Origin of the sequence: Mycobacterium sp. ITM-2016-00316, assembly GCF_002968335.2 — a bacterium.
In the GTDB taxonomy this organism is placed as follows: domain Bacteria; phylum Actinomycetota; class Actinomycetes; order Mycobacteriales; family Mycobacteriaceae; genus Mycobacterium.
Genome location: NZ_CP134398.1, coordinates 3,247,331 through 3,478,016, shown reverse-complemented (window position 1 = coordinate 3,478,016; position 230,686 = coordinate 3,247,331). Strand labels below are relative to the sequence as shown.

Genomic DNA, 230,686 nt, shown 5'->3' with positions numbered 1-230,686 from the left:
ACACCGAACACGTCGGTGCGGTGGATCTGGCGCGGGTGGCCGATGCCGCGGCCGCCGACCTCGCCCGGCACCCCGCTGTGCAGTCGGCGAAAGCGGCGACCCGCACGGCGGGCGGGCGCCCGACGGTGCGCATCACCACCGATGTGCCGCCGAGCACGACGGCCGCGCAGGTCCGCCGGCTCGCGCGGCACTGCGCCCAGGATGTGCGGCGTGCCGCCGACACCGATATCGAGTTCCAGCTGCTGGTGCGCCCGGCACCCGCTGCCACGTCGCGGCCGAAACCGGCCTGATGACCGTCGCCCCGTGCAGGCAGCGACGAGGGGACTGCACGGGGCGATCACCGGGGTCGCAACATCTTTCGACGCCGGGACTTCCGACCCGCGGTGCCGCACGCTGTTGCTCAGGCGCCTCGGGCGAAGCGCCACAGGTACCGCGGGAGCCCGCGGGCAGGCACGCCGCTGGGCCAATCGTCCGTGCGGAAGAAGGCATCCGTTCCGCCGTCGACGAAAATGACGCTGCCGCAGAGAAAATCGGCGGAATCCGACAGCATGAAGGTGATCCACTCCGCCAGCTGGTCGGCCGCTCCGAACCCGCCGACGGGAATCGGGAACCTGCGTACCGCCCTGCCCTCCAAGGGCTCGGCGAGCTGGGCTTCCAGCAGTGGCGTCAGAATCGCGCCCGGCGCCAGCGCATTCAGCCGAATTCCCGCGCCCGCCCACAGCGGCGTGACCGCATGCCGGCGCACCCACCGGCTGACCGCGATCTTGGAGGCCGCGTACATCAGGGCCGAACCGTGCCTGCCGAGCAGGCGGATACTGCGGACCGCCTTGTCCGGGTCGTGCGCGAGCAGGGCGTTGATGGTGCGACGAGGCACCATCGGCACCGTGGTGGTGGAGTTGCTGGCGAGCACGACCACCTTCGCGCGGTCCGCCGCGGCCAGGGCCGGCCGCCACGCCAGGAGTGGTTCGACGACGCCGAGGAAGTTCACCTGTGCGATCAACCGGTTGCGGTCGGGGCCGGACCCGGGACCCAGACCGGCCGCCAGCACGGCCCCGTCGAGCACGCCACCAGCGGCCGCGAGCACCTCGGCTGCCGCGCTGCGTCGCCCCGCGGGGTCGGAGAGGTCGGCGATGACGTCGGCATTCTTGAGGTCGACGCCGATCACCCGGTGCCCGCGCGCGGTGAGCTGACGGGCCGCGTGTGATCCCATGCCGGAGGCCGATCCGGTGATCGCGTAAGTACCGATACCGCTCAATGTAAGTGACACCGGTCGCGTCATCCATCTGGGTTGACCCGGCTCACTTCGGGGACCGCGTGCGGTCCGCAAACACCCCGACCGGGACCGTCACGTTCCTCACTGATGCCCCGCAGGCGCGCCATTTCGGACTAGCATCAACACCCGAACAGCGCCGACGAGACAGTGCAGGACGCGCCGCGTGTGGTGAATCGGCCCCACGGCCGTCGAGCAACGCGTTAATGTCTCGGGTGGCTTAGCAATCGACACTGGGAGGGCATGAATGAGCGCCTATCGGACCGTGGTGGTCGGCACGGACGGATCTGATTCGTCGTTGCGTGCGGTGGACCGGGCCGGGGAGATTGCCGGGGGATCGGGTGCACGAGTGATCGTCGCGACCGCCTACTTCCCGCAGAGCGAGGATCATCACGCTGCCGACGTCCTCAAGGACGAGGGCTACAAGGCCACCGGCAATGCACCGATCTACGCGATCCTGCGGGAGGCCACCGATCGGGCCAAGGCCGCCGGCGCCACCGAAGTGGTGGAAAAGGCCATCGTGGGTGCTCCCGTCGACGCGCTGGTCGAGCTCGCCGAAGCCGAGAAGGCCGACCTGCTGGTGGTCGGCAACGTCGGTCTGAGCACCATCGCGGGCCGCCTGCTCGGGTCGGTGCCCGCGAATGTGGCCCGTCGATCGAAGATCGACGTGCTCATCGTGCACACGTCCTGACCCCCGTCAGACTCACAGGCCGAGGCCCGGCGTCACCTTCATCCGGTGGCGCCGGGCCTCGGCTTTTGTGCGCGCGTCGATCTTTACAAATAGCGGCGCAAGTGTCACGGTATCGGGGTGGATTTCTCTCGGGTGCAGCTGTCGGCCGAGGACGAGGCGTTTCAGCATGAGCTGCGCGGTTTTCTCGCGGGGGTCGTCACCGAAGAGGTGATCCGCCGAGATCGTGAGACCGGCGAGAATTTCGACGAGACAGTGCATTTGGCCCTCGGCGCGGCCGGATACCTGGCCGCCGACTACCGGTCTGAGGCCGACGGCGGATTCAGTGCGGTGCGCCGGCGCATCTGGGAACTGGAGATCGGCCGCGCGCACACGCCCTGGTTCCATTGGGGCACAACGGCCATGGTGGCGAAATCGGTGCAGGCCTTCGGTACTGCGGGGCTCGCCGAACGGATACTGCCCGGTGTGCTCTCCGGTGAACTGCGGCTCTGTCTGGGTTATACCGAGCCCGAAGGCGGCTCGGATGTGGCCACCTGTAAGACGCGTGCCGTCAGAGATGGATCCACCTGGGTCATCAACGGTTCCAAGATGTTCACCTCGAATGCCCAGAACGCCCAGTACGTCTTCCTGATCACCAATACCGACCCGGCCGCCCCCAAACATCAGAGCCTCACCATGTTCCTGGTGCCGATGGATGCGCCAGGTGTGCAGATCCAACCCATCCGCACGGTCGACGGCGATCGCACCAACATCACCTTCTACACCGATGTCCGTGTGGATGACGAGTACCGCATCGGGGATGTGAACGGGGGATGGGCGGTGCTGCGTGAGGCGCTCAATGCCGAACACGGCACCATCGAGCGTGAAGCCGGCGGTCTGCAGAAGATCGCGACCATGACCGAGCACATCCTGATGACCGCTGATGCCGTCGACGGCGTTGCCCGCACAGTCACGCCCGATTACCGGTTGGGCCGGGCGGTGGCGCGCCTGGAGGCGGCCATGAGTGCCTCCGATATGTACGGCCGGGTCGCCATCGCGCAGACCATGCGGGACATCGCGCCCGATCTGATGGACCTGCTCGGTTCCGCCGGTGCGTTGCCGGTCGATACCCCGGGCGCCGCCGACACCGGCGGAGCAGAGCACATCTTCCGGCTGGCAGGGCCGACGGGTATCTACGGCGGAACGCTCGAAGTGTTCCGCAACATGATCGCTGCGCACGCACTCGGCCTGCCGCGGCCGATCTACGCTCCGCCGAAGGGTGTTCGATGAAATTCGCCTTCACCTATCCGATGCACAGCCATCCTTACAACCCGGAGTTCGTCACCGGGGCCGGGGTGGCGGCGGTGGCCGCGGCAGCGGAGGCGGCGGGTTTCGACGGGTTCGGGTTCACCGATCATCCTGCGCCGACCCAGAAATGGCTGGACGCCGGCGGACACGATGCGCTGGACCCCTTCGTGGCCATGGGTTTCGCTGCGGCCCACACCGCCACGCTGCGGCTGATCCCCAACGTGGTGGTACTGCCGTACCGGAATCCGTTCGTCGTCGCCAAGGCCGGCGCGACACTGGACCTGCTGTCCGGCGGGCGGTTCACCCTTGCCGTAGGCGTCGGCTACCTCAAACGTGAATTCGCTGCGCTCGGTGTGAATTTCGACGAGCGTGGTGCATTGGTCGAAGAGGCGCTGCACGTCATCCGCGCGGTCTGGGCCGGTGACGACATCAGCTTCGATGGCCGGCATTTCACCGCCGCCGGGATCACCGCGCACCCCCGGCCCACCGAACCGCCGCCGATCTGGATCGGCGGCAACACCGCCGCCGCACGCCGCCGCGTCGCCGAGCATGGTGACGGCTGGTGCCCGTTCCCGGCGGCCGGTGTGCTCGCCCAGACCGCGCGGACCGACCCGATGGATTCGCTGGAGACCCTGAAGGCCGGGATCGACGACCTCCGACGGCGCCTCGATGAAGCCGGCCGGGACCCGACAACCGTCGACGTCACCTTCAGCAATGCCGTCGGTGGCGTGCCCGGGGTTGAGGACTTCGATGCCGCGGCCTATCTGGGCGGCGTGCAGCAGCTCGCCGATCTCGGCGTGACCTGGATTCAGGTCCAGGTGCCCGGCGAGAGCCTGGCGCGGGCGACGGACGTCATCGCGCAGTTCGGGGAGCAGGTCATCGCGAAGCTCTGAAGCTCACCAGCCCATCGACCCGGGTATGCCCTTGAACGGGCCGGTCACCCAGCTGGTGATCCAGCCGCCGTAGAAGCCGCCGGGTTGGGCAACGACGTCCTCGCCGTTGACCGTGGCGCGGTCCACCGCGGCGGCCATCACCGCGATGGCGCCGGTCAGGGCTTCGAACCCGGAGGTCGGTGACGGATACGTCCACGCCGCCCGTGGCGCCACGGTGTCTCCGGCGACCAGGTCGAAGTAGGCGGCCCGGCCTTTCCATTCACACCACGACGACCCGGTCGCCTCGCGCAGGGCACCGGGGGCGAAGGCCGCGCGGGGCAGGTAGTAGGTCGGAGGGTGGCTGGTTTCCAGTACCCGCCAGCCGTGATCCGTCGACGCGATCCGCTCGCCACCCAGATCGATGGTGATCGAGCCATGGAACTCCTCGAGCCGCGGCGGGCGCGGGTAATCCCAGACCGATTCCTGGCCGGGGCCGGGTTTGTCCGGTGTGGGCCTCACCATCCGCGTTGCTTCCAGTCGGCCAGGTGCGGCCGTTCGGCGCCCAGCGTGGTGTCATCACCGTGGCCGGGGTAGACCACGGTGGAATCCGGGTATACGTCGAACACCTTGCTCGACACGTCGTCGAGCAACCGGTCGAAGTCGCCGTCCTTCCAGGTTTTGCCGATCCCTCCCGGGAACAGGCAATCCCCGGTGAACAGATGGGTGACCTCGCCGTCAGCGCCCCTCAGGGCGAGCGCGACCGAGCCCTCGGTATGTCCTTGGAGGTGAATCACGTCGAAGGTGAGTTCGCCGACGGTGACGGTGTCGCCGTCGGCGAGGATGCGGTCCGGGGTGACCGGCAGCGGCTCGGCGTCCAGGGCGTGCGCCGCGGTCGGTGCGCCGGTGGCCTCCGCCACAGCGGCGAGCGCCTGCCAGTGGTCGGCGTGCTGATGACTGGTCACGATGAGCGCGATATCGGGGGCGTGTTCGGTGATCAGCTCGATGAGGGAATCGGCGTCGTTGGCGGCGTCGATGAGCAGGGTTTTCCCGGTCGCGGAACACGTGACGAGGTAGGCGTTGTTGTCCATCTGGCCGACCGATGCCTTGACGATGGTCGCCGCGGGCAGGGTGCGCCGCGCGGCGGCACCGGGGTCGACATGGCCGGTGTAGGTATCGACGAGGGCTGTCATTCGTCCCACGCTATCCGTCTCGACTCGGGCTTGTCGGTGGGTGCACCTAGCATTGGCCGTGGGCTCTTGTGCCCTGGGCAGGACTGAAAAGGGGAAGTGTGTCTGATCGTCTGATCGTCAAGGGTGCGCGCGAGCACAATCTGCGTGGCGTCGACCTTGATCTGCCGCGTGACGCGCTGATCGTGTTCACCGGTCTGTCCGGATCCGGGAAGTCATCGCTGGCCTTCGACACGATCTTCGCCGAGGGCCAGCGCCGCTACGTCGAATCGCTGTCGGCCTACGCGCGCCAGTTCCTGGGCCAGATGGACAAACCCGACGTCGACTTCATCGAGGGCCTGTCCCCGGCGGTCTCCATCGACCAGAAGTCCACCAACCGCAACCCGCGCTCCACCGTCGGCACCATCACCGAGGTCTACGACTACCTGCGCCTGCTGTACGCGCGGGCCGGCACTCCGCACTGCCCGGTCTGCGGGGAGCGCATCGCCCGGCAGACCCCGCAGCAGATCGTCGACCAGGTGCTGGCCATGGAGGAAGGTGCCAAGTTCCAGGTGCTGGCCCCGGTCGTGCGCACCCGCAAGGGTGAGTTCGTCGACCTCTTCGACAAGCTCAACTCACAGGGCTACAGCCGGGTGCGCGTCGACGGCGTGGTCTACCCGCTGACCGACCCGCCGAAGCTCAAAAAGCAGGAAAAACACGATATCGAGGTGGTCGTCGACCGCCTGTCTGTCAAGGCGAGCAGCAAGCAGCGCCTCACCGACTCGGTGGAGACGGCGCTGGGGCTGGCCGACGGCATCCTCGTGCTCGAATTCGTCGACCGGGAGGAGGGTCATCCGCACCGCGAACAGCGCTTCTCGGAGAAGCTGGCCTGCCCCAACGGGCACCCGCTCGCCGTCGACGATCTCGAACCGCGCTCGTTCTCCTTCAACTCGCCCTACGGTGCCTGCCCCGAATGCACCGGCCTCGGCATCAAGAAGGAGGTCGACCCCGACCTGGTGGTGCCCGACCCGGAGATGACGCTCGCCGAGGGCGCCGTCGCTCCCTGGTCGATGGGCCACACCGCCGAGTACTTCACCCGGATGATGTCGGGCCTCGGCGACGAGCTCGGCTTCGATGTGGACACCCCGTGGAAGAAGCTGCCCGCCAAGGCGCGCAAGGCCATTCTGGAGGGCTCCGACCATCAGGTGCACGTGCGCTACAAGAACCGCTACGGACGCACGCGCTCGTACTACGCCGACTTCGAGGGCGTGCTGGCGTTCCTGCAGCGCCGCATGGAGCAGACCGACTCCGAGCAGATGAAGGAGCGCTACGAGGGCTTCATGCGGGACATCCCGTGCCCGGAATGCGCGGGAACCCGGCTCAAGCCGGAGATCCTCGCGGTCACGCTGGCGGCCGGCACACACGGTGCCAAGTCGATCGCCGAGGTCGCCGAGCTGTCCATCGCCGACTGCGCCGAATTCCTCAACGCCCTCACCCTGGGCACACGTGAGCAGGCCATCGCCGGCCAGGTGCTCAAGGAGATCCAGTCCCGGCTGGGCTTCCTGCTCGATGTGGGGCTGGAGTACCTGTCCTTGTCGCGGGCGGCGGCGACGCTGTCCGGTGGTGAGGCACAACGGATCCGGCTGGCCACCCAGATCGGCTCCGGCCTGGTCGGCGTGCTCTACGTGCTCGACGAACCGTCGATCGGTCTGCACCAGCGCGACAACCGCAAGCTGATCGAGACGCTGGTGCGGCTGCGCAATCTGGGCAACACGCTCATCGTGGTCGAGCACGACCTGGACACCATCGCGCACGCCGACTGGGTGGTCGATATCGGCCCGTACGCCGGTGAACACGGCGGGCGCATCGTGCACAGCGGCACCTACAAGGATCTGCTGAAGAACCCGGAATCCCTCACCGGCGCTTATCTTTCCGGCAAGGAGAGCATCGAGGTGCCCGCGATCCGCCGCCCGGTGGACCGCAAGCGCCAACTCACCGTCGTCGGCGCGCGGGAACACAACCTGCGCGAGGTCGACGTCAGCTTCCCGCTCGGGGTGCTCACCGCGGTCACCGGGGTGTCCGGTTCGGGAAAGTCGACGCTGGTCAACGACATCCTGGCCACCGTGCTGGCCAACAAGCTGAACGGGGCGCGGCAGGTGCCGGGCCGGCATCTGCGCATCAACGGCATCGATCAGCTCGACAAGCTGGTGCGGGTGGACCAGTCGCCGATCGGGCGCACCCCGCGGTCCAACCCGGCCACCTATACCGGCGTGTTCGACAAGATCCGGACCCTGTTCGCGGCGACCACCGAGGCCAAGGTGCGTGGTTACCAGCCGGGCCGATTCTCGTTCAACGTCAAGGGCGGTCGCTGCGAGGCCTGCTCGGGTGACGGCACGCTGAAGATCGAGATGAACTTCCTGCCCGATGTGTACGTCCCGTGCGAGGTGTGCCACGGCGCCCGGTACAACCGGGAAACCCTCGAGGTGCACTACAAGGGTAAGACCATCTCCGAGGTGTTGGATATGCCGATCGAGGAGGCCGCCGAGTTCTTCGAGCCGATCACCTCGATCCACCGCTATCTCAAGACCCTGGTGGAGGTGGGGCTCGGATATGTCCGGCTGGGTCAGCCGGCGCCGACGCTGTCCGGTGGCGAAGCCCAGCGGGTCAAGCTGGCCGCCGAGTTGCAGAAGCGGTCCACCGGTCGCACGATCTACATTCTCGACGAACCGACCACCGGTCTGCATTTCGAGGACATCCGCAAGCTGCTCAAGGTGATCAACGGCCTTGTCGACAAGGGTAATACGGTGATCGTCATCGAACACAACCTCGACGTCATCAAGACCTCGGACTGGATCGTCGACATGGGTCCCGAAGGTGGTGCGGGCGGCGGTACCGTCGTGGCGGCGGGCACGCCCGAGGATGTGGCCGCGACACCGGAGAGCTACACCGGGCAGTTCCTCGTCGACATGCTCGTGGGGGCGGACGAGCCGGTCGAGGTCCCGGCGCCCAAGACCCGCCGGCGGCGCAAGGTCAGTGCCTGAGCGCTGATGCCAACAACCGGGCGGCGTCCAGGCCGACCGGTTGGGTCCCGTCGGACAACACGCTGAGGTAGACGTGGTCGGCGCCGGCGTCGAGGTGCCGTTGCGCCTGCGCGGCAACGTCTTCCGGATTGCCCCAGGCGAACAAGTGATCCACCAGGGCGTCGCTGAGCGTCTCGATATCGTGTTCGGTAAAGCCTTGGCGGCGTGCAGAATCTGCGTAGCTGCGCATGTCCATCAGGAACCGCAAGGGTGTGCGGGCCGTCTCGCGGGCCGCGTCCGGATCGGTGTCGAGGACGGCGTACTGGCCCACGATCAGTTGCGCGGCGGTGCCGAGCCGCTGTCGCGCCGCGGCCGTGTACTCCGGGGTGATCATTCCTGGCATGGCGCCGGCGAATCGGTCCCGGGCGATATCGAGTGTGCGTGGGCCGAATGCCGCCAGCAGCCTCCGATTTCGGGGTATCGGGTCCAGATGGTCCACGTAATCGCCCAATGCCGCCAACGGCTTCCGCTGGGATGAACCGAGTCCGATCAGCAATCGGCCCGGTGCCGCCGCCTCGGCGCGGCGGTACAGATCGATCACTTCGCCGGTGCCGTACACATCGGGCGGGATGATCGCCGGGGCGATCACGGCGTCCTGGGTCTGGGTGAGGAGGTCGGTCAGAACGTCGAGTCTGTCGATCTGCCCGCCGTTGACCCACAGCGTGCGAAAGCCGAGATCCTCGATCTCGCGAGCGTGCGGTGAAGCCATGTCGACGGTGAATCCATAGTGGCCGAGGTTCATGCCGCCACGGTAGAACCGGAACGTTGGTTGAGGTCAAGGCGAGGTGCGGAGCGCGTATGCGGCTGCGCAACTCACCTCTTCGACAACGGAGACGGGAACCGTGGTTTGATCACCGCTCCGCCCAGCCAGTCTGTCAGCTCATCGGCCTTGCGCTGCAGCGCCTTCTGCGTGCCACGGTTGACATCGGCGATGACCTGCAGCTCGACCCGGCCATCGCCGGACTGTCGCCATCCTCCCACCACACGGCCATCCGCCCACGCCGTCGGCCCCGCGTTTCCGCGGGTGTCGAACACCTCGCCGCGCAGACCCTCCAGGTACCAGTCCCGGTCGACCCAGCCCATGGTCGTGACATCGAGACCCGGCAGCAACGCACACCACGGTTCGGCATCCGGTTCGGGTTCCAGGTCATCGGGCAGGGCCACCGCCGGTGTCCCGTGCATCTCCACCTCCACGGCGCCGATATCGGCCAACGCGCGCCGGGTCCAGGTCAGGGTGTGGCCGAACCACCACTTGATATCGGCGACGGTGGCCGGGCCGAACGCCCGCAGCCAGGTGCCCACCAACTCCGCGCTCGCGGCGTCGGGCTCGGCGGAATCTGACGTGTCGAGCCAGCAGGCCGCCGACACCCACAGCGGACGCGACGATGTCCAGCCGCCCTGATTCGGGCCGCGGACGACCTCGCCGCGGACAGCGAGCACGGTGATGACCCGAGGCGACAGGGGAGTGGCTCCGCCCCAAGGCTTTCCGGGTGCCGGATCGTAGGTCCCCGCCAACTCCGGGAGCGCCACGCGCAACTGGGTCGCGCTGGTCGGGCCGTTGGCGTCCAGATAGGCCAGCACCGCCGCGCACGCCGTGCGCAACCACTCGGCGCCGTCGGCGGCCACCCCGGCCTTCTCGACGTCGGCAATGAGCTTGCGGCTTTCGCTGTCGGCCACCCGATCACTGGATGCCGCCTGCACCGTCGATATCGCCTCGGCGCGCACCACCCACAAGGTGCGGCGCATCGCGAGATGCTTGACCAGCGTCCGTTCCCGATAGAGCGTGGCGTCCAGGTCGGCACGGTCGAAATCCGGAATCCTGGCCCACAGCGACAGATACGGGGTAGCCGGATCGGTGGCATGCAGGCCCACCAGTGCCGATGTCACCGCCGACGCGTCGGAGCCGTGCTCGCCGAGAAAGTGCCGCCGGGCCAGCCGGGCGCGCCTTTCGGCAAGGGTGAACGAGCGCACTAGTCCCGGTTCATCGATTCGCGGATCTGCTTCAGCCGCTCGGCGGCTGCCTCCTGCCGCTTCTCGTACTGCTCGGCCACCGAACGGCCCTCGGGTGTGTCCTCGGCGAGCTCCGCCGATCCGATGGCGGTGCCGAATCGGGTCTCGATCTTCTCGCGCACCGAGTCGAAGGTGGGCACCCCGGCGGTGGTGTAGCCGGTATCTACCGGAATCGGGGTGAGCTCCACCGGAACCTGCCCGGCGGGCACGTCGTCGGCCGGAACGACCTCGGCGTCGATCGGCTCACCCGCAGAAGGCTGCTGGTCATCGGGCATGACGCCACCGTACCCGCTGCAGAAGTTGGGATCGGTAGCGATTCGTCACGAATGTACTTGCCCTACGACGGCGCCACAGGGGCGGCGGGCGAAGGAAAAGGACATACACATGACGAAGAATCGCGTTCTGGCCGCCGGGATCGGGATGCTCGCCACCGCGGCGGTACTGGTGGGTTGCTCGGACGACAAGGGCAGCGAACCCGCCGCGTCCAGCTCGGGCAACACCGGCAGCAGCACCGCTGCGGTCGCCAGCGGCGGCAGCACCCAGGTCAAGGTGGAGGGCCAGGACCTGGCCGGCCTCGACCTCAACTCGGTGACCTGCGTCAAGGCCGGGGGCAAGATCAACGTGGCCAGCGCCGCCATCGGCGGCCAACAGGGCCTCGGCGTCGTGATGACCGACGATGCGGCCCCCAAGGTCGAGTCGGTCGGACTGGTGGTCGACGGAAATGCCCTCGCGGTGGCCTCGATGGCCGGCGCGAGCTCCGGAAAGGCCGACGTCACGGTCGACGGCAGCACATACACCATCACCGGTGAGGCTGTCGGCGCGGACATGGCGAACCCGATGGCCGGGATGATCACCAAGAAGTTCGAGATCAAGGTCGACTGCAGCTGACCACAACCGGGCGGCGGGCGCGGAAACGCGTCCGCCGCTTCCGGCCGTCCTATGATGGCGCGGTGTCGATCACCGGTGACCTGGATCGAGCCCGGCGGCTCGCCTGGGCCGCCGACGAGCCGGGTGCCAAGGACCTGCTGCTGTCCCTGCTGCCGGCCATTGAGCAAGCCGACCGCGACGACCTCGCACTGGAGGTATTCGCCCAGCTCGGCGAGATCTACCTGGTACGGACCGCCTATGACGGTGTCGGCGAATGCATCCGGCGTATCCGAGACTGCATCGCCGCGTATGCCGCCCTGCCGGAGTGCAGCCCCGACACCCGGCACATGATGCAGCGCTACACGCGCCGTGCCGACTTCCTGCAGGCCGGTCTGCACGCCGCCCGCGGCGAGCACGACGAGGCCGCAACATCGGTGTCGGCGCTGGTGGCTGCCGACGGGCCGCCGGACCTGGCCGAAGAGCACCGGTATCTGGTCGGCTTCGCCCGGCTGCTCTGCGCGATCGCGTTCTCCGACGACGATTTGCACCACCTGGCGGTCCCGTTGTGGGAGCAGGTACTCGACGTGGTCGACGTTTCGGCGGCCGACGGCAGCTACGACGACCGGCTGCTGGTGCTGGCGGGGATCGGCTACGGCGGATTCTGTGTGCAGACCGGCAGGCTCGACGAAGCAGAACCCTGGCTGCGACGCGCTGGGGCGCGAGCAGAGTCGCACGGCTGGGCGCTGGACACTGCCCGAACGCAATTGGAACGTGCGATTGCCTGCTGGTCCGTCGGCGACCACAACGGCGTGGACCGCCTCATCGATCAGGCCTACCCGGTCATCGCCAGATATGCCCGGGCCCACGATGTGTCCCGCTGCTGGTTCTACCGCGGCTTCACCAAATTGGCCTCGGCGGCGCTGGAAGAGGCCGATCAATGCTGGGAACACGCCGAACGTCACTGGCGCGAACTCGGCAAACCGCTCCACCTGCATCGTATTCTGTTGCAGCGCAGCTGGATACCGATTTTCTTCGGCCGTTTCGACGAGGCGGTGGAGCTGATAGCCCAGGCCCGCACCCTGCTCGACGAATGGCCGCGCAGCAGCTGGCTGCAGTACGCCCGACTCGACGATCAGCTGGGCACGGTGTGGCGGGCCGACGCGCTGGGAGATCTGGGATTCGACGGCGCCGGTGACCCCGAGGACACCTGGGACGAGGTCGAGGCCAAACATGAAGCCTCCCTGGGCACCACCAACGCCGAGACCGGTAGCCCCGGATTCGTCCGTGCGATGGCCAAGCTTGAGCAGGCCGCAGAACTCAAGGTGCCTGCGGCGCTCGCCGTGGATTCGGTGCGCTACACGATCATCGACGCCAACGCCCGCGCGCAGTGGGCGACCAGGGTGTCCGCACCCATGCTGGCGGGTGCCTTCGCGGTGTCCTGGGAATGGGAGAACACCGCACTCACCGCCGAGCTGATCGAATACCACAGCGCCCGAGGTAGTTTCAGCACCGATATCGCCGACGACGCCGAAGCGCCGATCTGGGCCGGGGCCCAGGCCGTGCTCGTCGACGCGGAGTTCGAACTGCCCGACCTCGAGCTCGCCGCAGTCGCCGCCGGGTCCGTCAGTGGAGGGCCGTCGTTGACCAGACTGGGTCCGCTGCCGCCGCTGCAGATGGATCCCGGTGCCGATCCGATCCTCGGGCACTACCGCGCCCTGGCCAAGCAGCGCTACGGCCGCTCCATCACCACCGACGACCCGGCCTGGCCGACATGGTCGTGACCGACCGGACGACCCTGATCCTGCGCTTCGCCGACGTCGGTATCGCCACCTACGCCAGCCTGCGTGTCGTCGGGCAGCCCGAGCGCACCGTCACCTGGGTGGTCGAGGAAACCATTCTGCTTGCGGCGCTGGAGGAGATCGCCGCAGCCCTACCGGATCCCAGGGGCGCCGAGACGGCCGTCGACGCACTGCAGCGCGCATTGTCCGTCGGCGCATTCACCAACTCCGGCGCCGAGCTGACCCTGGCCTACCGCCTGGGCGTCCTGCTGATCTCGGCTGCCGGCTGGGATCTGGTTCAGGAGTGCGTGCACGACCCGCGCGCGGTGCTGTTCGTCGCGCCCAGCGCGCGCCTGGGCCGGGTGCCGTGGGGGTTGCTCGCGCTGCCTGCGGTACGACCCGAGGTGACCGCGATGCTGGCGGCCCGCCAGGAGGCCATCACCCCGGACGGCCCGATGCCGGCCACGATCCCGTGGCCGGCCGGAGAGATCGGTGTTCTCACCGAAGGCTTCCGGCTGCTGGAGTTCGTCGATGTGCTGATGGCGGTACCGGCCAACATCGCGCACTCCCGGCGCGTCAACACGGCTCGCCCGGAAGCGGATCCGTTGCTGATCCTCGACCCTCGGGTTCCCGGTCAGCGGCCGGATTCGGCGCTGGGGTCGGTGCTGGGCAGGCCGGCGCCGGACACCGTGCTGGCGCGGCACTACGCGGACCTGATGCACCGGCGAAAGGTGTTGCCGCGGGTCGACACCTCGACCGAGCTGTTCCGGCGCACCGATACCGACCGGCACTGGCTGGCAGAGGTGCTGGCCGAAAGGCCTGGACGCCTCGTCTATGTCGGGCACGCCAGCACCGGCGACGGCGCGGAACGGGCGGCGCTGCATCTGGCGTGCCGTGCCTCGACCCAGGGTTACAGCGACCCGGTCGGCGATCACCGCCCGCTGACCGCGGCCGACCTGATGTCGGCGCAGCTGCCCATTCCGACTCGTGTTGCGTTGTTGGCCTGTGCATCCGGTGGCGACTACCGATTCGACGAGGCCACCGGGATGGTCGCGGCGATGGTGCTCGGCGGAGCGGAACTGGTGACCGCGACGCTGTGGTCGCTGCCCACCAGCGCGGGGTATCGGCGTTTCGTATCCGGCGCGCCGGCCGATCCGATGGGTACGGTCATCGCCGCGGTCGACGCCGCCCACCAGGCGGACACCGATTTCGAGGCGGCGTGCGCAGTCAACCGTTGGCAACGCGCACAGCTGCGGAGCTGGCGGGACGGCGACGATTCCGCGGCGCCGGTGTACTGGGCGGCGCTGGTGAGTTTCGCGGTTCTCTAGCCGATCAGGCCGGCGGTACGGCGACCGCGACGGCGGATTCGTCCCCGCGCCGGTAGTAGGCGTCGATGACGCTGCCCGGGCGGACCCGATCCAGCGAGGTCGCCGGGATGAGCGTCGTCTCGTGGGCCGGGAACTGCCCGCCTTCGGGCCTGCGGACCATCAGGTCGAGCACCACCTCGCGGTAGTCCTCCCGTTCGGCGCCGGTGGTGCGCGCGGCCGTCACCACGCCGCTGGACCTGGTGCCGTGCCGGATGAGATCCAGCTGCGCATCGGTGACCAGGCCTTTGTCCACCAGCATCCGGTCGAAGGCAGCGCGGATGGCGACCATGTCGTCGGCCAGTGACAGCTGCTCGCGGGAGTCCGGGTCGAAGGCCACCAGCAGCACCGCACCGGGCCGGATCTCGGCGACCACCGGGTCATCCGGGGCGCCGCGCAGGCGGCCGGTGAACTTCTGGCCCGACACGCTCACCACCTCGACGGTGATCCGATCGGAGACGTCGCTGACGGTGCCGATACCGACGGCCGGTGTGCCCGCGGGTCTGGGAGCGGAGCGGCCGCGGGGGAGCACGGCGTCGACGGTGACCATCAGGATGGTGATGACGACGAAGGCCAGCAGGATCAACAGTGATTCGGGCATGCCGGAAAGGGTCGCCCCGGGCCGCGGCTACCGAACCCAACTTTGTGCCGTCGGTGGCGAGCGGCGCGACCGGGAAGCTGCCGGTGCCTATCCTGAGCGGGTGAGTACCGTTCCGGAGGTCGCCGCGCGGGAGGCGGGCGCGTCGCCGGCCCAGCCGCGCCGCGCGGTGATCGACCGCGCCTGGCGGGCGCTCGGCCCGGGTGTCCAGGTGCTCAGCAGCGATGACGGTGGACCGCTGAGCCGGACCGTCAAGCGCATCCTGGACCCGCTGGTGCTGCGATTGCGTTCCAACCCGCAGTATTCGACACCGGTGGTGTCCGGCGAGGTGGCCGCCGAGGTGTTCGAGCTGATCGTGGCGCACCGCGACCAGCTGTGCGCCACCGCGTCCTGGTTCGCGGTGCTCAAGCTGGCGCGCCGGAAGTTGCGGCTCACCACCGGCAACGCCCAGGAGCTCTACTTCCCGGTGTGCTTCGAGCTTGCCGTCACCAAAGGTGAACCGGTACATGGTGATTGGGATACCGCGGAAGCGATCCTGCAAGAGATCCACGGGGACCGGGACCGCACCGCCATCGAGGTGCTCAACCGCCACGTCGCCGACGCCAGGGTGCTCGGCGCGCTGGCGCGTCAGTTGCAGGCCAGTTGGTCCGATGTGCGGCCGACCGCGGCCATCACCGACCCGTTCCTGGCAGGCCTGAGCACCGTGCTGGGTGACGCCGCCGGCCACAACGAGTCGGTGGCCCGCCAGCGGGTGTGGACCGCGCTGGTGGCCGATGCGACGCCCTACAACCTGGGCGCCCGGGCCCGCAGCCCGGCGCCGGACCTGCCGTGGTCGTTGGTCGACATCGGGCTCAGCACGGTGCTGCCGCAACCGCCGCCGCCCGTACACGGCGGTGCCGATACCGATCGCCCGTTGAACCGCAGCGTCGTCGATCGGGTGCGCGCCACGCTGCGCCGCGCCTTGGACCGCGACGAGCTGCCCGATGTTCCGCTGCTGTGCGCCGAGGAGGTGGACCGGGCCTGTGCGCCATGGGGTCTGCTCGCCGAGGACATCCAGGCCGCGATGGTGGCCGGGGTGGAGATCGCCGTCGAACTCGCACCACTGGACGAGGCCGCGACACCGCGCTACCGGTTGGCGGCCCAGGTCCAGGCCCGGCTGCGTAAGGAGGCCTATGTGCTGCATGCGCGGCGCTACCTCGCCGGTGGCGAGGCGCTGCACCCACGCCAGCAGCAGGTGACCACGGAGCTCGCCGCGTTTGCCCGGCCCTACCTGAGCAGGCTGTGGGCCCGTCTGCACGGCCGTGACGTGTGGCAGGAGTCCTGCGCGGATGTCGACGATATGCGGGCCCTGCTGGAAGGGGTGGCCCGGTCGGTGAGTCTGGATCACCGGCAGCGGATCAAGGCGATGCTCGAACTGGAGGCGATTCGATGAGGTTCGTCGCCGGGGAAGGTCTATGGCAGACCGGTCCACCGGTACCGCCGCCGCCCGCCGTGGCGGTGCTCGAGGTGGCCGGTGCGGTGCTGGCGTGGACGGTCGACGATCCCGCGGCACCGGTGCAGATCACCTTCACCGATATCACCGCCGCCGACTGGGTGTGGCGGGTGACGGGCGCGGCCGGCCACGTCGCGCTGGTCGACGCGCTGCACGGGACCCCCGCCGACGCTGGGGGCACCGTCGACCTGCCGGATCTGACGCTCGATCCCGGTGCGCTGGCACCGCTGCGCCGACTGGCGATCGGGCACTGGTTGCGTCGCTGGTGGCCGGCCAGCGTGGGGGATGCGATCGTGGACCTGGATGCGGCAGTGCTGGATGCCGAGATCGCGGTGCTGACGGCCTCGGCGCAGGAGTTCTTCACCGAGGACACCCTCGACTCCGATATAGATTCGCTGTTGCAGCCGCACCGCGACATCCTCGTCGCCTACCGGCTCGACGGTGACCCCCGGGTGGCCGAACTCGCCGCGGCCTGCGCGGAACTGGCGGACTGGACGCCAGCGGTCGACGACGCGGTGCCGACTCAGCGCCACCGCGACGATTACGCGCTGGCCGCCGGCTGGGACGACTCCGCGACTGGTCCGGCGATTGCCGGTGGTGCCAGGACGATCGCCTGGACCACGGTGCCGCCTGCGGTATTCGACGCCGCCGAGGACAACGTGGACTGGTCGGTTCACACAGACAGCACCGGTGCTGTGGTGGCCTCCGTGCGCACCGCGGTAAGGGGTTCTGCGGCCGGTATCGAGGTACGGCTGCGGTGCGCCGATATCACCGCGGCCGGGGTGCTCACCGCTGACGGCACCGCGACTCTGACGCTGGAGATATCGGAATCTGCTGCCTGGAACCAGGATTGGACCGCGACAGAACTGGTCGTCGGTTCTCCCGGTGTGGGGGAGGGGCGGCAGCTGCGCGACCGGATGCGGGAACTGGCTCGGTCCCGGCTCTCCGGTGCCGACGACGCCTTCCTGGCCGAGGTGCTGGCCGCCGAGTCGGACTACTGACCCGGCCCCACCCGCGCCACCTGCTCGGTGACGGGTCCCGCTGGAGCACCCGGAAACGGGGTGGCCGGAACATCGGGGGTGTGGATTCGGCCGGCCAGCCACGGCAGTGCCTCGGCGAAAGCACTGGACGCGAAAGGCCAGTCGTGCCGGCCGGGCCGGGCGACCACTGCGCAGTCGATACCGTGTGATGCGCCCAACGCGCACAGCGACTGGGCCGCCGCAGCGGTCTGCGGTGGCGGTGAGGCACCCGCCCCGTTCACCGCGAACCAGCCCGACACCCCGCTGTACCGGCCGTGCCGGCTGATGACCGTGGCCGGATCGAATGCGGCGTAGGCGGCCGCATCACCGCCGAACAGACGCTCGATCGTCTGTGCCTTCGTGCCCGAGTTCGGACTCAGATCGCCCGCGATGTCCTCGAACGCCGAGAACCGGTCGGGGTGCATCACGGTCAGGTCGACCGCGCAGGTGCCGCCCATCGACCACCCGACGACACCCCAATTGGCCGGATCCGGGCTGACCCCGAACCTCGAGATCATGGTCGGGACAACATCGTTGGTGAGGTGGTCGGCGACCTTGCCGCGGGGGCCGTTCACGCATTCGGTGTCGTTGTTGAAGGTGCCGCCCACATCGGCGAACACCAACACCGGAGCGTTCCCGTCGTGCGTCGCGGCGAAGGCGTCGGCGGTCTGCACGGCGTTGCCCGCCCGCGCCCAGTCCTCGGGCGTGTTCATCTCGCCGCCGATCATCATCACGGTCGGTAGCCGGGGTGGTGGATCCGAGGCGAACCAGGCCGGCGGCAGATAGACCAACTCGCCGCGGTGCCGGAAACCCGAGCCGGCGTCGCCGGTGTCCACCGGTACCAGAGAACCGTTACGCGGCACCGCATGCCGGACCTGGAATGCGGCGACGGTCGCCATATCGGTCTGATCGGGCAGCGGCCCCGCGGTCAGCTGGCCCCAGGCCGTCTGCATGGTGGGGAAGTACCCGGTCCACAGATTGACGGCCAGCGCCGCGCACAGAGCGCACAGCGGGACGGCCGCGACGGCGGCGGTGCGCCGCCACCAGCGCGCTCCGGGCCCGCCGGAAAACAGTGCCGCGGCGGCGAACCCGGTCAACCCGATCCAGACCCACAGCGCGTGCGGTGCGGGTTCACCGGCCAGCCCCTGGCTGCTCACATACCAGTGCGCGGCCGCGGCCAGTGCGGCCCCGACGGCCGCGGCGGCGACCAGTCGGCGTCGCCACCGCAGCGCAGCCACCAGGACCAGCCCGGCGATCACCTGAACGGTCACCGGCACCCAACCGTGCATCAAGGAAGCGTGGTGCTGCAAGAGCCCGGACATCAGCGTCACGAGATCATCGTGACGCCGCTTCCTGCAAAGCAGCTGTGAGGAGAGTCAGCGCGGTTTGGCCAGTGGGAACGGCAGCGTCTCGCGGATGCTGCGCCCGGTGATCAGCATGACCACCCGGTCGACCCCGACGCCGAGACCGCCCGTCGGGGGCATGGCGTATTCGAGGGCCTGCAGGAAGTCCTCGTCGAGTTCCATCGCCTCCGGGTCACCGCCGGCGGCCAGCAGTGACTGCTCCTGCAGACGCTTGCGCTGCTCCACCGGGTCGGTGAGCTCGCTGTAGGCCGTCCCCAGTTCGACACCCCAGGCCACCAGGTCCCAGCGCTCGGCGACACCGTCGATGCTGCGGTGCGGACGGGTCAGCGGCGAGACCGAGGTGGGGAAGTCCTTGTAGAACGTCGGGCGTTCGGTCTGCCCTTCGACGAGCCGCTCGTAGAGTTCCAGGACCACCGCACCAGCGTCCCAGTGCATCAGGTAGGGCACCCCGGCGCCATCGCAGAGGCTGCGCAACCGGTCCAGGCCGGTCTCCGGGCCGATCTGTTCACCGAGTGCCTCGGACACCGCGCCGTGCACCGTCTTCACCGGCCAGTCCCCGGAGATGTCGACCGCCACCAGGCCGCCGTCGGGACCGGGGCGCATCACCACCTGGGCGCCGTTGGCAGCTTCGGCGGCGTTCTGGATGAGCTCGCGGCAGCCGTGCATCCAGACGTTGTAATCGGCGTGCGCCTGATAGGCCTCCAGCAGCGTGAACTCCGGGTTGTGGCTGAAATCCACGCCCTCGTTGCGGAATGCGCGGCCCAGTTCGAAGACCCGCTCGACGCCGCCCACGCAGAGCCGCTTCAGATACAGTTCCGGCGCGATGCGCAGGTACAGGTCCAGGTCGTAGGCATTGATATGGGTGGTGAAGGGGCGCGCATTGGCGCCGCCGTGGATCTGCTGCAGGATCGGTGTCTCGACCTCGAGGAATCCCTTACCCACCAGCGTTTCCCGGATGGCGTGCAGGATCCGGCTGCGCGCGGTGATCAGGTCTCGGGCCTCGGTGTTGATGGCGAGGTCGACGTAGCGGGTCCGGACGCGGGCCTCCGGGTCGGTGAGGCCCTTCCACTTGTCGGGCAGCGGCCGCAGGCATTTGCCGATCAGCCGCCACCGGGTGACCAGCAGTGACGGGGTGCCGTTTCGGCTGAGCCCCATGGTGCCGGTCACCTCGATCAGGTCACCGAGGTCGATCGAGCCGGTGAAGTCGGCGTTGGTGCCCTGGGTGAGGCGCGAATTGTCCAGCAGCAGTTGTACGTCACCGGACCAGTCGCGCAGCGCGGCGAACAGCACCCCGCCGTAGTCCCGCAACCGCAGGATGCGGCCGGCGACGGTGACGGTGACATCGGCGGCGGTGGTGGCCAGGGCCTGCTCGACGGTGTGGCTGGGCGCCTCGCCGACCGGGTAGGCGTCGACGCCGTTGTCCTGCAACATTTTCAGCTTCGCCATCCGGACCCGCACCTGCTCGGGCAGCCGGTTGCGGTCGTCATCGGGCAGATCATGTTGCAGGGCAAGGGTGTCCGGGGCGCTGCCGTCGCGGTGCAGCAGCCCGCTGTCCACCAGGTTCTTCGGCGCCGCGACGTGTTCACCGGTGTGCTCCTTGCGGCGGGAGAACGGCAGCACCAGGAATCCCTCGGCGATCACCGAGGCCACCCCGACGCGGGGCACCTCACGGGCGTCCTCGTAGCAGGCGAACCGCGGAACCCACTCCGGCTGGTACTTCATGTTGGAGCGGTACAGGGTCTCGAGCTGCCACCACCGGGAGAAGAACACCAGCAGTGCACGCCACAGCCGGGCGACCGGGCCGGCGCCCAGTTGCGCGCCCTGCTCGAACGCCGACCGGAACATCGCGAAGTTCAGCGAGATGCGGGTGATGCCGAGATCCTCGGCCTGCAGACAGATTTCGCTGACCATCAGCTCGATGGTGCCGTTGGGGGACTGCGGTGAGCGGCGCATGACGTCCAGCGACACTCCGTTGGTGCCCCACGGAACCAGGGAGAGCATCGCCACGACGTCGCCGTCGTTGTCATTTTCCCCAGTGCCGCCGGCCGCCACGGCCTCCACCAGCATGCAGTCACCGTCGGCGGGATCACCCAAGCGGCCCAGCGCCATCGAGAAACCACGCTCGGTCTCGGTGTCGCGCCAGGCATCGGCGCGGCCGACCACGATGGCCATTTCGTCGGAGGTCAGTTCGCGGTGCCTGCGGATGCGGACGGTCAGACCTGCGCGGCGAGCCCGGGTGACGGCCTGACGCACCGGCTTCATGTCCGGACCGGACAACTTGAAGCGGTCGGGGTGCAAGATGGCCTCGTCGCCGAGTTCGATGGCGTTGAGACCGGCGTCGCGAAACGCCTGTGCGGCGGGGGCACTGGCACCCATCACGCCGGGAGCCCAGCCGTAGGACTGGCACAGCGTGAGCCAGGCGTCGATGGCGGCCGGCCAGGAGCGCGGGTCGCCGACCGGGTCCCCGCTGGCCAGACAGACGCCCACCTCGACGCGGTAGGTGACGGCGGCGCGTCCATTGGGAGCGAACACCACCGACTTGTCGCGGCGGGTGGCGAAGTAGCCGAGCGAATCGTTCTTGCCGAACAGCTCCAGCAGCCCGCGGATGGCGGATTCGTCCTGACCGGTCAGCGCGTTGGTGGCCCGCTGGGAACGAAACAGCACGATGGCCGCGACCACCAGCGCCAGCGCGCCGAACAGGCCGAGCAGCGCGTTGATCAGGACCCCGGGATGTTGACCGTCGAAGACCGCGGAGTCGACGCCGGCGAACGCGACCACCCGGTTGGCGGCGTAGCCGAGCCGGTAGTCGCGCTGCAGCGTGCCGGGGAACAGCTCCAGCAGGCCCCATCCGACCCCGATGGCCAGCGCCATCCCGGCGAGCAGGGTGCCGACGGCCTTGAACAGGGCGCCACGGCGGACCTTGGCCCAGAACTCGTGACGGGCCAGCACCAGGAACCCGATGGACGCCAGGTGGAAGACCAGGCCGATGATCTCGCCGAACTCCTCGAGCACCGATTCGTCGCCGGCGATCAGGTCGGCGATGTTCACGGCCACCGCGGCCACCATGTAGAACACCAGAATCCACCAGGCGATGCTCTTGCGGGCGGCCAGCGCGGCGGCCAGCAGCGCGAGCACCGTCGCCCAGGCGAAGCTGGTGTCGGGGAAGTTGAAGATGTAGTCGTTGACGAACTCGCGGGGCACCCGGATCGCGGACCGGACGAACGGGGAGATGCTCGCCACCAACGACAGCGTGGCGATGACCCCGACGATCCAGCCCGCGGCGGTCGGAACCCACGAGAATCCAGACGGTCGCCGGGTCGTCGACGGATGGGGGACTGCGGTGGCCGTCATAGGGCGCGAGAATATGCCCTAAGCGGCCGAAATGGGTGCTTCTACGATGCCTGGGTGTCGGCCCGGATCACCAGACCGGACCGGTGAACTTCTCACCGGGGCCCTGGCCGGGTTCCTCGGGTGCCGCGCTGGCCTCCCGGAACGCCAGCTGCAGGCTCTTCAGTCCGTCGCGCAGCGGCCCGGCGTGCAGGCCCAGGTATTCGGCGGACGCGGTGACCAGCCCGGCGAGCGCGGTGATGAGACGGCGGGCCTCGTCGAGATCGCGGTGCGGACTGTCGTCGGGGTCCTCGGCCCCCAGGCCGATCTTCTCCGCCGCCGCACTCATCAGCATCACGGCCGAGCGGGTGATCACCTCGACGGCAGGAATCTCGGCGAGCTCCCTAACCTGCGGGTCTGCGCCGGAAGGAGTTTTCGGATCATCGGTCATGCCTGTTAGACTTGCACGATCGACCGTCCCGGCGAACGCCAGGGACAGTAAGTGGAGTCCCGCTCCCACCGCTGACCATACCGGTCCAGCGGTCCGATCACAGGCATCCGCGGATGTCCTGTTCTGCGCATGCGCAGACGGCGTAAGCCGTGATCGGTCGGCATCGGGCCCTGCTGTATGCAGGGCCTTTCTGCTCTCCGGAGCGGAATGCTGGTGGTGTGGTCTCTCCCTGCTGGCCCGGCGCTCCAAGCGGTCGTGGCACGAGCAGACAACGTAGGAGGCCCCATCAGCACTGAGACCCGCATCAACGAGCGCATCCGCGTACCAGAAGTCCGCCTGATCGGACCGAATGGTGAGCAGGTAGGCATTGTCCGCATCGAAGATGCTCTCCGCGTCGCCGTCGACGCCGATCTCGACCTTGTCGAAGTAGCCCCAGACGCCAAACCACCGGTGTGCAAGATCATGGACTACGGCAAGTTCAAGTACGAGACGGCACTCAAGGAGCGCGAGTCTCGCAAGAACCAGCAGCAGACCGTCGTCAAGGAACAGAAGCTTCGGCCGAAGATCGACGACCACGACTACCAGACGAAGAAGGGCCATGTGGTCCGCTTCCTGGAAGCCGGGTCGAAGGTCAAGGTCACCATCATGTTCCGCGGTCGCGAGCAGTCCCGGCCCGAACTGGGCTACCGACTGCTGCAGCGTCTCGGCGCCGACGTGGCTGACTACGGCTTCGTCGAGACCTCCGCCAAGCAGGACGGCCGCAACATGACGATGGTGCTGGCACCGCACCGTGGCGCGAAGACCCGCGCCAAGGCGGCGCACGATGCCGATGCCCCGACGCCGCGTTCCGGCGGCGAGGCGGCGGCACCGGCGGCACCTGCTGCACCGGCCGAACCGAGTCAGCCCACCGAGCCCACGCAGAACTGATCCACCACAAGAACTGAGGACACATGCCCAAGGCAAAGACCCACAGCGGCGCATCCAAGCGCTTCCGCGTCACCGGAAGCGGCAAGGTCGTCCGGCAGAAGGCCGGCAAGCGCCACCTTCTTCGAGCACAAGGCGAGCAAGCACACCCGTCGCCTGGACGGCCGCGTCACCGTTGCCGCCAACGACACCGCCCGCGTCAAGAAGATGCTGAACGGCTAAATCGGTCGAACGGCCGAAAAGCCGCTTCCTCCCTCCAGACTTTCCCCGCAAGAATAGGAACACCCTCATGGCACGCGTGAAGCGCGCAGTCAACGCTCAAAAGAAGCGGCGCACAGTACTCAAGGCTTCCAAGGGCTACCGCGGCCAGCGGTCACGCCTCTACCGCAAGGCCAAAGAGCAGCAGCTGCACTCCTTGACCTACGCCTACCGGGACCGCAAGGCCCGCAAGGGCGATTTCCGCAAGCTGTGGATCTCCCGGATCAATGCTGCGGCCCGCGCCAACGGCGTCACCTACAACCGCCTGATCCAGGGCCTCAAGCTGGCCGGCGTCGAGGTGGACCGTAAGAACCTGTCGGAGATCGCGATCAGCGATCCGGCCGCGTTCACCGCTCTGGTCGAGGTTGCCAAGGCGGCCCTGCCCGAGGATGTCAACGCGCCGTCGGGCGAAGCCGCCTGACACCCCTCACCGAGAAGTCCAATCGGGTAGCTGCAGCGATCAAGCTGCAGCGTCCCGGCGGACGTCGCCACGCCGCACGCTTCCTCGCCGAAGGTCCCAACCTGGTCGAGGCAGCGCTGCGGCGTGGTCTCGTCGAGGAGGTCTTCGCCACCGAGGACGCGCACGCCCGGTTCGCGGATCTGCTCGCCGGCGCCCCGGTGCACGAGGTGACCGAACGGGCGGCAAAGGCCTTGTCGGACACCGTGACTCCGGTCGGGTTGATCGCGGTGTGCGAGATCCCCGAGGTCGCCCTGTCCGAGGTGCTGGCGGCGCCGCGGCTGGTGGCCGTCGCGGTCGAGACCTCCGATCCCGGCAACGCGGGCACGCTGATCCGGCTCGCCGACGCCATGGGCGCCGATGCGCTGATCCTCACCGGTGACAGCGTCGACCCCTACAACGCGAAATGCCTGCGGGCCTCGGCGGGCAGCATCTTCGGGCTGCCTGTGGTCCAGGTCCCGGATACGCCCGAACTCATTGCCGCACTGCGGAGTGCGGGTCTGCAGGTGCTGGCCACCACCCTGGAGGGCGAGACTCCGCTGCCTTCGGTCGATCTGAGCCTGCCCACGGCCTGGCTGCTGGGTTCGGAGGCGCACGGCCTGGCACCCGCGGTCGCCGCGGCCGCCGACGCGCAGGTGACCATCCCCATGCGCGGCAGTGCCGAGAGCCTCAATGTGGCTGCGGCGGCCGCCATCTGCCTCTATGAGAGCGCGCAGGCGCTGTCAGCTCAGTAGCCCCCGCGCCACGTGCGTGATCTGCACCTCGTTGCTTCCGGCGTAGATCATCAGCGATTTGGCGTCACGGGCGAGCTGCTCGACCCGGTACTCGGTCATGTAGCCGTTGCCGCCGAAGAGTTGCACGGCCTCCATCGCCACATCGGTGGCCGCCTGCGAGCAGTACCATTTGATCGCCGAGGCCTCGGCCAGCGAGATCGGTGAGCCGGTCTGCGCGGATTCGATGACCCGGAACAGCATGTTGCGCACGTTCATCCGGGCCACCTCCATGGTGGCCAGCTTGAGCTGGATCAACTGGAACTGGCCGATTTCCTTGCCCCACAACACCCGGTTCTTGGCGTAGTCCACCGACAGCCGCAGGCATTCCTCGATGACGCCGAGAGACATCGCGGCCACGCCGATCCGTTCGGCGGAGAAGCTGGACCGGGCGCTGTCCCGGCCGTCGCCGGAGGCGTTGTTCTCGGTCTCGCCGAGCAGGCGGTCACGGCCCAGCCGGACGTTGTTGAAGAACAGCTCGCCGGTGCGTGAGCTGTGAATGCCCATCTTGTGGAACGGTTTCGACTGGACGAAGCCGTCCATGCCGCGGTCCAGGACGAAGGTCAGCACCTTGCGGTCGCGTCTGTCGACAGGTTCATTCCCCCGGTCGCTTCGCTCTTGCCCGCCGGCGCGTTCGTCGAGCTTGGCGTAGACGACCACGACGTCGGCGTCGGGTCCGTTGGTGATGAAGGTCTTCTGCCCGTTGAGCACATACTCGTCGCCGTCACGGGTCACATAGGACTTCATGCCGCCGAACGCATCCGAACCGGAATCCGGTTCGGTGATGGCCCAGGCGCCGATCTTCTCGTAGGTCACCAGGCCGGGCAGCCAGCGTTCCTGCTGGGCGAGGGTGCCGCGGCTCTGGATGGTCGGCACCGTCAGGCCCAGACTGACACCCATCCCGGTGACCAGGCCCATGGACACCCGGCACAGCTCGCTGATCAGCACGAAACCCATCCCGGCCTGGTCGGGTCCGCCCCCGAACATGCCGCCCGACGATTTACCCGCACCGGCATCACCGCCATCGCGCAGCCGGGACAGCCTGCGCTCCAACGCCTCTCGGGCCATCACATCGATACCGAACGCGCTGAACAGCTTGCGGACGATGGGGTAGGGCTCCATATCGCCGCTTTCCAGCGCGTCGATATGCGGCCGGATCTCCTTGTCGACGAACTCGCGCACCGCGTCGCGCACGGCGATGTCGACGTCAGACCATTCCAGCATCGTGTCAAGCGACCTTTCGTTTGGCTGCCGGCCGGGACAGACCCGCCAGCGAGAAGGTGGTGTGGACCAGCGAGCCCGCGCGGTCCAGCAGCGACTTCGGCCTGGACGGTTGCTGCTTCGGCTGGTAGTGCATCGCCATGCCCTTACGGTCCGCGGGCGGGGCCATGAACCCGGGCGCCTCCACCAACGGCGCGTCCTCGGGAATGCTCCCGGCGGCACGGCGATAGGCCGAGATCGCCCGCGGGTGCAGTCGGATCTCGTCGGGTACCACGGTGAACGCCAGCTCGACGGCCTTCCCGAACAGCCGTAGCAGAATCTCGTCGCCGGGTGTCCAGTGCATCCCGGCCTTCTCCCGCACCGGAGCGTCGAACACTCCGGCCGCGACCCAGCGCTGCGCGCCGACCATCGGCCTGAACAGCTGGTCCCACACACCCGTCGGCATCAGCACGAACCACGGCTTAGGGATGCGGATGGTGAAGATGTCCAGGGTGGCGCGGTTGATCTCCAACTCCTCGCGGCACTTGTGGTCCCAATAGACCAGGAAGTCCTCCCAGCTCTCCGGGACCGGGCGCATGCTCATGCCGTACATCCGGTACCACTGCACGTGCTCATCGAACAGCTGATGCTTCTCGGCCTCGGTCAGGCCGCCACAGAAATAGTCGGCGGTCTTGATGATCAGCATGAAAAAGGTGGCGTGCGCCCAGTAGAAGGTTGCGGGATTGAGCGCGTGGTAGCGGCGGCCCTGCCCGTCGACCCCCTTGATGTCGTGATGGAACCCCTTGATCTGGGCGCCGGTCTCGGCGGCACGGTCGCCGTCGTAGACCACCCCCATGATCGGGTACACGGACCTCGCCACCCGCTGCAGCGGCTCGCGCAGCAGGATCGAGTGGTCCTCGACGCCCGCACCGAGCTCGGGATACATGTTCTGGATCGAGCCGATCCAGACGCCCAACAGTCCGGTGCGGAGGTCGCCGAAGTACTTCCAGGTCAGTGAATCGGGACCGAGAGGGATTGCCGCGTGCTCGATCGACGGCGTGGAATCTTGCGGTGCAGCAGTCATGGCGTCCTCGTCGAGCCTTGAAAACTACGGATCTGCCGACCATATGCTTGACAACGCACGTTGTCTATACGCCCTCGCGGTGTGGCGGGCCGCCGTTATGCGTTGGCTACCGAGCCTCCACGCGCTCGCGATCTGCGGTGCGGGATCCCCCTCACGCGATCGCCCACAACCCCAGGCTGATCGCGAAGGCGCTGAGGCCGAGGGTCGTCTCCATGACCGTCCAGGTCTTGAGCGTCGTCTTGACATCCATGCCGAAGAACCGGCTGACCAACCAGAACCCCGAGTCGTTGACGTGGGACAGCACCGTTGCCCCGGCGGCGATCGCCATCACCAGTGCGGTGAGCTGGAGACTGCTGAGGTCGGCCGCGGCGACGGCGGCGCTGAGCAGGCCGGCCGTCGTCGTCAACGCGACGGTCGCCGAGCCCTGCGCGACGCGTAGCAGGGTGGAGATGAGGAACGCCTGCAGGATGAGCGAGATGCCGAGATTCGACAGAGAACTGCTCAGGGCGTCGCCGATACCGCTCAACCGGAGCACACCACCGAACATGCCGCCCGCGCCCGTGATGAGGATGATCGCGCAGATCGGACCGAGCGCGTTGTCCAAGATGTCGCTGACATCGGCCATCGAGCGGCCCCGCAGCCCCAGCACCAGGGTCGCCACGATCACGGTGATCAGCAGCGCGATCGAGGTGGTGCCGAGCAGCTTGAGGTATTCGGCCCAGGTGGCGCCCTCCTCGATGACACCGGCGGTCATCAAGGTGTTGACCACGGTGTTGAACGAGATCAACACGAAGGGCAGCAACAAGATCCCCAGCACGGTGGCGAAGCTGGGCACGGTGCGGGTGGCCGTGCCTGTGGTCCCAGCGGTCGACGGGGCGCCGTCTTCGGTGTCGGCGGCGATATCGCGTCCGCCGTTGATCTCGCCGAACAGCGAGGCGGGGATGTCGACGTGTACTCGCCGCCCGATCGCCTGGGACACCAGGTAGGCGCCCACGTACCAGGATGCGACGGCGACCGGCGCACCGACGATCAAGGTGAGTCCGATGTTGGCGCCGAGCAACTCCGCGGCCGCCACCGGCCCCGGATGCGGTGGAACCAACGCGTGCATGGCCGCGAACGCCCCGGCCGCCGGGAACGCGTAGAGCAGCATCGAGCCGCCGAAGCGACGTGCCACCGTCATGATGATCGGGAGGAAGACGACCAGTCCGGCGTCGAAGAAGATGGGGAAGCCGAAGAGCAGCGCGGCCACGCCGAGCGCCAACGGCGCCCGTTTCTCGCCGAACCGGCCGATCAGCGTGTCGGCGAGTACCTGTGCACCGCCGGTGATTTCCAGGAGCCGGCCGATCATGACGCCGAAACCGACCAGCAGGGCCACCGAGCCGAGCGTGTTGGAGAAACCGAAGGACAGGGCGCTGGGGACATCGGCCACCGGGATCCCGGCCGCCAGTGCCGTCAGCGCACTCACCAGCACCAGCGCGACGAAGGCATGCAGCTTGACCTTGATGATGAGGAACAGCAACAGCGCGACCGCCCCGGCCGCGATCAGCAGCAGCGTGGTGGTTCCGTATGCCGGATCAATTGCCTCCACGAGATCCTCCATTCCCTGCGATTTCCGGGCCCCTGGTCATCGGTCCTCCTCGGTCGAGCGTGCTGTGGTTGTGGTGACGTAACTTTCGATGATCGAGTCGATGCTCTGGTCGACGCCGATGGCGACACCGTGCTCATCGGATTCGAGCGGTTCGAGCGTCTCGAACTGGGACGCGAGCAGAGCGGCGGGCATGAAGTGCCCGGGCCGGCTGGCCTGCCGCCTGCCGATGGTCTCCAGTGATCCCTCCAGGTGCAGGAAGTCGATCACGGCGCAATGCCGGCGAAGCTGGTCGCGATAGCTGCGTTTCAACGCCGAGCAGCTCATCACGCCGCCATCGCCGTGCGATGCCAACCATTCACCGATCGAGTCCAGCCAGGGCCGGCGGTCATCGTCGTCGAGCGGGTGACCGGCCGACATCTTTGCGATGTTCGCGGGGGGATGGAAGTCATCGGCATCGGCAAACGGCACCCGCAGCCGCTGGGCCAGCGCCGCGCCGACGGTGGACTTGCCCGACCCCGAAACCCCCATCACCACGATCGGTGTTGCCATGCCCCTCCGCCTCTTCTGTGTGTGACGTCACACATCTTGTCTCAATCGTCATACGATTGCAAGAAATTCTTCGGGAATGGATCACTTTCGCCGGCAGCATGCGTCTGACATCATCTGTTTATGCGCGATCGTCCGAGGGCCGGCGCTCTCCACGGCAGCCTGCTGGCTGCACTGGGAACGGCCATCGTGTCGGGGCAGTACCCGCCCGGTCGGGTACTCACACTCGACGGTGTGAGCGCCGAGCACGAGATGTCGCGCAGCGTTGCCCGTGAGGTGATTCGGGTGCTGGAGTCGATGGGGCTGGTCGAATCGCGGCGTCGGGTCGGGATCACCGTCCAACCCGCGGAGAAATGGAACGTCTTCGACCCGGAGGTGATCCGCTGGCGGCTCGATGTCGGCGACCGCGCCGCCCAGCTGGCCTCCCTGTCGGAGCTGCGCGTCGGATTCGAACCCGCGGCGGCCGCATTGGCTGCCCGCCGGGCCACCCCGCATCAGTGCCGGATCATGGCGGCTGCGGTATCCGACATGGTCGTGCACGGGCGATCGGGCGACCTGGACGCGTACCTGCTGGCGGACAAGATGTTTCACCAAGCGCTGTTGGAGGCCAGCGGCAACGAGATGTTCCGGGCGCTCAATGGCGTCGTCGCCGAACTGCTCACCGGCCGGACCCATCACGGGATGATGCCCGAGCGGCCCAACCTCGCGGCGATCGCTCTCCATGACGAGGTGGCCCGCGCCATCAGGATGGGCGAGGAGAAGCTGGCCGAACAGGCGATGCGCGCGATCATCGACGAAGCGGCGGCGGCGGTCGCCGATGAGTCGGCTCGCTGACCCACCGTCGGCCGGCCGACGACGCCGTGGTGTGAGCAACGTCTAGGGCGGGCGTCGTTGCCGGTGTCAGAACAGCCGCCTAGGGTTGCGTTGTGGATGTCGAATCGTTCGAGGAACGATCCGCACGCACCGGCGAGATCGAGCACTCCGAGGCGCCGTACCGTCAACCGGGACCGCTGGGATGGCTCTCCGCCACAAATCACAACGCCAACGTCATCGCCATGATCCGGCGTGCGCGGCGGGCCCTGCCCGGGGACCCGGAATTCGGGGACCCGCTGTCGGCCGCCGGTGAGGGCGGCCCGCGCGCCGCGGCCCGGGCCGCGGATCGACTCCTCGAGCGCGAGGCCGTCTCCCGCGAGGTCAGCCTCGGCGCGCTGCAGGTCTGGCAGGCATTGACCGAACGTGTCTCGGGCCGGCCCGCCAACCGGGAGATGACATTGGTGTTCACCGATCTGGTGGGTTTCTCCGCCTGGTCGTTGGACGCCGGTGACGACGCCACCCTGCGGCTGCTGCGGCGTGTCGCGCAGGTGATGGAACCTCCGCTGCTGGCCGAGGGCGGCCATATCGTCAAACGGATGGGCGACGGCGCCATGGCGGTGTTCCGGGATCCCGAGACCGCGGTCCGCGCGGTGCTGGTTGCCCTGGAGGCGGTCAGCAACGTCGAGGTGGACGGGTACACCCCGCGCATGCGGGCCGGCATCCACACCGGCCATCCCCAGCGGATCGGTTCGGACTGGCTCGGCGTCGACGTCAACATCGCCGCCCGGGTGATGGAACGCGCCACCAGGGGTGGCCTGGTCATCTCGCACCCGACGCTGGAACGCATCACCGAGAACGGCGACCTGGCGGCGCTCGGGGTGACGGTGAAGAAGGTGCGCAGGCAACTGTTCGCGGCCAAGCCCAGCGGGGTGCCCGAGGACCTGCAGATGTACTGGGTCAAGCCGATTCCGCAGGCCGGGGGCGCCGAGCGGTTCGACGAAGACGCCGAGGGTGCGTGACGTCGCTCTCATCCGGGCATCACCTATGATCGCCGGGTGGCGGAGCTCTCAGAAGAAGGCCTGATCAACGCGGTGAGCGCGGCCCGGCAGGCCTTCGAAGCGGCCGCCGACCTGGATGCGCTGGCCCGGGCCAAGACCGAACATCTCGGTGATCGATCCCCGATCGCGTTGGCGCGTCAGGCGCTGGGATCGCTGCCCAAGACCGAGCGTGCCGATGCCGGCAAGCGGGTCAACGTCGCCCGCACCGAGGCCCAGCAGGCCTATGACGAGCGGCTGGCGGCGCTGCGCGTCGAACGCGACGCGGCGGTGCTGGTGGCCGAGCGCATCGACGTGACGCTGCCGTCGTCCCGGCAGCCGATCGGTGCCCGCCATCCCATCACCCTGCTGACCGAGCGCATCGCCGACACCTTCGTCGCGATGGGCTGGGAGCTGGCCGAGGGACCCGAGGTCGAGACGGAGCAGTTCAACTTCGATGCACTCAACTTTCCGCCGGATCACCCGGCGCGCAGTGAACAGGACACCTTTCAGATCGCGCCGGACGGCTCGCGACAGGTGCTGCGCACCCACACCTCACCCGTGCAGATCCGGGCGCTGCTGGAACGTGAACTGCCGGTGTACATCATCTCGCTGGGCCGCACCTTCCGCACCGATGAACTCGACGCCACCCACACGCCGGTCTTCCACCAGGTGGAAGGCCTCGCCGTGGACAAGGGGCTGACGATGGCCAACCTGCGCGGCACGCTGGATGCCTTGGCCCGCGCCGAATTCGGGCCCGCGGGCCGCACCCGGTTCCGGCCGCACTTCTTCCCGTTCACCGAGCCGTCCGCCGAGGTGGACGTGTGGTTCGAGAACAAGAAGGGTGGACCCGGCTGGGTCGAGTGGGGCGGTTGCGGCATGGTCAATCCGAATGTGCTGCGCGCCTGCGGAATCGATCCTCACCTGTACTCGGGCTTCGCGTTCGGGATGGGCCTGGAGCGCACCCTGCAGTTCCGCAATGGCATTCCCGACATGCGGGACATGGTCGAGGGTGACGTGCGGTTCTCCCTGCCGTTCGGGGTGGGTGCCTGATGCGCGTTCCCTACAGCTGGCTGCGGGACACCGTCCGGGCCGGCACGCCGGGCTGGGACATGTCGGTCTCCGACCTCGAGCAGATCTTCATCCGCATCGGCCACGAGGTCGAAGAGATCATCCCGGTCGGACCGGTCACCGGTCCGCTGACCGTCGGCCGGGTCGCCGAGATCGAGGAACTCACCGAGTTCAAGAAGCCCATCCGGGCCTGCAAGGTCGACGTCGGCGAATCCGAGGCCCGCGATATCGTCTGCGGTGCCACCAACTTCGCCGTCGGAGATCTGGTGGTGGTCGCCTTACCGGGCACCGTCCTGCCCGGTGATTTCACGATCGCCAAGCGCAAGACCTACGGGCGGACCTCCGACGGGATGATCTGCTCGGCATCCGAACTCAACCTCGGTGGCGACCACTCCGGGATCCTGGTGCTGCCGCCGGGTACCGCCGAACCGGGTGCCTCGGCCATCGATGTGGTGGGTCTCGACGATGTGGTGTTCCATCTGGCGATCACCCCGGACCGTGGCTACTGCCTGTCGATGCGCGGGATGGCGCGTGAGATCGCCTGTGCCACCGACCTGGAATTCGTCGACCCGGCCGATGTGGCGCCGTTGCCCGCCGAGGGCGAGGCCTGGCCGCTGACCGTGCAGCCCGGCACCGGTGTGCAGCGCTTCGGGCTGCGTCCGGTGAGCGGTATCGATCCGTCCGCGGTATCGCCGTGGTGGCTGCAGCGTCGACTGCTGCTGTCCGGTATCCGCGCCATCTCACCGGCTGTCGATGTCACCAACTACGTGATGCTCGAGCTCGGTCACCCCATGCACGCGCACGACCGGTCGCTGATCACCGGTGCGTTCACCGTGCGGTTCGCCGAGGCGGGGGAGAAGGTCACCACACTCGACGATGTCACCCGCACCCTCAACGACGGCGATGTGCTGATCGTCGACGATGTCGCGACGGCGGCGATCGGCGGTGTGATGGGTGCCGGCACCACCGAGGTGCGCGACACCACCACCGACGTGCTGTTGGAGGCCGCGGTGTGGGATCCGGCCGCGGTGTCGCGCACCCAGCGCAGGCTGCGGCTGGCCAGTGAGGCCGGACGCCGCTATGAACGCACGGTCGACCCGGCGATCTCGGTGGCCGCCCTGGACCGCTGTGCCACGCTGCTCGCCGAGATCGCCGGTGGCACCGTCGATCCCACGCTCACCGACTGGCGGGGTGACCCGCCGCGTGAGAACTGGTCGCCCGCGGCGGTCAGCATGCCGGTGGATCTGCCGGACCGGGTGGCGGGCGTGACCTACCCGGCCGGTGTCGCGGCGCGACGGCTCGCCCAGATCGGCGCCGAGGTGACCGAGGACTCCGAAGGTGATCACCACCAGATCACCGCTGTGCCACCGAGTTGGCGCACCGATCTTCGCGAACCTGCCGATCTGGTCGAAGAGGTGCTGCGGCTTGAGGGCCTGGACGCCATTCCCTCGGTGCTGCCGCTGGCGCCTCCGGGGCGTGGACTGACACCGGTGCAGAAACGTCGTCGCGCACTCGGGAAGTCGTTGGCGCTCAACGGCTATGTCGAGGTGCTCCCGACTCCGTTCCTGCCGGCCGGTGTGTTCGACACTTGGGGGCTGCCCGCCGATGACCCGCGTCGCTCCGTGGTCACGGTGCTCAACCCGCTGGAGGCCGACCGGCCGCATCTGGCCAGCACCCTGCTGCCGGGGCTGTTGGAGTCGTTGTTGCGCAATGTTTCTCGCGGCGCGGTCGATACTGCGCTGTTTGCCATCTCGCATGTGGCGCTCAAGACTTCGGACACCCGGGCGGTGGAGCGTATCCCGACCGACCGCCGTCCCACCGCCGAGGAGATCGCCGGACTGGACGGCTCGCTGCCGAGTCAGCCCGAGCATGTCGCAGTGGTCCTGACCGGTCTGCGCGAACCCGCCGGGCCGTGGGGCGCGGGCCGGCCGGTGCAGGCCGCCGATGCCTTCGAGGCCGTCCAGGTGATCGGGCGCGCGGCCGGGGTGGAGTTCACCCTGCGCGCCGCGCAGGAACTGCCGTGGCATCCGGGTCGGTGCGCCGAGGTCCTCATCGGCGACCTGACGATCGGCTACGCCGGACAGTTGCATCCCGCCGTCATCGAACGGGCGGGTCTGCCCGCCGGCACCTGCGCGGTGGAACTGAACCTCGACGCCATCCCGATCACCGAACGCCTGCCCGCGCCCGCGGTCTCGCCGTTCCCGGCGGTGTTCCAGGACATCAGCCTCGTCGTTGCCGAGGACGTCGCCGCCGCCGCGGTGGTCGAGGCGGTGCGCGACGGCGCCGGTGAGCTACTGGAGGATGTGCGGTTGTTCGACGTGTACACCGGCCCGCAGATCGGGGACGGGCGCAAGTCGCTGACCCTGGCCCTGCGGTTCCGGGCCGCCGACCGGACGCTGACCGAGGACGAGGCGAGCGCTTCTCGCGAGGCCGCGGTGGCCGCCGCCGCCGAACGGGTGGGAGCGGTTCAGCGCGCCTGAGATCGGCCGCCTAATGGGTTTGCACTTGGCTGCATAACAATGCAAGGATTGGGTGTATGACCTCCGTAGCCGTCGCCGGTGCCAGTGGGTATGCCGGCGGAGAGATCCTGCGCCTACTGCTCGGCCACCCGGCCTACGCGGACGGGCGCCTGACCATCGGGGCACTCACCGCCGCCGCCAGCGCGGGCAGCAGCCTCGGCGAGCATCACCCACACCTGCTGCCGCTGGCCGACCGGATCCTGCAGCCCACCGACGCCGCCCTGCTGGAAGGCCATGACGTCGTCTTCCTCGGTCTGCCGCACGGGCATTCCGCGGAACTCGCCGCGCAACTCGGTGACACCGTCATCATCGACTGCGGCGCCGACTTCCGGTTGACCGACGCCGCCGACTGGGAAAAGTTCTACGGCAGCGCGCACGCCGGTACCTGGCCCTACGGACTGCCCGAGTTGCCCGGCGGTCGGGAGGCCCTCACGGGTGCCACCCGCATCGCGGTACCCGGCTGCTACCCGACCTCTGCGCTGCTGGCCCTGCTGCCCGCCGTCGCCGCCGATCTGGTGGAACCGAACGTGACCGTGGTCGCCGTCAGCGGCACCTCCGGCGCGGGTAAGTCGGCCAAGGTCGATCTGCTGGGCGCCGAGGTCATCGGATCGGCTCGGGCGTACAACATCGCGGGCAGGCACCGGCACACCCCGGAGATCGCGCAGGGGCTGCGCAAGCTCACCGACAAGAAGGTGACCGTCTCGTTCACGCCGGTGCTCATCCCCACCTCTCGGGGCATCCTGGCCACCTGCACGGCGCCGACTTCGGCCTCCGAAGGCGAAATCCGCGCCGCCTACGAGAAGGCCTACGCCGCAGAGCCGTTCATTCACCTGCTGCCCGAAGGTCAATTGCCCAAGACCGGATCGGTCATCGGGAGCAATGCCGCACAGGTGGCGGTGGCCGTCGACGAGGAGGCCGGTGTGCTGGTCGCGATCTGTGCCATCGACAATCTGACGAAGGGCACCGGCGGTGCTGCGGTGCAGTCGATGAACCTGGCCCTGGGCTGGCCCGAAACCGAAGGACTGTCGACCGTGGGAGTGGCGCCGTGATCTCGGAGGGCAGGAGCGAAGCGACCCGGGAAGTAGTTCCGGAGGGCAGGAGCGAAGCGACCCGGGAAGTAGTTCCGGAGGGCAGGAGCGAAGCGGACCATCCGACCCCGAAGCTCGTTCGGACTCAGGGCGTGACCGCGCCCGCCGGTTTCCGCGCCACCGGGATCCGGGCCGGTATCAAGGCATCCGGGAACCTGGACCTGGCGCTGGTGTTCAACGAGGGCCCCGACCACCACGCCGCGGGTGTGTTCACCCGCAACCAGATCAAGGCCGCCCCCGTGCTGTGGTCGCAGCAGGTGCTGACCACCGGCCGTTTGCGGGCGGTCATCCTGAACTCCGGTGGCGCCAACGCCTGCACCGGACCGCTGGGCTTCCAGGACGCCCACGCCACCGCCGAGGCGCTCGCCGCGGCGCTGAGCGACTGGGGCACCGAGACCGGCGCCATCGAGGTCGCGGTCTGCTCCACCGGGCTGATCGGCGACCGGCTGCCCATGGACAAGGTGCTGGCCGGGGTCACCGAGATCGTGCACGAGATGGCCGGCGGGCTGACCGGCGGAGAAGAAGCCGCCCGGGCCATCATGACCACCGACACCGTGCCCAAACAGGTTGCGCTGCACGCCGACAGCTGGACGGTCGGCGGGATGGCCAAGGGCGCCGGAATGCTCGCGCCCTCGCTGGCCACCATGCTGGTGGTCCTCACCACCGACGCCGTCGCCGATTCCGCCGCGCTGGACACCGCACTGCGGCGGGCCACCGGTCGTACCTTCGACCGCCTCGACATCGACGGCAGCTGCTCGACCAATGACACCGTGCTGCTGCTGGCCTCCGGTGCCAGCGAGGTCACACCCACCCAGGAGGAGCTGGACGCGGCGGTGCTGGCCGTCTGCGATGACCTCTGCGCGCAGCTGCAGGCCGATGCCGAGGGTGTCACCAAGCGGATCTCCATCACCGTCGCCGGCGCCGCCACCGAGGACGAGGCGCTCATCGCCGCCCGGGCGGTGGCCCGCGACAGCCTGGTCAAGACCGCGCTGTTCGGCTCCGACCCCAACTGGGGCCGCGTGCTGGCCGCCGTCGGGATCGCTCCGGTGGCGCTGGACCCACAGCGAATCAGCGTGTCGTTCAACGGCTCACCGGTGTGCGTCGACGGTACCGGCGCTCCTGGCGCCCGCGAGGTCGACCTGTCCGGCGCCGAGATCGAGGTGCTGATCGAGCTGTTCGCCGGCGACGCGACCGCGTCCGTCAGGACCACCGATCTGTCGCACGCGTACGTCGAAGAGAACTCGGCGTACAGCTCATGACACCCACCACCACCAAGGCGGCGGTCCTGGCCGGGGCACTACCGTGGCTCAAGCAACTGCACGGCAAGATCGTGGTGGTCAAGTACGGCGGAAACGCCATGACCGATGACACGCTGAAGGCCGCCTTCGCCGAAGACATGGTGTTCCTGCGCAACTGCGGTATCCGGCCCGTCGTCGTGCATGGGGGCGGCCCGCAGATCAGCGCGATGCTCAAGAAGCTCGGCATCGCAGGCGATTTCAAGGGCGGCTTCCGTGTCACCACGCCCGAGGTGCTCGACGTGGCGCGGATGGTGCTGTTCGGCCAGGTCGGCCGGGAGCTGGTCGGGCTGATCAACGCGCACGGCCCGTACGCAGTCGGCGTCACCGGTGAGGATGCGCAGCTGTTCACCGCGGTGCGGCGCAGCGTCACCGTCGACGGAGTGGCCACCGATATCGGCCTGGTCGGCGACGTCGAGCACGTCAACGCCGGGTCACTGCTGGATCTCATTGCCGCGGGCCGTATCCCGGTGGTCTCCACCATCGCCCCGGACGTCGACGGGGTGGTGCACAACATCAACGCCGATACCGCCGCCGCCGCTCTGGCCGAAGCGCTCGGCGCCGAGAAGCTGCTGATGCTCACCGATGTCGAGGGGCTCTACACCGACTGGCCGGACCGCACGTCGCTGGTCAGCGAGATCGACAGTGCCGCACTGATCGAGCTGCTGCCGAAGCTGGAATCCGGCATGGTCCCCAAGATCGAGGCCTGCCTGCGCGCGGTCGACGGCGGGGTCCCGAGTGCTCACGTCATCGACGGCCGCGTCGAACACTGTGTGCTGGTCGAACTTTTCACCGATGAAGGGACCGGAACGAAAGTGGTGCCCACCTCATGAGTCTGCAGACACGGTGGGAAGCCGTGATGATGAACAACTACGGTACCCCGCCGCTGGCCCTGGCCACCGGTGACGGTGCGGTGGTCACCGACACCGACGGCAAGCGCTACCTGGATCTGCTCGGCGGTATCGCCGTCAACCTGCTCGGGCACCGTCACCCTGCCGTCATCGAGGCCGTCACCACCCAGCTCAACACCCTCGGTCACACCTCGAATCTGTATGCCACCGAACCGGGTATCGCCCTGGCCGAAAAGCTCGTCGATCACCTCGGCCATCCCGCGCGGGCCTTCTTCTGCAACTCCGGCACCGAGGCCAACGAGGTCGCGTTCAAGATCAGCCGGCTCACCGGGCGCACGAAAATCGTTGCCGCCGAAGGTGGATTCCACGGCCGCACGATGGGATCGCTGGCATTGACCGGCCAGCCGGCCAAACGGGCACCCTTCGAGCCGCTGCCCGGTGAGGTGACCTTCGTGCCCTACGGCAACGCCGAGGCCCTCCAAGCCGCCGTCACCGATGAGACCGCCGCGGTCTTCCTGGAGCCGATCATGGGGGAGGGCGGCGTCGTCGTGCCCCCGCCGGGCTACCTGGCCAGGGCGCGCGAGATCACCGCGGCGCACGGCGCGCTGCTGGTCCTCGACGAGGTGCAGACCGGCGTGGGGCGCACCGGAGCCTTCTATGCCCACCAGCACGACGGCATCACCCCCGATATCGTCACCCTGGCCAAGGGTTTGGGTGGCGGTCTGCCGATCGGGGCCTGTCTGGCCGTCGGTGCCACCGCCGATCTGCTCACCCCGGGCCTGCACGGCAGCACCTTCGGGGGTAACCCGGTGTGTACGGCGGCCGCGCTGGCCGTGCTCACGACACTGGCCGGCGAGGATCTCGTCGCGAAGGCCGGTGTGCTGGGCAAGACGATCAGCCACGGCGTCGAGGAACTGCACCATCCGCTGGTCAGCCACGTCCGGGGCAAGGGCCTGCTGCAGGGCATCGTGCTGACCGCCGAGAAGGCCAAAGCCGTCGAGGCCGCCGCGCGGGAGGCCGGGTTCCTGGTCAACGCCGCCGCGGCAGACGTGATCAGGCTGGCCCCGCCGCTGATCATCACCGACACCCAGATCGACGAATTCCTCACCGCGCTGCCCGCGGTGCTCGACAAGGGAGCGCTATGACCACGACAAAGAGGGCGCCCAGGCACTTTCTGCGCGACGACGACCTGACACCCGATGAGCAGGCCGAGGTACTGGCGCTGGCCGCCGCCCTGAAGACGGCGCCGTTCAGCCGCCGGCCCCTGGAGGGCCCGCGGGGTGTCGCGGTGATCTTCGAGAAGAACTCGACGCGCACCCGGTTCTCCTTCGAGATGGGGATCGCCCAACTCGGCGGGCACGCCGTCGTCGTCGACGGGCGCAGCACCCAGCTGGGCCGCGAGGAGACCCTCGAGGACACCGGGGCCGTACTGTCGCGCTACGTCGACGCCATCGTCTGGCGCACCTTCGCTCAGGAACGGTTGACCGCCATGGGATCCGGGTCGACGGTGCCCATCGTCAACGCGCTCTCCGACGAGTTCCACCCGTGCCAGGTGCTGGCCGATCTGCAGACCCTCGCCGAGCGCAAGGGGGGAATATCGGGTCTGAAAGGGCTGAAGCTGACCTACTTCGGTGACGGCGCCAACAACATGGCGCACTCGCTGATGCTGGGTGGGGTGACCGCCGGGATCGACGTCACCATCGCCGCACCCGCCGGTTTCGAACCACACCCGCAGTTCGTCGATGCCGCCCGACGCCGCGCCGCCGAAACCGGGGCGACGGTCACACTCGCGCACGACGCCAGAGCCGCCGCCGAGGGCGTCGACGTGCTGGTCACCGACACCTGGACCTCGATGGGGCAGGAAAACGACGGTCTGGACCGGGTGCGCCCGTTCCGCCCGTTCCAGCTCAACGCCGAGCTGCTGAGCCTGGCAGATCCGGAAGCAGTTGTGCTGCACTGCCTTCCGGCGCATCGCGGGCACGAGATCACCGACGAGGTGATCGACGGCCCGCAGAGCGCGGTGTTCGACGAGGCCGAGAACCGGCTGCACGCGCAGAAAGCGCTACTGGTCTGGTTGCTGGAGAACTCGTGAGTTCACCCACCCGGGTCGGCCGTCAGGCCCGCATCATCACCCTGCTCTCCGCGAACGCGGTGAGCAGTCAGGGTGAGCTGGCCGCGATGCTCGCGAGTGAGGGCATCGAGGTCACCCAGGCCACGCTGTCGCGGGACCTGGAGGAGCTCGGCGCGGTGAAACTGCGCGGCGCCGACGGTGGCGTCGGCGTCTACGTCGTCCCCGAGGACGGCAGCCCGGTGCGCGGTGTGTCCGGCGGCACCGAACGGGTGACCAAGCTGCTCGGTGAGCTGCTGGTGTCCACCGATGCCAGCGCGAACATCGCCGTGCTGCGCACACCGCCGGGGGCGGCGCACTATCTGGCGAGCGCCATCGATCGGGCATCGTTGCCCCAGGTTGTCGGCACCATCGCCGGTGATGACACCATCTTCGTGATGGCGCGTGAGCCGATGACCGGTGCCGAGCTCGCGATCATGTTCGAAAACTTGAAGTGAAGCAGTTCTACACAAGGGAGATTTTGCATGTCCGAGCGCGTCATCCTGGCGTATTCCGGCGGTCTGGACACCTCGGTCGCGATCAGCTGGATCGGCAAGGAGACCGGGCGTGAGGTGGTGGCCGTGGCCATCGACCTCGGCCAGGGTGGTGAAGACATGGAGGTCGTCCGGCAGCGAGCTCTGGATTGCGGCGCCGTCGAAGCCGTCGTGGTCGACGCACGCGACGAGTTCGCCGACGAGTACTGCCTGCCGACCATCCAGTCGAACGCGCTCTACATGGACCGCTACCCGCTGGTGTCGGCGATCAGCCGGCCGCTGATCGTCAAGCATCTGGTGGCCGCCGCCCGTGAGCACAAGGGCGGCACCGTGGCGCACGGCTGCACCGGCAAGGGCAACGATCAGGTCCGCTTCGAGGTCGGGTTCGCGTCGCTGGCGCCCGAACTGAAGGTGCTGGCCCCGGTGCGTGACTACGCGTGGACCCGGGAGAAAGCCATCGCCTTCGCCGAGGAGAACGCCATCCCGATCAACGTCACCAAGCGGTCGCCGTTCTCGATCGACCAGAACGTCTGGGGCCGCGCGGTGGAAACCGGCTTCCTGGAGCACCTCTGGAACGCGCCCACCAAGGACGTCTACGACTACACCGAAGACCCCACCCTCAACTGGAGCACCCCCGATGAGGTCATCGTCGGCTTCGAGAAGGGTGTGCCGACCTCCATCGACGGCCGGCCCGTCACGGTGCTGCAGGCCATCGAGGAGCTCAACCGGCGTGCCGGTGCCCAGGGTGTCGGCCGGCTAGACGTCGTCGAGGACCGCCTCGTCGGTATCAAGAGCCGCGAGATCTACGAGGCGCCCGGCGCCATGGTGCTGATCACCGCGCACACCGAACTCGAGCACGTCACCCTGGAACGCGAACTCGGCCGCTACAAGCGTGGCACCGACCAGAAGTGGGGCGAGCTGGTCTATGACGGCCTCTGGTACTCGCCGCTCAAGCGCGCGCTGGAGTCCTTCGTGGCGCACACCCAGGAGCACGTGACCGGCGAGATCCGGCTGGTGCTGCACGGCGGGCACATCGCGGTCAACGGCCGGCGCAGCCCGACCTCGCTGTACGACTTCAACCTGGCCACCTACGACGAGGGCGACAGCTTCGACCAGTCCTCGGCCAAGGGTTTCGTGCACGTACACGGACTGTCCAGCAAGATCTCGGCCAAGCGCGACCTCGGGTTGTGAGCACCAACGAAGGGTCCCTGTGGGGCGGCCGGTTCGCCGACGGACCCTCGGAAGCCCTTGCCGCACTGAGCAAGTCGACGCACTTCGACTGGGTGCTGGCGCCCTACGACGTGACGGCCTCCAAGGCGCACGCCCGGGTGCTGCACCGCGCCGGTCTGCTCACCGAGGAGCAGCGTGACGGGTTGCTCGCGGGACTGGACAGCCTGGGCGACGACGTCGCCGACGGCAGCTTCGGGCCGCTGCCCACCGACGAGGACGTGCACGGCGCGCTGGAACGCGGTCTCATCGACCGGGTCGGACCGGAGCTGGGCGGGCGGCTGCGTGCGGGCCGGTCCCGCAACGACCAGGTGGCCACGCTGTTCCGGATGTGGTTGCGCGACGCCATCAAAGCCGTCGGTGCCGGCGTGCTCGACGTGGCGGCCGCCTTGAGCACCCAGGCCGCTGCGCACCCGACGGCGATCATGCCGGGCAAGACCCACCTGCAGTCCGCGCAGCCGGTGCTGCTGGCTCACCACCTGTTGGCCCATGCCCATCCGCTGCTGCGCGACGCGGACCGGTTGGTCGACCTGGACAAGCGAACCGCGGTGTCGCCGTATGGTTCCGGTGCGCTGGCAGGCTCCTCGCTGGGGCTGGATCCGGATGCCATCGCCGAGGAACTGGGCTTCCATTCGGCCGCCGAGAACTCGATCGATGCCACCGCCGCACGAGATTTCGCGGCCGAAGCGGCCTTCGTGTTCGCGATGATCGCGGTCGACCTGTCTCGGCTGGCCGAGGACATCATCCTGTGGAGCACCACCGAATTCGGCTACGTCAAGCTGCACGACGCCTGGTCGACGGGCAGTTCGATCATGCCGCAGAAGAAGAACCCGGATATCGCCGAGCTCGCACGCGGCAAGTCCGGCCGGCTGATCGGGAACCTGGCCGGCCTGCTCGCGACGCTGAAGGCGCAGCCGCTGGCCTACAACCGGGATCTGCAGGAGGACAAGGAACCCGTCTTCGACTCGGTGGCGCAGCTGCGGATGCTGCTGCCCGCGATGGCCGGGCTGGTCGGCACACTCACCTTCGACACCGATCGGATGGCGGAATTGGCGCCACAGGGCTACACGCTGGCCACCGATATCGCCGAATGGATGGTGCGCCAGGGTATTCCGTTCCGGGTTGCGCACGAGGCGGCCGGCGCGGCTGTGCAGGCGGCCGAGGCGCGCGGGATCGGGCTCGAGGAACTCGCCGACGACGAGCTCGCCGGTATCCATCCCGGACTCACCGCGCAGGTGCGTGAGGTGCTGACCATTGCCGGTTCGGTCGACTCCCGCGATGCCCGCGGAGGCACCGCGCCGATGCAGGTGGCACGCCAGCTCGGCGCATTGCGTGACGCCGCCGATGAACTACGGATCAGGCTGCGCTAGGTAGCATCTGCAGTCATGGAACCGGCTCGGGGGAGCGCCGCCACCACAACCGTTACTGCACGACTTCGTCGCTGGCTGGCGGGCTGGGGACTCAAGGAGTGGCGGCGAGCCGGACTCGTGGCCGTGCTGGTGGCCACCGCTGCCTTCGGCGGGCTGGACACGGTGAACAAGCAGGTCGTCGACATCAAGGCGGGGGAGACGTTCGATACCGGTCGGTTCGAGGTCACGGTGCAGCGCGCCACCCTGGTCGACGAGGTCCGGGCGGGCACCAAGGTGCACTATTCGAAGAAGCCCGGGCGGCGCTACCTCGGGTTGGTGGTGACGGCTCGCAATCATGGCTCGCTGCGGGGCATACTGCCCGGGCCGGTGCGGATCGTCGGCCTGTCGAACTCGTTCTCGCTGCCGCCGATGCGGATGGCAGATGGAACCCTCAGCGTGTTTGCCGGGCCAGGGTTGAACGACGAGATCGTGCTGCTCTGGGAGGTGCCGCAGGACAGCGTCGAGGTGGGGTCCGAGCTGACCGTCCACGTCCGCAAAGAGGTGCGGAGACTCAGCGCGACGTACGGTCAGGCCTGGGTATCGGGTCCGTCCAGCTACGGGCGGCTGACCATACCGGTCGGTGGTGCCCGGTGACACCAGTGGTGCGGGCGATGGCCACCGCGATGGTGATTGCGGCCGGGGCTGCTCTGTGGCAGTACCTGCCCACGCCCGACGATGTGTACGGCCCCTTCGACGTCACCGCGGGAATGGCGCAGCAGGCCGCCGGCCGCGCGATCCAGGCACAGGTCACCGGGGTGCGTACCGGTTCACGCATCCGCAAGATCCAAACCACCCCGGTGCTCGCCGAGGCGGTCGGGATATGGGTGGTCATCGACGGCGAGGCGATGGCCACGCGCACCGTCGAGGTACCGAATGTCGAGTTATCGATAGGGTCCGACATCTACGTACCCACCGACCGACTGGGGTTCCTGCCGCTGGTGGGAGCCCTGAATCCCGGTATCACCGTGCGCAGTTCGTGGATATTCGACGTGCCGGCCGCGCTGGTCGGACCGGGTGCGCCGCCGATGAGCCTACGGATCTGGGTGGGCGACGGCCGGATGGACTCCCGACTCGTCATCGAGATACCGCAGCATGACTTGCGGATAAGCCGAAGTGCCACGATCGATTTCGAACGCGCGGAGCTCACCGGCTCATGAAGGCCCCCCTCTGGAAGCGCAATGTCATCGGTGCGGTCGTGTCCGTCGCGGCCTTTGCCGTCGCCGCGGCCTTCGTGATGTGGCCGGCCTGGCAGCGCTATCAGCAGACGGTACGGCCGGCCCATGTCTCTGCGGCCGGTGACGCGATCGACGTCGACGGGCTCACCTGGTCCATCCGGAGTATCAGCCGGTCCACGATGCAGCGTGGTGCGCCGCTACCGGAGGGCACCGTCGTGGTGAACGTGCTGGTCGAGCGATCGGGAACGCCCGAGCAGGGTTTCGGTTGCTACGGGTACCTGATCGACGACGAACGATCCTGGCGAGCCGACGGCCCACCCTGCGGTGCTGCGGTGTCGATTCCGTGGACCTTCTTGGTCCCCACAGCCACCGAGCCGACGGCTGTGGACATCAGGAAACCGGACGGATCTGTTCTGATCCGCTTTCGGTTGTAGCCGCGAGAGCCTTCGCACCGGCACGCTGCAGGCACCAGGCCAGCGTCGTGGCGATCAGGCAGATGCGCAGCGGTTCGACGATCGTCTGTGAGATCAGCCCCATCAGGTCCCAGGTTGCGAACCAGTACACGATGTCGTGCGGACCCATCAGCCAGCCCATCCCGCGGAACAGGTAGCCGGACCCGATCTGTGCCCGGTAGAAACTGCCCGACATGTCCAGCCAGGCCAGCCCGAGATAGGCCACCACGTACAGCGAGATTGCGAACAGTCCTCCGGCGACGATCACGTGGCCGGAGTCGACAATCGGCTTGAACTTGCCGATCTGGCCGGTGACCTGATTACGCAGCTCGGTACGCAGCCTGCCGGGAACGCGCTGCCACCGTGAGCCCAACTGCGTCCGGGTGGGCGACGAGCGGTCGATCCAGCGGTCCACGCGCTCCCCAGCCAACCGTTTCGCTTCGGCACGCCAGTCGGCCTTCGAGGTGGCGCCGTAGACGATGCAGGCCACGGCAAGCCAGATCAACGGCACAGCGGCACCTCCGAATACGGTGCTGACTGCCCATGTCACCGCCTTCCACGACATTTCCAGCGGCTGGAAATGTGCGAAAACGCCCTCCCTGGTGTCGTTGAACCACACGATGATTCGCCGCTCGGATAGCCAGGCCGACGGATTGATCAGGAAGGTCACGCCCTTACTGGCGGACAATGTCAGGACCAGGAACACCCAGAGCGCGTCCAGGTAGACCTGGATCGGCAACAGCCACACCGGCATCCGGTCCTTGAGCCGGTTCAGCAGGAAGCGCGTCACGACGGCGACACCGATGACGACGAAGGTCACGGTGCTGACCGGCAGCATGTCAGGGTCGAGCTCGGTCGGCGACTCGGCGGTCAGTGCCGCACCCACGCGGTAGGGCACGGCGGTGTACTCGAACGCCAGCCAGTCCTCCCGGAACATCTGCCAGGCCAGGTAGATCGCGAAGAACGGCACGATGATCGTGGCGAACATGTCCACTTGGCGGGCCTTGCGCGCGGGCAGCGCAGCCAGGGTGGGAATGCCGTGCCGGATGACGAGGAACATCGCCACGTAGGAACCCAGCCGGGCCATGCCGGCCAGCGGCATGATCAGGGACGCCCACAGGTCGTTGTTGTAGCCCACCCGGGCGGCCCATTCGATCGCCCCGGTGCGCAACAGCCAGCCCACCAGATAACACGCCGCGAGCTGCGGAAAATACCGGATGCACAGCGTCACCGGTTGCAGGAGATACCGCACCGGCTCATCGTAGAGACCCCAGACCTCAGCCGAGCGACTCGGACAGCTCCAGCCACCGCTCCTCCAACGCGGTCACCTCCGCCTCGAGCTCGCGGACGCCGGCGGTCAGTGCCCTGAGCCCCTCGTAGTCACCCTGGTCGTGCTCGGCCTGGCGGCGCTGGGCGTCCTTGATCTGACCGTCCAGTTTCGTCAGTTTGCGCTCGATCGCCGAGATCTCCTTCTGCGTCGCACGCAGATCGGCCCCGGAGATCGCGTTCCCGTTCAGCGGGGCCGGGGTGAGTGCCGCGGCGCCGGTGGTCGCCTCGTGCGAGGTCCGCAACCGCAGGTACTCGTCTACCCCTCCCGGCAGGTGTCGCAGGTGCCCGCCGAGGATGCCGTACTGCTGATCGGTGACCCGCTCCAGGAAGTACCGGTCGTGGCTGACCACGATCAGGGTGCCCGGCCAGGAGTCCAGCAGATCCTCCATCGCGGCCAGCATGTCGGTGTCCAGGTCGTTGGTCGGCTCGTCGAGGATCAGCACGTTGGGCTGCCCGAGCAGGATGAGCAGCAGCTGCAGACGTCGTAACTGCCCACCGGAGAGATCCTTGATCGGCGTGGACAGCTGCGCGCTGGCGAAACCGAGACGCTCCAGCAGTTGGCCCGGGGTGAGCTCCTGCGCCTTGGAACCCGTCCCGACGGTGAAGGTGGCGGCCAGCTGACTCAGCACCACCCGCACCGGATCGTCGAGGTGATCGGCGAGCTCGTCGACGCCCTGGGTGAGGGTCGCGATCTGCACCGTCTTGCCGTGTTTGACCCGGCCCTCGGTCGGCTGCACCGAACCGTCGATGAGTCCCAGCAGCGTCGACTTGCCCGCACCGTTGACACCGAGGATGCCGGTCCGCTCGCCAGGGGCCACCCGCCACTCGACCTGCTTGAGCACCTCACGGTCGGCATAGCTCACCGACACGTCGAGCAGATCCACGACCTGCTTACCCAGCCGGGTCACCGCCAGTGACTGCAGGGCCACCTTGTCCCGGATCTCGGGGACGTCGGCGATCAGGGCGTTGGCCGCATCGATGCGGAACTTCGGCTTGGTGGTCCGGGCCGGTGCGCCGCGGCGCAACCAGGCCAGTTCCTTGCGGGCCAGATTCTGCCGGCGGGCCTCACTGGATGCGGCCTGCCGATCACGCTCGACCCGCTGCAGGATGTAGGCGGCGTACCCGCCGTCGAACGGTTCGACGATGCGGTCGTGCACCTCCCACGTCGTCGTGCACACCTCGTCGAGGAACCAGCGATCGTGGGTGATCACCAGCAGTCCGCCCGAGGACGGTGACCAACGCCGTTTCAGATGTTCGGCCAGCCAGGTGATTCCTTCGACGTCGAGATGGTTGGTCGGCTCGTCGAGCGCCAGCACGTCGTGATCACCGGCCAGCAGTTGGGCCAGCGCGACCCGGCGCCGCTGTCCACCCGACAGCGTGCCGAGCGGCGCGTCCCAGGCCAGGCCGCCCAGCAATCCGGAGATGACGTCGCGGCCGCGTGGGTCACCGGCCCACTCGTGCTCCGGTGTGTCACCGACGACGGCGTGCCCGACGGTGTCGTCGGGATCCAGGGTGTCGCCCTGGTCCAGCACGCCGACGCGGACACCGCCGCGCACGGTGACCCGCCCGGAATCGGGCGTGACGCGGCCGGCCAGCATGGCCAGCAGGCTCGACTTTCCGTCGCCGTTGCGGCCGACGATGCCGATGCGGTCACCCTCGTTCACGCCGAGGGAGACGGCATCGAAAACCACTTTGGTCGGGTATTGCAGATGTAGGGCTTCGGCCCCGAGAAGATGCGCCATGTCCCCACCAGGCTAGGCCGACCGGCGGCGCACATTCGCAGCGGCCGACCAGCAACGCTGTGCCATGATGTCGTGGCATCCGGGGGATCGGGAGTTACACAGGCAGGGGAGTACGCGTTGGTGGATTTCTCGTTGATCACCGGTCCGGTGGGCAGGTTTCTGGCCACCGCGCAGAACGGCATCGAAGTTCTGCGGTACGGCGGTCTGGAAACCGGTGCGGTCCCCTCGCCCTACCAGATCATCGAGAGTGTGCCGATGTACCGGCTGCGCCGGTACTTCCCGCCCGACATCCGGCCCGGTTCTGCCGTCCCCGGCCCTCCGGTGCTGATGGTGCACCCGATGATGATGTCGGCCGATATGTGGGACGTGACCCGCGAGGATGGCGCCGTGGGCATCCTGCACGCCGCGGGCCTGGATCCCTGGGTCATCGACTTCGGTTCGCCCGACCAGGTCGAGGGCGGCATGCAGCGCAACCTGGCCGATCATGTGGTGGCGCTCAGCGAGGCCATCGACACCGTCAAGAAGGTCACCGGCAGCGACGTCCACCTCGCCGGTTACTCCCAGGGCGGAATGTTCTGCTATCAGACCGCGGCGTACCGGCGCTCCAAGGATCTCGCCAGCATCGTCGGGTTCGGCTCGCCGGTCGACACCCTGGCCGCCCTGCCGATGGGTATCCCGCCGAACGTGGGTGCGGTCGCCGCCAACTTCATGGCCGACCACGTGTTCTCCCGTATCGACATCCCGGGCTGGCTGGCCCGCACCGGGTTCCAGATGCTCGACCCGCTCAAGACCGCGCAGGCGCGCCTGGACTTCCTGCGTCAACTGCACGACCGTGACGCGCTGCTGCCGCGTGAGCAGCAGCGCCGATTCCTCGACTCGGAGGGGTGGATCGCCTGGTCGGGCCCGGCCATCTCCGAACTGCTCAAGCAGTTCATCGCGCACAACCGGATGATGTCCGGCGGCTTCTCCATCCGCGGTGAGCTCGTCACCCTGGCCGATATCACCTGCCCGGTGCTTGCCGTGATCGGCGAGGTCGACGATATCGGCCAACCGGCGGCGGTGCGCGGTATCAAGTCCGCCGCCCCCAAGGCCGACACCTACGAATATCTGATCCGCACAGGACATTTCGGTCTCGTCGTCGGATCCAAGGCGGCCAGTCAGACCTGGCCGACGGTCGCCTCCTGGGCCAAGTGGCTCAGCGACGACGGCACGCTGCCCGAGGATGTCGCACCGATGGGCACCCACCCGTCCGAATCCGCCATCGACGCCGGTGTGGCGCTGACCTCGCGGGTCGCGCACGGTGCGGCCGCCGCTTCGGAGATGGCCTTCGATCTGGCCCGTTCGGCCGCCGGCGCGGTGGTTGCCACGAACAAGTCGGCGCGCACCCTGATCGTCGAGACGGCGCGCACCCTGCCCCGACTCGCGCGACTCGGTCAGATCAACGACCACACCCGGATCTCGCTGGGCCGCATCATGTCCGAGCAGGCCGAGGGTCACCCGGACGGTGAGTTCCTGCTGTTCGACGGTCGTGTGCACACCTACGAGGCGGTCGACCGCCGGGTCAACAACGTGGTGCGCGGGCTGATCGAAGTCGGTGTGCGCCAAGGCGTGCGGGTCGGTGTGCTGATGCAGACCCGGCCGAGCGCGTTGGTCGCGATCGCGGCGCTGTCGCGGCTCGGTGCGGTCGCTGTGCTGATGCCCCCGGACGCCGACCTCGCGGTGGCCGCGCGACTCGGCGGTGTCGCCGAGGTTCTCACCGACCCGGCGAACCTGGAGATTGCACACACCCTGGACCTGCGGGTGCTGGTGCTCGGCGGCGGCGAGTCCCGCGATCTGAATCTGGCCGACGGCATCGATGTCGTGGACATGGAGAAGATCGATCCCGACCGGGTCGAACTCCCGGGTTGGTACCGGCCAGATCCCGGTTTCGCCCGTGACGTGGCCTATGTGGCCTTCGCGACGATCAACGGCGAACTCGTCGCCCGGCAGATCACGAATTACCGGTGGGCGCTGTCGGCACTGGGCACCGCGTCGGCGGCCAACCTGGGCAACCGCGACACCGTGTACTGCCTGACCCCGCTGCATCATCCGTCCGGCCTGCTGGTGAGCCTCGGCGGCGCGGTGGTCGGCGGCGCCCGTATCGCACTGTCCCGCGGGCTGGCCCCGGACCGCTTCGTGCATGAGATCCGGCAGTACGGCGTGACGGTGGTGTCCTACACCTGGGCGATGCTCGGCGAGGTCATCGACGATCCGTCGTTCTCGCTGGCGGGCACCCACTCGGTGCGACTGTTCATCGGCGCCGGTATGCCGACCGGTCTGTGGCGCCGGGTCGTGGAGGTCTTCGCGCCGGCCACGGTCGTCGAGTTCTTTGCGACCACCGACGGTCAGGCGGTGCTCTCCAACGTGGCGGGTGTGAAGATCGGCAGCAAGGGCCGCCCGGTGCCGGGCGGACCTCAGGTCGAACTGGCCGCCTATGACGTCGACGACGACCTGATCCTGGAGGAGGATTCCGGTTTCGTGCGCCGCGCCGAGACGGGTGAGGTCGGGGTGCTCCTGGCCCGCCCGCGCGGACCGGTGGACCCGACCGCCTCGGTGAAGCGTGGCGTGTTCGCACCCGCCGACACCTGGGTGTCCACCGAGCAGCTCTTCCGCCGCGACGAGGACGGTGACTTCTGGCTCGTCGACAACCGCAGTTCGGTGATCAGGACGCCCGATGGACCGGTGTTCACCGCGGCGATCAACGACGCCGTCAGCCGGGCCGCCGCGGTCGATCTGGCGGTGACCTACCGCCTCGAGGTGCACGGAGAACCGCTGGTCGTCACGGCGGTGACGCTGCAGCCCGGCGGCAGCCTGCCCAGCGCGGAGCTCAATGAGGCCATGGGGACGTTGCCGGTGGGCATCGGGCCCGCGGTGGTCTACGTGGCGCCGGAGATGACGCTCGGGGCGACCTACCGGCCCGAGATCGGTCCGCTGCGCGCCGCCGGCGTCCCGAAGGCCTCGCGTAACACCTGGTACTTCGATACCGATAGCAAGCAGTACAAGCGCATGACGGCTGCCGTGCGCGCCGAAATCATCGGCAGTCAGCCGTGATGCCCGGCGCGGTGTGCACTGTTAGGCTCGCCGAGACGGCAAGGGAGAGGTTCAGATGACGACGGAGAACTCCGTGACCGGCACATCATTGCGGCGCTGGACGGCAGGCGCCCTCATCGGTGCGGCGGCCGTCGCGGGACTGGGCCTGGCGCCGGTGGCGTCAGCCGAACCGGACTCCTCCCAGGAACAGCCGGCCCAGCAGGTCTCCCCGGATCAGGTGCTGATGATGATCTCCGACCAGTACCAGACCGGTAGCGGTGGTGGACAGGTCTCCAAGCTCATCGAGCAGGTGATGACGCTCCGCCAGCGCGGTGTGCGGCCCTCGGCGGCCAACTCGCAGGCCCTGCTCGACGGGCTGAACGCGCGTCCCAACCAGAAGCCGCTGATCGATGCGCTGCAGTCCACGTTGTCCTACCAGCGCCGGATGATGAACCAGCAGGCCAACGCCGGCTCCGGTGCGCCCGGGCAGGGCTCGGCGGGCTCCGCTGCGCCCTGGGCGCCGGTCGCCGGCGACGACGGAAACAATGCGCTGATCCCACCCGGTTGGGGTGGGGACATGTCGCCGTGGTGACGAGCGTTCGGTGAGTCTCGACGCGAAGCTGCTCGACATCGTGGTCTGTCCCGAGGATCACGGGCCGCTGGCCTACATCCCGGGGGAGTGCCTGTACAACGCCAGACTGCGCCGCGCCTACCCCATCGTGGACGGCATCCCGGTGCTGCTCGTCGACGAAGCGGTACCCGTCGCCGACGACGCCGAGCACGAGCGGCTGCTCAGCGCAGCGCAGGCAGATCCCCGGTGAGATAACGCTGCAGGTTCGGCGCGATGGTGTCGGCGATGACCTGCGGCGCCAGCCCCGCGAACGGCTGCAGTTCCAGGATGTAGCGCACCATCACCACCCCGACCAATTGTGATGCCAAGAACTGCACCCTGATCGCGCCGGAACCGGGCGGGTTGTCCACCCGGGAGCCGATCTCGACGGTGATGACCTCCTGCAGGAACGATCGGACCAGCCCGACATCGGCCCCTGCCAACAGTGACCGCAGCGTGGCGATGAAACCCTTCCCGAGTTCGGAATCCCACAGCGGCAACAGGATCGACGGAAGCACAGTGCCGATCTGTTCGACCGGGGTCTCGCGCAGCGGACCGATCACCTGCATCGGGTCGATCGGGATCGCGATGGCGGCGGCGAACAGCTGCTGCTTGGTGCCGTAGTAGTGATGCACCAGGGCGCCGTCCACGCCGGCGCCCGCGGCGACGGCGCGGATCGACGTTTTGTCGAAACCGTTGCGCGCAAACAATTCCCGTGCGCTGTCCAGAATTCGCTGGCGGCTCTCGGAGCTGCCCGGCGGTCGCCCGGGGCGTTTGCGATCAGCGCTGCTGGTCACGTTGTCCTCTCCACTACGGGGCCACCCGGTCACGGGGTCCGGCGTCGCAGAGTCCCCGCCGCCAATACCAGCGCGACGACCGCGAAGCCGATCACGACCGCGATATCGCGAACCGCGATCGCGGTGAGTTCGGCGTACGCTCCGACCTGTTGCAACGCTTCCAGAGCGTAGCTGGCGGGCAGCGCATTGCTGATCCATTGCAGCCAGTCCGGTAAGGCCTCGCGCGGCACCAGAATCCCGCACAGCAGCAGCTGGGGCACCACGACCACCGGCATGAACTGCACCGCCTGGAACTCGGTGCGGGCGAAGGCGCTGCACAGCAGGCCCAGGCCGACACCCAGCACGGCATTGACGATGGCGATCACGAACACCCAGACCGGGCTGCCCGCGGTATCGAACCCGAGTAACCAGAACGCGACACCACACGCCAGCGCGGCCTGCGCGGCGGCGGCGATGGAGAACGCCGTGCCGTACGCGGCGAGCAGGTCGAACCGCCGCAGCGGGGTGGTCAGAATCCGCTCCAGCGTGCCCGACACGCGTTCGCGCTGCATGGTGATCGAGGTGATCAGAAACATCACCACCAGCGGGAAGACCCCCAGCATGATCAGACACGCGTTGTTGAACGGCGATGGAGTACCCGGGGGGTGTGGCACCTCGGCGAACATGAAGTACATCAGCGTGATGACCAGCGTGGGGACCAGCATGATCATCGCCATGCTGCGGTGATCGGCGGCCAGCTGTCGCAGGATGCGGGCGGTGGTGGCCAGGTAGGCCCGCAGCCCCGGCATCGCCGGGCGACTCACGCCGCGGTGCCGTGCCGGATGACGGAGAGAAATGCGTCCTCCAGTGATGTACATCCGGTGTCCTCTCGCAGTTGGGCGGGTGAGGTGTGCGCGAGCAGTCGTCCTTCCCGCAGGAGCAGCAGGTCGCCGCAGTGGTCGGCCTCGTCCATGACATGGCTGGAGACCAGCAGGGTGGTGCCGCCGTCGGCGAGCTTTCGGAACTGCTCCCACAGGTCGACCCGTAGTACCGGATCGAGGCCGACGGTGGGCTCGTCGAGCACCAGCAGGTCGGGGTGTGACACCAGTGCGCAGGCCAGCGACACCCGGGTGCGTTGACCTCCGGAAAGGTTGCCGCACAGGGCCGTTCGATGGTCGTCCAGGCCGACGGCCGCGATCGCGTCGTCGGCCGCGCGGGCATCGGTGCCATACAGCGCGGCGAAGTAGCGGGCGTTGTCGATGACCCGCAGGTCGGGGTAGATGGTCGGCTCCTGCGTCACGTAGCCGACGCGGCGGCGCAGTGCAGCGCTGCCGGCCGGCAGGCCGAGCACGGTGACCGTGCCGGACGCGACCACCTGGGTGCCGACGATGGACCGGATGAGCGTGGTCTTGCCGCAGCCCGAGGGGCCGAGTAGCCCGGTGATGGTGCCGGGCGGGATGGCGACCGAGATGTCCTCGAGGGCGGTGCGTTTGCCGCGTGTGACGTGCAGGTTCTTGATCACAATGGCGTGTTCGGGGGCGTCGGGCAGTAATTCATCGTGCGATGAACTCATCATGCGATGAATATCCGCCCGGTGGCCGCCGGTGTCAAGGGTGCGGGCACAATCAATGACGTGGGAGCCATGACGCTCGCGGTCGACCCGGTGGCAGCGGCCCGTCGTCTACTCGGTGCACGACTGCACGGCCGTGACGTCACCGCCACGATCGTCGAGGTCGAGGCCTATGGCGGCCCGCCGGACGGCCCCTGGCCGGACCCGGCGTCGCACTCGTTTCGCGGGCCACGTCTGCGCAACACCGTGATGTTCGGCCCGGCCGGCCGGATGTACACCTATCGCAGCCACGGCATCCACGTCTGCGCCAATGTGGTCTGCGGCTGGGAGGGTGCCGCGGCGGCGGTGTTGTTGCGCGCGGCCGTCATCGACGACGGTGTGCCGGTGGCTCAACAGCGTCGCGGCGTGACCCCGGCACTTCGTGCGCTGGCGCGCGGCCCCGGGAACTTGTGCTCGGCACTGGGAATTACCATGGACGACAACGGGATTGACCTTTTCGATACGACCGCACCGATCCGCATCGAGCTGGGCGCGGCAGTGGATGCGCTGGCGGGGCCGAGGGTCGGGGTGAGCACCGCGGCGGATCGCGCCTGGCGGTTCTGGCTGTCGGGGCACCCCGAGGTCTCGGCCTACCGCCGCAGTCCGCGGGCTCCGGTACCCGGTGGCAGCGACTGATACAGGATGATGGCCGGGTGAGTAAAGGCATCCTCGATGAGCTGGAATGGCGCGGCCTGATCGCGCAGTCGACCGACCGGGACGCGTTGGCGGAGGCGCTGGCCAACGCGCCGCTCACGGTCTATTCGGGGTTCGATCCCACCGCGCCCAGCTTGCATGCCGGTCACCTCGTTCCGCTGCTCACGTTGCGCCGATTTCAGCAGGCCGGACATCGTCCGATCGTGCTGGCAGGCGGCGCCACCGGCATGATCGGCGACCCCCGAGACAGCGGGGAACGCACCATGCAGACCGCGGACACCGTCGCCGAATGGTCCGGACGCATCCGTGGCCAGCTCGAACGGTTCGTCGAATTCGACGACGGGCCGACCGGGGCGATTGTCGAGAACAACCTGTCCTGGACCGGTGAGCTGTCCGCCATCGAGTTCCTGCGCGATGTCGGCAAGTACTTCTCGGTCAACGTCATGCTCGACCGCGATACGGTGCGCCGGCGCCTGGAGGGCGAGGGCATCTCCTACACGGAGTTCAGCTACATGCTGCTGCAAGCCAATGACTACGTGCAGCTGCACGAACGGTATGGCTGCGGACTGCAGATCGGCGGGTCCGACCAGTGGGGCAATATCGTCGCCGGCGTCCGGCTGGTGCGGCAGAAGCGCAGCGCCACGGTGCACGCGATGACGACACCGCTGGTCACCGACTCCGAGGGCAAGAAGTTCGGTAAGTCGACCGGTGGCGGCAACATCTGGCTCGATCCGGAGCTGACCAGCCCGTACGCCTGGTACCAGTACTTTTTCAACACCGCGGACGCCGATGTTCTCGGCTACCTCAAATGGTTCACGTTCCTGAGCGCCGAGCAGATCTCCGAGTTGGGCGAAGCCACCGAGACTCGCGCCCACGAACGTGCCGCGCAACGGACGCTGGCGCGTGAGTTGACCACGCTGGTGCACGGACAGGCCGCCACCGATGCCGTAGAACTGGCCAGCCAGGCGTTGTTCGGGCGGGGCGAACTGGGCGATCTCGACGAATCGACGCTGGCCGCGGCCTTGCGGGAGGCGAGCAACGGCGCGGTGACAGAGCTCGCGGCCGGCGGCCCGGATGCGATCACCGATCTGCTGGTGGGCACCGGGCTGTCCAAGAGCAAGGGGGACGCGCGCCGGACGGTGGGAGAGGGCGGCGTGTACGTGAACAACGTGCGAATCGAAAGCGACGAGTGGATACCACAGTCATCGGACTTTTTGCACGACCGTTGGCTGGTGTTGCGACGTGGCAAGCGCAACATTGCCGGTGTGGTGCGGGTGAGCGCCGATGACCCGTCGGCGTAGCTCGCTGACCTGCGCAGACTCCGCGCTGAACAGGCGATTTGACTCGCTGTTAGCCCTGCCGTAACTTATTGCAAGTCAGAGCGACACGGCCTCGGCCGGAGAGCGAAGACAAATCCGAGAGAATCACCCATTAACGTGGGGGTTCCTCACTGCCCGCACTACCTACCGCGGCTTTCGAGCCGGGGTTTGTGGCGCGGACAAATGAAGGTCTGTTGTTTGAGAACTCAATAGTGTGTTTGGTGGTTTTTGTTTGTTGTTTTTTGCCACTCATTTTTGGGGGACTTCCCGTCTTCCCGAGTTTGGTGGGTGGTTTGTTTTTTTGATGCCAGTTTTTGGTGTCTTTTGTTTGGATATCAGGTTTTTCTGATTCGAATTCCACCTGGCCTTTGGGTTGGGTTGTTTTTGTTTGGAGAGTTTGATTCTGGCTCAGGACGAACGCTGGCGGCGTGCTTAACACATGCAAGTCGAACGGAAAGGCCCTTCGGGGTACTCGAGTGGCGAACGGGTGAGTAACACGTGGGTGATCTGCCCTGCACTTTGGGATAAGCCTGGGAAACTGGGTCTAATACCGAATATGACCATGCGCCTCCTGGTGTGTGGTGGAAAGCTTTTGCGGTGTGGGATGGGCCCGCGGCCTATCAGCTTGTTGGTGGGGTAATGGCCTACCAAGGCGACGACGGGTAGCCGGCCTGAGAGGGTGACCGGCCACACTGGGACTGAGATACGGCCCAGACTCCTACGGGAGGCAGCAGTGGGGAATATTGCACAATGGGCGCAAGCCTGATGCAGCGACGCCGCGTGAGGGATGACGGCCTTCGGGTTGTAAACCTCTTTCAGCACAGACGAAGCGCAAGTGACGGTATGTGCAGAAGAAGGACCGGCCAACTACGTGCCAGCAGCCGCGGTAATACGTAGGGTCCGAGCGTTGTCCGGAATTACTGGGCGTAAAGAGCTCGTAGGTGGTTTGTCGCGTTGTTCGTGAAAACTCACAGCTTAACTGTGGGCGTGCGGGCGATACGGGCAGACTTGAGTACTGCAGGGGAGACTGGAATTCCTGGTGTAGCGGTGGAATGCGCAGATATCAGGAGGAACACCGGTGGCGAAGGCGGGTCTCTGGGCAGTAACTGACGCTGAGGAGCGAAAGCGTGGGGAGCGAACAGGATTAGATACCCTGGTAGTCCACGCCGTAAACGGTGGGTACTAGGTGTGGGTTTCCTTCCTTGGGATCCGTGCCGTAGCTAACGCATTAAGTACCCCGCCTGGGGAGTACGGCCGCAAGGCTAAAACTCAAAGAAATTGACGGGGGCCCGCACAAGCGGCGGAGCATGTGGATTAATTCGATGCAACGCGAAGAACCTTACCTGGGTTTGACATGCACAGGACGACTGCAGAGATGTGGTTTCCCTTGTGGCCTGTGTGCAGGTGGTGCATGGCTGTCGTCAGCTCGTGTCGTGAGATGTTGGGTTAAGTCCCGCAACGAGCGCAACCCTTGTCCTATGTTGCCAGCGGGTTATGCCGGGGACTCGTAGGAGACTGCCGGGGTCAACTCGGAGGAAGGTGGGGATGACGTCAAGTCATCATGCCCCTTATGTCCAGGGCTTCACACATGCTACAATGGCCGGTACAAAGGGCTGCGATGCCGTGAGGTGGAGCGAATCCTTTTTAAAGCCGGTCTCAGTTCGGATCGGGGTCTGCAACTCGACCCCGTGAAGTCGGAGTCGCTAGTAATCGCAGATCAGCAACGCTGCGGTGAATACGTTCCCGGGCCTTGTACACACCGCCCGTCACGTCATGAAAGTCGGTAACACCCGAAGCCGGTGGCCTAACCCCTTGTGGGAGGGAGCCGTCGAAGGTGGGATCGGCGATTGGGACGAAGTCGTAACAAGGTAGCCGTACCGGAAGGTGCGGCTGGATCACCTCCTTTCTAAGGAGCACCACGAGACTCATGCCCCGCCCACATCGTGTGGGGGTTCGGTGAGCTGAGCGATTCGTTGGATGGACTGTTCTCTGTAGTGGAGGCAGTTCTGGTGCAACTCAACAAACTTTGGCTCCTGTTTTGGGGCGAGATCATCAGGCACACTATTGGGCTTTGAGACAACAGGCCCGCGGGACATCTGCGTTGGTGGGTGTTGCCGGCCGTGAGTCCAGGAGTCCCCAAGTGTTGGGGATGATCGGTGAGCGGTTCTTGTTGTTGCCCCGCTTTGGTGGTGGGGTGTGGTGTTTGATTTGTGGATAGTGGTTGCGAGCATCTAGCACGCAGGAAGACTGGTTCTTCGGGCTCCTTTTTTGGGGGGTGTGGGGTTCTGGTGTTGTTGTGTGTGTTTGATGTGCAATTTTTTTCTTTATTTGGTTTATCTGTGTTGTAAGTGTTTAAGGGCGCATGGTGGATGCCTTGGCATTGGGAGCCGATGAAGGACGTGGGAGGCTGCGATATGCCTCGGGGAGCTGCCAACCGAGCGTGGATCCGAGGATGTCCGAATGGGGAAACCCAGCACGAGTGATGTCGTGTTACCCAGCGGTGAATATATAGCCGTTGGGAGGGAACGCGGGGAAGTGAAACATCTCAGTACCCGTAGGAAGAGAAAACAAAAGTGATTCCGTGAGTAGTGGCGAGCGAAAGCGGAGGATGGCTAAACCGTATGCATGTGATACCCGGCGGGGGTTGTGTGTGCGGGGTTGTGGGGCGTTTCTTCTCTGGTCCGCCGACCAGGGCAACAGTGAGAAAAGTGTGTGTTAGCGGAAGTGGTCTTGGGATGGCCTGCCGTAGACGGTGAGAGCCCGGTACGTGAAAACACATGCTCTGTTGTGGGACTGTCCCCGAGTAGCAGCGGGCCCGTGAAATCTGCTGTGAATCTGCCGGGACCACCCGGTAAGCCTGAATACTTCCCAATGACCGATAGCGGATTAGTACCGTGAGGGAATGGTGAAAAGTACCCCGGGAGGGGAGTGAAATAGTACCTGAAACCGTGTGCCTACAATCCGTCAGAGCCTTCGTGTTAAAGCGTGGGGTGATGGCGTGCCTTTTGAAGAATGAGCCTGCGAGTCAGGGACATGTCGCGAGGTTAACCCGTGTGGGGTAGCCGCAGCGAAAGCGAGTCTGAATAGGGCGTATCCAATCCAAAGGGGTTGGTGTAGTGGTGTGTTCTGGACCCGAAGCGGAGTGATCTACCCATGGCCAGGTTGAAGCAGCAGTAAGATGTTGTGGAGGACCGAACCCACTTAGGTTGAAGACTGAGGGGATGAGTTGTGGGTAGGGGTGAAAGGCCAATCAAACTCCGTGATAGCTGGTTCTCCCCGAAATGCATTTAGGTGCAGCGTTGCGTGTTTCTTACCGGAGGTAGAGCTACTGGATGGCCGATGGGCCTCACAAGGTTACTGACGTCAGCCAAACTCCGAATGCCGGTAAGTGAAAGCGTGGCAGTGAGACGGCGGGGGATAAGCTCCGTGCGTCGAGAGGGAAACAGCCCAGATCGCCGGCTAAGGCCCCTAAGCGTGTGCTAAGTGGAAAAGGATGTGCAGTCGCGAAGACAACCAGGAGGTTGGCTTAGAAGCAGCCACCCTTGAAAGAGTGCGTAATAGCTCACTGGTCAAGTGATTGTGCGCCGATAATGTAGCGGGGCTCAAGCACACCGCCGAAGCCGCGGCAATCAACCTTTGGTTGATTGGGTAGGGGAGCGTCCTGCATCCAGTGAAGCAGCGGAGTGATCCAGTTGTGGAGGGTGTGGGAGTGAGAATGCAGGCATGAGTAGCGATAAGGCAAGTGAGAACCTTGCCCGCCGAAAGACCAAGGGTTCCTGGGGCAGGCCAGTCCGCCCAGGGTGAGTCGGGACCTAAGGCGAGGCCGACAGGCGTAGTCGATGGACAACGGGTTGATATTCCCGTACCCGTGTGTGCGCGCCCATGATGAATCAGCGGTACTAACCGCCCAAAACCATCGTTACCGATCACCTTCGGGTGTGAGGATTGATGGGGCTGCGCGGGACCTTCGCTGGTAGTAGTCAAGCGATGGGGTGACGCAGGAAGGTAGCCGTACCAGTCAGTGGTAATACTGGGGCAAGCCTGTAGGGAGAGACCTAGGTAAATCCGGGTCTCACATATCCTGAGAGGTGATGCATAGCCGATTGAGGCGAATTCGGTGATCCTATGCTGCCGAGAAAAGCCTCTAGCGAGCTCACACACGGCCCGTACCCCAAACCAACACAGGTGGTCAGGTAGAGAATACTAAGGCGTACGAGTGAACTATGGTTAAGGAACTCGGCAAAATGCCCCCGTAACTTCGGGAGAAGGGGGACCTCCTACTGTCATGGCCTTTGCGGCCGGCAGCGGTGGGGGGTGGCACAAACCAGTGAGAAGCGACTGTTTACTAAAAACACAGGTCCGTGCGAAGTCGCAAGACGATGTATACGGACTGACGCCTGCCCGGTGCTGGAAGGTTAAGAGGACCCGTTAACTCGTAAGGGTGAAGCGGAGAATTTAAGCCCCAGTAAACGGCGGTGGTAACTATAACCATCCTAAGGTAGCGAAATTCCTTGTCGGGTAAGTTCCGACCTGCACGAATGGCGTAACGACTTCTCAACTGTCTCAACCATAGACTCGGCGAAATTGCACTACGAGTAAAGATGCTCGTTACGCGCGGCAGGACGAAAAGACCCCGGGACCTTCACTACAACTTGGTATTGGTGCTCGATACGGTTTGTGTAGGATAGGTGGGAGACTGTGAAGCATGCACGCCAGTGTGTGTGGAGTCATTGTTGAAATACCACTCTGATCGTATTGGGCCTCTAACTTCGAACCGTATATCCGGTTCAGGGACAGTGCCTGGTGGGTAGTTTAACTGGGGCGGTTGCCTCCTAAAATGTAACGGAGGCGCCCAAAGGTTCCCTCAACCTGGACGGCAATCAGGTGTTGAGTGTAAGTGCACAAGGGAGCTTGACTGCGAGACTTACAAGTCGAGCAGGGACGAAAGTCGGACTAGTGATCCGGCACCTCTGAGTGGAAGGGGTGTCGCTCAACGGATAAAAGGTACCCCGGGGATAACAGGCTGATCTTCCCCAAGAGTCCATATCGACGGGATGGTTTGGCACCTCGATGTCGGCTCGTCGCATCCTGGGGCTGGAGCAGGTCCCAAGGGTTGGGCTGTTCGCCCATTAAAGCGGCACGCGAGCTGGGTTTAGAACGTCGTGAGACAGTTCGGTCTCTATCCGCCGCGCGCGTCAGAAGCTTGAGGAAACCTGTCCCTAGTACGAGAGGACCGGGACGGACGAACCTCTGGTCCACCAGTTGTCCCACCAGGGGCACGGCTGGATAGCCACGTTCGGACAGGATAACCGCTGAAAGCATCTAAGCGGGAAACCTTCTCCAAGACCAGGCTTCTCACCCATTAAGTGGGATAAGGCCCCCCGCAGACCACGGGATCGATAGACCAGACCTGTACACCTAGCAATAGGTTTAGGGAACTGGCACTAACCGGCCGAAAACTTACACACACCCATCAAAAGTGGGTAGCAGATAAACCGTGTAAGAAAAAATTTGACGCACAACAAACGCGCTTGCAACCACAATCCACACCATGGAACACACGACACGACCAGCAATGGGAATGTCACACACTCCACCACCAAAACACACTTCCCCCACCCATCACGCGCGTGGGGGCGCCCAGAAAAGGGTGAATAAAGTTACGGCGGCCATAGCGGCAGGGAAACGCCCGGTCCCATCCCGAACCCGGAAGCTAAGCCTACCAGCGCCAATGATACTACCCAAAAGGGTGGAAAAGTAGGACACCGCCGAACACACATTAAGCCCTCGGCCCTCCAAACACCGTTTGGAGGGCCGAGGCATACCGTAATTCGGTGACCATTTCCAGTCCGAATTGAATGGCAGTTAATGGCCGATATTCGTGCAGCTGTCGTGTTTCGCCGGCTCCCGGCTATCCTTTCGGAAAGACGGTTGATCAATCAGGAAGGCGACTGTGGCCGAGGACAGACAAGCCGGCAGCGGCGAACGGCCCTTCCGCCGGGCGGCGGGCGACGGCCCGCGTACCGGTGGGAACACCGGGCACCGGTCCGGCGCCAACGGTGCTCAGCGTTCCGGAGCCGGCGGCGCACCTCATCGAGGTGGTCGTGATCGGCCCAGCCCACCATGGTCGTCCGGGCCCAGCAGCCGGCGCGATCAGGACGGCGAAGACCGTCCGGTCGGCCCGCGCATCCCCCCGGAGATCGAAGCCAAACAACTTTCTCCCGAGATCCGCAGCGAGCTGATCACCCTGGACAAGTCCACGGCCGACGTCGTGGCACGCCACCTGGTGGCGGCCGGGGAACTTCTTCGAGGATGATCCTGCCGCTGCGCTGGAACACGCCCGCGCCGCGCGTGCCCGCTCCGGCCGGATCGCCGCGGTCCGCGAAGCCGTCGGTATCGCGGCCTACTACTGCGGTGACTGGGCGCAGGCGCTCGCCGAATTGCGTGCCGCTCGCCGGATGGGCAGCAAGTCTGCATTGCTGCCGCTGATCGCCGACTGCGAACGCGGTGTCGGGCGCCCGGAACGGGCCGTCGAGCTGGCCCGCAGCGACGAGGCCCGGCAGCTCACCGGTGACGATGCCGATGAATTGCGCATCGTGGTGGCAGGCGCGCGATCCGATCTCGGCCAGCACGAACAGGCGCTGGCGCTGCTGTCCAGCCCGCCGCTGGACGCGACCCGCCTCGGGACCACCAGTGCCCGGCTGTTCTACGTCTATGCCGAGACCCTGCTCGCTCTCGGTCGCCCCGATGACGCGGTGCAGGCCTTCATCAACGCCGCTGCCGTCGACGTCGAGGGTGTCACCGACGCCGAAGAACGTCTCACCGAGCTGACCTGAGATGGGCACGCTGGCACAGGAGCATGACTGTCTGCTCCTGGATCTCGACGGCACGGTGTTCCGCGGCCATGAACCCACCACCGGAGCCGTGGACAGTCTGGCGACGTTGGACGCCCGCACGCTCTACGTCACCAACAATGCCTCCCGGTCGGCGGCCGAGGTCGCCGGGCATCTGCAGGAGCTCGGCTTCAGCGCCCAACCCGACGACGTCGTCACCAGCGCGCAGAGCGCCGCCCGGTTGCTGGCGAGCCAACTGCCCGCAGGCGCCACAGTCCTGGTCGTCGGCACCGACTCGCTGGCCGCCGAGATCGTCGCCGTCGGCCTGAAGCCGGTCCGCGCGTTCGAGGAGAATCCCGTCGGTGTCGTCCAGGGCCACAACCCCGAGACCAGCTGGCCCATCCTGTCCGAGGCTGCGCTGGCCATCCGTGCCGGTGCCCTGTGGGTCGCCGCCAACGTCGACCGCACGCTGCCGTCGGAAAGAGGGTTGCTGCCGGGCAACGGCTCCATGGTCGCTGCGCTGCGCACCGCGACCGATGCCGAACCTCAGGTCGCCGGTAAGCCGGCCCCCACGCTGATGAATGACGCGCTGGCCCGCGGCGATTTCAGGACACCTCTGGTGATCGGGGATCGCCTCGATACCGATATCGAGGGAGCCAACGCTGCGGGACTGCCCAGCCTGATGGTGCTCACCGGGGTGAACAACGCCGCCGACATGGTGCACGCCGCGCCCGGCAGCCGGCCCGACTACGTGTCCGAGGATCTGCGGGCACTGCACACCGACGCCGAGGCTTTGCGGATCTCCCCGCACCCGGCGTGGCAGACCCAGACCAGCGGTTCGACGCTCACCGTTCGGGCGACCGGCGCCGATGTCGGTGATCCGCTGAGCGTCGTACGTGCCACCGCGCACGCAGCGTGGGCCGGCGGCGGCAGCGTCACCGTCGCGGCCGGCGATGACACCGCGCGCGCCGCACTGCAGCGCTGGTCGCTGCTGACCTGACCGCATCGGCTAGCGTGATCAGCGATATGAGTACCGATCCCGAGCAGATCCGCACCCAGATTGCGGCACTGTTGGCAGACCTGCCGGATATCGAATCCGGCGGGCTGGAGGACTCCGAAATCGATGCCGTCGCAGCGCGCCTGGAAGAGGCGCATGACCTACTGGTCCGCGCCCTGGAATCGGTGGAGGGCCGGGGCGACGCGATCCGGGGGCACTGACCCGATGACGCGACGAGCGCGGGTGGATGCCGAGTTGGTGCGGCGTGGGCTGGCCAGGTCCCGGCAGCAGGCCGCAGAACTGATCGGCGCGGGCCGGGTCCGCATCGATGGCATGCCGGCGGCCAAGCCTGCCACTGCGGTATCGGTGGACGCCAACCTCACCGTAGCTGCCGACGAACGCACCTGGGTATCGCGAGGTGCGCACAAACTGATCGGTGCGCTCGACGCTTTCGGTGTGCCTGTCGAAGGCCGCCGCTGCCTGGACGCGGGCGCATCGACCGGTGGATTCACCGAGGTCCTGCTGGACCGTGGTGCCGCCGAGATCGTGGCCGCCGACGTCGGCTACGGACAGCTCGCCTGGTCACTGCGATCCGATGAGCGGGTTCACGTGCTGGAACGCACAAATGTCCGGACCCTCACACCAGACGCGATCGGCGGCCCGGTCGATCTGGTGGTCGCCGACCTGTCCTTCATCTCGCTGGCCACGGTGCTGCCCGCGTTGACCGCGTGCTGCCGCCGGGACGCCGACATCGTTCCGATGGTCAAACCACAGTTCGAGGTCGGCAAGGACCGGGTCGGTGCCGGTGGCGTCGTCTCGGATCCCGCGCTGCGCGCCGAGGCGGTCCTGGCCGTCGCGCACCGTGCCGCAGAATTGCACTGGCACACAGTCGCTGTCACTGCCAGCCCATTGCCGGGGCCGTCCGGCAATGTGGAGTTCTTCCTGCGATTCCGGGCCGAAGCCGACGCCCCTCTCATCGGTGAGAGCCTGGAACACGCTGTTGCTCGCGCGATTGACGAAGGGCCACAATGACATCCGAACGATCCGTGCTGGTCGTCGTGCACACCGGGCGTGACGAGGCCACCGAGACCGCCCGCCGGGTCGAGAAGGTGCTCGGTGAACACGGGATCGGCCTGCGGGTGCTGACCGCCGAAGCCGTCGACCGCGGTTCGCTGCACCTGGCGCCGGACGAGATCCGGGCGCTCGGCGTGGACATCGAGGTGGTCGACGCCGACGAACGGGCCGCCGAGGGCTGTGAGCTGGTGCTCGCTCTCGGTGGTGACGGCACCTTCCTGCGTGCTGCCGAACTTGCCCGCAATGCCGAGATTCCGGTGCTCGGACTCAATCTCGGTCGCATCGGCTTTCTCGCCGAAGCGGAGACCGAGGCCCTCGACCAAGTCCTCGACCATGTCATCGCCCGCGACTACCTGGTCGAGAAGCGGATGACCCTCGACATCGTGGTTCGTGCGGGCGGCACCATCCTGGACCACGGCTGGGCGCTCAACGAGGCCAGTCTGGAAAAGGGCCCGCGGCTCGGCGTGCTGGGTGTGGTGTTGGAGGTCGACGGCCGCCCGGTGTCGTCTTTCGGGTGCGACGGTGTGCTGGTCTCGACGCCGACGGGTTCCACCGCGTATGCGTTCTCGGCGGGTGGGCCGATCCTGTGGCCGGATCTGGAGGCGATCCTGGTGGTGCCCAACAACGCTCATGCGCTGTTCGCGCGACCGATGGTCACCAGCCCGGACGCGTCCATTGCCATCGAGATCGAGGCCGGCGGCAATGACGCGGTGGCCTTCTGTGACGGCCGGCGAAAGATGATCGTGCCGGCCGGCGCGCGCCTGGAGGTCACCCGCTGTGAGACGTCGCTGAAATGGGTGCGTCTGGACAGCGCGCCGTTCACCGACCGGCTGGTTCGTAAGTTCCGGCTGCCCGTCACCGGATGGCGTGGCCAGTAGTGCTCTCCGAGATACGTATCGAATCCCTGGGCGCGATCAGTTCGGCGACGGCCGAGTTCGATCGCGGCCTGACCGTGTTGACCGGCGAGACCGGCGCAGGCAAGACGATGGTGGTGACCGGTCTGCACCTGCTGGGCGGCGCGCGGGCCGACGCCAGCCGGGTACGCACCGGTGCCGACCGGGCCGTGGTGGAAGGCCGTTTCACCACCATTGATCTCGGTGCCGATGTCACCGGTCGCATCGACGAGATCCTGGAGTCCTCCGGCGCAGACCGTGACGATGACGACAGCGTCATCGCGGCGCGATCGGTCAGCCGCGACGGTCCGTCGCGGGCCTACCTCGGCGGGCGCAGCGTGCCGGCGAAATCGCTGAGCGGGTTCACCAATGAGCTGCTCGCCCTGCACGGACAGAACGATCAGCTGCGGCTGATGCGCCCCGATGAGCAGCGCGGCGCGCTGGACAGGTTCGCCGATGTCAGCACGCCGCTACGCAAGTACCGGGCGCTGCGTGCGGAATGGCTGACCGCGCGCCGCGACCTGATCGACCGTACCCAGCGGGCCCGCGAGCTCGCGCTCGAGGCGGACCGGCTGAGCTTCGGAATCAACGAGATCGACACCGTGGACCCGGCGCCGGGTGAGGACGACGCCCTTGTCGCCGATATCCGTCGGCTCTCCGAACTCGACGCACTGCGCGAATCCGCCGCCGGGGCACGGGCCGCGTTGGCGGGCCCGCCCGACGACGACGGCACCGATGCGGCGTCCGCGGCGGCCAATGTCGCCTCGGCCAGGGCCGCCCTGGAGGGCACCGATGACAGCGCCTTGCAGGCGCTGGGGGAGCGACTGGCCGAAGCGGTCGCCGTGATCGCCGATGTGTCGACCGAACTCGGTGATTTTCTCTCCGAACTGCCCAGCGATGCCAGCACGCTGGAAGGCAAACTGGCGCGCCAGAGTGAGCTGCGCGGACTGACCCGCAAGTACGGTGCCGATATCGACGCGGTGCTGGCGTGGGCGCAAGAATCCCGCGACCGGCTGTCGCAGCTCGACGTCTCGGAGGAGGCGCTGGCGGGATTGCAGCAGCGCGTCGATGACCTGCAGGCCAAGGTGGTCGCCGCGGCCGCCGACCTCACCAAGGCGCGCACCAAGGCGGCCAAGGGGCTGTCCAAGGCGGTGACCGCAGAACTGGCCGGACTGGCGATGACCGGGGCCGACTTCGGTATCTCGTTGGCGCCGTTGGCGGCCCGTGCCGACGACTCGGCACCGATCACGCTGGCCGGTGGCGTGGCGGCGCACGCCGGTCAGCACGGGGTGGACGCGGTCGAGTTCGGGTTCGCCGCGCATCGTGGCACCGAGCTGCTGCCGCTGGCCAAAAGTGCCTCCGGCGGTGAGCTGTCGCGCGTCATGCTGGCACTCGAGGTGGTGCTGTCAGCGTCGGCCGAGGGCACCACGATGGTGTTCGACGAGGTCGACGCCGGAGTCGGTGGGCGCGCCGCGGTGCAGATCGGTCGCCGGTTGGCGCGGCTGGCCCGCACTCATCAGGTCATCGTCGTCACCCACCTGCCGCAGGTGGCCGCCTACGCCGATACCCACCTGGTGGTGGAGAGCGGCCCGAAATCCAGCCGCGTCGTCCGTCTGCACGACGAGGACCGGGTGGCCGAACTCGCCAGGATGCTGGCCGGGCTCGGCGATACCGACAGCGGCCGGGCCCATGCGCGTGAGCTGTGGGAGTCAGCCCAGCGCGACCGCGCAGAGTAGTCAGGCCGGGTTGGCGGGAGACAGTTCCGCGCCGCTCCAGCGCAGCGGGCTGACACCGGTCAGTTCGAGAACCTCGTCGACGGTGAACTCGACCGAACACTGTGCACCCGGCCCGCTCTCCCAGATGATCTCGGCGGTGCCGGTCAGCTGCAGGGTGGTCCCGGCGTCCCAGTCCGGGATCAGCAGTCCGGCCCGCGGGTTGGCGCTGATATTGCCCAGCGTCATGAACATCGAGTTGCCCCGGTAGTCCGGCCATCGCAGCCGCTGGGGTGAAAGCACCTGGAGGAAGCCCGGATTGCCGCCCCGGTGAGAGGCGTCGGTGTTGCCCTCGGTATCCGCGGATCCGATGAAGAAGGTGTCGGCCGCCGCGATGATCTGCTGTGTACGCGCGTCGAGGGCGTCGCCGTGGTACCGCACGTGCCTGTCGGGCGCGCTCACCACACCCTCGACATGCCTGCGGGAGATGTATTTCGGGCAGTTCGAGTACACCTGATCGGGCTGGATCAGCAGTCCGGCGCCGGTCGGGACGGCGACACCGTTCACCCGCATGCGGCGCCGGGTCTGCGGCTGCACGGCGATCATGCCGACCCGGTGGGGTCTTCCGGTCAGCACCTCGTGCAGGGGATCGCCGGTGACGGGCAACGCATCGACGGCGATCTGCTCATCGGTGACGTGCACGAAACCGGGCGGGCCGGTGACCAGGCTGGTCCATATCCGGCCGGCGTCGTCGGCCGCGGCGAGCACGACCATCGGTTGATCGGCCAGGAATTCGGCGGCGGCGTCCGGGATCTCGTCGCGGACCATCCGGCTCAGACGTGCGGCGATCTCGCTCTGGCCCAGTCGGCGCTGCACCGCCAGCTCGCCCGGGTGATAGACGGTCATGGCGCGCCGTCAGAAGAATCCGCAGGTGGGTGATTCGCCGTTGGGGGCCGGCTCGGCCTCGGCGCCGCGTGGCGCGTAGACCTTGAGCCGGATCCCGTCGGGGTCGGTGAAGAAGATGCCACCCGATGATGCGCCCTCACCGTGCGCCACCACACCGTCATGAGCGAAGGTCACCCCGAGCTTCTTGAGTGCGGACTCCACGGTCCGCACCTGCTCGATGCTGTCGACCTGAAACGACAGGTGGTGCAGTCCCGGGGTGCGGCTGGAGAACTCTCCGTCGCTCTGCTGCCACAACGTCACACGCAGGTTGCCGTCGATGCCCAGGAAGGCGTAGCGGCGGTCACCCTCGTTGTGGATCGAAAGCTGTTCGAAACCCAGTGCCCGCCGGTAGAAGTCCACCGATCGGGTGAGCTCGGTGACGTTGAGCCCGACGTGGCCGGGGGCGAGCTGTGGGGCGGTGGGCGTACTCATCCTGATCCTCCATCTAACTGGTGTACTTATTTCAGAGGTTAGGTCGATCGCAGGCTGGTGTCAACCGTCTAACTCGATTTCGATGGTTAGTGCGTTAAGCTCGGGACATGGCCGATCCGCGCCCGCATGTCGGGGAACCTCTCGCGCTGGATCTGCTGAACACGGTCTGGATGTCCACCGACGGACCGCAGGACCTGCTCACGGATGTGCCCGGCCTGCGAACCTGGCTGGTGGCCAACGGTCTCGACGAGCGCTGCCCGGCCGACGAGAAGACCCGCGTCGCACTGGTCCGTGCCCGGGAAGCGGTGCTGCGGGCGGTCGCCGACAACGAGATCGATGAGCTGAACGCGGTGCTCGACCACGGACGGGTCCGTCGCATTCTCGCCGAGACCGGTCCGCGCGAAGAGCCAGATGTCGCGCGGCCGGAGTGGCTGCCCGGCTGGCTGGCCGCCGACGATCTGCTGCGACTGCTGGCGGTGGCTCCGGGTCGGATCAAACAATGCGCTCACGAGCACTGCGTGCTCTGGTTCCACGACACCTCCAAGAACGGCACCCGGCGGTGGCATTCGATGACCACGTGCGGCAACCGGGCCAAGGCCGCACGGCACTACGCGGCGAAGCGCGATTGAGATCGCGCTGATGTTGCAGATGTGACAAAAGAAAACTTGTGGGGCTGGTGTTACGGCGCGCCTCCACCTCAACTTGAGGGTTTATGGCCAGAATCGCCGCATGAAGATGTCAGCGTTGCTATCGCGTAATGCCAGCTCAAAGCCGGGCGTCATCGGTACTGCCCGCGTTGACCGCGACATTGATCGATTGCTCCGTCGCATCGGGCCCGGCGATATCGTCGTCCTGGACGCCCAGGACCTCGACCGCATCACCGCGGACGCTCTGGTGGAGGCCGAGGTCGCCGGTGTGGTCAACGCCTCACCGTCCATCTCGGGTCGCTACCCCAACCTCGGCCCCGAGGTGCTGGTGGCCAACGGCATCGTGCTCATCGACGAGGCGGGCCCGGAGGTCTTCAAGAAGATCAAGGACGGCGCGCGCATCCGGCTCAACAACGGTGGCGTCTACGCCGGTGACCGCCGGATCGGGCTCGGTACCGAGCGCACCGACCTGGAGATCCACGAGCTGATGGTGGAAGCCAAGAGCGGGCTTGTCGCGCACCTGGAAGCCTTCGCCGGCAACACCATCGAGTTCATCCGCAGCGAGAGCCCGCTGTTGATCGACGGGATGGGCATCCCCGATATCGATGTCGACATGGACCGCAGGCACGTCGTCGTGGTCGCCGAGGGCCCCACCGCCGCCGACGACCTGAAGGCGCTCAAGCCGTTCATCAAGGAGTATCAGCCCGTCCTGGTCGGTGTCGGCGCCGGAGCCGACCTGCTCCGCAAGGCCGGCTACCGGCCCGCGCTCATCGTCGGTGACCCCAGCACCATCAGCACCGACGCGCTGCGCTGCGGAGCGCAGGTCGTGCTGCCCGCCGACGCCGATGGTCACGCCCCCGGCCTGGAGCGCATCCAGGATCTCGGTGTCGGAGCGATGACCTTCCCGGCCGCCGGATCGGCCGCCGACCTCGCGCTGCTGCTGTGCCACCACCACGGCGCCTCGTTGATCGTCACCGCAGGCCACAGCGCCACCATCGAAGAGTTCTTCGACCGCTCCCGTCAGCAGAGCAACCCGTCGACGTTCCTGACCCGGCTCAAGGTCGGCGAGAAGCTCGTCGACGCCAAGGCCGTGGCCACGCTGTACCGCAGCCGGGTATCGGCCGGCGCGATCGCCCTGCTGGTGCTGGCGATGCTGATCGCGGTGATCGTTGCACTGTGGGTGACCCAGGTCGACGCCACCGTGATCGACTGGGTCGTCGACTACTGGAACCGCTTCCTGCTCTGGGCGCAGGGCCTGGTGTCCTAGATCCTGCGGCATCCTCGCTGAATCCTCGAAGGGTGGCATCATGATTTCGCTGCGCACGCATGCCATTTCGTTGGCCGCGGTCTTCCTCGCCCTGGCCATCGGTGTGGTGTTGGGCTCGGGCCTGTTCTCCGACACGGTGCTGTCCGGGCTGCGCAGCGACAAGGCCGACCTGCGCACCGAGATCGAAACGCTGACCGACGAGAAGAACGAGCTCAACGAAAAGCTGAGCGCGGCAGGGGAGTTCGATGAAATCGTGGCGCCGCGCATCCTGCGCGACACCCTGCGGGACAAGTCGGTGGTGATTTTCAGAACCCCCGACGCCGCCGACGACGACGTGGACGCCATGGTTCGACTGGTCGGACAGGCCGGCGCCAGCACCACCGGGGTCATCGCTCTGACCCCGCAATTCGTCGATGCGAACTCCTCGGAAAAGCTGCTGTCGGTGGTCAATTCACCGATCGTGCCGGTGGGCCGTCAGCTCAGCACCGCGTCGGTGGACCAAGGCTCCCAAGCCGGTGACCTGCTCGGGATCGCACTGTTGCGGGGCAAGGAGCAGGCCGTCCCCGAGGATCAGCGCGAGACCGTGCTGGCCACTCTGCGCGACACCGGTTTCATCGCCTACGACGCGCAGGGTGTCGACGCCGCGGACACCGCCGTCATCGTCACCGGGGGCTCGCTCGGCGATGACGCCGGCAACCGGGGGACCACGGTGGCACGGTTTGCCGCCGGCCTGGCCCCACACGGCGGCGGCGTCGTGCTCGCCGGGCGCGACGGGTCGGCCACCGGAACCGCGGCCGTGGCGGTGACCCGTTCGGATGCCGGGCTGTCGGCCGCGGTCAGCACTGTCGACGACGTGGACCTCGTATCGGGGCGCATCACCACGGCCCTGGCGCTGAGCGACCTGCTGCGTGGCGGCCAACCCGGCCGCTACGGCATCGGGCAGGGTGCGAACTCCGTCACCGTCCCGCAGTAAACAGCCCCGTCGCTTCGCTCACCCCCCGGGACATTCCCCGTCGCTTCGCTCGCCCCCGGGACATTCCCCGTCGCTTCGCTCACCCCCGGCGCGTCAGGCGCGGCTTGTCGGCGCTGGTGTTAAGGTGAGATTCCGTGGGTCGCAGGCCCTGAGTTGGTGAAAATCAGCTCGCCCCATCGCCACGGAGGTTGCACTTGCCCGGTCAAGCGAAGTTACGCAAGCACCCGCAGACCGCGACCAAACACCTCTTCGTCAGCGGTGGTGTCGCGTCCTCACTCGGGAAAGGCCTGACGGCCAGTAGCCTCGGCCAGTTGCTCACCGCCCGCGGGTTGCAGGTGACGATGCAGAAGCTCGATCCCTACCTCAATGTCGATCCCGGCACCATGAACCCGTTCCAGCACGGTGAGGTGTTCGTCACCGAAGACGGCGCGGAGACCGACCTCGACGTCGGCCACTACGAGCGTTTCCTGGACCGGAACCTGTCCGGGTCGGCCAACGTGACCACCGGTCAGGTGTACTCCTCGGTGATCGCCAAGGAACGCCGCGGTGAGTACCTCGGCGACACCGTCCAGGTGATCCCGCACATCACCGACGAGATCAAAAGCCGCATCCTGGCGATGGCCGAGCCGGACGCCCAGGGCAACCGGCCCGATGTGGTGATCACCGAGATCGGCGGCACCGTCGGCGATATCGAATCACTGCCGTTCCTGGAGGCCGCCCGGCAGGTCCGCCACGAGGTGGGCCGCGACAACGTGTTCTTTCTGCACGTCTCGCTGGTGCCGTACCTGGCGCCCTCCGGTGAGCTCAAGACCAAACCCACCCAGCATTCGGTGGCCGCCCTGCGCAGCATCGGTATCGCACCCGACGCGCTGATCCTGCGATGCGACCGCGACGTGCCCGAGGGCCTGAAGAACAAGATCGCGCTGATGTGTGACGTCGACATCGACGGCGTCATCTCCACCCCGGACGCGCCGTCGATCTACGACATCCCCAAGGTCCTGCACCGCGAGGAACTCGACGCCTACGTCGTGCGCAAGCTCAACCTGCCCTTCCGCGACGTCGACTGGACGCAGTGGAACGACCTGCTCCAGCGCGTGCACGAACCCCAGGAGACCGTCCGGATCGCGTTGGTGGGCAAGTACATCGACCTCTCCGATGCCTACCTGTCGGTGGCCGAGGCGCTGCGTGCCGGCGGGTTCGCCCATCGCGCCAAGGTCGACATCCGGTGGATCGCCTCCGACGACTGCGAGACCGATGCCGGTGCCATCGCCGCGCTGGAGGATGTGCACGGCGTGCTGATCCCCGGGGGCTTCGGCATCCGCGGCATCGACGGCAAGATCGGTGCCATCCGCTACGCCCGCAAGCGGGGTGTGCCGGTGCTCGGTCTGTGCCTGGGTCTGCAGTGCATCGTCATCGAGGCGGCGCGCTCGGTGGGGCTGACCGAGGCCAGCTCCGCCGAGTTCGATCCGGACACCCCGGACCCGGTGATCGCCACCATGGCCGATCAACTCGACGCCGTCGCCGGTGAGGCCGACCTGGGCGGCACGATGCGCCTGGGCGCCTACCCGGCGGTGCTGGAGCCGGGATCGATTGTGGCGAAGGCCTACGACGCCACCGAGGTCTCCGAACGGCATCGGCACCGCTACGAGGTCAACAACACCTACCGGGACCGGATCGCCGAGAGCGGGTTGAAGTTCTCCGGCACCTCACCGGATGGGCACCTGGTCGAATTCGTCGAGTACGGCGCCGATGTGCATCCCTTCCTGGTGGGCACCCAGGCGCACCCCGAGCTCAAGAGCCGCCCGACCCGTCCGCATCCGTTGTTCGCCGCCTTCATCGGCGCGGCGCTGGAGTACAAGGCCGGCGAATTGCTTCCGTTGGAGCAACTGTCGCGCTCCAATGGCGCCGAGGTCGAGGAAGCCGAACCGGCCCACCGTGGCTGAACACGATTTCGTCACCGAGTCCAGCGAGACCGTCTACGCCGGAAAGATTCTCGCTCTTCGCCTCGACGAGGTGCAGATGCCCCGCGGCGCGGTGGCCCGGCGCGAGGTGGTCGAGCATTTCGGTGCGGTCGCGGTCGTCGCACTCGACGACGACGACCGGGTCGCCATGGTCTATCAGTACCGGCACCCGGTGGGTCGCCGGCTCTGGGAGATTCCGGCCGGCCTGCTCGATGTGGGTGGGGAAGCCCCGGCGTTGACCGCCGCCCGGGAACTGCACGAGGAAGCCGGCCTGGTCGCCGAGAACTGGTCGGTGCTGGCCGACATCGTGACCTCACCCGGTTTCAGCGACGAGAGCGTGCGGATCTTCCTGGCGACCGGGCTCTCGGAGATCGGGCGGCCCGAAGCCGAGCACGAAGAGGCCGATCTGACACTGGACTGGCTGCCCCTCGCCGCAGCGGTGCAGCAGGTGCTGGCCGGTGAGATCGTCAATTCGATTGCGGTGGCCGGGATTCTGGCCGCATACGCGGTGTCCGACCGATCCGCGCTGCGGCCGGCGGACAGCCCGTGGACGGATCTGCCGCACGCCTTCGCGGCCCGACAGGACTGAACCGTGACGACCGCGATGGGTGTGCTCGACGAACAGATCCAGGGCTATCTGGACCACCTGACCATCGAGCGTGGCGTCGCGGCCAACACCCTGAGCTCCTACCGGCGCGACCTGCGCCGCTACGCCGAACACCTGACCGGTCGCGCCATCGCCGATCTGCGGGCGGTCGGGGAGGCCGATGTCAGCGACTTCCTGATCGCGCTGCGCAAGGGCGACCCGGACAACGGCATCACCGCGCTGTCGGCGGTGTCTGCGGCGCGCACCCTCGTCGCGGTCCGCGGGCTGCACCGCTTTCTCGCCGCGGAGGGCGTCGTCGAGGTCGATGTGGCCCGCGCCGTCAAACCCCCGACCCCGACCCGGCGGCTGCCCAAGAGCCTCACCCTCGACGAAGTCGTCTCGCTGCTGGAGGCCGCCGGCGGCGAACGCGAATCCGACGGACCCCTGACCCTGCGCAACCGCGCGCTGCTGGAAGTCCTGTATTCGACCGGCGCCCGGATCTCCGAGGCGGTCGGCCTGGACCTCGACGATGTGGACACCGAATCCCGCTCGGTGCTGCTGCGCGGCAAGGGCGGCAAGCAGCGCCTGGTGCCCATCGGCAGGCCCGCGGTCAGCGCGCTGGACACCTACCTGGTGCGCGGACGCCCCGACCTGGCGCGCCGCGGCAAGGGCACCCCGGGCATCTTCCTCAACGCCCGCGGTGGCCGGCTGTCCCGGCAGAGCGCGTGGCAGGTGCTGCAAGATTCCGCCGAGGCGGCGGGGATCGCCGCGGCGGTCTCACCGCACACCATGCGGCACTCGTTCGCCACCCATCTGCTCGACGGCGGCGCTGATGTGCGCGTCGTGCAGGAACTGTTGGGGCACGCCTCGGTGACCACCACGCAGATCTACACGCTGGTGACCGTCAGCGCGCTCCGTGAAGTCTGGGCAGGGGCGCACCCGCGGGCCCGTTAACCGCCCAGGTAATCGGACTCCAGCACCAGATCGGGCAGCAGCGTCTGGTACTCGGCGTGCGTCTTGTGCTCGACTGTCCGCCACGAGGTGCCCTGGTGTTCCTTCATGTACGCGCGGTACCGCGGGGCGCCGGGGATCCCGACGTTGTCGGCGACGACCACGGCCCCGGTACGCAGCCAGCCCCGGTCCAGGATGGTGCGCAGATCGGTCAGGTAGGCGTCCTTGTCGTGGTCGAGGAACACGAAGTCCAGTTCCCCGGGCGCGAAGTCCAGCGCGTCCAGCGTGGCCCCGCCGTCACCGATGGTGCCGACGACGCAGGTGACGCGGTCGGCGACGCCGGCGTGGGCCCAGATCCGGCGGGCCACCTCGGCGTTGGCCGCCGACAACTCCACCGAGAACACCCGTGCCTGCGGGGCGGCCCGGGCGATGCGCAGCGCGCCGTATCCGCAGTAGGTGCCCAGCTCCAGAGCGGTCGACGGCGATACCCGCCGGACCGCGGCGTCCAGCAGCAGTCCTTTTTCGTCGCCGACGTTGATCAGATAGGAGTGCTCGTAGGCGAAGCGGTCGATGGCGGCGATGACGTCGTCGAGGTCCCCGGCGCGCGCACGGGTCTCCACGAAGTCCGCGGCGGCAGCTTCGCGGCCGTCGCCGATCTGACCCGTGGTGGTGATGTTGCGGGCACCCCAGGCCAGCCGGATGAACGACCAGCGCAGGAACGGCAGCCGTCTGGTCAGGCTCATACCTGCGACATTAGCCAGCGGGTCTGCAGTACGGGACTGTTATCCACAGCTAGACTCTGCTGCGATGTTCGCCATGGATGAGGGCCACCCGATCTGCGTGGCTGCAGCGTGAGCGAAGACGAGGCAGCCCCGGAAATCGGCCTTACCGGCCGCCCGCCCCGCGACATTCCAGAACCCCGCCCACGCAGCGTGCACGGACCCGCAAAGGTCATCGCGATGTGCAATCAGAAGGGTGGCGTCGGCAAGACCACCTCGACGATCAACCTGGGCGCCAGCCTGGCCGAATACGGCCGCCGGGTGCTGCTGGTCGACCTGGACCCGCAGGGCGCGCTGTCCGCGGGGCTCGGGGTGCCGCACTACGAACTCGACCACACCGTGCACAACCTGCTGATCGAGCCGCGGGTGTCCATCGAACAGGTGATCATCAACACCCGGGTCCCCGGGCTGGACCTGGTGCCCAGCAATATCGACCTGTCGGCCGCGGAGATCCAGCTGGTCAACGAGGTGGGCCGCGAACAGTCGCTGGCCCGTGCGCTGTACCCGGTGCTCGACCGCTACGACTACGTGCTCATCGACTGCCAGCCGTCGCTCGGCCTGCTCACCGTGAACGGGCTGGCCTGCTCCGATGGCGTGATCATCCCGACCGAGTGCGAGTACTTCTCGCTGCGCGGGCTGGCGCTGCTCACCGACACCGTCGAGAAGGTGAAGGACCGCCTCAACCCCAAGCTGGAGATCAGCGGCATCCTGGTCACCCGGTTCGACCATCGGACCGTCAACGCCCGCGAGGTGATGGCCCGAGTGGTCGAACGGTTCGGCGATCTGGTGTTCGACACCGTCATCACCCGCACCGTGCGATTCCCGGAAACCAGCGTGGCCGGCGAGCCGATCACCAGCTGGGCACCGAAATCGTCTGGTGCCCTGGCATATCGGGCCTTGGCCCGCGAGGTCATCGCCCGGTTCGGGTCGTGACCGACGCGGCTGCTCCGGAGGCCGCCCAGGGTTTCCAGGTCCGGCTGAGCAACTTCGAGGGCCCGTTCGATCTGCTGCTGCAGCTGATCTTCGGCCACCGCCTCGACGTCACCGAGGTCGCGCTGCACCAGGTGACCGACGAGTTCATCGCCTACACCAAGGAGATCGGCCGCCAGCTCGAGCTCGACGAGACGACGGCGTTCCTGGTGATTGCCGCCACACTCCTGGACCTCAAGGCCGCCCGGCTACTGCCGGCGGGTGAGGTGCACGACGAGGAAGATCTCGCCCTGCTGGAAGTGCGCGATCTGTTGTTCGCACGGCTGCTGCAGTACCGCGCGTTCAAGCACGTCGCCGAGATGTTCGCCGAGCTGGAGGCCGCCGCGCTGCGCAGCTACCCGCGCGCGGTCTCCCTGGAACCGCAGTTCGAGGAGCTGTTACCCGAGGTCATGCTGGGTGTGGACGCCGACAGGTTCGCTCAGATCGCCGCGACGGCGTTCACCCCGCGACCGGTCCCGACGGTGCGCCTGGACCATCTGCACATCCAGTCCGTCTCGGTGCCCGAGCAGGCCAAACGGCTGATGGGGCTGCTGGAGAGCCGGGGCGTCGGGCAGTGGGCGTCGTTCTCCGAGCTGGTCGCGGACTGCGAGGGGGCGATGGAGATCGTCGGCCGCTTCCTGGCGCTGTTGGAGCTGTACCGGGCCAGGGCGGTAGCATTCGAGCAAGTAGAACCGCTTGGTGTGCTCCAGGTTTCGTGGACCGGAGATCGGCCAACCAACGAACACCTCGCAGCCGCCGTGGAAGAAGACCAATGACCAACGATGTGACCGATACCGAAACGGGCGTCGACCCGGCCCCGGGCTCGGACGCCGAGTTGATCGCCGACGAGACCCCGGAGCCGACGGTCGAGGCTCTCGATGATGCCGAGTTCCGCTCGGTCATCGAGGCGTTGCTGCTGGTGGTGGACACCCCGGTGACGGTCGAGGCGCTGGCCTCGGCCACCGACAACACCGAGGACCGGGTGGCGGCCGCCCTCGCCGAGTTGGCCGCCGAGCTGACCGAGCGGGGCAGTGGTATCGATCTGCGCGAGGCCGGTGGCGGCTGGCGGATGTACACCCGGGCCCGCTACGCCCCGTATGTGGAGCGGCTGTTGCTCGACGGTTCGCGGTCCAAACTGACCCGTGCCGCGCTGGAGACACTGGCGGTGGTGGCCTACCGGCAGCCAGTAACCCGCGCCAGGGTCAGCGCGGTGCGCGGCGTGAACGTCGACGCCGTGGTGCGCACCCTGGTGGCCCGCGGTCTGATCACCGAAGCGGGTAACGACTCCGACAGTGGCGCCGTCACTTTCGCCACCACCGAGCTGTTCCTGGAACGGCTCGGACTGTCCTCGTTGGCAGATCTACCCGATATCGCGCCCCTGCTGCCCGATGTCGATGTCATCGATGACCTGAGTGAAAACCTCAGCGCCGAACCGCGTTTCGCGAAGCTCGACGGTTCGGCCGCTGCACCCGGCAAGCAGTCGGGTTTCGATGTGGACAAGGATTGACATGGTCGAGCAGGATGGTGTTCGGTTACAGAAAGTGCTGTCGCAGGCGGGAATTGCGTCCCGCCGCGTGGCTGAACGAATGATCCTCGACGGCCGCGTCGAGGTGGACGGTCGCATCGTCACCGAGCTGGGCACCCGGGTGGACACCGAGAACTCGGAGATCCGGGTGGACGGCAGTAAGGTGCAGCTCGACGACACCCTGGTGTATCTCGCGATCAACAAGGAACGCGGCATGCACTCGACGATGTCGGATGACCGGGGCCGGCCCTGCGTCGGTGATCTGGTGGAGCACCGGGTGCGTGGGAACAAGAACCTGTTCCACGTCGGGCGCCTGGACGCCGAGACCGAGGGACTGCTGATCCTGACCAACGACGGTGAGCTCGCCCATCGCCTGATGCACCCGTCCTACGAGGTGCCCAAGACCTATCTGGCCACCGTCGTGGGCTCGGTACCGCGCGGGCTCGGCAAGAAACTGCGCGCCGGGGTGGAACTGGACGACGGGCCGATCGCGCTCGACGACTTCGCGGTCGTGGACACCTTGCCCGGCAAGTCGATGGTGAGAGTGACGCTGCACGAGGGCCGCAAGCGCCTGGTGCGACGGCTGCTGGCCTCGGTGGGTTTTCCGGTCGAGAGTCTGGTGCGCACCAGCATCGGTGCTGTCGAGCTGGGCGATACCCGGCCCGGCAATATCCGGGTGCTGACCCGCAAGGAAATCGGCGAGTTGTACCAGGCGGTGGGAATGTGAGTGACGTGTTGATGATCGCCCTGGACGGGCCGGCCGGAACCGGAAAGTCCTCGGTGTCACGCGGTTTGGCGCGCACCCTGGGGTTGCGTTACCTGAACACGGGGGCCATGTACCGGATCGTCACGCTTGCGGTGCTGCGTGCCGGGGTGGACGTCACCGATGCGCAGCGGGTCGCCGATATCGCCGACGATGTCGACCTGGCCGTCGGCTACGACCCCGACGAGGACCGGGCTTTTCTTGCCGGAGAGGATGTTTCGTTCGAGATCCGCGGTGACGAGGTCACCGGCGCGGTGTCGGCGGTTTCCGCGGTGCCCGCGGTGCGGGCCCGCCTGGTGCAGCTGCAGCGCGAGCTGGCGGCCGGGGATGGCGGGGTGGTGGTCGAGGGCCGCGATATCGGCACCGTGGTGCTGCCGGACGCCGACGTGAAGATCTTCCTGACGGCGTCGGCGGAGGTGCGTGCGCAGCGACGCCACGCGCAGAACATCGCGAACGGTATCGAGGATTCCTACGAGGCCGTGCTCGCCGACGTGAAGCGCCGTGACCATCTCGATTCCACCCGCGCGGTATCGCCGCTGCGGGCCGCACAGGACGCGGTGATCGTGGACACCAGCGATATGAACGAGGCACAGGTGATTGATCACCTACAAGAGCTGGTACAGCAGCGGGCCGGAGCGCACCGATGAGCGAAGACGGCACCTGGTACGACGAAAGTGACTGGGCAGAAGGTTCATTCGAGGACGACGGTGTCGAGGAGGATTTCGCTCCGCCGCCGGTGCTGGCCGTGGTGGGACGCCCCAATGTCGGCAAGTCCACGCTGGTCAACCGGATCCTGGGCCGCCGCGAGGCCGTCGTCCAGGACATCCCCGGAGTGACCCGCGACCGGGTCTCCTATGACGCGCAGTATCTGGGCCGCCGGTTCGTGGTGCAGGACACCGGCGGCTGGGAACCTGACGCGAAGGGTCTGCAGCAGAAGGTGGCCGAGCAGGCGTCCATCGCGATGCAGACCGCCGATGCCATCGTCATGGTCGTCGACGCCGTCACCGGCGCGACCACGGCCGACGAGGCCGCGGCCAAGCGCCTGCAGCGCGCCGGGAAGCCGGTGTTCCTGGCGGCCAACAAGGTTGACAACGAGCGCGGTGAATCCGACGCGGCCGCACTGTGGTCGCTGGGACTGGGTCAGCCGTACCCGATCAGCGCCATGCACGGCCGCGGTGTCGCCGACCTGCTGGACAGCGTGCTGGAGAAGTTGCCCGAGGCCTCCGAGGTCGCGGGCGGTCCAGGCGGTCCGCGGCGCGTCGCGCTGGTGGGTAAACCCAACGTGGGCAAGAGCTCACTGCTGAACCGGCTGTCCGGGGACGAGCGTTCGGTGGTGCACGATGTCGCGGGCACCACGGTGGATCCGGTCGACTCTCTGATCGAGTTGGGCGGCAAGCCTTGGCGTTTCATCGACACCGCCGGGCTGCGGCGCAAGGTGGGCCAGGCCAGTGGGCACGAGTTCTACGCCTCGGTGCGCACCCACAGCGCCATCGACGCCGCCGAAGTGGTGGTCGTGCTGATCGACGGCTCGCAGCCGCTCACCGAGCAGGACCAGCGGGTGCTGACCATGGTGACCGAGGCCGGGCGGGCGCTGGTGCTGGCGTTCAACAAATGGGATCTGGTCGATGAGGACCGGCGCTACCTGTTGGACAAGGAGATCGACCGGGAACTGGCCCAGTTGCAATGGGCGCCGCGGGTCAACATCTCCGCCAAAACCGGTCGCGCGGTACAGAAGCTGGTTCCCGCTCTGGAAACCTCGTTGCAGTCCTGGGATGCCCGCATCCCCACCGGACGGCTGAACACGTTCTTCAAGGAAATCGTCGCCGCGACCCCGCCGCCGGTACGCGGCGGCAAGCAACCCCGCATCCTGTTCGCCACCCAGGCGGCCTCGCGCCCACCGACCTTCGTGTTGTTCACCAGTGGCTTCCTGGAGGCCGGTTACCGCCGGTTCCTGGAGCGCAAGCTGCGTGAGACATTCGGGTTCGAGGGCAGCCCGATCCGGATCAACGTGCGGGTCCGGGAGAAGCGCTCCGTCCGGAAGTAACGCCCATCGATCTGCACACATTCAGCGGCGGTCACCGCCGCTGAATGTGCGCAAGCAGCGTGGGTAGGGTGGCCACAGTGTCGACCGCTCACATGATTCTGATCGCGTTGGCCGGTGTGGGTGCTGGAGCGATCAACGCGATCGTCGGCTCGGGCACCCTGATCACCTTCCCGACCCTGGTCGCCCTCGGCTTCCCCCCGGTGACCGCGACGATGTCGAACGCCGTCGGGCTGGTCGCCGGTGGTGTGTCGGGCACCTGGGGGTACCGCCGCGAGCTGCGCGGCCAGTGGAGCCGGCTGCGCTGGCAGATCCCGGCCTCGCTGGTGGGCGCCGGTCTCGGAGCCTGGCTGCTGTTGCACCTGCCGGAAAAGGTGTTCACCCGTATCGTCCCGGCGCTGCTGATCCTCGCGCTGGTCCTGGTGCTGCTCGGGCCACGCATCCAGGCCTGGGCGCGCCGGCGGGCCGAAGCATCGGGCCAGACCGCCGACCATGTGTCGGCGGCCCGGATGACTGCCCTGGTGGCGGGAACGTTCGCCGTCGGCATCTACGGCGGCTACTTCACCGCGGCGCAGGGCATCCTGCTGGTGGCGGTCATGGGTGCCTTGCTGCCCGAGGACATGCAGCGCATGAATGCGGCCAAGAATCTGCTGTCGCTGCTGGTCAACGTGGTCGCCGCGGTGGCCTACACGGCGGTGGCGTTCGACCGGATCAGCTGGGTGGCGGCCGGGCTGATCGCGGTGGGATCTCTGATCGGCGGCTTCCTGGGAGCCCACTACGGGCGGCGGCTGTCACCGGGTGCGTTGCGGGCCGTGATTGTCGTGGTGGGATTGATCGGGCTGTATCGGTTGTTGTCCGTGTAGTCTGGCCTGCGGCTTGAGAATCTGGGAGGACTCCGATGAGTGAACGCGCTTTCGCGGCGTCACCGTCCGAGTTGTGCGCGCTCGAGCCGTTCTGGCCCTCGCGCCGGTTGATGGCTTTCGACGAGTGGTGTTGTCGGCGTCCCTGACGTCCGCCCCACCCGTCTCAAGGCCGCCCATGGCCTCCTGATCGAAAGCAGCCGAACCAGTGCGTTCGCTCATCATCTTCACGCTTGTCGGTGTCGGCGCCCAACTCGTGGACGGCGCGCTCGGCATGGCGTTCGGCGTCACCGCCACCACCCTGCTGGTGCTCTCCAACGTCGGCGCCGCGCAGGCCAGCGCCGCGGTGCACCTCGCCGAGGTCGGCACCACGTTCGCCTCGGGGCTGTCGCACTGGAAGTTCAAGAACATCGATTGGGCGCTGGTCGCCAAGCTGGGAGTGCCCGGCGCGATCGGCGCCTTCCTGGGCGCGACGGTGTTGTCGTCGTTGTCCACCGAACATGCCGCTCCACTGATGGCCGCCATCCTGATGGCGATCGGGCTGTACGTGCTGCTTCGGTTCTCGCTGCGGACACCGCTGACGTTCGGTGGGCGGGGCACCAGCCACAGCACGAAGTTCCTGGCCCCGCTGGGGTTGTTCGGTGGATTCATCGACGCCTCGGGCGGCGGCGGCTGGGGCCCGGTGACGACCAGTACCTTGCTCTCCCAGGGCAAGACGGCGCCCAGGACGGTCATCGGCTCGGTGAGCGCGTCCGAGTTCCTCGTCTCGGTGTCGGCGTCACTCGGCTTCCTGATCGGACTGCGTCAGGAGTTCCTGGAGAACTGGCCGGTGGTCGTCGGACTCATGGTCGGTGGTGTGATCGCGGCCCCGTTCGCGGCGTGGTTGGTGACCAAGGTCAGCCCGGCACTGCTGGGCACCGCGGTCGGCGGTGTGATCGTGCTGACCAACAGCCAGAAGCTGGTGCACTTCTTCGACATCCAGTGGCCGTGGTCGACGGCGATCTACTCGCTGATCGTCGTGCTGTGGGCGTCGTTGGTGATCTACGCCTGGCGGGTGACGCGCGCACCTCGGTTTGCCCCGGAGGCCGGGGCCGTGGCGGCCGGCGACACCGAGTCAGAAGCGGTCACGCGCTGATTCCTGCTCCAGCAGCGCCTCGAGGTCGGTGAGCCGGTCCATCGTCGACACGGTTCGACGGGTCCGGTTGTTGCGGGCCAACAGGTCCCGGTGCTTGTGGGTGAAGGCCCAGTAGCCGGCGGTGAACGGGCACGCGTCGTCGCCGACGCGCTTCTTCGGATCGAATGCGCAGTCACCGCAGTGGTCGCTCATCTTGTTGATGTAGGCGCCGCCGGAGGTATACGGCTTGGTCGCGAGCAGGCCGCCATCGGCGTGCTGGCTCATGCCCACCACATTGGTGGGCATCACCCAGCGGAAGCCGTCGACGTAGGCGGTGGCAAACCATTCGGTGAGCTCGTCGGGCCGGTAGCCGCGCTGCAGGGCGTGGCTGCCGAGCACCATGAGGCGCTGGATGTGGTGGTTCCAGCCCCGGTCCCGGACGCCCGCCAGCGCGTGGTGCAGACACTGTGCGGTGACGGCATCGGCGTCGAGATCGGTCCACCAGTCCGGCAGCGGGGTACGGGCGTTCAGCTCGTTGTTGTCGGTGGTGTAGTCCGGCCCGAAGTGCCAGTACAGATGCCACATGTACTCGCGCCAGCCGAGGATCTGCCGGATGAAGCCCTCCACGGCGGCCAGCGGTGCGCGGTTGTCCCGGTAGGCCTGCTCGGCGGCTTCCACCGCGTCGAGCGGGTGCAGCACGCCCAGGTTGAGCGGTACCGACAGCAGCGAGTGCGACATCGCCCAGTCCTCGCTCATGATGGCGTCCTCGTAGCGGCCGAAGGCCGGCAGCCGGTGTTCGATGAAGCGGGTCAGCGCACGTTTGGCCTCGGCGGGAGTGACGGCGAACAGGCGCGGGCCGTCGCCGCCGACGGTGTCGAGGTCCATCCGGTCCAGGTCGCGGCGGACCTGCTCGTCGATATCGTCCTCGCGCGGTTGGTACGGGGCGGGGACATCGAGGGTCTTCTGCTTCTTCGGCGGGGGCTCGCGGTTGTCCTCGTCGTAGTTCCATCGGCTGCCGACCGGGTCCTTGCCCTCCATCAGGACGTCGAAGCGGCGGCGCTGGTCACGGTAGAAGTCCTCCATCCGGAAGCGGGTTCGCTGCCCGGCCCAGTCCTGGAAGTCCTTGCGCGGCAGCGCGAAGGTCGGGGTGGGCAGGATGTCGGCGACCAGACCGTCCTTGCGGAGCCGGTGGACGAACTTCTCGGCGGCATGCGAGGTGGGTTCGAACACCAGCACGGGTCGCTTGAACTGGTGCAGCGCGTCGATGTAGGTGTCGGCGTGTAGGAGGGTGGCACGGTCGTCGAGGTCGTGCGCGGCGTGCCTGAGCGCCGAGAGCACCAGATGGAGTTTCTGGCGGTGGTAGCGGCGTTTGGCCAGCGCCGAGGTCGCCTCCACCAGCAGCACCTCACGGTGGGCGTGCTCACCGCCGTAGGTGGCGGGGCCGAGCTGGTCGGCGAACAGCCACAGGGGAGTGTCATCGCGGGTCTGCGCCACCCGTCCTTGATACCCCGCTTTGGTGGGGATGACGCGGTTGGGATTTGGGTAGGGGGCTGAGGTAGAGTTTCGCTCGCCTACCGGCGATCCCGGAAGGCAACTCGGGCTGTGGCGCAGCTTGGTAGCGCACTTGACTGGGGGTCAAGTGGTCGCAGGTTCAAATCCTGTCAGCCCGACCAAGTAAAACCCGCTCCGACCAGTGTCGGAGCGGGTTTTGTCGTCTTGAGGCGCTCTAGCGCTCCCGCCAGCTCAATAGGCAGTGGAGGGTCCCGGAAACCACGGCGCGACTTCGGCCTTCCTGTGATGGACTCCCGACCGCGACGCCACCTGACCGTCCGGTGTCAGTTCCCGGGGTGGGTTCCAGTCAACGTCGCAACGCTGACGGACCAGATGAGGTTGGCAACGCGGCCGCTCTCCCAGGAGAACTGAAGCGCCACTTCAAGCGCGTTCGGGTGGACCGGGCGGAAATCCACGCCAACCGCTCGCAGAATGGGAGCGTGGATCGTCAGTGACCTGTGGTTTGACTCGCGACCTAACCGCCTAATTCGAGCGAGACGCGGGGGACACATGGTGGACACGATGCCGAGATTGGATTTCGCTGACAGTTCACTCTCATTAATGAGGACAGATGCCAGCAAAACCGTTCCACCTCGGATGGTTTCAGACTTTCCAGGCCAACGAGTGGAAGACTCCGTACACGCTGTCGGAGGGGGTTCCCTTCACCGGGGACTTCTACGTCGAGCTGGCCCAGGCGCTTCGAGCGGGCCTGCTTCGACTTCCTGATGTTGGAAGACACCGTCGGGATCCCGCGCGGTTTGGAAGGCACCACGGCTCGCGCCCTGGAGAACGGAGACTCCTGTCCGAAACAGGATCCGGTGCCGCTGGCCGCGAAGGTCGGCGCGCTGACCCGGCAACTGGGCATCGTCGCGACGATGTCCACGACGTTCTACCACCCGTATGCGTTGGCGCGCCTGGCGTCCACGATGGACTCGCTCACGAGTGGGCGCTTCGGCTGGAACGTGGTCACCAGCGCCAAGGACGAAGCGGCCCAGAACTACGGCCTCGATGAGATGCCGGAGCACGATTTGCGCTATGAGATCGCCGACGAGTTCGTGGAGCTCGTGAACGCCCTCTGCGACAGCTGGGAACCGGGAGCGATCGTGCGCGATCGCGAGAAGGGGATGTACATCGATCCCAGCAAGGTCCATGACGTCGACTTCGTCGGCAAGCACTTCAAGTCGCGGGGCCCCCTGACTTGCGTCCGCTCACCGCAGGGGCGCCCGGTCTACCTGCAAGCCGGGGGGTCCCCCGCGGGGCGGGCCTTCGCCGCCAAGCACGCCGATGCGATCATCGCCTGGGCGACCGGAGTCGAGGGGATGAAGGAGTACCGAGCGGACATCCGCACGCAGGCCGCCGCCGCCGGGCGCGATCCCGATGACGTGAAGGTGATGTTCCTGTTCTCCCCGATCCTCGGCGAGACCGAGGCGGAGGCACGAGCCAAGGTCAAGCCGATGAGCGAGGAGGAGATCCCGGCGCGGCTCAAGGCGTTGAGCTCGAACTTCTACGCGGACTTCACCAAGATGGACCTTGACGAGCCGGTCCCGTACTTCGTCACGCGCGGCGAACAGGGATCACTGGCTGGGTTCGCCCAGTGGGGAACCGGCAAGACGCTGCGCCAGTGCATTCAGGCCCGATCGGCAGGCGGCGCCAGCTCCTTCGAGGCCGTCGGTACGCCGGACCAGGTTGCCGACATCATGGCTGCGGCGATGGAAGAGGTCGGCGGCGACGGTTTCCTGTTCCCAGGGGATGGCGGCTCGCTGACGCGTCACCGGATCATCGAGATCTGCGACGGGCTGGTGCCGGCGCTGCAGGCGAGGGGTCTGACCCGGACGAGCTACTCACACGACCTGTTGCGGGACAACCTGCGGGCGTTCTGAACTACGACGGTACCCAGAACGTCATTTCCAACGCCTCCTGTACGACGAACTGCCTTGCGCCGATGGCGAAGGTGTTGGACGAGGCATTCGGGATTGAACGCGGCCTCATGACGACCATCCATGCGTACACGCCGGATCAGAACTTGCAGGACGGTCCGCATCGGGACCTTCGTCGTGCCCGGGCTGCGGCGATCAACGTGATTCCCACTTCCACCGGAGCGGCCCGCGCGATCAGCGTGGTGCTGCCACAGCTGGAGGGGCGGCTTGACGGATATGCGCTGCGAGTTCCGGTGCCTACCGGTTCGGCCACTGACCACGGCCACTGCCTACCGACCGGGCTGGTCAAAACTGGAAGACAACCCGGGCCGGCACTGTGCCGGCGAGCACGTCGGTGATCGACTCGTTGACCTCGTCGAGCTTGCGGTCGACCGCAATGACCTTGGTCCGTCCGGCAGCGTGCAGGTTGAACACGTCCGCCAAATCGTTGCGCGTACCAACGATCGAGCCGATGACGCTTTTGCCGTTGATCACGGTATCGAAGATCGGCAGGGTCAAGGCCCCGTCACCAGCGGGCATCGCCACGCAGACCAGCCGCCCGCCGCGGCGCAGCGAGCGGTACGCCTGATCGAAGGATGCCGGTGACGCGGCCAGCGCGACCGCGACGTCTGCACCGCCCAGAGCCTGGATCGCTTCGACAGGGTCGACGGTTGCGGCATTGACGACATGGTCAGCGCCCAGGTCGGTGGCCATCTGCAACTTATCTTCGACGACGTCAACACCAATAACGAAACCGCCTGCGATGCGCGCATATTGAAGAGCCAGGTGACCGAGACCGCCGACGCCGAACACTGCAACTGTCTCGGCCGGCGCCACTCTGGCGACCTTGATCGCCTTGTAGGTGGTGACGCCGGCGCACGTCAACGGGGCGGCATCGCGAGCCGACACCCCTTCAGGCACAGGTGTGGCGAAAGCGGCTGAGGCAACGGTGTATTCGGCGAAGGTACCGTCCACGGAGTAACCGGAGTTCTGTTGCAACTCACAGAGGGTCTCCCAACCGCCGATGCAGTAGCGGCATTCCCCGCAGGCGTAGCCCAACCACGCTATTGCCACCCGATCGCCGACGCTGCGGGTGGTAACCCCCGCACCTAGTCTGTCGATGACACCGACTCCTTCGTGGCCGGGGGTGAACGGCAGGCTCGGCTGAACAGGCCAATCGCCGCGCGCGGCGTGGATGTCTGTGTGGCACAATCCGCTGGTTTCCATCCGGACCCGGACCTCGCCCGGTCCGGGTTCGGGAATGGGCAGGTCGCATATCTGCAGGGGTGCATGGAAGTCAGTGACAATCGCGGCCTTCATGGCTCGCTCCGATCGAGTGTTTGGGTTCTGGGCTGGAGTCGGACCGGACCTTGCCAACGGATGGAATCTGTTGCTAGGTCACGCAAGGAGGGCTACACCCACGACCATGACTCAACGCTGCTGCCTATGACAGCGCAAGGGTCCAAAGACCCTTATCGGTAGCGCCTCGCGCTGTCGCTATCGAGATCGGACGCCTCTACCACCGAATCGCAGCTACCGCGTCAGGATGAGCGCTGCACAGTGATCGTGTATCCGGAATATGGCCCAAGCTCCTGTAACTCGGAGATGGGGACCAACGGCTCAGTGCAAGGGGCGAATGGCCCCGGCAAGACAAGATCTTCTCGAATAGTCTTGAACTGAGGACGAGCCACATGGGAAGCCAAAAACTCGGGAACCTCGGCATAGTGTTGCGAGTAAAGGGAGATCGAATGCAACAGTCGACTGGTGCGTCGCGAATCTTGGTTGGTGTGGACTCGGCGCAGTCGGCGCCGGCAACGCTGATCGTGGCGGGGTCCGTGTGAACGGGATAGGGCGCGAATCCATTACCGGTTTTGGTCTGTGAGTCGCTGGGGCGCAACCTTCCTCCCGTATGTCGGTGGGTCATCCCCGATCTTCGTGCGTCGTGTAGGTTTCGTCGCGCTGCTTTTTTCTGGGCTGTACGTGGTGTCCGACGTGATCGAGGTGCTCCAGGGGGGCTTTTCGGACCTGCAGCTCGCGCTGACGCTCGTGAGCGAAGCCGCTGTTCCTGTGTTTGTGGTCGGCCTCTACTTGGTGCAACGTCCCAAGATCAGCCGGTTGGGGCTGGTGAGTGCGATCGCCTACGCCTACAGCTATGTGTTTTTCACTGCCACCGTGATCTATGCGATCGTGCACTCAACGACAAGCTACTCCGCGCTCACTGCTCAACTTGGTGTAGCGATGACGGCCCACGGCGCGGTCATGGTGGCTGCCGGGCTCGGCTTCGGCGTGGCCGTGCTCCGCGCTGGCGTGCTGCCCGCATGGACGGGGGTGGCCCTGATGATGGGAGTCATCGCCGTCGCGCTGACTCAAACTGCCCCCGAAGGTATACAGCTCGCCGCCGCCGGAGTTCGTGCCGCCGGCTTCGCCGGCATGGGGTTGGCGTTACTCCTTGCGCCCCGGGAAGGAACCCGTTGACTGCTGTATACCCATGTCCCTGAGCCTTTTTGGCTACTTCCTGTTCGACGAGTTGTGTCCCGGGTCGCCAGGGAAGCGGATGGTGGTCCCTGAAGAGAGTCTTTGCACGTTGCCTCGGCATTCGACGTCCACCGGAGAGTTGTCTCCAGGATCGGCGCTCACCTCGACACTCGTGCCGCTGATCCGCAGGCGGAGCCGATGCCCACGGTAGTGGATGGGGAACGCCAGCACGCCCAGCGTTTCTGGCCACGATGGGGCGAGCACGAGGCGATCCGCTCGGGTTTCCAACCCGGTGAAACACCGCTGCAGCAGGTCTATGCTCCCGGCCATTGCCGCGAGATGAATCCCCTCGGATGTCGTGCCGCCCTGGATGTCGGCGACATCAGATTTGAGCACCTGCTCGAAGAACTCTGTCGCCCGATCTCGGTTGCCGCGGGCCAGTACCCACGAATGCACGACCGCACTCAATGTTGACCCATGGGACGTGCGCGCGACGTAGTACTCGATCGTCGTCGGGATCTGATCAGGCGTGAAACCGTAGCCGAGGCGGTGAAACAGTTCACTCAACTCCTCTGACGACAGTAGGTAGAACAGCATCAGGGTGTCAGCCTGCTTGGACACCTTGTATCGGTTGACATCGTCGTTCTCGGCTTCGAGAATCCGATCGAGGCGCTGGATACGGCCGTACCGTCGAAGATAGCTGTCCCAATCCAGTTCGGCCAACTCGTCGTATCCCTCGAACTGACTGATGACGCCGTCGTGGAAGGGTATGAACATCCGTCGGGTCACATCGTCCCAATGGGCCAGCTCTGATCCCGGTAGTTCAAGCGTGTCGAGAAGGTCGAGCCGGTTTGGTAGTGGCAGAAGGTCCAAGGCTTCGATGGCCCGGATGATCACCCAAACAGCCATCACGTTGGTGTACGCGTTGTTGTCGATACCGTCGTATGGTGCGCTCGGGTAGCCAGAGTGGAATTCGTCAGGCCCAATCACTCCGCCGATGGTGTAGCGACGTCGGCTTGGATCGTAGGTCGCCTTGCTGACCCAAAAGCGCGCAATGTCCGTCAGTAGTTCCGCGCCATACTCGATCAAGTAGTGGCGGTCTCCGGTCACCTGATAGTACTGCCACACGTTGTAGGCGACGGCGAGGCCAACATGATGGGCACGGCCGCTGGGATCCGGATTCCACCGGCCGGAACGGGGATTGAGATGCAGCCGTGGGCTTTCCTCGCGCCCGTCGCTGCCGGATTGCCACGGGAACATTGCTCCGCGGCAGCCCGCCGCCGTCGCGGCGGCGCGCGCCTCGGGCAAGCGCCGATAGCGGTAGCCAAGCAAAGATCGAGTGACGTTGGGAAGGCGCAGGTTCAGCACGGGAAACACGAACAGTTCATCCCAGAAGATATGGCCCCGGTATGCCTCACCGTGCAGTCCACGGGCCGGAACCCCGACATCAATTTCCGCGGCGTTCGGCGAGAGAGTCTGCACCAGATGCAGCATGTGCAACCTCAGGACTCGCAACTCGTCGTCGCGGTTGTCGAATTCGATCGACAACCGCTCCCAGAGCTGTTCCCAGGCACGGAGATGCCCCCGTTGAAGCTCAGAGAACCGGCCCAATCGGCTCAGCCGGCGCTCCGCCTCGGTTGCGGGATCGGACGTTGCGTCGTCTCGGCCAGTGCAGACGGTGACGACCTTCTCGACCGTCGTCGATTGACCCGCGGACAGGTCGACGGTGATGTCGTGACCGATCTGTCCATCAGTGTCGAAGAGCCGGTAGGTGGCCGGCTGAGGGTCGTCGCCTCGCCACGCGGTGCTGCGGGAGGCCAATGCGACTCGAATCCGCGACTGAGAGGTTTCGACTTCGAGAAGTACTGCGTTGGAGGAGAGCTCGTGCGCCTGCAGCAGCGCGAGATGGTCGCTCGACAGGTCCTTGTAGCGCTCGACGAGTGAGTTTCGGACACTCGCGTCGAGCGTCGAACGGATTTCGATCGCTCCTGACCAGTCTTCGGCGACGATGACAGTCCGCAACGCGCAGACGTGGGCCAGGTTCATCGAGACGAATCGCTGCTGGGTCACCGAGGTCGTGCGCCCGGCGCTGTCGCGGAAACGGAACCGCCGGCTCAGTACCGCGCTGCGTAGGTCCAGGGACTGCTGGTAGGACAACAAGTTCACCGCGTCGATGTCGAACCACGGGCCGCCTTCGATACGGAAGGTGGTGGCGAGCCAATTGGGCAGGTTGACCATGCTTTCGTTATCGATTGTGCTGCCTGCGAGTTCGTCGTCGAGTCGGTTGAACACGCCTGCGGCATAGGTGCCGGGGTAGTGGGCCGGCCCCGGTCGGGATTCGGGAGCTGATCCGCGCGTGGCGAGGTATCCGTTCCCGACCGTGCACAGCGCCTCACGAAGTTTCTCGGTGCGCGGCTCGTAGCCGTCGAAGGTGAACGTCCAGGCGTCGGCTGGGGTCCGTTTATTGGTGGCGAGCCGATTCGCCAACCGTTCGAGGAGTTCACGGACCTCGTCGGGGCTGTCTACCGCGAACCGAGCTGTCGTGGTCCGGTCGCCGTCCTCGCTGTGTCGCACAGCTATCCCGATACCGTCGGTTCGCACCGCGTCAAAGGCGTCCTCGTCGGTGAGGTCATCTCCGATGTAGATCGGAAACTGCGGATACGGCTCGTCGGTGTGGTCGAGGACCCACCGCACCGTTGTGCCCTTGTTCCAGTCGATTTCAGGCCGCAGTTCGACCACCTTGCGCCCATTCGTCACCCGCAGTCCGAACTCTTGTCCAAGTCGGTGTGCCGCAGCGACTACCTCGCCGACGCGTTCGGGTGCGACATTGCGGAAATGCACGGCGATCGCGAAACGCTTGTGCTCCACGCGGGCGCCGGGAATCTGTTGCATGGCTTCCCGTAGCTGGGTTGCTGTCCGCTCGAGAAGGGGTGTTGCGGCGGCGGCCGTTTCGTTCTGGTGGTAACTCCCGTCCGCACGCGTGAGCTCGAAGCCATGACTGCCTGCATACCAGACAGCGGGTAAACCGACCCGCGCCTCGATATCCGCAAGATCGCGACCGCTGATGACGGCAACGGAGCACAGTTTTGCCAGACGTTCGAGCGTATCGGCCGCGCCGTCGACGAGCGTGGCCGCGCACGGATCAGGAACTATTGCCGACAGCGTGCCGTCATAGTCGACGAACACAGCGGGTCGTCGGGTCGCAACGAGTGCCGCGATAAGCTCGAACGAATCCAGTGCACTCGGAATCCGTGATATCCGCACATCGCCGGTACGGACGGCGACGTCGGCAAGGTCGGTCACCACGACATCTGCCCCGCAACTCAGCAGCTCATCGGCATGGCCGGTCCGGTCAACGCCGATGACGAGGGTGAATCCGCCCCTGCGGCCTGCGCTCACGCCGGCGTCGGCGTCCTCGACAACAACAGCACGTTCCGGACGTGCGGCCAGCCTGCGCGCGGCTTCGAGCAGGACCGCAGGATCGGGCTTTCCGGGGAGGCCGAGTTCGTCGGCGACGACGCCGTCGATGCGGACCCCGAAGAGATCACCGATCCCGGCTGCTCTCAGGACGTTTTCGCAGTTGCGACTCGACGAGAAGACGGCAGTCGCTACACCGACTGCCTGCAGAGTCCGCACCAGCGCAACCGTCGAATGAAACACTGGTACACCGAGGGCAAGCTGCTCAAGAAAGAGTCGCTGCTTGCGGTTTCCGAGCCCGCAGACGCTGTCGTCGAGGACATCGGTTGAGAGGCCTTGGGGCAGCGAAATGCCCCGCGATGTCAGAAAATCGGTGACACCGCTGTAGCGCGGCTTGCCGTCTACGAAGTGCCGGTAGTCATAGTCGGTGAAGCGAGAGTGATCTTCGCCGGCACGCTCTGGCCGTCTCGCCAGAAAGTCGTCGAACATCGTCGCCCACGCCGCTGCGTGTATGGACGCGGTATCGGTGATCACACCGTCGAGGTCGAAGATCACCGCATCGTGATAGCGCGGATCGATGGTGACCGGCAGTGTCAAGGCCGCCTTTCCTTGAGTGGGGGAGTTGGATGGCATGATCGCCTGGTACAAAGCTGGATCAGTGCGCCGCCAGGGTGACATCGGCCGGCTCTGATGTGACGGCGAACAGACGGTCGACGTCGCGGCGAGTGCAGGGTGCTGTGCCAGGAAAGACCGCTGAAACCGACGCGCCGAGCACGTGAGCGATGCCGGCTACGTTGATCCCGCCGCCGCCTGGATCGTATCGGGCCGGGCTGCAACGCATTTTGTCCGTGTGGACGAACAGGCTTATGTCTGTTGTCATGTCGAGCGCGGGGTTCATCGTCAAGGTGGCGATCGTGGACCTCGCTGCCTCCGAGGGCATACTCACGGTCTCGCCCCCGCTCTCGGTTGGGTCGTTGTGCCGGGGCGTCACGGACTCTTTGTCGTGGTTTCGTCACGGCGCATATCGGGGTGCCAGGAGTGCAGGGACGGCATGAGGGCCTTCTTCTTGTAGTGGTGGTCGACCATTCGGCGCAGGATGTTGTCCAAGACGACGACGGCCTCGTTGATGTACCGGCCCTTGTTCAGCATCACGCACTCGGCGCGCTCGCTCATGGCTGCGTCGCTGATCTCCGCGCGCGAGGGATTTCCCGTCTTGGCGAGTTGGTCAAGCACTTGGGTAGCCCAGATCACAGGCAAGTGCGCTGCCTCGCACAACCACAGGATCTCTTCTTGAAGTTCGGCCAGGCGCTCGTATCCGCATTCGACGGCAAGATCCCCCCGGGCGATCATCACCCCGGCGCGCGGGCGCTGCATCACCGTGAGAAGTAGCTGCGGGAGGTATTCGAAGGCTTGGCGGGTCTCGATCTTCAGCACGATTCCCAGCGCATCGTCACCGAGGCGTTCCAGCTCGTCGAACAACTGCGTCACATCGGACGGGTCTCTGACGAATGACATGTCGACTATGTCAGCGATCTCGACCACCGTTTCGAGGTCGACGATGTCCTTGTCGGTGAGGGCCGAGATCGGGAGCTGGGCGCCCGGCACGTTCACGCCCTTGCCTGCGCGGAGTCGGGAGCCCGCGTCCGCGGCGTGATCAATGCGCAGGCTCAGTGCGTCGGCAGCAACGCCGATCACTTCGCCGTTGATCAGACCGTCGTCAAGGTGCACCTTCTGGCCGACTTGCGCGCAGTCGAAAATCTCCGGCAGGGTGCACCCCATCCGGGGGGCGATATCGATGGCGACCGGAGCGGGCGAGCAGTCCCTGGTCAGTTCCAGGATATCGCCCCTGTGTAGGAGAAGGCTCTGTTCGGTTTGAGGGAGTTCTCCGAGGTGTGTCGAATCGTCCATGCCGTGGACGTGCAGAACCGTGCCGGTTGCGAGATAGGTTGTCCTGTCCGCGGTCGCGACGAGCCCGCCCGATGCATCCTCGGTGGCGCTCAGCGTCAGTCGGCGTTTCGAGCCGCGGGTGTCGTGCAGCTGCAGGACTTCGCCGTTCCGGCGGCGGCGGAGCCATTTCCCGGGAACCGGCAGCGACATCATCCCGGCTTCTGGTGGGTCGGTGGGGTCTTCGGCCGCCGTCAGCCATGCTGAAGCGGGGGTGATGACCTGCCCAAGCGTGTTCTTTCGCGGCTGCAGTTTCAGGATCCGCGGTCCGGGTTCCAGTGGTCCGGTACGGAGCTTGGGTCCGGCGAGATCCATTGCAATCAAGCAGCTTCGTCCGGTTGCCGCTGCCGCCTGCCGCACAGACCGCGCCATGGAGCGCCACGCCTCGGCATCGTCGTGGGCACAGTTGATGCGTGCGATGTTCATGCCGCGCGCCACCAGATCGTGGACTACCGTCGGGTCGGTCGCCGCCGAGGAGGGCAACGTGACCATGATGCGGGTCGCGCGGTCCGTCGGCTCGGGCCCCAGCAGCTCCTGTGTTCGGTGCTGGAGCAGTTCGGGTCCCTGGTCCATTCGGACGCCCGGGAAGGTGGGCTGTTGCCATACCTCGCCGAGCATGGCGCTGATGGCTGACCTCACCAGGAGCAGTGTGGCCTCGACATTCGCCTCGCTGCGCCCCAACGAAGACAGTCCAAAGGCGGACAGCCGGGTTTGCAGGCCACGCAAATCACATTGACGAATTGCGATGTAGTGCAGCATGTTTCGTGCGCTCGATCGGTGGGGAGCTGTTACCGCATCGAGCCACCCGGACCACGTCGATTCTACCGCGGATGACTTGTCAAGGAGTTCGTCCACATCATCGCGCAACCGATTCAACTGCAGAACTGTTGCATCGACGTCGATCTGGGTAGTCGTCACGAAACTCCTGTGTCGGCGTGTCGCCCGACGTCAGTTGACGTCGGGTTGACGAGGCCGTGGCCTCAGGTTGTCGTCGATGGCCGTGATTCCGTCGGGTCCAGTCAACGCCGGTTTGCCACGGGAATCCTTCGACCGTTCGTCCTGACGCGACACTACGTCGATTCCGAGGACAGGGTCGAGAGGCTTTTGGCCCTCGTGCCGGTGCCTTAGGCCCATGCCATGGACCGCGGCCTCAGTGTTCTGCCGCTGCACGAGTTTCATCAGTCCCGCTCTGCCCAAATCAGCGGCGATTGAGCGGATCGACGGCCTTGTTGGTGAGGTAGAGCTGGACCGTCTGATCGACCTCAGCCTGGGCCATGGGCTGCTGACGCATGGTGACCGATGATCGGTCAGCAGCATCAGCACGCCACCTTCGAGATGCCCAACCGACGACAGAGGCTGTTGGTTGACTCGCCGGATTGATACGCAGCGTCCAGTTCTGCGGTGGTTACGGGGTAGGCGGCGGTGCAGTCGACGCTGGAGCTGACCGACCGCCACTCTCGGCTGAGCCAGATCAGTCGCGCACAGTGTTTTTTCCCGACCGCGGGGCGATCGCCGATCCGCGATCTAGCATCGCCTGGTGCGACAGCAGCAGGTCACCGGGATGGCGGCCGTCATGACGACGGTGGCCATGAGTCTGGGCAGCGCCGTCGCGGTGGGCGATCTGAGAATCCTGGCGGCCAACATCTCCCTCGTGCGCAATGGCCTGCAATTTTCCCCCGGCACGACCATTTTCGTGTCATCTGTGGCGACGCTGACGCTGGCCGCCTCGGTACTGGGTGCGGGTGTCCTGGGTGACAAATACGGCATGAAGCGGATGTTCGTTGCCGGTGCGTATGGCGCGGTGGTGTTCGGGTTCATCGGGGCGGCCGCCCCCAACGTCGCGGTGCTGATGATCGCCAGAGCCGGCATCGGCGTGGCGTTCGCGTTCCTGACCGGTCTGTCGCTGGCCATCATGAACGCCGTCTTCCCGCCCGGCCGTCGCGCCGGCGCGATTGCGCAGTATCTCGCCGCGGTCTACGCCTTCGGTGTCCTGCCGGCGACGGTGGGCAGTCTGCTGGCGGAGCGTATCGGTTGGCGCAGTGGCTTTCTCGTCACACCCGTCCTCGCCATCGTCGTTGTGCTGATCACCCTGCGGTATGTCCCGGAGACGCGGAGGTCGCCCCGCAACACCGATATCCCCGGCCTGCTGCTGGTGGCTGCCGCGCTCATCAGCCTGACCTACGGCATCTCCGTGCTGCAGACCGGACTGGATGCCGGGGCGGTGGTGCCGATCGTGACGGGGGTGCTCGCCGCCGCCGCGTTCGTCTGGTGGGAGTTGCGCTGTGGGGCTCCGGCGCTCGATATGCGCATCTTCCGCTCGCTGCGCTTCAACGCGGTGGTGGCCGCGGGCGCCGCCAACAACCTGGTGCAGGGCGGATCGATGATCATGGTCACCTTCTACCTGATCCTCATTCGCGGCCAGTCGACGTGGGCATTCGCGCTACTCCTCATCCCGGCCACGCTGTTGTCGGCACTGGCTGCTCTCGGTGCCGGCCGGGCCGCGGCACGCTTGGGCAACTGCGCTGTGGTCGTGGCGGGACTTGCCGTCTTGGTGGTGAGCCTGCTGGTGCGATTGTCCTTCGGCACGGACACCCCGATCATTGTGGTCGGGGCCGTGATCGCGCTGACGACCATTGGCGGTGCGATCGTGCAGACACCGCAGGCCACGGTGATGATGTCCAGCGCGCCGGCCAATCTCGGTGGTGTGGTGTCGGCAGTCAAGGCGTCGGTGGGCGGAACCTTCTATGGCCTTGGGTCCGCGCTGTTCTCAATGTTCGGCATCATCCTGTTCCTGCGCGACACCGAACCGAAGCTGGCAGGTTCGGGTATCAGTGCCCGGCAGGCCGGCGATATCCTCGCCGCGCCCGGTGATACCGCACTCGATCCGGAGCGCACGGCCTGGGTGATTTCCGAGGCGACCTCGGGCATGCTCGACGCGGCAGATGCACTCAATCTGATCATGACGGTGATACCCGCGGCGGCGATCGTCATGGTGCTGGTGCTGTTTCGGCGTGAGCGCGACGTGCCGGCGGCATCGGCCTGTTCCTGATTGCCCGCCCACCTCTATCGGCAAGGAGTAACTTCGAGCCGTGGGCGGCGTTGTGGCGACTCTGATATCGGTGAACGTCGGTATGCCAAGGGTTGTCGAGTGGAATCAGCGCCGTGTCTTCACCGGTGCCTGGAAGCATCCGGTGACCGGGCCGCGGATGGCGCGCCGGCTCAACGTCGACGGCGACGGCCAAGGTGATCTGGGTGGCCACGGCGGAGAGAACCGGGCCGTCCTGGTCTACCAGCTCGACTCCTACCGGCACTGGGCCAAGGTGTTCGGCCGTGACGACATGGTGCCGGGGCTACTGGGGGAGAACCTCACCGTCGACGGGCTGCCCGACGACGAGGTGTGCATCGGAGACCGGTATCGCATCGGAGGGGCGGTGTTCGAGGTCACCCAGCCGCGGGTCACCTGCTACCGCGCGGGCATGCGCATCGGCGAACCGCGGATGGCGGCCCTGCTGGTCTCGCACGGGCGTCCCGGCTTCTACTGCCGGGTGATCACCGAAGGTGAAGTCGAAGCCGGTCAGGACATCGTCAAGATCAGCTCCGGACCCGAGCGGGTGTCGGTCGCCGAGATCGACGCACTGCTCTACTTGCCCGGCCATCCCCGCGACGCCCTGCGGCGCGCACTGCGCATTCCTGCGCTCAGTCCCGGCTGGCGAACGTCCCTGCAGAGCTTGGCCGAACAGAATTCGGCGGGATCCGCGGGCAACGCCGGGTTGACCGGCGTTACCAGCCCGCCGCCGGCGTGGACGGGGTTCCGTGCCCTGCGGGTCAGCGCTGTCCACGACGAAAGCCGCACTGTGCGCTCACTCTCGCTGAGCGACCCGGACGGTACGCCACTTCCGACATGGCTTCCTGGACAATCGATCACGTTGCGGCTGAGTCCCGAACCGGATGGTGCGCCACTGATCCGCAACTACTCACTGTCCAACCTGCCGGGGGCCACGGACTACCGGATCAGTGTGAAACGCGAACCTCACGGCTCGGCCAGTGGACACATACACAGTCACGTGCAGTCCGGTGATCTCCTGGACGTCGCCGCACCGCGGGGCACCTTCTTCCTCGCCGACAGCGCCGCGCCACTGGTCCTGCTATCCGCCGGAGTGGGCGTCACCCCCGTGCTCTCGATGCTGCACTGGCTCGCGGCGACGCACTCGGGCCGTCCGCTCTGGTGGCTGCACGCTGCCCGCAGCAGCGAGGAACACCCGTTCGCGCAGGAAAGCCGCGACCTGCTGGAACAACTATCCGGCAGCCACGCTCGTATCTTCTACAGCCGTCCGACACCAACCGACAGACAGGGCGTCGAATTCACCGACCCCGGCCGGTTGTCACGCGAAGCGATTGGGAGACTTGGTCTGCCGCGCGACGCAGACGCCTATCTGTGCGGGCCCTCGGCGTTCATGAACGAGCTTGGTGCCGGTGTGCAGGCCTATGGGCTGGACCCCTCGCGGGTGCACTCCGAGGTCTTCGGTGCGGGCGCCGCCCTCACGCCCGGAATCGCTGCCACGTCGATTCCCCCGCACCTGCCCGCGGGCCCGCCCGGACCCGGACCGCAGGTGCACTTCGCCCGCAGTGGGCTCTCGGCACCGTGGGGGCCGCCCAGCCTGAGCTTGCTGGAATTCGCCGAAACCTGTGACGTCCCGACCCGCTGGTCCTGCCGCACCGGGGTGTGCCACAACTGTGAGACCCCGCTGCTCTCGGGCACCGTCCGCTACGACCCGGAGCCTCTGGAAGCGCCGGCCGCGGGTAACATTCTGGTCTGCTGCGCACAGCCCTCCGACGCCGTCGTGATCGACCTCTGACGCGGGGTTTCAGGATCTGGCCGCCGGTGTACTCCTTCAACGACTACCGGTGACGACCCGGGGAGGAGATGACAGTGGACCAGACCGAAACGCCGATGCTGGACGCGATTACCGCGTACCGGCGTGCCGACCGTTACGGCTTCACACCGCCGGGGCATCGACAGGGACGAGGTGCAGACGCGCGGGTGATCGAGGTGCTGGGCGATCAACCGTTCCGAAACGACCTGTTGGCCTCCAACGGGCTGGATGATCGTCGCTCCAGCAATGGCTACTTGTCCCGCGCGGAGGCGTTGATGGCCGACGCCGTCGGCGCGGAGTACGCGTTCTTCTCGACCTGCGGCAGTTCGCTGTCGGTCAAGGCCGCCATGATGGCGGTGGCCGGCGGGGGGAACGGAGAATTGCTCGTCACCAGGGACAGCCACAAGTCGGTGGTGGCCGGGCTGATCTTCTCCGGCGTGCAGCCCAACTGGATCACCCCGCAGTGGGATGCGCGGCACCACATTTCCCATCCGCCCTCGCCGCAGCAGGTCCGTGACGCCTGGGAACGCCACCCGGATGCGGCCGGCGCGCTCATCGTCAGTCCCAGCCCCTATGGCACTTGCGCGGATCTTTCCGGTATCGCGCAGGTGTGCCACGAAAAGGGCAAGCCCCTGATCGTCGACGAAGCGTGGGGAGCGCATCTGCCGTTTCACGAGAACCTCCCCACCTGGGCGATGGACGCCGGTGCCGATGTCTGCGTGGTGAGCGTGCACAAGATGGGCGCCGGATTCGAGCAGGGTTCGGTGTTTCATGTTCAGGGCGACCTGATCGATCGAGACCGGCTTTCGGCGTGCGCCGACCTGCTCATGACCACCAGTCCAAACGTGATGGTGTACGCCGCGCTGGACGGGTGGCGGCGCCAGATGGTGCAGCGCGGTGGCCAACTGCTCGGACGAGCGCTGCAGCTCGCGGAGCGGACCCGGTCGCGGCTGGCGGAGATCAGCGATCTCGGCGTCCTTGAGGACGAGCTACTCGGCGAGCAGGCATCGCATGATCTGGACCGTCTGCAGGTGCTGATGGATGTGTCCGAGACGGGTACGTCGGGCTATCAGGCCGCCGACTGGCTGCGCGAACACTGCCATCTCGACGTCGGGATGAGCGATCACCGGCGCATCCTGGCCACCCTGTCGATGGCCGACGACGGCGCCACCACGGACCGGTTGATCGAGGCCATGCGCGCCTGGCGAACTGCAGCCGACACCTTTGACCCGCCCGCCGAGATCAGACTGCCTGCACCTGGCGACTTGGAGCTCGTCACCGAAATCTTGCCCAGGGACGCCTTTTTCGGCAATACCGAGATGGTGCCGCTGCGGAACGCATGCGGGCGGATCGCCGCCGAGCAGATCACGCCGTACCCACCCGGTATTCCGGCGGTGGTTCCCGGGGAGCGGCTCAACGACGCCGTGCTGGACTACCTCCGGAGTGGGGTGCAGGCCGGGATGAATCTGCCCGACCCGGCCGATCCGACGATGGAGCAGATCAAGGTGGTTGCCTGAGCAACCCCGTTGACGGTCGGCACCTGATGCGAGCCGCCGCCGGCGGGGATACCGCGTGCGAGGGTGGTGGTTATTCTGCGGTGACGCGACGATAGTGGATGTCACGACGGACCCGGCTGAAGAGGTGAAGAGGTGGAAGGCGACCCATCGCGCAATCCGGCGCAGCCGGATGGATCGAGCGCGATCACCGGCCGCGGGACGGACGATGCCGCGTCGAATCTGTTCCACATCGACGGTGAGTCGCTGTTCGTCGGGTTGGGCACCATCTGTGACACCGCCGCGCGGTTGACCGGTGTCGACGGCGCCGCAGTGGCCGTGCTGACGGGTGATGTGCGCGAATTGGTGCACGCCACCGACGCGCTGGCACAGCAGATCGACGAGCTGCAATTCACCGTGGGGGAGGGCCCCTGCCTGCAGGCGTACACGCAGGATCGCGACGAGTTGTGGCCGTCGACCGAGGATTCGGAGTTTGCCCGGCGTTGGCCCATGTTCACCGCCGAGGTGGTGCCCCTCGGCGTGGCCGCGGTGTTCGCATTTCCCGTCGCCGGTGCCCGACGCCCTGTGGGGGTGCTGGAGTTGTATCGCCGCACCCCCGGCGCGTTGGCGCCATCGGAACTGGAGTCCGCGCGAACCTGCACCACCGCCCTCGGTGACCGGCTGGGATCAAACTGGCAGAGCCAGGTGCAGCGCAGTGGCGGTACTCAGGCAGCGATCGAGGCGGTCGGTTTGCATGACGGATCATCGACCCATCTGGATGACCGGTTCACCCGTGGGCAGGTGCACATCGCCGCCGGCATGGTGGCGGTCCAGTTGAGAGTATCCACGCAGGACGGAATGACGCGATTGCGTGCACACGCCTATGCCGAGAAAAGATCGGTGGTCGCAGTCGCCGCCGATGTCGTGAGCCGGAGGCTGTCGTTCCGCGATCTCGACGACGATGCCGGCAAAGGCTCGGGGCGCTGACATGGCCGCGATGGAGCCGGGAGGACCCAAAGACATGACTGCAGCGCGCAATCGGCTGGCGATCACCGAGTTGACCGCCATGTTGACGACCGATTTCGATCTGCCCACGGTGCTGAGCACCATCGCCTTCGACGCATGCCGCGGGTACATGGCATTCTCGGCGGTGGTGGGGCTGCTCGATGACGGCGACGGTGAGGGAGACGCGGAGATCAGCGTGGTCGCCGAGGCGCTGCGGGAACCCACGGACACCGATCTCGCTTTCGTGGCCACGGGCCCGGCCTACGAGAGCGCACGCGACGGCGCGGTGACGATGATTCCGGACCTGTCTCAATCGCGCGATACGCGTTGGCCGGATTATCGGCAGGAGGCGCTGCGGGCCGGTATGCGCGGGATGCGGGCCTTTCCGGTGACGGCGCTGGGTGCGCGCATGGGGGCGCTGGTGGTGCACACCGACGATCCCTGGGGTACCGCCCGCCCCAATGACCTGGGCCAGACGTTGGCCAACCTCGCGGCCCTCGCCTTGTCCATCGCCCCGCAGCCCGACATCCGCCGGGGCACCACCGAACACCTGATCTCGTCGGTGCTGCAGGGTAGTGCCACCATCGCTTCGGCGATCGGCATCGTCGCCGAGGCCCTCGGCGGCACCATCGACGAGGGGCGGCTGACACTCAATCGCCTGGCTCGCGCCCACGGTGTGACGGTCGGTGCGCACGCCGCCGCCATTGTTGCCGCCTACGACCGCGCCCCCGGGGCTGACTTGGCCGCACATGATCTGTTGACCACGCCACCGCAACTCCGTCCGCCGACCAGCATCGCACCCCGACGGTCCTGAGCTGGGATTCTCGCCAACGGCTATTCTGGATGTTCGGACTGGGGAACCGTAGGGGGCTGCGATGAGCACATTTGAGGACGCGCGGGTAGCCGACGATATCCGGTCGGCGATGGCGGACCTGGCTGCCAGTTTCGCCGGCCACACCGAGCTGGAACCCGTTCTGGATGCCGTGGCCTGCCACGCCGTGCGGTTGATCCCCGAGGTCGACTTCGCCGACATCCTGCTCATCGACGGGGACGGTCATCGTTCGTTGGCGCCGACATCGCCGATCACCGTGAAGCTCGACACGATCCAGGTCGAACTGGGACAGGGGCCCTGCCTGGAAGCCATCACCAACGAGCCGCTGGTGCACAGCGCCGACTTCGGCAACGAGTCACGATGGCCCGAATTCAGCTTGGCCGCAATGGATCACGGCATACGAAGCATGATGTCATTTCACCTGTACACCCACCCGGACAAAACTCGCGGCGCGATCACCGGCCGGGGAGCGCTGAATCTCTTCAGCCGCAACGTCGGGCCCTTCAGCCCGGCCGATCAGGCCGTCGGGGCGATGTTGGCCACTCACGCCGCGACCGCGCTGATCGCCGCGAACCGCCAGGTGCAGTTCGAATCCGCACTGCACAGCCGCGATGTGCTCGGCCAAGCCAAGGGCATCTTGATGGAACGCTTCAAGATCGACGCGGTGCGGGCCTTCGACCTGATGGTGAAGTTGTCCCAGGACACCAACACGCCGGTGCGCATCATCGCCCAGCGCATCGTCGATAATCCCTGACCGCGAAGCTGGGCGGTATCAGAGGATGGGGCGACCGCCGGTGACCGCCACCCGTGCCCCCGAGATGTAGCTACCCTCGTCGGAGGCCAGCAGCACGTACACCGGAGCCAGTTCGACAGGTTGCCCGGCGCGCCCCAGCGGAGTGTTCTCGCCGAACTTCGCCACCTTCTCGGGCGGCATGGTCGCCGGAATCAGCGGCGTCCAGATCGGGCCGGGCGCGACGCTGTTGACGCGGATTCCATCCGGCCCGAGTAGTTGCGCCAAGCTGGCGCTGAAATTGGCGATCGCCGCCTTTGTCGCGGCGTAGGGCGCCAGCGTCGGATTGGGCGAATCGGAGTTCACCGAGGAACTCGCGATGATCGAGGAGCCCGCCGGCATGTGCGGGGCGGCGGCCTTGGCGAGGTAGAAGAAGGCGCCGATGTTGAGCTTGAACGTGTAGTCCCACTCTTCGTCGCTGATCTCCTGAAGGTTGTCGTGCGTCATCTGATATGCCGCATTGATCACCAGCACATCGAGTCCGCCCCATTCCTGAACGACGGTGTCGATCACCGCACGGCAATGCCCAGGGTCGGACAGATCGCCGGCAATCGAAATGGCGCGTTGGCCGGCATTCTCGATGTGCTGATGCACCTGTTTGGCATCGTCGTGTTCGTTGAGGTACGCGATGGCGACGTCGGCACCCTCGCGCGCAAAGGCGATCGCCGCAGCGCGGCCGATGCCGCTGTCGCCGCCGGTGATCAGCGTGCGTTTGCCGGTCAGCCTCCGCGAGCCTCGGTAGCTGTCCTCGCCGCAATCCGGCACGGGCGACATTTCTGACTGAATGCCGGGCGGAACCTGTTGCTGTTCAGGGAATCCCATCTTGACTCTCTTCCTGGCCGGGTCAGGCCGTGTTCGTGTTTAGGGTGGTCGACACCCCTGTCGCCGGGATGGGCCCGGGGCCTCCCGGTGGGGGAAACAACGTTCCCCACTTTTGTTCGGCCACCCGGGAGGCGGGGTCTGGATCCGTGCTGTCGTGGCCGCCGGCGGCGACGACCAAGCCCCTGGCCAGTGCGAAAGTCGAAAGGCCGGCAGCGCGTCCCGCAGCGACCAGTTCGGCAATCGCCTGCTCGGGTGAGCACCGGCGCAGACCGATCAGAATGCCCTCGGCGAGATGCAGCGTGCGTGCCCGGGCCAAGGAATCGTCAACACCGGAAAAAGCGCTTTCTGGTCCCAGTTCATATCGCATCTGTTTTGCACCTCCTGTTGGCAGTCTGTGTAGGCCTGATTACCCACTCTGATTCGTGTTACGCAATGGCACGGCGGCCATCAAACGAACTGATCACCTCGTGCCGGCGCGGGGCAGGTTTGGCCACACTGTTGAGGGGAAACAAACAGATATGCCCTCACTCTGGCTCGATGGACGCAACGAACAGTCCCGCGGTACACCCGGTGTCCCCGAGGAACTCACCTATGACGTAGTGGTCGTCGGGGCCGGCCTGACCGGTCTGACGACGGCGGTGTTGCTGGCCCGTGCAGGTAAACGCGTCATCGTCGTGGAGGCGCGTCACGCGGGCGCAGGAACAACGGGCAACACCACCGGCAAGGTCAGCCTCCTGCAGGGCAGCAAGTTGTCCCGGATCGCCGCAAAACACGGGAGCGACCTGCTGCGAGCCTATGTCGCGGGCAATGCCGAGGGGCGTGACTGGCTGCTTCGTTATTGCGAGAGTCACGGCCTGTCGGTCCAGTTCGAGGACGCGTACAGCTATGCACAGGCTGCTGGAGGCCTCGAGGACGCCCGGGCCGAACTGGCCGCCGGCAGGCAGGCCGGGCTCGACGTGCGATGGGAAGCCGACGCCGACGTCCCGTTCCCCTACTGCGGCGGGGTCCGGCTGCCGGATCAGGCGCAGATCGACCCGGTGCCGCTGCTGGGCAGCCTGGTTACCGAGCTCGAGTTACATGGCGGCGTACTGCAATCCGGTGCCCGTGTGGAGTCGGTGTCGGGTCACGGGCCGCTGCGGATACACGTACGCGTCAACGCTGGCGGGGCCACCCAAAAGGTGGTCATCCGCGCGAGCCAGTGCGTGTTGGCGACGGGTGTCCCGATCCTTGATCGGGGCGCGTTCTTCGCGCGTCTCACCCCGAAACGCTCGTACTGCCTGGCCTTTGACGTTCCCGGCGATATCACCCGCCCGATGTTTCTCGCCATCGATGACCCGACCCGTTCGGTGCGCTACGCGCCCCATGGGAGCGGGGAGAAACTCATCGTCGGGGGCGCCGGTCATACCGTCGGGCGCGCTCCATCGGCCGCTCAGTCGGTGGAGGAGTTGGCGCAGTGGGCCGTCCTGCACTACCCCGGCGCCGTACAGACCCACTTCTGGTCGGCCCAGGACTACTCGCCGATCGACGAGCTGCCCTATGTCGGTCCCATCCTGCCCGGATCCGATTCCATCTTCGTCGCAACGGGATTCGACAAGTGGGGAATGACCAATGGCGTGGCCGCCGCGCTCGCGCTCTCGGGACGGATCCTCGGCGGGCGAATGGAGTGGGCTACCGCGTTCGCCAGCTGGAGTCGCCACGAGTTGAGTGGACTGACAACCGCCATGACGATCAATGCCGAGGTCGGCGTCAACATGGCCAAAGGCTGGCTGACACCGAGCACCGTCCGTGACGCTCATCCCGGCGAGGGTGACGGCGTGGTGGCCGGCCCGCCCTGGCACCTGCGGGCGGTCAGCAGACCGGACGGATCCGAGGAGGAGTCGGTGTCACCGGTCTGTCCGCACCTCGGGGGGATCGTGTCATGGAACGACGCCGACCACGCATGGGAATGCCCCCTGCACGGGTCGCGCTTCGCGGCGGATGGCGAACTTCTCGAAGGCCCGGCCACCCGCGGCCTTTCCCGGTAGATGCTCGACGAACTTTCGCGCTGTGCCGACCGTGTGACAGTGCGGCTACCCCGAGCGACAAGTGTTCCTGGAGCAGGAGGGTGGGGTCAGTGACCCAGCAGCCGGACGAGACAGAAAGTTCCTTGACTGTCACACATGACAGTCGGGCCCCCCGTAAGGCAGGTCTGGACGTCGTGAGGTTTCGGCGATATGAATCGTGAACTGCTGCAGGAGTTGCTTACCGCGTACGGCCCCGTCGGTCAGGAAGACGCTGCACGAGAGGTATGTCGCCGGGAACTCGGGCCTATGGTCGACGATATGTGGGTGGACCCCGCGGGGAACCTGGTCGGGGTGCTGCGCGGAGGCGAGTCGTCACCGATCCGGGTGATGGCGCACCTCGACGAGCTGTCGATGATCGTCAAACGCGTTGAGCCCGATGGCTCGCTGCACGTCACCCAACTCGGGACGATGTATCCGGGGAACTTCGGGCTGGGCCCGGTGTCCATCCTGGGGGATTGCGAAACGCTATGTGGAGTGCTGACTTTGGGTTCGGAACACACCACCAAAGAGAGCCGACGCATCTGGGAGACGAAACCCGATAAGGGCGATCAGGCGATGGACTGGCTGCATGTGTATGTGTTCACCGGTCACACACTCGACGAGTTGACCGCGGCCGGGGTGCACCCCGGCACCCGGGTCTGCGTGCACCACAGCAAGCGCAACCTCGTCGAGTTCGGCGAGTACATCGGCGGCTACTTCATGGACGACCGGGCTCCAGCGGCGGCGTTGCTGCACGCGGTGCATTGGTTGGCCGAAGCAGACCGAAGTCTGGCCGGCGATCTGTATGTGGTGTTCACCTGCAATGAGGAGATCGGCGGGATCGGCGGATCATATGCGAGCCGGACTCTGCCCGGTGATCTCACGATCGCCCTCGAAGTCGGCCCGGCCGAAGACGAGTATGGGACCACCTGCTCCGGCGGGCCGATCGTCGCTTACAGTGACGCCGAGTGCGTGTACGACAAGACGGTCGCCGATGCGCTGATGACGGTCGCCGCCGAGCGTGGATGGACGCCGCAGGCGGCCGTGCTGGGCGCTTTCGAATCCGATTCCTCGCACGCGAAGGCCGGCGGGTTGTCGGCCCGTGCCGGTCTGCTGTGTATTCCGACGCTGAGCACCCACGGCTACGAGGTCATCACCCGCGACGGGATCGACGCGATGGCAGATGTCCTCGTCGGTTTTCTCGAGCGCTGGCCCGGCTAATTGCTGTGACTTGCGGCAGTGACCGGCTGGGCGCCGAATTCGAGGCCGAACTGGTTGAGTGTCAGCGGTAGTGGCCGCTCGGGCGACAGCGGCGCCGAGGATGTCAGCTCCAGGTGCAGCGAGGAGAACAGTTGCGCGATGAAGCTACTCGTCACGAACAGCACGAGATTCTGCCCCGGGCATTGCGCCGGCCCGGCACTGAACGGCACCAGCTGCGGGTAGCCCTCGGCACGGCCGTCGATCCAGATCTCGGGGACGAACTCATCGGCGAACGGCAGTTCTTCGGTGTCACGGTGAAAAGCCGGGACGCAGATCAGCACGCTGGCGCCCGCTTCGAATGTGGTCCCGTCGAAGGTGGTGTCGGCGGTGGTCTCCCGCAGCAGGGCCGGCGTGGTCGGCCACAGCCGCACGGATTCCTGCACGCAGGCCCGCAAGTACGGCCGCAACCGTGGCTGATCGGGTTCGGTCAGTTCGCAGCGGGATAGCTGTTGGGGGTGGGTGGCCAGCAGCGCCGCCGCTCGAATGGTGGCCATTCCTGCGGCGTCGAAGGCGAACAGCCAGTGGGGTAGCTGACCGATGGGGTCGAGGTCGCCGGTCACCGGTATCGCCGTCAACGCACCGAGAAGGCTCTCTGGATCGGCCGTCTCGGCGTACCGGTAGATCTGCTCCTCGAACCGGGCGCGCCGCCGTGCTTGCCGAGGTGCCGCGAATGACCAATTCGCGGCGCGTCGCAACCGCCACAGGTCATCGGTGATCTGGTCGTCGTCACGTGCCTGCCGGCCGAGGACGATGCGGCGCACGAGCTTCCACCATGACGTGGTGAAATCTGCGGAGGTGAGCCTGCCGCGGCGCACTGAGTCCGAGGCGAGGGTCGCGGCCTCTTCGGCGACCGCACCCGCGAACGACGCGGCGAGGTGGTGCAGCTCCTGGCCGGTGTCCAGCGCCGCCTCGTTGAGGGCCCGGCGGGGCGCACGCAGCGGTCCGCAACTGATGAGGACGGCGTGCGGCTGGAACTGCTCCAAAGCGCGGCGTTTCTCCCAGCTCGCCGGGTGGAAAGGAGTCGGGGAACCCTGAGTATCTGCCCGACGTCACCGGAATCGAGGGGAATGATGAAGCGCCTGCCGGGCAGCACCAGTTCCACCGCGCCCGAGCCGTACTCGCGGCGCAAAGAGTGCAGCCGCTGCACCGCCCGGCGGTCGGCCTGGCGCCGCTCGAGGAGGCCCACGGTCAACTTGCGCCGCGCGATGGGTCCGGCGGCCACCGAAGCGCCGGCCAGGTCCACGAGGGCGGTCACCGCTGACACACCGTTCACGCGGTGTGCAGTGTCGGGTCCGCCGCTCATGTCAGACCAGCGCGGCTTCATCGGGCGCATCCCGGCCTTCGCGGCTGCGCCGATAGGCCTGCTCGCGCAGCGTGGTGAGCCATTGGGGACCGAGTTCGACACCCGGAATGGTGTTGCGGGTGGGATCGAAGGACACGTCGTGATCGTCGTCGGTGGGGATCGTCGCGGACAGGGTCAGTGTGGCGAGGGGTTCGAAGGGGCCGGTCCCGTGCGCCTGCTGGATATCGAAAATGACTTCACTGTTGTCGATTTCGTCTTCGATGAGCTCGAGCGAAAGTCCGTCGGGCATCTTGGTCTGCAGTTCTGCCTTCAACCACCACCAGCCGTCGTGGTAACGCAGCGGCATCAGGGTGGACAGGGTGGTGTCCGTCCACGACCGTGTCGGTTGCAGACCGAAGCGCGCCAGGATTCCGGTGCCGGTCGACGCCATCAGCACATCCCACGGTGTCGCGGTGAGGGCGTGTGTCGGCATGCGCCATGCGAGGCCGATGAGGTCGGGCAGATCGCCCGGGATGCCGATGGCCTTCGAAACCCTGCCGAGCACCTCACTGGACTCGATCGGCAGGCCAGGGCCGGCCGGGGCCGTGCGCACGATACGCCCCGAGGCGAGGACACCGACAGGATGGAAGACACGGCGGTGTCGAACCTCCGCGCCGAGCTTCATGGGCCACGCGAGCAGGTCCGATGCCTTCATCACAGATCCCTTCGTCAACCGCTCATCTCAGATTGCCCGCGATGAAGGGCGTCAAACATCCGCTGGGCGAACGCAACGTCGGATGACGTTTCGGTATGCGGCTCAGTGGTAATTCCGCCCCTAACCGCGTGCACGTGAAGAGGAGGCGCGGTCCGTTTTTTTGTTTTCAGTCTTTTGTTTTCAGGAGTAGGCCATGCCCCCAGCACGCAAATCCGATCAATCCACCGCGAAAGCCGTCGGCCCGACCGGCAGCGCCGCGCAGCCGGATCCCGACTACCGCGCCCAGTCCGGTGAGTATCTGACCACCGCACAGGGGCTGCGGTTGCCCGACACCGACCATTCGCTGAAAGCAGGATCGCGCGGACCGACGCTGCTCGAAGACTTCCATCTGCGGGAGAAGATCACCCACTTCGACCACGAACGCATCCCCGAGCGCGTCGTGCATGCGCGAGGCGCGGCCGCCCACGGTGTATTCGAGTCCTACGGCACCGCGTCCTCGGTGACCAGGGCCGGCTTCCTGGGTAAGCGCGGCACCAAAACTGAAGTCTTCACCCGCTTCTCGACGGTTCTCGGCTCGCGGGGCTCGGCGGACACGGTGCGCGACACGCGTGGATTTGCCGTGAAGTTCTACACCGCCGAGGGTGTCTTCGACCTGGTCGGCAACAACATGCCGGTGTTCTTCATCCAGGACGGCATCAAGTTCCCGGACATCATCCATGCCGGAAAGCCGCATCCGGACCGCGAGATCCCGCAGGCCCAGTCGGCGCACGACACGTTCTGGGACTTTGTCTCGCTGCACACCGAGGCGACTCATCACGTCTTCTGGAATATGAGCGACCGCGGCATACCGCGCTCCTACCGGACGATGGAAGGGTTTGGCGTGCACACCTTCCGGCTGGTCAACGCGGACGGTAAGACCAGCTTGGCGAAATTCCATTGGAAGCCCGCCGCGGGTGTGCACTCGCTGGTCTGGGAGGAAGCCCAGATTGCGGCCGGGGTGGACCCGGACTTCCACCGTCGCGACATGGCCGACGGCATCGAGGCAGGCGCGTTTCTCGAATACGAACTCGGCATCCAGGTCATGCCGGACGACGGGACCGACAGTTTCGAGGGGATCGACCTGCTCGACCCGACCAAACTGGTGCCCGAGGAACTGGTTCCGGTGCAGGTCATCGGCAAGCTGACCTTGAACCGCAACCCCACCAACTACTTTGCCGAAACCGAGCAGGTCGCCTTTCATACCGGCAACCTGGTGCCCGGCATCGAGGTCACCAACGACCCGCTCATGCAGGCCCGGCTGTTCTCCTACCTGGACACCCAGTTGACCCGACTGGGCGGGCCGAATTTCACCCAGTTGCCGATCAACCGCCCGCATTGCCCGGTCAACGACATGTTGCGCGACGGCATGCATCAGACAGCGGTCCACACCGGCCTGGCCCCGTATCACCCGAACAGCATCGACAACGACGAACCGAAACCCGCCGATGTCGAGGACGGCGGCTACGTCCACACACCACGTGTCATCGAGGGCACAGCCGTCCGCGCCCAGCCTGTTTCGTTCGACGATCACTTCTCGCAGCCGGCCATGTTCTACCGCAGCCTCAGCCCGATCGAGCAGGCGCATGTGGTCGAGGCCTTCACGTTCGAGTTGGGGAAGGTCTACGAGCAGTCCATCAAGGAGCGTCAGCTCCAGGTGCTGGCCAATGTCGACGCCGACCTGTGCCAGCAGGTGGCGGCCGGGCTCGGGCTGCCCGCCCCGGCCGGCGAGCCCGTGCAGGACGTACCGCTGTCACCGGCCCTGTCGCAGATCGTGTCCGACCCGGGACCCATCGATGGCCGCAAGATCGGCATCATCGCCGATTCCGGGTCCGACCTCGCCGGGGTTGCGGCGCTGGTGAAGGCGATGTCCGGGTTGGGCGCCACGGCGCTCGTGGTGGCTCCGGTCGGCGGAGAACTCAAGGCACGCCGGCGCACAGTCGTCGTCGACCGCACCTTCGCCACGGCGCGCTCCATCGAATTCGACGCGGTGGTGGTGGCGGACGGCACGACTGCCGGTGCCGACATCAAGCTGGTGGTGTTGCTGCAAGAAGCATTCCGGCACTGCAAGGCACTCGGCGCGTGGGGCGACGGTGCGGCGGTCCTGAAGACCGCCCGGATCCCGGCGAAGGGCCCCGGCGTGGAAGTCGCGAAGGCCGCCGACAAGGCGTTCGTCGCCGCACTGGCCAATGCGCTGGGCGTGCATCGCGCTTGGGAGCGGGCACCGAAGGTGATGGCCTCCGCGGTGCCGCCGGTGAGCTGAGCACTGTTCACCGCGTGCGCAGCAGGGCCGAATAGCGTTGATAGTCTTCGCGCACCGTGATGCGGTCGGTGCCTACGGCGTGCACGTCGGTCCACAAGGTCACGAAGGTGCCCCGGTGCCGCCAGCGCAGTAGCGCCGCCAGCGGGGCCGGGCTGCGGACCTGGGAACGCTCATACCCGAGGTATGACGAGCCGGTCCTCGGGCTCACCACGAGCCCGAACACCGAGGGAGGACCGGGGTGGCCGTCCGGGTCGGTGGACAGTGCCAGGCGCACATCGGTGACAGTGCCCAACCGGCGACCGGCCGCATCGTGGACACTCAGCCCGAGCAGTTCACTCAACTGCATTCTTGCCTCCCGGGATGCGGCCGATGATCTGGTCGCGGAGCCAGTGTTCGACCCACAGGCCGCCGCGGGTGTCCGCGCCGGGCCGCAGGTGCACCGACGTGCCGATCCGGTCCACCAACTCCCAAGGCAGGTTCAGCAATTGCGCTCGCGGCTGCCGCCCGCCGAAGATGCGGGTGAACAGCACCCGCCCGGAGAGGATGGCCGTGACGGTCGGCGGTGTCCCGTCATAGAGGTGCCCATCCTCGAGCTCGAGGTCGTCGACGATCCCGACCGGTTCGCCGTCGGCGTCGATGAGTTGCCGGTCCAGCAGGTGCAATCGGGCATCGATCAGCTGGGTGTCCGCGGGCTGCGGGGCGTCGGGTAGGTCGTGCCCGTTCACGGCATTGTCGGCGTGGGTCATTGGCCGGCGCCCGTGACGATCATGAGAGGAATGGCGGCCAGCGAGGCCGCCAGGATGATGACGAGATAGACCGAGGCCAGCGCATTGGTGATGCGGCCGTTGACATGCTCGCCCATGTAGCCGGCATCATTGGCGACGATCAGGATGGGGAGGTAGGTCAGCGGCAGCGCAATCGCCGAGAACACCACGGAATACTCGGTGACCAGGATGGGGTCGATACCGGTGAAAAGCACAGCGCTGCAGACACAGAGCGCGACGAGCATCACGGTGTGGAACCGCGCGGCCTCGGCGGGCCGACGGAACTTGCCCCACGCCCAGCCGAAGTACTGCGCCAGGGTGTACCCCGAGGACAGCGTGGTTTCCAGCGCGGCTCCGAAGGTTGCTGCGACGATGCCGACGATGACGAACGCGAGCGCGAGTTTGCCTCCGGCCTCCACCACCGGCATGGTGATCTGCGACAGTGACGTCACGGTGATCTGAGCCGGCATCAGCACTATCGCCGCGCACGCCGCGATCGCGATGGACAGCAGACCACCCAAGGGGAAACCCACCAGGACATTGATTCGGGATTTGCCGAGATCCTTGACCGTCCAGCGCTCCTCGATGGCGCCGGAGGAGAAGAAGAACACCTCATACGGTGTCATCGCCGCACCGAACAGCGCGATCGCGAAGTACCAGTACGTCGCTGCCGACTCGGTGTCGGGGATGGCCGGCGTCAACGCCTGGTCGGAGAGATCGGCCCAGTTGGGTTGCAACAAGAACACGCAGACGGCGAAGACGATCAAGCCGAGGCCGAGCATCCCGGTGACGTTCTCCATCACCGTGAACTTCACCCGCCAGATCACCATCCAGATGGCGGCGGCGGCGACCGGAATCCACAGCAGCGGACCGACGTCGGTCGCCAACTGCAACGCCAATGCGACACCGCCGATTTCGGCGGTGACGGTCATCAGGTTGATGAAGAAGGATGCGCCGAGGTTGGCGGCGGCCACCCGCGGGCCGAGGCGTTCGCGGATGATCTCGAAGGTCGCGTGCCCGCTGACAGCCGCGACGCGACCGGCCATCTGGGCGTAGAGACAGATGCCGATGACGCCCACCGGAACCACCCAGGCCAGCGCGAGCCCGAAGCGCGACCCCACCACGGCGTTGGTCACCATGTCGCCGATGTCGAGGAACCCACCGATTGCGGTGAGCACCCCCAGGGCGACGGCGAACAGCTTCTTCATCAGCGGTAGTCGCGTTCCAGGGTGTCGGCGGCCCGGAGCAGCGCTGCCCGCAGGTCGGCGGTTTCGCCGTCACCCGTGGGCATCCGCACCGCCACGTTCGAGTCGTTGAGGGTGGCGATGACCTCGGTCATCGTCCGGATGAGCAGAGTCTGGCGGGCCAGATCGCGTGGATCTTCGGCTCGAAGGACGGCGATACCGTCGTAGCCCTTGACCACCTCATCGCGTGCGTCGGACAGTTGCACGCCGGTCAGTTGGGTGGTGGACCTTCCGCGTTGCCACAGATCGATCGCCAGCGCCCCGGACCGCGCGGCCGACGTGGCGTCTTCCATGGCACCGGCCAGTCGTCCCGGCATGCCATCACGATTGGCCGGACAGCTGGTGAGTACAACGACCAGAATCCCGACGATCACCGCGGGAAGCGTCGCGCGGCGGACCAGCCTGCGGGGCATCGTCAGCGCCGTTTCGTCGCGTTCGACATCACCGATCTCCTCGCGCGTGGGTCCCGATCACCCGATGAGACGGGCGGGCGTGGTTCAGCTGAGGTGCGGCGAGAGATTACCCCGTGGAGCGGTGGACAAACATAGGGACAGCCGGGCTACGGCGCGAAGTCCTCGGGCAGCTCGATGTCCGCGATCGCGATGTTCTCCTCGAGGTGGGCCACCGATGAGGTGCCCGGGATCAGGAGGACGTTGGGCGCGACCGACAGCGTCCACGCCAGCACAATCTGGGCCGGCGTACAACCCAGCTCGGCCGCGGTCTGCCTGACGGCGGCATTGCCGAGCACCGGGTTGTCGGCGGTGAACCCAGAACCGAGCGGGAAGAACGGGACGAACGAGATCCCGTGCTCGGTACACAGGTCGAGCACAGGCTGCGATGAACGGTCGAGGAAATTGAAGGCGTTCTGCACGGTGACGATCTCGGTCCGGTCCAACGCGATGCGCAGGTGGTCGATCGAGACGCTGGACAGGCCGATGCCCGCGATGAGGCCCTCGTCGCGGGCGGCGATCATGGCGGTCAGCTGACGGTCGAACAGCTCGCGCTCGACCGCGCCGACGCTGCTGGGGTCACCGGAGTGGATGCGAAGGTTCACCGCGGCAAGCCGATCGGTACCCAGGGTCTGCAGGTTGGCTTCGATGTCGGCGCGCAACTCGTCGGGTTGCTGTGCGGCAATCCACTCGCCCCCGTCGTTGCGACGGGCACCGACCTTGCTGACCAGCGCCAGGTTCGCGGGGTAGGGGTGAAGGGCCTCGCGGATGAGCTCGTTGGACACCTTGGGCCCGTAGAACTGCGCGGTGTCGATATGGTCGACGCCCAGTTCCACGGCCCGCTTCAGCACGGCAATGGCCTGATCGTGATCGCGTGGCGGCCCGATGACGCCCGGGCCGGGCAGCTGCATGGCCCCGAATCCGACGCGGCTCACCGTGAACGGGCCTAGCGGGAAGGTTGTCGTCATTTTTCGAACTACCTCGCCTTCGTCGGAGTTATTCCCCGAGCCCGTTGCGGGGCTTGACGCCGACGATAGCCCGTCCTTCAGAAGATGCCGCTGTAGGCGTTCAGCGCCGGCTGCCCACCGAGGTGTGCGTAGAGCACTGTGGATGTGGGTCCGATCTGCCCGGACTGCACCAAGTCGATCAGTCCGGCCATGGACTTGCCTTCGTAGACCGGGTCGAGGATGACGCCTTCGAGTCGGCCGGTCAGGGTGATCGCATCGATCGTGGATTGCACCGGTATGCCATAGAGTTCGCCCGCCCAGCCCTCGAGAACGGTGATCTCGTCATCGCGGAGGTCGCGGCCGAGGCCGATGAGCTCGGCGGTGTTGCGGGCGATGCGTTCGACCTGGGCTCGGGTCTTCTCCAGGGTCGCCGAGGCGTCGATACCGATGATGCGCCGAGGCCGGTCCTGGCCGGCGAAACCCGCGATCATCCCGGCCTGGGTGGAGCCGGTCACGGTGCAGACCACGATCGTGTCGAAGAAGATTCCGAGGTCCTGTTCCTGTTGTTGCACTTCGTAGGCCCAATGGGCGAAGCCGAGTCCGCCCAACCGGTGATCGGAGGCGCCTGCGGGGATGGGGTAGGGCGTGCCGCCCGCACGTTTGACGTCCTCGATGGCGTTCTGCCAGCTGTCCTTGAAGCCGATGCCGAAGCCGGAGGGATCGAGTCGCACGTCTGCGCCCATGATGCGGGACAGCAGGATGTTGCCGACCTTGTCGTTGACGGAATCGGGCCAGTCGACCCACTTCTCCTGCACCAGAACGGCTTTCAGTCCCAGGCTGGCGGCGACGGCGGCCACCTGGCGAGTGTGGTTGGATTGCACGCCCCCGATCGAGACCAGGGTGTCGGCGCCCTGGTCGAGTGCCTCCGGGATCAGGTACTCCAGCTTTCGGGTCTTGTTGCCGCCGTAGGCCAGCCCAGCATTGACATCCTCGCGCTTGGCCCAGATCTCCGCGCCACCAAGGAACTGGCTCAGGCGCCGCAACGGATGGACGGGGCTCGGGCCGAACGTCAGCGGATAGCGCTGAAAATCTTCGATAGCCATGGGTATCTCCTCGGACGCTGGAACTGACCGCTGTGAAATGCAATATATCGCAGGGTGTCGACGACGGCAGCGGAGGGTTCACCGAGGCGCGCGTTCAGTCCTTGGCGACGTCGATTTCGGAGAACAGCACCCGGACACCTCCGGTGGAGACCCGCGCCATCTCGTCGAAGAAGGCGCCCGCTTCGGGTGTCGTCACCGCAGCGCTCGCAGCCGCATAGTCCGGGTAGTACATGTCGATCATGCGGTACGCGGGCGTAGGGCTCCCGTCTTCCTTGGCCCACACCTTGGATGTCTCGAAACGGATGTGGCCCGGAATTCTGCGGGCGGCCTCCAACTGGCCAGCGGGGTAGTCCCGTTCAAAGCTCTCTGGGTCTGTCGGATTGTCGTAGATCACGGTGATCTTGGTTTCCGGCACGGTGGCTCCTTGATGGTGATCAACGGTGGGGTGTCGCACTGAAACGTAGCCGATCACCGTCGAAAATGCCCGCCGAAGAGGGCATTTCGATCCGCCGATGTCGATAGCGCGGCCCGGTGGCGGTCGCGGTATCGACTCCATCGGGGGGCATTGCGTGCTGTGGTTAGCTGACGTGGTGTCTGATGCCGGTCGCACCACCGCAGAGTTGATCGTCGAATGCCTGGAGAACGAAGGGGTCACCCATGTGTTCGGCATCCCCGGCGAAGAGAACATCCTGCTCATCGAGGCGCTGTCGAGGTCATCGATCGAGTACGTCCTCACCCGCCATGAGCAGGGTGCGTCGTTCATGGCGGAGGTTTACGGTCGGTTGACCGGCAGGGCCGGGGTATGCTCGGCCACCCTGGGGCCCGGCGCGATCAACCTGCTGCTCGGCGTTGCCGATGCCACCACGAATTCGACTCCGGTGCTGGCGCTTTCCGCGCAGGTCGGAATGCGGCGCAGTTACAAGGAATCGCATCAGAGTGTGGATCTGGTGTCGATGTTCGCGCCCGTCACCAAGTGGTCGGCTCTGGTCGCCACGCCGGGTTCGGTACCGGAGATGGTCCGCAAGGCCTTCAAGCTCGCGCAGACCGAGCGTCCCGGCGCGGTGTACCTCGCGGTGCCCGAAGACGTCGAAGACGCGGCAGCGCCGGCAGACGCCACTGCACTGCGCATCAACGTGCCGCGCCCGGACGACCCGTCGGAGAAGCAGATTGCGCGGGCGGCGGAGATTCTGAACTCGGCGCGCAACCCGGTGCTGCTCGCCGGCCACGGTGCGGCCCGCGGCGGGGCTTCCGCGGCGGTGCGACGTTTCGCGGAGACACTCGGAATGCCGGTGGCCACCACGTTCCACGGCAAGGGTGTGATGCCCGATGACCATCCGTTGGCCCTCGGTGCGGTCGGTTTCATGCGCCACGACTACGTCAACTTCGGGTTCGACCAGGCCGATGTGATCGTCGCTGCCGGCTACGAACTGCAGGAATTCGATCCGGTCCGGATCAACCCACGTGGGGACACCAAGATCATTCACGTGCACCGGTTTCCGGCCGAAGTCGATGTCCATTACGACGTCGCGGTGGGGTTGCACGCCGACATCGGGCAGTGCCTGGACGCGCTGGCCGCCGCGGTCGACCGCGACGAGTGGTATTCGCCGGGGCAGGAACGCATCCGCGGCCTGCTGGCCGAGGAACTCGATCGTGGCCGCGCCGATGACAGCTTTCCGTTGACCCCCGCGCGCATCGTCGCCGACACCCGCGCCGCTTTGGCGCGCGAGGACATCGCGCTGGTGGACACCGGTGCCTTGAAGATGTGGATGGCGCGGCTCTATCCCACCTATGAGCCCAATACCTGCCTGATCTCCAACGGGCTCTCCACGATGGGATGGACGGTGCCCGGCGCGATCGCCGCCAAGATCGCGCGACCTTCGGCCAACATCCTCGTCGCGACCGGGGATGGCTCGTTCCTGATGAACTCCCAGGAAATCGAAACAGCGCTGCGCGTCGGCACCCCGATGGTGATCCTCATCTGGGTGGACGACGCCTACGGTTTGATCAGCTGGAAGATGGATCTGGAGATCGGGCACAACGTGGACACCCGCTTCGGCAACCCCGACTTCGTGGCCTATGCCGAGAGTTTCGGCGCCACGGGGTATCGCATCTGTTCGGCCGGCGAGTTGTTGCCGACCCTGCGGGAGGCGTTGTCGGCGGACACCGTCAGCGTCATCGCCTGTCCAGTGGACTACAGCGCGAACAGCGCCCTGATCGCCGCGCTGGGAGAACTCGACGAGTCCTGGTCGTGAATTCTGCCCGGCACGCACTTGCGATTCTGCTGCTGACCTGCTGATAGGGCGACAGGTTCACCCCGTTCGGGCGATGGTGCGGGGTATCGCTCTCGCGGTTGACTGCCAGGGGACCGAGTCGAAGGAGGCCCCGTGGCAGCGGACGTCAAGCACTACGCAATGTTCATCGACGGCAAGCAGGTGGATGCCGCCGAGGTCGATGAGATCTGCGATCCGGCCACCGAGGAGGTGGTCGCCACGATCGCGCGCGGAAGCGTCGAGCATGCCGATGCCGCGGTGGCGGCGGCGCGGGCGGCGTTCGAGTCCGGCTCCTGGTCCAGGATGGCGCCCGCCGATCGGTCCGCGGTGCTGGTGAAGATCGCCGACCGGCTGGGCCAGGAACTCGACGAGCTCGTCGAGCTGGAGATCCATGCCAACGGTGCCACCGTGCGTCAGGCCACGGGATTCCACATCGGCTACGCGCCGACACATTTCCTCTACTTCGCCGAGCTCGCGGCCACCTACCAGTGGGAACACCAGGTCGGTACCCAGGCGTATCCGACGATGTCCACCAACATCGTCCGCCATGAGCCGCTCGGTGTGTGTGCGGCCATCGTGCCGTGGAACTTCCCACTGCTGCTCGGCATCTGGAAGGTGGGCCCGGCGCTTGCCGCCGGCAACTCGGTGGTCATCAAGCCCGACGAGAAGACGCCCCTGACGTTGTTGCGCCTGTGCGAGATCGCCGCCGAGTGCGGTCTGCCCGACGGCGTCCTCAATCTCGTCACCGGTCCCGGCCCGACAGTGGGCGCCCGGCTGGCCGAGCATCCAGATGTCGACAAGGTGGCGTTCACCGGGTCGACGCCCGTCGGTCGGGAGATCATGCGGCTGGCCTCGGCGACGGTGAAGAAGGTGTCACTCGAACTGGGTGGCAAGGGCGCCCAGGTGCTGCTCGACGACGCCGATCTCGACGTCGCGATCGACGGTGCGCTGTTCGGATGCATGCTCTATTCCGGTCAGATCTGTGAGTCGGGAACACGACTACTGGTGCCCGACGACATGTACGACCTCGTCGTGGACCGGCTGGTGGATCGTGCGTCGGCGCTGAAGATCGGCGACACCACTGACTTCGACACCGATGTGGGTCCGGTGATCTCGGCACGCCAACGCGACCGGGTGCTCAGCTTCCTGGACGGCGCCCGCAGTGACGGGGCCAAGATCGTGCTCGGCGGCGGCGCCCCCCAGGGAGCAGCCTTCGAGAAGGGCTACTGGGTCGAGCCGACCATCGTGACCGAAGTGACCAACGACATGGAGATTGCGCGCGAGGAGATCTTCGGTCCGGTGCTGTGCGTGCTGCGCTACACCGATGAGGCCGACGCCGTCCGGCAGGCCAACGACTCGCAGTACGGGCTGAGCGCGGGCGTGTGGAGCACGGACTACGAACGCGCCGTGGAGATCGCGGACCAGTTGCGTGCCGGCACGGTCTGGATCAACAATTGGCACCAGATCGATCCGGCTCTGCCGTTCGGCGGCTACAAGCAGAGCGGCCTGGGGCGCGAGTTGGGCCGGCACGCACTCGACGACTACACCGAGACCAAGCATGTGCACATCGACCTGACCCAGAAGGTGGAACGCCACATCTTCGAGGCGTTGTTGTCCGAGCCGCCCCACTAGCACGCACCCGCGTTTTACGTTGCCAATGAGGGTATTTCGGGCCCTGTGCGGCCGGCACGCGGCCCTTGTAGGGCCTGCTGACGCGTCAATTTCGGCACCCCGTTCGGGGTAGCGACTTATCTCCTTCGGGGGCTGACGCCGACAGCCCCGCGGATGGTTGTCTGGGTCAGCGGGCACAACACGTCGGAACGTTTCGGCTCGTCGAGAGATTCGCGGTCCGCATCGGCGTGCGCCTCGTCAACGACCTACCACCATCGTGACCGATAGACACCGACATCGCACCTGGGAGCACACGTGGCAGCTGACCTTCACCGTCCGTTTGCATGCAGCGAGACCCAACGAGCCATCAGGCAGACATGCTGCTGAACGCGGGCCCGCTGGCCAAACCCGTGCGCGCGATCGGCGGGTTCTTCGGCATGACGCTGGATGTCTTCGTCGGGATCTTCACCACGCCGCTGGCCTGGCGCGAATACCTGGCCCAGTCGTGGTTCGTGGCGCGGGTCTCCGTTCTGCCTGCGGTGCTGATGATCATTCCCTATGCACTGATCAACACCTTCATCTTCAACATCCTGCTCAGCGAGTTCGGTGCCGCGGACTTCTCTGGGGCGGGTGCGGCGTTCTTCAATGTGAACCAGATCGGGCCCCTGGTAACAGTTCTCGTGACCGCGGGCGCGAGCGCCACCGCGATGTGCGCCGACCTCGGGGCACGCACCATCCGGGAGGAACTGGATGCTCAGCGGGTGATGGGCATCGACCCGATTCAGACACTGGTCATCCCGCGGGTATTGGCGGCCACGACGGTCTCGGTGGCGCTGATGGGATTGGTCGTGCTCGTCGGGATGGTGGCGTCGTTCATGTTCTGTGTCTTCGCGCTCGATGTCTCGGCGGGCGTCTTCGTCTCGGGTATGACGGTCGTGACCGGACTCAGTGACGTGATCGTGTCGCTGGTGAAGGCCTTCCTGTTCGGGCTGGGAGCCGGGTTGATCGCCTGCTACAAGGGCATCTCGGTCGGCGGCGGACCTGCCGGCGTCGGCAACGCCGTGAACGAGACGGTGGTCTTCGCGTTCATGGTGCTGTTCACCGTCAACATCGTCGTCACCGTCATCGGTGTTCAGTTCACCCTGAAATAGGTTGGGATAACACATGTCACACATCGCAACCAGCGGTCGGCCGGCGGGGCGGTACCCGAGGTTGGCCCGTACCCGGAGCCGAATCCTGGCGGAGTTGGACCAGATCGGGGCCCAGACGCGCTTCTACTTCCTGACACTCGCCCGGATTCCGGATGCGGTGATCAACTATCGCCCCGAACTGCTGCGCCTGATAGCGCAGATGGGGCTGGGATCCGGTGCGCTGGCGTCCATCGGCGGCACCGTGGTGATTGTCGGGTTCATGACGATGACGACCGGCGCGGTGGTGGCTGCCCAGGGTTACACCCAGTTCCAGTCGGTCGGTGTGGAGGCGTTCACCGGCTTTGCCTCGGCGTTCTTCATTCCCCGGCTGATCGTCCCGGGTACGGCGCAGGTCACGCTGACGGCCACCGTCGGCGCCGGTGCCACCGCCCAGATGGGCGCGATGCGCATCAACGAAGAGGTCGACGCGTTGGAGGTGATCGGCATCCGCACCATCACCTACCTCGCCGCGACCCGGGTGCTGGCCGGGACCATTGTGGTGATTCCTTTGTACGCAGTGGCATTGATGATGGGATTCGTCGCGGCGCGGTACGGCACGACCCTGATCTACGGTCAGGCCTCGGGCGTGTACGACCACTACTTCAACACGTTCCTCAACACCACCGATCTGGTGGTGTCATTCCTGCAGACGATCGTGATGATCGTCGTGGTGATGCTGGTGTGCACCTACTACGGCTACACCGCCAGTGGCGGACCGGCGGGCGTGGGGGAGGCCGTCGGTCGTGCCGTGCGCGCATCGATGGTCGTGGGAGCCGTGGTGCTGGTCGCGGTCACGCTGGCGGTATATGGGCAGTCCGGCAACTTTCACCTGGCTGGCTGACCTGTGGATGTAGTCGGCGGAAAACCCCGTATCGCCAATGCCTGGTGGTCACTCATCCTGTTTCTCGCGGTGATCGCGTTGGTGTTCGTCACCGTCACCTCGTTTCGCGGCACGTTCCGTTCGGTCGTGCCGGTGACGCTCAGCGCGGATCGCACCGGACTGGTCATGGAGACCGGTGCCAAGGTCAAGCTGCGTGGTGTCGATGTCGGTCGCGTCCGCCAGATCAGCAGCACCGGCGCCGGTGCCCGGTTGGCGCTGGACATCGACTCGGATCAGATCCGGCACATCCCGGCAAATGTCGAGGCGAGGATCGCCGTCACCACGATCTTCGGCGCCAAGTTCGTGGATCTGGTCTACCCGTCGAATCCCAGTGGACAGCAGTTGGCTGCCGGTGCCGCCCTGCGGTCGACAAACGTCACCACCGAGGTGAACACCGTCTTCGAGAACGTCGTCGATCTGCTGGACATGGTGGATCCGCTGAAACTGAACGCCGTCCTGACCGCGGTGGCCGACGCCGTGCGAGGCAGGGGCGAGAAGATCGGCGAGGCCACCACCGACCTCAACGAGGTGCTGACGGCGCTGAACTCCCGCAACGACGTGTTCCGGGAGGACATTCGGGCACTGAAGAATCTGGGAGACACCTACAGTGCCGCTACCGAGGACATCGTCTCCATCCTGGACGCGGTGAGCACCACCGGCGCCACCGTCGTCGACCACCAGGATGCGCTGGATACCCTGCTGCTCAACGCCGTTGGCGTATCGGAGGCCGGTACGAATCTGTTGGTCTCCAGTAAGGAAAACCTGGTCACCGCGATCAACAGCCTGGAACCGACCACCGAACTGTTGAACATGTACAGCCCTGCCTACGCATGCACACTCCAAGGCGCGCAATGGATCATCGACAACGGCGAAGGTGTGTTCGGCGGTGACGGCAGGACGTTCGTCGTGGATGTGGCGCTACTGCCCGGCAACGACCCGTACACCTTCCCGGAGAATCTTCCGGTCGTCGCCGCCAAGGGCGGGCCCGCAGGTCGGCCCGGATGCGGCTCCCTGCCGGATGCGACCAAGAACTTCCCGGTCCGCCAACTCATCACGAACACCGGATGGGGTACTGGACTGGATATCCGGCCCAACCCGGGCATCGGGCGGCCGTGCTATGCGAACTACCTGCCGGTGACCCGTGCCGTCCCCGAGCCGCCCAGCATCCGTCAGTGCCTGCCCGGCCCGGCGCCCGGGCCTCAGCCCTACCCGGGGGCACCGCCATACGGTGCCGCGCTGTACGGGCCGGGGGTGCCGCTATGGCCGGGGGTACCACCGGTGGGCCCCGCCACCGGATCACCCACTCCGGCGGGGCAGGGCGGTCCGCCGTGATGATCGTGAAATCACCAGGGAAAGGGGAAGCCTCATGACCGAGAACCTCAAAGGCATCATCATCCGCCTGGGTGTGTTCATGACGGTGTGTGCGCTTGCCTTGGCCGCGACCATGGTGGTTTTCGCGCAGTTCCGCTTCGGTGGCAGCGCCCACCTCTACAGCGCCGAGTTCAGCAACGTGTCCGGCTTGCGCGAGGGCAACATGGTGCGGGTCGCCGGCGTCGAGGTCGGCAAGGTCAAGAGCATCACCGTCAACCCCGATGCCACGGTGCGCGTCGAGTTCAGTGCCGATCGGGCCGCGGTTCTCACCGAGGGCACCCGCGCCGAGATCCGCTACGACGACCTCATCGGCGGCCGGTACATGGCACTGGTCGACGCCGCCGGCAGTGCCCAGGTGCTGAACCCCGGTCAGACGATCCCGTTGGCGCGCACGCAACCCGCGCTGGATCTGGATTCGGTGACCGGTGGGTTCCGTCCGCTCTTTCGCGCGTTGCAGCCCGATCAGATCAACGACCTGAGCGGACAGCTTCTGCACGCCATCCAGGGGGAGGGGCCCACCATCGCCTCGTTTCTGAATCAGGCAGCCGCGGTGACCAATACGCTCGCCGACCGCGACCTTCTCATCGGTGAGGTGATCGACAACCTCAACGTGGTGCTCGGAACGCTCGGCGGTCAGAGCGACCAACTCGACAAGGCGGTGACCAACGTGTCCGAACTCGTACACGGTCTGGCCGAACGCAAGACCGATATCGCCAACGCGGTCGCCCACACGAATGCGGCGACCGGATCGATCGCCGACCTGCTGGCGCAGACCCGCCAACCCATCCAGAAGGTGGTGACCGAGACCGACCGGGTGGCCGGGACGATCCTGGCGGATCAGGAGTACTTCGATCAACTGCTCAACACCTTGCCCGACAAGTACCGGATGCTGAACCGCCAAGGGATGTACGGGGACTACTTCGGCTTCTACTTCTGCGACGTGATTCTGAAGCTCAACGGTAAAGGCGGCCAACCGGTCTTCGTCAAGGCGGCCGGTCAGAGCACGGGGCGGTGCGCGCCCAAATGAGCGCGAATCGGCCCTTTTCGGAGCGGAACCCCTTGGTCCTCGGTGCGGTCGGCCTGCTGGCGGTCGTCGCGGTGGTCGCGGCGGCGCTGGGTAATCAGATGCTGCCGTTCGTCAATCAGAACAAGAACTACTCGGCGTATTTCGAGGACGCCGGCGGCCTGTACACCGGCGCGATGGTGCAGGTTTCGGGCTACCCGGTGGGCAAGGTGTCCTCGATCGAACTGGAGGGACCCGGCGTGCTGGTCACCTTCGACGTGCCCGACGACATTCACATGGGTGACCGGAGCGAGGCGGCGATCAGGACCAAGGGCCTGCTGGGTACCAAGCAGCTCGACGTGGTACCCCACGGCGACGGCGAGCTGACCGAACCGATCCCGATGGACCGGACGACATCGCCCTATCAGCTTCCCGAAGCGCTGGGTGAGTTGGCCACCACGATCAGCGGGCTGGACACCCATCAGCTCTCAGACTCGTTGGCCACACTGGCAGAGACCTTCGCCGATACGCCGCCACACTTGCGCGACGCCGTCAAAGGCGTTGCACGCTTTGCCGATACGCTGAACAACCGCGACGATCAGTTGCGCAATCTGCTCGACAATGCGGCCAAGGCCACCGGGGTGCTCGCCCAGCGCACGGACCGGATCGTCGGCTTGATCCGCGACACCAACGCGCTGTTGGCGCAGTTGCAGACCCAAAGTGCGGCCCTCGACCAACTGGCCGGCAACATATCTTCGGTAGCAACGCAACTGAAGGCGTTCATCGCCGAGAATCGCCGGCAGCTGAAACCCGCCCTGGACAAACTCAACGGGGTGCTCGCGATCGTCGACAACCGCAAGGACCGTGTCCGGGAAGCGATCAAGGGACTCAGCACCTACGCGATGGCGCTCGGGGAGACCGTCGGATCCGGCCCCTTCTTCAAGGCCTACGTCGCCAACCTCCTTCCGGGGCAGTTCGTGCAGCCGTTCGTCGATGCTGCCTTCTCCGACCTCGGCCTGGACCCGTCGACGCTGCGGCCCTCACAGCTCTCCGATCCGCAGATCGGCCAGCCCGGTACCCCGGCGTTGCCGGTACCGTTCCCGCGGACCGGGCAGGGTGGCGAGCCTCGAATGAACCTGCCGGATGCCATCACCGGGAATCCTGGCGATCCGGGCTGCGGACCTCCGGGGCTGCCGCTGCCCGGCCCCACCGGCTGCTACCCCTACCGGGAGCCGCCGCCGGCCCCGGCGCCGGGAGGCCCGCCGCCCGGGCCACCGGCACTACCACCCACACCGCATGGAGGACAACCGTGATCAAGGCGATGCGCAGCCCGCGGGCCATGCTGGCGGTCGTCCTGGTTGCGGTGCTCGCCGCGGGGACGCTGGTCGCGGTGAAGCTCGACGACCACATCAACAGGATGTCGATCATCGCGTACTTCGACAACAGCACCGGGCTGTTCGTCGGCGACGATGTCCGCATCCGGGGGGTGACGGTCGGCAAGGTCGACTCGATCGAACCCGAGGCGCAGCGCGCCAAGATCACCTTCTGGATCGACCGCGCGTTCAACGTGCCTGCCGACGCGAAGGCCGTGATCCTGTCCCCACAACTGGTGACCGGGCGCGCAATCCAGTTGACACCGCCCTATTCCGGCGGTCCGGCGATGACCGGAGGGGCCGTCATCCCGCAGGACCGGACCGCGGTTCCGGTGGAATGGGACGATGTCAGGGCCCAGCTGGAACGGCTCACCGACATGCTGCAGCCCACCGAACCCGGTGGCGTCAGCACCCTCGGCGCGGTCATCAACACCGCCGCCGACAACCTGCGAGGTCAGGGTGAGACCATCCGGCACAGCGTCATCACACTGTCGCAGACGATGTCCGCGCTCGGTGACCACAGCAAGGACATCTTCGGAACGGTGCGCAATCTGGCGACGCTCGTCACCGCCCTGCGCGACAGCAGCGACCTGCTCAGTCAGCTGAACGTCAATCTGTCCCAGGTGTCCGGGCTGCTCGCCGACAACCCGCACGAGGTCGGCCAGGCCGTGCAGGACCTGAACGCGGTTGTCGGCGACGTCCAGACGTTCGTCTCGGAGAACCGCGAACCGATCGGCACCGCATCGGACAGACTGGCCTCGATCTCGGCTGCGGTGGTGGGCAGCCTCGGCGATCTCGAACAGACGCTGCACGTACTGCCCACGGTCATGGCGAACTTCAACAACATCTACGAGCCCGCCAACGGTTCGCTGACCGGCGCACTGATGGTCGGCAACTTCGCCAACCCCGTGTCGTTCCTGTGCGGCGCGATCGAGGCGGCTTCCCGCCTGGGCGCCGAGCAGGCGTCCAAACTGTGCGCCCAGTATCTTGCGCCGATCGTGAAGAACCGCCAGTACAACTTTCTCCCGTTCGGCGAGAACCTGTTGGTCGGCACCCAGGCGCGGCCCAACGAGGTCACCTACAGCGAGGAGCGGATGCGCCCGGACTTTGTGCCGCCGGGGCCGGCTCCGGCGGTGGCCACCGACCCGGCCGCCGGCCTGCCCGGCATGATGACACCGCCCGGAGGTGGCTCATGACGCCCCGCCGGTGGCGCCGACTGGCCTCGGGTGTGCTTGTCTGCGTCGCCGTGCTGTCGGGCTGTGGCTGGCGCGGTGTCAACTCCCTGCCGCTTCCCGGCACGGAGGGCGACGGCCCCGGCGCGTACAGCATTCAAGCCCAGATGCCCGATGTCCGTAACATTCAGCCGAATTCGCGCGTGCGGGTGGCCGATGTGACCGTTGGCCACGTATCGAAGATCGAGCTGCAGGGCGGCCACGCGCTGGTGACCATGCGGCTCAACGGTGACGTGCAGTTGCCGGCCAACGCCACCGTCAAGATCGGTATGACGACCATCTTCGGTTCGCTGCACATCGAATTGGCGGAACCGGCTGATCGGCCGGCCGAGGGCCGACTGCGCGACGGCTCGTTGATTCCGCTGTCTCGTGCCGGTGCGTATCCGACTCCCGAACAGACCCTGGCTGCGCTGTCGTTGGTGCTCAACGGCGGTGGTCTCGGCCAGGCCGGTGACATCACCGAAGCCCTCAGCACCGCCTTCGACGGACGAGAAGAGGATCTGCGCAGCCTGATTCAGCAGTCGAGCCGTTTCGCCGAGAACCTCAACGACCAGAGCGGTGACATCATTGCCGCGACGGAGAGCTTGAACAGCCTGGCCGGCAAGTTCGCGGCGCAGGAACCCGTACTGGACCGTGCCGTCCGGACGCTCCCGGACGCGTTGGCGGTTCTCAACGATCAACGGGACAACCTGGTGCGGGCAGCAGATCAACTCGGCCGGTTCAGCGCGCTGACCACCGACACGATCAACCAGAGCAAGGAGAATCTGGTCAAGGAGTTGCAGCATCTCGGGCCGGTGCTGGAGTCGCTGGCCAATGCCGGTCCCAGCCTGACCCGGTCGTTGGGGCTGTTGCCGACCTACCCCTTCCCCAATGCGGATATCGACAAATGGCAGCGCGGCGACTACGCGAACCTGACCGCGGTGATCGATCTGACCTTGAGCCGTATCGACGCCGGGTTCTTCACCGGCACCCGCTGGGAGTGTGACTTGACCGAGTTGGAGCTGCAGTGGGGTCGCACCATCGGGCAGTTCCCGAGTCCCTGCCTGACAGGCGGCCCGAACGGTCCCGGCAACCCACTCACCGCCCCCTACCGATTCGACCAGGGGCGTTGACATGCACCTGAACAGGCAAACGCGGATCCAGCTGGCGATCTTCGCGGTGATCGCCCTGGTGGCGCTCACGCTGATGGGCGTCAACTACATGAAACTGCCCGTCAAACTTTTTGGCATCGGCCACTATTCGGTGACGGTGCAGCTACCGGCAACAGGCGGACTCTACGCCAGCAGCAATGTCACCTATCGTGGCACCGAAGTGGGACGGGTGGACGCCGTGCGGCTCACCGGCAGCGGTGTCGTCGCAGAGCTGACGCTGAATTCCGACATCCCCATTCCCAGTGATCTGCGGGCGGAGGTGCATTCCCAGTCGGCGATCGGGGAGCAGTACGTGGAACTGTTGCCGCGCAGCGGTTCGGCACCGCCGCTCAAGGATGGCGATGTGATCGCCCTGGCCGATACGTCGGTACCGCAGAACATCAATGACGTCCTCGACGCGGTGAAGACAGGACTGGAAGCGGTCCCGCGGGACAACCTCAAGACGGTCATCGACGAGTCCTACACGGCGGTGGGCGGGCTGGGTCCGGAACTGACCAGGATCGTGTCCGGCGCGATCGCATTGTCGAATGACGCCAGGGACAACCTCGATCCCATGCTGGCCCTGATCGACAATGCGAAGCCGGTCCTGGATTCCCAGACCGCGACCTCGGATGCGATCCAAGGCTGGGCTTCTCACGTCGCCACGGTGACACGCGAACTGCAGGAACATGATCGGGACGTCGCCGGTGTCATCGACAAGGGCGGCCCGGCGCTGAACGAGGTCCGCCAACTGGTCGAGCGCGTGCAACCCACGCTGCCGGTGGTGATGGCCAACCTGGCCAGTGTCGGGCAGGTGGGGCTGACCTATCACGACAGTCTGGAACAGATTCTGGTGCTGCTGCCGCAGCTCGTCGCCGTCGAACAGGGATCGTTGGCGGCCAACGTCCACACCAATCAGGACTACAAGGGCGCCTACCTGAGCTTCAACCTGAATCTGAACCTGCCGCCGCCCTGCACGACCGGCTATCTGCCGACTCAGCAGGCGCGCACCGCCGTACTCGTGGACTACCCGGACCGGGCTCCCGGTGACCTGTATTGCCGTGTCCCGCAGGACTCTCCGTTCAACGTTCGTGGCGTGCGCAATACTCCGTGCGTCACGCGGCCGGGTAAGCGGGCGGCCACCGTGCGTGAATGCGAGAGCGATGCCGAGTTCGTGCCACTCAACGACGGCTTCAACTGGAAAGGAGACCCCAACGCCACCGGCACCGGCCAGGCCGTCCCGCAGTTGCCACCTCCTCCGGCGACGCCTCCACCGATCGCGGTCGCGTACTACGACCCGTCGACCGGCGCCTACGTCGGACCGGACGGCAAGCACTACACACAGTCCGACCTTGCCCAGAGCGCACCGCAGGATTCGACCTGGGAGACGCTCCTGCTGCCACCGGGCAGGTGAGGGAGGTCGTCGGCAAGGACTGCGGGTCAGGGCCGAACGGGTTGCCTACCGGGCAGCCCGCCGTCGGCGAGCATCGCCCGCAGTGCCTTCTTGTCGAACTTGCCGACGCTGGTCTTGGGTACCTCGGCGATGTAGGCATACTCGTCCGGCAGTTGCCATTTGGCGAACTGATCCTGGAGGTGGGCGTTGAGCGCCTCGGGGGTGATGGATTCCGCGGTGTCGAGGACGACGCAGGGCAGCGGCCGCTCCGTCCAGTGTTCGTCGGGTTTGGCAATCACCGCCGCCTCGACGACCGCCGGATGGGACATCAGGGCGTTCTCCATCTCGATCGAGGAGATCCATTCACCGCCGGACTTGATGACATCCTTGACCCGGTCGGTGATCTGGAGATAGCCGAGGGGATCGATGGTGGCGACATCGCCGGTGCGCAGCCAGCCGTCGCGGAAGGCCTCCGCACTGGCCGCCTCGTCGCGGTAGTAACCCGACGCGATCCACGGTCCGCACAGTTCCAGCTCGCCGGCGTGCTCGCCATCCCACGGCAGCTCCGCGCCGTCCGGGTCCACGATGCGCACTTCGACCAGCGGGGAGATGCGGCCGGTCTTGGATCGGTACCGCCAGAACTCGTCACCCTCGGTGCCGGCCGGGGCCTCGGCGATGGCGACGAGCGGACTGGTTTCGGTCATGCCGAACCCCTGCACGAGAGGGGTACCGAAGGTCTCCTCGAATCGCTGCATCAGCGCCAACGGCACCGCGGCACCGCCGCAGGTGACACGCCGCAGGGATGCCAGCGCCTCGGGAGCAGACCCCGACTTGCGCAGGATGTCATTCCAGATGGTGGGGACGGCCGCGGCGAACGTGACCTTCTCGGCGGCGATCAGGCGAACCAATGGCTCGGCCTGAAGGAATCTCCCGGGCATGATCAGCGCGGCGCCCAGCAGCCCGCACGTATACGGCAAACCCCACGCATTGGCGTGGAACATGGGAACGACGGGCAGCACCCGGTCGCCGGACCGGACATCGAGAGTGTCGTTCAGGCACTCTGCCATGGCATGCAGCACCGTCGAACGATGACCGTAGAGCACGCCTTTCGGATTACCGGTGGTTCCGCTGGTGTAGCACAGGCTGGCCGCGGCGGATCCGTCGATGGCGGGATAGTCGTAATGCTCGGGCTCATCGGCGATCAGCGCCTCATAGGCCAGCGGATCGGGTAGCGTGTGCCCGCGCCCGGCATGGCCGATCACGACGAAATGCTCGATCGCCGGGATCCTGGACAGGATCCGCTCGACCTGCGGTACCAGGGTCTCATCGACGATGAGCACGCGATCTTCGGCATGGTTGATGATGTAGACGAGCTGGTCGTCGGTGAGCCGGATGTTGAGGGTGTGCAGCACCGCGCCCATGCAGGGCACCGCCAGATAGATCTCCAAGTGCTGCTGGGTGTTCCATGCGAAGGTGGCTACCCGGTCGCCGTCCCGGATGCCGAGGCGGTACAGCGCATTGGCCAGCTTGTCGGCCCGGCGCACCACGTCGCCGTAGGTACTGCGGCTGACGGTGCCCTCGCCGTCGATCAGCGTGACGACCTCGACGTGTGCATTCAAGGTGCGCATCCGGCGCATCACGTGCTGGAGGGTGATCTCGAAGTCGTTCTGTACCAGTGATTCGACCATGAGTTCTCCCTGTTGCGAGCCTGCCCGTGCGATCACGCACCGTTGAACCTGTCCCGGTCAACGCTAGGAACACCGGGTGTACCCCACGATCTCCCGTTGGCGGGATGCACATAGGCCGAACGGGTCTGCGCGCCGGGAGATCTGCCGGGCTGCTGACCCGGGTGCCCCATTCGGGGTATGGCGTTCCACCTTGCGGCGGCTGTCGCCGATGGCATGGGTGACGAACGCTCGTGGGATGCAGTCAGGAGTCGTGGGGTATCAGGAGTCTTGGAGGGAAGGGGGCTGTGACCGACATGGGTCCGGCGCGGCAGGACGTACTCGAACTCGTCGTTGCCCAGCGCGCCGATCTGGCCGACGGCGTGGTGGGACTGGTCTTGGAGGATCCGGCCGGCGGACCGCTGCCGGAGTGGAGTGCGGGCGCACATGTCGATCTTGAGCTGACCGACGTGCTGGTGCGGCAGTATTCGCTGTGCTCAAGTCCGGGCGACCGCCACCGGTGGGGGGTCGCGGTGCTGTTGGAGCGCGACGGTCGCGGCGGTTCCCAGCACGTGCATCGCCACCTCGGTCAGGGCAGCCGCGTCCGGGTGGGTGGTCCGCGTAACCATTTCCCGCTGCAGCGCGCCCGTCGATACCAGTTCATCGCCGGTGGCATCGGTATCACGCCGATCATGCCGATGATCGAACGGGCCGAATCAGACGGCGCTGACTGGCACTTGTTGTACGGCGGCCGGCAGCGATCGTCGATGGCGTTCGCCGATGTGCTGGCCGGCTACGGTGACCGCGTCACCTTCTGGCCCCAGGACGAACTCGGAATGCTGGATCTGGACAGCTTTCTCGGGGAAAGCCGCGACGACACCCTGGTGTATTGCTGCGGTCCCGAAGGTCTGCTCGGCGCCGTCGAACAGGCCTGCTCGCATTGGCCTGCCTCCGCGCTGCACATCGAACGCTTCTCGGCCAAGCCGGCCGCGCTCACACCATCGGCGGGAGCGCTGGACACCTTCGACGTGGTATGCCGCAAATCCGGGATCACGGTCACCATCGGCCAGGGCCAGTCGATCCTGGAGAGGTTGCGGGAGAACGGTATCAACATGATCGCGTCCTGCATGGAAGGCATCTGTGGCACGTGCGAGACCCCGGTGCTGGAGGGCACACCCGATCACCGGGATTCGGTGTTGAGCGCCGACGAGCAGGCCGAGAACGATTACATGATGATCTGCGTGTCACGATCGCTCTCGCCGATTTTGGTGCTCGACGTATGACGGCGGTAGGGCGCACCCGGGGGAGCAGGGGCGATCTCGGGATCCGGGGTAGGCACCCCCAACGAGGGATACGCCTGCCCCATGCGCCGGATCGTCAAGAGTTTGCGCTGGTGGCACCGTTCTCATCATGACGAGCACCGCCCAGCACCCGGTCATCACCGACCCCGCCCTCGACCTGTCCGCCCGGTCGTTCTGGGGCCGCACCTTCGAGGAGCGCGAGAAGGCGTTCGCGCACTTCCGCACCGAGAATCCCGTGCCCTACCACCGTGCGTTCGAATCCACGCTCTTGCCGCCCGACGAGGACACCCCAGGGTTCTGGTCGGTGACCCGGCACGAGGACTGCCGTTTCGTGTCACGCAACCCCAAGCTCTTCTGCTCGGGCAAGGGTGTGTTGATGGAGGACATGCCCGAAATCGTCATCACCGCAACGGCTTCATTCCTGGTGATGGACGGTGAAGACCACCGCAAGATGCGCGGAATCGTCGATCAGGCGTTCACTCCGCGCAACGTCCGCAAGATCTCCGAATGGATCGCCCAGCATGCACGTGAGCGGCTCGACGAGATCATCGAACACGGCGAGGGCAACTTCTCCGAGGACTACGCCAAGTATGTGCCCGGCCGCATCTTTGCCCACTTTTTCGGTCTGGACCGAGACAGCGAAGAACAGCACATCGTCATGGAGGCCGCCGAGCGGATGCTGGCCTGGGACGACCCCCGCATGTCGCTCGGCCGCGACGCACTCACGACGCATGCCGAAGAAGCCGAACGCATCCAGGACGTGGCGCTGGCCCAGGCCGAGAAACGGCGCAAGGACCCCAAGGACGATCTGATGACTTGGGTCGTCAACGCAGAGTTCGAGGGAAAGACCCTCGACGAGTGGGAGATCGCCGCGTTCTTCTCGCTGCTGGGCTCGGCGGCCAACGACACCACCCGGCATTCGATCGCGCACGCGGTTCGGCTGCTGTCGGACAACCCCGACCAGCGGGCCCTGCTCCTGGAGGACATCCCGGGCCGCGTCGGGGGAGCCGTAGAGGAGATCGTCCGGCACTCCAGTCCGGTGATGCACTTTCGCCGCACCGCCACCGAGGATGTGGTGATCGGCGACACCGAGGTCAAGGCGGGCGAGCACGTCGTGCTGTGGTACTGCTCGGGCAACCGGGATCCCGAGAAGTTCGATGACCCAGCCAGGTTCGACATTCTGCGTACTCCCAACGACCACTTGGGATTCGGCGCCGGGGGACCGCACTTCTGCCTGGGTAACGCGATGGCGCGTCAGATGCTCAGGTCGGTGCTCACCGAGATCTACACCCGCATTCCCGACATCACAGTGGTCGGGGAGCCCGACTTTCAGGTCAACAACTTCATCCACGGGGTGCACGCGCTGCCGGTGAGCTGGACACCGACCGCGCGCTGACCGTCCGTATCCACATCGAAACACCCACCCTCGGAGAGGAACCCATGTCCTACTACAGCAGTGCCGAAGAGATCTACACCTACCTCGGCGGCGTCTTTCGGGCCGCCAACAACACCGAAGTCGGCCCCAAACTCAAGGGCGCCGATATCGATCTGCAGGTGTACTACACCGATCCGGACGCCTCGATGACGGTGCGTCTGCGTGAACCGGCCATCGAGGTTTTCGACGGCGCCGACAACGAAGAAGCCGACGTGAAGCTCTACATGACGGCCGATATCGGTGACAAGTTCTGGCGCGGTGAATACAACCTCGGTGTGGGCCTGGCCAAGGGCCAGGTCAAGGCCAAGGGGCCGGTCAACAAGATCCTCAAGCTGGTCCCACTGACCAAGCCGCTGTTCCCGATCTATCGCGAACTGGTCGCAGAAAAAGACGCCTCGGCCTGAGAACAGCTTTCCGACAGGAGAATCCGTTGACTGACACCACTTCCCCGATGGGCACTCTCGACAACCGTGGAAACACCGTCCGCACCGCCCGGGTAGCCGTGCTTCGCGAAGAGGGACAACCCTTGTCGTTGGAAGACGTCGAGCTCGCCGAATTGGTGAACGACGAGGTACTGGTCCAGATTGCCGGGGTCGGCATCTGCCACACCGATATCTCGGCGGCCCAGGGACTGGTCCCGTTGCCGTTGCCCGCCGTACTCGGCCACGAAGGGGCCGGCGTCGTGGTGGCCGTCGGTCCGAGTGTGAGCACCCTTGCGGTGGGTGACCACGTGGTGCTGAGCTACGACTTCTGCGGAGAATGCCGGACGTGCACCACGAAGACGCCGGCGTACTGCGAACTGTTCGCCCCGCTCAACTACTTCGGCGAGCGGCTCGACGGCACTGTCACCATGCGTGCGGGCGACGAGGACATCCACGGCAACTGGTTCGGCCAGTCGTCGTTTGCAAGTTTGGCCATCTCCAACGAACGCAACGCGGTCAAGGTGCCCAAGGATCTGCCGCTGCACCTGCTGGGTCCGCTCGGTTGCGGTCTGCAAACCGGAGCGGGCAGCGTCATGAACGTGTTGCGTCCGGACCCGGGTGACAGCCTCGCGGTGTTCGGGCTGGGCGCGGTGGGTCTGGCGGCGGTGATGGCGGGCAAGGCGGTGCACTGCGATCCCATCATTGCCGTCGACGTGAACCCGGCGCGCCTGGAGCTGGCCCGCGAACTGGGTGCCACCCACTGCATCAACCCGGCCGCAACCAAAGATCTCGTCTGGGACGTGATGAACCTGGTGCCCAACGGGGTCACCTGTTCGCTGGACGCGGTCGGTTCGAATCTGGTGATACGTCAGGCCCTGGAGATACTCAGCTCGCCCGGTCACTGCGCGACCGTGGGTTTCCATGGGCTACAACACGACATCACGATCGATCAGGGGCATCTGCTGCTGGGCCGGCGGCTGTCCGGAGTCATCGAAGGGGACGCCGACCCACGTCAGTTCGTGCCGGTGCTCATCGAGCTGTACCGCGAGGGCAGGTTTCCGTTCGATCGACTGATCGAGACGTTTCCGACGGGTCAGATCAACGAGGCGATCGCGGCTTCGACCAGCGGCACCGTGATCAAGCCTGTCGTCGCCTTCGGCTGAACTGGAGACCTTGATCAATGAGCCTTCGCCACGTGTGCTTGGTGCTACCGTCACTCGATCGGTGAGCGCATATTGGGGGCGCAGTTGGCTCAGGAACTCGTGCAGATAACACCCGACGCCGCCGCGGTGGCGGCCATGATCGACGTGAACGACCTGGCCGAGCGGATCGGTCTGCGTGCCGTCGAGGTGATCGCGGATCTGCACAATGCGCAGGACAAAGACCTGGAACAACTGACGGTCGACGCCGCGCTGAGCAATGTGCACGCGGTACTGCGCGGCTTCGCCGGGGCCGAAGAGCCGGGGTCGGCACAGTCACCGGAGCTGACGCTCAGCTGGGTGGCCACGATGGCTCAGCGAGGTATCAGCGTCGCGGCGATACCCCGTTGCTACGTGATCGGGATGGGTCTTTGTGACGCGGCCCTGCGCAAAGCGGTTCACGGACTCACCGCGTCCGAGGAGGTGAAGTGGAACCTCACCAATGCCGCGCTGACCTATCTCTACGAGTACTGCGAGAAGATCACGGGTGATCTCGTCGAGCATTACCAACGGGAACGCGAGCTATGGGTGCGTGGTGCCGACTCGGTGCGGGCCGAGCTGGTCCTCGCCATCCTCGCCGGTCGTCCCGTCGACCTGCACGCGACCAGCGCTGCGCTGGGATACAACCTCGATCGACCGCACATGGCCTTGATGGTGTGGAGCGACCCCCGTAATCCCGACAAGCCGCCCCTGCAGGCGTTGAAAAGAGCGGCCGCGCAGTTGGCTCATCAACTCAAGGGTATGGAGTTGCTGGTGGTGCCTGCGGGTTCGGCCATGGTGTGGGCGTGGACAAGTGGTCCGGCGCTCACCGACCAGCCGGCCGGCGAGCTGTCGATCGACGTTCCGCTGCTGGCCGCGATCGGCGGGTTCAGCCAGGGTGTCGACGGATTTGCGCGGTCCCACCGGCAGGCCAAGGACGCCCGCCGGATGGCCGGCGTGTTCTCGCACGCGGCCGGGACGGTGACGAATCACCGCCAGGTGGCGCTGGCCGCGCTGCTCACCCACGACCTGTCGGCATCCCGGGCCTTCGTCGAGGATGAGCTCGGTGAACTCAGCTCCGATACCGAGCGTAACCGCAGGTTGCGGGCCACTCTGGCGGTCTATTTCGAGGAGAACATGAGCTGGAGCAGGACCGCCGAACGGTTGGGTGTGCATCAGAACACCGTGATGTACCGCGTTCAGCAGGCAAAAGAGCTCCTGTCGTGTTCCCTGGCCGATCGCCGGCTCGAGTTGGAGGCGGCACTGAGGCTGGCCGAAGTCAGCGCCAACCTCAGCCCCGGCGGACTCGCCGGTTCGGGTCAGCCGGATCTGGACGTGTGCCAGGACGACTGGAAGTAGCTTCCAGACCTTCGGGCAAGATTTGGAACCGGCTTCCATAGGTTCGTGGGATGCGTCTCCCTACCGTGGTGGATGTGACTACCGCCACCCTTGAGGTTCCCGATCTGAGCAGCTTTGTCCCGCTTCTCGATATCGATCCGACGGTTGAGACGCCGCCTCCGGTGGCCGATGGGACACCGCTGGATGACTGGACCGTCGTCGGCGCACCGCTGCGCGACCATGCTCTGCGTGCCCAGATCTGCGCGGTGCTGCACCGAGTGGCCGCGCTGCCCGGCTTTGCCGCAGTCCCGGTGCTCGACGATGAACGCAACTTCACCACGATCGAGGCGGCGCTGGATACGGCGCGCGAACAACTGTCGGCTCTGGCCGGCTCGCACCACGATGTAGTGATCGGTCCGGCCATGGCGCGCTACGTCGCACTGCTCACCGAATTGGCCGACCTGCGTGTGCAACTGGGGCAGGTGCGAGCAGCGCAGCGCAGCGAGCGGTACGCGGCGACCCGCAACGCGCTCGCGCGCCTGCACGGCGTCGACTCGGTCGCACAGATGCTGGAACGTGCGCCCGCCGAACTGGCCAGATGCGGCTTCGACCGGGTGATCGTGTCCCGGGTCGAAGACTCGACATGGTGGGTGGAGAACGTCCACGTCCGGGCAGACCCGGAGTGGGCCAACGAGATTGCCGAGGCCGGTCGCGCGAACCCGGCGCACATCGATCACCTACTGGTCGAAAGCGAGATCATGCGGCGTCGCGCACCGGTCCTTGTTCGCGACGTGCAGCATGATCCGCGCATCAATGCGGCCATCGGTGCGGCCTCGCTGTCGCGGTCCTACGTCGCAGCGCCGATCATGCCCGACGGACGAGTCATCGGCATGTTGCACGCAGACTGTTACCTGAGCCGTCGGCACGTCGACGAGGAAGACCTTGCCGTGTTGTGGATGTTCACAGAGGGCTTCGGCTACGCCTTCCAGCGCACCGCGCTCAGCGAGCGACTCCGCGGCGCCCGCGATGAGATCCAGCGGATGGCGCGCGATATCGCGACGTCCGCTGACGACCTGTGTTCGGCCCGCACGACCCTCGGGCGGCCGCGCGGGCACGCCGCGGACCACGCGACACCTCCGGTGGCGGCATCGTTGGCGGCCAATTCGAGTATCGAAATGCTGTTGTCGCGCAGAGAGATCGAGGTCGTCTCGCTGATGGCCGAAGGCATGAGCAATGGTGCGATCGCCACACATCTGGTGATCTCGGAGGGCACGGTCAAGACGCACGTCAAGCACATTCTGCGTAAGTTGAAGGCGTCCAACCGGGCCGAGGCGGTGTTCAGGTATATGCGGATGACAGCCGTGCACGGAACGCCGCAACCCTCACGAACGTCTTCGATGTTGTTGGCATGAGCGGCTTTACGTCCCGGCTTCAGATGTACAGTGTCAGGCACTCAGGCCGGTGGTGAGGATGGCGGCAAGTTCGCGATAGGCGCTCGCGTCGTCGAGTCCGGTGTTGGCGCGCACGGTGCGTTGCTGGATGCGCACCATCATGGTGGCGGCAAGATCGGCGGCGAACGCGGCATGCACATCGCGGAATTCGCCGCCGGCGACACCGGCGGCGATGATGTCCTGGACCCGGCGCGCCGCCAGCGCGGTATTGCGTTCATAGACATCTCGCGATGGCGGGAAGGCGTCCAAGTCGGCCATGAATTGATCCGACGCCGCATCCAGCGCCGTCCCGACCGCCGACAGGTACGCGGAGATCTGGGCGCGCGCGCCGACGGCCTCGGCGACTTCGGTCTCGACATCGGCGGTCGCACGGCGGAAGAAATGGACCGTAGCCATCTGCACGAGCTGCTCCTTGCTGCCGGCCAGGGTGTACAGCGTCGACTTGGAGCAGTGCAGTCGTGCGGCGATGTCATCGAGAGTCAGATGCGCGAATCCCTCGGCCAAGAACAGCGCGATGAGGGTGTCGAACAGCACCGTGCGTCGGCGGGTGCCGAATTCGTGTGATGAGGATCGACTCACGGAAGTGATGGTACTGCAGGGCTTTACGTAGTACCGCTCCAATAGTACTGTGAGATGTAACAAGGTACGACCTTGAGTATCTTAGCGGCGCGCGAGAACTCATTTGCGTCGAAACGGGCAGCACACACAGCCGAGGAGCCCTATGTCACTGGTCACCAAGTTCACCGAGGCGTTCGGTGTGCAACATCCGATCGCTCAGGGCGGTATGCAGTGGGTGGGTCGTGCTGAGTTGGTCGCGGCCGTCGCGAATGCGGGTGGTTTGGGTTTCATCACCGCGTTGACTCAGCCGACTCCGGCCGATCTGGCCAACGAGATCGCCAAGACCCGCGATCTGACCGATAAGCCGTTCGGGGTGAATCTGACGATCCTGCCGTCGATCACCCCGCCGCCCTATGACGAGTACCGCCAGGTGATCGTCGACTCCGGGGTGAAGATCGTGGAGACCGCGGGCTCCAATCCGGCGCCGCATCTGCCGATGTTTCATGGCAACGGGATCAAGGTGCTGCACAAGTGCACCTCGGTGCGCCACGCGGTCAAGGCGCAGACCCTGGGTGTGGATGGCATCAGCATCGACGGTTTCGAGTGCGCGGGTCACCCGGGTGAGGACGATGTTCCGGGGCTGGTGCTGATTCCGGCGGCGGCCAGGGAGATCGAGATCCCGATGATCGCCTCGGGTGGTTTTGGTGATGCGCGCGGTTTGGTGGCGGCGTTGGCGCTGGGTGCCGATGGGGTGAACATGGGTACCCGGTTCATGGCGACGGTGGAGTCCTGTATTCATCAGAACGTCAAGGATGCGATCGTGGCCACCGATGAGCGGGGCACCGAGCTGATCTTCCGTAGCCTGCACAACACCGCCCGGGTTGCCAGCAACGCGGTGTCGCGTGAGGTGGTCGACATTCTCAAGGGTGGTGGTCAGTTCGAGGATGTCAAGGATCTGGTGGCCGGTGTGCGGGGCCGCAAGGTGTTCGATGACGGAGATATCGATGCCGGGATCTGGACTGCGGGCACGGTGATGGGTTTGATCCACGATATCCCGACGGTCGAGGAGTTGATCACGCGGATGGTCAGCGAGGCCGAGGACATCATCATCGACCGACTGGCCGACATGGTCGCCGTGTGACCTGGCAGTCGCCTGGCGGAATCGGTTGAACGACGGGCTATTTCGTCAGCGTGAACTGCCCGACGTCGATCAGGCCGCTGCGGAACAGCGGCGGGCAGCCGAGTAGGTACTTCATGTAGCGGTCGTAGACCTCCTGGGACTGCAGGGCGATGGCTTCGTCCTTGCGTGCCTCCAGCGCCGCGGACCAGTAGTCCAGCGTGGTGGGGTAGTGGGGCTGCAATGACTGGAACCGGGTGACGGTGAAACCGGGCTTGACCGCATGCGCGTTGACCATCCGCACCGACGGCAGCCGGCCGCCGGGGAAGATCTCGCGGACCATGAATAGGCAGAACCGGGCCATCTCCATGCTCAGCGGTATGGCTTTTTCACGGACCTCGTCGGGGTGCAGACCCAGGATGGTGTGCAGCAGCATGATGCCGTCGTCGGGCAGTGCGTTGTAGGCGAAGTCGAAGAAGTCGTCGTATCGGTCGAAGCCGAAATGCTCGAAGGCGCCGATCGACACGATGCGATCCACCGGCTCGTCGAATTGTTCCCAGCCACGCAACTCGACCCGCTTGGAGCGCGGGCTCTCCGATGCCGCGAACAACTGCTCGACGTGCGCCTGCTGGTTCGCGCTGAGGGTCAACCCGATCACGTTGACGTCGTAGCGTTCCAGCGCGCGGTTCAGCGTCGAGCCCCAGCCGCACCCGACGTCGAGCAGCGTCATACCCGGCTGCAGATCCAGCTTGCCCAGCGCCAGGTCGATCTTGGCGATCTGCGCCTCTTCCAGCGTCATGTCGTCACGCTCGAAGTAGGCGCAACTGTAGGTCTGCGTCGGGTCGAGGAACAGCCGGAAGAAATCGTCGGACAGGTCGTAGTGCGCCTGCACGTTCTCGAAGTGTGGCTTCAGCTGCCTGGACATTGCGTGAGAGCCTTCCTGAAAGTCCGGCAGCGTTCACACAGGTTCCCCGACCGTGCGCCACCCGGATGGCTCCGACGTTAGTCCCTTTCGGGGTTCTCCGACAGCTAACGATTGCTGCCGATCCGAAAACGGATATCCTTCGCGGTGAATTGACGGCGCCGCCACACGGCGAGTCGTCACGGTAGAGGAGGCCTCAAGGGCCGTGTGACGGAACGCTCCATCGGGGGACGGATTGCCGAAGTACTCGATCAGTTTCGCGGTATTTGCTCGCCTCATACGTGCCTGGTGGAGTGAGCCGGTCGCCTATGCCACCCAGGTGCAGTACTTCACCAAGCGGACCATGTCCAGGACGATCCAGGTGGCGATCGGCGTCGGCACCGGCATCGACGGGATCGTCTCGCTGGTGCTGCTGTGGCCGGCCGCCGGTAGCCCCGCGTCCGGTGCCGCCATGGCGACGTTCGCCGCTCTCCAGATTGTGTGGGGGCTTGCGTGGTGTGTTTTGCCCTGGCCCACGCGGTGGTTTTCCCTCGCCTTCGTCGTATCCGCCGATATCGCGATCGCCGCGGTGGTGCTGCTGGATGGGAGCTGGCTGTTCGCGCTGTTCGGTTGGTACTTCTTCGCTCTGATGTCGGTGTACGTGATGTTCTTCGACGGCGCGAAACTAGCTGTGGGGCATGCCCTGTGGGTGGTGCTCACGGCATGCTTGTTCGTCACGGGCGCCGGCTCGGCGTTCGGCGGCCTCAACCCCCTGGTGACGACACTTGTGTGGGTGGTGCCGATGGCCGCGGCGCCATTGGGCATCCAGTGCGGCATCTGGGCGATGCGCAACGATGCGTACGAGGCGGTCACCGACCCGTTGACCGGGTTGCTCAACCGGCGCGGGCTGCACCTGCACATCGACGACCTCTTGCACGGCAGCTCCTCCGACGAGGCAGAGGTGGACGTCATGGTGGTCGATCTCGACCGTTTCAAGGACATCAACGATGCCTACGGCCATCCCATCGGCGACGAGGTTCTGATCCGTAGCGCGCGACGGATCAAGGCCGCCGTGCGCGGCAGCGCGTTGGTGGCCCGCGTCGGCGGTGAGGAGTTCGTCGTCATCGATCTGGCCGAACCGGACCGCACGGAGCGTGAATCGGACCGCGTGCGCGATGCGATCGCCGCTCCCGCGGACCCGCCGATCACCGCCAGTGTCGGCGTCACCAGTGTCGCGGTCGCCGACCTCGGCGATCGCGGCGTGGATTCGTTGACAGTGCTCGACACCATCATCGAGCGCGCCGACCGAGCGATGTTCGACGCCAAACGCGACGGCGGCAACGCGACGATCCGCATCCGGCCCTGATCGCGCGCGCCGCTCGTCAGGAGACCCTGACCAGCTCCACCACCGGGATGACGCGCTCGGTCTTGCGCTGATACTCGCCGAATTGCGGTTCGGCGGCAACCTGTTTCGCGTAGACGCTGTCGCGTTCGTCGCCTTCCAGGACCCGTGCGGTCGCCGCGAAGGTGTCGGTGCCGATCTCGACGGTGATCTCCGGATGGGCGAGGAGGTTGCGGTACCAGTCGGGATGGGTGTCGGCTCCGCCCTTGCTGGCGAAGATGTAGATTCGGCCGTCGTCCAGCAGCGGTACCAGCGGCGCGATGCGTTCGATTCCGGACTTGGCGCCGATGTGGTGAACCAGGACCAGGGGTTTGCCCTCGAACACCCCGCCCGCCTTGCCGCCGGTCTCCCGGAATTCGGTGATCACGGCGGTGTTCATCTGGTCGAATTCGTGCTTTTCCATGTGCCCAACGGTAGTACTGCTACGCCGGGGCGTTCAGGGACAGCACCGAGATGTCCGGTGGCGCACCGACCCGCACCGGCGGGCCCCAGAACCCGGCCCCGCGTGAGACGTACAACTGCGTGTCCTGATGGGTCGACAGCCCTGCCAGCGACGGTTGCACCGCCTCCACGATGTACTGGAACGGCCAGGTCTGCCCGCCGTGGGTATGCCCGGACAACTGCAGATCCACTCCGCGGGCCGCTGCCTCCGAGACCATCACCGGTTGGTGGGCCAACAGCACCGTCGGTCGCGACGCGTCGGCGCCTGCCAGGGCACGATCGAAATCCGGCGGGTCGCCCCGCTCTTCGCCGGCGAGGTCGTTCACACCGGCCAGGTCGAACGCGGCGCCGCCACGCCGGATCGCGGTGTTCTCGTTGCGCAGTGACGACACACCCAACCGCTCCAGCTCATCGATCCACGGCATCGTGTCCTCGACGAAGTACTCGTGATTTCCGGTGACGAAGAAGGACCCTTCGCGAGACACCAAGTCCTGCAGAGGTTCTGCAGCATGGCCGAGCTTTTCGACGGTGCCGTCGACGAGGTCGCCGACGATGGCCACCAGATCGGCGTCGGCCTCGTTGATCAGCCGGACGATCCGCTCGGTGTGCCGCCGCCCGAGCAGGGGACCCAGATGGATATCGGAGACAACCGCGATCCGGAATCCGTTGAACGCCGGATCCAGCCGGGCGAGCCGGACCGGCACCTGCAGGACGTTGGGCGGACCGAGTGCTGTGGCGGCACCGTAACCGACCAGCCCCGAGGCCGCGACGCCCGCCGCAACTGCACTGGTGCGCGCCAGGAAGACGCGCCGGTTGACCGCCGGCGAGGGCTCATCGGGAGCGGCGTGCTCGACCGTCGAGCCGCGTTTCACCCAGCCGCGCAGTAGCAACCTCACCGGCTCCAGCAGCAGCAGCGCCAGCAGCAGGTACCCGACCAGCGCGAACCAGATGTAGCCCGGCCACGCGAACCAGGCGGACTCGTCGATCCCGGTGAATCGCGGGACCATCAGCGTCATCACCAGCAGGGCGGCCGGCGTCAGGAACGCAGCCGTCAGGATCCAGCGGGTGCGCCCGGGGACGGTGGTGTCTCGGATCAACCGTTTCCACACATAGAGGTGCGCCAGCCCGAGGACCGAGCTCAGAATGACGATGAACATGCCGGCGATCAGCCTCGCGCCCGGACCAGACTCATGTTCAAAGCCTAGCCATGGGTCCCCGGGCCAAGGTTTGCTGTGACCACGCTCACCGGCGATTCCAGAATCGTTGGTGGTACATGGCATGATTCGCCCTCGCACCGGGTACACGGGTGCGGACGGCGAAAGGAACTCCGATGGCTGGTGCCGCTGCAGTGAGTGGACGCACGGTGGGTACCTGTCCGGGATGCGGCTACCCGGTGATGGGCCCGCATCCGTGTGCGGCGTGCGCGCCGCTGTTGGCGGCTGCCGAGGGTATCGCCGCGCAGGGTGGTCCGGTCGTCGCTGCCTGAGCACGCAGACGTCCATCGCGGTTGCCATCGGCGGTGACGGGTTACAGGCCAGGCCATGTCGTCGTCAGAACGTCCGGCGTCCACGCCGGCCATGACGGCGTGCCCACCGCGAACCCCGCGTTGAGCTGGGCCACGATCCGAGGGCCCCTTCGCGCACTGTTGTCGTAGCAGCTGGTGGACTCGGCGCGCATCCCCGCGACGGCGACCAGGTCCCACAGTCGCCGGTACCGTTGCCGGATCTTGTCTTCGGGCACCTGGTGTCCGCCGGCCCGGACACGATGCCGCACCCGCTCGACGGCCAGTTCCTCGGGGATCAGCACCACGTGCAGCACCACCGAGTAGCCCGCCGTCTGCGCGGTGTCGATCAGAGCGAGTTTCGACGGATGCGAGAACACCGTCTCGGCGATGAACGACTCACCGAGCTCGATCAGCTTCGCCCGCGTGTCGGCCGCGATGCGGGCCGCGTCGTAGGCGTGATCGACGGCGGCGCCCGGCCACCGGTGCCTGGCGATCTCATCGGCGTTGACCACCGGGCTGCCGGGAAGCAGCGGCGCCAGCGTCAACTCGATGAAGGTGGACTTGCCCGCACCGTTGGGGCCGACGACGAGGTCGAGGCGTCTCACCCGTGCGGGTGCAGCACCGACGAGCTGCCGTCGGGGCCGTATTCGATGATCTGCCCGGATGCATCCAGCGCGACGGTGGTGATTCCACGCGCGGCCAGCAGCGCCCCGTAGTCGGTGTCGGCCAGGCTTTCCTCGATGGCCGCCGAGATCTCGGCGTTGAACACGACACCTTCCTCGGTGGTCAGCTCGGCCAATTCCACCCCGCCCGCCAGGGCGGCCTCCACCTTGCGGCGTGCCGCGCTGTGCTGGGCCGACACCGACCGCCCGATCCGCGCCCAGTGGTCCAGCTGCTGTTTGGCCGAACGACTCTGCCGGGCGCCTTCGGCGGCCGCGCTGTCCATGAGGTCGGCGGCGACCCTGGTCACACGATCAGCGGCATTGGCCATGACGAGCTCCTTTGCATGTAGCAGTCTGCTACCACTGTAGCAATCTGCTACGACGCCTACTGCGGATGAGCGGCAAGGTACTCCGCCACCGGGATCGTGCTGGTCCGCGCATACCCGACGGGCAGCAGCACGTCGCCGGCCGTCGTCCGGTAGTACACCTCCCAGTCGTGATAGCCGGCGAACGCCGCGGGATCGGCGGCCAGCACGGCGGCGTAGTTCTTGACCGCCTGCACGTAGTGGTCGGAGTTGTTGTAGCGGTACAGGGCGTGATCGGGATCGGTGACGAAACCGTTGGCGGCCAGATACCGCCCGGCGGCCATGATGCTGTCGCGCGGTGCGTGGATATCACCGCCCCCGCCGTAGGCGGCGAATGTCGACGGCAGAAACTGCATGGGCCCCTGCGCGCCCGCGGTGCTGGTACCCGCGATGCTGCCCAACCGGGTCTCGATCAGATTCACCGCGGCCAGGTAGTTCCAGCCGACACCTGAGGCGGCCTCGGACGCGCGGTAGTGGGCCAGCAGCTCCTCGGCGGGACGCGGCGCCTCGATCCGCCATGCCGGCAGGGTGTCCTTGGCCTCACCGGTCAGCAGCGCATCGAGGTGCCGCCGCGCCTCGATGTTGAGGTCATAGGCCGTCAGCAACGGCGGCGGGATGCGGGGACGGGTCACCCCATCCCATTCCGGGTGTCTGCCGATGACGCGGTAGGCGGCCTGCTGACGACGGGCGGCGGCGCGGCGCGCCTCGGGCGTGGACGACGGATTCCGTAGCGTCTGCTCGTCGGCCACCAGGTCGTCGGCCACTTGAGCGGGCTCAGGTGCCAGCCGGGGCTGGGCCGGCGCCGGCGTGGGCGGTGCTGGTGGTGGTGTTGTGGGCGTTGAGGTTTCCGTCGCCACCGGGGGAAGCGAGGACGATTCCACCGCCCTCGGGTCCGACCTGTCCGAGCATCCCGCGAGCACGATGAGCATCCCGAAGGCCGCAACGAGCCGGGCGGCGACACCGCGGATCGGCGTGGGGCCAACTCGTGCATTCGTGTCCATCGGGCGGTGTCCGAGCGGTAATTTGCGGTACAGATTCGGCGAGCAGCGTGTGGCAACGATCAGGCGACGATAGCAACGCCGCGAAGCGAATCGATCGAAACCGTGCGCCGCCCCGGCCCGCGGACGTCGGAAGGAACTCCATGGGTTACGCCAAGCACATCGGTCGGGTCGGCGCTTTGGCGGTAACTCTGGGGGTGGGGGTGGCACTGGCGTCGGCGCCGACCGCGTTCGCCGAGACGGGGGACTCGTCGTCCTCTTCCTCGTCGTCTTCGAGTTCGACCAGTTCCTCAAGCTCGTCGAACACCGGCAGCAGCAGCACGTCGTCGAACTCGAGCTCGTCGAGCACCGGAGAGCAGAAGACCACCCGGTCGGCCCGGTCGGCCGCCGGCTCGGGCTCCGGTGCCGTGCCGCTGGCCGACCGCACGTCCCCGCTGCGCGCGAAGACCGCACGCACCGCCAAGACCAGCCCGTTGTCGGCGGGCGCGCCGGCCGAGCCGGCCGTCACGCTCATCACCATCCCGGTGAACCCGGCGGCGCCACTGGTCAATCCGGATCCTGGAACCCCGCCGGTGGAAGCGCCCGCGGCGTTGGCGGCGCTCGGCGCGGTACGTGACGAGCTGGAACGCAACACCTTGCGCCGCAACGCCACCAGCGGACCGCAGGTCGGCATCGCCTCGGTGGACACCCCGAACGTCTTGGTGATCGGAGTGGACGGCACCAACCTCAGCCGGGTGCTCGCCGACCCGACCAACGTCAACTTCTTCAACCTCATCCAGGGCAGCTCGACCGCCCCGTCGAGCATCGTCGGGCACACCACCATCTCCAACCCGTCCTGGTCGACCATCCTGACCGGCAACTGGGGCGAGAAGACCGGCGTCATCAACAACATCTTCACGCCGTGGACGTACAACAGGTGGCCGACGGTGTTCAACCAGCTCAGGAGGACCACGACGACGGCATCCAGACCACGGCGGTGGCCAACTGGGACGTGATCGCCGCCATCGCCGCCGCGGGTGGTGACCTGGGCGCAGATCTGGTGCGCTACATCGGGAAACGCGAGGATGACCCGAACTGGCTGAAGACCGATGACGCGGTCGGGGACACGACCGAACTGATCATCGCCGACTCGAACCCGACCGTCGCGAACTTTGTCTTCAGTTACTTCGTGGGTGTCGACGAGAACGGCCACATGTACGGTGGCGCCTCCGAGGAATACAAGCTGGCACTGAACAACTTCGACCGCAACCTCGGCGAAATCATGGCCGCGGTCGACGCCTGGGAGACGGCCAACAACGAGGAGTGGACCATCGTCCTGGTCACCGATCACGGACACCAGCCGCAGCGCGGACTCGGGCACGGCTTCCAATCGCCGGACGAGACCGAGACATTCGTCATCGTCAACGGTCCCGGGTTCACGCCGGGGGCGATCAACCTGCAGTACCAGATCGTCGATGTCACCCCGACGGTGGTGACGCTGTTCGGCGGGACCCCGCGGGCGAGCGACGGCACGTCGATGACCGAACTCACCAACAATGTCATCCCGATCAACAACGATGCGGCGCTGCGTGAGGCGCTGCAGGACCTCATCTCGAAGAACGGCTACCCGGACACCGTCACCAACATCGCCCTCGGGGTGCGCACCATCTTCACCTCGATCCCGTACTTCCTGGTCGATATCGTCGACGGCATCGTTGGCGGCATCAAATCGCTTGCTGCACAAAATATTCCGATAGTTAGCCTGCTGGCCGGGCTGGCCGTCGGGCCGGTGCAGTTCATCGGGGATCTGGGGTATGTGGCGACGAACTTCGTGGCTCAGGTCGTTGCCCGGATCACCGGTGTCACCGGCGCCAGCATCTACCCCTTCTGGCCGCCGGCCGCACCGGACTTCCCGTCGTACACCCCGCCGGCACCGCCCTCGATGCTGGTCGGACTGCAGGTGTGCGGGGATCCGGCGCTCGGCGCCTGTGTGGACCCGTCGATCGCGGTCTGAGGCTCAGGGCTTCATCGAACCGAGGTAGTAGGACTCGCGGCCGGTGGGGTAGCCGCCCCCATCGGTCGCGATGTGGATGTGGTCGAAGTGGTTCAGCGTTTCCGAGCCGTAATCGGCGGTCCAGCTGGGTGCGCCGATGCCCGGGTAGAAGCCCTGCCGCCAGATGACGTGGATGACGCCCCAGCGCTCGGCGTTGGCCAGGGCGAGTCCGGCGATCTGATTGCCGAGTTCGATCCCCGCGTCGCTGCCGTGGTTGGGGATCATCACGTCGATGGCCAGCCCGTTGGGATGCCACTTCAGCGGATCCTGGCGGTAGCCGCCGATGGTGGTGATCTCGGGGTACATCATGCTGATGGCGCGGGCCACCCAGATGGTCTTGACCTGCAGGCCCTGCTCGGGCGTAACGCCCGCGTCGAGCGGGAAGTCGAGTACCCGGGTGTCCACCGGTGCGCTGACCGCCAACAGTTCGGCCTCGGTGGGGGCCTGGGCGGCGCCGGTGGGCAGCAGAGGCGCCGCGGGCTCGGCCGACGCCTGTCCGGGCGCGGCGGCCTCCGGAATGCCAACCGGGCGCGGGGCCGCGTTCTGGGCGTACAGCACGCCTGCGGAGATGATGATGGAGCCGGCGATCGCCAACCACCGTCCCCGGTTCGCGGCTAACAGGTTTCTGCCCACGCTGAGCACTTTAAATGCCGGATCGGGCGCGCGGTGTCAATGTCGGCGAACTGTTTCCGCGCGCCGGGGCGCCGCACCGATCCCGACAGTGTGCGGTACGGGGCAGCAACCGGGTCACCCGACTTGCGACCAGTGCGGAAACGGGCCCACAGCAAAACTGTGCCGATGTCAAGAGGTACGTCGGTGAGCGCCGTATTGGCGCGAAAAGTGCGGACAGTGGCCGATGTGGGACGGCTGGCGCAACACTTTTGCCCGGCTTGTCGCAAACTGAGAGATTTCTAAGCGCGTGTCTGCCATACTTCGGGCGGCAAATCGGGTCAGGTTAAGGAGCAGCGGTGGGAAACGTGCCCAGCACAATCTTTTCGGCATTGGCGGCGGGTGTATTGGCGACCACGGGCGTCACCGTCATCTCGGTAGACGGTAATGGGACGGAGGTAGCCGGCCCGGCAGCGGTGTCCGCCCCCTCGGTGGTGCATGCCCAACCTGTGCTGGCGGCCGCCGTGTCGCCCAACCCGTCGCCCAACGCGCTGTACGGCGCGCAGATCGGCGGCGCGCCCGAGGCCGCCGTGCCCGGCGCCGCAGACACCGGCGGCACCCTGATCACGTTCGCTCCCACCGGTGGCGGCACCGACGGCTCGTCGGCTGAGGGCGGGTCCTCCTCGCGCGCGGCCGCCGGAAGTGGCGCAGCCCCCTTCACTCCCGAGGTCCTCGCCGACGCCGTCGCGCGTACCGGCGGGGACTCCAACACCGAGGTCACCGTGATGGTGGCCGACGCCACCGGAGCATTGCAGGTGGCCCAGACCACCCTCGGCGATCTGCCCGGCGCGATCGCCGGACTGCTCGGCGACATCGGCGGCCGCATCCCGGTCGTCAGCTTCTTCGTGCGCAACGGCACCCTGTCCAATCCGGATGGCGGCCTGCTGATCGGCAACGGCTTCAGCTCCATCACCGCCGGCGTCAACGGCGGCCGTGGCGGCCTGCTCTTCGGTAACGGCGGCGCCGGTGGCTTCGGCGCCGACGGTGGCCAGGGCGGTCTGCTCGGCAGCGGTGGCGACGGCGGCCTCGGCGGTGGAAATGGCGGAGCGGCGGGCCTGTTGGGTAACGGCGGCAGCGGTGGTGACGGTTCCGGCCTGAACGCCGACGGCGGTAACGGTGGCCGTGGCGGCCTGCTCTTCGGTAACGGCGGGAGTGGCGGAGCCGGTGACCAGGCCGGCGCGGACGAGACCGGTGGCGCGGGTGGCGACGGTGGCGCGGCCGGCCTGATCGGTGGCGATGGCGGCCACGGCGGCGCCGGCGGCACTGCCGAGGGCGCCAACGCGGTGGGCGGCGCCGGCGGTAACGGTGGCACCGCGGGCATCGTGGGCGGCGGTGGTAGCGGCGGCGCCGGTGGCGCCGCGCAGGGCGACGGAGCCGGCACCGCCACCGGTGGCGCGGGCGGCGACGGTGGCCAGGGCCTCTACGACCCGGGGCGCGGCGGTGATGGCGGTAGCGCCACCGCCGGCGCCGGAGGTTCGGCGGTCGGCGGCGCGGGCGGCACCGGTGGTGTGGTCGAGGTCGGTAGCGGCGGATGGGGCGGCACCGGTGGCGATGCCACGGCGACGGACGGAACCGCAACCGGCGGCGCCGGCGGCACCGGCGGCAACAATGCGATCGTCGGTAGCGGCGGTCGTGGCGGTAACGGTGGCGGCGGCACATCCGAGAGCGGCACGGGCGCAGGCGGTTCCGGTGGCACCGGTGGTGGCAGCGGTCTGGTGCTCGGAGGCGGTGGCCGCGGCGGTAACGGCGGCGACGGCACCAACGACGGCGAAGGCGGAATCGGCGGCGACGGCGGTTCGGGCGGTGACGGTCGTGGCATCCTGACCGGCGGCGGTCGCGGTGGCAACGGCGGAAACGGCGTCGGCGACCAAGGTCTCAACTCCGGAACCGGCGGCAGCGGTGGCAACGGCGGCAGCGGCAACTTCGGTGGCATCGGCGGCAACGGCGGCAACGGTGGCGAGTCCAACGGAGCCCCCGGTCAGGGCGGCGGCCCCGGCGGGCGCCCCGGCAACACCGGCGGCAACGTCGTCTGATCGCAACAAGCAGTAGGAAGGGCCGGTCCTGTCACTCAGGACCGGCCCTTTCTCGTTGGCCACCTGGGTGTTGCCCGGCGTTCATCCGGGTTGGTCAAGATCACTCGACTTCACCGCCAACTGAACAGGGGTCCCCATGACGTCGAACCTGGGTCGCGTGACGGCAGCCGCCGCGGTCACCGCACTGCTCGCGGCCGCCTGCTCGCCGAGCACACCGGAGGACAACGCCGGTGCGCCCGTCCCGCAGACGCAGCGCGCGACCTCGCCGATCGACTTCGATCTGCCCGACGCCGAGCGGTACCACCGCCTGGCGACCTACCCGGTGTACCTGAACCGCCCGGCCGCGGAGGACCCCGCGACCGAGACCGTCGCCGAGATCTCGACGGTCACCCCGGACGGCAACACCGTGATCTACACCGATGCCGCGGCCAAGCGCATCGGGTTCGCCGACATCCGCGACCCGCTGAAACCTGCCGGGCTGGGCACACTTTCGCTGGCCGAGCTCGGGCACGCCGACGACCAGCCGACTTCGGTGGCCGCCCACGGCGAGTTCGTCCTGGTCGTCGTCGACACCACCGGTGGTGACTTTGCCAACCCCTCCGGCCGCGTCGACATCGTCCGCGTCGCCGACCGGGCCCGGGTACACAGCATCGACCTCGGCGGCCAGCCCGACTCGATCGCCATCAGCCCGGACGGCTCCTTCGCCGCCATCGCCATGGAGAACCAACGCGACGAGGAGTTCACCCCGGACGGAGGTGAGGAGGGCGACCTGCCCCAGCCGCCGACCGGGTTCCTGCAGCTGCTGACCCTGACCGGGGCGCCCACGGCCTGGACCGCACGCAAGGTCGATTTCGACGTCGAGCAGGCCCGCGCCGCCGGCCTGGACACCCCCGAAGACCTTGAGCCCGAATACGTCAGCATCAACTCGCGCGGTCAGGTCGCGCTGACCCTGCAGGAGAACAACGGCATCGCCATCATCGACGGCAAGACCGGCACGGTCTCCTCGATCTTCACCGCGGGAACCCAGGCCGTCGACGGTATCGACACCGCCGAGGACGGCGCCATCGACCAGAGTGGTGCCATCGAGGCCGCCCCGCGCGAGCCCGACGCGATCGGCTGGATCGGCAACGATCATGTCGCGACCGCCAACGAAGGTGACTGGAAGGGTGGCACCCGCGGCTGGTCGGTCTTCGATGCGGCCACCGGCGAGGTGGTATGGGATGCCGGGAACTCCGTCGAGCAGCTCGCGGTTCGGACCGGCCTGCACATCGAGGGGCGCGCCGAGTCCAAAGGGCCCGAACCCGAGGGCCTGGCCATCGCCGAGATCGACGGGCGTCCAACGGCATTGGTAGCCTCCGAGCGGAGCAACTTCGTCGCCGCTTATGACGTGAGTGATCCGGCGGCCCCGGTGTTCCGGCAGATCCTGCCCACCACACCAGGACCGGAAGGCATCCTGGCCGTTCCCGCACGCAATCTGCTGGTCGTCTCGTCGGAGGCCGACGATGCCGAGAACCGGGTGCGGGCGTCGGTCACCATCTACGGCTACGGCGACGCCTTCGCCGCCGACGGCGGCAAGCCGGCGTTCCCCTCGATCATCTCGGGCGACCTCGACGGCGCCCCGATCGGATGGGGGGCGCTCGGCGCGCTCGCCGCGGACCCGGCCGCCCCGGAGCGGCTGTTCACCGCCACCGATATCGCCTACGGCCCGGCCCGCATCCTCAGCGTCGATCTGTCCAAGACGCCCGCGCTGATCGACAGCCAGCTCGTCGTCACCGAGGGCGGCAAGCCCGTCAGCCTCGACATCGAGGGAATCGCCGCGCGTCCAGACGGTTTCGTGCTCGCCGTGGAGGGCGAGGAGGGCACCGGCAACGAGCTGATCAACGTCGCCACCGACGGCAGCATCAAGGACCGGATCGCGCTGCGCGCCGAGATCACCGCGGAGCTGGGTGGGCAGGGTCTGGAGGGTGTCGCCGTCGATGGTGATCACGTGTGGGTGGCGCTGCAGCGTGAGCTGAAATCCGACCCGTCGGGTGTGGCCCGCATCGGCCGCTACAACCCGGCCGACAAGTCCTGGCAGTGGTTCGGCTATCAGCTGGATTCGACTGACGCCGAGGGCGATTGGATCGGATTGTCCGAGATCGCGGTACATGACGGCGCGTTGTTGGTGCTCGAGCGGGACAAGCTCAACGGGCCCGATGCCCGCGTCAAGGCCATCTACCGGGTGCAGATCCCCACCGAGGACGGGGTGAGCGGCACCGAGGTGCCGAAGGTGCTGCCCAAGACGCTGGCCCGGGACCTGCTGCCGGACCTGCAGGCCACCAGGGGATTCGTGCAGGAGAAGGTCGAAGGCTTCGCCGTTGCGGGCAACGGCAATCTGTACGTTGTCACCGACAATGACGGGCTCGAGGACGCCAACGGCGAGACCGTGTTCCTCGACCTGGGGCCGGCCGGAGAAGCGCTGCGCGGATAGCCGCTGGTACGGCCCGCGAGATTGTCGTTATCGCGCGAAAGCGCGAGTGGAGGCATCGATAACGGCAATCTCGCGGGACAGACCGCATCCGGCGGACGATAATCACCCCGATGAAGACTGTCGGCACGATCATCTGCCTGCTGGGCGCCGGCGCCGCGATGTGGCTGGCGTTCACCACCTCGATGGACGTGGCGATGGCCGGTTTCCCGGACGGCCACGTCACCGACTACGGGGCAGCGGTCGACACACCGCTGCAAGTGGTCATGTGGGCCGCGGTGGGTTTCGCCATTCTGTTTCTGGGCCTGACCTTTTCACCGGTGCGGTCACGGTCCGGCGCGATCGGATTACCCGTCGCGGTGCTCGCCTTCGTCGCGGTGGCGCTGGTCGCCAAGGTGGGTGTGCCGTGGTACTACGGCACCCACCTCGGTCTCGACCAGGGAGCCGGCGGTTAGCCGAATCGCTAGTCCTCCTTGCGGATGAGCTTGCCCAGCGCGTTGCGGTCGGCGGCCAGGAGTTCGTCGATGCGCTGCTGGTTGACGTCGGCGACGATGATCTCCCCGACCTCCTGATAGACATTGCTGAAGATGCCGTGCTTTTTCATCTTCTCGGTCTGATAGATGTTGTCCTCGGTGGGCGTCACGTAGTACACGATCTCCGGCTTGAACCGGTGGATGAGCCACAGGTGGATCACGTCCATCAGGCGCTTCTTGCGCAGCTTCTCGGCGTAGGTGTTCTGATCGCGCACCGTCAGGATGTTGCGCCCGTGCCGGTCCTTGATCGGGTCGACCACCACATCGGCGAGCTTGTCATCACCGTCGCCGTAGATGCCCAGCTCGAGCACATCGGAACCGGCCCGGCGGGGTCGCAGCTGCACCCGCAGGGTCTCACCGATCTGGTAGTGCTCGCCCCACAGCGCCAGCCATTCCTCCAGCAGCTTGCGCGGCACCTCGGTCTGCACCAGGTGCTGATGCTGGGTGGAGCCCTTGCCCATCGACTTGGTGGTCGCCGTCCGACCCGAGGAGGCGGCCAGCGCCGCATCGCTGCGCGGCCCGCCCACCAGGGTTTGCGGTGTGCGGTAAGGGGATTCGACCAGCCGCATCTTGCGCTGCAGCCGGGCCAGCGACAGCATGCCGTCCTGCAGCAATGCGGTCGCGAACTCCTCGGCCGCCACACCGTCGATCTGGTGCCCGCCGTAGGTCATGAAATTGAAGACGAACCCGAGCTTGCCGATCTCCTCCGGGAAGGCCCGCATCTCGTCATCGCTCATGCCGGTGGTGTCCCAGTTGAACGACGGTGACAGGTTGTAGGCCAGCATCTTGTCCGGGTAGACGGCGTGGATGGCGTGCGCGAATTCGCGGGCGTCGGCCAGGTCGGCGGTCTTGGTCTCCATCCAGAGGATGTCGGCGAAGGGTGCGGCCGCCAGCGACTTGGCGATCGCGTACGGGATGCCGCCGCGGATCTGGTAGTACCCCTCGGGGGTTTTGACCCGCTCCGGATCCCACGCCACGTCGGCGCCCAGTTCCTTGGCCTTGCCCCGCGCCACATACAGCGAGGCCTGCGCGGCGAACGCACGCCACTCCGCCGCGCTCAGCTCCGCCTTCTCGCCCTCGCGCTCCCGGAACTCCAGCAGCTCGGCGACCGCGTCACCGTAGGTTTCCAGCCCGGCGTCGTTCTGCCAGGCCTCCACGAACTGCGATTCCACCCCGTCGAACAAGGCGTCGACGGACTGGCCAGGGTCCTTCTTATGGGCCTCGACGGCGGTGGCGATCGCGGCGAGGATGCCCTGGCTCTCCAGCCAGGCCTCGGCCGCGGCGTACTCGCCGTCGGGCAGCGCGTAGAGCAGATGACCGTTGAGTTCGTTGACCCCGAGCGTGTGGAAATGCCGGGTCATCGCCAGGAAACACGACTTGTACGGCGGGATCTTCAGATTGGTGGCGCCCAGCAGGAACGGCTGGTCGCGCTCGTCGGCCCGGCCGTCGATCAGGTTGGCCGCCTCGGCATCGGTGCGGGCGACGATGATGCCGGGCACCCGCATGATGTCGAGCTGGAACCGGGCGGTGTTGAGCCGCTTGATCTGTTCGTCCGACGGCACCAGCACCTTGCCGCCCTGGTGGCCGCACTTCTTGGTGCCGGGCCGCTGGTCCTCGATGTGGTAACCAGGCACGCCCGACTCGACGAAACGGCGAATCAGGTTGCGCACGTGTGGATCACCACCGTGGCCGGTGTCGGCGTCGGCGATGATGAACGGCCGGTAGTCCACCGCCGGGGTGCTCGCACGCTGCTCGGGGGTCATCTTCAGCCGCAGGTATTGCTGATTGCGGTCGGCGGTGAGCAGGGCGCGCACCAGGCCGGCCGCCTCATCGGGAACCTGGCTCAGTGGGTAGCTGGCCAGATCGGGTCCTGGGTCCTCGTTGATCGAGCCCTTGGCCGAGGTGGCCCAGCCGCCCAGATAGATGCCCTCGATGCCCATCCGCTTCATCGTCACGGCCTGGCCGGGGGAGTACGGCCCGAAGGTGGTGATGCTCTTCTTCTGACCGAACAGTTCGCGCAGCCGGGGGAAGAAGGCCGTCGCGGCTTCGCGGGCCACCGGATAGTCCGACGGGATGGTGCCGCGCTGCTCAGCGACCTGACGGGCCGAGTAGAGCCGGGTGATGCCCTCGAAGCGCGGGCTGTCGAAGTATGCCTGGGTGGCCGCCACATCCTGTTCGAAGTCCTGTTCTCCGGATGCGGTGCCGGCTGCGCGTTTGGCCATGTGTCTGCTCCTCTTTGAGCTCGGGTCCCTTGATTATCGCGGGGCGCGTGGTGCGCCGGAGGCGAGTTGGGCAATTGTGCACGGCCGCAACGGACTGAACCCTAGGCTGCCTGTCATGTCGATCGACCGGGCGGCGCTGGCCGCGGGCAGCATCCGATTGGCCTCGGGAGTGTCGTTTCTCGTGGACCCGATCAAAGCCAATCGATTGTGGGGTTCGCCCGATACGCCCGACCCGACCGCGCAGCTGCTGCTGCGCTCGATGGGATACCGCGACGCCCTGATCGGCGGCCTGCTGCTCGCCGCGGGACTGCGCGGAAAGAACACCCGCGGCTGGTTTTTGGCCTCCGGCGGGGCAGACGCCGCGGATCTGCTGGGCGGTGTCGGTGTGCACAGTGAGATGCCACGGTCCCAGCGGATCATCGGGCTCGGCGGTGCGGTGCTCGGGATCGGGGTGGGGTTGTGGGGTGCGACCCGACGACCCGCCGAGACACGCGAATTGGTCGCTCCGTCCGCCCGCTGAGCGACGGGTGGTCGGGGTCAGGGCTCCTCGATGATGTCGCGGCGATACCGCTGCGCGGCCAGCGCGTAGCAGCCGATCGCGACGAACTGCATGGTCGGCACCAGGATCAGCAGCGCGCGACCGAGCGCCTGCGGGCCCAGCTCGGCGGTCAGCGAATCGCTGATCACGCCGGTCAGGAACGGTCCCACCGAGCCCAGCGTCGCATTGAAGAACAGGAAGATGGCCGATGCCGTCGCGCGTTGTTCGGGCAGCACCAGCCGTTGGATCGCCGCGATCGACGGTGCCAGATAGGCGGTGCCGATGACGTACCCCAGCGCCAGCAGCCAGACGCACGCCAACTGGCTCTCGACCACGAATGCCAGCGCCGACGCCGGCAGCAGGACCGCGATCAGGATCACCACGATCCAGAGCAGCCAACGCGGATCGCGGGATGCCAGCCGGTCGGCGATACGGCCGACGATCAGCAGCCCCAGAATTCCGAGCAGCCCGGTGGCCAGACCGTAGGAGATGCCGACCTCGCCCAGTGACATTCCCCGGGTGCGCATCAGGAATGCGGGGGCGAAGGTGGTCAGCGAGTACCCGGCCGCCGAGACCAGCGCGGTGCCGGCCACCATGGCCAGGAAGCTGGGCTTGCGCAGCAGGTCCCACCAGTTCACCGCCGCGGCACGCTCCCGCGGGGGTGGGGTGGGCAGGGTTTGGCGGCTGCCCACCACCCACAGCACCAGGGGCGCCAGCAGCACACTGATCCCGCCCATCACCACGAAAGCCATCCGCCAGCCCAGGCTCTCGGCGAGCAGGCCGCCGCCGAGCAGGCTGGCGGCGCTGGCGAGCGGGATGGACATGGTGATGACCGCCAGCGGCGCCGACCGCCGCTCCGGGACGAAGTTGCGCGCCACGTAGGCGTGCGCGGCGGGCGTGCTGCCCGCCTCGCCGACGGCCACCCCGACCCGGGTCAGGGCGAGCTGGAAGCCGGACTGGACCGCGCCGCCGAGCATGGTCATCGAGCCCCACAGCGTCAGACAGCCGGCGATGACCGCGCCGAACATGCCGCGGTCGGCGACGCGGGCGATCACGATGCCCAGCACGGCGTACACGATGAGAAAGCCGAACCCGTTGATGACACCGATTGCGGTGTCCGACAACGCCAGATCCTGCTTGATCGGTTCGGCCAGCACGCCCGGCAGGAAACGGTCGACGTAGTTGAGCGTGCCGACGACGGCGAGCACCGCGACGGCGGCCCACGCGCGGCGCGGGCCGTGCGTGGACTGGGGTTCGAGCGGGGCGATCGACATCGTCTCCTCCGGGTCCGGAACTGGCCGACGTAGCTTTACAGAGCCGTTTCAGATTGTCAGGTGTTTCCTCTGGGGCGCGGCCCGGGCGGCGAAATCGCTAACACCGGATTGACGAATTGTTAACACAGGGCAACCTTGCCTTTGCAACGATGCAGGGCGGAAACGCCCGCGTGTTCAACCTACGGACGGAGTGACCGTCGTGACCGAATTCCTCGACACCCTCAACGGGTACATCTGGAGCAACTGGCTGGTCTATCTGTGCCTGGCCGCCGGCGTGTACTTTTCCATCCGCTCCCGGTTCGTCCAGGTGCGCCAGTTCAAAGAGATGATCCGGCTCATGCTGCAGGGCGAGAAATCGCCGTCCGGTGTCTCCTCGTTCCAGGCGCTGACGATGTCGCTGGCCGGCCGGGTGGGCACCGGCAACATCGCCGGTGTGGCCACCGCGATCGCGTTCGGCGGCCCGGGTGCGTTGTTCTGGATGTGGGCGGTGGCGTTCCTCGGCGCCTCGACGAGCTTCGTCGAGTGCACCCTCGGGCAGATCTACAAGACCCGCGATTCGCTGACCGGCGAATACCGCGGCGGACCGGCCTACTACCTGAGCAGGGCGATGGTGCATACCAAGGCCGCCCCACTGTTCAAGGTGTACGGCCTCATCTTCGCCGCGGTCACGGTGCTGGCCTGCGGTGTGCTGCTGCCGAGCGTGCAATCGAATTCGATGGCCTCGGCGATGAACCAGTCCTGGGGCGTGTCCAAGTGGGTCGTCGGAGTGTGCACCGTGATCCTGCTGGCATTCGTGATCATCGGTGGCGTCAAGCGCATCGCGGCGTTCGCCTCGATCGTGGTGCCCTTCATGGCCGTGGTCTACATCGTGCTCGCGATGATCATCGTGTTCGCCAATGCCGATGCGCTGCCCGGGATGCTCAAGCTGATCTTCGAGAGCGCCTTCGGCCTCGACGCCGGATTCGGCGCCATCGTCGGCGCCGCCGTGATGTGGGGCGTCAAACGCGGCATCTACTCCAACGAGGCCGGCCAGGGCACCGGCCCGCATGCCGCCGCGGCCGCCGAGGTGTCTCACCCCGCCAAGCAGGGCCTGGTGCAGGCCTTCGCCGTCTACGTCGACACCCTGTTCATCTGTTCGGCGACCGGCTTCCTGATCCTGTCGACCGGCGCCTACCGGGTGTACGAGGGTGAAAGTGACACCGGCGCCGTCCTCGCCGAGGGCGGCGCGCTGTCCGCCGACGCCGAGGTGGGGCCGTCGTTCGTGCAGACCGGTTTCGACACGCTGTGGCAGGGCGGCGGCTGAGTTTCGTCGCGGTGTCGCTGGCGTTCTTCTGCCTGACGACCATCATCGCCTACTACTACATGGCCGAGACCAACCTGCGCTTCCTGCTGGGCAAGGCCGCGACGCTCAAGGTTCCGGTGATCCGCGGGACCGTGGGCGGCGACGCCACGTTGGTGTTGCAGGCGGTGATCCTCGGGTCGGTGGTATCCGGTGCCGTGTCGACGGCGACCGAAGCCTGGACGCTCGGCGACATCGGCGTGGGACTCATGGCCTGGCTCAACATCATCGGGATCCTGATCCTGCAGCAGCCCGCCTACAAGGCGCTGCGCGACTACGAACGACAGAAGAAGGACGGCCTCGACCCGATCTTCGACCCGGTCGCGCTGGGCATCGTGGGCGCCACGTTCTGGGAGACCCGGGATCCGTTGACCGGCAAGGAGCGGGTGCCCGAAACGTCGCTTTCCTAGAATCGGGGCATGGCGAAGAGGGCGCTGGCGGTATTCCTGGTGCTGGCCGTCGCGGGGTGCACCCGGCCGGTGGACACCCCGCAGGCCCGACCGGCACCCCAGGTCGGGCCGATCTCCCCGTCACAGGTCGGCGACCTGCTCAGTCCGGAGATCTTCAACAAGGACGGCAACCTGTTCGCCACCGTCGAACCGGAACGCTGCGCCGGGGTGGCCCGCGAGGTCGATCCGCCGTTCATCGTCGAGCACGCCCCCGAAGCGCGAGATGGCGGGCACTGGTCGACCGATGTCGGCGGGGTCGAGGCCGTGGTCGAGGAGATGGTGGCGGTCATGCCGTCGGACTTCTCGGCGCGCGACGCGCTGACCGCGGCGCGCGGCACCATCGAGGCCTGTCGCGACGCCGCGGTCACCGTCACCACGATGTACGGCCGCACCTATACGTTCCGGGTGGCCGACGCGGCGCCGGACGCGCCCGAGGGCGCGGTGCTGTGGTCGCTGCGGGCCGCCGAGTGGAACTGCGACAACCTGTTCGTCGCCGCCCACAACGCCGCCATCGAGATGACCAGTTGCGGTGCCGCCGGCGGAATCGACGTCACCACCGCCGCCGAGGACGCACTCAAGCGCATCGAGGCGCTCGTCGACAACAAAGCGTGAGACGCGCGTAGTCCTACTCATCCCGTCGGGGCTGCAGGTCGGGCACGCTGTACCCATGCCGTTCGCCAACCTGCTTCCCGCGCGCGACAGCGTCGCGAACCCCTCGCCCGGCCGCGACCGCGCCATCGACGTGGCGCGGCTGTCGGCCCTGGTGACTGTCATGTTCGGGCACTGCGCCCTACTGCTGGCCACCGTCAACGAGAACGGCCTGCGCATCGGGAACATCCTCGGTGAACTGCCGCACCTGTCGCCGATCACCTGGGTGGTGCAGGTCATGCCGCTGTTCTTCTTCGCCGGTGGTGCCGCCGGCGCCTACGGCTGGCACCCCGACGGGTCGGCGGCAGGCAAGGCCTGGGGCAGCTGGCTGGTCAGCCGGACCCAACGGTTGTGCCGGCCGGTGTTCTGGTACCTGGCGTTCTGGACGGTGGCGCTGCTGGTGGCCCGGCTGACCCTTGGTGCGGAGTCCGCCGACCGGCTCGGCCGCGAATGTGTGGCTCTGCTCTGGTTCCTCGGCGTCTACCTGGTGGTCATCGCCTTCGTCCCGGCCCTGACCCGGCTGCGCAGCCCGGGTGCGTTCGGCGCGGTGATCGCCTCGCTGGTGGTCGCGGCCGCGCTGATCGACCAGGTGCGCTTCGCGGTCGGCTCCGCCGAGGCCGGGGTGCTGAACTTCGTCATCGTGTGGCTCATTCCGGTCGTCATCGGCGTCGGCTACGCCCGCCGCCTGATCCGGCCGCGGATGGCGCTGCTCACCGCCGCTGTGGCGCTGGCGACGCAGGTGCTGCTCGTCGTCTACGGGCCCTATGAGGTCGCACTGGTCACCAACGGCAGCACCGAAGGGGTGTCGAATGTGTCCCCGCCGACGGTGCTGCTCGCGGTGCATTGCATCTGGATGACGGGCCTGTTCGTGGCCATCGCCGGGATCGTCGAGCGGCTCGCCGAACGCCCGCGGGTCTGGTACGTCGTGGCCGTCGGCAACGGGGGAGCGATGACGCTCTACCTCTGGCACATCCCGGCCATCGCGGTCGCCGCGTTCAGCCTCAACGCATTCGGTCTGGACGCCTGGGATGTGCACGCCCCCAACTTCTGGGCACTGCTCGCCCTGCGCGCCGCGGTGTTCGCAGTCGTGATGCTCGCGACGTTCCTGCTGCTGTCCCCGCTGGAACACCGCAGGCTGCCGTGGTGGGATGACGCGGTCGGCGCCACCGGCGTCCGCTCGACGGTGGCCGGCGTGCTGGTGTGTCTGGCCGGGGTGGCGATGCTGCTGGTCGCCAAGAACGGTCTGGCCGGCGCCGACGGCTGGGTGCCGCTGGCCTGCTTCCTGGTCGCGGTGCTGGCGGCGCGCGCATGTGCGGGCGTCAGGGGAAGTGTCAGCGAGGTTCGGTAGGGTCTCGGGGTGACTTCGAGCGCACCCGTGGGGACCATCAAATCTGTAAATGCCCGTCTCGCTGAGGAACTGGCCGTGGCCGAGGGCCAAGTGGCCGCCGCTGTGCGACTGCTCGACGAGGGGTCGACGGTGCCGTTCATCGCCCGGTACCGCAAGGAAGTGACAGGCAGTCTCGACGACGGGCAGCTGCGGACGCTGGAGGAGCGGCTGGCCTATCTGCGGGAGATGGACCAGCGTCGCGACGCGGTGCTGGCCTCCATCGACGAGCAGGGCAAACTCACCGACGAACTGCGCGCGGCATTGCGTGCGGCCGACACCAAGGCCCGCATCGAAGACATCTACCTGCCCTACAAGCCGAAGCGGCGCACCAAGGCGCAGATCGCCCGCGAAGCCGGTCTGGAACCGCTGGCCGACCGGCTGCTCGCCGACCCGACGCAGGCGCCCGAATCCGTCGCCGTCGAATTCGTCGGCGAAGAGGTCGCCGACGCCGCCGTCGCCCTCGACGGGGCGAGGCACATCCTGATCGAACGAGCCGCCGAGGACGCCGAATTGGTCGGCGAGGTGCGCGCCACATTCTGGAACGACGGCACGCTACGGACCGCCCCGTGGTCCGAGGAAGCGGCCAAAAGCCCAGCGGGACAGAAGTTCCGGGACTACTTCGAGTTCGCCGAACCGCTGGAGAAGATGCCGTCGCACCGGGTGCTTGCCGTCATGCGCGGCGAGAAGGAACAGATTCTCGCGCTGAACTTCGACGGCGGCGACGAACTGGCCTATCAGGCCCGCATCGCGCGGAGCCTCGGCATCGACATGACCGCCGGCGCGGCGGCCACCACCTGGCTGGCCACCACGGTGCGGCTGGCCTGGCGCACCAAGCTGATGATCTCGGCGGCCGTCGACGCCCGCATCCGGCTGCGTCAGCGCGCCGAGGAGGACGCGGTGGCCGTGTTCGCCCGCAACCTCAAGGACCTGCTGCTGGCCGCTCCGGCGGGCACCCGCACCACGCTCGGCCTGGATCCGGGCTTTCGCACCGGCGTCAAGGTGGCGGTGGTGGACAGCACCGGCAAGGTCGTCGACACCTGCGCGATCTTCCCGCATCAGCCGCAGAAGCAATGGGACACCGCGAAAGCGACCCTGGCCGCATTGGTCGCCCGGCACGGCGTCGAACTGATCGCGGTCGGGAACGGCACGGCGTCCCGGGAGACCGATGCGCTGGCCGGTGAACTCATCGCCGAGATCCGGGCCGCCGGCGCGAAGGCGCCCGTCAAGGCGATGGTCAGCGAGGCCGGCGCCTCGGTGTACTCCGCGTCGGCCTACGCTGCGCACGAGCTACCGCAGCTCGACGTCACGCTGCGCGGTGCGGTGTCGATCGCCCGTCGGCTGCAAGACCCGCTGGCCGAACTGGTGAAGATCGAGCCCAAGTCGATCGGTGTCGGCCAGTACCAGCACGACGTCACCCCGGGGACCCTGGCGCGCAGCCTGAACGCCGTCGTCGAAGATGCCGTGAACGCCGTGGGTGTCGATCTCAACACCGCGTCGGTGCCGCTGCTGGCCCGGGTGTCGGGAGTGACGGATTCGCTGGCCGAGGCGATCGTCGCGCACCGGGAGAACACCGGGCCGTTCCGCAACCGCACGGCACTGCTGAAGGTTCCCCGCCTGGGGCCCAAGGCTTTTGAACAGTGCGCCGGATTCCTGCGCATCACCGACGGTGACGACCCGCTGGACGCCTCCGGTGTGCACCCCGAGGCGTACCCGGTGGTGCGGCGCATCCTGGACCGCAAGGGCATCACGCTGGCCGAACTCATCGGCAACGAGCGCACACTGCGCGCGATCAAGCCCGTCGACGTCGCCGATGACCGGTTCGGTGTCCCCACCGTCACCGATATTCTCGCCGAACTGGAGAAGCCGGGACGCGACCCGCGGCCGGCGTTCTCCACCGCGACTTTCGCCGCCGGGGTGGAGAAGGTCGGCGACCTCAAGGTGGGCATGGTGCTGGAGGGTGTGGTCACCAACGTCGCGGCCTTCGGTGCCTTCGTCGATGTCGGTGTGCACCAGGACGGCCTGGTGCACGTCTCGGCCATGGCGGATCGCTTCGTGTCCGACCCACACGAGGTGGTGAAATCCGGCCAGGTGGTCAAGGTCAAGGTGCTCGAGGTCGACGTGGACCGTCAGCGGATCGGATTGTCGTTGCGGCTCAACGACGATCCTGGTGCCGGCAAGCCGAAGCAGTCCGGCAAGCCTGCCGGTGACCAGAACCGCGGTGGTGGCCCGCAGCGTCACCAGAACAAGGCCAAGAGCGCCGGGCGTCGCGAGTCGGCGCCGCCCAGTGGGTCGATGGCGGACGCGCTGCGCAATGCCGGTTTCGGCCGCTGAGCCCGGGGTTACCATGAGGTCGTGACCCAGCGGATTCCCGGTGGGGTGGTGCACAAGATGCCCGCGGATCTGCGCACCGCCCTGCTCGCCAACGACATCGCGCTGTCGGTGTGGAAGGACATCACACCGCTGGCACGCAACGAATTCATCTGCTGGGTCGAGGATGCCAAGCAGGAGAAGACGAGGCAGCGTCGCATCCATCGGACCACCGAAGAGCTTGAGGAAGGCCAGCGCCGGCCCTGCTGCTGGCCCGGATGCAAGCACCGGGAGCGCAGCGGCAAGGCCTAAGGATTGATGGTCTCCTCGCCGACCTGACGTCCCCACACGTACTCCGCCGTCAGCGGCTGACCGATCTCGAAGTGGTTGTACGGTGCGATGCTGGCACCGGTGTCCATCACCAGATAGGGCATCGGAAAGAGGTCCCGGGTGATCGGCTGCCAGCATCCGGGGCGCCCGCCGGGTCCGCCACGGGCGTTGACCCGCGGAAGATTGTCCGGGAACACATAGCGATTGCCCGCACCCACCAACTCATTCCGCAGCCGCAGCGAGTAGCCGTTGCCGCCGAGCATTTCGGCGAATCGGGGCGCGACATCACTGTAGTTGCGCAGCGTGCACAGCAGCTGAGGGCTGTAGTAGTCCAGCAATGTGCTTGTGGGCAGCAGATCCTGGGCGCCGCGCACCAGATACGGGCCGCCACGCTCGAACACGTCGGCGGCGGTATCGGCGAAGCCCACCGCCGACATCAGCGCCTGATCGACCGTCCGTCGTTCGGTGTTGAGCGTGCGCGCAGTGTCCACGGCCTGGTCGAGCCCGTCGAACAGCACCGTGGCGGAGTCGGCATAGGTCGTGGCAAGATCGGCCAAACCCGCTGTGTCCCGGCGGATCTGCGGCATCCGGGGGTTGAGCTCGCCCAGGATGTCATGCCCGTCCACCACGGCTCGACCGAAACTGTCTCCCAGCCCGTTCAGTGCCTGGGCCGCCGCCGTCAGCGTCTGATTGAGCTTCACCGGGTCCACCTGCTCGGCAATTCCCATGATGGTCTCGAACACGGTGTTGAACTCGGTGGTGGTCGCCGAGGCCTCGATCACCGCGTCCGGCCGCAGCCTGTCCGCGGCCGGATTCGCCGGGGACAGAAACGATATGTACTTGTTGCCGAACACCGTCGTCGCCCGCAACTGCGCGTCCACGTTGGCCGGGATGAGGGCCAGATATTGCGGTTTGACGTCCAGGATCAATCTGGCCCGCGCTCCTCGGCCATCGTTCACCACGCCGGCGGATGTCAGGCGCCCGATCGGGACACCGTTGAACGTCACCTTCGAACCCGGATCCATCGACAGCCCGGCACGCTCGGCCATACCACCACCGTGACACCGGAGTCGAAATACCCGCGGAACAGCGCCCACGTCATGCCGAACACCAGCACGACGATCAGCAGCAGTACCGTCCCTGCGGCACGGTACGGCGGCTCCTTCGGGTCATTCAGTGGGCCCTCGTCCGCCACGGCGATCTGGTCGGCCCCCGGCACCGTGGTCATCGGCCAAGTGCACCACAGGACAACACTTTTGGGGATATCGGGGCACTGTGACGCTCGTGGGGCGCCGCGGTGAATGTGATGCCGGTAACAGCGCCCGGGTTAGAGTCCCATGTCCTTGGCGATGATCATCTTCATCACCTCACTGGTGCCGCCATAGATCCGGCTGACCCGGTTGTCGGCGTAGAGCCGGGCGATCGGGTACTCGTTGATATAGCCGTAGCCACCGTGCAACTGCAGGCACCGGTCGATGACCTTGGCGGCGATATCGGTGCAGAACAGCTTCGCGGCGGCCGCATCGGCGGGTGTCAGTTCGTCGCGGTCGTGGGCCTCCATCGCGCGGTCGACGACGGCCTCGGCCGCATCGACATCGGCCTTACAGGCCGCCAGCTCGAATTTGGTGTTCTGGAACGCCGCGACGGGCTTACCGAACACCGTGCGGTCCTTGGTGTACTGCGCGGCGAAGGCGACAGCGGCCTTGGCCTGGGCGTAGGAGCCGACCGCGATGGCAAGCCGCTCGCGGGGCAGGTTCTGGCCCAGATAGGAAAAGCCCATGTGCAATTCACCCAGGACGTCCTCGACGGGCACCTTGACATCGACGAAGTTGAGCTCGGCAGTATCGGATGTGCGCAGGCCCAGCTTGTCGAGCTTGCGGCCCACCTCGTAGCCGGCGGACTTGGTGTCGACCACCAGCAGTGAGATTCCGTAGCGGCGGTCGTCCTCGCGCGGAGCGGCGGTGCGGGCGCAGACGATGACGCGGTCGGCGTGCACGCCGCCGGTGATGAAGGTCTTGGAGCCGTTCAGGACGTAATGCGTACCATCGCCGGAAGGCTTTGCGGTGGTGCGCATTCCGGCCAGATCGGAACCGGTCCCGGGCTCGGTCATGGCGATGGCGAACATGATCTCGCCGGACATCATGCCCGGATACCAGCGCTGCTTCTGCTCTTCGGTGGCCAGCGCCTTGAGATAGGGCAGGCACAATCCGATGTGCACGCTGGAACCGCCGAAGGACACCGCTGCCCGGGACAGTTCCTCGGTGACGATGGCCTGGAACTTGTAGGAATCGATACCGGAGCCACCGTACTCGGTGGGGATCTCGATACCGAAGATGCCTAATTCGCCCAGCTTGTAATAGAAATCGCGAGGCGCGATACCTGCCTCGAACCACTCGTCGTACACCGGGACGACCTCGGCGGCGATGAAGTCCCGGATCATCGCGCGGAAGTCTTCGTGCTCCTGGTTGTAGACGGTCCTCTGCATCGGTACCTCTCCTTAGCGAACAGTGTTAGCTATTGACCTCACTATAAGCTAACGTCGTTCACCAGGGCAATTGTGGGGGAGGTGCGGAACAGGTGGGAAGACCACGCCTGCTCAGTCGCGAGCGCATCCGGGACAGCGCACTGATGATCATCGACCGCGCCGGCCTCGGCGAGCTGTCCATGCGCAAACTTGCCGCCGAACTCGGTGTGCAGGCCGCCTCCCTGTACAAGCACTACCCGACCAAAGATGACGTCCTCGACGATGTCGCCAGCCTGATCGTCACCGCGGTGGACACCTCGGCCTTCGACGCAGACGAGGACTGGGATGTGGCCCTGGCCGCGTGGGCACGCTCCTACCGTGCCGCGCTGGTGTCACATCCCAACATGGTGCCCTTTCTGGCCGGTGGTCCCGGCCAGCGCGACGAGAGTCTGCGCATCGCGGATTCGGTCCACGGTGGTCTGGTGCGGGCCGGCTGGCCGCCCCGCGAGGCGACCCTGATCGGCGCGGCCACCCGGTCGTTGGTACTCGGGTCGACCGTAGGTTCGTTCTCCCGGGGATTCGTCGACGACGTCCAGGTCTATCGCGACCGCTACCCGCACATGGATCAGGCGCACCTGCTGCGCGGTAAGGCCAGCGAAATCGACACGGCGAGCTTCGAGCTTGCGCTCACCGCATTCATCCAGGGCCTGAAAAGCCAGTTCGCGGCGATCGGGGAACGTAGGCGGCGGCGCCGGCCGGCGACCGTGTGACGGCACGGGGTGCGAACGCCCCGACGGTGTTGCGGTGAAGATGAACGCTCGGTGAATGTCTGCCGCCGTACCGGGTAGCCCGGACACCCACCGGTGAGTCCGTCGCGGACCGCGCTCTAGCTGGTAACACTGCCGGACGCGCGCCCGATAAGCGGATACGCAGCCGTGAAAACGGCGGTTTCGTCGAGATGCCGAACGCGAACGAGCAAACTAGGCTCGTCCGCGATCAGCACCAGACCCGGGACAGGAGTCGGAACCGAGGGTGAAAACCGTACTTGGACTGTCGGTGACCGCGGCCGGTGTCGGCTGGGTACTCGTCGAGGGCACCGCGCCCCTGGACGACGACAAGTTCGCCGTCCGCGGCCTCGATGACCTCGTGCCCCGCTGTCTTGCCGCGGTACGCGGCGCCCAGTCCATCGCCGCGACAAGCGGCCGGCGGATCGACTCGATCGGGGTCTGCTGGAGCCAGGACGTCGAGCAGCAGGTCAGCACGCTGCTCGCGGAGCTGCGAACCGCAGGCTGGCCCGATGTGCGCTCGGTCCGCCAGGTCACACCGGGCAACGGCGATGTTGCGCCCACCCAGCGCACCGAGCGAACCGACCTCTGCGGCCTGCTGGCCGGGATGCTCGCCGACGACCGCGAGACCGACGCCGATGACGAGTCGGCGTTTGTCGATCACGACGTGATCTGCGGGCCCGATGCCGGACGGACACCGGCCTATGACGCCGCACAGGCGGTCGTCACCGACGCTGCACCGCCGGAGCCCGTTCTGGTGGCGCGCCCGCGCCGCAACTGGGTACCCGAGTGGACGCCGGCGGTATCGGGCACCCGTCTGGTGTCGGCGGCCGCGGTGACCGCGGTGGTGGCGCTGTTCGCGGTCGGTTCGCAGTTCGTCGGGACAGCGAAGCAGCAGCCTACGGAGGCGGCGCTGGCCGGTAGCACCACGGCGCCGACGGCGCAGACCACCCAGGTGGTGCCGCCACAGGCGCCGGCGGTACAGCCGGTGGCGGCGGTGCCGGAGCCGACGCCCACCCTCGCCGAGGTGAGCGAGCCGCCGGTGCAACTGGCGCTGCCGCAAACGCAGCCGGTGGCCGAAGCGATGCCCGAGCCGGCTGTGCCCGTCGAACCACCGGTGAGCGCCGAGCCGCTCGCGGCACCGCAACTGCCGGTGCCCGATGTGGCCCCGGCCGCCGAGCTCGCCGTCCCGGAGCCTGCCGTGCCGCTTGCGGCCCCCGTCCCGGCTCCGGAGGTTCTTCCGCCGGCACCGGTGGTGCCGCCGCCGCCGTTCTGGATGCTGCCGCCGTTCGTGCCGGCTCCGCCGCCACCACCACCGCCTGCGGTCGTGCCGCCGGCCCCGGAGGCGCTTGCCGCTCCGGTCGAGCATCTCCCGCCGCCCGCGCCCGTACCGCCCGCTCCGTCGGTCGACCCGGTGCTCGGCGCCCTACCCTGACATCGGGTCAGACCCGCGCCGGCATGCTGTCCCATCCGCGGACCACCGACGCCGAGGAGAACACCGCGGCATCGAGATCGACTTCCCAGTCAGGGAAACGGTTCATGATCTCGTCCAACGCAATGCGGCCCTCGATGCGCGCCAGCGCATTACCCAGGCAGTAATGTGCCCCGACGCCGAACGACAAGTGCTGGCGCGGCGACCGGGTGACATCAAACCGCTCCGCGTCCGGCCCGAAGCGGCGTTCGTCGCGGTTGGCCGCACCGATCAACAGGATGATCGCGCTGCCCTCGGGCACCGTCGCGCCATGGAACTCGGCATCGCGGGTGACGTAGCGGGCGGCCTGCAGCGCGGGTGGCTCGAAACGCAGGATCTCCTCGACCGCGCCGGGCACCAGCGACCGGTCGGCCACCAACTTCCGGCGTTGATCGGGATGCTCGGACAGGAGCTTGCCCGCCCAGCCGATCAGGCGGGTCGTGGTCTCCGACCCGGCCACCGCGACGACGGACATGAACAGCAGCAGCTCCTCGCGGCGCAACGTGCGGGTGGTGCCCGTCTCGTCGGTGAACTCTGCGTTGAGCAGCTCGGTGGTCAGATCGTCAGCGGGGTGAGCGATCCGCCAGTCGACGAACTCGGCGAAGAACTCGCCGTCGGTGATGGGACCGTCGGGATTGTCGGTCATCTGGGCGCCGCGTTCGGTGCGCACATACTTGTCGCCGTCGGCCAGCACGCGACTCTGGTAGTCCTCGGGAATGCCGAACAGCGCGCTGACCACGCGCAGCGGCATCACCGCGCCGAGATCGGTGACGAAATCGAACCGGTCGCCACCGACGAGCGGATCGAGGCAGCGCGCGGTGAACTCACGCACCGTGGGCTCCAACGCATTGATCTTGCGAGGCGTGAAAGCCCGGGACAGCAGGTTGCGGTGGAGATCGTGAATCGGCGGATCCTCGAAAATCAGGGTTCCCGAGGGAATCTCGATGCCCGCCTTGATGATCTCCAGCACCGCCCCGCGTGCCGAGCTGAACGTCGCGTGATCCACCAGCGCACGGTTCACGTCCTCGAAGCGGCTGACGGCGTAGAAGTCGTGGGTGTCGTTGTAGTAGAGCGGCGCCTCGTCGCGGAAACGCTTGAACATCGGGTACGGGTTCGCGTTCAGGTCCGCATCCCACGGGTCGTAGTACACCCGCTCGGTGGCGCTGGTGGTCATCGTCGGCTCCCTAGAAGCTCAGTCCGTGTTTCTCGAAATGCCGCGCCAGTGCCTGCATGTAGGAATCTCCGTGGAACGGTCCGCGGGCCCCGATCGCGGCCTCGAGGAACGGGCCGTATTCCTCGTCGTTGACGTAGGTCGACCAGTGGGTGATCTGCGCGTCCTCGTTGGTATCGACGAAACTGATCGAGTAGAAACCCATCACCTTTCCGTCGTTGACGTTGGTGCCCTGCCATCGGTAGCGCATCACGAAGCCGTTCTCGGCCGGCCAGACCTTGTAGTCGACCGGCTTCCAGTCCGGGAAGGTGATGCCATAGGCCTTGGCTTCCACGGTGGCCGCGGTATCCCAGTGCGTCGCTACATCTTTGAGCACCAGTTCCTGATCGGCGACGAAGTAGGGGGAGGTGTAGACCGCGTCCTCGGTGAACTCCCACTCGTCGTAGCTCTCGCCCGCGGCGACCTTCTGCAGCACGTACTTGTCGCGGTAGCTCTCGGCCATCCGGCGGTGCTTGGCGATACGGTCTTCCAGGTTCACTGCGCGTGCTCCTCTTTGGTGATCGAGTCCGGTGGCAACGGTGCGCTGCCAGGCTTTGCTGGTAAACCCCAGGTGCCGAAAGCCATGGCGGTCAGGGTGTAGGTGCCGACGAGGAAGACGACCTCCATCGCGGCACGTTCGCCGAGTTCGTCGACCAGGCGCTGCCAGGTCGGCCACTGCGCCTTTCCCTCGGCGAGGATCTCGTCGACGGCGTCGAGCACCAGGCGGTCGGCGCCGCTGAACCCGTCGTTGCCCTCGGCCAGCGCGGCGACATCGTCATCGGTGACACCGACCGCGGCGCCCAGCCTGACGTGCTGACCCCACTCGAACGCCGAGCGGTGCCGGTGCGCGACCCGCAGGATGATCAGTTCGCGCAACCGTCCCGGCAACTCTCCGCGCTGCAGCAGAAAACCGTTGAACCGCAGGAACATTTCTGCCATGTCGGGGTGGCGGGCCAGCATCCCGATGATGTCGAAGTTCAGCGGATCGTAGGGTTCGCCGGAACCGGCCCGGGGCACCTTGTCGGCGGGCAGTCCGAGCAGCGCGCCGAACGCGGCGTATTCGGGATCGCCCCATTGGTCGACCGCCAGCGGCGCCATGCGCGGTGCCTCGGTCACGAGGGCAGCGCCATCTGCAGGTACAGGTCGAGGCGCCGGATCCGACCGTCATCGCTGAACTGATACACCGACAGCGAATTCACCACGCTGCGGAAGTCGCCGACGACACTGCGCTCTTCGAGTTCCAGGAACACCAGGTCGCCGTGCTCGGTGATGCGCTTGAACGTGCACTCCCATTCGGAGGTGGTCGCCCACCCGGTGAGGAAGGCGGTGTAGCCGGCCCAGTCCATCTCCTCCTTGAAGGCGCCGACGCGGAGGAAGTTCTCGGTGTCGACCAGGTCGGCCAGGGGAGCCCAGCCGGCTTCGGTGAACCCGGGTGCTTTGGCCGCGGTGACGAGGCGACCGGTGGTGGCGGCGTACTCCAGGACGGTGCGGCTACGGCCGGCGTGCTGTGTGACGATCTCGGCGAGTTCGGGCATCAGACGGCCGCCAGGTAGCGGTCGATGACGGAGTGATAGTGCGCGATCACCACTTCCTCGTTGACCAGCGCCATGTGGTCCAGACGCGCATTGCGCAGCCCGGTCTGCTGCCGTGGCATCTGTTCATAATCCTGTTGCAGCGCTTCGAAATACTTGAAGCTGCCCGGCTCCCGCACATCGATGAGGTCTGCGGCAAACGCACTGCGGTGTTCTTCGGGCAGCCACATGAAGCTGGTGATGTGCCAGATGCATCGGTTGGGGTCGCCGTCGGGGTGCGGGGTGGACATGATGACGGTGGCCTCACCGGCCCGGATGGTCATGAAGAAGTTGGGGAACAACACCCAGCCGTGATTGTCGCTCATCTGGGCGTCGGTGAGGCCTTCGACATCCAGACCGTCGCGGGACAGGGTATCGCGGGTGGCCTGCTGCAGCAGCGTGCGCCCGGTGACACCCTCGGGGAACACCAGAGTGCCGTCCGCCGTGCGGTTCTCGTCGACCAGTTCGGTGAACCGGGGGAGCACCCGCACCACGCCGGGGAAGGTCTCGGGCAACTCCATGATGCCCTCGACCTGTTTTTCCGGGCCCATGCCCTCGACGTGGGCGATCTCGAACGGGGCGACCGCGATGCTGTGTTTGTCCAGGAACCGGTACTTCACCTTGGTCGGATCGATGACCAGCACCCGCAGCAGCTGCGGATGGATCCCGGAAACGTGGTAACCCTCCTCGAAGGCGTCCATCACCACCTTCCAGTTGCAGTCCAGCGCCTCTCGGACGTTGAGCACCGTGGTCATCTGATCGAGGTGATAAGGCTCCAGGATCCGGATGACGTCCTCGCCCAGGAAGTCGCGCAGCGGTGCGGCATTCGGGTCGGGATTGAGGAAGATGAAACCGGCGAAGGTATCCACCGGCACCTCGAGCAGGCCGTAATCGTCCTTGTCGATCTCGGGTTTGGAACAGCCTCGTAGCTTGCCCTGCTGGTCATAGGACCATAGGTGGTACTGGCAGACGATGCGTTGTTTGGCGTGGCCCTGACCGTCGAACAGCGGGTTGCCGCGGTGCCGGCAGGCGTTGACGAAACCCCTTGTGGTGCCGTCATTTCCGCGCATCACCACGAAGGACTGATCAAAGATGCGGTACTCCTTGAAGTCGCCGGCCTTCGCCAGTTCGTCGACACGACCGACGATCTGCCAGACCCGCATCCAGATGGCCGCACGCTCCCGGTTCACGAAATCCTGCGACGTGTAGCGGTCGGTGGGGATCTGCATGCGGAACAGTGCGCTGGCATCGTCGGGGCTCAGACCTTCGGAGTCGACCCATTCGCCGGGGCGGGCGGACTGTGCGGAATCGATGGACATCGAGGGTTCCCTTCTGCGGGCTGATGTTCGCGAGGACGCGAGGGCGGCGTCGGGGCTGTGACGGCAGTCACGATAATACAGAGATGAATTTCAGATACAAGTCTGTATTTGAGATCGATGTTTGCGAGAATGGTCCGATGACCGAGCGCTGGACCAGAGAGCGGCGGATGGAGCAGACCCGCACGGTGCTGCTCGATGCGGCCGAGGGGATCTTCGCCGGCCGCGGGTACGCGGGTTCGCTGGAAGACATCGCCGAGGCCGCCGGCTACACCCGCGGCGCGATCTATGCCCAGTTCGGCGGCAAGGACGAACTGTTCCTCGCGGTGATCGAACGGCATCGCCAGCGCTTCCTGGACGGCTTCGCGGACGTGATGGAATCCTTCGACCGGTTCGCCGACATCGACGTCGATGGATTCGCAGAACGCTGGCGGGTGCTCAGTGGTGCCACTGATGCCCAACAGGCCGCGGCGTTGAACTATGAATTCACGCTTTTCCTGCTGCGCAACCCCGCCGCCCGCGATCGGGTGGCCGTCCAGCGCCGCGAGACGGTGCGGTCACTGGCCGAGTACATCTCCAAAGGCGTTGCCCGCCTGGGCGGCTCGTTGAAAATCCCGGCCGAGTCGTTGGCCCGGGTGCTGCTGGCCACCAACGACGGCGTCACGCTGGCCAGCCACCTCGACGGCGAAGACCTGTACCGCACCTTCCTGCAGTTGGTGCTTTCGAGCGTCGGTCCACCCGAGGAGTGACGCGATGAAGCGTAGGGACGGACCGATAGTGACACCTGGGCTGTTCTACGCCGGTGACCGGGCCGAGGCGTGAGCGCGCAGCGCACGATCAGCGAGGTCATTGCGGCCGCGCCGGACGTCGTCCGCGATTTCTATGTCGATCTGGACAACCTGCGGACGCTGCATCCGCTGATCATCACCGTGCAGCGCACTGCGCGCACCGTCGGCCCCGATGGCTATGTCTCGAACTATCGTGTTCGCGATCGGATCCCCTTGGGCCGCAGCACGTTTCCGGTCACCTATACCGCGACGCTGTACGTGCCGGTCGAGGGGGAGGTCTGGACCGAGGCCAGGCAGTTCCCGCGGGTGCGGCTGCGGGGCCGGGTCTCCTTCGACGAGGTGGCCGACGGCGGCACCCGGCTCACCGAGCGGTTGAGCATCACCGCGCCGTGGCCGCTGGCCGGGTTCACCGCTCGCCAGGCGGTCGCCGCGCACGCCGCGATGCTGGCCGGGATCCGCCGGCATTTCGCGTAGTCGGCGCCGCACCGCCGGAGCGGGCGGTAGAACGTGTCAGCCGGTGCGGGAGAGCACCTCGCCCGCCGAGGCGAGTGACCGCAGCGTGTCGTCCCGCGCGTCGCCCATTCCGACGATGCAGTCGACCGTCAAGGGGGCAAGGACATGTGTGAGGCCGTGGCCCTCGTGGCCGAAGAAGCCGGCCAGCTCAAGCATCACGGCACCGTGCACGAGGCTCCAGAGCCGGCCGGCGACACTCAGCTCGCCGTCGTCGCGGATACGGCCCGAGGCGATCATCCGGCGAACGGCATCGCGCAGTGCCTCAAAGGATTCCGCCTGCTCGGCACGATCGTTGGCGCTCCCGGTGCTGGTGACGTCGGCCCGCTGCCCGACCACCGACGCCGGGGACGTGGTGCCGAAGATCAGCTGATAGCGCTGCGGGTCCGCGAGCGCGAACGCTCGATACGCCGCGCCCATGACGAAGAAGTCGCAGACCGGATCGTCGGTCTGATCGGCGTCGGTCAAGACCCGGGTGAACCGCGCGAACGCCTCGTCGGCAAGGGCGTCGATCACACCGGTCATGCCGCCGAAGTGGGTGTACACGGCCATCGTCGAGGTTCCGACCTCCGCGGCGAGGCTACGGACACTCAGTGACTGCAGCCCGTCGCGCTCGAGTACGCGCATACCTCCCTCGATCAACCGCTCCCTGACGTCGCTCACCATTGCGATATTGCCATAACGCTGTTATAAACGAGGCATCGATAACGCTGTTATGGAGGCTGGTCATGACAAACCGCTATCTGGAGGGGCCGTTCGCGCCGATCGACGAGGAGGTCACGCTGACCGACCTCGAGGTGTCCGGCTCGATCCCGGACTACCTGGATGGCCGTTACCTGCGCAACGGCCCGAACCCGATCGGTGAGATCGATCCCGAGCTGTACCACTGGTTCATCGGCGACGGCATGGTGCACGGTCTGCGTATCCGCGACGGCAAGGCCGAGTGGTACCGGAACCGGTGGGTGCGCAGCCCGCACGTAGCCCGCGTCCTCGGTGAGGAGCGGCGCACCGGGCATACCGGGATCTCCGGGCTCGGCGCCAACACCAACGTGATCGGACATGCCGGCAAGACGGTCGCGCTGGTCGAGGGCGGCGTCGCCAACTACGAACTGACCGACGAACTCGACACGGTCGGACCCTGTGACTTCGACGGCACGATCACGGGCGGCTACACCGCACACCCCAAGCGCGACCCGGACACCGGGGAACTGCATGCGGTGTCCTACAGCATGTATCGCGGCAACACCGTGCAGTACTCGGTGATCGGCGTCGACGGCCGAGCGCGGCGCACCGTCGACATCGAGGTCACGGGCAGCCCCATGATGCACGACTTCTCGCTGACCGAGCGACACGTCGTCTTCTACGACCTACCGGTCACCTTCGACAATCGCCGTGCCGCGGAGATGGCGGTGCCCCGCGGACTTCGGCTGCCGGCGCGGCTCCTGATGTCCGCGTTGATCGGTCGCGTCCGGATCCCCGACCCGATCAGCGCGAGGACGCCGTCCGGGATGAGCGCCGACCGCCGGTTCCCCTATTCGTGGAACCCGCGTTATCCCGCCAGGGTCGGCGTGATGCCGCGCGAGGGCGGCAGCGCCGACGTGCGCTGGTTCGACGTGGAACCCTGCTATGTCTTCCACCCGATGAACGCGTACGACGACGGCGATACGGTCGTGCTCGACGTGATCCGCCATCCCAAGATGTTCGACACCGATCACCTCGGGCCGAACGAAGGTCCGCCGACGCTGGATCGCTGGACGGTCGACCTCGCCGACGGCAAGGTGCGCGAGTCGCGGATCGACGATCGCGCCCAGGAGTTCCCGCGCGTCGACGAGCGGCTCGTCGGCAAGCGGCACCGCTATGGCTATGCTCCCGCGGTCGGCGAGGGCACCGGTGGGACCGGCACGCTGCTCAAGCACGACTTCGTCGGCGGGAACAGCCAGGCACGGTCCTTCGGGGCGGACACGTCGCTGGGCGAGTTCGTCTTTCACCCGTCCGCGCCGGACGCCGACGAGGACGACGGCGTGCTGATGGGCTACGTCTACGACCGGCCGACCGACCGCAGTGAGCTGGCGATCGTGGATGCCCGGACGCTGGAGCCGGTGGCCGCGGTCAAGCTGCCGCACCGGGTACCCGCCGGATTCCACGGCAACTGGGTGCCCACGGGCCAGGTCTGATCCGGCGCAGGATCAGCTCGCGGACACTGCCTCGCCGCCGGCGACCGCCTTGGCCCACCGATAGTCGGCCTTGCCGGCCGGTGAGCGCACGATTTTCGGCTGGCGGATAAAGGCTTTCGGGATCTTGTAACGCGCCACCGACTGCCCGCAGACCGCGGCCAGGTCCTCGTCGTCGGCACTGGCGCCCTCGGCGAGTTGCACGACGGCCACCACCTCCGAGCCCCAGCGTTCCGAGGGCCTGCCCACCACCACGACGTCGTAGACGGCCGGGTGCGCGGCGATGGCACGTTCCACCTCTTCGACGAAGATTTTCTCGCCACCGGAATTGATGGTCACCGAATCGCGGCCCAGCAGCTCAATCCTGCCGTCCTCCAAGACATTTGCCCGGTCACCCGGCACCGACCAGCGCACCCCGTCGATGGTGGGGAAGGTGCGGGCCGTCTTGTCCGGATCGCCGAGATAGCCCAGCGGGATCAGATCGCGGCGGGCCAGCCAGCCGCCGCCCTCGCCGGGTGCCAGCACCCGGCTGAAATCCTCGGCGACGACCGCGGTATCGGACTGGGCGTCGAAGACGGCCGCGGTCGTCTCGCCGCCGGCGGTGGAGAAGGTGCTCAACTGGGCGCCGGATTCCGAGGCACCGACGGCGTCGAGCAGCATCAGGTGCGGCAGGGCGCTCAGGATGCGCTCACGCACCGTCGGCGAGAGGGCGGCGCCGCCGTTGGTGATGGTGAGCAGCCCGGACAGGTCGTAGTCGCCCTTCTCGATCTCTTCGACCAGCGGCCGGGCCACCGCATCGCCGACGACCGGAATCGTCAGTACTCGTTCACGTTCGGCGAGGCGCAGCACCTCGGCGGGACGCAACCGCTCCACATCGTCGGGGATGACCAGCCGGCCGCCCATCGTGATCGCGTTGTAGGCCGCCCACTGCGCGGCGCCGTGCATGAACGGCGGGATCATCAACATCGACATGGCGCCCGCGCCGGCGCGGGCCTTCTCGGCGAGTTCCTCATGGGAGGCCAGGGCCTGATTGCTGCCGAACGGACGCCCGCCCATGGAGGACAGGAAGATGTCGTGCTGGCGCCACAACACGCCCTTGGGCATGCCGGTGGTGCCGCCGGTGTAGAGAATGTACAGGTCATCCCCGGAGGCGGCGGGAAGCCCGCCGGCCGGTGCCGGCGTGCTCAGGATCGCCTCGTAGTCCACTGCGCCGGGCAGTAGCTCGTTGCCGGATGCGTCGGAAACCTGAACCAGCACCTGCAGGTGCGGGACGCGGTCACGGATCGCAGCCACCCGGGGCGCGAACTCGGCGTTGTAGATCAGCGCACGGGCCTTCGAATCGTTGAGCAGGTAGACGAGTTCTTCCTCGACGTAGCGGTAGCTCACGTTGAACGGCGCGACCCGGGCGCGGTACGCGCCGATCATCGACTCCAGGTACTCGTTGCCGTTGCGCAGATAGATGCCGAGGTGGTCCTGTCCGGATTCGTGGCCCTCGAGGGTGTCACGTTCGGTGTGGCAGCCCAACCCCGCCGAGGCCAGGAAATGGGCGAACCCGTCGATCCGGGCATCGAATTCCGCATAATTGAATCGGCGGTCCCGCCAGACCAGAAAGGTCTGTTCGCCGATGGCGCCGGCCACCGTGCGGAATACCGAGGACAGGTCGAAGGTCACGCCGCTCATGACAACAGACCATACATTGATCGAAGACGCGTATGGTCGAGCTCGGGCATCTACGCCGGGAAGAACCCGTCTCCGGTCAGCACCCCGGGCTGCCAGCCCAGCGCGCCCCGGCAGAGCATCGGGCGACCGTCGGGTGTCTGTGCTGCGCCCTTGGCCACCGCGCACGGTGCACCGGTCTCCTGCACACCGTGCAGCGGATAGGAGATCGTCCAGAATCCGGTGTAGACCGGCGGCCACTGGTTGGGGATCCAACTGCACTTCATCGCCTGCCCACCGCGGCCGCGCCCGAAGGTGAACAGCTGGGTGTTGTCACACGGCGCACCGAGCGCGGCGTGGTAGTTCATCCCGGGCACATCGGTCGGATAGCGGCCCGACTCGTCATCGGCCGCGGCGGGCGCGGCAAAGCTCAGCGCAGCGGCCGCGATCGATACAGCAACCGTCAGTTCACGAATCATGTCCCACCCTTTGCCAGGTCGTGCCCGTACCCCGGCAAAGTTTAGTGGTGCGGACGCCACGCGCGGGGCTATTCGGGCGCGTCGAGCACACTGACCGCGATCCCGTACGGCAGGAAACGGACGCGGCGGGACGGATCGGTGTTGTTCTTGTTCGCCCGCAGCGCGTCCAGCTCGCTCGGGTACACCTCTTCGATGTGGGCGCCGCCCGCGGCATCGACGCTGTAGATCGCCCAGACCCCGTCGCCGGTGTCACCGGTGGTCTCGGGCCGGGCGGGCTGGGCCTGGCTGGTGAACTGGTCGATCAGGGTGGACCAGCCCGCACGCTTGCCGAACCGGTCCAGCGCGTCGCGCAGCCCCTCGCCGGCTTCCCGGGCGAGCCTGTCAAACTCTTCGGGGTCGATACCGAACGGCCCGTTCTGGCTCATCGCCGTCCTCCTTCACGCAGGGGTGGTAACCAAGGATATGTCCTTAACACGAAGTGCGGTTTTGGCAACGGTGGAGCGCTCGCCCGCAGCGGCCGGCGCACATGATCGCGCCGGCTGGGTCGGGCTGTTCGCCGGCGACGGCAAGGTCGAGGACCCGGTCGGTGCGCGTCCCCACGTCGGGCATGCCGAGATCGAGCGGTTCTACGACACCTTCATCGGCCCGCGGGACATCACCTTCCGCCGTGCGATCGACATTGTCCGCGGCCACACGGTGCTGCGCGACCTCGTGCTCGAGGTGGCGATGGGCTCTGCGGTCACGATGCAGATCCCGGCCATCCTGCGCTACGACGTGCACCCGACCGCAACCCCCGACGAGCTGCGCATCGCCCGGTTGCAGGCGTACTGGGAGCTGCCGGCGATGGCATGGCAGTTCGCCCGCAACGGACCCGCCGCGGTTCCCGCCGCGCTACAGCTGACTCGAGCGCTGCTGACCAATCAGGGACCGTCGGGGACGGCCGGTTTCATGTCCGGGGCGCTCGGTGTCGGCCCGCGCGGCAAGCGTCTCATCGTGCAGCTGATCGACGATGCCTGCGCAGGCAACGAGGTTGCGGTCAAGCGGGTCCTGGGGCCCGACGCCGACATCACGGCGGGCGACGACGACCGGCTCAGGCCCACCGAACTGGTGGCGGCGCTCAACGGTGCGCGGCGCCGCACCACGATCGTGGCCGGACGCCATGTCGCCGTCAGCGTCACCGGACCCGGCGGCGATGCGATCCTGATCGCCGATGTCGGGTCGCGGCCGAGCCGGGTACGGCGGATGCGGTTGTTCGTCGAGGCGGGGTAGAAGCCCAGCCGGGGGATCGCGGTGACGCGGCGACATGAGACGGTGGTATCCACCATGGACAGTTCTTCCCCCGGGTCGGCCGCCGGAAACACACCGCAGTACCTGAGCTATGAGGATTTCGGCCGGCGGTTCTTCGAGGTCGCGGTCTCGGAGAAGCGCGTCGCGGACGCGATCGGCGCGATCGCCGGGGACGAGTTCGAGATGGGGCCGATGGGCCAAGGCCCCGGCGGTATCGCCAAGGTCACCGCCAGGGTGCGCATCCAGGCGCCGCGGGTCACCCGGCACGTCGGCCAGACCATCACCTTCGACATCCGCATCCCGCTGGAGATCAACATGGTGGTCGACCTGCGGATCGACCGGCCACGATTCATGGTGTTCGGTGAGATCGCGCTGCAGGCGGCGGCTCGGGCCGCCGACCCGCTTCTGTTGATCATCGACGTCGACAAGCCGGGACCCCGAGACATCTCGATTCACGTCACCTCGGGGACACTGCGGGGCGAGGCGCTGCGGGTGCTCGCAGGTATCGACGCCGAGATCAAACGGTTCATCGCCGCGCACGTGGTCGGCGAGATCGACAGCCCCGGAGCGCGGCAGGCCAGGATCATCGACGTCGCCGCCCAGATCGACGCGGGCTGGGCCGGGATCTAAAGCACCGTAGTATTGCCGCCCATGCGCCGTATTTCGCTGTGCCTGCTGTCCACTCTGACCGCGGCGGCCACCGCGCTGGCCGTCGCCGCGCCGGCCGGCGCGGACTCCGTCACCGACAGCTTCCTCAACGCCGTCGACCAGGCCGGTGTGACCGCCCCGAACATGGTCGACAACGCGGCACTGGGGCAGTCGGTGTGCCCGATGCTGTCGGAGCCCGGTCAGAACGTCGCCGACGTGGCGGCTCGGGTCGCCGATACCGCGGGCATGCCGCTGGGACCGGCCACCATGTTCACCGGACTCGCGATCTCGGCGTTCTGCCCGGCCGCGGTGGCCGGTATCGGTGACGGCAAGGTGTTCGGGTTCGACGTACTGGGCTTCTGAGCGCCCCGCGACTATTGGGCTGCTGCGCGCGTAACGCGGTCATTGGGCTTCGGTGCGCGTTGACACCGGAGCCAGTTCGGGGCGGCGTGGCACCCGGCCGTGCCCGGCGCCCCGTCCGCGCAGATGCCGCCAGATCCACGGCATGAACATGTTCTGCGTCCACAGCAGCTGTGAGTACATCCGGGACCGGAACGTCTGATGATCGGTGACGCCTGCGCCGGCCAGCGCCCAATCATGGTCGCTGCCAGGCAGACCCAGTGCCTCCGCGGCCGCCGCGGCGAACAGCAGATGGCCATTGCGTGAACCGTGCACCCGGTCCGGGCTCCACACCTCGGGGTCGGTCATCGATTCGGCGTAGTACAGATCGACGAGCCGGAAACCATGGTCGGTAGCCGCGGTGCGGATGACGTCGTTGATCTCCAGCACCCGCGGCACCAGCAGCCGCCCGGCCGGCAGGATGCGGGTGATATCGGGAAACGTCGTCGTCACGACGGTGGCCCCCGATGACGCCAGTCGTCGGTGCAATTCGTCGAGATCGACGAGCGCCTGCCGGAACTTGCGGCCCGGACGGGTCACGTCGTTCATCCCGACGCACACCGTGATCAGATCCGGCTGCATCGACAACGCTTGTGGCAGCTGGACATCCAGCACATCGCGCACACGCTTACCGCGGATGGCGAGATTTGCGTAGCGCAGGCCGGGGGAGTGCGCATCGATCATCCGGGCCAGCCGATCGGCGAAGCCGATCAGGGCTCCCGCATCATCGAGGTCCCAGAGCCCTTCGGTCTGGCTGTCGCCCACAGCCACGTATCTGCGGTACCGGTGGTCGGCCACGGTTCAGACTGTAATGGGCAGAACGGCTTCCGCGCTGCGCGGTGTGTGCTCGGCCACACCGTGCCGTCAGCCGGCGTCGATCAGAACGATGGACCTGTTCAGCTCGAGGGGAGCGAGGCCGGGTCCCACGCCCGACACCTTGCTTCGGTTCAATGCGACCGGCCCCCATCGATCAACCACCACGACACTGCCCTGACGTGCCTGCTCAACCACGGTTTCATCGACGGTGTCGGGCCCTTCCGGGGCCGCCTGGACGGGGGTGGCGAGTCCGATCGACAGACCCCCCAGTGCTACTCCGAGCGCGGTACCGATGTGTGCGCGTGCGCGCGGGGTCCTGAAACCTCTTGCCCTCATGGCCAACTGCCTTCTTTCGCTGCTCTTCCCGCTTCAACAGGCGATCGCGGCGCTAAATTCCACCGGAGCACCCTGCCGTAAATGTGACGTTCACCGCGTATTAACCTGCGGTATGCCGCGATTGAGTGCAGGGCTGTTGGTGTACCGCGTCGTCGAAGGCATTCCCGAGGTGCTGATCGGTCACCCGGGAGGGCCGTTCTGGGCCCGTAAGGACGACGGGGCGTGGACCATCCCCAAGGGCGAATACGACGACACCGAGGATCCGTGGACGGCGGCCCGGCGGGAGTTCACCGAGGAGGTCGGTCTGCCGCCGCCGGATGGACCGCGGATTGCGTTCGCGCCCCTGCGGCAGCCCAGCGGCAAGGTGGTCACGGTATTCGCGGTGGAGGCCGATCTGGATGTCCGGGACGCGGTGAGCAACACGTTCACCCTCGAGTGGCCCAGAGGGTCCGGGAAGTTCCGGGAGTATCCCGAGCTGGACCGGGTCGGCTGGTTCGGCGTGCTGGAGGCGCGTGACAAGCTGCTGAAAGGCCAACGGCCACTTCTGGATCTACTGATGCAACAGCTGGATCACCGCGGGTAGCTCAGGGCAGCCCGTTGCTCTGGCGGATCTGCTCACGGCATTCGCGGCGGGTCTGCCCGGTCTGCTGCATGCACACCCGCACCGGAGACTCCTCGGCGGCCGGCAGCGGTTCATCGCCGGGGTCGGTGGTGACCGTCGGAATGGGCACCGCACCGGACGTCAGCGACCACACGGTGGCGTTGGTGTCCTGAATCGACGAGCAGTAGGCCGTTGCCCCCGCCGCGGTGACCGCGGTGCTGCCCTCCGGCAGACAATCTGCCCCGATGACCACCGGTGGCGTGGCCGCCGAGGTGTCTGATGTCGTGACGGTGGTGACCGTCGTCGAGGGTGGCGTGGTGGTGGACGGCGCCGCGGAGGACGTCACCGGCGCAGCGGAACGGGCCGTCGACGACGGGGTCGGCGCGGCGGTGGGGCGCTCGTCGTCGGCGCGGTTGAGTTCGAAGACGGCCGCCGCCACAGCGACGCACAGCATCACCGCGAGCACGGCGACGATGGCGATCAACGCGCGTGACCGGCGCGCGTGACGCGCGGGTGCGCTCGCGGCGGCGGCCTGGGTCAGTCCGAGCGTGTCGCCGTCGAGTTGATGACTGAGCGCCCGCGCGAAATCGGCGCACCGGTCGAACCGGTCGGCGGGTTCCTTGGCCAGCGCCTTGGCGAACACCGGGTCCAGGTGGGCCAATTCGGGGCGGTGGTCCCCGATCGCCGGAGGCAGCGCCGACAGGTGCTGGCTGATGACGACCGCTGGATTGGAGTTCTGGAAGGGCGGTCTGCCGGTGAGCAATTCATAGGCGGTCGCGGCCAGTGCGTACTGATCGGCACGGCCGTCCACGGTGCTGCCCATCAGCTGTTCGGGCGCGGCGTAGGACACCGTGCCGACCGTCATATTGGTCGCAGTCAGGCCGCTGACGTCATCGGACCACCGGGCGATGCCGAAGTCGGCCAGCAGGATCCGGCGGTCGGCGGACTGCGTGTCCGAGAGCAGGATGTTGGCGGGTTTGACGTCGCGGTGCAGCAGGCCACGTTGATGCGCATAGTCCAGTGCATCGGCCACGGCGCCGACGATCTCGTCGACGTGTTTCGCGGGTAGACCCCTCCGATGGTGCTCGCGTACGAACCGGGCGGTATCGGTCCCCGGTACGTAGTCCATCGCGATCCACAGCTGGCCGTCGTGTTCGCCGCGGTCGTGCACGCCGACGATGTGGGGATGCCATAGCGTCGCGGCGATATCGGCCTCGCGTTCGAAGCGTTGCCGGTACTCGTCATCGGCCGAGACCCCGGCGCGCAGGACCTTCAGCGCGTCCTGACGGGGGAGGCGGGGGTGCTGGGCGAGGTAGACCTCACCCATCCCCCCGGTGCCCAGGCATCGGACGATGGTGTACCCGGCAAAGTTCGCTCCAGCTGCCAATGGCATGGGCGAATATTAGACGGCGGTCTCAGCCCGCCGGCGGAGGCACAGGTGCGGGCGAGGTCGGGACCCCTGCACCCGGCGGGGGCACCGGGGTGGGGGTCACGGTGGTGATGCCGTTGGCGCCGATGGTGCGCCCACCGGGACCGGAACCACTCGACCTGTTCAGGCCGGCCTCGTCGAAGGCCGCCTGGGTGCAGTTGAGCATCAGCTGCACGCGTCCGTTGCTGGTGAATTTCTGCTTCTCCACGACGCAGAGACTCTGCTGCATATCGCTGCCCACAGCGCCGCCGAAGGTGGCCTTCATACCGGCGCCTGCCAGGATCTGCACCGCGCGGCCGTAGGGTTCGCCGACGACGTTGTAGGGGCTCTCCGCAGCCGGATCCGAGCTGGCGGTGCCGGCAGTGATCAGTGCCGCCAGTGCTGCGGCGCTGGTGCCGAAACCTAGCGCGATGAGCTTCTTGTTCACGTGCCCTCCGGGTGTCGCGGTGCGGTGCGAACATATCGCAGAACCACACCTGTAGAAACTCCAGTCACGTTTCCATCGTCCGCACCTGGGATTTCATTACTTCGGCCAGCGCGTTGGCGCGCGGGTCGTCGAAGATGTCCTCGACCCGCAGCCGTCGACCGTCCGGCCCGGCCAGCGGCACCCGCCAGTTGGGGTACTCATCGGTGGTGCCCGGCTGATTCTGGGCCCGGACATCGCCGACGGCGTCGGGCAGCGCCAACGCCAGCAGCTTGGACGGGGTTCGGCCCAGGTAGGCGTACAGGCCGCGGATCATCTCGTCGATACCCGGGTCCGCGCCGACGAGCCCGAGCCGCTGCAGCTCTGCCCGCCAGGCCGCCTGCTCGGCGCGGTCGGCGGCGAGTTCCTCCTCGGCCGGCCGGGTCAGCAGGCCCAGTTCCTCGCGCAACCGGATGTGCTCACCGGCCAGATACCCGGCCGTCGGTGGCAGATCGTGGGTGGTCACCGAGGACAGGCAGGCCTCCCGCCACCGATTGGCGGGTAGGGGCTTGTCCGGTTGCCCCCACTCGCGGTCACGTTCGAACCACAGGATGGAGGTGCCGAACAGTCCGCGTTCGCTCAGGTAGTCCCGCACCCACGGTTCGACGGTGCCCAGGTCCTCGCCGACCACGACCGCACCGGCACGCATCGCCTCCAGCGCGACGATGCCGATCAGCGCGTCGTGGTCGTAGCGCACGTAGGTGCCCTCGGTCGGCGCGGCGCCCTCGGGGATCCACCACAGCCGGAACAGCCCGATGATGTGGTCGATGCGGACTCCGCCTGCGTGCCGCAGCACCGCCTCGACCAGTGCGCGGAACGGCGCGTAGCCGGACTTCTCCAGCTGATCGGGCCGCCACGGGGGTTGGGACCAGTTCTGGCCGAGCTGGTTGTACTCGTCCGGTGGCGCACCGGCACTGACACCGAGGGCCAGCACGTCCTGCAGCGCCCACGCATCGGCGCCGTTGGGATCCACCCCGACCGCCAGGTCGTGCATGATGCCCAGCGCCATCCCGGCCTGGATGGCGGTGGCCTGTGCGGCCGTCAGCTGGTCGTCCAGCAGCCACTGCAGCCAGCGGTGGAAGTCCACGGCCTCGGCGTGGTCCGCCGCGAACTCCGCGACCGCCGGGGCATCCGGATGGGTCAGCGGCTCGGGCCAGCCGTGCCAGTCGGAGCCGTGCACCTCGGCCAGCGCGCACCAGACGGCGAAGTCGTCGAGGCTGCGTCCGGCACGGTCCCGGAATGCGGCGTAGGCGAGTTCGCGGCCCGCCGAGCGCGGCACCCGGTACAGCTGCTTGAGGGCGGCCCTCTTGACCTTCCACGCGGCGTCGCGGTCGATCCCGTCGTGACGGCGGGCGCGGGCGGCGAGGTCGGCGCGGGCCTTGCGCAGCGGTCCACGCTTGCGCAGGTGGGCGTATTCGGGGACGGCCTCGACCCGCAGGTAGAGCGGGTTGACGAACCGGCGGGAGGTCGGCAGGTAGGGCGAAGGTTCCATCGGTGCGACCGGCGCGGCGGCGTGCAGCGGGTTCACCAGGATGAACCCCGCACCGTGCCGGGCTGCTGACCAGACCGCCAGATCGGTCAGATCGGTCAGATCGCCCGTACCCCAGGAATTCTCGGAGGTGACGCTGTACAGCTGGGCGGCCAGGCCCCACTGCCGTGCGGTCGGCGCGGCCAGCGTGGCGGGCGCGACGATGAGGGTGGTGCTGATGTCGAGCTGGCCGGCCTGAGCGTGCAGCCGGTGATAACCGGGCGGTAGGTCCGCGGGTAGTTCGAAGGTGGCCTCCCCGATCAGCTTGCCGTCCAGATCATATGGGGGACGGTTGTTTTCGAGCTGTCGCAGCCCGGTGCGCACCGATCCGTCCGCCAGTCGGATCCACAGCCCGACCGGGTCGCCGTGGGTGACGTGCACCCAGAACGAGGACGCTGCGCCGGAACGGGCCACGACGGTCGGGGGCAGGGTGAAACCCCAGTGCTCACGATCATGGTTGCGGCGGGCCTCCTCGCGTTCGGCCGCGGTGCCGGCCGGCACGCCGAGCGAGGCCAGCACCCCGATCAGGGTGTGCTCCGGAACCGGGACGGTGCGCCCCCGCCAGTCGATGAAATCGGTCGCCACCCCGTACAGCTGTGCGAGGTCGGCAAGTTCGGTCATGCCCGCAATCTTGCCGGATCCGCCGGCGCAGCGCTGTCCGCACAGCGACCAGTACTGTCGGCGGGCATGGTTTCCGGACCGATCGACACCGTGCCGGACCGGCGGGCCAGGATCGCGGTCAGCGCCCTGTTCCTCACCAACGGCGCGGTGTTCGCCAATCTGTTGCCCCGCTACCCTGAGATCAAGACCGATCTTGCGTTGACCAATGCCGAGTACGGGGCCATTGCGGCCGCCTTCCCGGCCGGCGCGCTGGTCGCCGGTCTCGCCGCGGGCATGGTGATCCGCCGGCTCGGCTCGGCGCGTGCCGCGGTCAGCTCGACGGTGATGCTGGCCGTGCTGCTCGTGGTCGCCGGTTATGCGAGCGGCCCGGCCGTGCTGGCGGCCGCCCTCTTCCTGGGCGGGGCCTGCGATGCGGTCACCGATGTGGCCCAGAACGCGCACGGTCTGCGCGTGCAGCAGCGCTACGGGCGGTCCATCATCAACTCGCTGCACGCGGTGTGGGCCGGCGGTGCCATCCTCGGCGGACTGATGGGAGCGGGCGCCATCGCGCTGGGCATCGAGCGGGGACCCCACCTTGCCATCTCGGCGGCGCTGTTCGCGGCGGTGGCGCTCACCGCGTATCCGTTCCTGCTGCCCGGGCCCGATCGCGTCGAGGACGGCACATCAGCTACCGGGACGCGGTTTCGCGCGGGTCATGCCGTCTACGCCGTGCTGGCGGCGCTGATCGCGATGGCCATCGCCGGTGCGGTGATCGAGGATGCCGGGAGCACCTGGGCCACCCTCTACATGCGCGACGGTGTCGGGGCGCCGCCCGCGATCGCGGTATCGGGTTACGTGGCGCTGATGGGCGCCATGTTCGTCGGACGGCTGACCGGCGACCGACTGGTGGACCGGTTCGGGGAACGCGCGGTGACGTTGTCCGGCGGTCTGGTGATCGCCGCCGGCATGGGTGCGGCGCTGGCCTTTCCGAGCGTGCCGGGGACCATCGCCGGTTTCGCGGCGGTGGGTCTGGGGGTGGCCACCCTGGTGCCGGCCGCCATGCACGGCGCCGATCGGCTGCCGGGGCTGCGGGCGGGGACCGGGCTGACCGCGGTGGCCTGGTTGATGCGCCTCGGGTTCGTGGCGTCCCCGCCGGTGGTGGGCCTGATCGCGGACGCCGCAGGGCTTCGGGCCGGGCTGCTGCTGGTCCCGGCGGCGGGGCTGCTGGTGGCGTTGCTCGCCAGCTGCCCCGGTGTGCTCAGTGGGCGGCAGCGCCCATCTCGATCGTGAGGACTCCGGCGATGATCAACCCGATCCCGGCCAGCATCCGCCAGGTCAGCGGATCGTGGAACAGGAATCGCGCGGCGATGGCCACCAGGGCTACCCCGCATGCGGTCCAGATGCCGTAGGCCACACCGACCGGCATGCCGAGCGACAACGACAACCACAGCAGATAGAAGGACACCAGGTACCCGGCGGCCACCGGCCCGATCCACGCCCTGCGGCGGAATCCGTCGGAGGCTCGCAGGGACAGCGTCGCCAGCACCTCCGTGCCGATCGCCCCGGCCAGCGCCAGCCACATCATGCGGGCGCCTCGGGTGTGCGCTCGTGCGAACCGAACTCGACCAGCAGCACCCCGGCGATGATCAGCGCGATACCCGCCGCCAATGGCCACGTGAAGGCCTCACCGAAGATCACCGAGGCGGCGAGTGCGGTGACCGCGGTGCCGATCGCGCCCCAGATGCCGTAGGCCACCCCGACCGGCATCCCGGCCCGCAGTACCGCCGCCATCAAGATGAAGGACGAGATGTAGCCGACGACCACGACGATCAGCCAGGCCCAGTGGTCCTGGGAGGCCCGCAGGGACAGGGTGCCGGTGACTTCCGTGGCGATCGCCGCGCTCAGCAGTCCCCACTTTCGCATTCGCGGCAGCCTAGCCGCGATCAGGCCGGCGTGGTCTGCCGGGCTCGCAGAGTTCGTCGCGGGAAGGCACCGCGCCGGGTCTGACTTGACCAGGTCTTCGCGCCGCCTGGAACGCATGCGTACCGTGGAACATCGGAAGGTAGGAGTGAACATGAACGACTCGCTCATCGTCGACACCAGCAACGGACCCGTCCGCGGGATCAGCGACGGCACCGTCTCGGCATGGCTGGGCATCCGCTACGCCGCGCCGCCGGTCGGTGACCTGCGCTGGCGGGCTCCGCAAACGCCGGCGCCGTGGACCGAACCGGCCGACGCCACCGAAGTGGGCCCGGTGTGCCCGCAGCCGACCGACCCGCGGATCCCGCTCGATCTCGGAGCCCCGCAGGGCGAGGACTGCCTCACCCTCAATGTGTGGGTTCCCTGTGGGGGAGAGCGCAGCGACGGGGAACGGGTGAGCGGGGCGGACAACAAGCCGGTACTGGTATGGGTGCATGGCGGGGCCTACGTGCTGGGGTCGGGCGCTCAGCCGCTCTACCACGGCAGGGAACTGGCCGTCGGCGACGACGTCGTCGTGGTGACCGTCAACTACCGTCTCGGCGCGTTCGGCTTCCTCGATCTGTCCTCGTTCGGGGATGCCTTCGACACCAACAACGGCCTGCGCGATGTGCTGTTCGCCCTGCAGTGGGTGCGCGACAACATCGCCGCATTCGGCGGCGACCCGGACCGCGTCACGCTGTTCGGGGAATCTGCCGGCGGCGGCATCGTCACCACCCTGCTGGGCAGCCCGGCCGCCGCCGGGCTGTTCCACCGCGCCATCGCCCAGAGCTCACCGGTCACCTCGGTGTACGACCAGACCCGGGGCCGGCGGATCGCCGAGGACTTCCTCACCGAGTTGGGCATGTCGGCCCGCGACGCCGGACAGCTACCCACCCTGCCGGTGGCCGCCGTGGTGGCGGCCACCAAACACCTGTTCAACGACGTGCCGGCGCGCGCACCCGGGACGCTGGCGTTCGTGCCGATCGTGGACGGCGACCTGGTGCCCGACTACCCGGTGCAACTGGCGCGGGCCGGGCGCACGCTGCCGGTACCGCTGATCATCGGGACCAATGAGCACGAGGCGGCGCTGTTTCGCTGGATGAAGTCGCCCCTGCTGCCGATCACCCCGCAGGCCATCACGGACATGTTCACCGCGATCGCCGCCGAGCAGCCCGGTCTGCAGATCCCGAGTCAGTCCGAGATCGGTTCCGTCTACCGCGGCCGCGGGAAGAAGCCGGGGATGGGCGTGGCCCGCGACGTCGGCTTCCGGATGCCGTCCATCTGGTTCGCCGAGGGACACAACCAGGTCGCGCCGGTCTACATGTACCGATTCGACTGGGCCACCCCGATGTTGCGGGCGCTGCGCCTGGGCGGTGCGCACGCCACCGAGTTGCCCTATGTGTGGGGCAACCTGGTGGCCGGACCGAAGGACCCGACCTTCAAGCTGGGCGGCCTGGTGACCGGGAGGGCGGTCTCGCGCCGTATGCGTTCTCGCTGGACCGGTTTCGCCGCGGGTGGGGAGCCCGCAGCGGGACCGGCGGACGCGATCTGGCGCCCGTACCGCGACGACGATCGGGCCACCCTGCTGATCGGCGCCGAGGACGTGCTGGCCGACGATCCCGACCACGTGCAGCGCGCGACATGGGGCGCCGAAGTGCTGAGCTTCCGGTGACCGCCACGGGTGTCTGCGGCTCGGCATCCGTTGCCGAACGCAGCGATTAGGATCCCGCCATGGATGCGTTGCTGAGGTTGCTCGACGCACTGCCGCCGCAGATGCGCGACCCGGTGCTCTTCGCCATCCCGTTCTTCCTGCTGCTGTTGGTGCTGGAGTGGACCGCCGCGCGCAAGCTGGCGCACCTTGAGCCCGCCGACCGCACCCCGGCCGGGGCCTATCACCGCCGCGACGCCTGGGCGAGCCTGTCCATGGGTCTGGTCTCGGTGGCCACCACTGCCGGCTGGAAACTGTTGGCGCTCTTCGGTTATGCGGCGATCTACGCCTACCTGGCGCCGTGGCACCTGCCGTCTGACCAGTGGTACACGTGGCTGATCGCGCTGGTCGGCGTCGACCTGTTGTTCTACGCGTATCACCGGATCGCGCACCGGGTCCGGCTCATCTGGGCGACCCACCAGGCGCACCACTCCAGTCAGTATTTCAACTTCGCCACAGCGCTTCGGCAGAAGTGGAACAACAGCGGAGAGATCCTGATGTGGATTCCGCTGCCGCTGCTCGGGGTGCCGCCGTGGATGGTGTTCGCGAGTTTCTCGGTCAACCTGATCTACCAGTTCTGGGTGCACACCGAGCGCATCGACCGGCTGTGGCGGCCCGTCGAGTTCGTCTTCAACACACCGTCGCATCACCGGGTGCACCACGGCATGGATCCGGAGTACCTGGACAAGAACTACGCCGGGATCTTCATCCTGTGGGACAGGATCTTCGGGACGTATCAGGATGAGGTGTTCCGACCGCACTACGGGCTGACAAAACAGGTCGACACCTTCAACATCTGGAAGCTGCAGACCCACGAATACGTCGCGATCGGCCGGGATGTCCGGGCCGCAAGGCGCTGGCGCGACAAGTTCGGCTACGCGTTCGGGCCGCCCGGCTGGGCACCGCGGGAGGCCGGGCGCGCGGTGTCCCGCAGTGCGGGCTGAAGTCTGCTCGCAAGACCCGCAGACCCCGTAGTCTCGTGCTGTGAAGACCGTTTTCGATGCCCATGTCGACCCCGCACTCGTCGAACGTTCGCTTGCCGCAAGCGCGTTCGCACCGATGTGGCTCGACATCCGGCGGCCCGACCATGCCGCGTTGACCGGGGCGGTGAGTTGCGACCTGCTGGTCATCGGCGGTGGCTACACCGGTTTGTGGGCGGCCCTGCACGCCGCCGAGCGCCATCCGGGCCGCAAGATCGTGTTGATCGAGGCGAACCGGATCGGTTGGGCGGCGTCCGGGCGCAATGGCGGTTTCGTCGACGCCAGCCTGACCCATGGCGCCGAGAACGGAAAGTCGCGCTGGGCCGACGAGTTCGACACGTTGCAGGCAATGGGCCTGGAGAACCTCGACGGTATGGCCGCCGATATCGAACGGCTCGAGCTGGACGTGGAGTGGCAGCGGACCGGCATGCTGTCGGTGGCCACCGAACCACACCAGGTCGACTGGCTGGCCGAATCCGCAGCGGCCGGGGAGGGCCGCTTCCTGGATCAGGAGCAGGTGCGTGCGGAGGTTGCGTCGCCGACCTATCGGGCCGGACTGTTCGAGCCCGACACCTGTGCGATCGTGCACCCGGCCAAGCTCGCAATCGAGCTGGCGCGGGCGTGCCGCGCGGCCGGCGTGCAGATCCACGAGCACACCCGGGCGGTCTCGGTGCAGGCGTCGGGCAGCGGTCTGCGGGTGGGCGCCGAGACGGCCGTGGTGAACACCAAGCAGGTGGTGCTGGCGACCAACGTGTATCCCAGCCTGGTGCGCCGGAACCGTTGGTACACAGTGCCGGTGTATGACTATGTGCTGTCGACCGAGCCGCTGACCGCCGAACAGCTGGACCGGATCGGCTGGCGGAACCGGCAGGGCGTCGGCGACTGTGCGAACCAGTTCCACTACTACCGGCTGACCGCGGACAACCGCGTGGTCTGGGGCGGCTATGACGCCGTCTACTACTTCGGGCGGCGCGTCGATGCCGTGTACGAGGACCGGCAGCAGACCTACCGCAAGTTGGCCGAGCATTTCTTCATCACCTTCCCGCAACTCGACGACATCCGGTTCAGCCACCGCTGGGCGGGGGCGATCGACACCAACACCAGATTCTGCGCGCACTGGGGGACTGCCCACCGCGGCCGCCTCGCCTACGTCAACGGATTCACCGGCCTCGGAGTCGGGGCCACCCGGTTCGCCGCAGACGTCTGCCTGGACCTTCTCGACGGCTCACCCACGCCGCGCACCGAGTTGGAGATGGTCCGCAAGCGGCCACTGCCGTTCCCGCCGGAACCGGTTGCCAGCGTGGGGATTCAGGCCACCCGCTGGTCGCTGGATCGCGCCGACCACTCCGCGGGCAAGCGCAATGTGCTGTTGAAGACCCTGGACACGCTGGGCCTGGGTTTCGACTCCTGATCGTCTCGCACCGGATGTTCGCCGAGCGTTCGGTTCTCGGCGAACAGAACCGGACACCGGAGCTCTCCAGATCACTAGGCTCGGCATATCAATTGTCGAAGGGGGAGAGCGACATGACTGACAGACTTCAGAAGGGCGGGAAGCTCGCACCGGGGGAGTCGCTGACGTCCAAGAACGGGGCCTTTTCGGTGGTCTTGCAGGATGACGGCAACCTGGTGCTCTACAGCGGTGACACCGCGGTGTGGTCGACGGAGACCGACGGCCAGAACGTGGTCAGGGCCGAGGTCCAGGACGACGGCAACTTCGTGCTCTACACACCCGACGAGCCGGTCTGGCACACCGACACCAAGGGCGCCAAGGATGTGCGGCTGATCATCCAGGACGACCGCAATCTTGTGCTCTACGGTTTCGACGGGGTCGCCTGGGCCTCGGGTACCGAAACGACCGAAGCCCCGCCGGCGCCACCCCCGCCGGCCGCCGAGCCGGAGGTCGAGCTGGCCGCGCCGAGGAACCCGCACCCGCGGTCGAGGCTGCCGCACCGCCGCCACCGCCGCCGCCCGCTCCGCCGACCCTCCGCACCTACACCGTGGTCTCCGGGGACACGCTGTGGGCGATCTCGGAGCGCTTCTACGGCGACGGTCACCGGTATCAGCGCATCGCCGACGCCAGCAGTGTCGCCAACCCGGACCTGATCCACCCGGGTCAGGTGCTGACGATTCCGTAAAATCTCCGCTCCACGTGTTGCACGTGTGACACGCGAGTCGTTACGAGAACTGTGATGTAACGAGATCGAACCGTTATCCGATTCACTCGACAGCACCCCGGTAGCGTCGATTCCTGTGTGGGGTGGAGGATCGGAGGGCTCGATGCGTGCACGCCTTTTCCTGGGACTGTTGGCGGCGGCGCCGGCAGTGGCGGTGGCATTGGCCGTCGCCCCCGCGGCAAGCTCCGAGCCGGGGGTGACGGTGTATCCGGGGATGGAGATCCGGCAGGGCAGCACACTCTGCACGCTGGGCTTCGTCGATCCGGTGGCGCGCGCCGCGTTCACCGCCGGGCACTGCCGCGGCGACGGTCCGGTCACCGACAGGGCGGGCAATGTCATCGGCGCGATGGCGCTGTTCGACGACAACACCCCCGACGGCGCGACCGTCACCGGTGATCATCAGATCGCCGATTGGGGCGCCATCACGCTGGCCGACGACGTGCAGATCAATTCGGTGCTGCCCGGCGGACGCGCGCTCGTGATCGACGAGGCGCACGCGGTGAGCCAGCCCGGTCAGCAGGTCTGCCACTTCGGCGTCGTCACCGGCGAGAGCTGTGGCACCGTCGCCGTGGTCAACAACGGCTGGTTCACCATGGGCAACGGCGTGGTCAGCCAGAAGGGCGACTCCGGCGGCCCGGTCTACACCCTCACCCCGGACGGCCGGGCGGCGATCGTCGGATTGTTCAACAGCACCTGGGGCGGCGCCCCGACGGCGGTCTCCTGGCAGTCCACCGGCCAGCGGATCCGTGAGGCCGTCGCGACTCAGCCGGCCAGCTCGAACACCGGTATCGAGGCGGCGATCTCGTTCACCTCCGAGTCGGTCGATACGGGCGTCAACCCGCCCGAGTGACCCTTGACCTCCCAATACCACCTGTCCAGATAACGCCGGATCAGTTCCGGCTTGGCGGCATCCGGAATCTCCCGGACGCTCGCCCTGCGCCGGCGCCAGCGCGGCCCGGTCTCCACGGTTCCCGCGGCCCGGGCATTGCGCACCCATTGGGTGTTGCCGCGGGGTGAGACGACATAGTCGCGACCGTCGACGGTGAGTACGTTCACCACCACCGACCGCCACTGTCCCGTCGTTCTGCCCCGCACCCGCAGTGCGCGGCTGCCGGCGATTTCGATTCCCAGTTCGGCCAACTGCCGGATCACCTCGTTGAAGGCGCGGGCGGCTCGATTCGGCTGGTCGTAGCGCGTGGTCATGTCATTCCCTTCGATAAGAGAGCACTGCTCTTGGAAGAAGCTTGGCATGCCGCGTCCGGAAATTCAAGAGCAGTGTTCTCTTTTCTGGCACACTGGGCCGGTGGGTAAGAGGCAGCAGGCGCGCGACCGGATCGAGGCGCAGATCGTCGAGGTGGGCCGCCGTCACCTGGTCACCGACGGGGCCGCGGGCCTGTCGCTGCGTGCCATCGCCCGCGAGATCGGCCTGGTGTCCTCCGCCGTCTACCGCTATGTCGCCAGCCGTGACGATCTGCTGACCCTGCTGCTGGTCGACGCCTACACCGAACTGGCCGACACGGTGGACGCCGCGGCCGCGGCCGCGGCGGCGTCCGGCGACTGGGCGGCGCGGCTGGTGGCGATGGCGCATGCCGCGCGCCGGTGGGCCGTCGGGCAACCGGCGCGCTGGGCTCTGCTCTATGGCAGCCCGGTGCCCGGCTATCGCGCCCCGGCGGAATTGACGGTCGGCCCCGGCACGCGGGTCGTCGGCGCGCTGTTCGCGGTCATCGCCGACGGTATCCGCGACGGTGCCGTACCCAACCCCAAAGGCGCTGCACCGCAACCCCTATCGGATGATCTGGACCGGGTGCGGGCGGAGTTCGGTTTCCCTGGTGGCGATCCGGTGCTGCTGCAGTGCTTCCTGGTGTGGGCGACCTTGGTGGGGGCGATCAGTCTGGAGGTGTTCGGTCAGTACGGGCCGGACACGCTCTCGGCGCCCGAGGTGGTCTTCGACGGCCAGATCCGGTTGTTGGTGCAGGCCCTCGCCTCGTCGATCGGCGATTCGTGGCCGGACGCCGGGGCAAACTAGAACACGTTCTAGCCATCGCGGCGCGGTGGCGATATCCTCACTGGCGATGCTGAATCAGACACCTGTCCAGGTTGCCTGGGTGACCCGTGACCTCGACGCGACCGAGCAGACCCTGACCGCGTTGCTCGGGGCCAGGAAGTGGGTCCGCATGCCCGGTGTCCACTTCGGCCCGGACGCGTGCACCTACCGCGGCCGGCCCGCCGACTTCACCGCCGACATCTCCCTGAGCTACGCCGGTGACATGCAGCTCAGCTGATCGCCCCGGTCGACGGTGCGAACATCTACAGCGATTTCCTGGCCACCTCCGGCCCCGGTCTGCACCACATCTGCATGGCCGCCGCCGACGAGGCCGCGTTCGACACCGCGCTGCGCGACGCCGGCGTCGGTGGCGCATCGGTCGTCATGCAGGGCGTGATGCCCGGCGGGATGCGTTTCGCCTATGTGAGCGCCGCCGGCGCCGGGGTGCCCTTCATCGAGATCGCCTACATCCCGGCCGATATCCAGGCCGTTTTCGACCACATCAAGAACGAGCAGAAGTGAGAGATATGACACTGCAACAGATCCCGGACACCCTGGCCGTCGCCAACACGCCGGCCTGGTCCGACGATGTCGACGTCGTGGTCATCGGTTTCGGTATCGCCGGGGGATGTGCGGCGGTATCGGCCGCCGCGGCGGGCGCCCGGGTCCTGGTGCTGGAACGCGCGGCCGCAGCCGGCGGCACCACCTCGATGGCCGGCGGCCACTTCTATCTCGGCGGTGGCACCGCCGTGCAGGAGGCCACCGGCCACCCCGACACCGCCGACGAAATGTACAAGTACCTCGTCGCGGTGACCGAGGAGCCCGAGCTGGACAAGATCCGCGCCTACTGTGACGGCAGCGTCGATCACTTCAACTGGCTTGAGTCACTGGGCTTTCAGTTCGAGCGCAGCTACTACCCGGGCAAGGTGGTGGTGCCGCCCGGCACGGAGGGGCTGTCCTACACCGGCAACGAGAAGGTGTGGCCGTTCATCGAGCAGGCCAAGCCCGCACCGCGCGGCCACTCCGTGCCGGTGCCCGGCGAACTCGGCGGCGCCAACATGGTCATCGAACTGCTACTCAAGCGCGCCGCCGAACTCGGCGTGCAGATCCGCTACGAGACCGGCGCCACCAACCTCATCGTGAGCGACGGCGCCGTTGTCGGGGTGAGCTGGAAACACTTCACCGAAACCGGTGCGGTCAAAGCGAAGTCGGTGGTCATCGCCGCGGGTGGGTTCGCGATGAATCCCGAGATGGTCGCCCAGTACACGCCGGCGCTCGGCCAGGAACGCAAGACCAAGCACCACGGCATGGTGGCGCCCTACATCCTGGGCAACCCCAACGACGACGGGCTGGGCATCCGGCTCGGGGTGTCGGCCGGCGGCGTCGCCAAGAACCTCGACCAGCTGTTCATCACCGCTGCGGCCTACCCGCCGGAGATCCTGCTGACCGGGATCATCGTCAACAAGGACGGGCAGCGGTTCGTCGCCGAGGATTCCTACCATTCGCGTACCTCGGCATTCGTCCTCGAACAACCGGATCAGACCGCGTACCTCGTCGTCGACGAGGCGCACATGCAGATGCCGGAGATGCCGCTGATCAAATTCATCGACGGTTGGGAGACCATCGCGGAAATGGAGGCGGCGCTCGGCATCCCGGAAGGCAAGCTGGCCGCATCGTTGCAGCGGTACAACGAGAACGCCGCGAGCGGAACCGATCCCGACTTTCACAAACAACCCGATTACATCGCGGTGCAGGATGCCGGCCCGTGGGCCGCCTTCGACCTGACGCTCGGGGTGGCGATGTACTCCGGTTTCACCATGGGTGGGTTGACGGTGTCCATCGACGGTGAGGTGCTGCGCGCCGACGGCAGTCCCGTGCCCGGGCTGTACGCCGCGGGTGCATGCGCCTCCAACATCGCCCGGGACGGTAAGGGATACGCCAGCGGTGTGCAGCTGGGTGAGGGATCCTTTTTCGGCCGACGGGCTGGAGAGCACGCCGGCAGGCGCAGCGCTTAGCTCGGCTCGGGGTCCTTGGCGGGCTTGTCGATGTCATCGTCGACATCGCCAAGGACCCAGTTACCGCCGCCGAGCAGGTGCAGATGTCGCTCATGGTGCTGGCCGACGGTGCTGCGGTGGGTCACGCTGACCAGGATGGTGTCCGGCAGTTCCCGGCGCACCAGGTCGTACATGCTGTACTCCAGCCCCTCGTCCAGTGCGGAGGTGGCCTCGTCGAAGAACACCACCCGCGGTTTGGTCAGCAGCACCCGTGCGAAGGCGATGCGCTGCTGCTCACCCGGTGAGAGCACCTTGGCCCAGTCGGCCAGCTCGTCCAGGCGCCTCGCGCACTGCGGTAGCGAGACCTTGTCCAGGGCGCCACGCAGCTCGGCATCCGAGAGCACATCGGGCCCCTTCGGGTAGGACACCACCGCGCGCAGATCACCGAGTGGCACATACGGCATCTGGGACAGGAACATGGTCTCGTTGATGCCGGCGGGGCAGCGCAATGTGCCCGAGGTGTACGGCCACAACTGGGCGAGGCTGCGTAGCAGGGTGGTCTTGCCGGTGCCGGACTGGCCGGTGATGATCAGGGTGTCACCCGGATACATCTCGAAGTTCAGCCCGTCGATGAGCACCTCGCCGGTGGGGGTGTGCACGTCGATATCGTGCAGCTCGACCGGGCAGCTACCGCACGGCTCGACGTTCAGCTCCGGGAGCGCGCGGCCTTCCTCGTTGGCGATCACCAGTCCGTGCAGACGGATGATCGAGGCCCGCCAGCCGGCGAAGGCGTCATAGGAGTTACGGAAGAACGACAGTGAATCCTGGATCTGGCCGAACGCCGAACCGGTCTGGGAGACATCGCCGAGCTGGATGTTCCCGCTGAACAGGCGAGGAGCCTGGATGACCCAGGGCAGCGGGTTGATGATCTGGCTGATGGTCAAGTTCCAGCCGTAGAACCCGACCGACCGATTGATGAAGCGCTGATAGTTCGACACGATGGGCTCGAATCGTTTGCGCAACTGCACGCGCTCGGCGACTTCGCCGCGGTAGAAGGCCACCGACTCCGAGGCGTCGCGCAGCCGGACCAACGCGTAACGGAATGCGGCGTTGTACTTCTCGTTGTCGAAACTCAGCCGGATGATCGGGCGGCCGATCCAGAACGCGATGACCGTGGCGATACCCACGTAGAGGAACGCGATCAGGAACATCGCCCGCGGCACCGTGACACCGAATATGTCCAGATCGCCGGAGAGGTTCCACAGAATCGCGGTGAACGAAATCACCGAGACGATGGCGGAGATGGCGCCGAAGAGCAGGGTGGAACCGCTGGTGTTGTTGGGCGTGTTGGGCAGCGGGCCCACGTTGGTGGTGAAGATGTCGATATCGGCCTGGATGCGCTGATCCGGGTTGTCGATGGTGTCATCGATGAAGCGGCTGCGGTAGTAGGCCTTGCCGTCGAGCCAGTCCGAGGTCAGCCGGGCGGTCAGCCAGCTCCGCCAGGCGAGCATGAAGCGCTGCATCATGTACAGGTCGAGCATCACCCGCGCGACGTGGATGGTGGCGAGCAGCGCGAACAGCCACAGTGCCGCCCAGAAACCGTCGCGACCGGACGCGGCGATCGCCTCATCGCCACTGGACAACCCCTGCACCGCCACCTGGGCGCCGGTCATCATGTCGTTGCCCTGGAAGCTGAACAGCACGTCGAGGCGGACCCCGGAGATCACCGACAGCAGGAGCGCTCCGAGCCACACCCAGACCTTCACCGACTCTCGGCCGGTGAAGTAGGCGCCGGTGATGCGCCAGAACTGGCGGCCCCAGGTGGTGAACCTGCCGAGCAAAACGAGCACGATCAGAGTGCCCGCCGCGGCCATCGCCCACGCCTTGGCGATCCAGATCAGTGAGGTGACGAGCTCACTGCCCCAGTCGAGGGACGTGGTGAACATTTCCATGCGGGCAAGGTACCCCTAGAACCTGTCGAGAGGTGGCTGGAGGGTCGCGGCGGCCCAGCGGCCGTCGCCCAGCAGATCGAGCCGCTGTTCGTGGAAGCGGTGCACCGTGCGTCGATGGCTGACACTCACCAGGGTGGTGTCGGGCAGTTCGGCGCGCAGCAGCTGGTAGAGCGTCAGCTCGAGTCCCTCGTCGAGGGCCGAGGTGGATTCGTCCAGGCACACCATCGGCGGCCGTTGCAGCAGCACCCGGGCGAAGGCGATGCGCTGTTGCTCGCCGGGGGACAGGATGGCCGCCCAGTCGCGCGTGTCGCCCAGCTGCAGCACCAGGTGCGGCAGCGCCACCTGCAGCAGGGCGCGCTGGATGGCCTCGTCGCCGAACATCTCACGGTCGTGTGGGTAGGCCACCACCGCGCGCAGTGTTCCCAGCGGCAGATACGGCACCTGTGGGATGAACATGCAGTTCAGCGGGTACTGCGCGTGGCCGGAGGTGTACGGCCACAAGCCGGCCAGGCTCTGCAGCAGGACGGACTTGCCGACCCCGGACTGCCCGGTCACCAGCAGAGTGGCCCCGGGCTCCAGCGTCAGGTCCAGCCCGTCGACCAACCGGCGGCCGTCCGGGGTGCGCACCTCGACGCCGCGCAGTCGGACACCGTCATCGGTCGCCGGGAGGTAGTCGATGCCCGGCATGGCCCGCGCCCGCCGGTTGGCATCCAGGAGTCCGTCGAGCCGGATCAGTGCGGCACGGAAGCCGGCGAACGTGTCGTAACTGGTGCGGAAGAAGGACAGCCCGTCGTGGATCGCGTGGAAGGCGGTGGCCGACTGCATGACATCGCCGAACGAGATCTGCTGGGAGAACAGCCGTTGGGCCTGAACGACATAGGGCAGCGGGTTGATGGCCTGACTCATCGACACGTTCCAGCCCAGGAAGAGCATCATCCGGTTCAGCCAGCGCCGGTAGTTGCCGATCACCCCACCCAGACGTTCCTCGAGCTGGCGGCGCTCGGCCGGCTCGCCCCGGTACAGGCCGATACCGGCGGCCGCTTCCTTGAGCCGGATCATGGCGAACCGGAAACCGGCGTTGCGCAGTTCGTTGCGGAAGCTCAACCGGATGAGCGGGCGGCCGATCCAGAACGCGACGACGGTCGCGGCCAGCACGTAGACGATCACCGTCCAGAACAGCGCTCGCGGGATGACGATGTCCAGCAGGTTCAGCGGCCCGGACAGGTTCCACAGGATGACGCCGAACGAGGCGACCGTCAGCATCGACTCGATCGCGCCGAACAGCAGAATGTGGTTCGACCCGTGTGCCGGGTTGTTCGGGTCCGCCGAACCGGTGGTGACGATGTCGACATCGGCCTGGATCCGCTGGTCGGGGTTGTCGACGGCATCGCGGATGAATCGGCCGCGGAAATAGGCGTGCCCGTCCAGCCAGTCGTCGAGGACGTGGCGGGTCAGCCACAGTCGCCACCGGATCAGGAAGCGCTGGGTGAGATACAGGTCGGCGAAGTAACGCGCCATGAACAGCAGGGCGAGCACCAGGTAGATCAGCAGGGCATCCCAGAAATGCGCGATGCCATCTGCCTTCAGCGCGGCGTCATCGGTGCCGTTGCCCTGAAACGCCATCTGCAGGGCGGTGAACAGGTCGTTGGTGTAGTAGCTGATCAGCACGCTGAGACGGACCGCGATGACCGTCGAGAGCAGCAGGGTCCCCACGAGCAGCCAGACCTGCACGCCGGCGCGGCCGGTGAAGAAGCGTCCGGTGATGCGGACGAACTGACGGCCCCACTGGGTGCGGCGCGCGACCACGGCGATGATGACCGCCAAGCACGCCGCGGTGATGCCGAACGCCTCGAGGACCCACAGTGCCGAATGCCCGAACTCGGTACTCCAGTCGATCGACGGGCCGAGCGTCGCTGTGTCCATCTGTGTCCGTTCGACGGTCCGGTCCGTTCGGCGTGCTGCTGGGCAGCAAGCTACCGCAGCGCAGGTGCCGTGGCGCCCTGCCACGGCAGTGCGGCCGCCGCGGCGCTGCCGCGTACCGTATGACTGTGGCTGTGAGTTCCAAGACCTCGAAGGCGTCCAAGTCCGGTGGCTCGAAATCCGGCGGGTTGAGCAACCGGTTCTGGAAGTTGCTCGGCGCCAGCACCGACAAGGACCAGGCGCGCTCCATGACCCAGGTCAGCGCCTCGTCGAAATTCGACGAGAAGGCCGCCGGCCTCGATGATGAGCAGCTACGCAAGGCCGCCGGACTGCTGAACCTCGACGACCTCGCCGACTCCAGCGATATCCCGCAGTTCCTGGCCATCGTGCGGGAAGCGGCCGATCGGTCGATCTCCTTGCGGCCGTTCGACGTCCAGCTGCTCGGAGCCTTGCGGATGCTCGCCGGCGACGTGGTCGAGATGGCCACCGGTGAAGGCAAGACGCTGGCCGGCGCCATCGCCGCGGCCGGCTACGCCATCGGGGGCCGCAGTGTGCACGTCATCTCCGTCAACGACTATCTGGCCCGCCGCGATGCCGAATGGATGGGCCCGCTGCTGGAGGCGCTCGGTCTGACGGTCGGTTGGATCACGGCCGACGCGACCCCCGCGCAGCGGCGCGAGGCCTACGCCTGCAACGTCACCTACGGCTCGGTGAACGAGATCGGTTTCGACGTGCTGCGCGATCAGCTGGTGATCTCGGTGGACGATCTGGTCTCCCCGCGCCCGGATGTGGCTCTGATCGACGAGGCCGACTCGGTGCTGGTCGACGAGGCGCTGGTCCCGCTGGTGCTGGCCGGCACCTCGCACCGCGAGACCCCGCGACTGGAGGTCATCCGGCTGGTCGGCGAGCTCCGCGAGAACACCGAGTACGAGACCGACGCCGACCGGCGCAATGTGCAGCTCACCGATGTCGGTGCGCGCCGGCTGGAGGCCGCGCTCGGCGGGATCGATCTGTACTCCGAGGAACACGTCGGCACCACGCTCACCGAGATCAACGTCGCCCTGCACGCGCATGTGCTGCTGGAACGCGATGTGCACTACATCGTCCGCGACGATGCGGTGCACCTGATCAACGCCTCAAGGGGCCGCATCGCGTCGCTGCAGCGCTGGCCCGACGGCCTGCAGGCGGCGGTCGAGGCCAAGGAGGGCATCGATATCACCGAGACCGGTGAGGTGCTCGACACCATCACCGTGCAGGCGCTGATCAACCGGTACCCGAGGGTGTGCGGGATGACCGGTACGGCGCTGGCCGCCGGTGAGCAGTTGCGGCAGTTCTACAAGCTCGGGGTCTCGCCGATCCCGCCCAACAAGCCCAACGTGCGCGAGGACGAGTCGGATCGCGTCTACATCACGGTGGCCGCCAAGAACGACGCCATCGTCGAGCACATCGCCGAGGTGCACGCGACGTCGCAGCCGATCCTGGTCGGCACCCGCGACGTCGCCGAATCCGAGGATCTGCACGAGCGGCTGGTGAAGGCAGGCATCCCGGCCGTGGTGCTGAACGCCAAGAACGATGCCGAGGAGGCGGCCGTCATCGCCGAGGCCGGTGCGCAGGGCAGGGTGACGGTGTCGACCCAGATGGCCGGCCGCGGCACCGACATCCGGCTGGGCGGGTCCGACGAATCGGGCCACGATCAGGTGGCCGAGCTGGGCGGGCTGCACGTCATCGGCACCGGACGGCACTACACCGAACGGCTGGACAACCAGCTGCGCGGCCGCGCCGGGCGCCAGGGCGACCCGGGCTCCTCGGTGTTCTTCTCCAGCTGGGAGGACGACGTGGTGGTGTCCTTCCTGGAGCCCAACAAGCTGCCGTTGCAGACCGACGAGGACGGCAAGATCACCAGCAACAAGGCGGCAACCCTGCTCGACCATGCCCAGCGGGTGGCCGAGGGCAAGACGCTGGACCTGCACGCCAACACCTGGCGGTACAACCAGCTGACCGCCCAACAGCGCGCCATCCTGGTGGATCGCCGGGACACTCTGCTGCGCACCTCCACGGCGCGCGAAGAACTGCAAGAGCGTTCGCCGAAGCGCTATGCACAGATCGCGGAAACGGTGTCCGAGGAACGGCTCGACGAGATCTGCCGACTGATCATGCTCTATCACCTCGACCGCGGCTGGGCCGATCACCTGGCCTACCTGGCCGATATCCGGGAGAGCATCAGCCTGCGCGCGCTCGGTAACCAGAGCCCGCTCGACGAGTTCCACCGGATGGCGGTGGATGCCTTCGCCTCGCTGGCCGCCGATGCCATCGAGGCGGCCCAGCAGACCTTCGACACCGCCAACATCGTGGGCGGGGAGACCGGCCTGGACCTGACCCGGCTGGCGCGACCGACCTCGACGTGGACGTACATGATCCACGACGATCCGCTGGCCGACAACGTCATGTCGGCGCTGAGCCTGCCGGGCGTCTTCCGCTAGGTTGGCCCGTATGCAGCCCGGGGCGAGCGGAGCGACGGGGGATCAGCCCGGGGCGAGCGGAGCGACGGGGGATCAGCCCGGGGCGAGCGGAGCGAGGGGGAATCGGCCCGGCGATCGGGTGCTCACCATCCCCAATGCGCTGAGCGTGCTGCGCCTGCTGCTGGTGCCGGTGTTCCTGTATCTGCTGTTCGGCGGTGCCATCGGCTGGGCGGTCGCCGTGCTGATGTTCAGCGGTTTCTCCGACTGGGCCGACGGCAAGATCGCCCGGCTGGTCGCCGATCAGTCCTCGCGGCTGGGCGAGTTGCTCGACCCGGCCGTCGACCGCATCTACATGGTGGTGACCCCGGTGGCGCTCGCCGCCGCCGGCGTGGTGCCGTGGTGGTTCGTGATCGTGCTGATCGGCCGGGATCTGGTGCTGGCCGCGACGCTGCCGGTGCTGCGCAGCCGCGGGCTCACCGCGCTGCCGGTGACCTATATCGGCAAGGCCGCCACCTTCGCGTTGATGTCCGGGCTGCCGCTGGTGCTGCTGGGCCAGTTCGACGCGCTGTGGAGCCGGGTCATCCTGGCCTGCGGCTGGGCGTTCCTCATCTGGGGGATGGTGCTGTACCTGTGGTCGGCGGTGCTGTACCTGGCGCAGGTAGGGCTGGTGATCCAGCGACTGCCCCGCACCGCCGCAGCGAACCGGGGAGCACCGGGGCATGGTTGATCCCGCGAGTTCGCTGGGCGGCTTTCACCCCGAGGCCGGCCTGAACCATCACGAAAAGGATGCGCCACAACGCATCCCGGTACCGTCTCTGCTGCGTTCGCTGCTCTCCGACCATCTCGACCCGGGCTATGCGGCGGCCGCAGCGGCCCGCCACGACCATCCCGCGGGCCGACTGCGCGCCGGGGGCTGGACGTTGCTGGCGGGGCTGACCGTGGCGGTCGTGTTCGCCGCGGCCGCCTCGCAGGCGCAGTCGGTGGCGCCGGCGAACCGCCAGACACAGCTGGTGCTCGCCGACAGTGTGCGGGCCGGCGAGAGCCGCACCGACGCCGTCGAGGCAACCAGGGATGAGCTGGCCGCCGAGGTCGAGACCGAGCGGCGCAGCCGCCTCGCCGGTGACGAACAGGGTCGGGCACTGCTCGCCGCGCTCGACGAGGCGGAGTTCTCCGCCGCCGTGACGCCCGCGATCGGGCCCGGGCTCGAGGTCAGCGTCACCGACCCCGGCATGTCCCGCGATCTCACCGACGTGTCCAAACAGCGGGTGACGGGCAGTCAACAGGCGATCCTGGACCGCGATCTGCAACTCGTGGTCAACTCGTTGTGGGTCGGGGGAGCCGAGGCGGTCGCGGTCGGTGGGGTGCGGATCGGGCCCAACGTCACCATCCGGCAGGCCGGCGGCGGCATCCTCGTCGACAACCGGCCGATCACCAGCCCGTACGCCATCGTCGCACTGGGGCCGCCGCACGCGTTGCAGGACGTTTTCAACCGCAGTCCCGGGATGCAGCGGCTCACGCTGCTGCAGCAGTCCTACGGCGTCGGGGTTACGGTCAGTACCGGTGAGGCCCTGAGCGTGCCCGGTGGTTCGGTACGAGAGATCCGCTTTGCCACCCGGATTGAGCGGTGAGGTATGGGACAGAGTTGATCCACAGGTTGAACCGGAAGTTGATCCAGACATGATCGGCATCGCCGCACTCGTCGTCGGCATCGTGCTCGGGTTGGTCTTCCACCCGAGCGTGCCCGAGGCTATCCAGCCGTACCTGCCGATCGCCGTGGTGGCGGCGCTGGACGCGGTGTTCGGTGGCTTGCGCGCCTACCTGGAGCGGATCTTCGATTCGAAGGTGTTCGTCGTGTCCTTCGTCTTCAACGTGTTGGTGGCCGCGCTCATCGTCTATGTGGGCGACCAGCTCGGTGTCGGCACCCAGTTGTCCACCGCGATCATCGTGGTGCTCGGCATCCGGATATTCGGCAATGCAGCCGCGTTGCGGCGCAGGCTGTTCGGAGCGTGAGCGATGGCTGAGCACGCCGGGAACGAGCAGCCCGAACACGGCCGCCACGAGTTGCCGGAGGACGCTGTCGCGCCCGCCGGCCGCACGCGCTCGCAATGGATTTTCGGCGCTCTCGGCGTCGTGCTGTGCATGTTGCTCGGGATCGCGATCGTCACCCAGGTGCGGCAGACCGGATCCGGTGACTCGTTGGAGACCGCACGGCCGGCCGATCTGCTGGTGCTGCTGGACTCCCTGCAGCAGCGGGAGGCCGCGCTCAATACCGAGGTCGCCGATCTGCAGCAGACCCTCAACGCGCTGCAGGCGTCCGGCAGCAGCGATCAGGCGGCCATCGAGAACGCCCAGGCCCGGCTGGCGGCACTGTCCATTCTGATCGGCTCCGTGGCCGCCGTCGGTCCGGGTGTGACGATCAGCGTCCGGGATGACGCACGCGGCGTGTCGCCGGAGACGATGCTCGATGTGATCAACGAACTGCGGGCCGCCGGCGCCGAGGCCATGGAGGTTCGGGGGGCCGGGACCGGCGGGCAGGACCCGGGGAATGTGTCGCAGGGTGTCCGGGTGGGCGTCGACACCTGGGTGATCGGCGCGCCGGGCGCACTGATCATCGACGGGGTCACCCTCGGGTCTCCGTATTCGGTTCTGGCGATTGGTGATCCGCCCACGCTCTCGGCCGCGATGAACATCCCCGGCGGGGCCATGGACAGCGTGAAGCGGGTCGGCGGCACGATGACGGTGACCCAGTCCGAGTCCGTAGAGGTGACCGCCTTGCGGCAACCGAAACCTCGCCAATACGCTCAGCCCGTCAAGTAGTGCCCGCGTCCCGCCGCCGAAGGAGTCCCGTGAGCGAGATCCCGTCCGATCTGCAGTACACCGCCGAGCACGAGTGGGTGCGACGCACCGGCGAGGACACCGTGCGGGTCGGCATCACCGACTACGCGCAAGCCGCCCTCGGCGATGTGGTGTTCGTGCAGCTGCCCGACGTGGGCGCAGCGGTCGCCGCAGGCGATGCGTTCGGGGAGGTCGAATCCACCAAATCGCTGTCGGACCTGTACGCGCCGATCACCGCGAAAGTCGTTGCGGTCAACGGTGAGCTCGAGGGCAGCCCGGAGCTGGTCAACTCCGATCCGTACGGCGCCGGTTGGTTGGTCGAACTGCAGACCGACACCGCGGCGCCGGCCGGTCCGCTTCCGGACCTTCTGGACGCGGACGGCTACCGCGGGATTCTTCCCGAGTAGGTGTTGTTAGGGTTTTGCGGATCGGTTGATCAGCGACAAGCGTGAGCAGGTCTGCGTCACCGGATCCGGCGGTGGTGGACCCAATGGCCCGCCTCGCGCGGTACGGTCGTCGTGAGACGCATTGACGGTCGGGGGGCCAGCGCCGGCCGCCCGACAAGCACGCCACAGCAGCCAGTAGAGGAGCAGCGGGTGACGGAGAACAGCAACTTTCAGGCCGACCAGTCCGACGAAGTCACGGTGGAGACGACATCGGTTTTCCGCGCTGATTTCCTGAACGAACTGGATGCCCCGGCCAGCACCGGCACCGAGAGTTCGGTGTCGGGTGTCGAGGGGCTGCCTGCAGGTTCGGCGCTTCTCGTCGTCAAGCGGGGCCCCAATGCCGGTTCGCGCTTCCTGCTCGACCAGGCCACCACGTCGGCAGGCCGCCATCCGGACAGCGACATCTTCCTCGATGACGTCACCGTGAGCCGCCGGCATGCCGAGTTCCGGTTGGAGTCCGGCGAGTTCCAGGTCGTCGACGTCGGCAGCCTCAACGGCACCTACGTCAACCGCGAGCCGGTGGACTCCGCCGTGCTCGCCAACGGCGACGAGGTCCAGATCGGCAAGTTCCGGCTGGTCTTCCTGACCGGGCCGAAGACGGACGACGCCGGCTAACTGCCGAGCGCCGCTTGCGCGAGGATCAGATGACCCAACCCGAACCGGCACCCGCCGGGATGTCCATCGGCGCGGTTCTTGACCTGCTGCGCCCGGACTTCCCGGACGTCACGATCTCGAAGATCCGGTTCCTGGAGGCCGAAGGGCTGGTCACCCCGCAGCGCTCGGCGGCCGGCTATCGCCGGTTCACCGCTTACGACTGCGCCCGGCTGCGGTTCGTCCTGACCGCGCAGCGCGAGCAGTATCTTCCGCTCAAGGTCATCAAGGCCCAACTGGACGCGCAGCCCGACGGAGAGCTGCCCACACTCGGATCCGCGTACACGGTTCCGCGCCTGGTTCAGGTCGCCGGGGATGCCGGCGCGGGCACCGATCCCGCGGGCACCGAGGCGGTGGCACCGGCACAGGTGCGGCTCAGCCGAGAGGATCTGCTGTCCCGCTCGGGTGTGGACAACGCCCTGCTGGCGGCCTTGGTCACCGCGGGTGTCATCAAGCCCGGACCGGCAGGGTTCTTCGACGAGCATTCGGTGACCATTGCCCAGTGTGCGCGGGCGCTGGCCGATTACGGTGTCGAGCCGCGGCATCTGCGGGCGTTCCGGTCGGCGGCCGACCGGCAGTCCGATCTGATCGCCCAGATCGCCGGCCCGGTGGCGGCCGCCGGCAAGGCCGGGGCGCGTGACCGCGCCGATGACCTGGCCCGCGAGGTGGCGGCACTGGCTATCACCTTGCACACATCGCTGATCAAGTCCGCGGTGCGAGACGTTCTCGATCGTTGAGGACTAGACTTTGCCTCGACGGCTTCGTTGCGGAGGGCAGGCGCTGATGGGTGAGGTTCGGGTAGTCGGTATTCGCGTGGAGCAGCCCCAAAATCAGCCTGTGCTGTTGCTGCGGGAGTCCAACGGTGACCGCTACCTGCCGATCTGGATCGGGCAGTCCGAGGCCGCCGCGATCGCGCAGGAACAACAGGGCGTCGAGGCCCCGCGCCCACTCACCCATGACCTCATCCGCGATCTGATTGCTGCCCTGGGCCATTCGCTCAAAGAAGTACGCATCGTCGATCTGCAGGAGGGCACCTTCTACGCCGACCTGATCTTCGATCGCGATATCAAGGTGTCGGCGCGGCCGTCGGACTCGGTGGCCATCGCGTTGCGCGTCGGGGTGCCGATCTACGTCGAGGAAGCGGTGCTGGCCGAGGCCGGGCTGCTGATTCCCGACGAGACCGACGAAGAAGCCGACGGACCGGTCCGCGAGGACGAGGTCGAGAAGTTCAAGGAATTCCTCGACAGCGTGTCACCCGACGATTTCAAGGCGACCTGAGACCGCGGCGTCGCCGTGACGACGAACATCACGGATGCGTCTCGTGAGTTCGACACGCGGGCCGGGTGTGAGCCGCACGGGAAACGGGCAGCCATAATTTTGATCGACGACGAGCAGTAGCAGCAATGTGTTGAGCGTATGCTCGACACATTCAAACTCGGACGTGACGCGCGACGATCACGGGCCCGGGGGCGACGGCGAGAGGATGGACAGTGGGCGACACGCCACATCAGGGGGAGCTGGATCTGTCTTCCGCCGGCGGTGCGACTCCGCCCGTGAGCAGAGCACCCGGCGAGCCCGTGCAAGGCGGACTGTTCCCGGACAACTCGATCCCGGACGAGCTGGTCGGTTACCGCGGACCGAGCGCCTGCCAGATCGCCGGCATCACCTACCGCCAGCTCGACTACTGGGCGCGCACCTCGCTGGTGGTGCCCTCGATCCGTGGCGCCGCCGGATCGGGCAGCCAACGGCTGTACTCCTTCAAGGACGTCTTGGTTCTCAAGATCGTCAAGCGGCTGCTCGACACCGGGATCTCCCTGCACAACATCCGGGTCGCGGTGGATCACCTGCGTCAGCGCGGGGTGCAGGATCTCGCCAACATCACCCTGTTCTCCGACGGGACCACGGTGTATGAGTGCACCTCCGCCGAAGAAGTCGTCGACCTCCTGCAGGGCGGCCAGGGTGTGTTCGGGATCGCGGTGTCGGGTGCCATGCGGGAACTGACCGGCGCGATCGCCGACTTCCCGGGAGAACGTGCCGACGGCGGCGAATCGATCGCCGCGCCGGAGGATGAACTGGCCTCGCGGCGTAAGACCCGGGACCGCAAGATCGGCTGACCGCTCAGTCACGAATGTGAGAAAGATGGCGAGGAATCCTTGATTCCTCGCCATCTTTGTCACATTCGGCGCGGCTGAATCCGGCGTGGACGGCGCTGGATCTGGCCGCCCGGTAGGATCGGCAGCGCATCGCCCTTGCGCGGGAGAGTTCCGTGACGGCCAGTCACGGGCGCCGAAGGAGCAATACCTCTCCGTCAACCTCTCAGGCACCCAGGACCGCGGACGGCCACGATGCCTCTGGAAAGTGGTGCTCCGCGCGCCCGCCCATGGGGAAAGGCCGACGACGGCTGAATCTCTCAGGCGCCCCGACAGAGGGAGAGGGACTCGGCTGTCCGCGCCCTCGAACAGGGGAGATCACGTGTCTGTTGACCATTCCGGCTTCGCCGCCCGCCACATCGGGCCCGATGCCGACGCCATCGCCACCATGCTGGACGTCATCGGCGTCGGCTCGCTCGATGAGCTGGCCGACAAGGCACTGCCGGCCGGCATTCTCGACGCGGTCGGCGCCGACGGCCTGGCACCCGGCCTGGAACACCTGCCGCCGGCGGCCACCGAGGAAGAGGCCCTCGCCGAGCTGCGCGCCCTGGCCGAGTCCAACACCGTTGCCGTGTCGATGATCGGCCAGGGGTACTTCGACACGCTGACCCCGCCGGTGCTCAAACGCAACATCCTGGAGAACCCGGCCTGGTACACCGCCTACACGCCGTACCAGCCCGAGATCAGCCAGGGCCGGCTGGAGGCGCTGCTCAACTTCCAGACCATGGTCAGCGACCTGACCGGCCTGGATGTGGCGAACGCCTCGATGCTCGATGAGGGCACCGCCGCCGCCGAGGCGATGACGCTGATGCACCGTGCGGTGAAGGGTCCGTCGAACCGGTTGGCCGTCGACGCCGATGTGTACGCCCAGACCGCGGCGGTGATCGCCACCCGCGCCGAGCCGCTGGGTATCGAGATCGTCACCGCCGACCTGCGCGACGGCCTGCCCGAAGGCGATTTCTTCGGTGTGATCGTGCAGCTGCCGGGCGCCAGCGGACGCGTCGACGACTGGAGCGCACTGGTCGCCCAGGCCCATCAGCGCGGCGCGCTCGTCGCCGTGGGGGCCGACCTGTTGGCGACCACCCTGATCGCTCCGCCCGGCGAAATCGGTGCCGACGTCGCCTTCGGCACCACCCAACGTTTCGGTGTGCCCATGGGATTCGGCGGCCCGCACGCCGGTTACCTGGCCGTGCACACCAAGCATGCCCGCCAGCTTCCCGGCCGCCTCGTCGGTGTCTCCGTCGACAGGGATGGATCGCCGGCGTTCCGCCTGAGCCTGCAGACCCGCGAGCAGCACATCCGGCGCGACAAGGCGACCAGCAACATCTGCACCGCGCAGGTGCTGCTGGCCGTGATCGCGGCGATGTACGCCAGCTACCACGGCGCCGCCGGACTGACCGCGATCGCCCGTCGGGTGCACGGGCAGGCGGCGAAGATCGCTGCGGCGCTGGGTGATTCGCTGGTGCACGACACCTTCTTCGACACCGTGCTGGCCAAGGTTCCCGGCCGGGCCGACGAGATCCTCACCGCGGCCAAGGCCGCGGGCATCAACCTGTGGAAGGTCGACGCCGATCACGTGTCGGTGGCCTGCGACGAGGCCACCACCGACGCGCATGTCGCGGCCGTGCTGGAGGCATTCGCGGTGGCGCCCGTGCAGCCCGCGGGCGTCGATATCGCCACCCGGACATCGGATTTCCTGACCCACCCGGCGTTCCATCTGTACCGCACCGAGACCTCGATGATGCGGTACCTACGGTCGCTGGCGGACAAGGACATCGCGCTGGACCGCAGCATGATCCCGCTCGGGTCGTGCACGATGAAGCTCAACGCGGCCGCCGAGATGGAACCGATCACCTGGCCGGAATTCGCCAAGCAGCATCCGTTCGCCCCGGCGTCGGACAACCCGGGCCTGCGCCGCCTGATCGCCGATCTGCAGGACTGGCTGACCGGCATCACCGGCTACGACGAGATCTCGCTGCAGCCCAACGCCGGATCGCAGGGGGAGTACGCCGGGCTGCTCGCCATCCAGGCCTACCACCGGGCCAACGGTCAGACCGACCGCGACGTCTGCCTGATTCCCTCCAGTGCGCACGGCACCAATGCCGCCTCCGCAGCACTGGTCGGGATGCGGGTGGTCGTGGTGTCCTGCCGCGCCAACGGGGACGTGGACCTCGATGACCTGCGTGCCAAGGTCGCGCAGCACGCCGAGCGGCTGGCCGCGCTGATGATCACCTACCCGTCCACCCACGGGGTGTACGAGCATGATGTCGCCGATATCTGTGCGGCCGTGCATGATGCGGGCGGCCAGGTCTACGTGGACGGCGCCAACCTCAACGCGCTGGTCGGGCTGGCCCGCCCGGGTCGCTTCGGCGGCGATGTCAGCCACCTCAACCTGCACAAGACGTTCTGCATCCCGCACGGTGGTGGGGGTCCCGGCGTCGGACCGGTCGCGGTGCGCAGCCACCTGGCGCCGTATCTGCCCGGCCATCCGCTGGCCGATGAACTCGGCGACAGCTACACCGTCTCGGCGGCCCCGTACGGGTCGGCGTCGATCCTGCCGATCACCTGGACCTACATCCGGATGATGGGCGGGGCCGGGCTGCGGGCAGCCTCGTTGACCGCGATCGCGTCGGCCAACTATGTGGCGCGCCGCCTCGACGAATACTTCCCGGTGCTCTACACCGGCGAGAACGGCATGGTCGCCCACGAGTGCATCCTTGATCTCAACGGCATTACCAAGGCCACCGGCGTCACCGTCGACGATGTGGCGAAGCGGTTGGCGGACTTCGGTTTCCACGCACCGACGATGAGCTTCCCGGTGGCCGGCACGCTCATGGTGGAGCCCACCGAGAGCGAGAGCCTGGCCGAGGTGGACGCGTTCTGTGACGCGATGATCGCCATCAAGGCCGAGATCGACAAGGTCGGTTCGGGGGAGTGGCCGGTGGAGGACAACCCGCTGCGCGGTGCCCCGCACACCGCGGAGGCACTGCTGGTGCCGGAGTGGTCGCACCCCTACACGCGGGAGCAGGCCGCATACCCGTTGGGCAAGGGATTTCGTCCGAAGGTGTGGCCGCCGGTCCGCCGGATCGACGCCGCCTACGGCGACCGCAATCTGGTGTGTTCCTGCCCGCCGGTGGAGGCATTCGCTTAGCCTGGCCCGGTGCTGCCTGCAGATGTGCAGAACTGGGCCGACGGTGGACGCTTCCTGGCCACCTCCGCCGGTTCGGTGTTCGTCCGGTCCGCGTCCGGCGAGGGGCCGACGGTGCTTCTGCTGCACGGATTTCCGTCCAGCTCCTTCGATTACCGCGAGGTGGTCACCGAGCTGGCGGGCCGGCCGTGGGTGACGCTGGACTTCCTGGGCTTCGGTCTGTCGGACAAGCCTCGGTGGGCAGGAGCGCAGCGACCGGGGAGTCGGCGCCGACCGCACACCTACAGCCTGTTGGAACAGGCAGACCTGGTGCAGGAGGTGCTGGCCGCGACCACCACCGGGCCGGTATCGATGGTGGCGCACGATATGGGTACGTCGGTGGCGACCGAGCTGCTGGCCCGCGATGTGGAAGGCCGGCTGCCGTTCGATCTGCGCTCTGCGGTGCTGACCAATGGCAGCGTGATCCTGGAGCGGGCCAGTCTGCGCCCGTCCCAGAAGGTGCTGCGGGGACCGCTCGGACCGGTGATGTCGCGACTGATCGGCCGGGGCGGTTTCGTGCGCGGTTTCGGCCGGCTGTTCGGTGCGGATCATCCGCTGGCGGCACAGGAGGCCGAGGCCCAATGGGCGTTGTTGGCGCACAACGACGGTCATCGGATCACGCACCTGCTGTGTGCCTATCTCGACGAGCGGGTGCGCTACGCGTCGCGGTGGCACGGTGCGATCAGTGCGTGGCAGAAGCCGCTGAGTTTCCTGTGGGGGCTGGACGATCCGGTGGCCACGGTCAACGTCCTTGCCGGCCTGCGTGAACTGCGCCCCGCGGCAACGGTGGTCGAACTGCCGGGCATCGGGCACTACCCCCAGGTCGAGGTGCCCGACGTGTTCGCCAGGGAGGCCCTGGGTCTGCTTCAGCTGTGAGCGGCGTCGAACGCCCGGCGCGCCGCCGCGATATCGCCCTGATGGCGTTCGGTCCACCGGACCAACGATTGGACGGTCTGGTGCAGGGTGCGCCCGAGATCGGTGAGTTCGTAGTCGACCCGGGGCGGGACGACGGGATGCACGGTGCGGCGCACCAGGCCGTCGCGTTCGAGCTGGCGCAACGTGACGGTCAGCATCCGCTGGCTGACACCATCGATCATGCGTTTGAGCTCGGTGAATCGCATGGACCCGTCCTCGAGCAGGGCGATGACGAGCAGCGACCATTTGTCCGCGATCCGGTCGAGGATCTGGCGGACCTCACAGTCTTCGCGCCGATCCCACTGAAAGGCGTCCGGGCAGCAGTCGGTTACCTCAGGGGTACCGGCTGACGTCAAAGTGCCTTCTTCCGCCACACCGCCATGGTGCCTGATGATGTGGTCAGTTACCAATAGGAACCTAGAGGTGGGGTAGATGGACACAGTTGCGGCAGGTCCCGCACGTACGCCCTCGCGGACACGCTCGGCGCTGCTGCTGGTGGCGCTCTGCGGGGCCGCCTTCCTGGAGGGCATCGACATCGCGATGTTCAACATCGCCCTGCCGGTGATCCGCGAGGCCTTGGCGCTGCCGACCGTCCAACTCCAGTGGGTGGTCAGCGGTTACGTCATCGGCTATGGCGGTTTCATGTTGCTGGGCGGGCGCACCGCCGATGTCTACGGACGGCGGCGGGTCTTCCTGATCGCCCTGGTCGTCTTCATCGGTGTCTCTGCGCTCGGTGGGATTGCGCCCAGTGGGGCGATGATCATCGCGGTCCGCGTCATCACCGGTATCGCGGCGGCCTTCCTGATGCCGGCCGGGCTCGCCATCATCACCACCAGCTTCCCCGAAGGCCCGCAACGGGATCGCGCGGTGCTCATCTACGCGGGCATCGGCGCTGCCGGATTCTCGCTCGGGCTGATCGCCGGCGGTGTGCTGACGGCCTTCGGCTGGCGCTGGGTCTTCTTCGCTCCCGTCGTGCTGGCGCTCGCCGTGCTGGCCCTGGGTCTTCCGCTGATCCCACGCGACACCGTCAGAGCGCGGCGTTCACTCGACCTGCCCGGCGCCCTGCTGATCACCGGCGCGGTGGTCCTGACCGTCACCACGATCGAGAATGCCGCGCACGCTTCCGTTTTCGCCTCGGCAGCGACGGGTGCCGTCGCGCTCATGCTGTTCGCCGCATTCACCGTCCGGCAGCGCACCGCCGCCGACCCGCTCGTCCCTCCTGGTCTGCTGCGCAACGGCAGCCTGGTCAACGCCTATATCGGTGCCGGCTGTCTGGCGGGTGGCTTCATGGGGTTCCAATTCATCGTGGTGCTCTATCTGCAGGAATTACGCGGGTGGTCGGCACTGACCACGGCGTTGGCGCTGCTGGTGGTCGCCATCGACGCCATCCTTGCGCCGACACTGACCCCGGTCCTGGTCCGCAGGTTCGGGCTGTGGCGGGTCATCGTGGTCGGCATGTTCTTCTCGGCATTGTCGTTCGCGTTGTTCACCGGTGTCGAGGACGACTGGGCGTACCTGAGCATGCTGCCCAGCTTCCTGGCGCTGGGGATCGCGTTCACCCTGGCCTACGGCCCACTGACCATTGCCGCCACCGACGGCGTCGAGGAAGCAGCGCAGGGCCTGACCGGGGGGTTGCTCTACACCACCTTCCAGTTCGGCGCGGCGATCGGGCTCGCTGTCACCACCGCCGTCCAGGTCGCCGTCCTGGCAACGGGTGCCGACCTGCTCGAGTCATACCGTGCGGCGCTGCTGGTGCCGCTCGGGGTCGGACTGATCGGAATCGCGGTGACACTGCCGCGGGCGTGGCGGGCTCCGCGGGGGTGCGCCACCGCAGCGGAGTAGCTTGGGCAGCATGGACCGGCTGTGGCGCGGCTATTTCCGTCGCCCGGCACAGGTCCCCGTGCTGCGGTTCGATCCCGGACGCCGAAGGTGGGTCGCCGCACGCGAAACGGCCTGCCCGGGCCACGTCGAACGCCTCACCGTCACGACGTACAACATCTGGTTCAACGACCACCACGCCGGGCAGCGCCATCGCACCATCGCCGAACTGCTGTCCCGAGAATCCCCGGACATCATGGTTTTTCAGGAGGTGACCCCCGATGCTCTCGCCGTGTTCGGAGAACAACCCTGGATCCGGGAGCGCTATCGAAGTGCCGCGGCGGTCGGGGGCCGCCGGGGCAACTACGGCATGCTGCTGCTGTCCCGCGTCCCCGTCGACACCGTCACCTACACGCCGCTGCCGACCCGATTGTCTCGTGGATACCTGACCGCACAGCTCACCGTCAATGGTGAGCTGCTGACCGTCGTCGGTATCCATCTCGAAAGCGGCAAGGCGTCAGCGCCTCTGCGTGCCCGCCAGCTCGAGCGGATCTTCGCATCCCAGCGCGACGCCGAGAACGTGGTGATGTTGGGCGACTTCAACATCCGTGACTCCGAGAACGCCATCATCGACCCGGACTACCGGGACGCCTGGCCGATGCTGCGCCCGGGAGAACCCGGGTACACCGAGGACACCACCATTAACCACATGCGGTTCGACATGAAGGACAAGCGCCGCCACGTCCGATTCGACCGGGTGCTCACCGCGGGTGATGCCTGGGTACCCGAATCGATCGAACTACTGGGCCGCGAACCGATTTCGGCCGCACTGCCGCGGGTGTTCCCGTCGGATCACTTCGGGGTGCGCTGCGTGCTGCGGCGGCGCTGAACCGGCCCGCTCAGCCCAGGAATTCGGCGACCGCATCGGCCAGACCGGGATCGGCCGAGCTGGGCACATTGCGGTACTCGCCGCCACTGGCCTGTGCGACCTCTTCCCACGTCGAGCGGTCAGGGTCGTCGCCGAGATTGATGACGTTGACCGCGACCGGCCGATCCGGTTCCACCGCGCCCTGGATGTAGGAAATCAGTCCCGGGCCGTCCAGACTGCGGTCGGTGTGCGGGCCGGAGGTGATCACCAGCACCGAATTCGGTTCACCGGCGCGGAAGTTCGCCAGCGCCTCGGCGTAGATCAGCCGCAGCGTGGTGAAGGACACCGCGCCGCCACCGGAGCTCGTCTGGGACTGCAGATTCGTTGACAGTGCCGCCGAGCGCGGTTCGCCACCGACATCGTCACCGAGCGGTCCGGTGGTGGTCACCGAGCGTCCCGCCACGCCGTCGAAGGTCCACAGACCCACCGACGACGTCGGCGACAGCATCTGCAGCCGGTCGTTGAGCGCGGCGGTCACATTGGTCAGCCGGCTACGGCCGCCCTCGTCGACGGGCATCGACTGATCGAGCATCACGGTGACCGTGCCGCTCTGGGCGGGTGCGGTCATCCGGGTGGCCAGCGTGGCGCGGGACTCCGCGTCCCCGAACGACAAGGGCTGGGCGAGCGCCGGGAAATCGGTGACCGGGCTGGCCGGCGGTGCCACCCCTTCGACGCGGAATCCGGCCTTGGCGAGCTCGGCGAGTTGCTCGGGTTTGCGCATGAAGCGGTCGAACTCGCTCGCCGCGGCCAACTGTTCCTTGGACAGCCAGTCACCGCTGAGCAGCACCGCGGGGAAGTCGGCCACCGACGCCGGCCCCGAGGGGATCCAGGAAGCGAGCTTGCCGGCGGCATCGGCGAGGTTCGCGCCCCGCTCGAACAGCTCCTGCTCGGTGGTGGCGACGGCGTGCACGGGTGCGGTTGCCGGGTCGGCGGCGTTGACGAGGGCATCCAAAGCGGTCGAGGCGGCGGCGTCGGCCAACTCGGGTTGCCCGGCAAGCAGGCGTTGGGCGGCGCCCGCGCCCGCACTGCCCGGCGAGCCGGCGGGCGCCGAGGCGGCGGCCACCGCTTCGGAGGCCAGGTATGCGGCGTCGCTGTTGTCGGCGAGCGGCAGAGCCAGTTTCAGGGCACCCCAGCCCGGCAGGTTGAGCCCGTCGAGCCCGGCCGGGTCGCTCTGCAGCCCCGGCAGGGCCGACCAGCTCTGCTGGCCCAGCGCATCTTTGAGTTCGGGCCGGACGGCCAGCACGACCGGCGAACTCACCAGCGGCCGGCTGTCGATGACGGTCTTGCCGCCGCTGGCCGTCTCCAGCCGTGCCTCCGAGATCGAGCTCGCCGGAATCCACAGGGCCGGGCGGTCACCGAGTTCACCCGGCCAGGACTCGGCGAAACCGTTGATCACCGCGGTGGAGTCCGCGGCCTGCACCGCGACCTGCACACAGCGGTCACCCACCGGGTCGGCGGTCGCGCTGTACTGCTCGGCGAAGGTGCCGACCTGTTCGGCGATGGCAGGGTCGGCGATGACCGCGACGGTCACCTCGCCCTCGACGCAACGATCGGCGGAGGCCTGGCTGCGGTTGGACAGCGCGTCACCGAAGAAGCGCCACAGGATGACGGCGCCGACCACCACGACGACGGTGATGAGGGCGCCGATGACGACGGGGCTGACCTTGCGACGCCCGGTGGTCACCGCACGGTGACTGCCGGTCCACTCGCCGTCCTCGTAGGTGCGCTGGCGGCCGGTGACCGAGAACGCCTGGGTCGGCGAATCCTCGTCGGCGACGGCGGGGAAACCTCGCGGTGCCGGGTCGGGCTCGTCGTACCCGCGATCGACTTCGTATTGGTAGTCGTCAGGGCCGTACTCCTCGGACCCGTAGTCATCGGATCGGTAGTCGTCAGGACCGTATTCGTCGGCCCCGTAACCGGAGTCGCGCACACCCGCGTCACTGTCCCCGGCGGGTTCCGACCCGTAACCGGCGTCCGGCCCGTTGCCGGTCCGGTCGTCGGCCTCGTCGGGGTCGGGAATGCTGTGCCTGCCCATCCCTACCCTCTCAACTCGTCGTGTCGAATGCCCCGCCGAAGTCTAGTCACAGGCTTGCGGCACGCGCCTTGAACTCGCGGCGGCGCCGGTGCAGGATCGGCTCGGTGTAGCCGCTGGGCTGCTGGGTGCCGGACAGGATCAGTTCCTGTGCGGCCTGGAAGGCGATGCTGGCCTCGGGATCGGGTGCCATCGGCAGGTAGTCGGGGTCGCCGGCGTTCTGCTCGTCGACGACAGCGGCCATCCGGCGCAGGCTGGCCTTGATGTCGCCCTCGGTGATCACTCCGTGGCGCAGCCAGTTGGCCAGCAACTGACTCAAGATGCGCAGCGTGGCGCGGTCTTCCATCAGCGCGACGTTATGGATGTCGGGCACCTTGGAGCAGCCGACACCGGCGTCGACCCAGCGCACCACGTAGCCCAGGATGGACTGGCAGTTGTTGTCGACCTCTTCGTGGATCTCATCGGTCGACCAGGCGAGCTCACCGGCCAGCGGGATGGTCAGCAACTCGTCGACGGTGGCGCGCCGCTTGCCTGCGAGTTCCTTCTGCACCGCCGCCACGTCGACCTGGTGGTAGTGCATGGCGTGCAGGGTGGCCGCCGTCGGGGAGGGCACCCACGCGGTGGTGGCGCCGGCGCGGGGCTGGCCGATCTTCTGCTCGACCATGTCGGCCATCAGATCGGTCATGGCCCACATGCCCTTGCCGATCTGGGCGCGCCCGGACAGGCCGGTGGCCAGGCCGACGTCGACGTTCTGGTCCTCATAGGCCTTGATCCACGGCTGGCTCTTCATGGCGCCCTTGCGGATCATCGGGCCGGCCTCCATCGAGGTGTGGATCTCGTCGCCGGTGCGGTCCAGGAAGCCGGTGTTGATGAACACGACCCGGTCGGCGGCGGCCTTGATGCAGGCCTTGAGATTCAGCGTGGTGCGGCGTTCCTCGTCCATGATGCCGACCTTGAGGGTGCCCTGGGGCAGACCGAGGACATCTTCGACTCGGCTGAACAACTCGCAGGTGAACGCGACCTCGTCGGGCCCGTGCATCTTGGGCTTCACGATGTAGATCGAGCCGGTGCGACTGTTGGCGTGCGGACCCGTCTCGTCGCTGACCGTCAGTCCGTGGGTGGCGATCAGGCCGGTGAACAGGGCGTCCTGGATGCCCTCGGGGATCTCGTTGCCGTCGGCGTCCACGATCGCGTCGTTGGTCATCAGATGCCCGACATTGCGGACGAACAGCAGGCTGCGCCCGGGCAAGCTGAGCTGGCCCGTGCCGTCGGGGGTGCTGAACGTCCGATCGGGGCTGAGCACCCGGGTGAAGGACTTGCCGCCCTTGCTGACCTCTTCGGCGAGATCGCCGCGGTTGAGCCCCAGCCAGTTGCGGTAGCCCAGGACCTTGTCCTCGGCATCGACCGCGGCCACCGAGTCCTCGAAATCCATGATGGTGGTGATGGCGGACTCCAGCACGACATCCTTGATGCCGGCCTTGTCGGTCGACCCAACCGGCGAGTCCGGGTCGATCAGGATCTCGATGTGCAGGCCGTTGTGCTCCAGCAGCACCGACCAGGCCGGGGCGCCGAGTTCACCGGTGTACCCGACAAAGGCGCTCGGATCGGCGAGAGCGGGGACAGCACGCCGTCGGTGATCGTCACCTCAGTGATGTCGGTCCAGGAGCCCGAGGCCAGCGGGACGGCCTCGTCGAGGAAGTTGCGGGCGTAGGCGATGACCTTGTCGCCGCGCACCCGGTTGTAGGAGGAGCCCTTCTCGGCGCCACCCTCCTCGGGGATCACGTCGGTGCCGTACAGCGCGTCATACAGCGAACCCCAGCGTGCGTTGGCGGCGTTCAGCGCGAAGCGGGCGTTGAGGATCGGCACCACCAGCTGCGGGCCCGCGGTGCTGGTGATCTCGGCGTCGACGCCGGAGGTCGTGATGCTGAAGTCGGCGGGCTCGGGCGCCAGGTAACCGATATCGGTGAGGAATTGCTTGTACTCGGCGGCATCGAAGGGACCGATGACCCGGGCACGGTGCCACTTGTCGATCTGGGCCTGCAGGTCATCACGACGGGCCAGCAGATCCTGGTTCTGCGGAGTGAGGTCGGCGATGACCTTGTCCACACCCGACCAGAAGGTATCGGGATCCAGGCCGGTGCCGGGCAACGCTTCCGTCGTGATGAAGTCGTGCAGCACCTTGGCGACCCGCAGGTTTCCCACCGTCACGCGCTCGGTCATGTTTCCTCCCTTAGCAGTCGGACTAGTTTACCCGCCGGTAACTACCGGTGACCCCGCGGAGGACCGGGTGAGCAGCAGGTCACACCGGCGAGCCAGCTCCGCACGCAACGGCGCCGCCCGTTCGGTGATGCCCTGCTGCGCTGTGACGTACTCGGCGCGGCCTGCGGCGGTCTCGATGGCAATCGGGTCGAAACCATAGTCGGTCAGGTCGTATGGGCTGGCACACATGTCGACCGCCCGTGCGTCGGCGGCCAGTTCCAGGCAGTCCATCACCAGCTCCGAGGGCACCAGCGGTCCCAGTTTGTAGGCCCACTTGTAGCAGTCCATTGCCGCGTGGATGCAGCCCGGCTGCTCGGTGACCAGCTGGGTGTCGCGGCGCAACCGCTCACCGTTGCGCTCGGCGGCGGCCGGGGTGAAGAACCTGAAGGCGTCGAAATGGCTGCATCGCAACGGCATCGAATCGACGACGGCATCGGTGCCGGCCGACCCCAGCCGCAGTGGGACCTGGCCGTGGCGCACCTCCGGCGAGCGGTAGACCATCGCCCATTCATGCAGCCCGAAACAGTTGAACCGGGCGGGCCGCTGCGCGGTACCCGACAGCAGGTCGGCGATGAACGCCACGGTGTCGCGCCGGGCCGTCAGCAGCTCAGCGGTCACCGTCACGGTGCCCTCGATGCGCTGGTAGCCGGGGCGGGTGGCGAAGCGTTCGGCGGCGGGTCCGGCGAGCGCGACGCCGAAGCCGGGATGCCAGCGCCGTAGCTGGCGGGGCCGCAGGCTGTAGTAAGTGAACAGGAAATCCCACACCGGATGGGGTTCGCCGCGCTGCGCGCGCTGCTGATGCGGCGCGGTGAACCGCGCGACACGCTGCTGGTGCGCGGCCTCCCGAGCCAGCCAGTCCGATTCGGTGAGGACGGTCGCCATCAGATCCGGTTCGTCCCGTCGCGCACCGTGCCGACCAGATCTTCCACCAGATCCTCCAACGTCACCATCGCCGTGACCCGGCCACCGTCGGTGACCAGTGCGAGGTGACTCTTGTTGCGGCGCAACCGGGTCAGCGCATCGGGCAGCGGCAGCGTGGATGCCACCTCGATCAGCGGGCGCACCATCGCGGCGTCCAGCGTGGTGCGCTCCTCGTGGAGCACCGGCAGCACATCCTTGATGTGCAGGTAGCCCAGGTAGCTGCCGTCGGCATTGGTCACCGGGAAGCGGGAGTACCCGGTTTCCGAGAGCGCCCGCTCGACTGCCGCGATCGTGGGTCCGGACCCCGGTGCTGCCGACGGCACCGCGTGGATCCGGTCCAGCGGGATGGCCAGATCCGCCACGCTGCGATCACGGATTTGCAGGGCGCGGGTCAGCCGGGTGTGCTCCTCCCGGTCGAGCAGACCCTCCGACAGGGACTCGGCGATCATGTCGGACAGCTCGACGGTGGAGACCGTGACGTCGAGTTCGTCCTTGGGTTCCACCCGCATCGCCCGCAGCGTGGTGTTGGCGGCCCAGTTGTAGAAGCCGATGAGCGGGCGCACCGCGCGGATGTACATCAGGTACGGCGGTACCAGCAGCATCGCGGTGGCTTCCGGTCCGGCGATGGCGATGTTCTTGGGCACCATCTCGCCGAGCAGCACGTGCAGGGTCACGACCACCGCGAGCGCGACGATGAATGACACCGTGTGCAGGACGGCGTCGCCGACGCCGATCAGCGCGAACGGTTTCTCCAGCAGATGGGCCACCGCGGGCTCGCCGACCCGGCCGAGCAGGATCGAGCAGATGGTGATGCCCAGCTGCGCGCCGGCCAGCATCAGCGAGAGGTTCTCCGCCGCACGCATCACCGTGACTGCGCGTTTCTTGCCCTGCTCGGCCAGCGCTTCGAGGCGGTCACGCCGCGCCGAGATCAGGGCGAACTCGGCGCCGACGAAGAACGCGTTGAGGCCCAGCAGCAGGACGGTCAGTGCGACCGCGAACAGGTCACCGCCCATCGGAGCGCTCCTTGCCCTCGGCGGGTGATCCGTCGGCGCCGGCGGTCTCGACGAGCTCCAGCAGGTCGATACGCCGGCCGTCCATCCTCAGGATCCGGGCCTGCCAGCGCACCGGGTCCTCACCGGGCTTGTCCGGGTCGAACTCGGTGAGCTCCACGGTTTCGCCGACGTCGGGGATGTGCCCGAGCTTCTCCAGGACCAGGCCGCCGATCGTCTCGTAATCGCCCTCGGGGGCCCGGAACGGTGTCTCGGAATCGACCTCGTCGATCCGCAGCAGTCCGGAGACCTGCCAGCCGGCCCGGCTCTGCACCACATCCGGTGTGGCGTCATCGTGTTCGTCGCGCACATCGCCGACGATCTCTTCGATCAGGTCCTCGAAGGTGACCATGCCCGCGGTGCCGCCGTATTCGTCGACGACCATGGCGGTCTGGATCCCGTTGCCGCGGATCTGGGTCATCACCGCGTCGCCGTCGAGCGACGCGGGCACTGTGGGCACCGGCACCGCCAACCGGGACAACGGGGTGGTGGCGCGCCGCTGCGCCGGCACCTCGAAGACCTGCTTCACGTGCACCATGCCGACGGTCTGGTCGAGGTCGCCGTCGACGATCGGGAAACGCGAATAGCCGGTGCGGATCGAGGCGTCCAACAGGTCGGAGACGGTGTCCTCCAGTTCCAGCGATTCGATCTTGGACCGTGGGGTCATCAGTTCCTCGGCGGAACGGTCGCCGAACTGCAGTGAACGGTCGACCAGGACGGCGGTATCGGCGTCCAGCGCGCCGCTGCGCGCCGAGGTACGCACCAGCGACACCAGTTCCTGCGGGGAACGTGCCGAGCGCAGTTCCTCGGCCGGTTCGATGCCCAACCGGCGCAGGATCCAGTTCGCGGTGCCGTTGGTGGCCTTGATGACCGGGGTGAACAGCTTGGAGAAGTACCACTGCGGCGCGCCCGCGAAACGGGCGGTGGGCAGTGGTTTGGCGATGGCCAGATTCTTGGGCACCAGCTCACCGAAGATCATCGACACCGAGGTGGCGATCAGCAGCGCCAGCACCAGAGCGATCGGGCTCACCCAGTCGGCGGGGACGCGCAGCGCGGTCAGCGGCGCGTAGAGCAGCCGGGCCACCACGGGTTCGGCCAGGTAACCGGTGGCCAGCGTGGTGATCGAGATGCCGAGCTGCGCGCCGGACAGCTGGAAGGACAGGGTGCGGTGTGCCTTGAGGACGAACTGATCGCGCCGTCCGCCGGTCCGTGCGTTGGACTCGACGATGCTGCGTTCCAGTGCGGTCAAGGAGAATTCGGCCGCGACGAACAAGGCGGTTCCTGCGGTCAGCAGGATGAACGCGAGCAGGCTGAGCAGCGTCATGGTGAGACTCATCGTCTGCTCACCGCGGGTCTGCCGGGCCTGATGCCCGGCCGGCTACTGGACGGCTCGGATTCACCGGGTTCGCTGGGCGAGGGCGGTGTGCCGAGCGGAATCCCGGAGCCCAATCGATCTCCGCGGGCTTCCACGGGTGCCTGTGGCACGGGGTCCCTCTCTGTATTGACGGATGTCATGGCGACGGAATCGCTACATGGTAACTGCCCGGATCGGGCCGGCGGAATCACCAACCGGTGGGCAGCGGGTGTCCCTCGGCGAACCCGGCGGCCGACTGCACGCCGAGGACGACCTTGTCGTGCAGTTCGGGCAGCGTCGTGGCGCCGACGTAGGTGCAGGTGCTGCGCACCCCGGAGGTGATGTGGTCGAGCAGGTCCTCCACGCCACCGCGCGCCGCGTCGAGAGCCATCCTGGAGCTGGAGATGCCCTCTTCGAACAGACCCTTGCGGGCTCGGTCGAAGGCGCTGTCGGCGGCGGTGCGCGCGGCCACCGCGCGTTTGGAGGCCATCCCGTAGCTCTCCTTGAAGGGCTGTCCGTCCCGGTCGCGCAACAGGTCGCCGGGTGATTCGTAGGTGCCGGCGAACCAGGAGCCGATCATCACGTTGGAGGCGCCCGCGGCAAGTGCCAGGGCCACGTCGCGGGGGTGGCGCACCCCGCCGTCGGCCCACACGTGAGCGCCGAGTTCCTTTGCTGCCGCTGAACATTCGACGACGGCCGAGAACTGTGGGCGCCCGACGCCGGTCATCATGCGGGTGGTGCACATCGCGCCGGGGCCGACACCGACCTTGACGATGGAGGCACCCGCGCCGATCAGGTCGCGGGTGCCCTCGGCGGACACCACGTTCCCGGCGGCGATCGGCAGACCCAGATCGAGTGAGGCGACCACCGCGATGGCCTCGAGCATCTTGGCCTGATGACCGTGTGCGGTGTCGATCACGAGCAGGTCCGCCCCGGCCTCGGCGAGCCCGCGGGCCTTGGCGCCGACGTCACCGTTGATACCGACCGCCGCGGCGATGCGCAGCCGCCCCGAGGCATCCACGGCGGGGGTGTAGATGCCCGCGCGGATGGCGCCGGTACGGGTCAGCACACCGGTGAGTTCACCGTTGTCGTCGGTGAGCACCGCGACGTCGACCGGAGCGTGCTCGAGCAGGTCGAACACCTTGCGCGGTTCGGTGCCGGCCGGCGCGGTGATGAAGTCGCTGATGGCGATGTCGCGGACCCGGGCGAACCGGTCCACCCCGGCGCAGGAGGCCTCGGTGACCACGCCGATCGGCCTGCCCTCGAACACCACCACCGCCGCGCCGTGCGCGCGCTTGTGGATCAGCGCCATCGCATCGGAGACCGAGTCGTCGGGGCCCAGGATGACCGGGGTGTCGACGACCAGATCGCGGCTCTTCACGAAGTCCACGGTGTGCTGGACCACCGAAAGCGGCAGATCCTGGGGCAGCACCACGATGCCGCCGCGGCGTGCCACGGTCTCGGCCATCCGTCGGCCCGCGACGGCGGTCATGTTCGCCACCACCACCGGGATGGTGGTGCCCGATCCGTCGACGGTGGACAGGTCCACATCGAAGCGGGACGCCACATCGGAGCGTCCGGGAACGACGAAGACGTCGTTGTAGGTCAGGTCGTAGGGCGGGGTGTGACCGTTGAGGAACTGCACGTCACCGATTCTAGTGGGGTAGTGCGCCGCGCAATGTCGCCCTGACAGCGCCGCCATGGATATATGTGCGTGGCTCCGCTGTCAGGGTGACATTGCAATCGGGTTCGGGGAATCTCAGGCCTCGACCTCGCTGCGGTCACCGCTCCACAGGGTGTGGAATCGCTTGTCGCGGTCGGTGTCGATGCGGCCGTAGGTGTGGGCGCCGAAGAAGTCGCGCAGGCCCTGGGTGAGCGCCGCCGGCAGCCGCTCGGTGCGCAGTCCGTCGTAGTAGGACAGCGCGGAGCTGAAGCCGGGGATCGGGATGCCCAGCTCGGTGGCCTTGACCACGACGCGGCGCCAGCTGTCGATGGCGGCCTCGATGGCGTCACGGAAGTACGGGTCGACGATCAGGGTGGGCAGGTCGGCATCATTGTCGAAGGCGTCCTTGATGCGGTTGAGGAACTTGGCCCGGATGATGCAGCCGCCGCGCCAGATGGTGGCCATGTCGCCGGGGGTGATGTCCCAGTTGTACTCGGCGCTGCCGGCCTGGATCTGGTTGAAGCCCTGGGCGTAGGCGATGATCTTGGAGGCGTACAGCGCCTGCCGGATGTCCTCGGTGAACTGCGCTGCATCCGTTGGTTTTTCGCCGAGATCGCCGGAGGCCAGGCCGGTGGTGGCCGTGCGCTGGGCCACCGAGCCCGACAGTGCGCGGGCGAACACCGCTTCGGCGATGCCGGTGACGGGCACACCCAGATCCAGTGCGGACTTCACCGTCCAGCGGCCGGTGCCCTTCTGCTCGGCTTCGTCGAGGATCAGATCGACCAGCGGTGTGCCGGTCTTCGCATCGACCTGGCGCAGTACCTCGGCGGTGATCTCCACCAGGTAGCTGTCCAGATCGCCGGAGTTCCAGTCGGTGAAGACGTCGGCGATCTGTCCGGCGGCCAGGCCCAGGCCGTCGCGCAGCAGTTGGTAGGCCTCGCCGATGAGCTGCATATCGGAGTACTCGATGCCGTTGTGCACCATCTTCACGAAGTGCCCGGCGCCATCGGGGCCGATGTGGGTGCAACACGGCACCCCGTCGACGTGCGCGGAGATCTCCTCCAGCAGCGGACCCAGTGAGACATAGGACTCGGCGGGGCCGCCGGGCATGATCGAGGGGCCGTTGAGCGCGCCCTCCTCGCCGCCGGAGATGCCGGCGCCGACGAAGTGCAGACCCCGCTCCCGGATCGCCTTCTCGCGGCGGATGGTGTCGGTGTAGAGCGCGTTGCCGCCGTCGATGATGATGTCGCCTTCCTCCATCGCGTCGGCGAGCTCATTGATGACGGCGTCGGTCGGGTCACCGGCCTTGACCATGATCAGCACGCGGCGCGGCTTCTCCAGCGCGTCGAGGAACTCGGCGATCGTCTCGCTGCGCACGAAGTTGCCCTCGGAGCCGTGCTCGGCCAGTAGCGCATCGGTTTTGGCGATCGAGCGGTTGTGCAGCGCAACGGTGTAGCCGTGCCGGGCGAAGTTCCGCGCGATGTTGGATCCCATGACCGCGAGGCCGGTGACCCCGATCTGTGCCTTACCGGTGTTGCCCGAACTGGTCATGCGGCAGCCTTTCGTGTCGTCTACGTCTTCGATGGTGAATCGCCGCCGGTTCGGGGTTTATGCCCTAGTGACTGAACAAGCGGTGCAGCTCGGTGAGCCAGGGAAGTGCCAGCGCCACCGTGGGAATGATCAGGATCGCAGCCGCTGCGGTGTAGGCCGCGACTGCCAGGGCAAGACTATTGCCCTCGCCGCAGAGCCGCTGTACGCGCACCACCGTGGTCGGTCCGCCGGCGGCCAGCGCGCCGGACGGGGTGCGCCCGCCCGCGCACGCGACCAGCGCACGGGCCAGGGGAGTGGGGCCGGCGACCCGGACGGCGGCGTCGTCGGCGAGCAGTTCGATGAGCAGCCGGACGGCGTCCAGGGCGTTACCGCTGCGGACGAACCGCGGAAACGCGGCGTGGACGGCGGTGAACATCTCCAGCACCAGATCGTGGCGGGCTCGCAGGTGGGCTCGTTCGTGGCTGAGGATTGCCGAGATCTCGGATTCCGAGAGCGTGGTCAGCGCGCCTTCGCTGACCACCACGCGGCTGCGCACGCCGGGCAGGCAGTAGGCCATCGGTTGGGCGACGCCAAGGACGCGCAGTCCGCTGGGCCGACGGGCGGGGGTGGGCACTTCGTCGCGTGACATGCCGACGAGGTCGACGACCATGCGGTGATGGGCGCGCCGGCGCCGGGTGGCGATGGCCACCAGCACGACGGCGATGATCAGCCGCGCGCCGATCATCAGGGTGAGCGCGAAGACCACCACGTACAGCGCCCACAGCGGCCAGCCCAGCACGGCGATTTCGCTGGTCAGCGTGGCGGTGGGGCGGCCGTCTGGACCGGGGACGAACAGCCGGCTGGCGATCGCTATACCGGCGGAGAACGCCGCGAGCACCGCGGCGAGTGCGATGGCCTGCCAGAGCACGATGGCGGCGCGCGGCGCGCGTAGGGGCCAGGATGCGCGCGCGAGGAGCGCGGGAACTGGACCGACGAGCACCAGCGCGACGATGGAGAAGGCCAGCGCGGACACGTCGTCAGTGTCCCTCAGCCGGTACCCGAATTACCAGCCGGTGGGACAACCCGGTGCTTGGATTCCAGTTCGGCGAGTGCGCGGCGCAGCGCGTCGGCCTCGTCCGCGCCCACTCGTTCGACGAAATGCACCAGAGCGGCCTCCCGGCTGCCGGAGTCCGAGACCTGGTCGAGTGCGTCGACCATCAGTCCGGCGACGAGCTCGTCGCGGCCGTGGGTGGGGGCATAGCGGTGGGCGCGGTCATCGCGATGCTGGACGACGAGATTCTTCTTCGCCAGCCGCTGCAGGACCGTCATGATCGTGGTGTAGGCGAGGTCGCGGCGCGCAGCAAGAGCCTCGTGGACCTGTCGCACCGTTTGTGGTTCGCGCGAGGTCCAGAGGTGGTCCATCACTTCGCGCTCGAGTTCCCCGAGCCGCGTCAACTTGGCCATGTTCTGTTCACTCTCCTGAGCAATGGAATCAGGGTACTACGCGCTTACTACCGCGCGTCGTATCCCTTCTACGCGCCAGGTCGGTTACCTGGAGCCGTTCTCTCCTGCGCCGGTCACGGCCCATTTCCGAGGTACCTGTGAGTCCAGTCACAGGTACTGGTCCGCTTGACGCCGATGACTATAGTAAGGCTAACCTAACCGAAGAAGGAGGTGCTGATGACGGTCGTGGTCGACGATCCGCTGATCGCACGCATGTCGATTAGGCGGGCACTGCCGCTACATGAGTCCAGCCGGCGGTTGCGGGAGCTCTATCCCGAATGCCCGCGGGTCTACGGCGTGGCGGTGATGGGTGATCTGTCCCGGCGGCGTTGGTGGCCGCTGGTCGAGGTGATGACCACCGACCGCCTGCGCACCATGTTCGACGCCGCGGTCGCCGAGACCGACAGCCGTGCCGCGGTCGCGCAGCAGCTGGCGGCGACGCTGTCCCATGTCGTGATAGGGCGGGTGGTGCCGTTGATCGCGCTGGAGGGTCGAGCGTGGGACACCGGGCTGGAGAACCTGTGGGTGCACGTCGATTCCGAGGGTGCCATCGACTGGGTCGGGGTGGTTGACCCGACGCTGCGCGCGCTGCCGGACGATCCGCATCTGACGCAACGCGCCACGGTCGGCACGGTGCGCACCACGCGCGACGGCATCGTC

Annotated in this window: 199 protein-coding genes, 1 tRNA gene, 3 rRNA genes, 9 pseudogenes and 1 riboswitch (2 of these 213 cut by a window edge); of the genes and pseudogenes, 133 read left to right on the top strand and 79 right to left on the bottom strand. The window is 67.2% G+C overall.

Annotation, left to right across the window (positions count from 1 at the left end; translation table 11 throughout):
* Positions 1 to 290, top strand: partial view of a hypothetical protein gene (locus tag C6A86_RS16755; protein ID WP_105362757.1) — the 3' portion only. Its footprint begins 268 nt before the window's first position; the window shows 290 of its 558 coding nt (coding positions 269-558); its start codon lies off the left edge, out of view; its stop codon occupies positions 288 to 290.
* 110 nt (positions 291 to 400) lie between these two features.
* Here the strand turns inward: C6A86_RS16755 and C6A86_RS16750 are convergent, their stop codons facing one another.
* Positions 401 to 1,246, bottom strand: a complete 846-nt coding sequence (locus C6A86_RS16750; RefSeq protein ID WP_311101232.1) for an SDR family oxidoreductase — start codon at positions 1,244 to 1,246, stop codon at positions 401 to 403.
* A gap of 271 nt (positions 1,247 to 1,517) precedes the next feature.
* On the opposite strand from C6A86_RS16750, the gene C6A86_RS16745 reads away from it, so the two are divergent.
* From C6A86_RS16745 to C6A86_RS16735, 3 genes are all read left to right on the top strand, one after another.
* Positions 1,518 to 1,961 (top strand): universal stress protein, encoded by a 444-nt coding sequence (locus C6A86_RS16745; protein ID WP_105363819.1) that lies wholly within the window; start codon positions 1,518 to 1,520, stop codon positions 1,959 to 1,961.
* Between the two features lie 117 nt (positions 1,962 to 2,078).
* Positions 2,079 to 3,227, top strand: coding sequence for an acyl-CoA dehydrogenase family protein (locus tag C6A86_RS16740; protein WP_105363820.1), 1,149 nt, complete (start codon positions 2,079 to 2,081; stop codon positions 3,225 to 3,227).
* Positions 3,224 to 4,138, top strand: coding sequence for an LLM class F420-dependent oxidoreductase (locus C6A86_RS16735; RefSeq protein WP_105363821.1), 915 nt, complete (start codon positions 3,224 to 3,226; stop codon positions 4,136 to 4,138). Before C6A86_RS16740 ends, C6A86_RS16735 begins: the two co-directional genes overlap by 4 nt.
* Before the next feature lie 3 nt (positions 4,139 to 4,141).
* On the opposite strand, the gene C6A86_RS16730 is transcribed toward C6A86_RS16735, so the two are convergent.
* Both C6A86_RS16730 and C6A86_RS16725 read right to left on the bottom strand, forming a co-directional pair.
* Positions 4,142 to 4,639 carry a DUF427 domain-containing protein gene (locus C6A86_RS16730; protein ID WP_105363822.1) on the bottom strand — a complete coding sequence of 166 codons (498 nt, stop codon included), beginning with the start codon at positions 4,637 to 4,639 and terminating at the stop codon, positions 4,142 to 4,144.
* Positions 4,633 to 5,307: an MBL fold metallo-hydrolase gene (locus C6A86_RS16725; RefSeq protein ID WP_105363823.1), complete on the bottom strand. Its 675-nt coding sequence runs from the start codon at positions 5,305 to 5,307 to the stop codon at positions 4,633 to 4,635. Before C6A86_RS16725 ends, C6A86_RS16730 begins: the two co-directional genes overlap by 7 nt.
* Before the next feature lie 98 nt (positions 5,308 to 5,405).
* Here C6A86_RS16725 and uvrA point away from each other — a divergent pair, with 98 nt between their 5' ends.
* Positions 5,406 to 8,324: an excinuclease ABC subunit UvrA gene (gene uvrA, locus C6A86_RS16720; RefSeq protein ID WP_105363824.1), complete on the top strand. Its 2,919-nt coding sequence runs from the start codon at positions 5,406 to 5,408 to the stop codon at positions 8,322 to 8,324.
* Here the strand turns inward: uvrA and C6A86_RS16715 are convergent.
* From C6A86_RS16715 to C6A86_RS16705, 3 genes are all read right to left on the bottom strand, one after another.
* Entirely contained in the window at positions 8,314 to 9,105 is a 792-nt protein-coding gene (locus C6A86_RS16715) for a TIGR03620 family F420-dependent LLM class oxidoreductase (protein ID WP_105363825.1), read from the bottom strand. The two genes, uvrA and C6A86_RS16715, sit on opposite strands and share 11 nt — an antisense overlap.
* Positions 9,106 to 9,176: 71 nt before the next feature.
* Positions 9,177 to 10,334 carry a winged helix DNA-binding domain-containing protein gene (locus C6A86_RS16710; protein WP_105363826.1) on the bottom strand — a complete coding sequence of 386 codons (1,158 nt, stop codon included), beginning with the start codon at positions 10,332 to 10,334 and terminating at the stop codon, positions 9,177 to 9,179.
* A complete protein-coding gene (locus C6A86_RS16705; RefSeq protein ID WP_233213041.1) occupies positions 10,334 to 10,648 on the bottom strand; it encodes a hypothetical protein in 315 nt (104 codons plus the stop codon). The genes C6A86_RS16710 and C6A86_RS16705 overlap by 1 nt, the downstream gene beginning before the upstream one ends.
* 109 nt (positions 10,649 to 10,757) lie before the next feature.
* On the opposite strand from C6A86_RS16705, the gene C6A86_RS16700 reads away from it, so the two are divergent.
* The 3 genes from C6A86_RS16700 to C6A86_RS16690 all read left to right on the top strand — a co-directional run bounded on the left by C6A86_RS16700 (position 10,758) and on the right by C6A86_RS16690 (position 14,346).
* Positions 10,758 to 11,261, top strand: a complete 504-nt coding sequence (locus C6A86_RS16700; protein ID WP_105363827.1) for a lipoprotein LpqH — start codon at positions 10,758 to 10,760, stop codon at positions 11,259 to 11,261.
* 62 nt (positions 11,262 to 11,323) lie between these two features.
* On the top strand, positions 11,324 to 13,021 hold the full coding sequence (locus C6A86_RS16695; protein WP_105363828.1) for a hypothetical protein: 1,698 nt from the start codon (positions 11,324 to 11,326) through the stop codon (positions 13,019 to 13,021).
* The gene (locus C6A86_RS16690) at positions 13,012 to 14,346 is read left to right on the top strand and encodes a CHAT domain-containing protein (protein ID WP_105363829.1); all 1,335 of its coding nucleotides are present in this window, start codon (positions 13,012 to 13,014) and stop codon (positions 14,344 to 14,346) included. The genes C6A86_RS16695 and C6A86_RS16690 overlap by 10 nt, the downstream gene beginning before the upstream one ends.
* A gap of 4 nt (positions 14,347 to 14,350) precedes the next feature.
* On the opposite strand, the gene C6A86_RS16685 is transcribed toward C6A86_RS16690, so the two are convergent.
* Positions 14,351 to 14,983 carry a hypothetical protein gene (locus C6A86_RS16685; RefSeq protein WP_199196233.1) on the bottom strand — a complete coding sequence of 211 codons (633 nt, stop codon included), beginning with the start codon at positions 14,981 to 14,983 and terminating at the stop codon, positions 14,351 to 14,353.
* A gap of 100 nt (positions 14,984 to 15,083) precedes the next feature.
* Between C6A86_RS16685 and C6A86_RS16680 the strand changes: the two genes are divergently transcribed.
* Entirely contained in the window at positions 15,084 to 16,412 is a 1,329-nt protein-coding gene (locus C6A86_RS16680) for a hypothetical protein (protein WP_105363830.1), read from the top strand.
* Positions 16,409 to 17,473 carry a hypothetical protein gene (locus C6A86_RS16675; RefSeq protein WP_105363831.1) on the top strand — a complete coding sequence of 355 codons (1,065 nt, stop codon included), beginning with the start codon at positions 16,409 to 16,411 and terminating at the stop codon, positions 17,471 to 17,473. Before C6A86_RS16680 ends, C6A86_RS16675 begins: the two co-directional genes overlap by 4 nt.
* Here C6A86_RS16675 and C6A86_RS16670 read toward each other — a convergent pair.
* The 3 genes from C6A86_RS16670 to C6A86_RS16660 all read right to left on the bottom strand — a co-directional run bounded on the left by C6A86_RS16670 (position 17,467) and on the right by C6A86_RS16660 (position 22,633).
* Entirely contained in the window at positions 17,467 to 18,813 is a 1,347-nt protein-coding gene (locus tag C6A86_RS16670; RefSeq protein WP_199196234.1) for an alpha/beta hydrolase family protein, read from the bottom strand. The two genes, C6A86_RS16675 and C6A86_RS16670, sit on opposite strands and share 7 nt — an antisense overlap.
* A 54-nt stretch (positions 18,814 to 18,867) precedes the next feature.
* Positions 18,868 to 22,206: a bifunctional lysylphosphatidylglycerol synthetase/lysine--tRNA ligase LysX gene (lysX, locus tag C6A86_RS16665; RefSeq protein ID WP_105363833.1), complete on the bottom strand. Its 3,339-nt coding sequence runs from the start codon at positions 22,204 to 22,206 to the stop codon at positions 18,868 to 18,870.
* Between the two features lie 67 nt (positions 22,207 to 22,273).
* Positions 22,274 to 22,633 carry a DUF1844 domain-containing protein gene (locus C6A86_RS16660; RefSeq protein WP_105363834.1) on the bottom strand — a complete coding sequence of 120 codons (360 nt, stop codon included), beginning with the start codon at positions 22,631 to 22,633 and terminating at the stop codon, positions 22,274 to 22,276.
* 285 nt (positions 22,634 to 22,918) lie between these two features.
* Between C6A86_RS16660 and infC the strand changes: the two genes are divergently transcribed.
* The 4 genes and pseudogenes from infC to C6A86_RS16640 all read left to right on the top strand — a co-directional run bounded on the left by infC (position 22,919) and on the right by C6A86_RS16640 (position 25,006).
* Entirely contained in the window at positions 22,919 to 23,560 is a 642-nt protein-coding gene (infC, locus tag C6A86_RS16655) for a translation initiation factor IF-3 (RefSeq protein ID WP_233213042.1), read from the top strand.
* 23 nt (positions 23,561 to 23,583) lie between these two features.
* Positions 23,584 to 23,779: pseudogene (rpmI, locus tag C6A86_RS16650) on the top strand (50S ribosomal protein L35).
* Positions 23,780 to 23,846: 67 nt separating this feature from the next.
* Complete coding sequence (gene rplT / locus C6A86_RS16645) at positions 23,847 to 24,236, top strand: 50S ribosomal protein L20 (protein ID WP_057167998.1); 390 nt, start codon at positions 23,847 to 23,849, stop codon at positions 24,234 to 24,236.
* Complete coding sequence (locus tag C6A86_RS16640) at positions 24,233 to 25,006, top strand: RNA methyltransferase (RefSeq protein WP_105363836.1); 774 nt, start codon at positions 24,233 to 24,235, stop codon at positions 25,004 to 25,006. Before rplT ends, C6A86_RS16640 begins: the two co-directional genes overlap by 4 nt.
* Here C6A86_RS16640 and C6A86_RS16635 read toward each other — a convergent pair.
* The 4 genes from C6A86_RS16635 to C6A86_RS16620 all read right to left on the bottom strand — a co-directional run bounded on the left by C6A86_RS16635 (position 24,995) and on the right by C6A86_RS16620 (position 29,463).
* Positions 24,995 to 26,266, bottom strand: coding sequence for an acyl-CoA dehydrogenase family protein (locus C6A86_RS16635; RefSeq protein WP_105363837.1), 1,272 nt, complete (start codon positions 26,264 to 26,266; stop codon positions 24,995 to 24,997). The two genes, C6A86_RS16640 and C6A86_RS16635, sit on opposite strands and share 12 nt — an antisense overlap.
* 4 nt (positions 26,267 to 26,270) lie before the next feature.
* Positions 26,271 to 27,326 (bottom strand): oxygenase MpaB family protein, encoded by a 1,056-nt coding sequence (locus tag C6A86_RS16630; RefSeq protein ID WP_311100792.1) that lies wholly within the window; start codon positions 27,324 to 27,326, stop codon positions 26,271 to 26,273.
* Positions 27,327 to 27,477: 151 nt separating this feature from the next.
* On the bottom strand, positions 27,478 to 28,914 hold the full coding sequence (locus C6A86_RS16625) for a GntP family permease (RefSeq protein WP_105362727.1): 1,437 nt from the start codon (positions 28,912 to 28,914) through the stop codon (positions 27,478 to 27,480).
* 36 nt (positions 28,915 to 28,950) lie between these two features.
* Complete coding sequence (locus C6A86_RS16620) at positions 28,951 to 29,463, bottom strand: gluconokinase (RefSeq protein WP_105362725.1); 513 nt, start codon at positions 29,461 to 29,463, stop codon at positions 28,951 to 28,953.
* Between the two features lie 120 nt (positions 29,464 to 29,583).
* On the opposite strand from C6A86_RS16620, the gene C6A86_RS16615 reads away from it, so the two are divergent.
* The 15 genes from C6A86_RS16615 to C6A86_RS16545 all read left to right on the top strand — a co-directional run bounded on the left by C6A86_RS16615 (position 29,584) and on the right by C6A86_RS16545 (position 44,977).
* Complete coding sequence (locus tag C6A86_RS16615) at positions 29,584 to 30,294, top strand: FadR/GntR family transcriptional regulator (RefSeq protein ID WP_105362724.1); 711 nt, start codon at positions 29,584 to 29,586, stop codon at positions 30,292 to 30,294.
* A gap of 92 nt (positions 30,295 to 30,386) precedes the next feature.
* Positions 30,387 to 31,292: an adenylate/guanylate cyclase domain-containing protein gene (locus tag C6A86_RS16610; protein WP_396833737.1), complete on the top strand. Its 906-nt coding sequence runs from the start codon at positions 30,387 to 30,389 to the stop codon at positions 31,290 to 31,292.
* 36 nt (positions 31,293 to 31,328) lie between these two features.
* Positions 31,329 to 32,360 carry a phenylalanine--tRNA ligase subunit alpha gene (gene pheS / locus C6A86_RS16605; protein WP_199196135.1) on the top strand — a complete coding sequence of 344 codons (1,032 nt, stop codon included), beginning with the start codon at positions 31,329 to 31,331 and terminating at the stop codon, positions 32,358 to 32,360.
* Entirely contained in the window at positions 32,360 to 34,858 is a 2,499-nt protein-coding gene (gene pheT, locus C6A86_RS16600) for a phenylalanine--tRNA ligase subunit beta (RefSeq protein WP_105362722.1), read from the top strand. Before pheS ends, pheT begins: the two co-directional genes overlap by 1 nt.
* A gap of 56 nt (positions 34,859 to 34,914) precedes the next feature.
* Positions 34,915 to 35,946: an N-acetyl-gamma-glutamyl-phosphate reductase gene (gene argC / locus C6A86_RS16595; protein ID WP_105362721.1), complete on the top strand. Its 1,032-nt coding sequence runs from the start codon at positions 34,915 to 34,917 to the stop codon at positions 35,944 to 35,946.
* 131 nt (positions 35,947 to 36,077) lie between these two features.
* Positions 36,078 to 37,244, top strand: coding sequence for a bifunctional glutamate N-acetyltransferase/amino-acid acetyltransferase ArgJ (argJ, locus tag C6A86_RS16590; protein WP_105362720.1), 1,167 nt, complete (start codon positions 36,078 to 36,080; stop codon positions 37,242 to 37,244).
* Complete coding sequence (gene argB / locus C6A86_RS16585) at positions 37,241 to 38,113, top strand: acetylglutamate kinase (RefSeq protein WP_105362719.1); 873 nt, start codon at positions 37,241 to 37,243, stop codon at positions 38,111 to 38,113. The genes argJ and argB overlap by 4 nt, the downstream gene beginning before the upstream one ends.
* Positions 38,110 to 39,276: an acetylornithine transaminase gene (locus C6A86_RS16580; RefSeq protein WP_105362718.1), complete on the top strand. Its 1,167-nt coding sequence runs from the start codon at positions 38,110 to 38,112 to the stop codon at positions 39,274 to 39,276. Before argB ends, C6A86_RS16580 begins: the two co-directional genes overlap by 4 nt.
* Positions 39,273 to 40,223, top strand: coding sequence for an ornithine carbamoyltransferase (argF, locus tag C6A86_RS16575; protein ID WP_105362717.1), 951 nt, complete (start codon positions 39,273 to 39,275; stop codon positions 40,221 to 40,223). The genes C6A86_RS16580 and argF overlap by 4 nt, the downstream gene beginning before the upstream one ends.
* Complete coding sequence (locus C6A86_RS16570) at positions 40,202 to 40,696, top strand: arginine repressor (protein ID WP_199196136.1); 495 nt, start codon at positions 40,202 to 40,204, stop codon at positions 40,694 to 40,696. Before argF ends, C6A86_RS16570 begins: the two co-directional genes overlap by 22 nt.
* A 27-nt stretch (positions 40,697 to 40,723) precedes the next feature.
* Positions 40,724 to 41,923, top strand: coding sequence for an argininosuccinate synthase (locus C6A86_RS16565; protein ID WP_105362715.1), 1,200 nt, complete (start codon positions 40,724 to 40,726; stop codon positions 41,921 to 41,923).
* A complete protein-coding gene (gene argH / locus C6A86_RS16560) occupies positions 41,920 to 43,329 on the top strand; it encodes an argininosuccinate lyase (RefSeq protein WP_311100789.1) in 1,410 nt (469 codons plus the stop codon). Before C6A86_RS16565 ends, argH begins: the two co-directional genes overlap by 4 nt.
* A gap of 15 nt (positions 43,330 to 43,344) precedes the next feature.
* Complete coding sequence (locus C6A86_RS16555; protein ID WP_142406914.1) at positions 43,345 to 43,962, top strand: hypothetical protein; 618 nt, start codon at positions 43,345 to 43,347, stop codon at positions 43,960 to 43,962.
* On the top strand, positions 43,959 to 44,525 hold the full coding sequence (locus tag C6A86_RS16550; protein WP_142406913.1) for a hypothetical protein: 567 nt from the start codon (positions 43,959 to 43,961) through the stop codon (positions 44,523 to 44,525). Before C6A86_RS16555 ends, C6A86_RS16550 begins: the two co-directional genes overlap by 4 nt.
* A complete protein-coding gene (locus C6A86_RS16545; RefSeq protein ID WP_105362287.1) occupies positions 44,522 to 44,977 on the top strand; it encodes a hypothetical protein in 456 nt (151 codons plus the stop codon). Before C6A86_RS16550 ends, C6A86_RS16545 begins: the two co-directional genes overlap by 4 nt.
* Here C6A86_RS16545 and C6A86_RS16540 read toward each other — a convergent pair.
* Together C6A86_RS16540 and C6A86_RS16535 are read right to left on the bottom strand one after the other, a co-directional pair.
* Positions 44,934 to 46,247, bottom strand: a complete 1,314-nt coding sequence (locus C6A86_RS16540) for a hypothetical protein (RefSeq protein ID WP_199196098.1) — start codon at positions 46,245 to 46,247, stop codon at positions 44,934 to 44,936. The genes C6A86_RS16545 and C6A86_RS16540 overlap by 44 nt on opposite strands.
* Positions 46,248 to 46,272: 25 nt before the next feature.
* Complete coding sequence (locus C6A86_RS16535; RefSeq protein ID WP_105362286.1) at positions 46,273 to 48,066, bottom strand: ABC-F family ATP-binding cassette domain-containing protein; 1,794 nt, start codon at positions 48,064 to 48,066, stop codon at positions 46,273 to 46,275.
* Between the two features lie 120 nt (positions 48,067 to 48,186).
* Between C6A86_RS16535 and C6A86_RS16530 the strand changes: the two genes are divergently transcribed.
* The 3 genes from C6A86_RS16530 (at position 48,187) to C6A86_RS16520 (ending at position 51,956) form a co-directional block, all read left to right on the top strand.
* Positions 48,187 to 51,156, top strand: coding sequence for an acyl-CoA synthetase (locus C6A86_RS16530; RefSeq protein ID WP_105362285.1), 2,970 nt, complete (start codon positions 48,187 to 48,189; stop codon positions 51,154 to 51,156).
* Between the two features lie 73 nt (positions 51,157 to 51,229).
* Complete coding sequence (locus tag C6A86_RS16525; protein ID WP_142406912.1) at positions 51,230 to 51,727, top strand: hypothetical protein; 498 nt, start codon at positions 51,230 to 51,232, stop codon at positions 51,725 to 51,727.
* A 10-nt stretch (positions 51,728 to 51,737) separates the two neighbouring features.
* Positions 51,738 to 51,956, top strand: a complete 219-nt coding sequence (locus tag C6A86_RS16520) for a Trm112 family protein (protein WP_105362283.1) — start codon at positions 51,738 to 51,740, stop codon at positions 51,954 to 51,956.
* On the opposite strand, the gene C6A86_RS16515 is transcribed toward C6A86_RS16520, so the two are convergent.
* Genes C6A86_RS16515 through C6A86_RS16505 form a run of 3 tightly spaced genes read right to left on the bottom strand, consistent with a single transcriptional unit; the run spans position 51,928 to position 54,097 of the window.
* The gene (locus C6A86_RS16515; RefSeq protein WP_105362292.1) at positions 51,928 to 52,542 is read right to left on the bottom strand and encodes a TetR family transcriptional regulator; all 615 of its coding nucleotides are present in this window, start codon (positions 52,540 to 52,542) and stop codon (positions 51,928 to 51,930) included. The genes C6A86_RS16520 and C6A86_RS16515 overlap by 29 nt on opposite strands.
* Positions 52,543 to 52,571: 29 nt before the next feature.
* Positions 52,572 to 53,330, bottom strand: coding sequence for an ABC transporter permease (locus tag C6A86_RS16510; protein WP_233212912.1), 759 nt, complete (start codon positions 53,328 to 53,330; stop codon positions 52,572 to 52,574).
* Between the two features lie 11 nt (positions 53,331 to 53,341).
* Entirely contained in the window at positions 53,342 to 54,097 is a 756-nt protein-coding gene (locus C6A86_RS16505) for an ABC transporter ATP-binding protein (RefSeq protein WP_105362281.1), read from the bottom strand.
* 57 nt (positions 54,098 to 54,154) lie between these two features.
* Between C6A86_RS16505 and C6A86_RS16500 the strand changes: the two genes are divergently transcribed.
* The 11 genes and pseudogenes from C6A86_RS16500 (at position 54,155) to recN (ending at position 67,636) form a co-directional block, all read left to right on the top strand.
* Positions 54,155 to 54,766 (top strand): DNA-3-methyladenine glycosylase, encoded by a 612-nt coding sequence (locus C6A86_RS16500; RefSeq protein ID WP_199196099.1) that lies wholly within the window; start codon positions 54,155 to 54,157, stop codon positions 54,764 to 54,766.
* A 17-nt stretch (positions 54,767 to 54,783) separates the two neighbouring features.
* Entirely contained in the window at positions 54,784 to 56,085 is a 1,302-nt protein-coding gene (gene tyrS / locus C6A86_RS16495) for a tyrosine--tRNA ligase (protein WP_311100786.1), read from the top strand.
* Positions 56,086 to 56,488: 403 nt separating this feature from the next.
* A 16S ribosomal RNA gene (locus tag C6A86_RS16490) occupies positions 56,489 to 58,009 on the top strand.
* Between the two features lie 436 nt (positions 58,010 to 58,445).
* Positions 58,446 to 61,571: ribosomal RNA gene (locus tag C6A86_RS16485) — 23S ribosomal RNA — on the top strand.
* 193 nt (positions 61,572 to 61,764) lie between these two features.
* Positions 61,765 to 61,877 (top strand): 5S ribosomal RNA (gene rrf / locus C6A86_RS16480).
* The 16S, 23S and 5S rRNA genes sit together here, the layout of an rRNA operon.
* Positions 61,878 to 62,056: 179 nt before the next feature.
* Positions 62,057 to 62,939, top strand: a pseudogene (locus C6A86_RS16475) (tetratricopeptide repeat protein).
* 1 nt (position 62,940) lies between these two features.
* Positions 62,941 to 63,936 carry an HAD-IIA family hydrolase gene (locus C6A86_RS16470; RefSeq protein WP_105362595.1) on the top strand — a complete coding sequence of 332 codons (996 nt, stop codon included), beginning with the start codon at positions 62,941 to 62,943 and terminating at the stop codon, positions 63,934 to 63,936.
* Between the two features lie 26 nt (positions 63,937 to 63,962).
* Positions 63,963 to 64,154 carry a hypothetical protein gene (locus C6A86_RS16465; protein WP_105362608.1) on the top strand — a complete coding sequence of 64 codons (192 nt, stop codon included), beginning with the start codon at positions 63,963 to 63,965 and terminating at the stop codon, positions 64,152 to 64,154.
* A gap of 4 nt (positions 64,155 to 64,158) precedes the next feature.
* Positions 64,159 to 64,965, top strand: a complete 807-nt coding sequence (locus tag C6A86_RS16460; RefSeq protein ID WP_105362596.1) for a TlyA family RNA methyltransferase — start codon at positions 64,159 to 64,161, stop codon at positions 64,963 to 64,965.
* Positions 64,962 to 65,885 carry an NAD kinase gene (locus tag C6A86_RS16455; protein ID WP_105362597.1) on the top strand — a complete coding sequence of 308 codons (924 nt, stop codon included), beginning with the start codon at positions 64,962 to 64,964 and terminating at the stop codon, positions 65,883 to 65,885. The genes C6A86_RS16460 and C6A86_RS16455 overlap by 4 nt, the downstream gene beginning before the upstream one ends.
* Positions 65,885 to 67,636, top strand: a complete 1,752-nt coding sequence (gene recN, locus C6A86_RS16450; protein ID WP_105362598.1) for a DNA repair protein RecN — start codon at positions 65,885 to 65,887, stop codon at positions 67,634 to 67,636. The genes C6A86_RS16455 and recN overlap by 1 nt, the downstream gene beginning before the upstream one ends.
* Here recN and C6A86_RS16445 read toward each other — a convergent pair whose 3' ends face one another.
* Together C6A86_RS16445 and C6A86_RS16440 are read right to left on the bottom strand one after the other, a co-directional pair.
* Positions 67,637 to 68,518 (bottom strand): pyridoxamine 5'-phosphate oxidase family protein, encoded by an 882-nt coding sequence (locus C6A86_RS16445; RefSeq protein ID WP_105362599.1) that lies wholly within the window; start codon positions 68,516 to 68,518, stop codon positions 67,637 to 67,639.
* 9 nt (positions 68,519 to 68,527) lie between these two features.
* Complete coding sequence (locus C6A86_RS16440; protein ID WP_311100785.1) at positions 68,528 to 68,989, bottom strand: VOC family protein; 462 nt, start codon at positions 68,987 to 68,989, stop codon at positions 68,528 to 68,530.
* A gap of 107 nt (positions 68,990 to 69,096) precedes the next feature.
* On the opposite strand from C6A86_RS16440, the gene C6A86_RS16435 reads away from it, so the two are divergent.
* The 6 genes from C6A86_RS16435 (at position 69,097) to xerD (ending at position 75,377) form a co-directional block, all read left to right on the top strand.
* The gene (locus C6A86_RS16435; RefSeq protein ID WP_105362601.1) at positions 69,097 to 69,618 is read left to right on the top strand and encodes a CGNR zinc finger domain-containing protein; all 522 of its coding nucleotides are present in this window, start codon (positions 69,097 to 69,099) and stop codon (positions 69,616 to 69,618) included.
* 100 nt (positions 69,619 to 69,718) lie between these two features.
* Positions 69,719 to 70,903 (top strand): putative cytokinetic ring protein SteA, encoded by a 1,185-nt coding sequence (steA, locus tag C6A86_RS16430; RefSeq protein ID WP_105362602.1) that lies wholly within the window; start codon positions 69,719 to 69,721, stop codon positions 70,901 to 70,903.
* Positions 70,904 to 70,943: 40 nt separating this feature from the next.
* Positions 70,944 to 71,876 (top strand): copper transporter, encoded by a 933-nt coding sequence (locus C6A86_RS16425; protein WP_105362603.1) that lies wholly within the window; start codon positions 70,944 to 70,946, stop codon positions 71,874 to 71,876.
* A gap of 194 nt (positions 71,877 to 72,070) precedes the next feature.
* Positions 72,071 to 73,819 carry a CTP synthase gene (locus C6A86_RS16420; protein ID WP_105362604.1) on the top strand — a complete coding sequence of 583 codons (1,749 nt, stop codon included), beginning with the start codon at positions 72,071 to 72,073 and terminating at the stop codon, positions 73,817 to 73,819.
* Positions 73,812 to 74,426: an NUDIX hydrolase gene (locus C6A86_RS16415; protein ID WP_105362605.1), complete on the top strand. Its 615-nt coding sequence runs from the start codon at positions 73,812 to 73,814 to the stop codon at positions 74,424 to 74,426. Before C6A86_RS16420 ends, C6A86_RS16415 begins: the two co-directional genes overlap by 8 nt.
* Positions 74,427 to 74,441: 15 nt before the next feature.
* A complete protein-coding gene (gene xerD / locus C6A86_RS16410; RefSeq protein ID WP_105362606.1) occupies positions 74,442 to 75,377 on the top strand; it encodes a site-specific tyrosine recombinase XerD in 936 nt (311 codons plus the stop codon).
* Here the strand turns inward: xerD and C6A86_RS16405 are convergent.
* Positions 75,374 to 76,117, bottom strand: a complete 744-nt coding sequence (locus tag C6A86_RS16405) for an O-methyltransferase (protein ID WP_105362607.1) — start codon at positions 76,115 to 76,117, stop codon at positions 75,374 to 75,376. The two genes, xerD and C6A86_RS16405, sit on opposite strands and share 4 nt — an antisense overlap.
* Before the next feature lie 93 nt (positions 76,118 to 76,210).
* Between C6A86_RS16405 and C6A86_RS16400 the strand changes: the two genes are divergently transcribed.
* From C6A86_RS16400 to C6A86_RS16365, 8 genes are all read left to right on the top strand, one after another.
* Entirely contained in the window at positions 76,211 to 77,086 is an 876-nt protein-coding gene (locus tag C6A86_RS16400; protein WP_396835339.1) for a ParA family protein, read from the top strand.
* Entirely contained in the window at positions 77,083 to 77,898 is an 816-nt protein-coding gene (locus tag C6A86_RS16395; protein ID WP_105361384.1) for a segregation/condensation protein A, read from the top strand. Before C6A86_RS16400 ends, C6A86_RS16395 begins: the two co-directional genes overlap by 4 nt.
* Positions 77,895 to 78,629 carry an SMC-Scp complex subunit ScpB gene (gene scpB, locus C6A86_RS16390; protein WP_311100784.1) on the top strand — a complete coding sequence of 245 codons (735 nt, stop codon included), beginning with the start codon at positions 77,895 to 77,897 and terminating at the stop codon, positions 78,627 to 78,629. Before C6A86_RS16395 ends, scpB begins: the two co-directional genes overlap by 4 nt.
* Position 78,630: 1 nt before the next feature.
* Positions 78,631 to 79,374 carry a pseudouridine synthase gene (locus tag C6A86_RS16385; RefSeq protein ID WP_105362197.1) on the top strand — a complete coding sequence of 248 codons (744 nt, stop codon included), beginning with the start codon at positions 78,631 to 78,633 and terminating at the stop codon, positions 79,372 to 79,374.
* Between the two features lie 11 nt (positions 79,375 to 79,385).
* Positions 79,386 to 80,057 (top strand): (d)CMP kinase, encoded by a 672-nt coding sequence (cmk, locus tag C6A86_RS16380; protein ID WP_396835337.1) that lies wholly within the window; start codon positions 79,386 to 79,388, stop codon positions 80,055 to 80,057.
* The gene (der, locus tag C6A86_RS16375) at positions 80,054 to 81,454 is read left to right on the top strand and encodes a ribosome biogenesis GTPase Der (protein ID WP_105362195.1); all 1,401 of its coding nucleotides are present in this window, start codon (positions 80,054 to 80,056) and stop codon (positions 81,452 to 81,454) included. Before cmk ends, der begins: the two co-directional genes overlap by 4 nt.
* Before the next feature lie 92 nt (positions 81,455 to 81,546).
* A complete protein-coding gene (locus C6A86_RS16370) occupies positions 81,547 to 82,314 on the top strand; it encodes a sulfite exporter TauE/SafE family protein (RefSeq protein WP_199196087.1) in 768 nt (255 codons plus the stop codon).
* Positions 82,315 to 82,519: 205 nt separating this feature from the next.
* The gene (locus C6A86_RS16365; RefSeq protein ID WP_105362192.1) at positions 82,520 to 83,446 is read left to right on the top strand and encodes a sulfite exporter TauE/SafE family protein; all 927 of its coding nucleotides are present in this window, start codon (positions 82,520 to 82,522) and stop codon (positions 83,444 to 83,446) included.
* Here the strand turns inward: C6A86_RS16365 and C6A86_RS16360 are convergent.
* The gene (locus tag C6A86_RS16360) at positions 83,426 to 84,919 is read right to left on the bottom strand and encodes a cryptochrome/photolyase family protein (RefSeq protein ID WP_105362191.1); all 1,494 of its coding nucleotides are present in this window, start codon (positions 84,917 to 84,919) and stop codon (positions 83,426 to 83,428) included. The two genes, C6A86_RS16365 and C6A86_RS16360, sit on opposite strands and share 21 nt — an antisense overlap.
* Before the next feature lie 102 nt (positions 84,920 to 85,021).
* On the opposite strand from C6A86_RS16360, the gene C6A86_RS16355 reads away from it, so the two are divergent.
* From C6A86_RS16355 to C6A86_RS16345, 3 genes and pseudogenes are all read left to right on the top strand, one after another.
* Positions 85,022 to 85,098: transfer RNA gene (locus C6A86_RS16355), tRNA-Pro, on the top strand.
* A gap of 603 nt (positions 85,099 to 85,701) precedes the next feature.
* Entirely contained in the window at positions 85,702 to 86,856 is a 1,155-nt protein-coding gene (locus C6A86_RS16350) for an NtaA/DmoA family FMN-dependent monooxygenase (protein WP_311100780.1), read from the top strand.
* Between the two features lie 2 nt (positions 86,857 to 86,858).
* Positions 86,859 to 87,170: pseudogene (locus C6A86_RS16345) on the top strand (type I glyceraldehyde-3-phosphate dehydrogenase); the annotation flags it as partial.
* 28 nt (positions 87,171 to 87,198) lie between these two features.
* Here the strand turns inward: C6A86_RS16345 and C6A86_RS16340 are convergent.
* Positions 87,199 to 88,212 carry a zinc-dependent alcohol dehydrogenase gene (locus tag C6A86_RS16340; RefSeq protein WP_105362189.1) on the bottom strand — a complete coding sequence of 338 codons (1,014 nt, stop codon included), beginning with the start codon at positions 88,210 to 88,212 and terminating at the stop codon, positions 87,199 to 87,201.
* Positions 88,213 to 88,770: 558 nt separating this feature from the next.
* Here C6A86_RS16340 and C6A86_RS16335 point away from each other — a divergent pair.
* Positions 88,771 to 89,367 (top strand): hypothetical protein, encoded by a 597-nt coding sequence (locus C6A86_RS16335; RefSeq protein ID WP_158263239.1) that lies wholly within the window; start codon positions 88,771 to 88,773, stop codon positions 89,365 to 89,367.
* A gap of 33 nt (positions 89,368 to 89,400) precedes the next feature.
* Here C6A86_RS16335 and otsB read toward each other — a convergent pair whose 3' ends face one another.
* From otsB to C6A86_RS16320, 3 genes and pseudogenes are all read right to left on the bottom strand, one after another.
* A complete protein-coding gene (otsB, locus tag C6A86_RS16330; protein WP_311100778.1) occupies positions 89,401 to 93,417 on the bottom strand; it encodes a trehalose-phosphatase in 4,017 nt (1,338 codons plus the stop codon).
* 109 nt (positions 93,418 to 93,526) lie between these two features.
* Positions 93,527 to 93,724 (bottom strand): annotated as a pseudogene (locus C6A86_RS16325) (1-phosphofructokinase family hexose kinase); the annotation flags it as partial.
* A 47-nt stretch (positions 93,725 to 93,771) separates the two neighbouring features.
* Entirely contained in the window at positions 93,772 to 95,646 is a 1,875-nt protein-coding gene (locus C6A86_RS16320; RefSeq protein ID WP_105365897.1) for a pyruvate kinase, read from the bottom strand.
* Between the two features lie 619 nt (positions 95,647 to 96,265).
* Between C6A86_RS16320 and C6A86_RS16315 the strand changes: the two genes are divergently transcribed.
* The 6 genes from C6A86_RS16315 to C6A86_RS16290 all read left to right on the top strand — a co-directional run bounded on the left by C6A86_RS16315 (position 96,266) and on the right by C6A86_RS16290 (position 103,686).
* The gene (locus C6A86_RS16315; protein ID WP_233213230.1) at positions 96,266 to 97,777 is read left to right on the top strand and encodes an MFS transporter; all 1,512 of its coding nucleotides are present in this window, start codon (positions 96,266 to 96,268) and stop codon (positions 97,775 to 97,777) included.
* 52 nt (positions 97,778 to 97,829) lie between these two features.
* The gene (locus C6A86_RS16310) at positions 97,830 to 99,584 is read left to right on the top strand and encodes an MOSC and FAD-binding oxidoreductase domain-containing protein (protein WP_105365899.1); all 1,755 of its coding nucleotides are present in this window, start codon (positions 97,830 to 97,832) and stop codon (positions 99,582 to 99,584) included.
* Between the two features lie 74 nt (positions 99,585 to 99,658).
* On the top strand, positions 99,659 to 101,119 hold the full coding sequence (locus tag C6A86_RS16305) for an aminotransferase class I/II-fold pyridoxal phosphate-dependent enzyme (RefSeq protein ID WP_105365931.1): 1,461 nt from the start codon (positions 99,659 to 99,661) through the stop codon (positions 101,117 to 101,119).
* 132 nt (positions 101,120 to 101,251) lie between these two features.
* Positions 101,252 to 102,082 (top strand): GAF domain-containing protein, encoded by an 831-nt coding sequence (locus C6A86_RS16300; RefSeq protein ID WP_105365900.1) that lies wholly within the window; start codon positions 101,252 to 101,254, stop codon positions 102,080 to 102,082.
* A 34-nt stretch (positions 102,083 to 102,116) separates the two neighbouring features.
* Entirely contained in the window at positions 102,117 to 102,914 is a 798-nt protein-coding gene (locus C6A86_RS16295) for a GAF domain-containing protein (protein WP_158263330.1), read from the top strand.
* A gap of 61 nt (positions 102,915 to 102,975) precedes the next feature.
* Positions 102,976 to 103,686: a GAF and ANTAR domain-containing protein gene (locus tag C6A86_RS16290; RefSeq protein WP_233213231.1), complete on the top strand. Its 711-nt coding sequence runs from the start codon at positions 102,976 to 102,978 to the stop codon at positions 103,684 to 103,686.
* A gap of 18 nt (positions 103,687 to 103,704) precedes the next feature.
* On the opposite strand, the gene C6A86_RS16285 is transcribed toward C6A86_RS16290, so the two are convergent.
* Entirely contained in the window at positions 103,705 to 104,544 is an 840-nt protein-coding gene (locus C6A86_RS16285) for an SDR family oxidoreductase (protein WP_105365902.1), read from the bottom strand.
* Positions 104,545 to 105,062: 518 nt separating this feature from the next.
* Here C6A86_RS16285 and C6A86_RS16280 point away from each other — a divergent pair.
* Complete coding sequence (locus C6A86_RS16280; RefSeq protein WP_105365903.1) at positions 105,063 to 106,568, top strand: FAD-dependent oxidoreductase; 1,506 nt, start codon at positions 105,063 to 105,065, stop codon at positions 106,566 to 106,568.
* Positions 106,569 to 106,757: 189 nt separating this feature from the next.
* Positions 106,758 to 107,807 carry a M42 family metallopeptidase gene (locus tag C6A86_RS16275; protein WP_105365904.1) on the top strand — a complete coding sequence of 350 codons (1,050 nt, stop codon included), beginning with the start codon at positions 106,758 to 106,760 and terminating at the stop codon, positions 107,805 to 107,807.
* Here C6A86_RS16275 and C6A86_RS16270 read toward each other — a convergent pair.
* Positions 107,804 to 108,829 carry a cytochrome P450 gene (locus C6A86_RS16270; protein ID WP_311100776.1) on the bottom strand — a complete coding sequence of 342 codons (1,026 nt, stop codon included), beginning with the start codon at positions 108,827 to 108,829 and terminating at the stop codon, positions 107,804 to 107,806. The two genes, C6A86_RS16275 and C6A86_RS16270, sit on opposite strands and share 4 nt — an antisense overlap.
* A gap of 321 nt (positions 108,830 to 109,150) precedes the next feature.
* On the bottom strand, positions 109,151 to 109,843 hold the full coding sequence (locus tag C6A86_RS16265) for a phosphodiesterase (RefSeq protein ID WP_105365906.1): 693 nt from the start codon (positions 109,841 to 109,843) through the stop codon (positions 109,151 to 109,153).
* A gap of 193 nt (positions 109,844 to 110,036) precedes the next feature.
* On the opposite strand from C6A86_RS16265, the gene C6A86_RS16260 reads away from it, so the two are divergent.
* Positions 110,037 to 112,142, top strand: a complete 2,106-nt coding sequence (locus tag C6A86_RS16260; RefSeq protein ID WP_105365907.1) for a catalase — start codon at positions 110,037 to 110,039, stop codon at positions 112,140 to 112,142.
* A 7-nt stretch (positions 112,143 to 112,149) separates the two neighbouring features.
* On the opposite strand, the gene C6A86_RS16255 is transcribed toward C6A86_RS16260, so the two are convergent.
* The 7 genes from C6A86_RS16255 to C6A86_RS16225 form a co-directional block, all read right to left on the bottom strand.
* Positions 112,150 to 112,488 (bottom strand): PRC-barrel domain-containing protein, encoded by a 339-nt coding sequence (locus tag C6A86_RS16255; RefSeq protein WP_105365908.1) that lies wholly within the window; start codon positions 112,486 to 112,488, stop codon positions 112,150 to 112,152.
* Positions 112,475 to 112,888, bottom strand: a complete 414-nt coding sequence (locus C6A86_RS16250) for a PRC-barrel domain-containing protein (protein ID WP_105365909.1) — start codon at positions 112,886 to 112,888, stop codon at positions 112,475 to 112,477. Before C6A86_RS16250 ends, C6A86_RS16255 begins: the two co-directional genes overlap by 14 nt.
* The gene (locus C6A86_RS16245; protein ID WP_105365910.1) at positions 112,885 to 114,114 is read right to left on the bottom strand and encodes an NRAMP family divalent metal transporter; all 1,230 of its coding nucleotides are present in this window, start codon (positions 114,112 to 114,114) and stop codon (positions 112,885 to 112,887) included. Before C6A86_RS16245 ends, C6A86_RS16250 begins: the two co-directional genes overlap by 4 nt.
* Positions 114,114 to 114,563, bottom strand: a complete 450-nt coding sequence (locus C6A86_RS16240) for a hypothetical protein (protein WP_105365911.1) — start codon at positions 114,561 to 114,563, stop codon at positions 114,114 to 114,116. Before C6A86_RS16240 ends, C6A86_RS16245 begins: the two co-directional genes overlap by 1 nt.
* Positions 114,564 to 114,709: 146 nt before the next feature.
* The gene (locus C6A86_RS16235; protein WP_105365912.1) at positions 114,710 to 115,567 is read right to left on the bottom strand and encodes an aldo/keto reductase; all 858 of its coding nucleotides are present in this window, start codon (positions 115,565 to 115,567) and stop codon (positions 114,710 to 114,712) included.
* Between the two features lie 77 nt (positions 115,568 to 115,644).
* Positions 115,645 to 116,649 carry a 1-aminocyclopropane-1-carboxylate deaminase gene (locus C6A86_RS16230; protein ID WP_105365913.1) on the bottom strand — a complete coding sequence of 335 codons (1,005 nt, stop codon included), beginning with the start codon at positions 116,647 to 116,649 and terminating at the stop codon, positions 115,645 to 115,647.
* Between the two features lie 94 nt (positions 116,650 to 116,743).
* Entirely contained in the window at positions 116,744 to 117,064 is a 321-nt protein-coding gene (locus C6A86_RS16225; RefSeq protein WP_199196412.1) for an EthD family reductase, read from the bottom strand.
* A gap of 208 nt (positions 117,065 to 117,272) precedes the next feature.
* Here C6A86_RS16225 and C6A86_RS16220 point away from each other — a divergent pair, with 208 nt between their 5' ends.
* The 10 genes from C6A86_RS16220 to C6A86_RS16175 all read left to right on the top strand — a co-directional run bounded on the left by C6A86_RS16220 (position 117,273) and on the right by C6A86_RS16175 (position 130,123).
* On the top strand, positions 117,273 to 118,901 hold the full coding sequence (locus C6A86_RS16220) for an acetolactate synthase large subunit (protein ID WP_233213233.1): 1,629 nt from the start codon (positions 117,273 to 117,275) through the stop codon (positions 118,899 to 118,901).
* A 159-nt stretch (positions 118,902 to 119,060) separates the two neighbouring features.
* Positions 119,061 to 120,551, top strand: coding sequence for an aldehyde dehydrogenase (locus tag C6A86_RS16215; protein ID WP_105365933.1), 1,491 nt, complete (start codon positions 119,061 to 119,063; stop codon positions 120,549 to 120,551).
* A 356-nt stretch (positions 120,552 to 120,907) separates the two neighbouring features.
* A complete protein-coding gene (locus C6A86_RS16210; protein ID WP_105365916.1) occupies positions 120,908 to 121,681 on the top strand; it encodes an ABC transporter permease in 774 nt (257 codons plus the stop codon).
* A gap of 13 nt (positions 121,682 to 121,694) precedes the next feature.
* A complete protein-coding gene (locus C6A86_RS16205; protein WP_105365917.1) occupies positions 121,695 to 122,561 on the top strand; it encodes an ABC transporter permease in 867 nt (288 codons plus the stop codon).
* Between the two features lie 3 nt (positions 122,562 to 122,564).
* Positions 122,565 to 123,932: an MCE family protein gene (locus tag C6A86_RS16200; RefSeq protein WP_311100773.1), complete on the top strand. Its 1,368-nt coding sequence runs from the start codon at positions 122,565 to 122,567 to the stop codon at positions 123,930 to 123,932.
* Between the two features lie 34 nt (positions 123,933 to 123,966).
* Positions 123,967 to 124,998: an MCE family protein gene (locus C6A86_RS16195; protein WP_105365919.1), complete on the top strand. Its 1,032-nt coding sequence runs from the start codon at positions 123,967 to 123,969 to the stop codon at positions 124,996 to 124,998.
* Positions 124,995 to 126,287 (top strand): MCE family protein, encoded by a 1,293-nt coding sequence (locus C6A86_RS16190; RefSeq protein WP_142407082.1) that lies wholly within the window; start codon positions 124,995 to 124,997, stop codon positions 126,285 to 126,287. The genes C6A86_RS16195 and C6A86_RS16190 overlap by 4 nt, the downstream gene beginning before the upstream one ends.
* An 8-nt stretch (positions 126,288 to 126,295) precedes the next feature.
* Positions 126,296 to 127,543 carry an MCE family protein gene (locus tag C6A86_RS16185; RefSeq protein ID WP_396835334.1) on the top strand — a complete coding sequence of 416 codons (1,248 nt, stop codon included), beginning with the start codon at positions 126,296 to 126,298 and terminating at the stop codon, positions 127,541 to 127,543.
* A complete protein-coding gene (locus tag C6A86_RS16180) occupies positions 127,540 to 128,691 on the top strand; it encodes a virulence factor Mce family protein (protein ID WP_105365921.1) in 1,152 nt (383 codons plus the stop codon). The genes C6A86_RS16185 and C6A86_RS16180 overlap by 4 nt, the downstream gene beginning before the upstream one ends.
* A gap of 1 nt (position 128,692) precedes the next feature.
* Entirely contained in the window at positions 128,693 to 130,123 is a 1,431-nt protein-coding gene (locus tag C6A86_RS16175) for an MCE family protein (RefSeq protein ID WP_105365922.1), read from the top strand.
* Between the two features lie 26 nt (positions 130,124 to 130,149).
* Here C6A86_RS16175 and C6A86_RS16170 read toward each other — a convergent pair whose 3' ends face one another.
* On the bottom strand, positions 130,150 to 131,790 hold the full coding sequence (locus C6A86_RS16170; RefSeq protein ID WP_105365934.1) for a long-chain fatty acid--CoA ligase: 1,641 nt from the start codon (positions 131,788 to 131,790) through the stop codon (positions 130,150 to 130,152).
* 293 nt (positions 131,791 to 132,083) lie between these two features.
* Between C6A86_RS16170 and C6A86_RS16165 the strand changes: the two genes are divergently transcribed.
* From C6A86_RS16165 to C6A86_RS16140, 6 genes are all read left to right on the top strand, one after another.
* Complete coding sequence (locus C6A86_RS16165; RefSeq protein ID WP_105365923.1) at positions 132,084 to 133,049, top strand: PDR/VanB family oxidoreductase; 966 nt, start codon at positions 132,084 to 132,086, stop codon at positions 133,047 to 133,049.
* Between the two features lie 127 nt (positions 133,050 to 133,176).
* The gene (locus C6A86_RS16160; RefSeq protein ID WP_105365924.1) at positions 133,177 to 134,463 is read left to right on the top strand and encodes a cytochrome P450; all 1,287 of its coding nucleotides are present in this window, start codon (positions 133,177 to 133,179) and stop codon (positions 134,461 to 134,463) included.
* Between the two features lie 44 nt (positions 134,464 to 134,507).
* Complete coding sequence (locus C6A86_RS16155) at positions 134,508 to 134,906, top strand: SCP2 sterol-binding domain-containing protein (RefSeq protein WP_105365925.1); 399 nt, start codon at positions 134,508 to 134,510, stop codon at positions 134,904 to 134,906.
* Between the two features lie 47 nt (positions 134,907 to 134,953).
* Positions 134,954 to 136,087, top strand: coding sequence for an NAD(P)-dependent alcohol dehydrogenase (locus C6A86_RS16150; protein WP_105365926.1), 1,134 nt, complete (start codon positions 134,954 to 134,956; stop codon positions 136,085 to 136,087).
* A 99-nt stretch (positions 136,088 to 136,186) separates the two neighbouring features.
* Positions 136,187 to 137,461, top strand: a complete 1,275-nt coding sequence (locus tag C6A86_RS16145; protein ID WP_142407083.1) for a CdaR family transcriptional regulator — start codon at positions 136,187 to 136,189, stop codon at positions 137,459 to 137,461.
* Positions 137,462 to 137,535: 74 nt separating this feature from the next.
* Positions 137,536 to 138,852: a LuxR C-terminal-related transcriptional regulator gene (locus tag C6A86_RS16140; protein ID WP_158263331.1), complete on the top strand. Its 1,317-nt coding sequence runs from the start codon at positions 137,536 to 137,538 to the stop codon at positions 138,850 to 138,852.
* Positions 138,853 to 138,885: 33 nt separating this feature from the next.
* On the opposite strand, the gene C6A86_RS16135 is transcribed toward C6A86_RS16140, so the two are convergent.
* Complete coding sequence (locus C6A86_RS16135) at positions 138,886 to 139,470, bottom strand: TetR/AcrR family transcriptional regulator (RefSeq protein WP_105365929.1); 585 nt, start codon at positions 139,468 to 139,470, stop codon at positions 138,886 to 138,888.
* A 142-nt stretch (positions 139,471 to 139,612) separates the two neighbouring features.
* Here C6A86_RS16135 and C6A86_RS16130 point away from each other — a divergent pair, with 142 nt between their 5' ends.
* Positions 139,613 to 140,590 (top strand): nitronate monooxygenase family protein, encoded by a 978-nt coding sequence (locus C6A86_RS16130; protein ID WP_311100769.1) that lies wholly within the window; start codon positions 139,613 to 139,615, stop codon positions 140,588 to 140,590.
* A gap of 37 nt (positions 140,591 to 140,627) precedes the next feature.
* Here the strand turns inward: C6A86_RS16130 and C6A86_RS16125 are convergent, their stop codons facing one another.
* Positions 140,628 to 141,491 carry a cyclopropane mycolic acid synthase family methyltransferase gene (locus tag C6A86_RS16125; RefSeq protein WP_105362146.1) on the bottom strand — a complete coding sequence of 288 codons (864 nt, stop codon included), beginning with the start codon at positions 141,489 to 141,491 and terminating at the stop codon, positions 140,628 to 140,630.
* A 340-nt stretch (positions 141,492 to 141,831) separates the two neighbouring features.
* Between C6A86_RS16125 and C6A86_RS16120 the strand changes: the two genes are divergently transcribed.
* Complete coding sequence (locus C6A86_RS16120) at positions 141,832 to 142,833, top strand: GGDEF domain-containing protein (RefSeq protein WP_105362153.1); 1,002 nt, start codon at positions 141,832 to 141,834, stop codon at positions 142,831 to 142,833.
* Between the two features lie 16 nt (positions 142,834 to 142,849).
* Here the strand turns inward: C6A86_RS16120 and C6A86_RS16115 are convergent, their stop codons facing one another.
* On the bottom strand, positions 142,850 to 143,272 hold the full coding sequence (locus C6A86_RS16115) for a nitroreductase family deazaflavin-dependent oxidoreductase (RefSeq protein ID WP_105362147.1): 423 nt from the start codon (positions 143,270 to 143,272) through the stop codon (positions 142,850 to 142,852).
* A 19-nt stretch (positions 143,273 to 143,291) separates the two neighbouring features.
* Complete coding sequence (locus C6A86_RS16110; RefSeq protein WP_105362148.1) at positions 143,292 to 144,467, bottom strand: metallophosphoesterase; 1,176 nt, start codon at positions 144,465 to 144,467, stop codon at positions 143,292 to 143,294.
* Positions 144,468 to 144,640: 173 nt separating this feature from the next.
* On the opposite strand from C6A86_RS16110, the gene C6A86_RS16105 reads away from it, so the two are divergent.
* A complete protein-coding gene (locus C6A86_RS16105) occupies positions 144,641 to 144,796 on the top strand; it encodes a hypothetical protein (RefSeq protein ID WP_158263235.1) in 156 nt (51 codons plus the stop codon).
* A gap of 41 nt (positions 144,797 to 144,837) precedes the next feature.
* Here the strand turns inward: C6A86_RS16105 and C6A86_RS16100 are convergent, their stop codons facing one another.
* From C6A86_RS16100 to C6A86_RS16085, 4 genes are all read right to left on the bottom strand, one after another.
* Positions 144,838 to 145,419, bottom strand: a complete 582-nt coding sequence (locus C6A86_RS16100; protein ID WP_105362149.1) for a zeta toxin family protein — start codon at positions 145,417 to 145,419, stop codon at positions 144,838 to 144,840.
* Entirely contained in the window at positions 145,416 to 145,805 is a 390-nt protein-coding gene (locus C6A86_RS16095) for a TA system antitoxin ParD family protein (RefSeq protein ID WP_105362150.1), read from the bottom strand. Before C6A86_RS16095 ends, C6A86_RS16100 begins: the two co-directional genes overlap by 4 nt.
* A 56-nt stretch (positions 145,806 to 145,861) precedes the next feature.
* Complete coding sequence (locus C6A86_RS16090; protein ID WP_105362151.1) at positions 145,862 to 146,842, bottom strand: lytic transglycosylase domain-containing protein; 981 nt, start codon at positions 146,840 to 146,842, stop codon at positions 145,862 to 145,864.
* A 145-nt stretch (positions 146,843 to 146,987) separates the two neighbouring features.
* The gene (locus C6A86_RS16085; protein ID WP_311100766.1) at positions 146,988 to 147,266 is read right to left on the bottom strand and encodes a hypothetical protein; all 279 of its coding nucleotides are present in this window, start codon (positions 147,264 to 147,266) and stop codon (positions 146,988 to 146,990) included.
* Here C6A86_RS16085 and C6A86_RS16080 point away from each other — a divergent pair.
* Both C6A86_RS16080 and C6A86_RS16075 read left to right on the top strand, forming a co-directional pair.
* Complete coding sequence (locus tag C6A86_RS16080; RefSeq protein ID WP_311100765.1) at positions 147,247 to 147,834, top strand: alkaline phosphatase family protein; 588 nt, start codon at positions 147,247 to 147,249, stop codon at positions 147,832 to 147,834. The genes C6A86_RS16085 and C6A86_RS16080 overlap by 20 nt on opposite strands.
* Positions 147,741 to 148,832, top strand: a complete 1,092-nt coding sequence (locus C6A86_RS16075; protein ID WP_311100764.1) for an alkaline phosphatase family protein — start codon at positions 147,741 to 147,743, stop codon at positions 148,830 to 148,832. Before C6A86_RS16080 ends, C6A86_RS16075 begins: the two co-directional genes overlap by 94 nt.
* A gap of 3 nt (positions 148,833 to 148,835) precedes the next feature.
* Here C6A86_RS16075 and C6A86_RS16070 read toward each other — a convergent pair whose 3' ends face one another.
* Positions 148,836 to 149,513 carry a glycoside hydrolase gene (locus tag C6A86_RS16070; protein ID WP_199196082.1) on the bottom strand — a complete coding sequence of 226 codons (678 nt, stop codon included), beginning with the start codon at positions 149,511 to 149,513 and terminating at the stop codon, positions 148,836 to 148,838.
* A 335-nt stretch (positions 149,514 to 149,848) separates the two neighbouring features.
* On the opposite strand from C6A86_RS16070, the gene C6A86_RS16065 reads away from it, so the two are divergent.
* The 3 genes from C6A86_RS16065 to C6A86_RS16055 all read left to right on the top strand — a co-directional run bounded on the left by C6A86_RS16065 (position 149,849) and on the right by C6A86_RS16055 (position 154,495).
* Positions 149,849 to 151,573 (top strand): hypothetical protein, encoded by a 1,725-nt coding sequence (locus tag C6A86_RS16065; RefSeq protein ID WP_158263236.1) that lies wholly within the window; start codon positions 149,849 to 149,851, stop codon positions 151,571 to 151,573.
* A gap of 136 nt (positions 151,574 to 151,709) precedes the next feature.
* Entirely contained in the window at positions 151,710 to 154,043 is a 2,334-nt protein-coding gene (locus tag C6A86_RS16060) for an esterase-like activity of phytase family protein (protein ID WP_311100762.1), read from the top strand.
* 110 nt (positions 154,044 to 154,153) lie between these two features.
* Positions 154,154 to 154,495, top strand: coding sequence for a hypothetical protein (locus C6A86_RS16055; protein WP_105366529.1), 342 nt, complete (start codon positions 154,154 to 154,156; stop codon positions 154,493 to 154,495).
* Between the two features lie 8 nt (positions 154,496 to 154,503).
* Here the strand turns inward: C6A86_RS16055 and aceA are convergent, their stop codons facing one another.
* Positions 154,504 to 156,795: an isocitrate lyase ICL2 gene (gene aceA / locus C6A86_RS16050; protein WP_105366528.1), complete on the bottom strand. Its 2,292-nt coding sequence runs from the start codon at positions 156,793 to 156,795 to the stop codon at positions 154,504 to 154,506.
* A 115-nt stretch (positions 156,796 to 156,910) separates the two neighbouring features.
* Here aceA and C6A86_RS16045 point away from each other — a divergent pair, with 115 nt between their 5' ends.
* Positions 156,911 to 157,315 carry a DUF4267 domain-containing protein gene (locus C6A86_RS16045; protein WP_105366527.1) on the top strand — a complete coding sequence of 135 codons (405 nt, stop codon included), beginning with the start codon at positions 156,911 to 156,913 and terminating at the stop codon, positions 157,313 to 157,315.
* A gap of 17 nt (positions 157,316 to 157,332) precedes the next feature.
* On the opposite strand, the gene C6A86_RS16040 is transcribed toward C6A86_RS16045, so the two are convergent.
* Positions 157,333 to 158,607 carry an MFS transporter gene (locus C6A86_RS16040; RefSeq protein ID WP_105366526.1) on the bottom strand — a complete coding sequence of 425 codons (1,275 nt, stop codon included), beginning with the start codon at positions 158,605 to 158,607 and terminating at the stop codon, positions 157,333 to 157,335.
* 199 nt (positions 158,608 to 158,806) lie between these two features.
* Between C6A86_RS16040 and C6A86_RS16035 the strand changes: the two are divergent.
* The 5 genes and pseudogenes from C6A86_RS16035 (at position 158,807) to C6A86_RS16015 (ending at position 165,049) form a co-directional block, all read left to right on the top strand.
* Positions 158,807 to 160,356: pseudogene (locus C6A86_RS16035) on the top strand (alanine/glycine:cation symporter family protein).
* Positions 160,357 to 160,365: 9 nt separating this feature from the next.
* Positions 160,366 to 161,007, top strand: a complete 642-nt coding sequence (locus C6A86_RS16030; RefSeq protein ID WP_105366525.1) for a sensor domain-containing protein — start codon at positions 160,366 to 160,368, stop codon at positions 161,005 to 161,007.
* Positions 161,008 to 161,062: 55 nt separating this feature from the next.
* Positions 161,063 to 162,391, top strand: a complete 1,329-nt coding sequence (locus C6A86_RS16025; RefSeq protein ID WP_105366524.1) for an acetyltransferase — start codon at positions 161,063 to 161,065, stop codon at positions 162,389 to 162,391.
* A gap of 36 nt (positions 162,392 to 162,427) precedes the next feature.
* On the top strand, positions 162,428 to 164,761 hold the full coding sequence (locus C6A86_RS16020; protein WP_199196457.1) for a Tex family protein: 2,334 nt from the start codon (positions 162,428 to 162,430) through the stop codon (positions 164,759 to 164,761).
* Positions 164,762 to 164,818: 57 nt separating this feature from the next.
* Positions 164,819 to 165,049 carry a YdeI/OmpD-associated family protein gene (locus tag C6A86_RS16015; protein ID WP_105366538.1) on the top strand — a complete coding sequence of 77 codons (231 nt, stop codon included), beginning with the start codon at positions 164,819 to 164,821 and terminating at the stop codon, positions 165,047 to 165,049.
* Here the strand turns inward: C6A86_RS16015 and C6A86_RS16010 are convergent.
* Both C6A86_RS16010 and C6A86_RS16005 read right to left on the bottom strand, forming a co-directional pair.
* Positions 165,046 to 166,295 (bottom strand): annotated as a pseudogene (locus C6A86_RS16010) (MCE family protein). The gene C6A86_RS16015 and the pseudogene C6A86_RS16010 overlap by 4 nt on opposite strands.
* 99 nt (positions 166,296 to 166,394) lie before the next feature.
* Positions 166,395 to 167,552 (bottom strand): acyl-CoA dehydrogenase family protein, encoded by a 1,158-nt coding sequence (locus tag C6A86_RS16005; RefSeq protein ID WP_105366522.1) that lies wholly within the window; start codon positions 167,550 to 167,552, stop codon positions 166,395 to 166,397.
* A 92-nt stretch (positions 167,553 to 167,644) separates the two neighbouring features.
* Between C6A86_RS16005 and C6A86_RS16000 the strand changes: the two genes are divergently transcribed.
* Positions 167,645 to 168,301, top strand: a complete 657-nt coding sequence (locus tag C6A86_RS16000; RefSeq protein ID WP_105366521.1) for a TetR/AcrR family transcriptional regulator — start codon at positions 167,645 to 167,647, stop codon at positions 168,299 to 168,301.
* A 262-nt stretch (positions 168,302 to 168,563) separates the two neighbouring features.
* Positions 168,564 to 169,751 carry a hypothetical protein gene (locus C6A86_RS15995; protein WP_142407098.1) on the top strand — a complete coding sequence of 396 codons (1,188 nt, stop codon included), beginning with the start codon at positions 168,564 to 168,566 and terminating at the stop codon, positions 169,749 to 169,751.
* A gap of 7 nt (positions 169,752 to 169,758) precedes the next feature.
* Here C6A86_RS15995 and C6A86_RS15990 read toward each other — a convergent pair whose 3' ends face one another.
* The 5 genes from C6A86_RS15990 to C6A86_RS15970 are packed head-to-tail and all read right to left on the bottom strand — an operon-like array spanning position 169,759 to position 173,887.
* Entirely contained in the window at positions 169,759 to 170,961 is a 1,203-nt protein-coding gene (locus C6A86_RS15990) for a cytochrome P450 (protein ID WP_105366519.1), read from the bottom strand.
* 10 nt (positions 170,962 to 170,971) lie between these two features.
* Positions 170,972 to 171,496, bottom strand: a complete 525-nt coding sequence (locus tag C6A86_RS15985; RefSeq protein ID WP_105366518.1) for a hypothetical protein — start codon at positions 171,494 to 171,496, stop codon at positions 170,972 to 170,974.
* Positions 171,493 to 172,095 carry a carboxymuconolactone decarboxylase family protein gene (locus tag C6A86_RS15980; protein WP_105366537.1) on the bottom strand — a complete coding sequence of 201 codons (603 nt, stop codon included), beginning with the start codon at positions 172,093 to 172,095 and terminating at the stop codon, positions 171,493 to 171,495. The genes C6A86_RS15985 and C6A86_RS15980 overlap by 4 nt, the downstream gene beginning before the upstream one ends.
* A gap of 14 nt (positions 172,096 to 172,109) precedes the next feature.
* Positions 172,110 to 172,532: a hypothetical protein gene (locus C6A86_RS15975; protein ID WP_105366517.1), complete on the bottom strand. Its 423-nt coding sequence runs from the start codon at positions 172,530 to 172,532 to the stop codon at positions 172,110 to 172,112.
* Positions 172,532 to 173,887, bottom strand: coding sequence for an SRPBCC family protein (locus C6A86_RS15970; RefSeq protein WP_105366516.1), 1,356 nt, complete (start codon positions 173,885 to 173,887; stop codon positions 172,532 to 172,534). Before C6A86_RS15970 ends, C6A86_RS15975 begins: the two co-directional genes overlap by 1 nt.
* 137 nt (positions 173,888 to 174,024) lie before the next feature.
* Between C6A86_RS15970 and C6A86_RS15965 the strand changes: the two genes are divergently transcribed.
* On the top strand, positions 174,025 to 174,633 hold the full coding sequence (locus C6A86_RS15965) for a TetR/AcrR family transcriptional regulator (protein WP_105366515.1): 609 nt from the start codon (positions 174,025 to 174,027) through the stop codon (positions 174,631 to 174,633).
* 69 nt (positions 174,634 to 174,702) lie between these two features.
* Entirely contained in the window at positions 174,703 to 175,146 is a 444-nt protein-coding gene (locus C6A86_RS15960; RefSeq protein WP_105366514.1) for an SRPBCC family protein, read from the top strand.
* A 36-nt stretch (positions 175,147 to 175,182) separates the two neighbouring features.
* On the opposite strand, the gene C6A86_RS15955 is transcribed toward C6A86_RS15960, so the two are convergent.
* Positions 175,183 to 175,848 (bottom strand): TetR/AcrR family transcriptional regulator, encoded by a 666-nt coding sequence (locus C6A86_RS15955; protein WP_105366513.1) that lies wholly within the window; start codon positions 175,846 to 175,848, stop codon positions 175,183 to 175,185.
* A 62-nt stretch (positions 175,849 to 175,910) separates the two neighbouring features.
* On the opposite strand from C6A86_RS15955, the gene C6A86_RS15950 reads away from it, so the two are divergent.
* Positions 175,911 to 177,356, top strand: a complete 1,446-nt coding sequence (locus tag C6A86_RS15950; protein ID WP_105366512.1) for a carotenoid oxygenase family protein — start codon at positions 175,911 to 175,913, stop codon at positions 177,354 to 177,356.
* Between the two features lie 12 nt (positions 177,357 to 177,368).
* On the opposite strand, the gene C6A86_RS15945 is transcribed toward C6A86_RS15950, so the two are convergent.
* From C6A86_RS15945 to C6A86_RS15935, 3 genes are all read right to left on the bottom strand, one after another.
* Positions 177,369 to 179,033, bottom strand: a complete 1,665-nt coding sequence (locus tag C6A86_RS15945; RefSeq protein WP_105366511.1) for an acyl-CoA synthetase — start codon at positions 179,031 to 179,033, stop codon at positions 177,369 to 177,371.
* 50 nt (positions 179,034 to 179,083) lie between these two features.
* Complete coding sequence (locus C6A86_RS15940) at positions 179,084 to 179,488, bottom strand: hypothetical protein (protein WP_105366510.1); 405 nt, start codon at positions 179,486 to 179,488, stop codon at positions 179,084 to 179,086.
* A 68-nt stretch (positions 179,489 to 179,556) separates the two neighbouring features.
* Positions 179,557 to 179,913, bottom strand: a complete 357-nt coding sequence (locus tag C6A86_RS15935) for a hypothetical protein (protein ID WP_067996659.1) — start codon at positions 179,911 to 179,913, stop codon at positions 179,557 to 179,559.
* 37 nt (positions 179,914 to 179,950) lie between these two features.
* Between C6A86_RS15935 and C6A86_RS15930 the strand changes: the two genes are divergently transcribed.
* Genes C6A86_RS15930 through C6A86_RS15920 form a run of 3 tightly spaced genes read left to right on the top strand, consistent with a single transcriptional unit; the run spans position 179,951 to position 181,786 of the window.
* The gene (locus C6A86_RS15930; protein ID WP_105366509.1) at positions 179,951 to 180,757 is read left to right on the top strand and encodes a nuclear transport factor 2 family protein; all 807 of its coding nucleotides are present in this window, start codon (positions 179,951 to 179,953) and stop codon (positions 180,755 to 180,757) included.
* A 54-nt stretch (positions 180,758 to 180,811) separates the two neighbouring features.
* On the top strand, positions 180,812 to 181,405 hold the full coding sequence (locus tag C6A86_RS15925) for a hypothetical protein (protein WP_105366508.1): 594 nt from the start codon (positions 180,812 to 180,814) through the stop codon (positions 181,403 to 181,405).
* Between the two features lie 21 nt (positions 181,406 to 181,426).
* The gene (locus C6A86_RS15920) at positions 181,427 to 181,786 is read left to right on the top strand and encodes a DUF732 domain-containing protein (protein ID WP_105366507.1); all 360 of its coding nucleotides are present in this window, start codon (positions 181,427 to 181,429) and stop codon (positions 181,784 to 181,786) included.
* A 39-nt stretch (positions 181,787 to 181,825) separates the two neighbouring features.
* On the opposite strand, the gene C6A86_RS15915 is transcribed toward C6A86_RS15920, so the two are convergent.
* Positions 181,826 to 182,620, bottom strand: a complete 795-nt coding sequence (locus tag C6A86_RS15915) for an SGNH/GDSL hydrolase family protein (RefSeq protein WP_105366506.1) — start codon at positions 182,618 to 182,620, stop codon at positions 181,826 to 181,828.
* Between the two features lie 466 nt (positions 182,621 to 183,086).
* On the opposite strand from C6A86_RS15915, the gene C6A86_RS15910 reads away from it, so the two are divergent.
* Positions 183,087 to 183,557 carry an NUDIX domain-containing protein gene (locus C6A86_RS15910; protein WP_105366504.1) on the top strand — a complete coding sequence of 157 codons (471 nt, stop codon included), beginning with the start codon at positions 183,087 to 183,089 and terminating at the stop codon, positions 183,555 to 183,557.
* A 1-nt stretch (position 183,558) separates the two neighbouring features.
* Here the strand turns inward: C6A86_RS15910 and C6A86_RS15905 are convergent, their stop codons facing one another.
* The 3 genes from C6A86_RS15905 to malQ form a co-directional block, all read right to left on the bottom strand.
* A complete protein-coding gene (locus C6A86_RS15905) occupies positions 183,559 to 184,968 on the bottom strand; it encodes a serine/threonine-protein kinase (RefSeq protein ID WP_105366503.1) in 1,410 nt (469 codons plus the stop codon).
* A gap of 22 nt (positions 184,969 to 184,990) precedes the next feature.
* The gene (locus C6A86_RS15900; RefSeq protein ID WP_199196455.1) at positions 184,991 to 185,431 is read right to left on the bottom strand and encodes a hypothetical protein; all 441 of its coding nucleotides are present in this window, start codon (positions 185,429 to 185,431) and stop codon (positions 184,991 to 184,993) included.
* Positions 185,432 to 185,495: 64 nt separating this feature from the next.
* A complete protein-coding gene (malQ, locus tag C6A86_RS15895) occupies positions 185,496 to 187,616 on the bottom strand; it encodes a 4-alpha-glucanotransferase (protein WP_105366502.1) in 2,121 nt (706 codons plus the stop codon).
* Between the two features lie 66 nt (positions 187,617 to 187,682).
* On the opposite strand from malQ, the gene C6A86_RS15890 reads away from it, so the two are divergent.
* Positions 187,683 to 188,885, top strand: a complete 1,203-nt coding sequence (locus C6A86_RS15890) for an MFS transporter (protein ID WP_105366501.1) — start codon at positions 187,683 to 187,685, stop codon at positions 188,883 to 188,885.
* Here the strand turns inward: C6A86_RS15890 and C6A86_RS15885 are convergent.
* Positions 188,854 to 189,177: a multidrug efflux SMR transporter gene (locus tag C6A86_RS15885; RefSeq protein WP_199196456.1), complete on the bottom strand. Its 324-nt coding sequence runs from the start codon at positions 189,175 to 189,177 to the stop codon at positions 188,854 to 188,856. The two genes, C6A86_RS15890 and C6A86_RS15885, sit on opposite strands and share 32 nt — an antisense overlap.
* Positions 189,177 to 189,518: a multidrug efflux SMR transporter gene (locus C6A86_RS15880; RefSeq protein WP_105366499.1), complete on the bottom strand. Its 342-nt coding sequence runs from the start codon at positions 189,516 to 189,518 to the stop codon at positions 189,177 to 189,179. Before C6A86_RS15880 ends, C6A86_RS15885 begins: the two co-directional genes overlap by 1 nt.
* 151 nt (positions 189,519 to 189,669) lie before the next feature.
* Between C6A86_RS15880 and C6A86_RS15875 the strand changes: the two genes are divergently transcribed.
* From C6A86_RS15875 to C6A86_RS15855, 5 genes and pseudogenes are all read left to right on the top strand, one after another.
* On the top strand, positions 189,670 to 191,226 hold the full coding sequence (locus C6A86_RS15875) for a carboxylesterase/lipase family protein (protein ID WP_233213281.1): 1,557 nt from the start codon (positions 189,670 to 189,672) through the stop codon (positions 191,224 to 191,226).
* Positions 191,227 to 191,285: 59 nt separating this feature from the next.
* A complete protein-coding gene (locus C6A86_RS15870; protein WP_105366497.1) occupies positions 191,286 to 192,206 on the top strand; it encodes a sterol desaturase family protein in 921 nt (306 codons plus the stop codon).
* Positions 192,207 to 192,246: 40 nt separating this feature from the next.
* Positions 192,247 to 193,653 (top strand): FAD-binding oxidoreductase, encoded by a 1,407-nt coding sequence (locus C6A86_RS15865; protein WP_105366496.1) that lies wholly within the window; start codon positions 192,247 to 192,249, stop codon positions 193,651 to 193,653.
* Positions 193,654 to 193,766: 113 nt separating this feature from the next.
* Positions 193,767 to 194,377 (top strand): annotated as a pseudogene (locus C6A86_RS15860) (LysM peptidoglycan-binding domain-containing protein).
* A 142-nt stretch (positions 194,378 to 194,519) separates the two neighbouring features.
* Complete coding sequence (locus C6A86_RS15855; protein ID WP_233213280.1) at positions 194,520 to 195,266, top strand: S1 family peptidase; 747 nt, start codon at positions 194,520 to 194,522, stop codon at positions 195,264 to 195,266.
* Here the strand turns inward: C6A86_RS15855 and C6A86_RS15850 are convergent.
* Positions 195,179 to 195,619 carry a nitroreductase/quinone reductase family protein gene (locus tag C6A86_RS15850; RefSeq protein WP_105366495.1) on the bottom strand — a complete coding sequence of 147 codons (441 nt, stop codon included), beginning with the start codon at positions 195,617 to 195,619 and terminating at the stop codon, positions 195,179 to 195,181. The genes C6A86_RS15855 and C6A86_RS15850 overlap by 88 nt on opposite strands.
* A 100-nt stretch (positions 195,620 to 195,719) precedes the next feature.
* On the opposite strand from C6A86_RS15850, the gene C6A86_RS15845 reads away from it, so the two are divergent.
* From C6A86_RS15845 to C6A86_RS15835, 3 genes and pseudogenes are all read left to right on the top strand, one after another.
* Positions 195,720 to 196,442 (top strand): TetR/AcrR family transcriptional regulator, encoded by a 723-nt coding sequence (locus C6A86_RS15845; RefSeq protein ID WP_105366494.1) that lies wholly within the window; start codon positions 195,720 to 195,722, stop codon positions 196,440 to 196,442.
* A 46-nt stretch (positions 196,443 to 196,488) separates the two neighbouring features.
* Positions 196,489 to 196,982, top strand: a pseudogene (locus C6A86_RS15840) (VOC family protein).
* A 5-nt stretch (positions 196,983 to 196,987) separates the two neighbouring features.
* Complete coding sequence (locus C6A86_RS15835) at positions 196,988 to 198,475, top strand: FAD-binding protein (protein ID WP_105366492.1); 1,488 nt, start codon at positions 196,988 to 196,990, stop codon at positions 198,473 to 198,475.
* Here the strand turns inward: C6A86_RS15835 and C6A86_RS15830 are convergent.
* On the bottom strand, positions 198,472 to 200,406 hold the full coding sequence (locus C6A86_RS15830) for an ABC transporter ATP-binding protein/permease (protein ID WP_105366491.1): 1,935 nt from the start codon (positions 200,404 to 200,406) through the stop codon (positions 198,472 to 198,474). The two genes, C6A86_RS15835 and C6A86_RS15830, sit on opposite strands and share 4 nt — an antisense overlap.
* 15 nt (positions 200,407 to 200,421) lie before the next feature.
* Complete coding sequence (locus tag C6A86_RS15825; RefSeq protein ID WP_105366490.1) at positions 200,422 to 202,329, bottom strand: ABC transporter ATP-binding protein/permease; 1,908 nt, start codon at positions 202,327 to 202,329, stop codon at positions 200,422 to 200,424.
* A 119-nt stretch (positions 202,330 to 202,448) separates the two neighbouring features.
* Here C6A86_RS15825 and secA2 point away from each other — a divergent pair, with 119 nt between their 5' ends.
* The 12 genes from secA2 to C6A86_RS15765 all read left to right on the top strand — a co-directional run bounded on the left by secA2 (position 202,449) and on the right by C6A86_RS15765 (position 214,930).
* A complete protein-coding gene (secA2, locus tag C6A86_RS15820; RefSeq protein ID WP_105366535.1) occupies positions 202,449 to 204,806 on the top strand; it encodes an accessory Sec system translocase SecA2 in 2,358 nt (785 codons plus the stop codon).
* 10 nt (positions 204,807 to 204,816) lie between these two features.
* A complete protein-coding gene (locus C6A86_RS15815) occupies positions 204,817 to 205,512 on the top strand; it encodes a CDP-alcohol phosphatidyltransferase family protein (protein WP_105366489.1) in 696 nt (231 codons plus the stop codon).
* Positions 205,505 to 206,413 (top strand): DUF881 domain-containing protein, encoded by a 909-nt coding sequence (locus tag C6A86_RS15810; RefSeq protein WP_105366488.1) that lies wholly within the window; start codon positions 205,505 to 205,507, stop codon positions 206,411 to 206,413. Before C6A86_RS15815 ends, C6A86_RS15810 begins: the two co-directional genes overlap by 8 nt.
* 49 nt (positions 206,414 to 206,462) lie before the next feature.
* The gene (locus tag C6A86_RS15805; RefSeq protein WP_067996730.1) at positions 206,463 to 206,795 is read left to right on the top strand and encodes a small basic family protein; all 333 of its coding nucleotides are present in this window, start codon (positions 206,463 to 206,465) and stop codon (positions 206,793 to 206,795) included.
* Between the two features lie 3 nt (positions 206,796 to 206,798).
* Positions 206,799 to 207,602 (top strand): DUF881 domain-containing protein, encoded by an 804-nt coding sequence (locus tag C6A86_RS15800; protein WP_105366487.1) that lies wholly within the window; start codon positions 206,799 to 206,801, stop codon positions 207,600 to 207,602.
* A 29-nt stretch (positions 207,603 to 207,631) separates the two neighbouring features.
* The gene (gene gcvH / locus C6A86_RS15795; RefSeq protein ID WP_105366486.1) at positions 207,632 to 208,027 is read left to right on the top strand and encodes a glycine cleavage system protein GcvH; all 396 of its coding nucleotides are present in this window, start codon (positions 207,632 to 207,634) and stop codon (positions 208,025 to 208,027) included.
* A gap of 189 nt (positions 208,028 to 208,216) precedes the next feature.
* Positions 208,217 to 208,681: a glycogen accumulation regulator GarA gene (garA, locus tag C6A86_RS15790; protein WP_057166076.1), complete on the top strand. Its 465-nt coding sequence runs from the start codon at positions 208,217 to 208,219 to the stop codon at positions 208,679 to 208,681.
* Between the two features lie 29 nt (positions 208,682 to 208,710).
* Positions 208,711 to 209,454, top strand: coding sequence for a MerR family transcriptional regulator (locus C6A86_RS15785; protein WP_105366534.1), 744 nt, complete (start codon positions 208,711 to 208,713; stop codon positions 209,452 to 209,454).
* Between the two features lie 46 nt (positions 209,455 to 209,500).
* A complete protein-coding gene (locus tag C6A86_RS15780) occupies positions 209,501 to 209,995 on the top strand; it encodes a bifunctional nuclease family protein (RefSeq protein WP_105366485.1) in 495 nt (164 codons plus the stop codon).
* Positions 209,996 to 210,207: 212 nt separating this feature from the next.
* On the top strand, positions 210,208 to 210,831 hold the full coding sequence (locus tag C6A86_RS15775) for a MerR family transcriptional regulator (RefSeq protein ID WP_105366484.1): 624 nt from the start codon (positions 210,208 to 210,210) through the stop codon (positions 210,829 to 210,831).
* 130 nt (positions 210,832 to 210,961) lie between these two features.
* Positions 210,962 to 211,060, top strand: a riboswitch (glycine riboswitch).
* Between the two features lie 129 nt (positions 211,061 to 211,189).
* On the top strand, positions 211,190 to 214,018 hold the full coding sequence (gene gcvP / locus C6A86_RS15770; protein ID WP_105366483.1) for an aminomethyl-transferring glycine dehydrogenase: 2,829 nt from the start codon (positions 211,190 to 211,192) through the stop codon (positions 214,016 to 214,018).
* A gap of 9 nt (positions 214,019 to 214,027) precedes the next feature.
* Positions 214,028 to 214,930, top strand: a complete 903-nt coding sequence (locus C6A86_RS15765) for an alpha/beta fold hydrolase (protein WP_105366482.1) — start codon at positions 214,028 to 214,030, stop codon at positions 214,928 to 214,930.
* On the opposite strand, the gene C6A86_RS15760 is transcribed toward C6A86_RS15765, so the two are convergent.
* Positions 214,921 to 215,325, bottom strand: coding sequence for a helix-turn-helix domain-containing protein (locus tag C6A86_RS15760; protein WP_105366533.1), 405 nt, complete (start codon positions 215,323 to 215,325; stop codon positions 214,921 to 214,923). The two genes, C6A86_RS15765 and C6A86_RS15760, sit on opposite strands and share 10 nt — an antisense overlap.
* A 76-nt stretch (positions 215,326 to 215,401) precedes the next feature.
* On the opposite strand from C6A86_RS15760, the gene C6A86_RS15755 reads away from it, so the two are divergent.
* Positions 215,402 to 216,811, top strand: a complete 1,410-nt coding sequence (locus C6A86_RS15755; RefSeq protein ID WP_105366481.1) for an MFS transporter — start codon at positions 215,402 to 215,404, stop codon at positions 216,809 to 216,811.
* A 10-nt stretch (positions 216,812 to 216,821) separates the two neighbouring features.
* Positions 216,822 to 217,676 (top strand): endonuclease/exonuclease/phosphatase family protein, encoded by an 855-nt coding sequence (locus tag C6A86_RS15750; protein ID WP_105366480.1) that lies wholly within the window; start codon positions 216,822 to 216,824, stop codon positions 217,674 to 217,676.
* 10 nt (positions 217,677 to 217,686) lie between these two features.
* Here the strand turns inward: C6A86_RS15750 and C6A86_RS15745 are convergent, their stop codons facing one another.
* From C6A86_RS15745 to C6A86_RS15705, 9 genes and pseudogenes are all read right to left on the bottom strand, one after another.
* On the bottom strand, positions 217,687 to 219,750 hold the full coding sequence (locus C6A86_RS15745; protein ID WP_105366479.1) for a hypothetical protein: 2,064 nt from the start codon (positions 219,748 to 219,750) through the stop codon (positions 217,687 to 217,689).
* 46 nt (positions 219,751 to 219,796) lie between these two features.
* Positions 219,797 to 221,967, bottom strand: a pseudogene (locus C6A86_RS15740) (malate synthase G).
* Positions 221,968 to 221,994: 27 nt separating this feature from the next.
* The gene (locus tag C6A86_RS15735; RefSeq protein ID WP_105366477.1) at positions 221,995 to 222,888 is read right to left on the bottom strand and encodes a 3-methyladenine DNA glycosylase; all 894 of its coding nucleotides are present in this window, start codon (positions 222,886 to 222,888) and stop codon (positions 221,995 to 221,997) included.
* Entirely contained in the window at positions 222,888 to 223,940 is a 1,053-nt protein-coding gene (locus tag C6A86_RS15730; RefSeq protein WP_105366476.1) for a hemolysin family protein, read from the bottom strand. The genes C6A86_RS15735 and C6A86_RS15730 overlap by 1 nt, the downstream gene beginning before the upstream one ends.
* Positions 223,930 to 225,312 (bottom strand): hemolysin family protein, encoded by a 1,383-nt coding sequence (locus C6A86_RS15725; RefSeq protein ID WP_105366475.1) that lies wholly within the window; start codon positions 225,310 to 225,312, stop codon positions 223,930 to 223,932. Before C6A86_RS15725 ends, C6A86_RS15730 begins: the two co-directional genes overlap by 11 nt.
* Positions 225,313 to 225,538: 226 nt before the next feature.
* Positions 225,539 to 227,032 (bottom strand): GuaB1 family IMP dehydrogenase-related protein, encoded by a 1,494-nt coding sequence (locus tag C6A86_RS15720; protein ID WP_199196454.1) that lies wholly within the window; start codon positions 227,030 to 227,032, stop codon positions 225,539 to 225,541.
* A 57-nt stretch (positions 227,033 to 227,089) separates the two neighbouring features.
* On the bottom strand, positions 227,090 to 228,544 hold the full coding sequence (gndA, locus tag C6A86_RS15715) for an NADP-dependent phosphogluconate dehydrogenase (RefSeq protein ID WP_105366473.1): 1,455 nt from the start codon (positions 228,542 to 228,544) through the stop codon (positions 227,090 to 227,092).
* Positions 228,545 to 228,608: 64 nt separating this feature from the next.
* Positions 228,609 to 229,556, bottom strand: a complete 948-nt coding sequence (locus C6A86_RS15710) for a M56 family metallopeptidase (protein ID WP_105366472.1) — start codon at positions 229,554 to 229,556, stop codon at positions 228,609 to 228,611.
* Positions 229,557 to 229,570: 14 nt separating this feature from the next.
* Positions 229,571 to 229,987, bottom strand: coding sequence for a BlaI/MecI/CopY family transcriptional regulator (locus C6A86_RS15705; RefSeq protein ID WP_105366471.1), 417 nt, complete (start codon positions 229,985 to 229,987; stop codon positions 229,571 to 229,573).
* Positions 229,988 to 230,203: 216 nt separating this feature from the next.
* Here C6A86_RS15705 and C6A86_RS15700 point away from each other — a divergent pair, with 216 nt between their 5' ends.
* On the top strand, positions 230,204 to 230,686 hold the 5' portion of the coding sequence (locus C6A86_RS15700) for an iron reductase (protein WP_105366532.1). The gene runs 297 nt beyond the window's last position; only the first 483 of its 780 coding nucleotides appear in the window; its start codon is at positions 230,204 to 230,206; its stop codon lies beyond the right edge, outside the window.

Coding starts and splice junctions, on each gene's coding strand:
- C6A86_RS15910 (WP_105366504.1), top strand. CDS start 183,087: ATGCCGCGATTGAGTGCAGGGCTGTTGGTGTACCGCGTCGTCGAAGGC.
- C6A86_RS16055 (WP_105366529.1), top strand. CDS start 154,154: ATGAAGACTGTCGGCACGATCATCTGCCTGCTGGGCGCCGGCGCCGCG.
- C6A86_RS15750 (WP_105366480.1), top strand. CDS start 216,822: ATGGACCGGCTGTGGCGCGGCTATTTCCGTCGCCCGGCACAGGTCCCC.
- C6A86_RS16545 (WP_105362287.1), top strand. CDS start 44,522: ATGAAGGCCCCCCTCTGGAAGCGCAATGTCATCGGTGCGGTCGTGTCC.
- C6A86_RS15885 (WP_199196456.1), bottom strand. CDS start 189,177: ATGTGGCTGGCGCTGGCCGGGGCGATCGGCACGGAGGTGCTGGCGACG.
- xerD (WP_105362606.1), top strand. CDS start 74,442: ATGGGTGTGCTCGACGAACAGATCCAGGGCTATCTGGACCACCTGACC.
- C6A86_RS15890 (WP_105366501.1), top strand. CDS start 187,683: ATGGTTTCCGGACCGATCGACACCGTGCCGGACCGGCGGGCCAGGATC.
- C6A86_RS15930 (WP_105366509.1), top strand. CDS start 179,951: ATGTCCTTAACACGAAGTGCGGTTTTGGCAACGGTGGAGCGCTCGCCC.
- C6A86_RS16110 (WP_105362148.1), bottom strand. CDS start 144,467: ATGTTCATCGTCATTCTGAGCTCGGTCCTCGGGCTGGCGCACCTCTAT.
- rplT (WP_057167998.1), top strand. CDS start 23,847: ATGGCACGCGTGAAGCGCGCAGTCAACGCTCAAAAGAAGCGGCGCACA.
- C6A86_RS16440 (WP_311100785.1), bottom strand. CDS start 68,989: ATGAGTACGCCCACCGCCCCACAGCTCGCCCCCGGCCACGTCGGGCTC.
- C6A86_RS16205 (WP_105365917.1), top strand. CDS start 121,695: ATGTCACACATCGCAACCAGCGGTCGGCCGGCGGGGCGGTACCCGAGG.
- argC (WP_105362721.1), top strand. CDS start 34,915: ATGACCTCCGTAGCCGTCGCCGGTGCCAGTGGGTATGCCGGCGGAGAG.
- C6A86_RS15850 (WP_105366495.1), bottom strand. CDS start 195,619: ATGACCACGCGCTACGACCAGCCGAATCGAGCCGCCCGCGCCTTCAAC.
- C6A86_RS16115 (WP_105362147.1), bottom strand. CDS start 143,272: ATGGAAAAGCACGAATTCGACCAGATGAACACCGCCGTGATCACCGAA.
- C6A86_RS16470 (WP_105362595.1), top strand. CDS start 62,941: ATGGGCACGCTGGCACAGGAGCATGACTGTCTGCTCCTGGATCTCGAC.
- C6A86_RS16615 (WP_105362724.1), top strand. CDS start 29,584: ATGCGCGATCGTCCGAGGGCCGGCGCTCTCCACGGCAGCCTGCTGGCT.
- C6A86_RS16125 (WP_105362146.1), bottom strand. CDS start 141,491: ATGTCCAGGCAGCTGAAGCCACACTTCGAGAACGTGCAGGCGCACTAC.
- C6A86_RS15935 (WP_067996659.1), bottom strand. CDS start 179,913: ATGAGCCAGAACGGGCCGTTCGGTATCGACCCCGAAGAGTTTGACAGG.
- scpB (WP_311100784.1), top strand. CDS start 77,895: ATGACCAACGATGTGACCGATACCGAAACGGGCGTCGACCCGGCCCCG.
- steA (WP_105362602.1), top strand. CDS start 69,719: ATGAAGATGTCAGCGTTGCTATCGCGTAATGCCAGCTCAAAGCCGGGC.
- C6A86_RS16160 (WP_105365924.1), top strand. CDS start 133,177: ATGACGAGCACCGCCCAGCACCCGGTCATCACCGACCCCGCCCTCGAC.
- C6A86_RS16255 (WP_105365908.1), bottom strand. CDS start 112,488: ATGCAGTTGAGTGAACTGCTCGGGCTGAGTGTCCACGATGCGGCCGGT.
- C6A86_RS16290 (WP_233213231.1), top strand. CDS start 102,976: ATGAGCACATTTGAGGACGCGCGGGTAGCCGACGATATCCGGTCGGCG.
- C6A86_RS16635 (WP_105363837.1), bottom strand. CDS start 26,266: ATGCTGGAATGGTCTGACGTCGACATCGCCGTGCGCGACGCGGTGCGC.
- C6A86_RS15810 (WP_105366488.1), top strand. CDS start 205,505: ATGGTTGATCCCGCGAGTTCGCTGGGCGGCTTTCACCCCGAGGCCGGC.
- C6A86_RS16370 (WP_199196087.1), top strand. CDS start 81,547: ATGATTCTGATCGCGTTGGCCGGTGTGGGTGCTGGAGCGATCAACGCG.
- C6A86_RS16580 (WP_105362718.1), top strand. CDS start 38,110: ATGAGTCTGCAGACACGGTGGGAAGCCGTGATGATGAACAACTACGGT.
- C6A86_RS16235 (WP_105365912.1), bottom strand. CDS start 115,567: ATGACGACAACCTTCCCGCTAGGCCCGTTCACGGTGAGCCGCGTCGGA.
- C6A86_RS16005 (WP_105366522.1), bottom strand. CDS start 167,552: ATGCAGAGGACCGTCTACAACCAGGAGCACGAAGACTTCCGCGCGATG.
- C6A86_RS15920 (WP_105366507.1), top strand. CDS start 181,427: ATGCGCCGTATTTCGCTGTGCCTGCTGTCCACTCTGACCGCGGCGGCC.
- C6A86_RS16705 (WP_233213041.1), bottom strand. CDS start 10,648: ATGCCCGATGACCAGCAGCCTTCTGCGGGTGAGCCGATCGACGCCGAG.
- C6A86_RS16175 (WP_105365922.1), top strand. CDS start 128,693: ATGCACCTGAACAGGCAAACGCGGATCCAGCTGGCGATCTTCGCGGTG.
- C6A86_RS15975 (WP_105366517.1), bottom strand. CDS start 172,532: ATGCCCGAACTCGCCGAGATCGTCACACAGCACGCCGGCCGTAGCCGC.
- C6A86_RS16685 (WP_199196233.1), bottom strand. CDS start 14,983: ATGCCCGAATCACTGTTGATCCTGCTGGCCTTCGTCGTCATCACCATC.
- C6A86_RS16185 (WP_396835334.1), top strand. CDS start 126,296: ATGCGCAGCCCGCGGGCCATGCTGGCGGTCGTCCTGGTTGCGGTGCTC.
- C6A86_RS15945 (WP_105366511.1), bottom strand. CDS start 179,033: ATGAGCGGCGTGACCTTCGACCTGTCCTCGGTATTCCGCACGGTGGCC.
- C6A86_RS16620 (WP_105362725.1), bottom strand. CDS start 29,463: ATGGCAACACCGATCGTGGTGATGGGGGTTTCGGGGTCGGGCAAGTCC.
- C6A86_RS15705 (WP_105366471.1), bottom strand. CDS start 229,987: ATGGCCAAGTTGACGCGGCTCGGGGAACTCGAGCGCGAAGTGATGGAC.
- C6A86_RS15855 (WP_233213280.1), top strand. CDS start 194,520: ATGCGTGCACGCCTTTTCCTGGGACTGTTGGCGGCGGCGCCGGCAGTG.
- C6A86_RS16510 (WP_233212912.1), bottom strand. CDS start 53,330: ATGCCGGGGCTGCGGGCCTACCTGGCCACCACCGCCCGCATCCTGCGA.
- C6A86_RS16060 (WP_311100762.1), top strand. CDS start 151,710: ATGACGTCGAACCTGGGTCGCGTGACGGCAGCCGCCGCGGTCACCGCA.
- C6A86_RS16040 (WP_105366526.1), bottom strand. CDS start 158,607: ATGTCGATCGCCCCGCTCGAACCCCAGTCCACGCACGGCCCGCGCCGC.
- pheT (WP_105362722.1), top strand. CDS start 32,360: ATGCGCGTTCCCTACAGCTGGCTGCGGGACACCGTCCGGGCCGGCACG.
- otsB (WP_311100778.1), bottom strand. CDS start 93,417: ATGCCATCCAACTCCCCCACTCAAGGAAAGGCGGCCTTGACACTGCCG.
- C6A86_RS16555 (WP_142406914.1), top strand. CDS start 43,345: ATGGAACCGGCTCGGGGGAGCGCCGCCACCACAACCGTTACTGCACGA.
- C6A86_RS15745 (WP_105366479.1), bottom strand. CDS start 219,750: ATGGGCAGGCACAGCATTCCCGACCCCGACGAGGCCGACGACCGGACC.
- C6A86_RS16565 (WP_105362715.1), top strand. CDS start 40,724: ATGTCCGAGCGCGTCATCCTGGCGTATTCCGGCGGTCTGGACACCTCG.
- C6A86_RS16715 (WP_105363825.1), bottom strand. CDS start 9,105: ATGAACCTCGGCCACTATGGATTCACCGTCGACATGGCTTCACCGCAC.
- C6A86_RS16630 (WP_311100792.1), bottom strand. CDS start 27,326: ATGACTGCTGCACCGCAAGATTCCACGCCGTCGATCGAGCACGCGGCA.
- C6A86_RS16045 (WP_105366527.1), top strand. CDS start 156,911: ATGTCGATCGACCGGGCGGCGCTGGCCGCGGGCAGCATCCGATTGGCC.
- C6A86_RS16215 (WP_105365933.1), top strand. CDS start 119,061: ATGTTCATCGACGGCAAGCAGGTGGATGCCGCCGAGGTCGATGAGATC.
- C6A86_RS15970 (WP_105366516.1), bottom strand. CDS start 173,887: ATGTCCATCGATTCCGCACAGTCCGCCCGCCCCGGCGAATGGGTCGAC.
- C6A86_RS16190 (WP_142407082.1), top strand. CDS start 124,995: ATGAGCGCGAATCGGCCCTTTTCGGAGCGGAACCCCTTGGTCCTCGGT.
- C6A86_RS16455 (WP_105362597.1), top strand. CDS start 64,962: ATGACATCCGAACGATCCGTGCTGGTCGTCGTGCACACCGGGCGTGAC.
- C6A86_RS16535 (WP_105362286.1), bottom strand. CDS start 48,066: ATGGCGCATCTTCTCGGGGCCGAAGCCCTACATCTGCAATACCCGACC.
- C6A86_RS16435 (WP_105362601.1), top strand. CDS start 69,097: ATGGCCGATCCGCGCCCGCATGTCGGGGAACCTCTCGCGCTGGATCTG.
- C6A86_RS16195 (WP_105365919.1), top strand. CDS start 123,967: ATGACCGAGAACCTCAAAGGCATCATCATCCGCCTGGGTGTGTTCATG.
- C6A86_RS16155 (WP_105365925.1), top strand. CDS start 134,508: ATGTCCTACTACAGCAGTGCCGAAGAGATCTACACCTACCTCGGCGGC.
- C6A86_RS16260 (WP_105365907.1), top strand. CDS start 110,037: ATGCCCCCAGCACGCAAATCCGATCAATCCACCGCGAAAGCCGTCGGC.
- C6A86_RS15755 (WP_105366481.1), top strand. CDS start 215,402: ATGGACACAGTTGCGGCAGGTCCCGCACGTACGCCCTCGCGGACACGC.
- cmk (WP_396835337.1), top strand. CDS start 79,386: ATGATCGCCCTGGACGGGCCGGCCGGAACCGGAAAGTCCTCGGTGTCA.
- argF (WP_105362717.1), top strand. CDS start 39,273: ATGACCACGACAAAGAGGGCGCCCAGGCACTTTCTGCGCGACGACGAC.
- C6A86_RS15870 (WP_105366497.1), top strand. CDS start 191,286: ATGGATGCGTTGCTGAGGTTGCTCGACGCACTGCCGCCGCAGATGCGC.
- der (WP_105362195.1), top strand. CDS start 80,054: ATGAGCGAAGACGGCACCTGGTACGACGAAAGTGACTGGGCAGAAGGT.
- C6A86_RS16015 (WP_105366538.1), top strand. CDS start 164,819: ATGCCCGCGGATCTGCGCACCGCCCTGCTCGCCAACGACATCGCGCTG.
- C6A86_RS16130 (WP_311100769.1), top strand. CDS start 139,613: ATGTCACTGGTCACCAAGTTCACCGAGGCGTTCGGTGTGCAACATCCG.
- C6A86_RS15925 (WP_105366508.1), top strand. CDS start 180,812: ATGGACAGTTCTTCCCCCGGGTCGGCCGCCGGAAACACACCGCAGTAC.
- C6A86_RS16295 (WP_158263330.1), top strand. CDS start 102,117: ATGACTGCAGCGCGCAATCGGCTGGCGATCACCGAGTTGACCGCCATG.
- C6A86_RS15980 (WP_105366537.1), bottom strand. CDS start 172,095: ATGGCGCCGCTGGCGGTCGACCAATGGGGCGATCCCGAATACGCCGCG.
- C6A86_RS16090 (WP_105362151.1), bottom strand. CDS start 146,842: ATGGACACGAATGCACGAGTTGGCCCCACGCCGATCCGCGGTGTCGCC.
- C6A86_RS16505 (WP_105362281.1), bottom strand. CDS start 54,097: ATGATGAGTTCATCGCACGATGAATTACTGCCCGACGCCCCCGAACAC.
- C6A86_RS16465 (WP_105362608.1), top strand. CDS start 63,963: ATGAGTACCGATCCCGAGCAGATCCGCACCCAGATTGCGGCACTGTTG.
- C6A86_RS15965 (WP_105366515.1), top strand. CDS start 174,025: ATGACCGAGCGCTGGACCAGAGAGCGGCGGATGGAGCAGACCCGCACG.
- C6A86_RS16150 (WP_105365926.1), top strand. CDS start 134,954: ATGGGCACTCTCGACAACCGTGGAAACACCGTCCGCACCGCCCGGGTA.
- C6A86_RS15720 (WP_199196454.1), bottom strand. CDS start 227,032: ATGGCGGCGCTGTCAGGGCGACATTGCGCGGCGCACTACCCCACTAGA.
- C6A86_RS15955 (WP_105366513.1), bottom strand. CDS start 175,848: ATGGTGAGCGACGTCAGGGAGCGGTTGATCGAGGGAGGTATGCGCGTA.
- C6A86_RS16285 (WP_105365902.1), bottom strand. CDS start 104,544: ATGGGATTCCCTGAACAGCAACAGGTTCCGCCCGGCATTCAGTCAGAA.
- C6A86_RS16725 (WP_105363823.1), bottom strand. CDS start 5,307: ATGACAGCCCTCGTCGATACCTACACCGGCCATGTCGACCCCGGTGCC.
- C6A86_RS16700 (WP_105363827.1), top strand. CDS start 10,758: ATGACGAAGAATCGCGTTCTGGCCGCCGGGATCGGGATGCTCGCCACC.
- C6A86_RS15940 (WP_105366510.1), bottom strand. CDS start 179,488: ATGATTCGTGAACTGACGGTTGCTGTATCGATCGCGGCCGCTGCGCTG.
- C6A86_RS15880 (WP_105366499.1), bottom strand. CDS start 189,518: ATGCGAAAGTGGGGACTGCTGAGCGCGGCGATCGCCACGGAAGTCACC.
- C6A86_RS16180 (WP_105365921.1), top strand. CDS start 127,540: ATGACGCCCCGCCGGTGGCGCCGACTGGCCTCGGGTGTGCTTGTCTGC.
- C6A86_RS16025 (WP_105366524.1), top strand. CDS start 161,063: ATGCCGTTCGCCAACCTGCTTCCCGCGCGCGACAGCGTCGCGAACCCC.
- C6A86_RS16030 (WP_105366525.1), top strand. CDS start 160,366: ATGGCGAAGAGGGCGCTGGCGGTATTCCTGGTGCTGGCCGTCGCGGGG.
- C6A86_RS16105 (WP_158263235.1), top strand. CDS start 144,641: ATGGCTGGTGCCGCTGCAGTGAGTGGACGCACGGTGGGTACCTGTCCG.
- C6A86_RS15785 (WP_105366534.1), top strand. CDS start 208,711: ATGACCCAACCCGAACCGGCACCCGCCGGGATGTCCATCGGCGCGGTT.
- C6A86_RS16425 (WP_105362603.1), top strand. CDS start 70,944: ATGATTTCGCTGCGCACGCATGCCATTTCGTTGGCCGCGGTCTTCCTC.
- C6A86_RS16120 (WP_105362153.1), top strand. CDS start 141,832: ATGTCCAGGACGATCCAGGTGGCGATCGGCGTCGGCACCGGCATCGAC.
- C6A86_RS15990 (WP_105366519.1), bottom strand. CDS start 170,961: ATGACCACCAGCGCCACCGAGCGGGTGTACTACGACCCGTGGGATGCG.
- C6A86_RS15800 (WP_105366487.1), top strand. CDS start 206,799: ATGGCTGAGCACGCCGGGAACGAGCAGCCCGAACACGGCCGCCACGAG.
- C6A86_RS15815 (WP_105366489.1), top strand. CDS start 204,817: ATGCAGCCCGGGGCGAGCGGAGCGACGGGGGATCAGCCCGGGGCGAGC.
- C6A86_RS16675 (WP_105363831.1), top strand. CDS start 16,409: ATGAGGTTCGTCGCCGGGGAAGGTCTATGGCAGACCGGTCCACCGGTA.
- C6A86_RS16170 (WP_105365934.1), bottom strand. CDS start 131,790: ATGGTCGAATCACTGGTACAGAACGACTTCGAGATCACCCTCCAGCAC.
- C6A86_RS15780 (WP_105366485.1), top strand. CDS start 209,501: ATGGGTGAGGTTCGGGTAGTCGGTATTCGCGTGGAGCAGCCCCAAAAT.
- C6A86_RS16245 (WP_105365910.1), bottom strand. CDS start 114,114: ATGAAGAAGCTGTTCGCCGTCGCCCTGGGGGTGCTCACCGCAATCGGT.
- C6A86_RS15830 (WP_105366491.1), bottom strand. CDS start 200,406: ATGGAAATGTTCACCACGTCCCTCGACTGGGGCAGTGAGCTCGTCACC.
- C6A86_RS15725 (WP_105366475.1), bottom strand. CDS start 225,312: ATGAGTCTCACCATGACGCTGCTCAGCCTGCTCGCGTTCATCCTGCTG.
- C6A86_RS16250 (WP_105365909.1), bottom strand. CDS start 112,888: ATGACCCACGCCGACAATGCCGTGAACGGGCACGACCTACCCGACGCC.
- C6A86_RS16745 (WP_105363819.1), top strand. CDS start 1,518: ATGAGCGCCTATCGGACCGTGGTGGTCGGCACGGACGGATCTGATTCG.
- C6A86_RS16275 (WP_105365904.1), top strand. CDS start 106,758: ATGAATCGTGAACTGCTGCAGGAGTTGCTTACCGCGTACGGCCCCGTC.
- C6A86_RS16385 (WP_105362197.1), top strand. CDS start 78,631: ATGGTCGAGCAGGATGGTGTTCGGTTACAGAAAGTGCTGTCGCAGGCG.
- C6A86_RS16690 (WP_105363829.1), top strand. CDS start 13,012: ATGGTCGTGACCGACCGGACGACCCTGATCCTGCGCTTCGCCGACGTC.
- C6A86_RS15805 (WP_067996730.1), top strand. CDS start 206,463: ATGATCGGCATCGCCGCACTCGTCGTCGGCATCGTGCTCGGGTTGGTC.
- C6A86_RS16730 (WP_105363822.1), bottom strand. CDS start 4,639: ATGGTGAGGCCCACACCGGACAAACCCGGCCCCGGCCAGGAATCGGTC.
- C6A86_RS15825 (WP_105366490.1), bottom strand. CDS start 202,329: ATGGACACAGCGACGCTCGGCCCGTCGATCGACTGGAGTACCGAGTTC.
- C6A86_RS15950 (WP_105366512.1), top strand. CDS start 175,911: ATGACAAACCGCTATCTGGAGGGGCCGTTCGCGCCGATCGACGAGGAG.
- C6A86_RS16445 (WP_105362599.1), bottom strand. CDS start 68,518: ATGACCGTCTATCACCCGGGCGAGCTGGCGGTGCAGCGCCGACTGGGC.
- C6A86_RS15835 (WP_105366492.1), top strand. CDS start 196,988: ATGACACTGCAACAGATCCCGGACACCCTGGCCGTCGCCAACACGCCG.
- C6A86_RS15875 (WP_233213281.1), top strand. CDS start 189,670: ATGAACGACTCGCTCATCGTCGACACCAGCAACGGACCCGTCCGCGGG.
- aceA (WP_105366528.1), bottom strand. CDS start 156,795: ATGGCCAAACGCGCAGCCGGCACCGCATCCGGAGAACAGGACTTCGAA.
- C6A86_RS16735 (WP_105363821.1), top strand. CDS start 3,224: ATGAAATTCGCCTTCACCTATCCGATGCACAGCCATCCTTACAACCCG.
- secA2 (WP_105366535.1), top strand. CDS start 202,449: ATGACTGTGGCTGTGAGTTCCAAGACCTCGAAGGCGTCCAAGTCCGGT.
- lysX (WP_105363833.1), bottom strand. CDS start 22,206: ATGACGGCCACCGCAGTCCCCCATCCGTCGACGACCCGGCGACCGTCT.
- C6A86_RS16230 (WP_105365913.1), bottom strand. CDS start 116,649: ATGGCTATCGAAGATTTTCAGCGCTATCCGCTGACGTTCGGCCCGAGC.
- malQ (WP_105366502.1), bottom strand. CDS start 187,616: ATGACCGAACTTGCCGACCTCGCACAGCTGTACGGGGTGGCGACCGAT.
- C6A86_RS16460 (WP_105362596.1), top strand. CDS start 64,159: ATGACGCGACGAGCGCGGGTGGATGCCGAGTTGGTGCGGCGTGGGCTG.
- C6A86_RS16280 (WP_105365903.1), top strand. CDS start 105,063: ATGCCCTCACTCTGGCTCGATGGACGCAACGAACAGTCCCGCGGTACA.
- C6A86_RS16670 (WP_199196234.1), bottom strand. CDS start 18,813: ATGTCCGGGCTCTTGCAGCACCACGCTTCCTTGATGCACGGTTGGGTG.
- gndA (WP_105366473.1), bottom strand. CDS start 228,544: ATGACCAGTTCGGGCAACACCGGTAAGGCACAGATCGGGGTCACCGGC.
- C6A86_RS16095 (WP_105362150.1), bottom strand. CDS start 145,805: ATGGCCAATGCCGCTGATCGTGTGACCAGGGTCGCCGCCGACCTCATG.
- C6A86_RS16660 (WP_105363834.1), bottom strand. CDS start 22,633: ATGACCGATGATCCGAAAACTCCTTCCGGCGCAGACCCGCAGGTTAGG.
- C6A86_RS16350 (WP_311100780.1), top strand. CDS start 85,702: ATGTTGGAAGACACCGTCGGGATCCCGCGCGGTTTGGAAGGCACCACG.
- C6A86_RS15730 (WP_105366476.1), bottom strand. CDS start 223,940: ATGGGCGGTGACCTGTTCGCGGTCGCACTGACCGTCCTGCTGCTGGGC.
- argB (WP_105362719.1), top strand. CDS start 37,241: ATGACACCCACCACCACCAAGGCGGCGGTCCTGGCCGGGGCACTACCG.
- C6A86_RS15735 (WP_105366477.1), bottom strand. CDS start 222,888: ATGGCGACCGTCCTCACCGAATCGGACTGGCTGGCTCGGGAGGCCGCG.
- C6A86_RS16240 (WP_105365911.1), bottom strand. CDS start 114,563: ATGCCCCGCAGGCTGGTCCGCCGCGCGACGCTTCCCGCGGTGATCGTC.
- C6A86_RS16340 (WP_105362189.1), bottom strand. CDS start 88,212: ATGAAGGCCGCGATTGTCACTGACTTCCATGCACCCCTGCAGATATGC.
- C6A86_RS16210 (WP_105365916.1), top strand. CDS start 120,908: ATGCTGCTGAACGCGGGCCCGCTGGCCAAACCCGTGCGCGCGATCGGC.
- C6A86_RS16405 (WP_105362607.1), bottom strand. CDS start 76,117: ATGAGCCTGACCAGACGGCTGCCGTTCCTGCGCTGGTCGTTCATCCGG.
- C6A86_RS16165 (WP_105365923.1), top strand. CDS start 132,084: ATGGGTCCGGCGCGGCAGGACGTACTCGAACTCGTCGTTGCCCAGCGC.
- C6A86_RS16265 (WP_105365906.1), bottom strand. CDS start 109,843: ATGAAGGCATCGGACCTGCTCGCGTGGCCCATGAAGCTCGGCGCGGAG.
- C6A86_RS15905 (WP_105366503.1), bottom strand. CDS start 184,968: ATGCCATTGGCAGCTGGAGCGAACTTTGCCGGGTACACCATCGTCCGA.